Source organism: Amycolatopsis sp. NPDC004747, from assembly GCF_053601335.1.
This window is the reverse complement of the sequence record NZ_JBSGBQ010000005.1, coordinates 56,234-280,078: the sequence shown is the minus strand read 5'-3', so window position 1 is coordinate 280,078 and position 223,845 is coordinate 56,234. Positions and strand designations below refer to the sequence as shown.

Annotated in this window: 217 protein-coding genes and 1 pseudogene (2 of these 218 only partly in view); 104 read left to right on the top strand and 114 right to left on the bottom strand. The window is 70.4% G+C overall.

The window, feature by feature from the left end; genetic code table 11:
* The 5 genes from ACWEGE_RS10210 to ACWEGE_RS10190 form a co-directional block, all read right to left on the bottom strand.
* Positions 1-1,889, bottom strand: the 5' portion of a protein-coding gene (locus ACWEGE_RS10210; protein ID WP_449660117.1) for a recombinase family protein. The gene continues 187 nt to the left of window position 1, outside the view; the window shows 1,889 of its 2,076 coding nt (coding positions 1-1,889); the start codon lies at positions 1,887-1,889; its stop codon lies off the left edge, out of view.
* 139 nt (positions 1,890-2,028) lie between these two features.
* Positions 2,029-2,544, bottom strand: coding sequence for an XF1762 family protein (locus tag ACWEGE_RS10205; protein ID WP_449660272.1), 516 nt, complete (start codon positions 2,542-2,544; stop codon positions 2,029-2,031).
* Positions 2,544-3,125 (bottom strand): recombinase family protein, encoded by a 582-nt coding sequence (locus ACWEGE_RS10200; RefSeq protein ID WP_449660116.1) that lies wholly within the window; start codon positions 3,123-3,125, stop codon positions 2,544-2,546. The genes ACWEGE_RS10205 and ACWEGE_RS10200 overlap by 1 nt, the downstream gene beginning before the upstream one ends.
* A 38-nt stretch (positions 3,126-3,163) precedes the next feature.
* Positions 3,164-4,069, bottom strand: coding sequence for a DNA methyltransferase (locus ACWEGE_RS10195; RefSeq protein WP_449660115.1), 906 nt, complete (start codon positions 4,067-4,069; stop codon positions 3,164-3,166).
* Complete coding sequence (locus tag ACWEGE_RS10190; RefSeq protein ID WP_449660114.1) at positions 4,062-5,018, bottom strand: hypothetical protein; 957 nt, start codon at positions 5,016-5,018, stop codon at positions 4,062-4,064. Before ACWEGE_RS10190 ends, ACWEGE_RS10195 begins: the two co-directional genes overlap by 8 nt.
* A gap of 336 nt (positions 5,019-5,354) precedes the next feature.
* Between ACWEGE_RS10190 and ACWEGE_RS10185 the strand changes: the two genes are divergently transcribed.
* From ACWEGE_RS10185 to ACWEGE_RS10140, 10 genes are all read left to right on the top strand, one after another.
* Positions 5,355-6,332 carry a hypothetical protein gene (locus ACWEGE_RS10185; RefSeq protein ID WP_449660113.1) on the top strand — a complete coding sequence of 326 codons (978 nt, stop codon included), beginning with the start codon at positions 5,355-5,357 and terminating at the stop codon, positions 6,330-6,332.
* Positions 6,323-6,799 carry a pilin gene (locus tag ACWEGE_RS10180; RefSeq protein ID WP_449660112.1) on the top strand — a complete coding sequence of 159 codons (477 nt, stop codon included), beginning with the start codon at positions 6,323-6,325 and terminating at the stop codon, positions 6,797-6,799. Before ACWEGE_RS10185 ends, ACWEGE_RS10180 begins: the two co-directional genes overlap by 10 nt.
* A gap of 3 nt (positions 6,800-6,802) precedes the next feature.
* On the top strand, positions 6,803-8,737 hold the full coding sequence (locus tag ACWEGE_RS10175; RefSeq protein ID WP_449660111.1) for a hypothetical protein: 1,935 nt from the start codon (positions 6,803-6,805) through the stop codon (positions 8,735-8,737).
* Positions 8,734-9,909 (top strand): PrgI family protein, encoded by a 1,176-nt coding sequence (locus ACWEGE_RS10170; RefSeq protein WP_449660110.1) that lies wholly within the window; start codon positions 8,734-8,736, stop codon positions 9,907-9,909. The genes ACWEGE_RS10175 and ACWEGE_RS10170 overlap by 4 nt, the downstream gene beginning before the upstream one ends.
* The gene (locus ACWEGE_RS10165) at positions 9,906-11,732 is read left to right on the top strand and encodes a VirB4 family type IV secretion system protein (protein ID WP_449660109.1); all 1,827 of its coding nucleotides are present in this window, start codon (positions 9,906-9,908) and stop codon (positions 11,730-11,732) included. The genes ACWEGE_RS10170 and ACWEGE_RS10165 overlap by 4 nt, the downstream gene beginning before the upstream one ends.
* Before the next feature lie 34 nt (positions 11,733-11,766).
* Positions 11,767-12,570 (top strand): GP88 family protein, encoded by an 804-nt coding sequence (locus ACWEGE_RS10160; protein WP_449660108.1) that lies wholly within the window; start codon positions 11,767-11,769, stop codon positions 12,568-12,570.
* 32 nt (positions 12,571-12,602) lie between these two features.
* The gene (locus tag ACWEGE_RS10155) at positions 12,603-15,104 is read left to right on the top strand and encodes a type IV secretory system conjugative DNA transfer family protein (RefSeq protein ID WP_449660107.1); all 2,502 of its coding nucleotides are present in this window, start codon (positions 12,603-12,605) and stop codon (positions 15,102-15,104) included.
* A gap of 16 nt (positions 15,105-15,120) precedes the next feature.
* On the top strand, positions 15,121-16,155 hold the full coding sequence (locus ACWEGE_RS10150; RefSeq protein WP_449660106.1) for a replication-relaxation family protein: 1,035 nt from the start codon (positions 15,121-15,123) through the stop codon (positions 16,153-16,155).
* A complete protein-coding gene (locus tag ACWEGE_RS10145) occupies positions 16,152-17,090 on the top strand; it encodes a C40 family peptidase (protein ID WP_449660105.1) in 939 nt (312 codons plus the stop codon). The genes ACWEGE_RS10150 and ACWEGE_RS10145 overlap by 4 nt, the downstream gene beginning before the upstream one ends.
* Before the next feature lie 145 nt (positions 17,091-17,235).
* Complete coding sequence (locus tag ACWEGE_RS10140) at positions 17,236-17,745, top strand: hypothetical protein (RefSeq protein WP_449660104.1); 510 nt, start codon at positions 17,236-17,238, stop codon at positions 17,743-17,745.
* A 49-nt stretch (positions 17,746-17,794) separates the two neighbouring features.
* Here the strand turns inward: ACWEGE_RS10140 and ACWEGE_RS10135 are convergent, their stop codons facing one another.
* From ACWEGE_RS10135 to ACWEGE_RS10045, 19 genes are all read right to left on the bottom strand, one after another.
* The gene (locus ACWEGE_RS10135; protein ID WP_449660103.1) at positions 17,795-18,640 is read right to left on the bottom strand and encodes an N-6 DNA methylase; all 846 of its coding nucleotides are present in this window, start codon (positions 18,638-18,640) and stop codon (positions 17,795-17,797) included.
* A gap of 181 nt (positions 18,641-18,821) precedes the next feature.
* Positions 18,822-19,550, bottom strand: a complete 729-nt coding sequence (locus ACWEGE_RS10130; RefSeq protein ID WP_449660102.1) for a hypothetical protein — start codon at positions 19,548-19,550, stop codon at positions 18,822-18,824.
* A 17-nt stretch (positions 19,551-19,567) separates the two neighbouring features.
* A complete protein-coding gene (locus ACWEGE_RS10125; protein ID WP_449660101.1) occupies positions 19,568-20,536 on the bottom strand; it encodes a hypothetical protein in 969 nt (322 codons plus the stop codon).
* 108 nt (positions 20,537-20,644) lie between these two features.
* Positions 20,645-21,343, bottom strand: a complete 699-nt coding sequence (locus tag ACWEGE_RS10120; RefSeq protein ID WP_449660100.1) for a hypothetical protein — start codon at positions 21,341-21,343, stop codon at positions 20,645-20,647.
* Positions 21,344-21,362: 19 nt separating this feature from the next.
* Positions 21,363-21,890, bottom strand: coding sequence for a hypothetical protein (locus tag ACWEGE_RS10115; RefSeq protein WP_449660099.1), 528 nt, complete (start codon positions 21,888-21,890; stop codon positions 21,363-21,365).
* A gap of 74 nt (positions 21,891-21,964) precedes the next feature.
* Positions 21,965-22,756, bottom strand: coding sequence for a hypothetical protein (locus tag ACWEGE_RS10110; protein WP_449660098.1), 792 nt, complete (start codon positions 22,754-22,756; stop codon positions 21,965-21,967).
* Positions 22,757-23,273: 517 nt separating this feature from the next.
* A complete protein-coding gene (locus ACWEGE_RS10105; protein WP_449660097.1) occupies positions 23,274-25,925 on the bottom strand; it encodes a hypothetical protein in 2,652 nt (883 codons plus the stop codon).
* On the bottom strand, positions 25,922-26,314 hold the full coding sequence (locus tag ACWEGE_RS10100) for a hypothetical protein (protein WP_449660096.1): 393 nt from the start codon (positions 26,312-26,314) through the stop codon (positions 25,922-25,924). Before ACWEGE_RS10100 ends, ACWEGE_RS10105 begins: the two co-directional genes overlap by 4 nt.
* A gap of 12 nt (positions 26,315-26,326) precedes the next feature.
* Positions 26,327-26,767: a pilus assembly protein TadG-related protein gene (locus ACWEGE_RS10095; RefSeq protein ID WP_449660095.1), complete on the bottom strand. Its 441-nt coding sequence runs from the start codon at positions 26,765-26,767 to the stop codon at positions 26,327-26,329.
* Positions 26,764-27,213, bottom strand: a complete 450-nt coding sequence (locus ACWEGE_RS10090; protein WP_449660094.1) for a TadE/TadG family type IV pilus assembly protein — start codon at positions 27,211-27,213, stop codon at positions 26,764-26,766. The genes ACWEGE_RS10095 and ACWEGE_RS10090 overlap by 4 nt, the downstream gene beginning before the upstream one ends.
* Complete coding sequence (locus ACWEGE_RS10085) at positions 27,210-27,632, bottom strand: TadE/TadG family type IV pilus assembly protein (RefSeq protein ID WP_449660093.1); 423 nt, start codon at positions 27,630-27,632, stop codon at positions 27,210-27,212. The genes ACWEGE_RS10090 and ACWEGE_RS10085 overlap by 4 nt, the downstream gene beginning before the upstream one ends.
* Positions 27,633-27,646: 14 nt before the next feature.
* A complete protein-coding gene (locus ACWEGE_RS10080) occupies positions 27,647-27,832 on the bottom strand; it encodes a hypothetical protein (RefSeq protein WP_103355629.1) in 186 nt (61 codons plus the stop codon).
* Positions 27,833-27,870: 38 nt separating this feature from the next.
* A complete protein-coding gene (locus ACWEGE_RS10075; RefSeq protein WP_449660092.1) occupies positions 27,871-28,764 on the bottom strand; it encodes a type II secretion system F family protein in 894 nt (297 codons plus the stop codon).
* Positions 28,761-29,669 carry a type II secretion system F family protein gene (locus ACWEGE_RS10070; RefSeq protein WP_449660091.1) on the bottom strand — a complete coding sequence of 303 codons (909 nt, stop codon included), beginning with the start codon at positions 29,667-29,669 and terminating at the stop codon, positions 28,761-28,763. The genes ACWEGE_RS10075 and ACWEGE_RS10070 overlap by 4 nt, the downstream gene beginning before the upstream one ends.
* Positions 29,666-31,081, bottom strand: a complete 1,416-nt coding sequence (locus tag ACWEGE_RS10065; RefSeq protein ID WP_449660090.1) for a CpaF family protein — start codon at positions 31,079-31,081, stop codon at positions 29,666-29,668. Before ACWEGE_RS10065 ends, ACWEGE_RS10070 begins: the two co-directional genes overlap by 4 nt.
* The gene (locus ACWEGE_RS10060; RefSeq protein WP_449660089.1) at positions 31,078-31,920 is read right to left on the bottom strand and encodes a chromosome partitioning protein; all 843 of its coding nucleotides are present in this window, start codon (positions 31,918-31,920) and stop codon (positions 31,078-31,080) included. The genes ACWEGE_RS10065 and ACWEGE_RS10060 overlap by 4 nt, the downstream gene beginning before the upstream one ends.
* A complete protein-coding gene (locus ACWEGE_RS10055) occupies positions 31,920-32,618 on the bottom strand; it encodes an SAF domain-containing protein (RefSeq protein WP_449660088.1) in 699 nt (232 codons plus the stop codon). The genes ACWEGE_RS10060 and ACWEGE_RS10055 overlap by 1 nt, the downstream gene beginning before the upstream one ends.
* A gap of 97 nt (positions 32,619-32,715) precedes the next feature.
* On the bottom strand, positions 32,716-33,705 hold the full coding sequence (locus tag ACWEGE_RS10050) for a hypothetical protein (RefSeq protein ID WP_449660087.1): 990 nt from the start codon (positions 33,703-33,705) through the stop codon (positions 32,716-32,718).
* A complete protein-coding gene (locus tag ACWEGE_RS10045; RefSeq protein ID WP_449660086.1) occupies positions 33,699-34,058 on the bottom strand; it encodes a hypothetical protein in 360 nt (119 codons plus the stop codon). Before ACWEGE_RS10045 ends, ACWEGE_RS10050 begins: the two co-directional genes overlap by 7 nt.
* 295 nt (positions 34,059-34,353) lie before the next feature.
* On the opposite strand from ACWEGE_RS10045, the gene ACWEGE_RS10040 reads away from it, so the two are divergent.
* Both ACWEGE_RS10040 and ACWEGE_RS10035 read left to right on the top strand, forming a co-directional pair.
* Entirely contained in the window at positions 34,354-34,893 is a 540-nt protein-coding gene (locus ACWEGE_RS10040) for a prepilin peptidase (protein WP_449660085.1), read from the top strand.
* A 312-nt stretch (positions 34,894-35,205) separates the two neighbouring features.
* Entirely contained in the window at positions 35,206-35,592 is a 387-nt protein-coding gene (locus ACWEGE_RS10035) for a winged helix-turn-helix transcriptional regulator (RefSeq protein WP_158641374.1), read from the top strand.
* On the opposite strand, the gene ACWEGE_RS10030 is transcribed toward ACWEGE_RS10035, so the two are convergent.
* From ACWEGE_RS10030 to ACWEGE_RS10020, 3 genes are all read right to left on the bottom strand, one after another.
* Positions 35,589-38,210: an MFS transporter gene (locus ACWEGE_RS10030; protein ID WP_449660084.1), complete on the bottom strand. Its 2,622-nt coding sequence runs from the start codon at positions 38,208-38,210 to the stop codon at positions 35,589-35,591. The genes ACWEGE_RS10035 and ACWEGE_RS10030 overlap by 4 nt on opposite strands.
* 160 nt (positions 38,211-38,370) lie before the next feature.
* Positions 38,371-39,024, bottom strand: a complete 654-nt coding sequence (locus ACWEGE_RS10025; RefSeq protein WP_449660083.1) for a YdcF family protein — start codon at positions 39,022-39,024, stop codon at positions 38,371-38,373.
* Positions 39,025-39,060: 36 nt separating this feature from the next.
* Positions 39,061-40,083, bottom strand: coding sequence for a helix-turn-helix transcriptional regulator (locus ACWEGE_RS10020; RefSeq protein WP_449660082.1), 1,023 nt, complete (start codon positions 40,081-40,083; stop codon positions 39,061-39,063).
* A 229-nt stretch (positions 40,084-40,312) separates the two neighbouring features.
* On the opposite strand from ACWEGE_RS10020, the gene ACWEGE_RS10015 reads away from it, so the two are divergent.
* Positions 40,313-41,290 (top strand): Scr1 family TA system antitoxin-like transcriptional regulator, encoded by a 978-nt coding sequence (locus tag ACWEGE_RS10015; protein WP_449660081.1) that lies wholly within the window; start codon positions 40,313-40,315, stop codon positions 41,288-41,290.
* Positions 41,290-41,550 (top strand): hypothetical protein, encoded by a 261-nt coding sequence (locus ACWEGE_RS10010; RefSeq protein WP_449660271.1) that lies wholly within the window; start codon positions 41,290-41,292, stop codon positions 41,548-41,550. The genes ACWEGE_RS10015 and ACWEGE_RS10010 overlap by 1 nt, the downstream gene beginning before the upstream one ends.
* Before the next feature lie 7 nt (positions 41,551-41,557).
* Here ACWEGE_RS10010 and ACWEGE_RS10005 read toward each other — a convergent pair whose 3' ends face one another.
* Entirely contained in the window at positions 41,558-42,553 is a 996-nt protein-coding gene (locus ACWEGE_RS10005) for a cysteine desulfurase family protein (protein WP_449660080.1), read from the bottom strand.
* The gene (locus ACWEGE_RS10000; RefSeq protein WP_449660079.1) at positions 42,550-43,221 is read right to left on the bottom strand and encodes an ArsR/SmtB family transcription factor; all 672 of its coding nucleotides are present in this window, start codon (positions 43,219-43,221) and stop codon (positions 42,550-42,552) included. The genes ACWEGE_RS10005 and ACWEGE_RS10000 overlap by 4 nt, the downstream gene beginning before the upstream one ends.
* A 77-nt stretch (positions 43,222-43,298) precedes the next feature.
* Between ACWEGE_RS10000 and ACWEGE_RS09995 the strand changes: the two genes are divergently transcribed.
* Both ACWEGE_RS09995 and ACWEGE_RS09990 read left to right on the top strand, forming a co-directional pair.
* A complete protein-coding gene (locus tag ACWEGE_RS09995) occupies positions 43,299-44,669 on the top strand; it encodes an MBL fold metallo-hydrolase (RefSeq protein ID WP_449660078.1) in 1,371 nt (456 codons plus the stop codon).
* Entirely contained in the window at positions 44,666-45,925 is a 1,260-nt protein-coding gene (locus tag ACWEGE_RS09990) for an MFS transporter (RefSeq protein ID WP_449660077.1), read from the top strand. Before ACWEGE_RS09995 ends, ACWEGE_RS09990 begins: the two co-directional genes overlap by 4 nt.
* On the opposite strand, the gene ACWEGE_RS09985 is transcribed toward ACWEGE_RS09990, so the two are convergent.
* The gene (locus ACWEGE_RS09985) at positions 45,903-46,535 is read right to left on the bottom strand and encodes a class I SAM-dependent methyltransferase (RefSeq protein ID WP_449660076.1); all 633 of its coding nucleotides are present in this window, start codon (positions 46,533-46,535) and stop codon (positions 45,903-45,905) included. The genes ACWEGE_RS09990 and ACWEGE_RS09985 overlap by 23 nt on opposite strands.
* A 67-nt stretch (positions 46,536-46,602) precedes the next feature.
* Between ACWEGE_RS09985 and ACWEGE_RS09980 the strand changes: the two genes are divergently transcribed.
* The 8 genes from ACWEGE_RS09980 to ACWEGE_RS09945 all read left to right on the top strand — a co-directional run bounded on the left by ACWEGE_RS09980 (position 46,603) and on the right by ACWEGE_RS09945 (position 53,018).
* Complete coding sequence (locus tag ACWEGE_RS09980; RefSeq protein WP_449660075.1) at positions 46,603-47,037, top strand: MarR family winged helix-turn-helix transcriptional regulator; 435 nt, start codon at positions 46,603-46,605, stop codon at positions 47,035-47,037.
* Complete coding sequence (locus tag ACWEGE_RS09975; protein ID WP_449660074.1) at positions 47,034-48,098, top strand: flavin-containing monooxygenase; 1,065 nt, start codon at positions 47,034-47,036, stop codon at positions 48,096-48,098. The genes ACWEGE_RS09980 and ACWEGE_RS09975 overlap by 4 nt, the downstream gene beginning before the upstream one ends.
* 362 nt (positions 48,099-48,460) lie before the next feature.
* On the top strand, positions 48,461-48,835 hold the full coding sequence (locus ACWEGE_RS09970; protein ID WP_449660073.1) for a YciI family protein: 375 nt from the start codon (positions 48,461-48,463) through the stop codon (positions 48,833-48,835).
* Entirely contained in the window at positions 48,832-50,139 is a 1,308-nt protein-coding gene (locus ACWEGE_RS09965; RefSeq protein WP_449660072.1) for an RNA polymerase sigma factor, read from the top strand. The genes ACWEGE_RS09970 and ACWEGE_RS09965 overlap by 4 nt, the downstream gene beginning before the upstream one ends.
* Entirely contained in the window at positions 50,136-50,630 is a 495-nt protein-coding gene (locus tag ACWEGE_RS09960; protein ID WP_449660071.1) for an SRPBCC family protein, read from the top strand. Before ACWEGE_RS09965 ends, ACWEGE_RS09960 begins: the two co-directional genes overlap by 4 nt.
* A 40-nt stretch (positions 50,631-50,670) precedes the next feature.
* Positions 50,671-51,003 carry a hypothetical protein gene (locus ACWEGE_RS09955; RefSeq protein WP_449660070.1) on the top strand — a complete coding sequence of 111 codons (333 nt, stop codon included), beginning with the start codon at positions 50,671-50,673 and terminating at the stop codon, positions 51,001-51,003.
* Positions 50,990-51,571 (top strand): carboxymuconolactone decarboxylase family protein, encoded by a 582-nt coding sequence (locus ACWEGE_RS09950; protein ID WP_449660069.1) that lies wholly within the window; start codon positions 50,990-50,992, stop codon positions 51,569-51,571. The genes ACWEGE_RS09955 and ACWEGE_RS09950 overlap by 14 nt, the downstream gene beginning before the upstream one ends.
* Before the next feature lie 505 nt (positions 51,572-52,076).
* Positions 52,077-53,018 carry a bile acid:sodium symporter gene (locus ACWEGE_RS09945; RefSeq protein ID WP_449660068.1) on the top strand — a complete coding sequence of 314 codons (942 nt, stop codon included), beginning with the start codon at positions 52,077-52,079 and terminating at the stop codon, positions 53,016-53,018.
* A 17-nt stretch (positions 53,019-53,035) separates the two neighbouring features.
* Here ACWEGE_RS09945 and ACWEGE_RS09940 read toward each other — a convergent pair whose 3' ends face one another.
* The 5 genes from ACWEGE_RS09940 to ACWEGE_RS09920 all read right to left on the bottom strand — a co-directional run bounded on the left by ACWEGE_RS09940 (position 53,036) and on the right by ACWEGE_RS09920 (position 58,758).
* Entirely contained in the window at positions 53,036-54,049 is a 1,014-nt protein-coding gene (locus tag ACWEGE_RS09940) for an ABC transporter substrate-binding protein (RefSeq protein WP_449660067.1), read from the bottom strand.
* A complete protein-coding gene (locus ACWEGE_RS09935; RefSeq protein WP_449660066.1) occupies positions 54,049-54,975 on the bottom strand; it encodes a cytochrome c biogenesis CcdA family protein in 927 nt (308 codons plus the stop codon). Before ACWEGE_RS09935 ends, ACWEGE_RS09940 begins: the two co-directional genes overlap by 1 nt.
* On the bottom strand, positions 54,975-55,589 hold the full coding sequence (locus ACWEGE_RS09930; RefSeq protein WP_449660065.1) for a redoxin domain-containing protein: 615 nt from the start codon (positions 55,587-55,589) through the stop codon (positions 54,975-54,977). The genes ACWEGE_RS09935 and ACWEGE_RS09930 overlap by 1 nt, the downstream gene beginning before the upstream one ends.
* Positions 55,590-55,785: 196 nt before the next feature.
* Positions 55,786-58,230, bottom strand: coding sequence for a heavy metal translocating P-type ATPase (locus ACWEGE_RS09925; protein WP_449660064.1), 2,445 nt, complete (start codon positions 58,228-58,230; stop codon positions 55,786-55,788).
* 96 nt (positions 58,231-58,326) lie between these two features.
* Positions 58,327-58,758: a heavy metal-responsive transcriptional regulator gene (locus ACWEGE_RS09920; protein WP_449660063.1), complete on the bottom strand. Its 432-nt coding sequence runs from the start codon at positions 58,756-58,758 to the stop codon at positions 58,327-58,329.
* An 86-nt stretch (positions 58,759-58,844) separates the two neighbouring features.
* Between ACWEGE_RS09920 and ACWEGE_RS09915 the strand changes: the two genes are divergently transcribed.
* Together ACWEGE_RS09915 and ACWEGE_RS09910 are read left to right on the top strand one after the other, a co-directional pair.
* Positions 58,845-59,213, top strand: coding sequence for a BlaI/MecI/CopY family transcriptional regulator (locus ACWEGE_RS09915; RefSeq protein ID WP_449660062.1), 369 nt, complete (start codon positions 58,845-58,847; stop codon positions 59,211-59,213).
* Positions 59,210-60,118 (top strand): M56 family metallopeptidase, encoded by a 909-nt coding sequence (locus tag ACWEGE_RS09910; RefSeq protein WP_449660061.1) that lies wholly within the window; start codon positions 59,210-59,212, stop codon positions 60,116-60,118. The genes ACWEGE_RS09915 and ACWEGE_RS09910 overlap by 4 nt, the downstream gene beginning before the upstream one ends.
* Here the strand turns inward: ACWEGE_RS09910 and ahcY are convergent.
* From ahcY to ACWEGE_RS09880, 6 genes are all read right to left on the bottom strand, one after another.
* Positions 60,115-61,590 (bottom strand): adenosylhomocysteinase, encoded by a 1,476-nt coding sequence (gene ahcY, locus ACWEGE_RS09905; protein ID WP_449660060.1) that lies wholly within the window; start codon positions 61,588-61,590, stop codon positions 60,115-60,117. The genes ACWEGE_RS09910 and ahcY overlap by 4 nt on opposite strands.
* Entirely contained in the window at positions 61,587-62,579 is a 993-nt protein-coding gene (locus ACWEGE_RS09900; protein WP_449660059.1) for a carbohydrate kinase family protein, read from the bottom strand. The genes ahcY and ACWEGE_RS09900 overlap by 4 nt, the downstream gene beginning before the upstream one ends.
* On the bottom strand, positions 62,537-63,775 hold the full coding sequence (gene metK, locus ACWEGE_RS09895; protein ID WP_449660058.1) for a methionine adenosyltransferase: 1,239 nt from the start codon (positions 63,773-63,775) through the stop codon (positions 62,537-62,539). The genes ACWEGE_RS09900 and metK overlap by 43 nt, the downstream gene beginning before the upstream one ends.
* A 17-nt stretch (positions 63,776-63,792) precedes the next feature.
* On the bottom strand, positions 63,793-64,491 hold the full coding sequence (merB, locus tag ACWEGE_RS09890; protein ID WP_449660057.1) for an organomercurial lyase: 699 nt from the start codon (positions 64,489-64,491) through the stop codon (positions 63,793-63,795).
* The gene (locus ACWEGE_RS09885) at positions 64,488-65,915 is read right to left on the bottom strand and encodes an APC family permease (RefSeq protein ID WP_449660056.1); all 1,428 of its coding nucleotides are present in this window, start codon (positions 65,913-65,915) and stop codon (positions 64,488-64,490) included. The genes merB and ACWEGE_RS09885 overlap by 4 nt, the downstream gene beginning before the upstream one ends.
* Positions 65,916-66,292: 377 nt before the next feature.
* On the bottom strand, positions 66,293-66,823 hold the full coding sequence (locus tag ACWEGE_RS09880) for a MerR family DNA-binding protein (protein WP_449660055.1): 531 nt from the start codon (positions 66,821-66,823) through the stop codon (positions 66,293-66,295).
* A gap of 319 nt (positions 66,824-67,142) precedes the next feature.
* Here ACWEGE_RS09880 and ACWEGE_RS09875 point away from each other — a divergent pair, with 319 nt between their 5' ends.
* From ACWEGE_RS09875 to ACWEGE_RS09865, 3 genes and pseudogenes are all read left to right on the top strand, one after another.
* Positions 67,143-67,883, top strand: coding sequence for a class I SAM-dependent methyltransferase (locus ACWEGE_RS09875; protein WP_449660054.1), 741 nt, complete (start codon positions 67,143-67,145; stop codon positions 67,881-67,883).
* A 29-nt stretch (positions 67,884-67,912) separates the two neighbouring features.
* Complete coding sequence (gene fdxA / locus ACWEGE_RS09870; protein WP_449660053.1) at positions 67,913-68,239, top strand: ferredoxin; 327 nt, start codon at positions 67,913-67,915, stop codon at positions 68,237-68,239.
* A gap of 89 nt (positions 68,240-68,328) precedes the next feature.
* Positions 68,329-68,649, top strand: a pseudogene (locus ACWEGE_RS09865) (YnfA family protein); the annotation flags it as partial.
* 91 nt (positions 68,650-68,740) lie between these two features.
* Here ACWEGE_RS09865 and ACWEGE_RS09860 read toward each other — a convergent pair.
* Complete coding sequence (locus tag ACWEGE_RS09860; RefSeq protein ID WP_449660052.1) at positions 68,741-69,451, bottom strand: MerR family transcriptional regulator; 711 nt, start codon at positions 69,449-69,451, stop codon at positions 68,741-68,743.
* Positions 69,452-69,539: 88 nt separating this feature from the next.
* Positions 69,540-69,938 carry a MerR family transcriptional regulator gene (locus tag ACWEGE_RS09855; RefSeq protein ID WP_449660051.1) on the bottom strand — a complete coding sequence of 133 codons (399 nt, stop codon included), beginning with the start codon at positions 69,936-69,938 and terminating at the stop codon, positions 69,540-69,542.
* A 109-nt stretch (positions 69,939-70,047) separates the two neighbouring features.
* On the opposite strand from ACWEGE_RS09855, the gene ACWEGE_RS09850 reads away from it, so the two are divergent.
* The 3 genes from ACWEGE_RS09850 to ACWEGE_RS09840 are packed head-to-tail and all read left to right on the top strand — an operon-like array spanning position 70,048 to position 71,355.
* Positions 70,048-70,512, top strand: a complete 465-nt coding sequence (locus tag ACWEGE_RS09850) for a hypothetical protein (protein ID WP_449660050.1) — start codon at positions 70,048-70,050, stop codon at positions 70,510-70,512.
* 58 nt (positions 70,513-70,570) lie between these two features.
* Positions 70,571-71,050, top strand: a complete 480-nt coding sequence (locus ACWEGE_RS09845) for a MerR family transcriptional regulator (protein WP_449660049.1) — start codon at positions 70,571-70,573, stop codon at positions 71,048-71,050.
* Positions 71,047-71,355 carry a hypothetical protein gene (locus ACWEGE_RS09840; protein WP_449660048.1) on the top strand — a complete coding sequence of 103 codons (309 nt, stop codon included), beginning with the start codon at positions 71,047-71,049 and terminating at the stop codon, positions 71,353-71,355. The genes ACWEGE_RS09845 and ACWEGE_RS09840 overlap by 4 nt, the downstream gene beginning before the upstream one ends.
* A 108-nt stretch (positions 71,356-71,463) precedes the next feature.
* On the opposite strand, the gene ACWEGE_RS09835 is transcribed toward ACWEGE_RS09840, so the two are convergent.
* Positions 71,464-72,147 (bottom strand): cation transporter, encoded by a 684-nt coding sequence (locus ACWEGE_RS09835; RefSeq protein WP_449660047.1) that lies wholly within the window; start codon positions 72,145-72,147, stop codon positions 71,464-71,466.
* A complete protein-coding gene (gene cmtR / locus ACWEGE_RS09830; protein ID WP_449660046.1) occupies positions 72,144-72,488 on the bottom strand; it encodes a Cd(II)/Pb(II)-sensing metalloregulatory transcriptional regulator CmtR in 345 nt (114 codons plus the stop codon). Before cmtR ends, ACWEGE_RS09835 begins: the two co-directional genes overlap by 4 nt.
* Before the next feature lie 221 nt (positions 72,489-72,709).
* On the opposite strand from cmtR, the gene ACWEGE_RS09825 reads away from it, so the two are divergent.
* A complete protein-coding gene (locus ACWEGE_RS09825; protein ID WP_449660045.1) occupies positions 72,710-73,711 on the top strand; it encodes a three-Cys-motif partner protein TcmP in 1,002 nt (333 codons plus the stop codon).
* A gap of 3 nt (positions 73,712-73,714) precedes the next feature.
* On the opposite strand, the gene ACWEGE_RS09820 is transcribed toward ACWEGE_RS09825, so the two are convergent.
* The 4 genes from ACWEGE_RS09820 to ACWEGE_RS09805 all read right to left on the bottom strand — a co-directional run bounded on the left by ACWEGE_RS09820 (position 73,715) and on the right by ACWEGE_RS09805 (position 77,334).
* On the bottom strand, positions 73,715-74,461 hold the full coding sequence (locus tag ACWEGE_RS09820; RefSeq protein WP_449660044.1) for a DUF5131 family protein: 747 nt from the start codon (positions 74,459-74,461) through the stop codon (positions 73,715-73,717).
* A 153-nt stretch (positions 74,462-74,614) separates the two neighbouring features.
* Positions 74,615-75,325 (bottom strand): hypothetical protein, encoded by a 711-nt coding sequence (locus ACWEGE_RS09815; RefSeq protein ID WP_449660043.1) that lies wholly within the window; start codon positions 75,323-75,325, stop codon positions 74,615-74,617.
* A 243-nt stretch (positions 75,326-75,568) separates the two neighbouring features.
* Positions 75,569-75,841, bottom strand: coding sequence for a GlsB/YeaQ/YmgE family stress response membrane protein (locus tag ACWEGE_RS09810; RefSeq protein ID WP_449660042.1), 273 nt, complete (start codon positions 75,839-75,841; stop codon positions 75,569-75,571).
* Positions 75,842-75,990: 149 nt separating this feature from the next.
* A complete protein-coding gene (locus ACWEGE_RS09805; protein WP_449660041.1) occupies positions 75,991-77,334 on the bottom strand; it encodes an MFS transporter in 1,344 nt (447 codons plus the stop codon).
* Between the two features lie 48 nt (positions 77,335-77,382).
* On the opposite strand from ACWEGE_RS09805, the gene ACWEGE_RS09800 reads away from it, so the two are divergent.
* The gene (locus ACWEGE_RS09800; RefSeq protein ID WP_449660040.1) at positions 77,383-77,733 is read left to right on the top strand and encodes an ArsR/SmtB family transcription factor; all 351 of its coding nucleotides are present in this window, start codon (positions 77,383-77,385) and stop codon (positions 77,731-77,733) included.
* A gap of 118 nt (positions 77,734-77,851) precedes the next feature.
* Here the strand turns inward: ACWEGE_RS09800 and ACWEGE_RS09795 are convergent, their stop codons facing one another.
* Positions 77,852-78,466, bottom strand: a complete 615-nt coding sequence (locus ACWEGE_RS09795) for a class I SAM-dependent methyltransferase (protein ID WP_449660039.1) — start codon at positions 78,464-78,466, stop codon at positions 77,852-77,854.
* Between the two features lie 103 nt (positions 78,467-78,569).
* Between ACWEGE_RS09795 and ACWEGE_RS09790 the strand changes: the two genes are divergently transcribed.
* From ACWEGE_RS09790 to ACWEGE_RS09780, 3 genes are all read left to right on the top strand, one after another.
* The gene (locus ACWEGE_RS09790) at positions 78,570-79,151 is read left to right on the top strand and encodes a TetR/AcrR family transcriptional regulator (protein ID WP_449660038.1); all 582 of its coding nucleotides are present in this window, start codon (positions 78,570-78,572) and stop codon (positions 79,149-79,151) included.
* 161 nt (positions 79,152-79,312) lie between these two features.
* On the top strand, positions 79,313-80,473 hold the full coding sequence (locus tag ACWEGE_RS09785; protein WP_449660037.1) for a right-handed parallel beta-helix repeat-containing protein: 1,161 nt from the start codon (positions 79,313-79,315) through the stop codon (positions 80,471-80,473).
* 110 nt (positions 80,474-80,583) lie between these two features.
* Positions 80,584-80,859: a YggT family protein gene (locus ACWEGE_RS09780; protein WP_449660036.1), complete on the top strand. Its 276-nt coding sequence runs from the start codon at positions 80,584-80,586 to the stop codon at positions 80,857-80,859.
* Here the strand turns inward: ACWEGE_RS09780 and ACWEGE_RS09775 are convergent.
* Positions 80,856-81,515 (bottom strand): TetR/AcrR family transcriptional regulator, encoded by a 660-nt coding sequence (locus tag ACWEGE_RS09775; protein WP_449660035.1) that lies wholly within the window; start codon positions 81,513-81,515, stop codon positions 80,856-80,858. The genes ACWEGE_RS09780 and ACWEGE_RS09775 overlap by 4 nt on opposite strands.
* A gap of 115 nt (positions 81,516-81,630) precedes the next feature.
* Between ACWEGE_RS09775 and ACWEGE_RS09770 the strand changes: the two genes are divergently transcribed.
* Together ACWEGE_RS09770 and ACWEGE_RS09765 are read left to right on the top strand one after the other, a co-directional pair.
* The gene (locus tag ACWEGE_RS09770; RefSeq protein WP_449660034.1) at positions 81,631-82,860 is read left to right on the top strand and encodes an FAD-dependent monooxygenase; all 1,230 of its coding nucleotides are present in this window, start codon (positions 81,631-81,633) and stop codon (positions 82,858-82,860) included.
* A gap of 4 nt (positions 82,861-82,864) precedes the next feature.
* Positions 82,865-83,836: an MCE family protein gene (locus ACWEGE_RS09765; RefSeq protein WP_449660033.1), complete on the top strand. Its 972-nt coding sequence runs from the start codon at positions 82,865-82,867 to the stop codon at positions 83,834-83,836.
* Here ACWEGE_RS09765 and ACWEGE_RS09760 read toward each other — a convergent pair.
* Positions 83,833-84,240 (bottom strand): PaaI family thioesterase, encoded by a 408-nt coding sequence (locus ACWEGE_RS09760; RefSeq protein ID WP_449660032.1) that lies wholly within the window; start codon positions 84,238-84,240, stop codon positions 83,833-83,835. The genes ACWEGE_RS09765 and ACWEGE_RS09760 overlap by 4 nt on opposite strands.
* A 64-nt stretch (positions 84,241-84,304) precedes the next feature.
* Here ACWEGE_RS09760 and ACWEGE_RS09755 point away from each other — a divergent pair, with 64 nt between their 5' ends.
* Entirely contained in the window at positions 84,305-84,727 is a 423-nt protein-coding gene (locus ACWEGE_RS09755) for a MarR family winged helix-turn-helix transcriptional regulator (RefSeq protein ID WP_449660031.1), read from the top strand.
* 3 nt (positions 84,728-84,730) lie between these two features.
* Here ACWEGE_RS09755 and ACWEGE_RS09750 read toward each other — a convergent pair whose 3' ends face one another.
* Positions 84,731-85,462 (bottom strand): class I SAM-dependent methyltransferase, encoded by a 732-nt coding sequence (locus ACWEGE_RS09750; RefSeq protein ID WP_449660030.1) that lies wholly within the window; start codon positions 85,460-85,462, stop codon positions 84,731-84,733.
* Complete coding sequence (locus ACWEGE_RS09745) at positions 85,459-86,379, bottom strand: proteasome assembly chaperone family protein (RefSeq protein WP_449660029.1); 921 nt, start codon at positions 86,377-86,379, stop codon at positions 85,459-85,461. Before ACWEGE_RS09745 ends, ACWEGE_RS09750 begins: the two co-directional genes overlap by 4 nt.
* A 172-nt stretch (positions 86,380-86,551) precedes the next feature.
* Between ACWEGE_RS09745 and ACWEGE_RS09740 the strand changes: the two genes are divergently transcribed.
* The 7 genes from ACWEGE_RS09740 to ACWEGE_RS09710 all read left to right on the top strand — a co-directional run bounded on the left by ACWEGE_RS09740 (position 86,552) and on the right by ACWEGE_RS09710 (position 91,613).
* Complete coding sequence (locus ACWEGE_RS09740) at positions 86,552-87,061, top strand: PH domain-containing protein (RefSeq protein ID WP_449660028.1); 510 nt, start codon at positions 86,552-86,554, stop codon at positions 87,059-87,061.
* 113 nt (positions 87,062-87,174) lie between these two features.
* Positions 87,175-88,653 (top strand): PH domain-containing protein, encoded by a 1,479-nt coding sequence (locus tag ACWEGE_RS09735; protein WP_449660270.1) that lies wholly within the window; start codon positions 87,175-87,177, stop codon positions 88,651-88,653.
* Positions 88,654-88,728: 75 nt separating this feature from the next.
* Entirely contained in the window at positions 88,729-89,424 is a 696-nt protein-coding gene (locus ACWEGE_RS09730) for a family 16 glycoside hydrolase (protein ID WP_449660027.1), read from the top strand.
* Between the two features lie 121 nt (positions 89,425-89,545).
* Complete coding sequence (locus ACWEGE_RS09725) at positions 89,546-90,331, top strand: IclR family transcriptional regulator (protein WP_449660026.1); 786 nt, start codon at positions 89,546-89,548, stop codon at positions 90,329-90,331.
* The gene (locus ACWEGE_RS09720) at positions 90,321-90,866 is read left to right on the top strand and encodes a GNAT family N-acetyltransferase (RefSeq protein ID WP_449660269.1); all 546 of its coding nucleotides are present in this window, start codon (positions 90,321-90,323) and stop codon (positions 90,864-90,866) included. The genes ACWEGE_RS09725 and ACWEGE_RS09720 overlap by 11 nt, the downstream gene beginning before the upstream one ends.
* A gap of 133 nt (positions 90,867-90,999) precedes the next feature.
* A complete protein-coding gene (locus ACWEGE_RS09715; protein ID WP_004561810.1) occupies positions 91,000-91,197 on the top strand; it encodes a hypothetical protein in 198 nt (65 codons plus the stop codon).
* Positions 91,197-91,613: a VOC family protein gene (locus ACWEGE_RS09710; RefSeq protein ID WP_449660268.1), complete on the top strand. Its 417-nt coding sequence runs from the start codon at positions 91,197-91,199 to the stop codon at positions 91,611-91,613. Before ACWEGE_RS09715 ends, ACWEGE_RS09710 begins: the two co-directional genes overlap by 1 nt.
* Positions 91,614-91,839: 226 nt before the next feature.
* Here ACWEGE_RS09710 and ACWEGE_RS09705 read toward each other — a convergent pair whose 3' ends face one another.
* Positions 91,840-93,108: an aminotransferase family protein gene (locus ACWEGE_RS09705; protein ID WP_449660025.1), complete on the bottom strand. Its 1,269-nt coding sequence runs from the start codon at positions 93,106-93,108 to the stop codon at positions 91,840-91,842.
* 33 nt (positions 93,109-93,141) lie between these two features.
* Positions 93,142-94,323 carry a CaiB/BaiF CoA transferase family protein gene (locus tag ACWEGE_RS09700; RefSeq protein WP_449660024.1) on the bottom strand — a complete coding sequence of 394 codons (1,182 nt, stop codon included), beginning with the start codon at positions 94,321-94,323 and terminating at the stop codon, positions 93,142-93,144.
* A gap of 161 nt (positions 94,324-94,484) precedes the next feature.
* Here ACWEGE_RS09700 and ACWEGE_RS09695 point away from each other — a divergent pair, with 161 nt between their 5' ends.
* Positions 94,485-96,404 (top strand): NPCBM/NEW2 domain-containing protein, encoded by a 1,920-nt coding sequence (locus tag ACWEGE_RS09695; protein ID WP_449660023.1) that lies wholly within the window; start codon positions 94,485-94,487, stop codon positions 96,402-96,404.
* Here the strand turns inward: ACWEGE_RS09695 and ACWEGE_RS09690 are convergent.
* The gene (locus tag ACWEGE_RS09690; protein WP_449660022.1) at positions 96,394-97,380 is read right to left on the bottom strand and encodes a DUF5937 family protein; all 987 of its coding nucleotides are present in this window, start codon (positions 97,378-97,380) and stop codon (positions 96,394-96,396) included. The genes ACWEGE_RS09695 and ACWEGE_RS09690 overlap by 11 nt on opposite strands.
* 85 nt (positions 97,381-97,465) lie before the next feature.
* Here ACWEGE_RS09690 and ACWEGE_RS09685 point away from each other — a divergent pair, with 85 nt between their 5' ends.
* Positions 97,466-97,696: a hypothetical protein gene (locus tag ACWEGE_RS09685; RefSeq protein WP_449660021.1), complete on the top strand. Its 231-nt coding sequence runs from the start codon at positions 97,466-97,468 to the stop codon at positions 97,694-97,696.
* On the opposite strand, the gene ACWEGE_RS09680 is transcribed toward ACWEGE_RS09685, so the two are convergent.
* The 6 genes from ACWEGE_RS09680 to ACWEGE_RS09655 form a co-directional block, all read right to left on the bottom strand.
* Entirely contained in the window at positions 97,641-98,363 is a 723-nt protein-coding gene (locus ACWEGE_RS09680; RefSeq protein WP_449660020.1) for a GntR family transcriptional regulator, read from the bottom strand. The genes ACWEGE_RS09685 and ACWEGE_RS09680 overlap by 56 nt on opposite strands.
* A 4-nt stretch (positions 98,364-98,367) precedes the next feature.
* Positions 98,368-99,153: an SDR family NAD(P)-dependent oxidoreductase gene (locus tag ACWEGE_RS09675; RefSeq protein ID WP_449660019.1), complete on the bottom strand. Its 786-nt coding sequence runs from the start codon at positions 99,151-99,153 to the stop codon at positions 98,368-98,370.
* A gap of 2 nt (positions 99,154-99,155) precedes the next feature.
* On the bottom strand, positions 99,156-100,856 hold the full coding sequence (locus ACWEGE_RS09670) for a hydantoinase B/oxoprolinase family protein (protein ID WP_449660018.1): 1,701 nt from the start codon (positions 100,854-100,856) through the stop codon (positions 99,156-99,158).
* Positions 100,853-102,871 carry a hydantoinase/oxoprolinase family protein gene (locus ACWEGE_RS09665; protein WP_449660017.1) on the bottom strand — a complete coding sequence of 673 codons (2,019 nt, stop codon included), beginning with the start codon at positions 102,869-102,871 and terminating at the stop codon, positions 100,853-100,855. The genes ACWEGE_RS09670 and ACWEGE_RS09665 overlap by 4 nt, the downstream gene beginning before the upstream one ends.
* Positions 102,868-104,463 (bottom strand): thiamine pyrophosphate-binding protein, encoded by a 1,596-nt coding sequence (locus ACWEGE_RS09660; protein WP_449660267.1) that lies wholly within the window; start codon positions 104,461-104,463, stop codon positions 102,868-102,870. Before ACWEGE_RS09660 ends, ACWEGE_RS09665 begins: the two co-directional genes overlap by 4 nt.
* A gap of 71 nt (positions 104,464-104,534) precedes the next feature.
* The gene (locus ACWEGE_RS09655; RefSeq protein WP_449660016.1) at positions 104,535-105,710 is read right to left on the bottom strand and encodes an NAD(P)/FAD-dependent oxidoreductase; all 1,176 of its coding nucleotides are present in this window, start codon (positions 105,708-105,710) and stop codon (positions 104,535-104,537) included.
* Between the two features lie 80 nt (positions 105,711-105,790).
* Here ACWEGE_RS09655 and ACWEGE_RS09650 point away from each other — a divergent pair, with 80 nt between their 5' ends.
* From ACWEGE_RS09650 to ACWEGE_RS09620, 7 genes are all read left to right on the top strand, one after another.
* The gene (locus ACWEGE_RS09650; protein ID WP_449660015.1) at positions 105,791-107,155 is read left to right on the top strand and encodes a WS/DGAT/MGAT family O-acyltransferase; all 1,365 of its coding nucleotides are present in this window, start codon (positions 105,791-105,793) and stop codon (positions 107,153-107,155) included.
* Positions 107,156-107,285: 130 nt separating this feature from the next.
* Positions 107,286-107,372 (top strand): pyrroloquinoline quinone precursor peptide PqqA, encoded by an 87-nt coding sequence (gene pqqA, locus ACWEGE_RS09645; protein ID WP_043776987.1) that lies wholly within the window; start codon positions 107,286-107,288, stop codon positions 107,370-107,372.
* A gap of 3 nt (positions 107,373-107,375) precedes the next feature.
* Positions 107,376-108,065 carry a pyrroloquinoline-quinone synthase PqqC gene (pqqC, locus tag ACWEGE_RS09640; RefSeq protein ID WP_449660014.1) on the top strand — a complete coding sequence of 230 codons (690 nt, stop codon included), beginning with the start codon at positions 107,376-107,378 and terminating at the stop codon, positions 108,063-108,065.
* A complete protein-coding gene (gene pqqD / locus ACWEGE_RS09635; protein ID WP_449660013.1) occupies positions 108,062-108,328 on the top strand; it encodes a pyrroloquinoline quinone biosynthesis peptide chaperone PqqD in 267 nt (88 codons plus the stop codon). Before pqqC ends, pqqD begins: the two co-directional genes overlap by 4 nt.
* Entirely contained in the window at positions 108,319-109,383 is a 1,065-nt protein-coding gene (gene pqqE, locus ACWEGE_RS09630; RefSeq protein ID WP_449660012.1) for a pyrroloquinoline quinone biosynthesis protein PqqE, read from the top strand. Before pqqD ends, pqqE begins: the two co-directional genes overlap by 10 nt.
* Entirely contained in the window at positions 109,380-110,204 is an 825-nt protein-coding gene (gene pqqB / locus ACWEGE_RS09625; RefSeq protein ID WP_449660011.1) for a pyrroloquinoline quinone biosynthesis protein PqqB, read from the top strand. Before pqqE ends, pqqB begins: the two co-directional genes overlap by 4 nt.
* Positions 110,205-110,399: 195 nt before the next feature.
* A complete protein-coding gene (locus ACWEGE_RS09620; RefSeq protein ID WP_449660010.1) occupies positions 110,400-111,620 on the top strand; it encodes an MFS transporter in 1,221 nt (406 codons plus the stop codon).
* Here ACWEGE_RS09620 and ACWEGE_RS09615 read toward each other — a convergent pair.
* Positions 111,574-112,047 carry a MaoC family dehydratase gene (locus ACWEGE_RS09615; RefSeq protein WP_449660009.1) on the bottom strand — a complete coding sequence of 158 codons (474 nt, stop codon included), beginning with the start codon at positions 112,045-112,047 and terminating at the stop codon, positions 111,574-111,576. The genes ACWEGE_RS09620 and ACWEGE_RS09615 overlap by 47 nt on opposite strands.
* Before the next feature lie 64 nt (positions 112,048-112,111).
* Between ACWEGE_RS09615 and ACWEGE_RS09610 the strand changes: the two genes are divergently transcribed.
* Positions 112,112-112,789: an ArsR/SmtB family transcription factor gene (locus ACWEGE_RS09610; protein WP_449660008.1), complete on the top strand. Its 678-nt coding sequence runs from the start codon at positions 112,112-112,114 to the stop codon at positions 112,787-112,789.
* A 5-nt stretch (positions 112,790-112,794) separates the two neighbouring features.
* Here the strand turns inward: ACWEGE_RS09610 and ACWEGE_RS09605 are convergent, their stop codons facing one another.
* The 3 genes from ACWEGE_RS09605 to ACWEGE_RS09595 are packed head-to-tail and all read right to left on the bottom strand — an operon-like array spanning position 112,795 to position 115,489.
* The gene (locus ACWEGE_RS09605) at positions 112,795-113,052 is read right to left on the bottom strand and encodes a hypothetical protein (protein ID WP_449660007.1); all 258 of its coding nucleotides are present in this window, start codon (positions 113,050-113,052) and stop codon (positions 112,795-112,797) included.
* Between the two features lie 59 nt (positions 113,053-113,111).
* On the bottom strand, positions 113,112-114,494 hold the full coding sequence (locus ACWEGE_RS09600) for an amidase (RefSeq protein ID WP_449660006.1): 1,383 nt from the start codon (positions 114,492-114,494) through the stop codon (positions 113,112-113,114).
* A complete protein-coding gene (locus ACWEGE_RS09595; protein WP_449660005.1) occupies positions 114,491-115,489 on the bottom strand; it encodes a D-2-hydroxyacid dehydrogenase in 999 nt (332 codons plus the stop codon). Before ACWEGE_RS09595 ends, ACWEGE_RS09600 begins: the two co-directional genes overlap by 4 nt.
* A 100-nt stretch (positions 115,490-115,589) precedes the next feature.
* Between ACWEGE_RS09595 and ACWEGE_RS09590 the strand changes: the two genes are divergently transcribed.
* From ACWEGE_RS09590 to ACWEGE_RS09580, 3 genes are all read left to right on the top strand, one after another.
* A complete protein-coding gene (locus tag ACWEGE_RS09590) occupies positions 115,590-116,330 on the top strand; it encodes a maleate cis-trans isomerase family protein (protein WP_449660004.1) in 741 nt (246 codons plus the stop codon).
* A 61-nt stretch (positions 116,331-116,391) separates the two neighbouring features.
* Entirely contained in the window at positions 116,392-117,138 is a 747-nt protein-coding gene (locus ACWEGE_RS09585; protein WP_449660003.1) for a maleate cis-trans isomerase family protein, read from the top strand.
* 1 nt (position 117,139) lies between these two features.
* A complete protein-coding gene (locus ACWEGE_RS09580) occupies positions 117,140-117,859 on the top strand; it encodes a GntR family transcriptional regulator (protein WP_449660002.1) in 720 nt (239 codons plus the stop codon).
* A 189-nt stretch (positions 117,860-118,048) separates the two neighbouring features.
* On the opposite strand, the gene ACWEGE_RS09575 is transcribed toward ACWEGE_RS09580, so the two are convergent.
* Entirely contained in the window at positions 118,049-118,708 is a 660-nt protein-coding gene (locus tag ACWEGE_RS09575) for a response regulator transcription factor (protein ID WP_449660001.1), read from the bottom strand.
* Positions 118,709-118,907: 199 nt separating this feature from the next.
* Between ACWEGE_RS09575 and ACWEGE_RS09570 the strand changes: the two genes are divergently transcribed.
* Entirely contained in the window at positions 118,908-119,258 is a 351-nt protein-coding gene (locus ACWEGE_RS09570) for a hypothetical protein (RefSeq protein ID WP_449660000.1), read from the top strand.
* Between the two features lie 70 nt (positions 119,259-119,328).
* A complete protein-coding gene (locus tag ACWEGE_RS09565; protein WP_449659999.1) occupies positions 119,329-119,457 on the top strand; it encodes a hypothetical protein in 129 nt (42 codons plus the stop codon).
* A gap of 237 nt (positions 119,458-119,694) precedes the next feature.
* On the opposite strand, the gene ACWEGE_RS09560 is transcribed toward ACWEGE_RS09565, so the two are convergent.
* The 4 genes from ACWEGE_RS09560 to ACWEGE_RS09545 form a co-directional block, all read right to left on the bottom strand.
* Entirely contained in the window at positions 119,695-120,888 is a 1,194-nt protein-coding gene (locus ACWEGE_RS09560) for an ABC transporter permease (RefSeq protein WP_449659998.1), read from the bottom strand.
* Positions 120,881-121,564 carry an ABC transporter ATP-binding protein gene (locus tag ACWEGE_RS09555; RefSeq protein WP_449659997.1) on the bottom strand — a complete coding sequence of 228 codons (684 nt, stop codon included), beginning with the start codon at positions 121,562-121,564 and terminating at the stop codon, positions 120,881-120,883. Before ACWEGE_RS09555 ends, ACWEGE_RS09560 begins: the two co-directional genes overlap by 8 nt.
* The gene (locus ACWEGE_RS09550) at positions 121,561-122,544 is read right to left on the bottom strand and encodes a peptidoglycan-binding protein (protein WP_449659996.1); all 984 of its coding nucleotides are present in this window, start codon (positions 122,542-122,544) and stop codon (positions 121,561-121,563) included. The genes ACWEGE_RS09555 and ACWEGE_RS09550 overlap by 4 nt, the downstream gene beginning before the upstream one ends.
* A gap of 86 nt (positions 122,545-122,630) precedes the next feature.
* Positions 122,631-123,185, bottom strand: a complete 555-nt coding sequence (locus tag ACWEGE_RS09545; protein ID WP_449659995.1) for a hypothetical protein — start codon at positions 123,183-123,185, stop codon at positions 122,631-122,633.
* A gap of 134 nt (positions 123,186-123,319) precedes the next feature.
* Between ACWEGE_RS09545 and ACWEGE_RS09540 the strand changes: the two genes are divergently transcribed.
* Entirely contained in the window at positions 123,320-124,447 is a 1,128-nt protein-coding gene (locus tag ACWEGE_RS09540) for a sensor histidine kinase (RefSeq protein ID WP_449659994.1), read from the top strand.
* A gap of 472 nt (positions 124,448-124,919) precedes the next feature.
* Positions 124,920-125,582, top strand: coding sequence for a MerR family transcriptional regulator (locus ACWEGE_RS09535; protein WP_449659993.1), 663 nt, complete (start codon positions 124,920-124,922; stop codon positions 125,580-125,582).
* 61 nt (positions 125,583-125,643) lie between these two features.
* Here ACWEGE_RS09535 and ACWEGE_RS09530 read toward each other — a convergent pair whose 3' ends face one another.
* The 3 genes from ACWEGE_RS09530 to ACWEGE_RS09520 all read right to left on the bottom strand — a co-directional run bounded on the left by ACWEGE_RS09530 (position 125,644) and on the right by ACWEGE_RS09520 (position 128,688).
* Positions 125,644-126,108, bottom strand: coding sequence for a DUF4262 domain-containing protein (locus ACWEGE_RS09530; protein WP_449659992.1), 465 nt, complete (start codon positions 126,106-126,108; stop codon positions 125,644-125,646).
* Positions 126,109-126,169: 61 nt separating this feature from the next.
* Positions 126,170-127,228: a tartrate dehydrogenase gene (locus ACWEGE_RS09525; protein WP_449659991.1), complete on the bottom strand. Its 1,059-nt coding sequence runs from the start codon at positions 127,226-127,228 to the stop codon at positions 126,170-126,172.
* On the bottom strand, positions 127,225-128,688 hold the full coding sequence (locus tag ACWEGE_RS09520) for an NAD-dependent succinate-semialdehyde dehydrogenase (RefSeq protein ID WP_449659990.1): 1,464 nt from the start codon (positions 128,686-128,688) through the stop codon (positions 127,225-127,227). The genes ACWEGE_RS09525 and ACWEGE_RS09520 overlap by 4 nt, the downstream gene beginning before the upstream one ends.
* 91 nt (positions 128,689-128,779) lie before the next feature.
* On the opposite strand from ACWEGE_RS09520, the gene ACWEGE_RS09515 reads away from it, so the two are divergent.
* Together ACWEGE_RS09515 and ACWEGE_RS09510 are read left to right on the top strand one after the other, a co-directional pair.
* The gene (locus ACWEGE_RS09515) at positions 128,780-130,036 is read left to right on the top strand and encodes an aspartate aminotransferase family protein (RefSeq protein ID WP_449659989.1); all 1,257 of its coding nucleotides are present in this window, start codon (positions 128,780-128,782) and stop codon (positions 130,034-130,036) included.
* A gap of 2 nt (positions 130,037-130,038) precedes the next feature.
* A complete protein-coding gene (locus ACWEGE_RS09510; RefSeq protein WP_003079597.1) occupies positions 130,039-130,536 on the top strand; it encodes a DUF3830 family protein in 498 nt (165 codons plus the stop codon).
* Between the two features lie 39 nt (positions 130,537-130,575).
* Here the strand turns inward: ACWEGE_RS09510 and ACWEGE_RS09505 are convergent, their stop codons facing one another.
* The gene (locus ACWEGE_RS09505; RefSeq protein ID WP_449659988.1) at positions 130,576-131,397 is read right to left on the bottom strand and encodes an aldo/keto reductase; all 822 of its coding nucleotides are present in this window, start codon (positions 131,395-131,397) and stop codon (positions 130,576-130,578) included.
* A 211-nt stretch (positions 131,398-131,608) separates the two neighbouring features.
* On the opposite strand from ACWEGE_RS09505, the gene ACWEGE_RS09500 reads away from it, so the two are divergent.
* From ACWEGE_RS09500 to ACWEGE_RS09470, 7 genes are all read left to right on the top strand, one after another.
* Positions 131,609-131,980: a hypothetical protein gene (locus ACWEGE_RS09500; protein ID WP_449659987.1), complete on the top strand. Its 372-nt coding sequence runs from the start codon at positions 131,609-131,611 to the stop codon at positions 131,978-131,980.
* A gap of 5 nt (positions 131,981-131,985) precedes the next feature.
* Entirely contained in the window at positions 131,986-132,462 is a 477-nt protein-coding gene (locus tag ACWEGE_RS09495; RefSeq protein WP_449659986.1) for a roadblock/LC7 domain-containing protein, read from the top strand.
* A gap of 107 nt (positions 132,463-132,569) precedes the next feature.
* Positions 132,570-133,955 carry an FAD-binding oxidoreductase gene (locus tag ACWEGE_RS09490; RefSeq protein ID WP_449659985.1) on the top strand — a complete coding sequence of 462 codons (1,386 nt, stop codon included), beginning with the start codon at positions 132,570-132,572 and terminating at the stop codon, positions 133,953-133,955.
* The gene (locus tag ACWEGE_RS09485; RefSeq protein WP_449659984.1) at positions 133,952-135,514 is read left to right on the top strand and encodes an acetolactate synthase large subunit; all 1,563 of its coding nucleotides are present in this window, start codon (positions 133,952-133,954) and stop codon (positions 135,512-135,514) included. The genes ACWEGE_RS09490 and ACWEGE_RS09485 overlap by 4 nt, the downstream gene beginning before the upstream one ends.
* 32 nt (positions 135,515-135,546) lie before the next feature.
* The gene (locus tag ACWEGE_RS09480) at positions 135,547-136,350 is read left to right on the top strand and encodes an SAM-dependent methyltransferase (RefSeq protein ID WP_449659983.1); all 804 of its coding nucleotides are present in this window, start codon (positions 135,547-135,549) and stop codon (positions 136,348-136,350) included.
* Entirely contained in the window at positions 136,350-137,153 is an 804-nt protein-coding gene (locus ACWEGE_RS09475; RefSeq protein ID WP_449659982.1) for an SAM-dependent methyltransferase, read from the top strand. Before ACWEGE_RS09480 ends, ACWEGE_RS09475 begins: the two co-directional genes overlap by 1 nt.
* Before the next feature lie 40 nt (positions 137,154-137,193).
* Positions 137,194-138,000, top strand: a complete 807-nt coding sequence (locus ACWEGE_RS09470; RefSeq protein ID WP_449659981.1) for an SAM-dependent methyltransferase — start codon at positions 137,194-137,196, stop codon at positions 137,998-138,000.
* On the opposite strand, the gene ACWEGE_RS09465 is transcribed toward ACWEGE_RS09470, so the two are convergent.
* The gene (locus ACWEGE_RS09465; protein WP_449659980.1) at positions 137,997-139,409 is read right to left on the bottom strand and encodes an MFS transporter; all 1,413 of its coding nucleotides are present in this window, start codon (positions 139,407-139,409) and stop codon (positions 137,997-137,999) included. The two genes, ACWEGE_RS09470 and ACWEGE_RS09465, sit on opposite strands and share 4 nt — an antisense overlap.
* Positions 139,410-139,495: 86 nt before the next feature.
* A complete protein-coding gene (locus ACWEGE_RS09460; protein WP_449659979.1) occupies positions 139,496-139,948 on the bottom strand; it encodes a DUF3761 domain-containing protein in 453 nt (150 codons plus the stop codon).
* A gap of 86 nt (positions 139,949-140,034) precedes the next feature.
* Between ACWEGE_RS09460 and ACWEGE_RS09455 the strand changes: the two genes are divergently transcribed.
* From ACWEGE_RS09455 to ACWEGE_RS09445, 3 genes are all read left to right on the top strand, one after another.
* Entirely contained in the window at positions 140,035-141,102 is a 1,068-nt protein-coding gene (locus ACWEGE_RS09455) for a sensor histidine kinase (RefSeq protein ID WP_449659978.1), read from the top strand.
* A gap of 7 nt (positions 141,103-141,109) precedes the next feature.
* Positions 141,110-141,775 carry a response regulator gene (locus tag ACWEGE_RS09450; protein ID WP_449659977.1) on the top strand — a complete coding sequence of 222 codons (666 nt, stop codon included), beginning with the start codon at positions 141,110-141,112 and terminating at the stop codon, positions 141,773-141,775.
* A gap of 114 nt (positions 141,776-141,889) precedes the next feature.
* Entirely contained in the window at positions 141,890-143,935 is a 2,046-nt protein-coding gene (locus tag ACWEGE_RS09445) for an MMPL family transporter (RefSeq protein WP_449659976.1), read from the top strand.
* Positions 143,936-143,986: 51 nt separating this feature from the next.
* Here ACWEGE_RS09445 and ACWEGE_RS09440 read toward each other — a convergent pair whose 3' ends face one another.
* Both ACWEGE_RS09440 and ACWEGE_RS09435 read right to left on the bottom strand, forming a co-directional pair.
* Entirely contained in the window at positions 143,987-146,158 is a 2,172-nt protein-coding gene (locus ACWEGE_RS09440; protein ID WP_449659975.1) for a 3-hydroxyacyl-CoA dehydrogenase NAD-binding domain-containing protein, read from the bottom strand.
* 8 nt (positions 146,159-146,166) lie between these two features.
* Positions 146,167-147,378: an acetyl-CoA C-acetyltransferase gene (locus ACWEGE_RS09435; protein ID WP_449659974.1), complete on the bottom strand. Its 1,212-nt coding sequence runs from the start codon at positions 147,376-147,378 to the stop codon at positions 146,167-146,169.
* 149 nt (positions 147,379-147,527) lie between these two features.
* On the opposite strand from ACWEGE_RS09435, the gene ACWEGE_RS09430 reads away from it, so the two are divergent.
* Positions 147,528-148,706, top strand: a complete 1,179-nt coding sequence (locus ACWEGE_RS09430; protein ID WP_449659973.1) for a TetR/AcrR family transcriptional regulator — start codon at positions 147,528-147,530, stop codon at positions 148,704-148,706.
* Between the two features lie 385 nt (positions 148,707-149,091).
* Positions 149,092-150,888: an aKG-HExxH-type peptide beta-hydroxylase gene (locus ACWEGE_RS09425; RefSeq protein ID WP_449659972.1), complete on the top strand. Its 1,797-nt coding sequence runs from the start codon at positions 149,092-149,094 to the stop codon at positions 150,886-150,888.
* A 6-nt stretch (positions 150,889-150,894) separates the two neighbouring features.
* On the opposite strand, the gene fxsT (ACWEGE_RS09420) is transcribed toward ACWEGE_RS09425, so the two are convergent.
* From fxsT (ACWEGE_RS09420) to ACWEGE_RS09410, 3 genes are read right to left on the bottom strand one after another with little or no spacing between them, the layout of a single operon-like run.
* Positions 150,895-155,163, bottom strand: coding sequence for an FxSxx-COOH system tetratricopeptide repeat protein (fxsT, locus tag ACWEGE_RS09420; protein ID WP_449659971.1), 4,269 nt, complete (start codon positions 155,161-155,163; stop codon positions 150,895-150,897).
* 1 nt (position 155,164) lies between these two features.
* Positions 155,165-156,223, bottom strand: coding sequence for an AAA family ATPase (locus ACWEGE_RS09415; RefSeq protein ID WP_449659970.1), 1,059 nt, complete (start codon positions 156,221-156,223; stop codon positions 155,165-155,167).
* Positions 156,201-157,745 (bottom strand): VMAP-C domain-containing protein, encoded by a 1,545-nt coding sequence (locus ACWEGE_RS09410; protein ID WP_449659969.1) that lies wholly within the window; start codon positions 157,743-157,745, stop codon positions 156,201-156,203. The genes ACWEGE_RS09415 and ACWEGE_RS09410 overlap by 23 nt, the downstream gene beginning before the upstream one ends.
* 766 nt (positions 157,746-158,511) lie before the next feature.
* Between ACWEGE_RS09410 and ACWEGE_RS09405 the strand changes: the two genes are divergently transcribed.
* A complete protein-coding gene (locus ACWEGE_RS09405) occupies positions 158,512-160,320 on the top strand; it encodes an aKG-HExxH-type peptide beta-hydroxylase (RefSeq protein WP_449659968.1) in 1,809 nt (602 codons plus the stop codon).
* A gap of 65 nt (positions 160,321-160,385) precedes the next feature.
* Here the strand turns inward: ACWEGE_RS09405 and ACWEGE_RS09400 are convergent, their stop codons facing one another.
* The 5 genes from ACWEGE_RS09400 to ACWEGE_RS09380 form a co-directional block, all read right to left on the bottom strand.
* On the bottom strand, positions 160,386-160,934 hold the full coding sequence (locus ACWEGE_RS09400) for a hypothetical protein (RefSeq protein ID WP_449659967.1): 549 nt from the start codon (positions 160,932-160,934) through the stop codon (positions 160,386-160,388).
* Positions 160,935-161,199: 265 nt separating this feature from the next.
* Positions 161,200-165,645: an FxSxx-COOH system tetratricopeptide repeat protein gene (gene fxsT / locus ACWEGE_RS09395; protein ID WP_449659966.1), complete on the bottom strand. Its 4,446-nt coding sequence runs from the start codon at positions 165,643-165,645 to the stop codon at positions 161,200-161,202.
* A gap of 1 nt (position 165,646) precedes the next feature.
* Positions 165,647-166,690, bottom strand: coding sequence for an AAA family ATPase (locus ACWEGE_RS09390; RefSeq protein ID WP_449659965.1), 1,044 nt, complete (start codon positions 166,688-166,690; stop codon positions 165,647-165,649).
* Positions 166,668-168,155 carry a VMAP-C domain-containing protein gene (locus ACWEGE_RS09385; RefSeq protein ID WP_449659964.1) on the bottom strand — a complete coding sequence of 496 codons (1,488 nt, stop codon included), beginning with the start codon at positions 168,153-168,155 and terminating at the stop codon, positions 166,668-166,670. The genes ACWEGE_RS09390 and ACWEGE_RS09385 overlap by 23 nt, the downstream gene beginning before the upstream one ends.
* Positions 168,156-168,248: 93 nt before the next feature.
* Positions 168,249-169,178: an effector-associated domain 2-containing protein gene (locus ACWEGE_RS09380; protein WP_449659963.1), complete on the bottom strand. Its 930-nt coding sequence runs from the start codon at positions 169,176-169,178 to the stop codon at positions 168,249-168,251.
* 102 nt (positions 169,179-169,280) lie between these two features.
* Between ACWEGE_RS09380 and ACWEGE_RS09375 the strand changes: the two genes are divergently transcribed.
* Entirely contained in the window at positions 169,281-170,486 is a 1,206-nt protein-coding gene (locus ACWEGE_RS09375; RefSeq protein ID WP_449659962.1) for a low temperature requirement protein A, read from the top strand.
* On the opposite strand, the gene ACWEGE_RS09370 is transcribed toward ACWEGE_RS09375, so the two are convergent.
* On the bottom strand, positions 170,481-171,305 hold the full coding sequence (locus tag ACWEGE_RS09370; RefSeq protein WP_449659961.1) for a helix-turn-helix transcriptional regulator: 825 nt from the start codon (positions 171,303-171,305) through the stop codon (positions 170,481-170,483). The genes ACWEGE_RS09375 and ACWEGE_RS09370 overlap by 6 nt on opposite strands.
* Before the next feature lie 100 nt (positions 171,306-171,405).
* Here ACWEGE_RS09370 and ACWEGE_RS09365 point away from each other — a divergent pair, with 100 nt between their 5' ends.
* From ACWEGE_RS09365 to ACWEGE_RS09355, 3 genes are all read left to right on the top strand, one after another.
* Entirely contained in the window at positions 171,406-172,209 is an 804-nt protein-coding gene (locus ACWEGE_RS09365; RefSeq protein ID WP_449659960.1) for an SDR family NAD(P)-dependent oxidoreductase, read from the top strand.
* 97 nt (positions 172,210-172,306) lie between these two features.
* Positions 172,307-173,602 (top strand): acyl-CoA dehydrogenase family protein, encoded by a 1,296-nt coding sequence (locus tag ACWEGE_RS09360; RefSeq protein WP_449660266.1) that lies wholly within the window; start codon positions 172,307-172,309, stop codon positions 173,600-173,602.
* A 19-nt stretch (positions 173,603-173,621) separates the two neighbouring features.
* Positions 173,622-174,827, top strand: a complete 1,206-nt coding sequence (locus tag ACWEGE_RS09355) for an acyl-CoA dehydrogenase family protein (protein WP_449659959.1) — start codon at positions 173,622-173,624, stop codon at positions 174,825-174,827.
* A gap of 42 nt (positions 174,828-174,869) precedes the next feature.
* Here ACWEGE_RS09355 and ACWEGE_RS09350 read toward each other — a convergent pair whose 3' ends face one another.
* The 4 genes from ACWEGE_RS09350 to map form a co-directional block, all read right to left on the bottom strand.
* Positions 174,870-175,925 carry an alpha/beta fold hydrolase gene (locus tag ACWEGE_RS09350; protein ID WP_449659958.1) on the bottom strand — a complete coding sequence of 352 codons (1,056 nt, stop codon included), beginning with the start codon at positions 175,923-175,925 and terminating at the stop codon, positions 174,870-174,872.
* Positions 175,926-176,013: 88 nt separating this feature from the next.
* Positions 176,014-176,859 carry an SDR family oxidoreductase gene (locus ACWEGE_RS09345; protein WP_449659957.1) on the bottom strand — a complete coding sequence of 282 codons (846 nt, stop codon included), beginning with the start codon at positions 176,857-176,859 and terminating at the stop codon, positions 176,014-176,016.
* 59 nt (positions 176,860-176,918) lie between these two features.
* Positions 176,919-177,431: a GNAT family N-acetyltransferase gene (locus tag ACWEGE_RS09340; RefSeq protein ID WP_449659956.1), complete on the bottom strand. Its 513-nt coding sequence runs from the start codon at positions 177,429-177,431 to the stop codon at positions 176,919-176,921.
* A gap of 9 nt (positions 177,432-177,440) precedes the next feature.
* Entirely contained in the window at positions 177,441-178,205 is a 765-nt protein-coding gene (gene map, locus ACWEGE_RS09335) for a type I methionyl aminopeptidase (RefSeq protein ID WP_449659955.1), read from the bottom strand.
* A 146-nt stretch (positions 178,206-178,351) separates the two neighbouring features.
* Between map and ACWEGE_RS09330 the strand changes: the two genes are divergently transcribed.
* From ACWEGE_RS09330 to ACWEGE_RS09320, 3 genes are read left to right on the top strand one after another with little or no spacing between them, the layout of a single operon-like run.
* Positions 178,352-178,867 (top strand): YbaB/EbfC family nucleoid-associated protein, encoded by a 516-nt coding sequence (locus ACWEGE_RS09330; RefSeq protein ID WP_449659954.1) that lies wholly within the window; start codon positions 178,352-178,354, stop codon positions 178,865-178,867.
* A 15-nt stretch (positions 178,868-178,882) separates the two neighbouring features.
* Positions 178,883-179,218 (top strand): hypothetical protein, encoded by a 336-nt coding sequence (locus ACWEGE_RS09325; RefSeq protein WP_449659953.1) that lies wholly within the window; start codon positions 178,883-178,885, stop codon positions 179,216-179,218.
* On the top strand, positions 179,215-180,507 hold the full coding sequence (locus ACWEGE_RS09320) for a hypothetical protein (protein ID WP_449659952.1): 1,293 nt from the start codon (positions 179,215-179,217) through the stop codon (positions 180,505-180,507). The genes ACWEGE_RS09325 and ACWEGE_RS09320 overlap by 4 nt, the downstream gene beginning before the upstream one ends.
* A gap of 41 nt (positions 180,508-180,548) precedes the next feature.
* Here the strand turns inward: ACWEGE_RS09320 and ACWEGE_RS09315 are convergent, their stop codons facing one another.
* The 4 genes from ACWEGE_RS09315 to ACWEGE_RS09300 all read right to left on the bottom strand — a co-directional run bounded on the left by ACWEGE_RS09315 (position 180,549) and on the right by ACWEGE_RS09300 (position 186,202).
* Entirely contained in the window at positions 180,549-181,703 is a 1,155-nt protein-coding gene (locus tag ACWEGE_RS09315; RefSeq protein WP_449659951.1) for an acyl-CoA dehydrogenase family protein, read from the bottom strand.
* Positions 181,700-183,685 (bottom strand): acetyl/propionyl/methylcrotonyl-CoA carboxylase subunit alpha, encoded by a 1,986-nt coding sequence (locus tag ACWEGE_RS09310; RefSeq protein ID WP_449659950.1) that lies wholly within the window; start codon positions 183,683-183,685, stop codon positions 181,700-181,702. Before ACWEGE_RS09310 ends, ACWEGE_RS09315 begins: the two co-directional genes overlap by 4 nt.
* A gap of 5 nt (positions 183,686-183,690) precedes the next feature.
* Positions 183,691-185,304 carry a carboxyl transferase domain-containing protein gene (locus ACWEGE_RS09305; RefSeq protein WP_449659949.1) on the bottom strand — a complete coding sequence of 538 codons (1,614 nt, stop codon included), beginning with the start codon at positions 185,302-185,304 and terminating at the stop codon, positions 183,691-183,693.
* A gap of 127 nt (positions 185,305-185,431) precedes the next feature.
* Entirely contained in the window at positions 185,432-186,202 is a 771-nt protein-coding gene (locus ACWEGE_RS09300; RefSeq protein ID WP_449659948.1) for an SGNH/GDSL hydrolase family protein, read from the bottom strand.
* A 281-nt stretch (positions 186,203-186,483) separates the two neighbouring features.
* Here ACWEGE_RS09300 and ACWEGE_RS09295 point away from each other — a divergent pair, with 281 nt between their 5' ends.
* The 3 genes from ACWEGE_RS09295 (at position 186,484) to ACWEGE_RS09285 (ending at position 189,399) form a co-directional block, all read left to right on the top strand.
* Positions 186,484-188,082, top strand: a complete 1,599-nt coding sequence (locus ACWEGE_RS09295) for a cellulase family glycosylhydrolase (RefSeq protein ID WP_449659947.1) — start codon at positions 186,484-186,486, stop codon at positions 188,080-188,082.
* A gap of 173 nt (positions 188,083-188,255) precedes the next feature.
* Positions 188,256-188,843 carry an SACE_7040 family transcriptional regulator gene (locus tag ACWEGE_RS09290; protein WP_449659946.1) on the top strand — a complete coding sequence of 196 codons (588 nt, stop codon included), beginning with the start codon at positions 188,256-188,258 and terminating at the stop codon, positions 188,841-188,843.
* A gap of 49 nt (positions 188,844-188,892) precedes the next feature.
* Positions 188,893-189,399 (top strand): hypothetical protein, encoded by a 507-nt coding sequence (locus tag ACWEGE_RS09285; RefSeq protein WP_449659945.1) that lies wholly within the window; start codon positions 188,893-188,895, stop codon positions 189,397-189,399.
* A 19-nt stretch (positions 189,400-189,418) separates the two neighbouring features.
* Here the strand turns inward: ACWEGE_RS09285 and metX are convergent, their stop codons facing one another.
* Both metX and ACWEGE_RS09275 read right to left on the bottom strand, forming a co-directional pair.
* The gene (metX, locus tag ACWEGE_RS09280; protein WP_449659944.1) at positions 189,419-190,528 is read right to left on the bottom strand and encodes a homoserine O-acetyltransferase MetX; all 1,110 of its coding nucleotides are present in this window, start codon (positions 190,526-190,528) and stop codon (positions 189,419-189,421) included.
* Entirely contained in the window at positions 190,525-191,829 is a 1,305-nt protein-coding gene (locus ACWEGE_RS09275) for a bifunctional o-acetylhomoserine/o-acetylserine sulfhydrylase (protein ID WP_449659943.1), read from the bottom strand. The genes metX and ACWEGE_RS09275 overlap by 4 nt, the downstream gene beginning before the upstream one ends.
* Positions 191,830-192,002: 173 nt before the next feature.
* On the opposite strand from ACWEGE_RS09275, the gene rdmE reads away from it, so the two are divergent.
* Positions 192,003-193,553, top strand: coding sequence for an aklavinone 12-hydroxylase RdmE (gene rdmE / locus ACWEGE_RS09270; protein ID WP_449659942.1), 1,551 nt, complete (start codon positions 192,003-192,005; stop codon positions 193,551-193,553).
* A gap of 15 nt (positions 193,554-193,568) precedes the next feature.
* On the opposite strand, the gene ACWEGE_RS09265 is transcribed toward rdmE, so the two are convergent.
* Positions 193,569-193,970 carry a hypothetical protein gene (locus ACWEGE_RS09265; RefSeq protein ID WP_449659941.1) on the bottom strand — a complete coding sequence of 134 codons (402 nt, stop codon included), beginning with the start codon at positions 193,968-193,970 and terminating at the stop codon, positions 193,569-193,571.
* Between the two features lie 302 nt (positions 193,971-194,272).
* Here ACWEGE_RS09265 and ACWEGE_RS09260 point away from each other — a divergent pair, with 302 nt between their 5' ends.
* Both ACWEGE_RS09260 and ACWEGE_RS09255 read left to right on the top strand, forming a co-directional pair.
* Positions 194,273-195,157, top strand: a complete 885-nt coding sequence (locus ACWEGE_RS09260) for a hypothetical protein (protein WP_449659940.1) — start codon at positions 194,273-194,275, stop codon at positions 195,155-195,157.
* A gap of 46 nt (positions 195,158-195,203) precedes the next feature.
* A complete protein-coding gene (locus ACWEGE_RS09255) occupies positions 195,204-195,626 on the top strand; it encodes a hypothetical protein (protein WP_449659939.1) in 423 nt (140 codons plus the stop codon).
* Between the two features lie 59 nt (positions 195,627-195,685).
* Here the strand turns inward: ACWEGE_RS09255 and ACWEGE_RS09250 are convergent, their stop codons facing one another.
* Positions 195,686-196,306 carry a class I SAM-dependent methyltransferase gene (locus ACWEGE_RS09250; RefSeq protein WP_449659938.1) on the bottom strand — a complete coding sequence of 207 codons (621 nt, stop codon included), beginning with the start codon at positions 196,304-196,306 and terminating at the stop codon, positions 195,686-195,688.
* Between the two features lie 50 nt (positions 196,307-196,356).
* On the opposite strand from ACWEGE_RS09250, the gene ACWEGE_RS09245 reads away from it, so the two are divergent.
* Positions 196,357-197,913, top strand: a complete 1,557-nt coding sequence (locus ACWEGE_RS09245; RefSeq protein ID WP_449659937.1) for a PucR family transcriptional regulator — start codon at positions 196,357-196,359, stop codon at positions 197,911-197,913.
* 164 nt (positions 197,914-198,077) lie between these two features.
* Positions 198,078-199,004, top strand: coding sequence for a zinc metalloprotease (locus ACWEGE_RS09240; RefSeq protein WP_449659936.1), 927 nt, complete (start codon positions 198,078-198,080; stop codon positions 199,002-199,004).
* 60 nt (positions 199,005-199,064) lie between these two features.
* Here ACWEGE_RS09240 and ACWEGE_RS09235 read toward each other — a convergent pair whose 3' ends face one another.
* Both ACWEGE_RS09235 and ACWEGE_RS09230 read right to left on the bottom strand, forming a co-directional pair.
* Positions 199,065-199,472, bottom strand: coding sequence for a pyridoxamine 5'-phosphate oxidase family protein (locus tag ACWEGE_RS09235; RefSeq protein ID WP_449659935.1), 408 nt, complete (start codon positions 199,470-199,472; stop codon positions 199,065-199,067).
* Positions 199,469-200,404, bottom strand: a complete 936-nt coding sequence (locus ACWEGE_RS09230; RefSeq protein ID WP_449659934.1) for a zinc-binding dehydrogenase — start codon at positions 200,402-200,404, stop codon at positions 199,469-199,471. Before ACWEGE_RS09230 ends, ACWEGE_RS09235 begins: the two co-directional genes overlap by 4 nt.
* Before the next feature lie 174 nt (positions 200,405-200,578).
* On the opposite strand from ACWEGE_RS09230, the gene ald reads away from it, so the two are divergent.
* Positions 200,579-201,694: an alanine dehydrogenase gene (gene ald, locus ACWEGE_RS09225; protein WP_449659933.1), complete on the top strand. Its 1,116-nt coding sequence runs from the start codon at positions 200,579-200,581 to the stop codon at positions 201,692-201,694.
* 388 nt (positions 201,695-202,082) lie between these two features.
* Here the strand turns inward: ald and ACWEGE_RS09220 are convergent, their stop codons facing one another.
* Positions 202,083-202,760: a response regulator transcription factor gene (locus tag ACWEGE_RS09220; RefSeq protein WP_449659932.1), complete on the bottom strand. Its 678-nt coding sequence runs from the start codon at positions 202,758-202,760 to the stop codon at positions 202,083-202,085.
* Positions 202,761-203,362: 602 nt separating this feature from the next.
* Here ACWEGE_RS09220 and ACWEGE_RS09215 point away from each other — a divergent pair.
* The 4 genes from ACWEGE_RS09215 to ACWEGE_RS09200 all read left to right on the top strand — a co-directional run bounded on the left by ACWEGE_RS09215 (position 203,363) and on the right by ACWEGE_RS09200 (position 209,759).
* On the top strand, positions 203,363-204,424 hold the full coding sequence (locus ACWEGE_RS09215; RefSeq protein WP_449659931.1) for an ABC transporter ATP-binding protein: 1,062 nt from the start codon (positions 203,363-203,365) through the stop codon (positions 204,422-204,424).
* Positions 204,424-205,305 (top strand): ABC transporter permease, encoded by an 882-nt coding sequence (locus ACWEGE_RS09210; RefSeq protein ID WP_449659930.1) that lies wholly within the window; start codon positions 204,424-204,426, stop codon positions 205,303-205,305. Before ACWEGE_RS09215 ends, ACWEGE_RS09210 begins: the two co-directional genes overlap by 1 nt.
* Before the next feature lie 96 nt (positions 205,306-205,401).
* Positions 205,402-209,148, top strand: a complete 3,747-nt coding sequence (locus ACWEGE_RS09205) for an ABC transporter ATP-binding protein (RefSeq protein ID WP_449659929.1) — start codon at positions 205,402-205,404, stop codon at positions 209,146-209,148.
* Between the two features lie 140 nt (positions 209,149-209,288).
* On the top strand, positions 209,289-209,759 hold the full coding sequence (locus tag ACWEGE_RS09200) for a DUF4291 family protein (protein WP_449659928.1): 471 nt from the start codon (positions 209,289-209,291) through the stop codon (positions 209,757-209,759).
* Here the strand turns inward: ACWEGE_RS09200 and ACWEGE_RS09195 are convergent.
* Positions 209,756-210,028, bottom strand: a complete 273-nt coding sequence (locus tag ACWEGE_RS09195) for a hypothetical protein (RefSeq protein ID WP_449659927.1) — start codon at positions 210,026-210,028, stop codon at positions 209,756-209,758. The two genes, ACWEGE_RS09200 and ACWEGE_RS09195, sit on opposite strands and share 4 nt — an antisense overlap.
* 258 nt (positions 210,029-210,286) lie before the next feature.
* Between ACWEGE_RS09195 and ACWEGE_RS09190 the strand changes: the two genes are divergently transcribed.
* Entirely contained in the window at positions 210,287-213,982 is a 3,696-nt protein-coding gene (locus ACWEGE_RS09190; protein ID WP_449659926.1) for a multifunctional oxoglutarate decarboxylase/oxoglutarate dehydrogenase thiamine pyrophosphate-binding subunit/dihydrolipoyllysine-residue succinyltransferase subunit, read from the top strand.
* A gap of 53 nt (positions 213,983-214,035) precedes the next feature.
* Here the strand turns inward: ACWEGE_RS09190 and ACWEGE_RS09185 are convergent, their stop codons facing one another.
* The 4 genes from ACWEGE_RS09185 to ACWEGE_RS09170 form a co-directional block, all read right to left on the bottom strand.
* Positions 214,036-214,737, bottom strand: a complete 702-nt coding sequence (locus ACWEGE_RS09185; RefSeq protein WP_449659925.1) for a hypothetical protein — start codon at positions 214,735-214,737, stop codon at positions 214,036-214,038.
* Positions 214,738-214,900: 163 nt separating this feature from the next.
* Positions 214,901-215,881: an LLM class flavin-dependent oxidoreductase gene (locus tag ACWEGE_RS09180; protein ID WP_449659924.1), complete on the bottom strand. Its 981-nt coding sequence runs from the start codon at positions 215,879-215,881 to the stop codon at positions 214,901-214,903.
* A 13-nt stretch (positions 215,882-215,894) separates the two neighbouring features.
* Positions 215,895-216,413 carry a GNAT family N-acetyltransferase gene (locus ACWEGE_RS09175; protein ID WP_449659923.1) on the bottom strand — a complete coding sequence of 173 codons (519 nt, stop codon included), beginning with the start codon at positions 216,411-216,413 and terminating at the stop codon, positions 215,895-215,897.
* Between the two features lie 56 nt (positions 216,414-216,469).
* Positions 216,470-217,015 carry a TetR/AcrR family transcriptional regulator gene (locus ACWEGE_RS09170; RefSeq protein WP_449659922.1) on the bottom strand — a complete coding sequence of 182 codons (546 nt, stop codon included), beginning with the start codon at positions 217,013-217,015 and terminating at the stop codon, positions 216,470-216,472.
* Between the two features lie 74 nt (positions 217,016-217,089).
* On the opposite strand from ACWEGE_RS09170, the gene ACWEGE_RS09165 reads away from it, so the two are divergent.
* Both ACWEGE_RS09165 and ACWEGE_RS09160 read left to right on the top strand, forming a co-directional pair.
* Positions 217,090-217,830: an SDR family oxidoreductase gene (locus ACWEGE_RS09165; RefSeq protein WP_449659921.1), complete on the top strand. Its 741-nt coding sequence runs from the start codon at positions 217,090-217,092 to the stop codon at positions 217,828-217,830.
* A 30-nt stretch (positions 217,831-217,860) separates the two neighbouring features.
* On the top strand, positions 217,861-218,487 hold the full coding sequence (locus ACWEGE_RS09160) for a hypothetical protein (protein WP_449659920.1): 627 nt from the start codon (positions 217,861-217,863) through the stop codon (positions 218,485-218,487).
* A gap of 34 nt (positions 218,488-218,521) precedes the next feature.
* Here the strand turns inward: ACWEGE_RS09160 and ACWEGE_RS09155 are convergent, their stop codons facing one another.
* On the bottom strand, positions 218,522-219,091 hold the full coding sequence (locus tag ACWEGE_RS09155; RefSeq protein ID WP_449659919.1) for an N-acetyltransferase family protein: 570 nt from the start codon (positions 219,089-219,091) through the stop codon (positions 218,522-218,524).
* Positions 219,092-219,147: 56 nt separating this feature from the next.
* On the opposite strand from ACWEGE_RS09155, the gene ACWEGE_RS09150 reads away from it, so the two are divergent.
* Positions 219,148-219,558, top strand: coding sequence for a helix-turn-helix transcriptional regulator (locus tag ACWEGE_RS09150; protein ID WP_176175046.1), 411 nt, complete (start codon positions 219,148-219,150; stop codon positions 219,556-219,558).
* On the opposite strand, the gene ACWEGE_RS09145 is transcribed toward ACWEGE_RS09150, so the two are convergent.
* From ACWEGE_RS09145 to ACWEGE_RS09130, 4 genes are read right to left on the bottom strand one after another with little or no spacing between them, the layout of a single operon-like run.
* Positions 219,555-220,427 (bottom strand): ABC transporter substrate-binding protein, encoded by an 873-nt coding sequence (locus ACWEGE_RS09145; RefSeq protein WP_449659918.1) that lies wholly within the window; start codon positions 220,425-220,427, stop codon positions 219,555-219,557. The genes ACWEGE_RS09150 and ACWEGE_RS09145 overlap by 4 nt on opposite strands.
* A complete protein-coding gene (locus tag ACWEGE_RS09140) occupies positions 220,424-221,107 on the bottom strand; it encodes an ABC transporter permease (protein ID WP_449659917.1) in 684 nt (227 codons plus the stop codon). Before ACWEGE_RS09140 ends, ACWEGE_RS09145 begins: the two co-directional genes overlap by 4 nt.
* Positions 221,104-221,772, bottom strand: a complete 669-nt coding sequence (locus tag ACWEGE_RS09135) for an ABC transporter permease (protein ID WP_449659916.1) — start codon at positions 221,770-221,772, stop codon at positions 221,104-221,106. Before ACWEGE_RS09135 ends, ACWEGE_RS09140 begins: the two co-directional genes overlap by 4 nt.
* Complete coding sequence (locus ACWEGE_RS09130; protein ID WP_449659915.1) at positions 221,769-222,854, bottom strand: ABC transporter ATP-binding protein; 1,086 nt, start codon at positions 222,852-222,854, stop codon at positions 221,769-221,771. The genes ACWEGE_RS09135 and ACWEGE_RS09130 overlap by 4 nt, the downstream gene beginning before the upstream one ends.
* Positions 222,855-222,945: 91 nt before the next feature.
* On the opposite strand from ACWEGE_RS09130, the gene ACWEGE_RS09125 reads away from it, so the two are divergent.
* Positions 222,946-223,845, top strand: partial view of a bis-aminopropyl spermidine synthase family protein gene (locus tag ACWEGE_RS09125; protein WP_449659914.1) — the 5' portion only. Its footprint extends 507 nt past the window's final position; 900 of the gene's 1,407 nt are visible here — the first part of the coding sequence; it begins with the start codon at positions 222,946-222,948; the stop codon falls past the right edge of the window.

The following is a 223,845-nucleotide window of genomic DNA, read 5'->3' as shown; positions in this document are numbered from 1 at the left end:
ATGACATCCTCCCCTTTCTTGTTTTCACGGCTGCGTCGTTCGAGCCGCCTGTCCCGGTTGAACGGCAAGATGGCGGCTTCGTGAGCAGCCTGGCGCGCTGCCGGGACGGTCGGCCCGAGCAGGGTGACCGTGCACTTGATCTGGTTGGTGCTCTTGTTGTAGCGGAGTTCAAGCCGGAGGGCTTCGAACAGCCGCCGGGCGACATCCTCCGGTAGCTCCTCCACTCGGACCTCTCCCACCGGCAGGGCGTCAAGCAGGTCGGGGTTGGCCGTCTGCTGATTCTCCTCTTCGACTTCGGCGAGCTGGGCTTCGAGCTGGACTTTGCGTTTGTGAAGACCGCCTCGTTCCTCGTTGACTTCGTCGACGAGGTCCTTGGTCGGCCTGTCGAACAGTGCCAAGCTGCGGACGAGGTTCTTGATCATGCGCGTGGTGTCGTCGATCTCGCGGTGCAAGGCGTCGATGCGCTGTTGCCGTTCCTGCTTCGCGGCGGCACCGAGTTCTCGGGCGGTGTCGCCCATCAGACTGCGACGGTAGCTCCCGAAGATGTGAGCCGACAGGAACTCGTTGAGCTTGGCGACGATCGCGTCTTCGCGGATCCAGAAGCTGCCGGCGGCGGGATGCCCCTCCGGGACGTAGCCCTTCTTCGGCGCGCACACGTAGTAGGCGTGCCCCCGACGAGTCTTGCCGTTCATCCGTCGGCCGCAGCCGCCGCAGAACAGGTAGGTGCGCAACAGGTAGCTGCGTTTAGTCTGGGGGTGCTTGACGTTGGTATTGCTGGTGCTGCGCGACCCGAAGCGGTGTCGGCTGATTTCCTGGGCCTGCAGCCAATCCTCCAACGTGACGAGAGGTTCGTGAACCGGCTGCGCGGACCAGATCCACTCCTCGACGGGATTGAACTGATTGCCGCGGGACTTGCGGCCGCGCACGTTCCACACCATGTGCCCGGTGTACTTCGGATTGGTGAGGACGTCGCGCACGTTCGAGGAAGTCCAGTGGCCGACGGCGCGCTTCGGGTCGACCGGGACCGGCGGAGGGTAGGTGGCGAGGTCGCGGTTGAGCCGGTCGGCGATCGCCTGGTAGCCGAGGCGTTCGGTGATCCGCCAGTGGTATGCCTTCCGCACCGCAGGCGCCTGCGCGGAGTTGACTTCTAGAAACGTCTTCTTAGCGCCCTTGGCCCGCTTGGCAGGGACCGGGTGCGGGACGTGCCTGGCGCGGTAGCCGTAGCACGGCTTGCCGATGTTGTAGCCGGCCTCAGTATGGACGGCGTAGCCGTCCCACGACTTCTCCAGCATGTCGACGACGTAGAACTCGGACAGAGTCTGCTTCACGCGCCGCGTGAGCAGTTGGGTGGCCCGCTTGGGTTTACGTCCGTCCACCAACCCGAGCTGGAACGGTTCGTCCGAGGCAAGCAGGCGCACGCCGGCTTGTTCCAGGCGGTGCTCGATGGTGGTGCCGTAGTACATGTGCCGGGCGGTGCGCTCGATCGACTCGCAGATGACGTAGTCGAACCGCCGATCCGGCCGCTGAGCCTCGGCGAGCAGGTCCTGGATGCCACCGTCACGCGGGACCGGGATGTCGAACTGCTCATGTGCGCGTCCGCTCCCGCGGGCGTCGAGGTCCATACGACCGGACTCGACGTCGTAAAAGTGCGCGACGATCAAGCCGTCCTCGGGCAAGGCGCGCTGCGAGTTCCCCAGCTGACGCGGCAAGGACAGGGTCGGGTCCTGCATGTCCTTCGTGGACACGCGCCCGAGCCATGCGAAGCGAAGGAACGACGGCCGCGCCGCGACACCGACCGATGCGCCGCCCGCCGCTTCGCTGTAGGCGCTTCGCGCGCGTCCTACGCTGCGCTGTCCGGCCCACGCACGGACTTGGTCCGGGCCTGCCACTGCGTCACCTCCCAGAGCGCCCGTGCTTGCTCGGCAGCCAGCCGCTGAGCCGCGTTTCCTTCTACGGTCTTGATTTCAACAACCAGTTCCGGTGGCTCGTCAGCAGCCAGCCGTCCAGTGACGTCGTCCCGGCGGCCGCTCACTGCCGACTTCGACGATCTTGGCCAGCTGTACCAGCTGAAGCAGCTGCGCGACAAGGTGAACCTTCAGGCGCGCGCGAGCTGATCTCCCAGCGGGTCCGGCGAACGCCGTCGACCCCGTGCGCCTGGCGCGGGCGGGACGTCGTCGTCCATCCCGACCGTGGCCGAAGGTCCGCCACGGGAATCAATCCCGCGGCGCGCAGGCTCGCACCGCTTTCGCCCGCCTGCGTGTAGGTGACGAGACGCAAGTAGCCCATGGCTCGCGCCGCGCGCCAGACCGCGCCATAGAGCTTCGAGTTCGCGTTGGGTTCGCCGGTAGTGCAGCTGCGGGTGACCTCGAGCGTGACGCCATCGTCGAGACACCTGGCGACCGGACGACCGGCTGTCGCCACGCCGACCAGTTCCTCCCCGCGCGCGACGCCGATCGCAAACTTCATGCCGCGGGGCGGACGGTGGTGCCGGTGGTGCGCGTCGATGAACTCGCAGGCCTGCCGGAAGGTCAGGGGAACGATCATCAAGCGCACCGCGGCTCCTCACCCGTCCAGGGCTGAGCGCGCCGGAACACGCGCTCGTCGACCAGCGGCTCGTGGACCATCGGCGCCGAGGTCACCCACTGCTCGGCAGGAGCAGGACGGCCGGCCGCCGTGCGAGCCCAGATCTGGCGCCCCGTGTACTTGACGTTGGTGACGATCCGCTGGACAGCTTTCGCCGTCCACCGCTCGCTCGGCGCGGGGTACTGGCGAAGGTCGGCGTCCAGACGTGCCGCAATGGCGGCGAACGTCAAGCCGTCGTCGGCTCGCCACAGGAAGATCTGCTTCACGACCGCGGCGGTCTGCCAGTCAGGGACCAGAACCGCCCGCAGCTTGCTGCGTCCGCTGGGATCGGTGACGCGGATGCGCAGCGCGCGGTAGCCGTAGGGCGGAGGCCCGATCTGGTAACCGGCGCGGACGATTTCGATCATCGCCTCGCGGGCGCGGCGGGTTGCTTCGGCATGGTGCCGAACGAGCACGTTCCGGCCCTCTTCGGCGATGCCAGATCGTTTTTTCCACAGGCTTGTCCACAGCCGAGACCAGCGCTGTGGACGGGTCTCGGTCACCGATGTGCCAGTGCGTTCACCGACGGAACGGCGAGTCGTCATGCGGCTCGCCCCCATCCAGCGCGGACGGCGCCAGCAGTGTCCAGCCGAGGCGACCGCGGAACGCCGCTTGCCGCCGCGGCGGCAAGCTCGACGTCGTGGGCAAGTCCGAAGACGAGTACCTCGTGGTGCGCCGGGAGTGCGGTCGGCGCGCCGGCGGCGCGGGCTCGGGCAGCAGCCCGGCGGGTAGGGAGCGAGGCGCGGGTGACCAGCCGGCTGCCGCGCAGTCCGGCGGTCAGGGCCACGCACCGCTCGACCGGCGCCAGCCCGGCCGTGGTCGCGGCGGCGATGAGCGGTGTGGCCAGGTCGGCCAACGTGCTGTCCTGGCGCCGGCGCGGTCTTGCGACGATGACGAAGTGGCCGCCGGAGCGCAGCAGCGATTCGCCGTAGAACATCGTCGCGGCGACGTCAGCGAGCATGGACTCGACCGGGTCGCAGTCTGGACTGTTCGCTGACCCCGGCTCCATTCGCAGGGCGGTCAGCACGAGTCCGACTCGCCCGATCAAGCCGGCGGCTCGGGCAGTCGCGAGGACCTTCGGACGGGCATCGAGGACCGAGCCGTCGCGCCACGCGCCCGCGGTCTTGGCGGCGGTGACGTTGGCGCGGGCAACGGACCACCACCGGGTGCGACCGGTCAAGCCGAACGCGTCCCGGCCGGCGCCCAGCGCCGCGGTCAGTACGGTCCCCGCACCGCAATCAGGATCGAGAACGAGGTCGCCGGGCCGGCTGTAGACGGCGATCGCGTGCGCGGCGACGGCAGGAGGAACCCGCTCGTCGTCGATCTCGGTGCCGGGCACACACCCGGCGTCGCGCAGCTGCTCAAGCGGGCTCCGCTGCCCGGTTGACCAGACCGAAAGAGGCAGCCCGTCGACCGACGACCCAAGTGATTTCAGCCGGTCATTCATCGGAGGTCTTCTCCCCTGCAACGGCGGCCTTGGAGACCGGCTTGCGGGCGAATACCAAGAGGTCGTCGTGCACGCGGGCGTGCCGCGCCGGCGGCACAGCGGGCTGCGCGGGCGGTGCCACAGTAGCGAGCACCCCGTTGCGAACCGGCGCGCGCAGCAGGGCGATGCGATCGAGATAACGCAGGCCGGCGTCCTGCGCGGCGCGCACGAGCGAGCCTGCGGGGTCGATGAGCCGACCCTCCACTCGATCACCATGCGTGATCACGGCAAGCATGCCGGTCGGGTTGAGCACATCGGCCCAATCGGCCGGTCGGAACCAGTCGCCGGGCCGCGGTCCGGACGCGGTGATGATGAGGTCGTAGCAGTCTGGACCGACCACGGTCGCGGTCGTGTCCGGCCCGGACCGATCGCGCGCAGGCGGCACGCCGACCCCGACGTCGGTCGGACCGCCCGAGCCGGGTTGGGGTCCGGACCCGGACTTTGCCAACGCCTCGCCGTGGTGTTCGCCGATCGGGTCCTGGGGCGCGACGGCGGTCTGGGTTTGGACGCGACGGCCGAGTCGGACCACTGTCCAGCTGGCTTCGCGCAGCCCGTCGTACGGACCGGGCCGCGACCGGTGTCGATCGCCGATTGGCGACGACGAACTGGAGGGCCCGAGGTAGGGCGCAGGCGCGAGCAGGAGCACCCGCTGGCCCGGCTGCGTGTAGGCGGTGACGATCTTCACGACCGCAGCCAGCAGCCAGCTCTCGAGCAGCCCGGTGCCTCCGAGGAGCTCGTCTTGCGCGCACGGCCAGACGGTGCTTGGCCGGACCGTTCGCGAACGACGCACGGTGCGCGGACGCCGCGCTCGCCGACGCTGCGGAAGCAGGATCGGGACGGTCGGCGGGTCGGCGGGAGCGTGCCGCGGCGAGCCATCCTCTGGACGTTCGTTGTCGTATGCCGGGGTCATCGTGGATCTCCTCCGACGGAAGGGTGCTGCGTGTTCTGACACCCCTTAACTCCGACTGGAGGTCCGATTTTGGACACACTCTCGAGAAAACGCCGGACACCTCAATGAGGACACCGCGCCGTCTACTAGTGGACTACTACGAACACAGCTCGGGCATGATTTTCAACCTCACCTAGTCGATCTTCAGTTCGAGCGATCGCTTGGCCAAATAGTAGGCCTCTAGCAGCGCAAAGGCAGCTACTAGTCGACCCCAAGCAATAGCACGGTATTTCCGTGGTACCGGTCGTTGATTCATGGCGTCGTTGTTGTTCACATCGACGCTGTGGGAGTCACGACATGGCAACTCAATCCGCTTTTCGTCGCCGTCACGACGAGGCCACTCCGAACTCTCTGGACATCGCCCGGAACACGTTCACCTGGCTGGTGACGGGACCGCATCCGGTGTCGCTGAACGGCCGGCTCTTCGCCGGTCTCCCGGACCGGCACGTCCCGCTCGACGAGGTTCGCGATCGCCTGCTGGCACGCAGGTGCCCGCAGGCGACGCGCGACGCGGTGTGGGCGCATCTGGTGTTGCGCTCGCGAACTGAAGGAGCGACCTGGACGGTCGCCGCCGTGGGTGTGGCGCTGCCCGCGCTGACGTCGGCGGCAGCCACCTTGTCTCATCGGTTCGCCGGCGATCCGGCTGACGTTCACGCCGAGGTGCTGCGCGGCTTCCTGACCGCGTTGTCGACGATCGACCTCCGGCCGCCGCGGATCATGCTGCGGCTGCGGTGGGCCGCCTACCGGGCCGGCTATGACGCACTGACCGAGGCGTTGGCCGGTCCGACTCCGGTCGCACCGGGCTTCCGATCCACCCCGCCGCACGCGCCGTGGGGACACCCGGATCTCGTCCTCGCGCGCGCCGTCGCGGACGGAGTCGTGACCCGGACCGAGGCCGCGCTCATCGGCGCGACCCGGCTGGAAGACATGCCGGTGACGGACTGGGCCGCGCAGCACCAGACCGGTGAGTGGGCCGCCTACAAGACGCGCAAGCGCGCCGAACGCCGGCTTGCCGAATACCTGCGCGAGGGCGCTGCCACGGCCGATCCAGCCGACCCGCTGATCGACCAGGTGGCCGCCGCGGTGGCCCTGGCACGCCCCGTCACACCCGCTCGCGAGACGCCACGGTCGTCACCTTCCGTGTCCGACACCAACGGCGACGCGAAGCGGAAAGTTCGGCGCCGCGTGTCCAAAACGGACGCGGATTCCGGAGTTCAGGGCTGCGGGACGGACCCGCGCTCAGCCCGAACTTCGGAGGTGACCCAATGCGCGTGATCGATGCCGAGAGCGGGCCGCGTAGTGATCGTCTCGACGGCGACCCGCAGCCGCCGGACCAGAGCGCCGATGCGAGTTCGACGCCGTCCAATGCTCCGATCATTAAGTCAGGCGACACGATTCCGGCTCGCCGCCGCCAGTGGTCGCACGTGGTGCTGGTGGTCGAGCTGTCGGCCATCGCGTTGCTGGCCTCGGCGTCGGCGGGACACGCCGACACGATGGTCGTCGCCCTCGCCGGCTCGGTCACCGACGTCCTGAACAACGTCCGCAACTGGATCATGGGCATCCTGGCCGGCCTCGCCACGGTGTTCCTGTCCATCGGTGGCGTCCGCTACGTGATGGGCGGCGGCGACCCCGGCGAGGTCGAGAAGGCCAAGACGGCTTTCAAGTCCGCGGGGTGGGGCTACGGCTTGGCGGCGCTCGCGCCCCTGGTCGTGGAGATCCTCAAAGGGATCGTGGGGGCCTGACCGATGGCCGTCAGCACCCCGCCCACGGTTCGCTCGTACCGCCGGTCCGGCAGCCAGCCCGAGACCGCTGCCGCGGCGGATCGACCGATGATCGCCCCCGTCCGGCAGGTCTCCATCCGACGGCGGCGCCGGCGAGCGGGCTGGCTACTGGTGCTGACCGTCGTGCTGCTGGCCGGCATCCTCGCCGTCAACGCGTGGGCCTCGTCGGCCGCGCCTCGACAGCCGCCGGCGGACCCGCCGCTGCCTCCTCCGACCGCGCTGCCGACGCCCACGACGTGCAGCTTCCCCGGCCAGCTCGGCTGCACCTCCTCCACGCCAACCACGACTCCGAGCAAGCCGTGCACGGGCGAGGACTGCATTCCGCAGCCGACTCCGCCGGCGCCGAGCACGAACCCGCAGCAGCCGGGTACCGGCAGCGGCGACAGCGACTCGGACTGCGGCATCACCGACGTCGGGGCGTGCATCACCGACGCCATCAACTCGGCGTTCCGCAGTGTCGTCGACGACGCGCTGGATCCGATCCTCGAGCTGATCGGCCACACCGCGCTGTCCACGCCGACGATCAGCGACCTGCCCGGCATCGGCGAGTTGTGGAACAGCTCCTGGGAGATTGTGGTCGCCGCCTACGGATTGCTCATCCTGCTCGGCGGCATCCTGCTGATGGGCCACGAGACCGTCCAGACCCGGTACTCGATCAAGGAGATCGGGCCGCGCATCCCGATCGCGTTCATCGCGTCGGCGCTCTCGCTCTTCTTCGCCGACAAGCTCATCCGGCTGGCCAACGGCCTGACCCTGGGTGTCCTCGGAGACGGAGTCAACGCGCCTTCGCTGGGCAACACCTTGCAGGAGGCCGTCCAAGGCATCCAGACCGGCGGGCTCTTCATCATCTTGGTCGCGCTCGTGCTGGTGGTGCTCGGCCTCGGTCTCTTGGTCGTCTACGTCGTCCGGATCGTCATCACCCTCGTTCTGATCATCAGCGCGCCGTTCTTCCTGATGTGCCACGGGCTGCCCCACACCGAGCCGCTGGCGCACTGGTGGTGGAAGGCGATCACCGTGACGACAGGGGTTCAATTCGCCCAGGCGCTGGTGCTGATCACCGCGGTACGCACGTTCCTGTCCGGCGGCGTGCACCTGTTCGGCTCGACGCTGTCCGCACTCGGCACGCTGATCGCCGCGATCGCTCTGTTCTTCGTCCTGTTCAAGATCCCGTTCTGGATGCTGAAGGCCGTCAAGGTCGGCTCCGGCCGCTCCTTCCTCGGCGGGTTGGCTCGCGCGTACATCGCGGCGAAAACCTTCGGCATGGTCGCCGGCAAGACCGGTGCGTTCGGCAAGGCCGGCGCCGTCGGCGCAACGAAGAACGCCGGTCGCGGCGGCGTCGCGGCGGCCGATCCGCCGTGGCCAGCACAGCCGCGTTCTGCGCCCAACCCCGAAGCGGTCAACCGGCGGCTCAAGGCGGCCCACGACGCCGAGCGTGCCTGCGCAGCTCAGCGGCCGTCGCTGCCCTCGCAAGCGCCGCAGTTCCTGCAGCCCTCGCCCCAAGACAGCACCCACGACCCCGCCGTGATCCCGGCGAACCAGGGACCGACCATGCCCGAATTCAGTTCCGCGCCGACGCCTGTCTCGCCCACGCCACAACGAAGGCCACGGTTGGCAACTCCGCATTTTCAGGCCGCCGGCGGCCCACGTCGACGTGGCGCCACATCGCCATCGGCTCGCCCGATCCGCACGGCATCGGTGCCGCCGCAGTTGCAGTTCCGTCCGGCGACGCCGCCCGCACCACAACCGCTCCCAGCCAAACCGACCTCCGCACCTGCCGCGCCGGCGTTCCGCCAGGCGGCGCCGGACCTCCGCATCGGTGATGCCCATCGCCGTACCCAGTCTGTTCCGCCGCCGATGTTCCGCGCACCGAAGCCAGCTCCCGGAGGTGAAGCGAAATGAGCCAGCCCGTCCGGATTCCCGCCGACGTCGACCGCGAAGACCGGGTCATCGGTCCGCTCACCGCGCGACAGCTGCTCATCCTGACCGTTACGGGGATTGTGCTGTACGGGACGTACACGATCACCCGCGCATTCGTCCCGCTGGCGGTGTTCCTGGTCATCGCCATCCCGATCGGCGTGACCGCCGCGTTCCTCGCGCTGGGTCAGCGCGACGGCATCTCCCTCGACCGGCTCGTGCTGGCGGCGCTGCGCCAGCGGATGAGCCCGCAGCACCGGGTTGCCGCGCCGGAAGGCGTCCGGCCCGCACCCGAGTGGATCGGGCAGACCGCGAGCACAACCAGTTTTTCGGCGTCGACGGTCTCACCGGCCGCGCTGCGACTGCCCGCCGAAGGGATCACCGACACCGGCGTTATCGATCTCGGCAAGGACGGCGCCGCCGTGGTCGCGGTCTGCTCCACGATCAACTTCGGGCTACGCACGCCTGCCGAGCAGGAGGCGCTCGTCACCTCCTTCGGCCGATACCTGCACTCGCTGACCGCGCCGGTCCAAGTGCTCGTCCGGGCGGAACGGCTGGACCTGTCGGGCCAGATCGCGGAACTTCGCGAACAGGCCGGTGGACTGCCGCACCCCGCGCTGGAACGGGCGGCACGCGAGCACGCCGAGTACCTCGACCAGCTCGGCCGCGCGACCGACCTGCTGAGGCGCCAGGTCCTGCTGATCCTGCGAGAGCCGCTGCGAACCAGCGGCCCGACCGACGGACTGGGTGGTGCCTCGCCGCTGGCCGCGTTGTCGGCGCGACGCAGGGCTGCGAGGCAGGCCGCGTCGATCGACGACGCCGCCCGACGCGCCGCCGAAGCACGTTTGGTGCGCCGGCTGGGCGAGGCAGTGGAACTGCTCTCGCCGTCCGGGATCGTGGTCACCCCGCTGGATGCCGGCCAAGCCACCGCCGTCCTCGCCGCGGCGTGCAACCCCGACAGCTTGATCCCACCGAACTCCGATCTCGCCGGCGCTGACGAGGTCATCACCACCGCCCCGGACGAGAGCTGGAACGACGCCGCGTTCGGCCGCACCGCGTTCGCCACCGAAGACGCGTTCGGCGCTGCCGAGCCCGGGTGGGAGGACGAGGAAGACCCCGACGACTACGACGACGTCGCAAGGAGGGACCGCCGATGAAGAGGACCAGGCACCGCGACGCCGCAAGCAGGCCGGCGCCCGTCGGGCAGGCCGGCGCGTTCACCCCGGACGCCATCTCTGTGCGTCCCCGAGCGCTCGAAGTCGGAGGCGAATGGGTCGCGTCATTCGCCATCACCGGCTACCCGCGCGAAGTTCATCCCGGCTGGCTGCAACCTCTGCTCACCTATCCCGGACGAGTCGACGTCTCGCTGCACATCGAGCCGATCGACCCTGTCACCGCAGCCAACCGGCTGAAGAGGCAGCTGTCCAAACTGGAGTCCGGCCGCCGCCACACCAGCGACAAGGGACGGCTGATCGACCCCCAGGTCGAGGCAGCCACCGAGGACGCCTACGACCTGTCCGCGCGAGTCGCCCGCGGCGAGGGCAAGCTCTACCGGCTCGGGCTCTACCTCACCGTGCACGCCGCGACCGAGGAGGCGCTCGGCGACGAGGTAGCCGCGATCCGGTCGCTGGCGGCATCGCTCCTGCTGGACTGCAAGCCCACCACCTACCGGAGCCTGCAGGGGTGGATCACCAGCCTCCCGATGGGCCTCGACCTGGTCGGGATGCGCCGCACCTTCGACACCAGCGCGCTGTCGGCGGCGTTCCCATTCACGTCACCGGACCTGCCGCCGCCGGACCCGACCTCGGTCGGTGCCCCGAGCGGCGTGCTCTACGGCTTCAACGTCGGCAGCCAAGGTCTCGTCCACCACGACCGATTCGCCCTCGACAACCACAACAGCGTGATCCTCGGCCGGTCCGGCGCCGGCAAGTCGTACCTGGTGAAGCTGGAGCTCCTGCGCAGCCTGTACCGCGGGGTCGAGATCCACGTCATCGACCCGGAGGACGAATACGCCCGGCTGGCCGCCGCGGTCGGCGGCACCTACGTCCACCTCGGCGCCGAGCAAGTCCGGCTGAACCCGATGGACTTGCCGATCCACACCCGGCCGGACGGACGCCGGACAGCTCCCCGCGACGCGCTCATCCGGCGCAGCCTGTTCCTGCACACCGTCATCTCGGTGCTGCTGGGCAACGAGCTCGCCGCGGCCGAGCGGGCCGCACTGGACCGGGCGATCACCACGACCTACCAGCGCGCCGGCATCACGTCAGATCCGCGAACCTGGACCCGGCCCGCGCCGCTGCTGGGCGACCTCGCGGCGGTCTTGGCTGAGGAAGAGGGAGCGGACCTCGCGGCGCGGCTACAGCCGTTCACCACGGGCGCGTTCTCCGGGCTGTTCTCGGGTCCGACCACGACACGGCCCGAGGGCCACCTCGTCGTGTTCTCGCTGCGCGACCTCCCCGGCGAGCTGAAGGCAATCGGCACGCTTCTGGCGCTCGATGCGGTGTGGCGCCAAGTGTCCAATCCCGCCATCCGCAAACCCCGGCAGGTCGTCGTCGACGAAGCCTGGTTGCTGATGAAGGATCCGGCCGGCGGCGAGTTCCTCCTCCGGATGTCCAAGGGCTCCCGCAAGTGGTGGGGCGGCGTCACGGTGGCGACCCAGGACGCCCCCGACGTGACGAGCACCGACCTGGGCAAGGCGATCATCGCGAACGCGGCAACGCAGATCCTGCTGCGCCAGGCACCGCAGGCGATCGACGAGATCTGCCGGATCTTCGACCTTTCGCAGGGCGAACGGCAGTTCCTCCTCACCGCCGACCGCGGCCAAGGACTGCTCAGCACCGGCACGCAACGAGTGGCGTTCCAGTCCATCGCGTCGCCGGTCGAGCACCAGCTCGTCACGTCGAACCCCGCCGAGCTGGCCGAGTACTCCGACGCCTCCCCGGAGACCGAGACCTCCTTTGTCGACCTCGACGCTGCCTGATCTTCCGTACCTTCAAACACACCAGGGGATAACCATGTCTTCGTCGCCCGCTGTTGGTCGGCCCGCTCGATTACTGACGCAGAACAGGGAAATGCGCCAGATCGGCGTCTGGAACTGGTCACTGCCGGCCTGGGCCGGGCGGCTGGCTGACGGCCGCACCTACAACACGTGCCCGAGCGCCGGGATCTGTGCGCAAGCGTGCTACGCCCGGCACGGCACGTACACCTGGCCCGTCGTCCGTGCCAAGCACCAGGCAAACCTTATGTACGTCCTCGACGACCTGGCCGGCTGGCGAACCGCGATGGCCGACGAACTCGGCGCAGCCAGGTTCCGTGGTAGCTGGATCAGGATCCACGACAGCGGCGACTTCTTCTCCGACGACTACCTGCTGGCCTGGCTCGACATCTGCAGCACTCACCCGGACACGAACTTCTACGCGTACACAAAAGAGGTCTCCCGGTTCCGGTCCCTCGTCGAGCCTGATCCGCCGCCGAACTTCCTGTGGGTCTACTCGTACGGCGGCAAGCAGGACGCCGCGCTGAACCCGGCCGTGGACCGCGTCGCCGACGTGTTCCCGGACGAAGCGGCGATCGTCGAGGCGGGGTGGGCGTCGCAGGAAGCCAGTGACCTCCTCGCGGTCCTCGGCCCGCAGCTGGTCGGTGTGCCGGCAAACCGGATTCCGAGCTACCTCAAGCGCCTGGCTGGCCGCCGGTTCTCCGAATGGCAGGCGGAAGTCGACGCCGCACGTTCCGCTCGCCGCACGCGCCTGCGGCTGGTCGTCGACAACACCCGTTCCGAGGCGCGGCCTGAGCGAGGCGGCGAGCCGCGAGCTGCGTGATCCAGCGCTCCAACTCACGTTCGGAGGTCTTGATGTCCTGGCCGTTCGCCCTGTCCGCCTCTCTCGCCTCACCTGCCGGCGACTACCTGCGCGACCCGCTCGGTGCGTTCCAGACCGTGCTGGCGCACCTTCGCGATCTCGTCTTCACCTGGGGTCCGATCGCCGGGCCGGTGCTGGTGGTCGCGACGACCGCCGCGGTGATCGCTCGACGCCGCTGGCGCCGCCGCTACCACGCGAGCCTGATCACCGACGCCCGGTTGGTCACCGTGCTGGCGCCGCCGACCGTCGACCCATCCGGCGCGATCACCGTGTGGTCCAACCTGGTCGGCCTGCTGCGACCAGGCTGGCGGCGGCGCTTCGGCGGACAACCTCACCTGGCTTTCGAGTTGACGTTCACCGACGACGGCGTGCAGATCCGCTTGTGGGTGCCCGGCGTGGTGCCGCCGGGGATGGTCGAGCGCGCCATCGAGGCAGCTTGGCCCGGCGCGCACACCCGCACGACGCCGGCCAAGCCCCCGATCCCCACCGCCTCCGCAGCGGGCCGGCGAATCGAAGCGGTCGGCGGCGAGCTGCGGCTGGCTCGCTCGGAAGCACTCCCGATCCGAACCGAGCACCCCGCCGACCCGATGCGGGCCCTGCTCGGCGCCCCGGTCGGGCTCGGCCCCCACGAGCGGGCCTGCGTGCAGATCCTCGCCCGCCCCGTCGCCGGGCACCGCGTGACCAAGGCACGGCGCGCGGCGAAGCGGGTGCACGCGGGCAGCTCGGTCAGCCTGATCGGCCGGCTGCTGGACATCGTCACGCCAGGCAAGACTGCGAAGCCGTCGTCCAGTGCGCGAACGCCGGGGCTGGATCGGCAGACCAGCCTGGAGTTTGCCGCGCAGGACCGTGCTGTCGTGGAAAAGCTGCGGCAGAACCAGTTCGAGACCCGCATCCGATACGCGGTCGCCACCACGGTCCCCGAGCACGCGACGACCGCCGAGGTCCAAGCGGTCCGGGAGGTGCTGCGGGGACGCGGCCACGCGATCGCCTCGGCGTTCGCCGCCTTCTCCGAGCACAACTACTTCCGCCGGATCCGGCTTCGCCGGTCTCCAGTCCAGGTGCTGGCCGAACGCCGTTTCGGCAAGGGCGATCTGTTCTCGATCCCGGAGCTGGCCGCGCTCGCGCACCTGCCGATCGACGAAGCCACGCCCGGCCTCCAACGCGCCGGCGCGAAAGCCGTACCGCCGCCGCCTGGCATTCCCACGACCGGCGACTTGATCAAGCCGCTCGGCTTGTCGGACTCGGGGCACTCCCGGCCCGTCGGCCTGCACGTCGCCGACGCGCGTCACCACCTGCACATCCTCGGCGCGACCGGCTCCGGCAAGTCGGAGCTGATGGCCCGCCTGATCCTGAACGACGCCGAGGCCGGCCGCGGAGTAGTGGTCGTCGACCCGAAGGGCGACCTCGTGTCGGACCTGCTGATGCGCATCCCCGAGGAGCTCGGCGAGAAGGTCGTGCTCTTCGACGCCGACTCCCGCAGCCGGCCACCAGTGCTCAACCCGCTGGAGGGCGTGGACAAGGCCCGCGCGGTCGACAACCTCGTCAGCATCTTCTCCCGGATCTACGCCTCCTCATGGGGTCCGCGCACCGACGACATCCTGCGCGCCGGCCTGCTCACCCTGACCGCGATGCCCGGCACGCCGACGCTAGTCGACCTGCCGAAGCTCCTCACGGTCCCGGCGTTCCGGCAACGGGCCTGCGACCAGATCGACGATGACGTGCTGCGCGGGTTCTGGTCCTGGTACGACGCCCTATCCGAAGCGAGCCGGGCGCAGGTCATCGCGCCGTTGATGAACAAGGTCCGCGGCTTCCTGCTGCGCCCGTTCGTCCGCGCCGCGATCGCCGGCGGGAAGTCCACGGTGGACATGGACGAGGTGCTCAACACCGGCGGTATCTGCCTGGTTCGCATCGCCCGCGACGCGCTGGGGATGGAGACGGCGCGGCTGGTCGGCTCGATCGTCGTCGCCCGCACCTGGCAAGCCGCGACACGTCGTGCCCGCGTTCCCCAGCGTCAGCGGCGGGATTGCGGACTGTACGTCGACGAGTGCCACAACTTCTTGAACCTGGCGTACCCGCTGGAAGACATGCTCGCCGAGGCTCGTGGATATCGCCTGTCGATGACCTTGGCCCACCAGTACCTCGGCCAGCTCCCGAAGGAACTCGAAGAGGGCATCAGCACGAACGCCCGGTCGAAGATCTTCTTCAACGCCTCCCCGGAGGACGCGAAGCGGCTGGCACGCCACACCATGCCGCGGCTGAGTGAGCACGACCTGTCCAACCTGGGCGCCTTCCACGTCGCCGCCCGCCTGGTCCTCGGCGGCGAGGAAGCACCGCCGTTCACCGCGGTGACCGAAAAGCTTCCGCCCGCGGTCCCCGGCCGTGCCAAAGCGATCCGTAAAGCAGCCCGCATCAACACCCGGCCACCAGCCGCCGAGGTCGAGCCCATCACGCGCGGAGCCGCAGCGCCCACCGCCGATCCCCGCCGCGCCGCCTGAAACCGGAGGTACTCCGATGATTTCGAACCCCACTCCTCAGCGGGCGTTGCGCGGGCACATGCCCCAGCGCCCCACGCCGCGAGCGGCCACCAGCGGTGAGCACCACGCCCAGCTCGCCGGACGACTGACCCACCGCGACCGGTGGCTCGCCCGAATGCTCTACGAGCACAAGGTCTTCACAACCCAGCAGATCGTCGAGCTCTGCTACCCGAGCATGCGCGCGGCCAACCACCGGCTGCTCGACCTGTTCAAGTGGCGGGTCGTCGACCGGTTCCAGCCGTTCGTCACGACCGGCACCGCCCCAATGCACTACGTGCTCGACATCGCCGGCGCGGTCGCCCTCGCCTACGAAGACGGGCTCGATCCGAAGTCGATCGGCTACCGGCACGAAGACGCGATCGGGATCGCGCACTCCCTGCGCCTGGCCCATACCGTCGGCGTCAACGGCTTCTTCACCGCCCTGGTCGCGCTGGGCCGAGGTCCCGGTGCTCGAAGGTCGCTGACCGCGTGGTGGTCCGAGCTGCGGTGCGGACGCCTGTTCGGCGACATGGTGCGTCCCGACGCCTACGGCCGGTGGCGCGAAGACGACCATCAGCTCGAGTTCTTCCTCGAGTTCGACTTCGGCACCGAGGACCTCGGCAAGCTCAGCCGCAAGCTCTACGGCTACGAGAAGCTCGCCGCTGCGACCGGCATCACCACCCCGGTCCTCATCTGGTTGCCCACCCATCGGCGCGAGACGTCCGCGCGCCGAGCGCTCGCCGACTGCCTGTCCCAGCTCGACCGGCCCAAGCTCGTGCCGCTAGCCACCACCGCCGCGGACGCAGCCGGCGACCCCGCCGCCGCCCGATGGCTGCCGATCGCCGGGTCGGCAACGCGTCACCCCGGCCGGTTGCGGCTCGTCGAGCTCGCTCAGCTCTGGCCGCAACCGGATCTGCCCGGCGACGTACCGGCGTCAGGCTCGGTCCCGGCTCAGCAGGGCCCAGCAGCTCTGACCGCTCCGGATCCGTTCCCACCCGCCTCGCCCGCCAGCCGCTTCCGGAGGCGCCCATGAAGGTCGCCTACACCGCGGTCGTGGTCGTCATCATCCTCATCGGCGGCATCGGGCAAGGCGTCGTGAAGGCCGTGTTCGGCAGCAGCGGCACCGAGCCGAGCCAGGAGGCCATCGCCGACATCCCCGGCGACTACCTCGCCCTCTACCAAGCGGCAGCTGCCGCATGTCCCGGGCTGGACTGGTCGATCCTCGCGGCGATCGGCAAGGTCGAGAGCGACCACGGCCGCAGCAGACTGGTCGGCGTAGCCGAGGGGACGGAGAATCCGTTCGGCGCCCGCGGGCCGATGCAGTTCCTCCAGTCCACGTTCGACGGAGTCGTCGCCCGCCATCCGCTACCGCCGGGCGGCAAGACCCCGCCGTCACCGTGGGACAAGCACGACGCGATCTACGCGGCGGGGTACTACCTGTGCGAGTCCGGCGCGCCCAGCGACATCCGCAAGGCGCTGTTCGCCTACAACCACGCGGATTGGTACGTCAACGAAGTCCTCGACCAAGCCGAGAGGTACAGCCAGGCTGCAGTCGGCACCGGCCGATGCGACAACATCCAGGCACCGAACCCTGCCACCGCAACGGCGATCAACTTCGCCTGCGGCCAGCTCGGGCTGCCGTATCTGTGGGGCGGCAACGGACCGTTGAACGGCGACAGCGGCTTCGACTGCTCGGGCCTCACCAAGGCGGCATACGCGGCGGCCGGCGTCGCCCTGCCGCGGACGGCCCGGACCCAGTACGCCGCTGGCCCGCTGGTGCCGGACGACCAGCCACTGCTCCCCGGCGACCTGGTCTTCTACGGCACGCGCGGCAACGTCCACCACGTCGGCCTGTACATCGGGGCGGGGAAGATGGTGCACGCCCCGACCTTCGGCGAGCCGGTCCAGGTCAGCTCGTACCGCTGGAAGGGCGACGACTACCTGACGGCTTCGCGGCCAGCCAACTAGCGCTTACCGCATCCGACACCGTCTTCGCACCGGTTAGGGGACGTTCCTTTCACCTCAGCGCCGACTGAGGTATTTCGCTAATCTGTACCGCGACGTGCCGAGGTTTACGAGGCGCCGACGGTGCTCAAGCAGTGAACCAGGAGACATGATGCAGGACCCGAGAAGTGCCGGTGCGATGGGGACGGAGTTTCCCTACACCCTCAAGACGATGTGCTACATCGAAGTGGCTGCAGACGGCAGCGTCCACTGGGGCAGCGACGCCGGAACCTTGGAACGCGCGAAAACCGGCAAATCTAAGTTGTACGCCGTTTGGCCCGGGCAGTGGTCGAGTCACCTTTTCGTCATCGACGACCTCGACCAATACGCTCGCGCTTTCGGAATCATCCATGACGAGACGCGGACCGGACTGGCCGATCACGACCACGAAGCCCGCTGGTCAATCAGTAAATACGAGGAAAAGCCTAACGGCTCGTACATCAGTATCAATGTCTGGCTAGACTGTGGCTGCAAGATCCACGACCTCAAGTCTTTCGCCTCACAGATGCGAAAGCAAAAAGGCTGGGACATCTCCACGAGCGGCGGCTGGGGACACAGTACAAGCGGCAACGAGACCATCTACTCCATGCGAGCACGCCGCAAAAGCCTCACGACATAGGCCTAACATCCAAAGCGCCTTGCCGGGCCAGGCGCCCAAAGGTTCGTGATCACAGCCAGCCTAGCAAGGCGAGCATCGCCCGATCGCGCTTCAGGTCACCGGCAAGTCGGCGGAGTTCCTCCCGTTGAGCTAGCGCGAGCGTCTCCCACCCCGGCTCCAGCGAGTCGCCCGCGTGGAAGACGATGTCGGTTCCGAGGTTCCAGATCATGCTGTTCACGGTGGCGCAGGCCACGGCGAGCGAGTCGACGTCGCACCCGATCCAGCGGATGGTGCGCGGGTCTCGACCCCGCTCGCGCATGACTTCCGCGGCCGCGCGGAACATGCCGGCGGTCCCCATCATCGGGTCGGTGACGTTGCTGTGCTCCTGGATGTCGGACATGCCGGCGAGCAGCTTCGCGACAGAGCCGGGCGTGTAGAACTGACCACGAGCCTTGAGTGCCGACTTCGGCCGGAGAACGGTCAGCACGGTGCCGAGCAGGTCGACGTCGAACCGCCATTCCGTGCCAGTGAGGTGCGGCTGCCCCGCTCGCAGCGCGGCCTGCGCGACGGCCAGTGCGTGGCCACGCACGTCGCGGTCAGGATCATCGAAAATCCACGCGATCATCGGATGAAGGAGGTGCGTGATTTCGGTGCGGTGCCGGATGACCGATGACCACGTGTGCCGCGCGAAGTCGTGGAAGGTGTCGGCGTCCCAGCTGAGCACCGATTTGCTGACGTTGTGTCCGCACGAATCTTTCTCCGACAAGGCGGCGAGCGTGGCAACGACTGAAACCGGAATATCAAGCCGCCCGGTTCCATAGGTTCGGTGCCAAGCGGACTCGACCGCCGTGGCGATCTTATGTGCAAATTGCCCAGCATCGACAGAAGTGGAAATTACACGACGGGATGAAGACACGGGAGTTCCTCCAGCTATCAGAGGCACGGCACGGCGCCACACCGCAGGTACGAGCCGTGCGCTAGACTGCTGGCTCGCGCACCCTTCTGGGGTGTGCGGTGTTGGAGCCCGGCGGGTGGTTGCCGCGCCTCTCCGGAGGTGTTCACCCGCCGGGCGCTACTAACAAATTTGGAATCGGATTTCAGCGGTCCCAGCTGCGCCGCTCAAGATGCGTCACATCTGTCTTTGCCGCTGCGGCAATAGCGTCGGGCCAGCGAAGCCCGTTTGCTTCGTGATGCTGCACCGCGTCGGCCAAGGCTTCGGCCCGCGGAGTGAGTCGCCAGCCGAGCGACCGGAACAGCGTGACCGCCCGGGTTTCCCGCGTGCAGGTCGCGGTGACGGCGTCCACCCGCAGATCTGCGGCGACGTGACCGAACAGCGTCGCCGGGTATCCGTCGAGGAACAGCGGTGTGTCGGGCGGCGACCACCCGGGCAACGGCGTCATCTCGGGTGGGTGCTGACGCCCGACGTGGCGGGCCACGGCTAGCAAGGCCACGTCGCCGAGCGCCTGGTCGTCCCCGGCGTTGTCGATCTGGTGCGCCAGTCTGGCCGCGGCTCGGATGGCGTCACCCCACGTCCAGGACGCTTCGAACTCCTCCGAGAGCCGCGCCAGGCGAGCTGCCTTCTCGGTGAGCCGGAATCCAAACGCCGGGTAGCCGGTCGAGGCTCCGGTGAAGCCGTCGAGGTATTCGGGGGTAGCCCCAAGGCCCTGCAGGACGTGGCCGTGCAAGCCGAGCGGGTCGTGGTCGTCGAAGGCGGATGCGGTTGACGTGCCGGCGGGCGGATGGGTTCGCCGTTGCGCCCCGGCGTGGTTGGTGACGTAGCGAAGGCGGCCGTAGAGCTCGGCGCAGCCCAGGATTGAAGGAGTCATCGCGCGCCCCGGCCGATTCACGCGACCGCGGGAACGCCGTGCGAAGCGGCCAGATCCTCGAGAGTCGCCCCGGGTGAAGCTGCCGCGTGGCCAAGCCGGTCCAGGATCCGATCTGCAACGCGGAGCACGCACTCCGCCGAAGTGCGTGCCGTCTCGCGATCGGCCGCCCAACCGGCGACGTAGGGCACGGAGTACGCAAGCGTGTCCATGCCGCAGACCGCGGCGACGATGCACGCCACCGACTCGGCCTCGACCTCCAGCACATGCCGTGGCGTGGTGGCCAGACGGGTTTCGTGGTCGCACAGGATGTGCGCCAGCTCGTGCGTCAGCGTCTTCGCGGCCTGTGCGGGTTCGACGTCGTCGCGCACGGTCACGCGTCGCTCGGAGAAGACGGTTCGGCCGAAGGCGCCGCCGCAGTCTCCACGCTCGACCGTGAAGCCGCATGCGCCGATCTGGGCGGCGACCCCGTCCCACAGGCCGCGTGGCGCGTCACCGCACAGCGCAATCGGTTCCGGCGGGGACGGCTGCGCCGCAAGCGGATCGCCCTGCAGCTGGGAGACGTCGACGACGGGTACGAGCATGAATCCCGACAGCGCGGGCGCCTTGTCCGGGTCCGGCTCGGCACCTTCGCTCGGTTTGGTGTTCTCGTCGTCGGTCGTCCTGCGGAAGCACGGCTTCCAGATCTTGATCTTGTGCGTGCCCTTGCGCATGAAGCCGTAGCCTTCGCGCTTCCACTCCGAGAGCGGCCGAACGTCGGTGGCTTCCGGGCACTGCTGCAGGATCATGATCAAGTTGTTGAGGCTGTAGCGGCGCAGCCACGCCCGGGAGGTGATCAGTTGCTGCCAGCCGTCGGCGGTCATCAGCTTGTCCACGCCCTCCAGCAGCTGCTCGCGGGCAGCTTCGAGGCGCTCGGCGCGTTCTTCGGGCGTAACCGTGCGCCGGGCCTTCGTTGCGGCCGTGGACGGTCGACGGGGTGTGCGTGTCATGACGGATCCCTTCGGATGGGTGTGGTGCGGTGTTGGTGGTTCGGTGGTGCGCCGGGGTTGCCGTCCCGGAACACCACGGCTATGGGTGTTCTCGCTGTCCGCGAGCTGTCAGCATTCGGCGTGCTCCCACTCGAAATTGGCGCCGATCGCGTACCGGCCGTCCGCCTCCCGGACGACTTGCGTCGACACGTATCCGTCCTGGGTCGCGGCGAGCGAGTCAAGGAGCATGATCGTGTTGTCCTCCCAGTACGCCACCGTGGCGCCCGGGTACTGCCGCCCACAGGCGTTGAGCCAGGCGACTACGACGACCGCGACGTCGGGGCGGAAGCGCGGGGTCCCGGACCGGCTCCAGCCGGACACGGGGTCCACCTGGGCCGGGAAGCCGGGATCGCTGCCGGTGGCATTGATCTTGACCAGGACTTCGCCCGCCTCGGGTTCGAGCCGGTGAGCACCGGCGAGCAATGCTTGCTCGGCGGCGACGTCGGCGGCTGGTGTGGTCAGTTCCCATTCCCACGTACCGGCGCCGATCGGGTAGCGGCCATCCGCGCCCGGTTCGATGCGTTCCGCGCGACCGGCCGCGGTTTCGGTGATGGCGACTGCCTCGCCGTCGAATGTGGCGGCGCTGGCACCGTGGCAGTCGGTTAGCCAGGCCACCACGGCTTCAGCCGCCGCGCGGCTGAAGCGCGGCCGAGCGAACCCGTTCCAACGCTTGTCCTCGATCACGGCCGGGAAGGCGGCGCCGGAGTCGGCCACGGTCACGTAGACCTCGCCCGGCTGGGCGCGGTCGCCTGCTGGTGCGGTGTTCATCGGGAACCTCCGTAGGCGTTCAGGCGGCGGGAGGAACTGAGCGCAGACGTCGAGTCGGCGCGTAGGTGCCGACGATGTGGGTTCCTTCGTGCAGCACTGTCAAGGCGGCGTGCGGCATCGGTTCTCCGGCGTACGGGGTGTGCATGATCAGCCGTCCGGCGAGGTCGCCTTCGGCGTCGTCGGGCACGCGCCGGATGGTGAAGGTGAAGGCGCCGCGCGGGTCACCGACCGAAATGGACACCGTGACCGAGTCTTCGGATTCGTCGGTGTGGACGGCCGCGCTGTTGCACCAGGACAGCGGGATCCGTTCGGGATCGTGCGGTCCCTCGCCGTAGTCCGGGTCGGTGTCGGCCGCCGGCTCGAAGTCGGCACACGCGGTGTCGCCGGACGTCGATTCGTAGCCGTCCGGAGTCTCGGCCAGTTCCTCCCCGCACGCTCGGCACCGATAGGTGGGAGCCGAGTCCGTGTCGAACTGCAGGGTGATCGATTCGGCGACGTCGTCGGACGGCCCGATCGGGGTTCCGTCCACGGAGAGCACAGCGAACATTGCAGCCTCACAGGGAAGTAGAGGTGAGCGCACGGCTCACGAAGACGCGGGATCGCCCGCGCAACGGCGAAAGATCAGAAGATGGAGAAGCCGACGCGACCGGTAGCGCATGCCGGGCACGCGACGGTGCCGGATTCGTCGTCGACGTCGGCGGCGTCGTCGAAGTCCCAGGCGTCGGCGTCGCAGTCGTCGGGCCGGAAGTGCCACGATCCCGACTCCGCCGACCAGCGCATCCCGCACGATCCGCACCTGGCAAGACAGGTTGACGCGCCGAACCCTTCGATTTCGAACAGGGAGCACAGCAAGTCGTCGCTGTCCCCTGAGATGCCGGCGACGCCGACCAGGGTCGCCGTGAAGTCGCCCGTCTCGCCGACCAGGTACCACCCGGCCGGGACGGTGTAGGCGCGTTCGGTGATCTCCCACCGGTCGGCGTACGCGTGCCCGTACCGGATCGCTCGGCTGTTGGCTTCCCGGGAAAAGTGGTAGTCGACGCCGACCAGCGCGAAGGGCCGGACGACGTGCACGGCCGTCACTGTGCGTCCCTCGGATAGGTAGGTCTGGCCCGCGTCTTCCTGCAGCACGTCGCGCGTGTCGACGTACCCGGCCGCCTGCAGCTCACTCAACACGCCGGACACGGACCGGTCGGCGACGTCGGGATACTTGGGCGCGTCCGGCCGGAAGTCCGCAACTTCGACACGCGCGTACGGCTCAACGGCGTAGACGCACTCCGCGTACGTGGCGAACTTCAGCGCATCGTGGAGCCGTCGCCCCCAAGGGTGGTCGGAGCTGCCCACCAGGGCTTGAATGGTGTCCGCCGCGTCGACGGTAAGAGAAAATTGGGATACGCACGCCTCAAGCATGGTCATCACTGAGCCTTCATCCAGGTGAGCGGTGTTGGTTGGCGAACCGGAGAGTTTGGGGTTGCCGTCCCGTTCTCTCCTACAATCCATTCTAGGTCCGAGTCGGAGAAAATCAAGACCCCCAACGGGTTATTTCCCGACAATTATGCGCTCGCCACCGACTCGTGGGGTCAGGCCAAGAGGTCAATAGATGGAGGCAAACACGCAGGTCAGCGCCGCCGAAACATAGACGAGCGAATACACGAATAACAAAGAGCAAGACAAATAGAGTACGAGAGGCGAAGACGAGAAGATGAGCGAAAAGGAGATTGTTTGAATGAATTCGGTTACACGTCAACGAAGCTGTCGGCAGCGCGCCCTACCGACTGTTCACATGCCTGCCGGCATCCGAGTCGGGCGTCACATCGGTAGGCACCATAAGCGTGTCGACCTGGCGATTCATATGCTGGCGGGGGCTACCGCTCTAACAGGAATCGCGAGAAGACCGTCGCAAGGACCTTGCGGAGGTAGCTCCCTCCGCCGGTCAACTGGCTGCCGCACTGCCCGCGGCATCGTTCCACCGCGCGCCGCCTCGACGCTGGAGGAAATCCGCGAGATTGAGGGTCTCGGTGCTCACCTGCTGGTCGATCTCGGCGAGCGTCGTGGTCAGGAGCGCGACGGTCCGCGGAATGGCCGCGTACTGGCCCAACCGTGCCTGCATACGGATGATATCGCGGTAGACGCCTTCGTTGTACTGGTCGAACTTGCGAGCTCGTTCGAGCAGAACCAGCGCGGTCTCCGGGGAAATGTCGCCGTCGGCGCGGATCAGCGCGCCGAGCGCGTCCAAGACGTCTCGGCGGACGGATTCCCGGAAGGGTTCGATCCATTGGGCGAGCAGATCCTCGGCGAGGTCGCCGCGGTACAGCTCGACCGCGTCGCGTAGGCCGGCATTGCCGTGCTCGTCCGGTGGGCGCTGCGCCTGCAGAACGCGCTCCAGCTGCCAGAAGTCGACGTCGAGAAGGTCGTCGCTGAGCCGGTAGCGGCCGTCCTCGTTGAGGATGAGGTTGCCCGTCTGGCCCCCGGTGGCGTCGGCAAGCGCGCGGCGCAACGTCGAGAGGGTGTTGTGGAACGAGTTGTACGGCCTCGGTGGACGGCTGTCGGGCCAGACGGCCTCGTTGAGTACCTCGCGCCGGACTCCCTGGGGATGCAGCGCGAGGAAGACGAGGACTTCGCGCTGCCTGGGCGTGAATGCACCGCTCAGCTCGCGATCACCCGCTTCATCCCTTACGACGAGTTGGACTCGGCCCAGCGCGTGTAGGAACAGCCGGGGTAGCTTGGCATTGACCGGTGGTTCCTCGCGGCCGGTCGGCTGGTTGTCGTCGGCATGCTGCTCCTCCTGCTCGAGCGAGCTGCTCGCCTCGACCTCCGTCGATCGCCGATCGGGAACCGGTTCCCGAGTCTGTTCAGCGGCGCTCTCTGCAGCTCGGAGCACTTCGAGGAGAGAGGTGGCGTCGGCGGCCGGAACGTTGAACAGGCGCGTACCGGTGAGGAGGTCGTCGATCCCAGGACTGGTCGCGCTGACGGTGCCGTCCTGGCGGACGAGCAGAGTCGCCCCGGGACGCCACTGGCCGAGGAGCACGCCGGCCAGGCCGAGCGCCGAGCCGTTGTCGAGGACGGCTTGCAGGCGACGATTAGCGTGGGATGCCGGCCTGGCGAGCAGTACGAGCGAAGGTACAGCGGGCCGAACTCCGGTCTCCTCGATCGCGTGGCGAGTACGAGTCAACAGGGCCGCCTCCATCTCGTCGAGCGCGGCATCGAGCGTCGCGACGACCTGAACGCTCCTCGGCAGGTCCTCAACGGCGATGCCGTCGAAAACCAGACGCAAGTCGTCAACGGGCACGATCACGCCGACACCGTGGCCAGACTGCTGCTCGGCGAGCAGGTGCAGGAGCAGCCCGCGAGCGGCCGCGGTTGCTCCGGCGCCGGCGAGGCCAAGCCCGCGGGTGCTGGCGAGGTTCAGGGCCAGTTCGCGACGTTCTCGAACGCCGATCTTCGCGGGTACCTGGGCCAGCTCGCCGCTAGGTTCCGGCTCCCCCGGTGATGCCAGGTCGACGAGCTCGGCAACTTCAGCACGACGCAGGTCGCCGTCGTCGTGCGCGGCGCAGAGGGCACGGACCACGGGGGCGATCGGGCGCTGGAGGTCAGCACGGTCGCCGCTTCCGATCCGATAGCGCCGCCGGCGCCACATCCTGGTCGACACCACGGCCGCGGCGATCGCTCCGGCGAGGCCGAGGCTGACGAACACGCCCCTCACCAGGTCCACGGCAGATTCGGGACGGTCTTCGCGGTGCTCCCCGGCCGCGGTTGGTTCCGGAACGGGCTGGGTAGGCGCCGTGGTCGTGGGAGGTGGTGGTTGTCGGGGCGGCACTGGCGGGTGCTCCTGGTTGGGCGCCGGGATGTACGCGGTGATCTTCCAGCCGGGCCGCACTAGGTTGGGGTTCGTCAGCGCGCGTCCGTCGGGCTGCTCCACGCCGCGGTTGAGCTGGAAGAGCTCGGGCCAGCGGCTGCCGCCGCCAGGACCGTAGAGGCGCTCGGCGACGCGCCACAGGCTGTCGTAGACCCCGTCGCGTGGGAGCCGGACTTCCTCGGTTACCTGGACTATGCCGGCCGGAGCCGGCGCGGTGGGATCGATCACCGCGCTGGTCGCCTGTGGTGCCGGACCTAGAGGTAGCGATGCGACAGCGGCGACCGGCCGGAGGCCGACGCTGGGCGACGCGGTGCCCGCAGGCGGCGCCGAGTACGAGCTTCGGCTGCCGAGCAGGGTCAGCACGATGGTCCCGACGAGGACCGCGGCGACCCCGCGCAGTGGGCCGGGACGGCGACTCGGCCACGTCATTCCGCGCACCGCGTCGACGGAGCAGCGAAGGACATCCAGAACGAAGAAGAACCAGACGATCCAGCAGACCACCGCCAAGGTGTTCAGCAGGAAGCGGACGCTCATCGGGTTGAGCAGGGTCGCCTGGATCTCGTCCCAGGTCGGCAGCTGGTCCGGCAGCGGCCAGCCCACGAAGTGCACCAGAGCCCAGGGCAGGCCCGCCACGAGGCCAAGCAGGGCGCCGGACGCGAGCAGTCCACGGGCGCACCGGAGTGCTGCGACGAACACCCGCGTCCGGCGAAAGAGGGCCGGCACGGTCACGGCACTGGTACGGGAGCCCGGGTGGACACATCAGCAGCCGACGTCCGCGGTCCGACGAGCGTCGGCGGCACGCTCGAACTGATCTTCGGAGCAGGCGTGCTCGCGGTCTGCCGCTTGCGCCTGGCCCGGGTCATCTTGCGGCCGTCGCGCCACTGGGCGAGGTCAGCGGCCGGGACATCGGTGAACTTGGCCAGCTCGTCGACGCCGATGACGTCGCTCGCTCCGACGAGGACGTCCCCGAGCTTCCGGTCGATCTCGCCGAGCTTCTCGGCCACTTCAGTCCGCTGCTGCACGAGCTCGCCGACGCGCCGCGCGGCCTCGGTCCTCTTCGCGCTGCGAGCCGCGTCCGCTTCCTCGACGCGGCGTTCGATCTCCTCTGTAGTCGCCATTCTCTTGTCCTCTCATGGAAGTACGCCGGAGACTCCGCGCTGTGGTTCAGCTTGTCCGTCTCCGGTTACGGTGATCGAGGCGATGCTGACGAGCCCGAGCAACTGGGTGGGCTGGTCGATGGTGACGGTTACGGCGACCTTGTTTCCGGTGACCGACACGCTGCCGGTGTGCCCCGCGGCGGCGAGGTGACTCCGGGCCGCGGCGCCCGCCCGCTGCGGGACCAGGCGCAGCGAGCCGTCGGCGCGGTATGCAGCCAGGTCGATCTCCTGGGCGCCGGCCCGCGCGGCTTCCTGCGCCTCGCCGATCGCGCGGACCTTCGCGGCCAGTGCAAGTCCGCCATCGAGCACGAGGCCGGCAAAGAGGAGGGCCGCGAGCGCGATGGTGACGACGAAGGCGGTTACCCGTCCTTCTTCATCGTCGCGCAGCCGACGTAGCACTCCGATCGAGTTCATGCTGTACCTCCAGAGGTGCCGCGCCAGACGTCGACCGGTGAGGAGAAGGTGGACTCGAACGTCCGGCTGCCGGGCACGCCGAGCGCGGTCAGGTCTCCGAGTCCGACGCTGCACGACACGGTCACGGTCACCGTCGACCCAGGCTTGAGCCCCTGAGTGTCGGCGGAAACCGACAGCGACTGGCAGGCGATCCCGGCCGAGCGCAGGGCCGCACTGGCGGTGGCCTGGGCGTTGGCGGTGGCTTGCGATGGACTGCGGGCCAGAGTGGCGGCGCGGGCGGCCTGGTGGGCGACGTCGTTGACCCGCAACTTGGTGTCGGCCAGCCGACCGCAGAAGACGACGAACAGCAAGAGCAGGATCAACACCGGGGTCAGGAGAGTGAGCTCGGCCGCGGCGGATCCCCGGTCATCTCGCCGTAGCGCAAGGAGGCTGCGGGCCGCAGTCATGGTGTCACCGCCCTGACTCCGCCCGGCGGGGTGAATTTCTCCACTGGCCCAACGGCTTCTGCGTGGACCGCGAGGGTTGCGAACGGGATCAGGCTGGTTACGTTTCCGGTGACCGTCACGGATACCTGGGCAGCTCCACGCTGGACGTTCACCGAGGTCTCCCGCAACGGTCCGTTGCCCAGTTGCGTAAGGACTCGTTGTCCCTCGGTGTCACCCGTGGCTGAGCTACCGCCGGAGATTCGTGCCACGGACAGCGCCTGGGACGCAGCGGCTTGAGCAATGTGGACGGCGTGCATGTACAGCGCGAATTGAGCGATGAGCAGAACCAGCAGCAACAGCAGCGGGGTCGCGATGACGAGCTCGGCCGTGCCGGCGCCGCGCTCATCCGTGCCAAGTCGGCGCAGTACGTTTCGAGGCATAGCGGTCACCCGACCTAGAGGGTGATGCCGTTGGCCTTCTCGGTCACCTTGGCGACGATGATTGCGACCACGGCAATCGCCAGGAGGACCAAGGCAGCGGTCACCACGACGGCTTCGGTTGAGTAGCCGCCTTCGTCATGACGGAGCTGTTCCAGCTCGGCACGGACGCGGGCGATCAGAATCTGGACTTCGTTCAACATCAGCTTCTCCTTCAAAGGTACGACGGTCTGAAGTGGACTCATAAGCCAGCCAGCACGCTGGCAAGGGCGGGATATCCGATGAAGACGAGGAAGCCGATGAACAGCATCACCACGGGCAGGCTCATCCGTTCGGTCGCTGCCTGGGCATCGCCTTCGGCATCGGTGAGTTCGCGAGTACGTAGTGCTGCGGCCTTGGCCGCGAGGCTCGCGCGGACGCGGGCGCCTTCGGTACCCGCGAGGCTGACCGACGCTGCGAGCTCGGAGAGCTGATGCACGTCGAGTTCGCCACCAAGTTGACCGAGGGTGGCCCATGGCGTGGTGCGGGTCAACTTGGCGGTGACCAACGCGCGACGAAGCTGCTGGAACGCCCAGCCCTTGCCGATCCCGACCGCATCCGACAACGCGCCGTCGACACCGGCGCCGCCCGCCAGCAGAACCCGGATAAGATTCAGGTAGGCCGACAACGCGTGCCGGAAGGTGGAACGGCGCCGCTCGGCTTCCTTTCGAACCCGGATGTCCGGGAGCAGGAATCCGCCGAGCCCGACGAGGAGACCGGCGACCGCGGGAACTTCCCAGGCGAGGCCGACGTCGGCCACGACGAGCAGCACCTGCATCACGGCCGGCAGCAGCAACCCGGCCAACGCCAGCGCCGCCTTCTCGGCCAGGTGGTGCTCGATGCCCTTACCGGTGACCGCGAGGTCGTTGCGTAGCTTGCTGTTGGGCAACCCGAGGGCAGCCAATGGCTTGACGAACGGGCGACCCACCTGCAGCGCCCAACCGTCGGATTCCGCGGTGAGGATCGGCGGCGGCACGGGCGTTGCGTGCAGCCGGTCGACCAGGGCCCGCAGCGGCGGCCGCGGCGGGAACACGTAAACCACGAGCGCCCACAAGCCGACGCCGAGCCCGGCTCCCCACAGCAACGCCTCGATCATGATGACGCTCCCTTCCCGGTAAGCAGGTCATCGACGTCGGCGTCGTGCTGGCGGATCGCGCTCAGCTCAATCAGGAACCTCTCGGGGTCACGCTGGCGCACGATCCGCCCGAGCCAGGTGAAGGCGACCGTGAACAGCAGGCCGACGAGCAGCAACATGACCTGCCCAAACGCGGAGTCGTAGGGAGCGAGGTAGCCGCGGTTGAGCAGTACCAGCCCGAACGCGAAGACCAACGTGGTGATCACGACGACCCGCACGCTCGTCCGGGTGCGGGCACGGCCGGCCTCAACCCGCATGCGCATGGACGCCTGCTCGCGTGCCTCGCCGGCCAGTTCGCCGAGCAGGTCGGCCAGCTGCCGGGCCTGGTGCTCGGCGGCCAGTACGAGTGCGGAGATCACCAGATCGGCGGTCGGGTCGCGGAGCTGGTCGGCGAGGTGGCGTAAGGAGGGTGCGAGGCGTTCGCCTCGTTTCAGCCGGACGGCCAGCTCGGTGATCTCCTCGCGGATCGCCGCTGGGCAGGCCGGGGCGGTGGCAAGGATGGCCTGCTCCAGTCCGGCCGCCGCCACAAGGGTGTCGCGCAGCATCTCCGTCCACCCGGCGATCGCCTCGATGCGTTGGAGCTGGCGCTGGTGGTCGACGTTTGAGCCGAGAATCCGCGGCAGGCCGGCCACCGCGACCACGGCTAGGATGCCGCCGACCACCCAGCCGGTGACCACACCGACCGCCAGGCCGACAAGCGCGGCCACGACGAGCAGACCGACCTGCTTGCGGTCGTGCCGTGCGGCCAGCCAGGTGCTCAGCCGCGACGACGTCACCGCACGCGCAGGCCGACCGCGCAGACCGGCGACGACGAGCAGGGCCCCGACGGCGACACCACCGCCGAGCACGCCCAGCAAGACGGTCATGGCGTCCACCAGCCTTCGCGCCGCTCGAACAGGTCCGGGTCGTAGCCCGCTTCGACGAGCAGGTCGACGGTGTCGGTGCGCAGCGGCGCGCCGGGCACCGCGCGCAGATCCGGGCCGGGCCGCCAAACCTCGTTGCTGATGATCTGGGCGCCGTCGGCGCCGACGACTTCGCGGATCGAGGAGACAACACGCTTGCTGGGGTCGTCTCGGGGCTTCTCCAGGTGCACCACGAAGTGCAGCGCGGCGGCGACCAGGAGGTTGGTCGCCTCCATCGGCAACCGCTCCGGGCCCTGCACCGCGTAGGCGGCGAGCTTAGTGAACGCGCCCTGGCTGGAGCTGCTGTGCAAGGTGCCCATGCTGCCGTCGTTGCCCATGGACATCGCATTGGTTAGCGGGACGACTTCGGGCCCGCGGACTTCGCCGACGATGACCCGGTCCGGGCTCATCCGCAGGGACTGCCACACCAGGTCCGACAGCGAGATCTCCCCTTGACCCTCGATATTGGCCTCGCGGGCCTGCAGGGCCACCACATCCGGGTGGACCTCGGCGTCCTCGCCGAGGCCGAGCTCGAAGACGTCCTCGATCGTCACCAGGCGCTCCCACGGCGGGATCGCCGAGGCCAGGCCGCGCAGCATGGTCGTCTTGCCGATCGCCGTGCCGCCGGTGACGAGAATGTTGCGCTTCGCCTTCACGAGGGCTTTCAGGAAGCTCTCCAGGGCGAGGTCGATCGTCCCGTTCTTACGCAGGTCGGCGAGGGTGACCTTGGTGAACCGGTGCCGGCGGATCGACACCGACGGCCGCGCAGTCACCGCCATGACCGCCGAGACCCGCTCGCCGCCGGGCAGCTGGAAGTTCACGATCGGGCTGCCGCGGTCGAACCTTCGCTCCTCCACACCGGAACGGGTCGCCAGGTCCCGGATGAGCTCGATCAGCTCGGTGTCGGAACCGACCACCGGAGGCAAACGCTTGCGACCGCCGTCAGCGCGCTTGACGAAGACACGGTCGCCGTTGATGTTGATGTTCTCGATGTCGGTGTCGGCGAGCAGCGGTTCCAGGCCGGCCAGGCCGAAGACCTCGTCAAGGACCTGACGGATCACGCGCTGCTCGACCTCGGGCGCCACGAGCATCCCGCCGGCCGCGGAGTTGCGCAGCTCGGCCTGCGCGTGCGCCTCGGCCGCGTCGGTCAGAATGGCCTCGGCCAGGCGACGGCGTGCCGGTGCGTCCATCGGCGGCCGGCCGGCGGACTCGTCGGCCCGGACGCGGTGGCTGAGCTGGCTGGACAGCTCGTCGCGCAGGTGCTGCCGCAGCCGTTCCACCGCCGCGGTCTCACCGGCAGGCCGGTGCGGAAGATCTGTCGGTCCAGGCACGTGCGGGCGGCCGTTGACCGGCACGGCCAGGTCGGAGCGCGTCATGGCGTCGCCCCGTTCCGGATGTGCGGGCCGACCCGCTGCGGGGGTACGCCTGGGACCGACTCGCCGACAACCGCCAGCCGCAGGTGCGGTGGCCGGCTTCCGTCGGTGGTGGTCGGCTGGTGCCCGTGCGCGTGGAGGTTGAGCGCGATCATTGCCGCGGCCCGACCAAGCGCGGACTTGTCCGCCCCGCGCCGGCTCGTGCCCTGGCCGCTGAACATCGCCGCGCCCTTGGTGTCGGCAGGCACCCGGCCCATCACCGGGATCTGCAGCGTCTGCGAGACTTCCGCAGTCGGGTAGCCGTCGCCCACCAGGACGAGGCACGGTCGGCGTGACCACTGCTGGGCGGCCTGCAGCTTGAGCGCGACGTGCGCGAGCTCGTCGTCGTGTGGGCGGGAGAGCAGCAGCATCGCGTCCGCACCCCGGACGATCGGCAGCGCAGGAGAACCGGGATCGACCCGGCCGCAGTCAGCGATGACCACGGTGTCCGGCTGGTCGGCCGCTCGACGCAGCGCCGAGGAGAGTCCGGAGGCCAGCACCGCGAGCGCTGCACGAGCTTGTTCAGCGCCGACCGGGCCAGGCACGACCCGCAAGCCGCCCGGCAGAGGCTGGGAGTGCTGGACGAGCAGGTTCGGGTCGGCACCTCCACGGCCTCGGGCCGCTGCGGCCAAGCTGACCAGGCCCGGAGTGTCGGGCAGCCGGAAGCGGGCCATCAGGTCGCCGCCGGCCGGGTCGGCTTCGACGACGATCGGACTCCGCTGGGCCGGCCAGCAGGCCCCGAGCGCGGTCGCCAGGGTGGTCGCACCGGGCGAGCCTTTGAGGGAGCAGACGGCGATCAGCATCAGCGTCCTCCCCCGGCAATCGCCACGAGGCTGAGCTGGCCCGCCGGGGCCGAAGCCAACGCGCGAGCGTCCGATTCGGCCAGCTGCAAGGAGACCACGGTGACCTGCTCGGTCTCCCGGGCAGCGACGGCGGACACCACCGCGGTCCATGACGACGTCTGGCCGACCGGCGTTCCGACAGCTGGGCTTTGCCCCGGCGTCGCGAGGACCGCCACCGTAGTTCCGGGCGCCAGGTCGGGCGGAAACTGTCCCGGCTTCAGCCCCACCGCCGCGACACCCCTGCCGGGCGCAGGAATCTGCGGAACGCCGAGGACCGAGCGCGTCACCAACGAACCGACGGGCAGGCTGAATGCCACCGGCCGGCCGACCACAGTGGACGCTGCCGACGCGGGCAGAACGTCCATTCCGGAGTCCACCGCCATGCTGACCTGCTTGAGATCCTGAACCTCGAGAAGCTGGCCCACGGCAACGGCACGGGCCAGCGCGACGACGCTTTCGCGGTCGCCGAGCTGCATCCCGGCGACCACGCCTCCGGCAGAGCAAATGGCGACCAGCAGGACGCCGAGCAGCAGGTGAGGCACGCTGCGGCGGCGACCACCGCCGCTCAGGCGTGCGGGCGTCTTGCCATCACGGCTCGCCCACGATTTCGGCGACGCGGGTTTCGCGTCCGGGCTGGTTGAACTTGCGGTAGTTGTCACCACCGACCTCCTCAAGGCATGACGCCATCGCGACGCGTCGACTCGGGTGTTCGACGCGCCTTTTCTCAAACGAGGGTTGTGTTGTGCGTGCCGGACCTCAGCCGGTCGCGATTCCCTGGCTCTCCGCCACACGGAACGCCGCCGAGGCCGAGGTCGTCATATTCGGGAACGTGCCGCCCGTGCCTGCGCCCGACCACGTCACGGTCCAGTTCACCGTGGCCGTCACCGGGAACGCATCCGCGCGCTGACCGGCCGAGGACGTCTTGTACGTGTAGCCGCAGTCCGGCGACGCGCTCTTCGGGTCACCGCCTCCGGGAAACGGCGAGCCGGGGCCGGTGCAGGTCACCGAGCCACCTTCGCCCATCGACCAGGTCACCGAGGTCGGCTTGGCGACCGCGGTCACCGAGACACCCGGCACCGACGCGGTGGCCGAGACGTCGCCCCAGCTGCTCCGGTCCAGCCACAACCAGGTCGGCAAGGTGACCAGCTGGTCGCCGGCCGGACTCGCCTTGATCTTCGGCGCGGGTAGACGCAGCTGGTTCCGCGCCTGGGCGGCGAGCTCAGCGGGCGACGGCAGCGGTGCCGGACCTGGTTCGCCGTCGGCGATCCAAACGGGCGGCCGGTACAGGGTGTCCCGGATGCCGGGCCCCGTGCACCTGTAGACGTACCAGGCGCCGGACGGCGGCTGCGCGCCTGCCAGTCGCCGATAGGCAGCGGGCACCGCCGTGGCCGGTCCAGTCCTCGGCGGGACATGGAACGCTGCCGGCTGAGCGCTTCCAGGTGGCGGACCCTGGTATCCGCTGCGCTCGTAGCCGCACTGGGCCAGGTTGCCGCCGCCGATGATCGTGTCGCCGCCGGGATCCGAAGGTCCGCCGCCGGAGTTGTGGTGCCCTGGGCCTCCGGGCTTGTTCGGCTGGTTGCCGTGGTCGCCGCCCTGCTGTCCGCCCTTGCCCGCGCCGAGTTCGCAGCCGGGGTTCGGGTACTGGCTGCAGTCGGTGTAGCCGTAGCCGTCGGCGAGCGCGGGCGCGGCGCCGATCACGACGATGGCCGCCGCCAGCACGGCCGCGGGCGCCGCACGGTTCAGCATGTCCCCACCCCCTCGACCGCGAACCTGGTGACCTTCCACGAGCCGTCCGCCTGCTTCTTGACCTCCGCGGTGATCGCGCGGTGCCCGCCCGGCGAGTCGGTGAAAGGTGAACCGTCCTTCTTGTACTTCACCCAGTTCGTGCTGTCCCCGCAGTCGGAGATCATGATCGTCGTGGGCTTGCTCGGCGGCTTCTCCTCGGTGACCTTCGGGCTGGTCGCCGGCGCTCCCTTGGACACCACGCCGTTGAGGTGGTCGGTGTAGAGGCTGCGGTTGATCACGCCGAGCGCGTCACCGGTCGCGTACTTCGCCACTTCGGGTGATTGCCAGTCCGCCGTCTCACCGGCCTTTGCCATCGCTCGCCACATGCCGACGTAGGCATCGGTCGCCAGCTGGGGCGCACGAGTCGGCTGAGGAACCGAGGTCGAGCTGGTCGTCGGCGGGTTCGACGCAGAGGCTGACGGTGCGGAAGAACCGCCGCCGGAGCACGCGCTGAGCGTTAGCGCGGCGAAGCTCAGCAAGATCGCGTGGGTTGACACCTTCGTCCATGATGGACGAACCGCACCTGACGGAGTCGACATCATTCCGCTACCCCTGTTCATCCTGACCGGCATCACGGCCGCCGTCGCGGTCGTGATGGGTGGTGCGGTCGTGGTCCGTTCTCCCCGCCGGCAGGTAGCGGCGCAGCTGGTGATCGCGGCCGCACTCGTCGGCGCGCTCGCCTGGCGCGTTCACGACGTGACGCCGTTCGCGATTTCCGCGAGCGTGGCGGCGTTCGGCGTACCATTCGCCTTCGCCGACGCGCGACACCGTCGCCTGCCAAACCTGCTTGTGCTCGGACTCGCCGGTTCGGTCGGCGCCGCGGTCGTCACGACCGCCGTCTTTAACCGCGAGGCCGGTTCGCTGGCTCGCGCCGTCGCCGGCGCGGCCGTGACCGCCGCGTTTTTCCTCGCCGTGTACTTCATGGCGCCCGGCCAGCTCGGTGGCGGGGACGTGAAGCTGGCCGTTCCACTTGGGGCGGCGCTTGCGTGGTTCGGCTGGCAAACGTTCGTTCTCGGCAGTCTGCTGCCCTGGCTGGCCGCTGTGATCGCGGTGGCGATCATGCGTCTCGGTCGGCGTCGGACCGCGATCCCGATGGGGCCGTTCCTGATCGCCGGCACGCTGGCCGCCATGCTCCTCGCGAACGGGTAGCCGACTGATCGGCTCAAGCGAGCAAGTCTTCATCGCAGCTTCCCTCCCCTGTAGGTGTCGGTGACCGGCCGGCCTTCTCGCCAGACACGGCCGGCCACCGTCCCCTTCGATTCCTCTTCCGTTCCCAGGCGCCGGAGCCCGGGTGACTTCCGGTTTAGCGGCCTGACCTCGGCTGAGTGCAAGGTAAGTCGACGGGTGAGTCTGGACTCAGTCGACGGATCTTCACTCGTTCGGACGAAGGTGTCCTGCCGACGGGACGTCAAGGGCTCGACTGGGGCCAGCCGGGCGGCACTTCGTGATAGGTCTGCAGGTGTGGACGACTGGGACGTGCCGTACCGGCAGAGCGTGTACGAGGTACTTGCCCTGCTGCGAGGTGACTGGACCGTCGCCGTCCTCGCGACCCTCGCACTCGGCGAGCTGGAGTTCACCAAGCTGCGGAACGAGGTGAACGAAGCCGAGGAGCGCTCCGGCTGGACGGCGCACTCGAAGCCGCTGACGGCTCGCACGCTGACCGACACGCTCCGGCGGCTGGAGCAGGACGGGCTCGTCGAACGACGCGCGGAAGGCAGCGCCTTCTCCAATGTCTGGTACAAGCTGTCACCCGACGGCCGTGCGCTTCTGCGCGCGCTGCGTCCGTTGGCCACGTGGTCGCAGCAGCGTCGCGACCAGACACGAGCCGACAGCCGCGGTCATCGCTAGGCGGTCGACTTCACGACTCGGACCTGATTGCGCCCGGCGTCCTTGGCCGCGAACAGCGCGTTGTCAGCGGAGATCAGGACCTCTTCCAGCGAACTGCCCGCCGCGGGGAACGCAGCTGCGCCGATCGACACGCTGACGTGGAAGCCTGGTCCGGCATCCGGCTCGATGACGGTGCGTTCGACGTGCTCCCGGATGCGGTCCGCGATGGCGTGAATCGCGTCCGGCGAGCTGCCCGGCAGCAGGACGACGAACTCCTCGCCACCGAACCGCCCGCAGAGGTCATCGCTCCGGACTTCGCTCCGGATGGCGTTGCCGACGAGGACGAGCGCCCTGTCGCCGGTCAGGTGTCCGTGAACGTTGTTCACATCACGGAAGTGGTCGATGTCGATCATCAGGACACCGACGCTGAAGCCGTGCTGGCGAGCGCGGTCGATCTCCTTCGCCGCGATGGCGTGCCAGCTCGCCGCGTTGAGCAGTCCGGTCTTCGAATCGGTGGTCGAGGCGTGCTCGAACTGGCGGATCAGGACGCTCCGGTGCAACGCGTAGAGCGGCAGGAACAACACGATCACGAGCCACGGGCGCAGAGTCAGGAGGACCGCGGTCAGCGCGCCCATGCACAATGTCGCCAGCTCGAGGATGTTCTCGTTGAGTGCACCAAGCATCCGCTTGAACGAAAGGCTCCGCCTGGCAAGGGCGATCGCCACGCCGACGATCGTCGAGTTCGCGGTGAAGTAGATCGCGATCACCGATGCCAAGCCCACCGCGGTCCAGATTCCGGCTTCCTGGCCGGGCGGCACGACGTGCAGCTGCTTGGCAGCCCACCCGGCGATCTGGCAGGACAGGATGACGTTCGCCGTGCTGAAGATGACGCGGTGCGCGTGGATCCCGGCGACGCCTCGCCAGCTGCGCAGCCACAGGTGCAGGTACAGCAGCACGGCGACAAGGGCCGCCAAGGCGGTCGGGAGGGTCAGCGCGGCGGCCAGGGTCCACACGGATGAGAAGTTGACGTGCGGAGTGTCCGAAAACCGCCGTCGCCGCCGCTCGACTCGTCGGGTCATCTCCGCGGCCAGGATGCCGAGCCCGACGATCAACCCGCAGGACACGACATCTCGCCAGGCCATCGGGGCCCTCGCGTCGAAGACGATGGCCGCTACCGCGATGGCGTCGATGACCAGCAGAAACACCGCCGCGGGCCGCGGTAGCAACCAGATAGCCCATCGTGACCAACCAGAGCGCTCAGCCACCCCCTCGTTCGGCATACTGATCTCGCTTCCGTTCCCAGGGGAGGACCCGAGGTCCTCGAGCTCCGGCCGCCGCACCTCGGCACCTCCCGCCGCCGGACGCTCCGGGAGGGGGTCACTATGCGTAACAAGGACTTCTGAGCGCGCTGAATCCACGGGTGCGGGCTCGTCCTCGACAGTTCTCGCCTGCCGAGGTCGAGCCGCCCACCAGACGAACCCGGCCGCGACCGCGGAGAGTGACGCCACCGCGCCCGACCCGGCAACGACGAAGACGGGATCGAGCCGCTCGGCGACAACGCCGGCGCCGAGGATCGCGATGCCCTGCGAGCTGTAGAGGCAGGTGCTCAGCCGTCCCATCGTGGTGCCGCGACGCGCGTCCGGCACCAGCTCGACGACGACCGCCTGCAGCCGGATCAAGTAGATGGTGGACAGCACACCCGAGACCGCCCAGAGGCCTGCGGCCCACCAAGCGCCGGGTAGCGCGAGGCAAGCGATCAGGGGCAGGCCGGACGCCGCTGCCGGCACGACGACCAGCTTCGCCGTGAGCGCGGTATCGGGCCGGAGCCGGCTGGCCAGCCAGCCGCCGAGCACGCTGCCGACGGGATCGGCCGCCATCAGGACGCCGACCCCGATCGACGTCAGGCCCACCGCGTTCGCGTACGGCGCCGCCAAGCCTTCAGGTACGACAAGAAATCCGATCATCGCGGCCAGCATGTAGATAGCGACCATGCGCGGGTCGGTGGCCACCGAAGCTGACCGCGGCGTCGTCTTGGTCTCGGCCCGGCTGACGGGACGAGTTCGGACCACCGCGGCGACCACAACGGCGCTGACCAGGAACGTCGCGGCGTTCACCAGCAGCGCGCCGCTGGTGCTCAAGCTCGTCACGAGCAGGCCGCCGAGCCCGAAGCCGGCCACCTGGGCCGTTTGTGTGCTGATCTGCCGGAGGCCGAGACCGGCCTGGTACAGCCCGTTCGGAAGCACGTCCGGCAGGAGCGCGAGCTGAGCGGCCTTGAACGGCGCCGCAGCCATCGTCAGGCATCCGATCAACGCCCAAAGGATCCAGAGCGGCATCCCCGGCACGGCCATCGCCGCCGCCAGCACGGCACGCACGACGTCGGTCACGACGATCACCGTCCGGCGCGGATAGCGGTCCGCCAGGCCGGAGAGCAGGAAGCCGCCCAGGATCGCCGGCACGAAGGTCAGGGCGTAGGTGAGCGCCGTCAGCGCCGCGGAGTCCGTGCGGGCATAGACCAGCAGCGCGAGCGCCACCCGCGCGACCTGATCGCCGAAGACCGACAAGGCTTCGGCGAGCCACAGCGCGCGGAACTCACGACCTCGCAGCGCCGCCGCAAAACCGCGGGACCCGGTTTCGGTCATCGGCCCTCCCCACCGCCGTCGAAACTCGCCCGGCAGGCCCCCCTACCTGGAAGAACCACGGTATGCCCGCTCCGTGTCCATGTGGACACAAGTAGCGACAGATCACCCAATCGCAGCACGGCCGTGACGGTCCGCTACTGACTTGATCGACTTCTGCCGATCAGAGCAGGCGGCTGTTGAACCCCGCCGCGACCAGGCGATCGAACGCGGCGGCCACAGCGGGCGGCACCGGCTGCTCGATGGCGAAGCCGCGTTCGGGGTAGATCATCACCCGCTGCAGATCGCCGATCATCATGTCGACGACCTCGGCGGCGTCGCCGATCGTCTTGACGTACTCCTCCAGCGTCAGCGGCGCCGACGTGCACGTCACCGCGACTTCAGGCCACAGGCGCCGGCAGGTCGCGAACGCCCGCCGCTCCATGTACGGCATCGAGATGAGGAGCACGGAGTCCGGTGACAGCCCGGCCCCGACGAGCAGGTCGCGGGAGAGCGTGATGTTGGCGCCGGTGTTCGCGGCCTCAGGCTCGACCAGGATGGCGGCGTCCGGCACGCCCAGCTCCAGGGCGCGCTCGCAGAAGTGGACGGCTTCGCCGCGCGGGAAGATGGCGGCGGTGTCCCGGCTGGTCGCACCGGTGAAGACGACGGTCTGGAACATGCCGCGGTGGTACAGCTCGGCCGCGTACTCGGCGACGCCGATGTCGTTGCATCCCAGTGCGATGGCGACGTCGCACGCAGAAATCTCGTGGTGGACCTGGTGGAAGTCCCACACGAGCTCGGCGTCGTGCCACTCCACATCGGTAAGTTGCCGCGTCACGGCGCGTTCGTACTCCCTCGGGTCGCGTGCGCGGGCTTACGCCTGGCGTTCGTACGCGCGGCGAATGCCCGAGATGGCCTGTAGCTGATGCATCATCCCGTACTGCGTCGAGGTTGCGGCGGCGCCCTCCAGCAGCTTGAGCCCGCTGTCGGCCGTGGCGGGGTCGGACAGCAGGAGGTGGCCGTGCGCGGTGTCGAGGCGAACGCGCTGCATGGGTGCGTCGCCGGGCCGGTGGTCGAGCGCCACCTGGAAGGCGACGCCGGCTTGGCTTAGGTCGCCATCACCGCGGTGCGCCAGGGCCAGCTTCTGGAACGCCACCGACCAGTCCTGCGGCTCTTCGAGAGCCTCGAACTGCCGGATGGCGGGCTTGATGAAGGTGATGGCGTCCGCGTTCCGGCCCGCCTTGCTGAGCGCGGTCCCGACCCAGAGCTGGGCGCGGGTGCGGTCGCGGGCATCGAGGCGGGTGTCCGCAGCCAGCTGCCGGTACTGCTCGGCGGCAGGCTCGTGGTTGCCGCCCATCTCGTCGAGGACAGCCAGCTGGAGTTCGAGCTGTGCGACCCGCCGGTCGGCACCGAGCTCGCGGAAGACCGCCATGGCGCGTCCGTAGCTCTGCCGGGCGGACATCGGTCCGGTGAGGACGCCTTGGTCCTGACGCAGATCACCGAGAAGTCGTAGCGACCGGCCGTAGAGGTAGAGCCCGCGGCCATCGCCGCTGGGGACCAGCCGGCCGGTCCAGCGATCCAGCAGGAGCTTCGCCAGGTCGAACTCCTGGCGGCCGAGGCAGACGGCGACTCGATCCAGGTCGTCGGCCCAGGTTTCGTAGTCAGCGCTCGGAGGCGATACCACGGCGGCGCCTTCGGCCAGCAGCTCTTCGAGGCCGCGCGACGTGACGCCGAGCGCCTTTGCGAGTTTCGGCCGCTTGTACGGCAGCGGCTCCGATTTGCCGCGTTCCCACTGCCCGACGGTAGTCGTGTCGAGGCCCAGTTCGATGGCCAGCGTCTCCTGGGTGTAGCCAGCTGCCTTACGAGCCCGGATGAGCCCGTGGCGCCGCGTTCCCATGATTCACTCCCTAGATCACCGCCTGAGGTCATCAGATTACCGCAGGTCAGATGGCTGTACACAAGATCTCCTACAGATTCGCCCCGGATGTACGCCCTGGTGATTCAGCTGGACGACCCGCGAAGGTCGATTTCGGCACCCCGGTGGCTGGTCGACCACCTCGCTTCCCCCTCCGATGTGAGCCCCGGTCACCAGGGGTGCCACCCAAGACCGGCGGCAACTGAAAACCATGACCTCGAAACAGAAATCAGACGACGAGCCAACGTCCGGTCCCGAATGGCCGAACGAGGAAGACCTGGCTCTGTACGTGTTGCTCAGCCGCCTGCTTCACGGGCTTCGTCACCTTCCTGAATCTTCTTCAGCTGACCAACGTAAAAGCAAGGACCGAACGATGCACGCAACCCGCAAACCTGCCGTACTCGCCGTAAGCGTCGGACTGCGCGATGCGCGTGAGCGCCGGAAGATGGGGCTCCGCGAGTTAGCTCGCCTACTGGGAATCAGCGCGCAGAAGCTGTCGAACGTGGAACTGGGGACAAACGTCCCCGAGCCCACGCTGGTCGCCCAGATTCTCGGGTGCCTCCGAGTCAGCCGTGCCGAATTCGAGCAGGTCATGAAGATCGCCAAGCAGCTCGACGTCCCGAACTTCGTCGACCAGTCCGCGGCACCGCTGATCGATCTGTTGTGGACATACGAGCAACTTTCAAGCCGAATCGTGGAGTGGGCGCCATTCCGCATCCCGGACCTCCTGCTGCCATCACCGCCGCCCGTCGCGGCTCAAGATGAGGCCGCGGAGCAGTCCGAACGCTATGACCAGGAGCTGTTTCACCGCCAGTGCCGCCGGCAGACGATGGAGCAAGGCGGACGCCGATACGTCTTCTTGATCGGCGACGAGGCCCTGCGCATGGCCCACGACAAACCCGACGGCGCTGAGCAGATCAGGCAGCTCCGCGAAGCAGGACGCCGCCCCGACGTCACAATTCATATCGTCCAGTCCGGGCCCGATTCCGCGGCAGCCTTCACGCTCTTCGAGGACGGCCCCAGGCCGATCGCCGTCGCGCTCAAGCACAGCCACTGCACGACGTACGGCACGGACAAGGACGTGCTGAACAGGTACCACGACACCGCGCGGGCACTGCTGGGACGCGCCTTCGCCCAGCCGGTCACGATCGAAGGCTGGCTCGATTCTCTCCAAGCTCGGGCGTCGTGATGGTCGCCGCCGTCATCTACGTCGACCCGCAGACGATCCAGCCGGTCCTCAACGGCAAGTGGCATCGAATGGACCTCACCGCGGTGCCGCAGCCGGGAGAAGCTGTCACCATGCTCTGCGGCGAATCCGGCGAGGCGGAGTTCAAGCTCTCCGGTGAGGGTCGAAACAACCGCGTCCACCAGCAATGCGAGCCCTGTGACGATGTCCTCCGGCAACGGAAGGGAATCCCGTCACGGCGCGATCGGATCGGCCGCCGCTGAAAGACTTTCAGGCTCGGGCAGCGTGCTCCGGCCAGACGACCGTGACGGCCAGCCCTCGATTCCGCGCCGCATCGACGACATCCGCGGTGCCGCCATGGCCGCCGGACGGTCCGCCGTCCCAGACCGCGACCATTTTGTCCACGATGGACAGGGCGTGCTCGCTGGCGGCCATGTAGGCGTCACGGTTCGACTCGGCGAACGACATCGTGTGGACGCTCGCTTCGGCGATCAGGGTGTCGAACTCGGCCACGTCGTCCGGCTTAACCTTGCGCTCGCGGTAGTCCGCCGCCGGCAGCACGACTTCGAGCGTCCCACCCAACTCCAGAACGACTCGGGCGAAAACCTGGTCCGCGCCGCGGGCCAAGCAGGTGACACCCACGAGATCGTCACGCTGTTCCCTCAGGATCTCGCGCAGCTCGCCGGCCACGAGCGCGACCATGGCCTCGGTCAGTGCCCCACGCTCGTGCGCCACGGCGGCGATCTCCGGGATTGGTTGCAGGGCGCCGGTTTCGTTATTCGCGGTCATGATCGACACCAGTGCGGTGTCCTCGTCGAGCGCGGCGGCGACGTCGGCCGGGTCGACGAGTCCGTCTCGGTCGACCGGGAGGAGCGTGACCCGGGCGCCGTGCAGGCGCTGCAGCGCGCGGGCCCCTCCGAGGATGGCGGGGTGCTCGGTGGCCTGGGTGATGATGTGCCGGCGTCCGGTGGTCGCGAGGGCGGCGCCGCGCAGGGCGAGCAGGTCGGCTTCGGATCCGGAGCCGGTGAACACGATCTCGCCGGAGCGGGCGCCGATCAGCGCGGCGATCTGAGCGCAGGCCTCGGCCAGGGCAGCTCGCGGGATGTCCGGGATGTCGGCGTAGTGGTGGGCGCTGGAGGGGTTGCCGAAGTGGTGGGTCAGGTGCGGCACCATCGCCTCAGCGACGCGCGGGTCGACCGGGGTGGTGGCGTTGTAGTCGGCGTGGACGGGGCCACCCACGAGGCCGAGATGCGGGGGCGCGCTCACGCGGCGGCCGCCACATCGACGGGCAGCTCGGCGACGCGCCATTCGAGCATGCCGTCGTGCAGCCGGATCGCCCGGCGGCCGTGCCCGGTCAGGGTGCGCACCGCGTCGTAGGCGAACACGCAGTACTCGCCGCGGCAGTACACGACGATCTCGAGGTCCTCAGGCAGCTCGCTGATGCGCTCGGCCAACTCGTCGACGGGAATGCCGATCGCGCCGGGGATATGACCGGCCGCGTATTCCTCGGCCGGTCGCACGTCCAGGATGACGATGTCGCCCGCGGCGGCACGCGCCTGGAGCTCGGCCCGGTCGATTTCCGTGGCGCCGTCGGTGCCGAGGTAGTCCCGCAGCGCCGGGGACACGGTGGCCTGGTGGGTTTCGGCGACCTTCAGCAGCAGCGACAGCAGCTGGGCGACGTCGTCTCCGGCCAGGCGGTAGTGAATGCGCGTGCCGTCCCGGCGGGCGATGACGAAACCCGCCTGCTTGAGCGTCTGCAGGTGCGCCGAGGCGGTCGTCAGGTTCAACCCGGCCGCACGGGCGAGCGCATCGACCGATCGCTCGCCCTGGGCGAGCAGGTCAAGCAGTTCCAGGCGCTTGCCGCTGGCCAGCGCCTTACCGCTGAGCGCGAACGCGCCGTAGAGCGCCGCCTTGCGATCGGCGCGGGTGTCCATCATGTACTCCTCCATAAATCCATGGAATATTGTAGCTTAGGATCGAACAGCACCGCACCCGAGCACGAGGAGGAGCCGTGGGCTTCGCCGAGGACCACCTGCTCCCGCTGGTCGACGACGGGCTCGGCAACAGCGCCTACCTCGTCGACCTGGGCGACGGCCGCGCGCTGGCCATGGACGTCAGCCGCGACCTGCGCGCCGTGCGCCGCGCGGCCGGGCGCCGCGGGCTGAGCGTCGCCTTCGCCGCCGACACCCACCTGCACGCCGACTTCCTCTCCGGCGCCGTCCAGCTCGGCCACGACGACGGCGCCACGGTGCTGGCCTCCGCCGCCGGCCACCGGGCATTCCCGCACACACCGCTGGCCGACGACGACGAGATCGACCTCGGCGGGCTGACGCTGCGGGCGCTGGCCACGCCCGGGCACACCGACGAGCACCTGTCCTACCTGCTGCTCGACGGCAAACGCGAACTCGGCGTGTTCACCGGCGGCTCGCTGATCGTCGGCTCGGCGGCCCGCACCGACCTGCTCGGCCCGGACCGCACCGACGAACTCGCCCGCGCCCAATACCGGTCACTGCGCCGGCTCACCACGCTGCCCGATGCCACGCCGGTGTGGCCGACGCACGGCGCGGGCTCATTCTGCTCCGCGCCCAGCGGCACCGAGCGGACCACCACCATCGGCGCGGAGAAAGCCGCGAACCCATTGCTGGCCGCGCCGGACGAAGACACCTTCGCCCGACGGCTGATCGCCCAGCTCGGCTCCTACCCCGCCTACTTCGACCGGCTCGGGGAAATCAACCGCCGCGGCCCGCGAGTGCTGACCGGCGAGCCCGCTGTCCCGCCGCTGACCGCCGCCGAGGTCCGGCAGCTGATCGGCTCCGGCGCACAGGTCGTCGACACCCGGCCCGCCGCCGCGTTCGCCGCCGGGCACGTCCCCGCCAGCGTGTCGATCCCGCTGCGGGATCAGTTCGCCAGCTGGCTGGGCTGGCTGCTGCCCGAGGATCAGCCCCTGATCTTCCTCACCACCGGCGACCACGACCTCGCCGAAATCGCCTGGCAGGCCTGCAAAATCGGCTACGAACGCATCGCCGGTCACCTTTCCGGCGGCATCGACGCCTGGCTCGCCGACGGCGGCGGTCAGGCCACGACCGAATTCGTCCGTCCCGCCGGCGCCCACGGACGCCGCTACCTCGACGTGCGCCAGAGCGCCGAATACGCCGCCGGTCACGTTCCCGGCTCCGTCCACATCGAACTCGGCGCCCTCGCCGCGCACGCCGCCGAGACCCCCGCGGGTGCGGTTGTCGCCTGCGGCCACGGTGAACGCGCGATGACCGCCGCCAGCCTGCTGGAACGCGCGGGCCGCACCGACGTCGCCGTCCTCGACGGCGGGCCGGGCGACTACGCCGCCGCGCACGGACAGCACCTCATCGAGGGCACGGCGTCGTGACCGGTACTCCGGCGCCCGCGGGCGAGCGTCCGGTCCAGCTCGGCCTTCGGGAGAACTGGCTGCAGTTCACCCTGCTGGTCGTCGTCAACACCTGTGTCGGCGGGCTGGTCGGGCTGGAGCGCACCACGGTGCCGCTGATCGGGTCGGAAACCTTTGGCCTGGCCAGCGATCTGGCGGTGTTTTCGTTCATCATCGCCTTCGGCCTGACGAAAGCGTGCACCAACCTCGCCGCGGGCGCGTTGACCGCTCGCTTCCACCGGCGGCAGCTGCTGATCGCCGGCTGGCTGATCGGTGTGCCGGTGCCCTTCGCGCTGGCGTGGGCGCCGTCGTGGGGCTGGATCGTGGCCGCCAACGTGCTGCTGGGCCTCAACCAGGGCCTGACCTGGTCGATGACGGTCAACATGAAGATCGACCTGGTCGGCCCGGCCCGGCGTGGCCTGGCCACCGGCCTCAACGAGGCCGCCGGCTACTGCGCGGTCGGCGGGGTCGCCCTGCTCACCGGCTACCTGGCCACCTCCTACGGCCTGCGGCCGGTGCCCGAGCTGATCGGCGTCGTCTTCGTCGCCGCCGGCCTGGGCTTGTCCCTGATCGTGCGGGATACCGCCAGGCACGTCGCGCTGGAACTGTCCCGCCACCCCAGCCCGGCCCCCGGAGAGGTCACCGGGCTGGCCGCCACCTTCGCGCGGACCAGCTGGCGCGACCGGTCGCTGCGCGGGGCCAGCCAGGCCGGGCTGGTCAACAACCTCAACGACGGCCTCACCTGGGGCGTGTTCCCGCTGCTGTTCACCCAGCACGGCCTCGGCCTCGCCGCCGTCGGCCTGATCAAAGGCCTGTACCCACTGCTGTGGGGCCTGGGGCAGATCCCGACCGGACACCTCGCCGACCGAATCGGCCGCAAACCGCTGATCGTCACCGGCATGCTGGTCCAAGCCGCCGCGTTCGTCCTCGCCCTGGTCCTGCTGGACAACCCGCTGCTGGCCGGGGTCGTGTCCGCGGTCGTGCTCGGCCTGGGCACGGCCATGGTCTACCCCGCGCTCATCGCGTCCATTTCCGACCACGCGCACCCGAGCTGGCGCGCCAATGCGCTGGGCACGTACCGGTTCTGGCGCGACGCAGGCTACGCCGCCGGGGCCCTGCTGGCCGGCATCCTCGCCGACACCCTCGGCCTCACCACGACCGTGGTCGCGGCCTCGATCCTCACCGCCGCGTCCGGGCTGCTGGCCGCACGCTGGATCACCCCGCGGCGGGACGCTTGACCGCGGCGACGCGTTCGACGGTGCCAAGCTTGAGCCGCTCGGCCCTGCTCACCTCGAACCCGGCCTCCTCCAGCAGCGGCAGCGGCCGACGGGTCTGGTAGTCACCGAGCATCCGGACCGTGACCTTCTCCAGCAGCCGCTGCCCGAACCGCAGCACCGCGTGGTCGCTGCCGATGTGGTCCAGCAGCAACAGCCGCCCGCCCGGGCGCAGGACCCGGTGCATCTCGGCGATCGCGGCCCGCTCGTCCGGGACGCCGCACAGGCCAAGCGTGCACACCGCCGTGTCGAACGACGCGCCCGGAAACGGCAACGCCTGCGCGTCACCCTCCCGCAGCTCGACCTCGCGACCGAGCTCGGCAGCGCGGGCACGGGCCAGCTCCAGCATGGCCGGGCTCAGATCGATCCCGGTCAGCCGGATCCCGGCCGGGTAGTGCGCGAAGTTGCGGCCGGAGCCGACCGCGACCTCCAGGACCTCTCCGGCGGCCTGCGCGCACACCCATTCACGGCCACCGGCGAACTGCAGCCGTTCCACCACCCCGATGTCACGGTCATACCGCGGCGCGTACCGGTCCCAGCGCCGGCGCAGCTCGGCGCCGTCAAGATCAGCCATCGCCTCTCCCCATATGATGAAGTTACTTCACTATGTACTATCTACACGAAATGCGGAAGGAGGTGGCATGGGATCGGATCCGGTCCAGGCGTTCGACAAGGCCTTCGAGCTGGCGGCACGGCTGGCCGAGGCGATGCGCGTCGCACTGGCCGACCGCGGCCTCACCGCCAGCCGCGCCGAGGTCATCTACGTCCTCGCCCGCGACGGCGAACTGATGCAGCGTGCCCTGGCCGACGCCCTGAACTGCACGCCCCGGCATGTCACCGGCCTCGTCGACCAGCTCGAAGACGCCGGCCTCGTGCAGCGGCGCCCCCATCCCCGGGACCGGCGAGCGATCTCGGTGGCGCTGACCGACGAGGGCGCCGCCACCGCGCGATGGATGACCGAAAGCCGGCACGACGCCGCGCGCGCCATCCTCGGCAACGTCCCCGACGCGGACCTCGCCGCGTTCGTCCGCGTCGCCGACCTCATCCTCACCACCGTCACCCCCGCCGCACCGTGAACGGCTACGACGTCGCGATCGTCGGCGGCGGGCAAGCCGGGCTCGCCCTCGGGCACGAACTGGCCGCGACCGGGCTCGACTTCGTCATCCTCGACGCCGGTGACGCCGTCGGGCACGTGTGGCGGGGCCGCTGGACGTCGTTGCAGCTGTTCACCCCCGCCCGCTACGCCGCCCTGCCCGGCCTGCCGTTCCCCGCGGACCCCGACAGCTACCCGGGCAAGGACCAGGTCGCGGACTACCTCGCCACCTACGCGGCGACCTTCGATCTTCCCGTCCGTACCGGGGTCGCCGTCACGACGCTGGCCCGACGCGGTGACGGCTTCGCCCTCGCCACCACCGGCGGCTTGCTCCGGGCACGCCACGTCGTGGTGGCCACCGGGCCGTTCCAGCAGCCGGCGATTCCCGCCTGCTCGACCGGTTTCGCCCCGGAGGTGCTCCAGCAGCACAGCAGCGACTACCGCGATCCAGCCCCGTTCGCCGGCAGGCGGGTCCTGGTCGTCGGCGGCGGGAACTCCGGCTTCCAGATCGCCGCCGAACTGGCCGCCCACCCCGCGACCGGACCGGTCGAGTTGGCGATCGGGACCCGCAACGTCTGTGTCCCGCAGCGGATCTTGGGCCGCGACCTGTTCTGGTGGCAGACCCGCACCGGCTTGATCACCGCGCCCGCCTCCTCGCGCCGCGGCCGGTGGATGCGCCGCGGCGACGGGACCGTCATCGGCCACACCCGCCGCTCGTTGCGCCGGCAGGGCATCAGCTTCCGGGCGCGGCTGCTGCACGCGGACGGCCGTACGGCCGTCTTCGCCGACGGGATGTCGGCCGAGGTCGACGCGGTGGTGTGGGCGACCGGATTCCGCCAGGACCACTCCTGGGTCGACGTCCCGGACGCACTCGCCGGTGGCCGGCTGCGCCACCACTACGGCCTCACCCCGGTGGAGGGTCTTTCCGTGCTCGGCTTGCCCTGGCAGCGCACCGCCGGCTCAGCGTTGCTCGGCTTCGTCGGCCGAGACGCCACCCATCTCGCCCGGCGCCTCACCGCAGTACATGCCCGCGCCGGCCGTTGAAGGTAGGACGTCGGCCTGCTCATCGGGGCACAGCGCCGCCGGATCCGTCAGCTCGTCATCTGCCGACACCTGACCGGGCGGCATCGGAGTCGGCGACGGCACGGCCCGCCGGATGTCCTCCGCCGTCCATCGGCGCGCCACCACCGCTGCTGATGGAGAACCCGCCGTTCCCCTTGTCGCCAGCGGTGGTCATGAGTTCAGTGAACCACGCCACCACCGGCACAGCACGTGAGCAGGACATGTCGACTTCCGCAGCGCCACGAGCGCCGATGTGGCCGAGAATCTCCGGAGGTGTTGTCGAGTTCCGGGCGTTCCGTTCGTCATCCTCTTCACCACACCCGATGCACCGACCTGGAGGACACGTGCAGTACATGCTGCTGATCTACAACTGCGACCGTCCCGAACCCGGCGACCCGGCCTTCCCCGATGCGCTGGCCCGGGTCAACGCCTTCGCCGAGGAATGCCGCCGGCGCGGCGCGTTCGTCTCCGGCCACCCCCTCCAGGGCGAGCACACCGCCACCACCGTCAGCGTCCGCGACGGCAAGACACTGATCACCGACGGCCCGTTCCCCGAGACCCACGAGCACCTCGGCGGCACCTACGTCCTGGACTGCCGCGACCTCGACGAAGCCCTCGAGCTGGCCGCGCTCTGCCCGATGGCCACCGACGGCACCATCGAGGTCCGGCCGATCGCCGGGGTCCCGGACCTCGACCACCGCCCGTCGACGGGCACATGACGGCCGCGCCCGTCCTGTCGGAGACCTACCGCGAGCACCGCACGAAGATGCTCGCCGCCCTGGTCCGCGTGCTGCGCGACTTCGAACTCGCCGAAGACGCGCTGCAGGACGCGTGCGCGCTCGCCCTGCGCAAATGGGACGACCGGCCACCCGACGACCCGGTCGCCTGGCTGCTGACCGCGGCCCGCAACAGCGCGATCGACCGGCTCCGGCGGGCCCGCACCGGCCGGGACAAGCTCGCCCAGCTCCCACCACAGCCGGAGGCGGCGACCATGAACTTCAACGAACAGCGCCTGCTCAGCCTCGGCGACGAGCGGCTCAGCCTCATCTTCACCTGCTGCCACCCCGCCTTGGCCGAGGAAGCGCGGGTCGCCCTCACACTGCAGGCCGTGGCCGGGATGACCGCGGGGCAGATCGCCCGGACCTTCCTGATCGCCGAGCCGGCACTGGCCCAGCGGCTCGTGCGCGCCAAGCGCAAGATCCGCGACGCGGGCATCAGCCTCGACGTCCCCGCCGACCACCTGCTGCCCGAGCGACTCTCCGGCGTCCTCGCGGTGATCTACCTGATCTTCACCCGCGGCTACACCACCGGCGGCGACCAGCCCGACTACCGCGAGCTGCAGCAGGAGGCGATCCGTCTCGCCACGCTCGTGGCCACCCTGATGCCCGACGAACCGGAAGCCCTCGCCCTGGTCGCGCTGCTGCTGGTCCACCGCTCCCGCTCGGCCGCCCGCTACACCCCGGCCGGGGACCTGGTCCTGCTCGAAGACCAGGACCGCTCCCGCTGGGACCGCGCCGAAGTCGCCGAAGCCGTCCGGCTCCTGGACCGGGCCCTGCGCTTCGGGACGCCCGGGCCGTATCAACTCCAGGCGACCATCGCGATCCTGCACGCCCAGGCACCCACCGCCGCGGACACGAACTGGCCCGCGATCGCCGCGGTGTATGAGCAGCTGCTCGCGGCGACCCCGTCCCCGGTGGTCGCGCTCAACCACGCCGTCGCGGTCGCCATGGCCACCACCCCGGCCGAGGGGCTGACCCTGATCGACCGGATCGAGGGCCTCGACGGCTACCACCTGCTGCACGCCGCCCGCGCCGACCTCCTGCGCCGCCTCGGCCACACCGACGACGCGGCCGAGGCGTACCGGCGCGCTCACGAACTCGCCACCAACCCCGCCGACCAGCGCTACCTCGCCGGCCGCATCCACGAACTCGAAACTTCACGAGACGAGCTGTCGAGAAGCCGGGCGGCCGATCGTCCTCCGGTGCGTCAACCGACGATTCACCGAAAGGACCCACACCGATGAGCAGCACCTCACAAGCCGCGACCTCGGTTCAGGCCGACATCGTCGTCGATGTCCCCCAAGAGCACGCCTTCCGCCTGTTCACCGAGCGGTTCGACGAGATCAAGCCCCGCGAGCACAACCTCCTCGCCGTCCCGATCGAGCGAACCGTGCTGGAACCCCGGACCGGCGGCACCGTGTACGACCTCGGCTCCGACGGCAGCCGGTGCACCTGGGCGCGGGTCCTCGCCTACGAGCCGTCGCAGCGGCTGGTCCTCAGCTGGGACATCAGCCCGCGCTGGCAGATCGAGTCCGACCCCGGCCACACCAGCGAAGTGGAAATCCGGTTCACCGCCGAAGGTGCCGACCGCACCCGGGTCGCGCTCGAACACCGGCACCTCGACCGGCACGGCGAGGGCTGGGAGAGCTTCACCAGCCTCGGCGCCGGCTCGGGCTGGCCGCTCTACCTCGACCGGTTCCGCGCCGCGACGCACCAGGATGCCGCAGAGGACTGAACCGGATACCGTCCACACCGGACCCGATCCCGGAGGCCACATGAGCACCGACGACTCGCACCGCCACCGCGCGGAAACGTTGCGCACGGCGATGGCCGGCGACACCGCAATCACCGAGGCGGCGCTCCGGACCGCGGTCGCGGCCCGCGCGGCGGGCGGGCCACCGGTCGCCGAACCGTACGACGCCCTGGCCCAGCGAATCGGTGCCACCTCCCACCGGGTCACCGACGCCGAGGTCGACGCCGTCCGCCAGGCGGCAGGCAGTGACAAGGCCGCGTTCGAGATCGTCATGTCCGCCTGCATCGGGGCGGGCCTGGCCCGGTGGGACGCCGCAGCCCGTGTGATCGCGGAGGCAACCGATGCGCCTGCCTGAAGTCGAACGCGGCGACGGCATCCGCACCAGGATGCTCATCCGGGTCATCTCCCTGGCGATGGGCGCGCGCCTCCCGGACGCGGCCCGGGTTGCCTTCTACCACAAGGGTTTCGTCGGGACAGCGCTCGGCGCATGGACCCAAGCGGCAATGCGCGGACCGAGCGAATGGTCCGTCGCCGAGCGGGAACTGATGGCCGCGATGGTCGCGAAGTGGAACTCGTGCCCCTTCTGCATCGGAGCGCACCGGGCCATCGCCGTGCACGGGATGGACAGAGCGGTGGCCGACGCGACACTCGCCGACTACCACACCGCACCCATCCCGGAGCCCCTGCGCGCCACCCTCGCCGTCCTGGAAACAATCACCCTGCGCCCTGACGAACTGAAGGGCGAGCAAGTCCGAGCAGCGCTGGCCGCAGGGGCCACCCAGCGACAGCTCGACGACGCAGCCGCGGTCGCGGCCGTGTTCAACATCGTCACCCGCTACGCCAACGCGCTGGACTTCACCGTCCCAACCGACGCCGAGTTCGACAAAGCCGCGGGCATGCTGCTCAAACGCGGCTACGCCTGACCCGCAGGCCCGATCGTGCACATCCCGTTCGTCTGCGACCGATAGGCGTTCGCGGGTCCTGAAGGGACCGGGTCAGCACTGCGTTCCGCCGGGCGGCCTGCGGCCTAAAGCCCGGCCCGAGGCGATGCGGAACTGCAGACTTGGGAGGGCCGGCGTCGGGAATAGCGCACCTACGAATACGTGCACTACCCCGGTAGCTGGTGAAGTGGGACTACAGGCGCTGGTTGGCACCGGCAGCAGATAGTGGACACGGGCTGAATCTGCGACGAGTGTTGCAGGTCACTCGATCCCCTGGTCCACCTCGGACGCTGTCAGCGGGGTTGGCAGTATCGGAGTGGTCACGAGTTGCGCTCTTCGCCATGGTGGTCGGATACATCGCGCAGTCGCGCGCTGCACTACTCTGCGCCCGATCGCGGCGTGATCGTCGCGCTCGAGGCATCGCGGATCTCGCCTCATGTCCAGGGAGGATCGCTCGTTGTCGTCAACACCGGGCTTCGTTGCGAACATGGAGCGTCACCAGGTCTCCGTCTACATCGGAGCGCTCGTCTGCGGCGCCCTGGTGGGCTGGGCCGCACCGGCTGCCGGGCCGGGGTTGGCGCACGCCATCAACCCGGCGCTGGCTCTCGTGCTGTACGTAACCTTCCTGCAGGTTCCGGTAGCCGAGTTGGGCCGCTCGCTCCGGGCCGGGCGTTTCCTGGTGGCGGCACTCGTCGTGAACTTCGTCGTCGTGCCGCTGGTGGTCGGCGCGATGTTCACGTTCCTGCCCGACGACCGGGCCGTGCAACTGGGTGTGCTGCTGGTCCTGCTGGCGCCGTGCGTGGACTACGTGATCGTCTTCAGTGGGCTGGCCGGCGGAAACAGCCGGCAGTTGCTCGCGGCTACCCCGCTGCTGCTGATCGCTCAGATGCTGTTGCTGCCGGTCTTTCTGTTCCTTTTCCTGGGTTCGGGCCTGTCCGATGCGATCGAGGCCGGTCCGTTCGTCGAGGCGTTCGTCGTGCTCATCGCCGTTCCTCTGGCTCTGGCGTGGATGACGCAGGCGTGGGCCGCCCGGAGGGAGACGGGACGGCGAGTGGCCGAGGCGGCGGGAAGCACCATGGTTCCGCTGATGGCGCTGACGCTGTTCACCGTGGTGGCGTCGCAGGTGCCCAAGCTCGATGATGGGTTCGCCTACGTCGTTCAGGTGGTGCCGTTCTTCGTCGTGTTCCTGGTGGTGATGGCGTTCGCCGGGCTGGCGGTCGCCCGGGTGTTCCGGCTCGACGTCCCCGCGGGCCGGGCGATCGTGTTCACCGGCGCGACCCGGAACTCGCTGGTGGTTCTGCCGCTGGCGCTCGCACTGCCGGACGTGCTCTCGGCCGCCGCCGTAGTTGTGGTGACCCAGACGCTGGTCGAGGTCGTCGGGATGGTGCTCTACGGGCGGGCGGTGCCGCGGCTGCTGCCAGCCCGCTGACGCGAGTCCGACGTGGCTCAGCAGGCGCCGGGATGCAGCAGGCGAGCGAGGCGGTCGACGGCGATCGCGTTGTCCGGGCCGAGGTCGTAGGAGTCGGCGAGTCCGAGGTAGCGCTCGTCCACGGCCGCCTTCCACTGCGGGTAGCGCGCGAACAGTGCTTCGGCCTGATCACGCGCGGCTGCTTGGGTGGTCCCGGTGATGATCACGGCGTCGACCTTGACCGCAGTGAGGTCGCGCGGGCCGACGGTCGTGACGGGTCCGGGTGTGGCGTCAGCGAGGACATTCGCGCCGCCGGCGCGGGCGAGCACGTCGTTCCAGACGCCAGTCGCGGCCGCGGTGACCCGGCCGCCGGGTTCGACGGAGCGGACGAGCAGGACGTTCGCCGGTGGCAGGCCGGCCACGAGATTGGACATGTCGCCGACGAGCTTCTCGGAGTCGGCGATGAGGCGTTCAGCGCGGTCGCTGACGCCGAAGATCTTGCCGAGGTCGCGCAGCAGCGTGTAGCTGTCCTCGATCGTCGGGTTGGCTCCGGGTTCTGGTGCCGCGCAAGCGGAGTCGGGGAGGTAGGTGGGCACGCCTGCGGCGGCGAGCTGGTCGAGGTCGTGGCTGCCGGCCGCGAGTACGAGGTCCGGTTTCAGGCGCATCAGGGTGTCGCGGGGAATCGGCTGTCCAGGGGACGCTGCGAGGCCGGCGGTGGGCAGCGCCGCGATGGCGGCAGCACGCTCGGGCTGGTCGGTTGAGGCCCGTTTCTGGGTGTTGGCCACGATCCGGTCACCGAGGCCGAGCGCGAGCAGTGACGACACTTCGGCGGTGGAGTCGCCGGTCACGACCACTCGCTTCGGTGGCTGGTCGAAGCGGTTGTCCCGGCCGCAGTTGGTGATCGTCACCGGGTATCCGGGTGCGGCGTGCGGGGCGGGCTGCGGGGCGGGGCTGGCGGTTCCCGGCAGCGGCGGGCACAGCGCGTCGCACGAGCTCAGGGTCAGCGCGCTGATCAGCGTGAGGGTGGCCGCGATCGATCGCTTGACGGGCATCAGCGTGCCCGCGGAGCCCGGGTCGGGGTCGTGGCTGCTGGAGCAGGGTCCTCGCAGTCGCACGTCGGCGAAGCTTCGGGCTGGTCGGGTTTGAGGACCCAGCGCCAGAGCGCGATGAGTCCGGCCGAGCAGACGACGGCGCAGGCGCCGAGCACGAGGTACAGGCCGGTGCTGGAGTTGGACCAGCCTTCGGCGAGGCTGGTGAAGCCCTGGATGAATCCGACGACCGGGTCGTCGGCACGCGCCTCGGCGGGGACGAACAGCGCCGACCCCCAGTAGTAGACGAGGTAGGCGCTCACGAGCAGCAGCAGGCTGCCGTTGATCCAGCGCAGGTGCGGCAGGGCGCGACCGAGGGTGCGGGCGAGGCCGTTGCGCAGCAGTCCGGCGCAGACGGACAGGGCCATGAGCACGATCGCCATTCCGATCGCGTAGGCGGCGAAGACGAGCAGGCTGGCGCCGATGCCGCCGCTGGTCAGCGAGGCGCCGATGACGACGAGGAAGATCGGCAGGGTGCAGCTCAGCGAGGCCAGCCCGTAGCCGAGGCCGAAGTACAGCATGGCGGCCGGGTTCCGGCGCTCGGAGCGCAGGCGGCCGGTGCGGATCGGCAGCTCCAGCCGCTTGCCGGCCAGGGTGGCCACGGCAACGGCGGCCATGACGATGCCGAGCGCGAACCCGATCCAGGGGATCGCGGTGGCGATCTGCCCGACGCCGAGGGTGATCGGGATGCCGATGACGGCGAAGACGGCGAGGAAGCCCGCGGTGACCAGCAGTCCGACGAGGATGCCTTGCACCGCGCGGCTGCCCGCCCGGGGCAGTTTCTCCTCCTGCGCCCCGACGTAGAGGGACAGGAACGCCGGGAGCATGGCGAAGCCGCAGGGGTTGAGGATCGCCAGCCCACCGGCCAGGAACGCGACGATGAGCGACATCAGGCGGTCACCTTTTCCCGCAGCAAGTTCAGATAGCCGCTGGTGACGGGGTTCGGGTCGGCGTCGAGGACGGTGCCACGTTCGTCGACGATGACCCGGGTGTCCAGGCACTGCAGATGGATCTGCTGGGCGAGCTTGCTGCCTGGGTCCAGCGCGACCGTCCAGTCCGGGCGGCCGTAGGTGGTGCGCCATTCGGTCAGCGCTGACTCGGACTCGGCGGGGTTGACGAAAACTGCCAGGACCCGCGGGGCACCGGAACCGAGGCCGTCGAGGACCTTCCCCATCTGCGCCGCTGCGGACGGGCAGGTGGCGCAGGTTGCCGCGTCGACGAACCAGATCAGCGTCTTCTTGCCCGCGATCGTCGCTTTGGTGACGGCGGTGCCGCCGGGAGCGGTCAGGGCGAAGTCGGGGAACTGCTTGCCCACCGACGCTTTGGTCGCGGTGGTCGCGATGCCGTCCGCGGCCGCTGGGCCGGCTCCGTCGGTGCCGCCGCGGGTGACCATGATCGTGACCACGACGACGATGACCGCGACGATCGCGGTGATGGTGACCGCGATCTGGGTTCGCCTCTTCCGCTGGAGTGCGGCTTGCCTGGCGCGCGCTTCGCGGCCCATCGATCACTCCTCGTCCGTGGAACCGGGACCTGGGATACGGGCCGGGTGCCGGCCGCGCCACCACTGTACTACTGACTTACTCAGTACTGCCAAATCCAGTACACCCGCGCGGTGACACGCAGGCTCGGCGCGACCAGCGGTGCAAGGACACAGGAGGTGTGACCTTGCACTGCCGGCCGTGCCATCACAACGACGGTCAGGAACGCCGTTCCGGCGATGCCCCGGGCGCAGCGGAGGTACCCGCCTCGTCGGTGCCGCAGGAGCTGCACCCGCAATCGGAGGTGGTCGCCACGACCGGAGCCACCGGTTCGCTCGCGGCGGGCCCACAGCCGCAGTCGGACGAGGCCTCGGCTGCAGCAGCCGCCGTCTCGGTGCCGCAGGCCGAGCCCTCGGCGCAGCCGCACGAGCTCGACACCGTCGCCAGCTCGATCCGGGACGGCTGCGTCGCCGGAGTCGATGCCGGTGCCGGTGCCGCCACGAGGCCGCGGCGGCGCAGGAGCCGCAGGCCGTTGGCGATGACCACCAGCGCGTAGCCCTCGTTGATCAGCACGCCTTCGGTCAGGGTGAACGCGCCGGTCAGCGCCGCGGTGACCAGGACGACGACCATCGCCAGCGACAGCACGATGTTCTGGTTGATGTTGCGCCGGGCGCGCCTGGCCAGCGCCACCGCATACGGCAGCTTGGTCAGGTCGTCGGCCATCAGCGCGACGTCCGCGGTCTCCAGGGCGACGTCGGTTCCGGCCGCTCCCATGACGACGGCGACGTCGGCGGTGGCCAGGGCGGGTGCGTCGTTGACGCCGTCGCCGACCATCGCGACACTGCCCTTGCTGTTGTCCTTCCGGAGCGCCTCGATGGCGGCGCTCTTGTCCTCGGGCATCAGCTGGGCGCGGACCTCGTCGATGCCGAGCCGGTCGGCGATCGAGCGGGCGACCGTGGTGCGGTCGCCGGTGAGCATGACGGTGTGCGTGACCCCCAGCTCCCGCAACCCGTCCACTGCGGCGTGGGCGTCGGGACGCAGCTCGTCCGCCACGCCGAGCAGGCCGATCGTGTGCCCGTCGTCGATCACCTCGACCGGCGTCGCGCCGAGCTTTTCGATGGCCGCGAGCGCGTCGGTGGTCGCGCTGTCGGCGCCGTGTTCGCGCACCCGGCCCACGGTGACCAGCCGGCCGTCGAGCACCGCTTCGGCGCCGATACCGGCGACGGTGCGGGCGTCGGGCAGTGGCCGAACGGTGAGGCCCTGTTCGCGGGCGGCGCGCACGATCGCCTCGGCGATCGGGTGGGTCGCACCGGCCTCCACGTTGGCCGCGATGCTCAGCAGTTCCTCCGGCGAGTGCCCGTTGAGGGCATGGGTGGCCACCAGTGTCGGCCGGCCGAGGGTCAGGGTGCCGGTCTTGTCGAAGGCGACGGCGTTGACAGTGGCCAGCCGCTCCAGGTAGGCACCACCCTTGATCAGGACGCCGTCGCGGGCCGCTCGGGCGACCGCGGAGACGACGCTGACCGGCACGGACAGCACCAGCGCACACGAGCAGGACACGATCAGCACCACGAGGCTGCGGTAGAGGGCGTCGGTGAAGGTCAGTCCGGCCACGAGCGGCCCGAAGGCGGTGACCAGCACGGCCAGCACGATCATCGCCGGGGTGTAGATGTTGGCGAACTTGTCGGCGAAGCGCTGCGCGCGGCCGCGGTTGGCCTGGGCTTCCTCGACTTCCTTGATCACCCTCGCCAGGACGGTGTCGACGTAGGGCTTCGTGACTTCGACCCGTAGCGCGGAGCTGCCATTGAGGGTGCCGCCGAACACCGTGCCCTCGACGCCGACCTCGACCGGCATGGACTCGCCGGTGATGGCCGAGGCGTCGATCCAGGATGTCCCCTCGATGACCACGCCGTCGGTGGGCAGCCGCGATCCGGGCCGCACCAGCACGATGTCGCCGACCTTGAGGTCCTCGACCGGGACGGATTCGGTGATGCCGTCGCCCGTGAAGCGTTCGGCCATCGGCGGGCTGAGTTCCATCAGCGCCCGGATCGAGCCACGGGCGCGGTCGGCGACGTAGCTTTCCAGGACGGCGCCGAGGGAGAAGATGACGACCAGGTCCGCCGCTTCGCCGGCGCGGTCGAGGTAGAGGGCGCCGATGACGGTGACGACCAGCAGGACGTTGAAGGAGAACTTCCTCGACCGCAGCATCGACCACGCGTTGCGGGCGGGGTAGATGATGCCGATCGCGATCGAGCACAGCGCCAGCACCTTAGCGGTCGTCTCGGCTTCGAAGACGTACTCGGCGACCTCGGTGGCGGCCAGCAGCACGGCGGCGATGGCCAGGAATACCAGCTCGCGGCGCAGCCACCAACGCGACTTGCGTTTCTTGGGCCCGGCGTTGGCGCTGCCGATGCGTTCCGGTTCCAGCGTCAGCCCGGAGGACGCCGCGGTACGCAGCAGGACCGCGTCGTCCACGGTGGTCGCGGCCTCGACGGCCACCACACCGGTGGCGGCCAGCAGCCGGACATCACGGACGCCGACGACTCGCCGCAGCGAGTTCAGATCGCTGGCGCAGTCCGTGCAGCCTGCCACGACGCGATACCGGCGAACCTCGACATCGTTTTCCGGTGGTGCGTCGATGGCGCTCGATGTCGGTGGTGTGCCCATCAGAGCCTCCCGCCTGTTCTGTCAAGAGCACGACATTCCAGACCGACGGTAAAGCTTGGACCGCACACCAAAGTCAAGGTCAGAAGCGGGCTTTTCTCAGGAGTTCGACGCCAGCGTCACCGTGTTCGGCGGCTTCCACACACCCGGAGCGGGATCGGGGCAGTTCGGGCTGGGAATCTGCTCGACCATGTCCTCGAGCGTGGCCCGCAGGGTCGCCAGCCGCTGCATCTCGGTGTCGATCTCGCTGATCCGGTCCCGCAGCAGCACCGCGGCGTCCCCGCAGGGGCAGGTGCCGGTGTCGCGGACGCCGAGCAGCTCGCGGATCTCCCGCAGCCGCAGCCCGAGGCGCTGGGCACCCTGGATGAAGTGCAGGCGGTCGACGGCGTCCTGGCCGTACCGGCGGTAGCCGCCGGCGCTGCGCGGCGGTTCCGGCAGCAGTCCGATCCGCTCGTAATGGCGGACCGTGTCGGGGCTCGAGCCCGCGGCCTTCGCCAACGCCGCCACGGTCATGGCCGACTGGGTTTCCATATCCTCTCCAAGGAAGGCAATATACGGAATATTCCAGTACGTATGATTCTAGTAGTCTGGCCCGGACAGACACTACGGGAGGCGCGGTGCGGCAGTGGGGCAAGCTGGAGTCCGCGATCATGGACCGCTTGTGGGCCCGCGGCGCTCCCAGCTCCGTGCGCGAGGTCTATGAGGACCTGCTGCGTGAGCGGTCGATCGCCTACACGACCGTGATGTCGACCATGGACACCTTGTTCAAGAAGGACGTCCTGCGACGGGAGCCCGACGGGCGCGCCTACCGCTACACCCCGGTCCTCTCCCGCGAGGAGAACAGCGCCCAGCAGATGAGAGAAGCCCTCTCCAGCAGCGACGACCGCGTCGCCACCCTGCTGCACTTCACCCGCCAGATCAGCCCCGAGGAGGCAGCCGAGCTGCGCAACGCCCTCGATGCCGCCGTCGCGGAGAACCCGCGGTGATCGTCGCCGCCGTCCTGGCCGGCTACGCCCTTCTGCTAGGGGCGGGGCTGCCGAGGCTGGCGACGCGAGGCCGGTCCCGGGCCCCGCGGCTGGAGATCGGAATGTGGCTCTCGGCGTGCGCGTCAGTCGTGGTGTCGGTGGTCTGGGCCGGCGTCGCGCTGGCCCAGCTAGGCCCGGCAGCGCCTCTCGTCCTCGCCGGTCCGCCGGTATCCTCGAGCTGGGCCGTCTCGGCGCTGGGCGCCGTGCTGGTCTGGGGCGCATTGGCCCGCCTGGCCGGCGTGAGCGCCGTCCAGACGTGGTCCACTCATCGATGCCGCCGCCGGCACCGGGCTGCGCTGCGGCTGGCCGGCCGGTCATCGCCCGACCTCGGTGCGATCGTGGTTCCCGGCGCGGTACCCGCCGCCTACTGCGTGCCGGGGCGCCGTTCGGAGGTCGTGGTGACCACCGCTGCCCTGCGGGTGCTCGACCTGCGGCAGACGCGTGCGGTGCTCGCCCACGAACGGGCGCACCTGGCCGGCCGTCATCACCAGCTGCTCCTCGCACTCGATGTCCTGCACCGCGCGTTTCCGGGCGTGCCGGTGTTCCTGCGCGCGCTGGCCGAGGTCGGGACGCTGGTCGAGATGCTCGCCGACGACCGGGCAGCCCGCGAGCACGGGCGGCTGCCGCTGGCCCAGGCGCTCGCCGCCGTCGCCGGCGGTGCCGCGCCGGCGAGTACGCTGGGTGCCGGCGGCGAGGCGGTGCGCCGGGTCCGGCGCTTGCTCGCCCCGCCACCGGCGCTGGCGAAACCGGCGCAGGCGGCCGGGGCGCTGGCCAGCGCCGCCGGTATCGCCTTCCCGTTCGTCATCGCCTGCGCCCAGGTCGCCACCGTGTTGTGCCTGCCTCCCGCGCTTGCGGCGCTGATCTAGTACCGGTAGTGCTCGGCCTTGAACGGGCCCTCGACGTCGACGTCGATGTACTCGGCCTGCTCCTTGGTCAGCTTGGTCAGCTCACCGCCGAGCGCTTCCAGGTGAATGCGAGCCACCTTCTCGTCGAGCTTCTTCGGGAGGCGGAAGACCTCTTTGTCGTACTCCTCGTGCTTGGTGAACAGCTCGATCTGCGCGATCACCTGGTTCGAGAAGCTGTTCGACATCACGAACGACGGGTGCCCGGTCGCGTTGCCCAGGTTCAGCAGCCTGCCCTCCGACAGCACGATGATCGTGTTGCCGTTGGGGAAGACCCACTCGTCGACCTGCGGTTTGATGTTGACCTTGCGGATGCCCGGGTAGCGCGCCAGGCCCGCCATGTCGAGTTCGTTGTCGAAGTGGCCGATGTTGCCCAGGATCGCCTGGTGCTTCATCTTCGCCATGTGCTCGGCCAGCACGACGTCCTTGTTGCCGGTGGTGGTGATCACGATGTCGGCCTCGGGCAGCGCGTTCTCCAGCGTGCGGACCTGGTAGCCGTCCATCGCCGCCTGCAGCGCGCAGATCGGGTCGATCTCGGTGACGACCACCCGCGCGCCCTGGCCGCGCAGCGACTCCGCCGCGCCCTTGCCGACGTCGCCGTAACCACACACCACCGCGACCTTGCCGCCGATCAGGACGTCGGTGCCGCGGTTGATGCCGTCGATCAGGGAGTGGCGGATGCCGTAGCGGTTGTCGAACTTCGACTTCGTCACCGCGTCGTTGACGTTGATCGCCGGGAACAGCAGCTCGCCCGCCGCCGCCAGCTGGTACAGCCGCAGGACACCGGTCGTGGTCTCCTCCGTCACGCCACGGACACCTTGCCCGATGGTGGTCCACTTCGAGCTGTCCGCAGCGATCGACATGCGCAGCAGCTCGAGGAATACCTTCCACTCGTCGGAGTCGCTTTCCCCGGCCGAGGGCACGGTTCCGGCCTTCTCGAATTCCGTTCCTTTGTGGACGAGCATCGTGGCGTCACCGCCGTCGTCGAGGATCATGTTCGGACCCTCACCGTCCCAGGTGAGCATCTTTTCCGTGCACCACCAGTACTCCTCCAGAGATTCGCCTTTCCAGGCGAACACCGGGACGCCCTGCGGTTCGTCGATGGTGCCGCGTGGGCCGACGACCACAGCTGCGGCCGCGTGGTCCTGGGTGGAGAAGATGTTGCAGGACGCCCACCGAACTTCGGCACCGAGCTCCACCAGGGTCTCGATCAGGACGGCGGTCTGCACCGTCATGTGCAGCGAGCCGGAGACCCGCGCCCCGCGCAGCGGGTAGACCTCCGCGTATTCGCGCCGCAGCGCCATCAGTCCCGGCATCTCGTGCTCGGCGAGGCGGATCTCCTTGCGGCCGAACTCGGCGGCCTCGAGGTCGGCGACAGCGAACTCCAGGCCGCCCCGGGTCTGGTGGCGGTCGCGGGTCGGCAGGGTCGTGGTCATGGGCTCACCTTTCCGGCGAGGAGTCGGGTGGAGATGTCGGTGGCCGCGGCGGTGCCGTAGGTGGCATGCAGCCGTGTGAGGAACCCGTCGGGGTCGAGCTCGTACTCCTGCGGGCCGGGAGATTCCAGCACGAGGGTGGCGAGGGTCGCGCCGATGCGGGCGGCGTGCTCGATGCCGATGTCCCAGCTCAGGCCGGCGAGGAATCCGGCGCGGAAGGCGTCACCGATCCCGGTCGGCTCAAGAGCGGTGGTGGTCGGAACGGCCGGCACGGTGAAGGTGGGTGCGACCCGCGACTCGATCCGGACGCCGTGTTCGCCGAGGGTGGTGATCCAGCGCCCGACCCGGGTGAGCACGTCCTCTTGTTTCCAGCCGGTGACCGCGAGTAGCAGGTCGTGCTCGTAGTCGTTGGTGAACAGCATGTCGGCGCCCTCGACGAGGGCTCGGACTTGAGCGCCGGTCAAGCGGGCCAGTTGCTGGGAGGGGTCGGCGGCGAAGCGGTAGCCGTGTTCGCGGCAGTCGCGGGTGTGCCGAAGCATGGCGTCGGGATCGTTCGGTGCGATGACGACCAGGTCGAGTCCGCCGTGGTCGGCGGCGATCCGGGCGAGGTCGATGTCGCGGGCTTCGCTCATCGCGCCGGCGTAGAACGAGGCGATCTGGTTCTGGGCCTCGTCGGTGGTGCACAGGAACCGGGCGGTGTGCTGGGTCGCCGACATGTGCACCGAGGTGGTGTCGACGCCGTGCTCGACGAGCCAGGCCCGGTAGTCGGCGAAGTCGGTGCCGACCGCGCCCACCAGCACCGGGCGGAGCCCGAGCTGGGCGAGGCCGAAGGCGATGTTCGCCGCGACGCCGCCGCGGTGGACGTGCAGCGTGTCGACCAGAAACGACAGCGACACCGAGTCGAGGCGGTCGGCGATGAGCTGGTCGGTGAACCGGCCGGGGAACATCATCAGGTGATCGGTGGCGATGGATCCGGTGACGGCGATCCGCATGTTCGGGCTCCCGTCGCTTGGCGCAGGTCGTCGACCCGGTCGGTGCGTTCCCACGGCAGGTCGAGGTCCGGACGCCCGAAGTGGCCGTACGCGGCGGTCTGGGCGTACAGCGGCCGCAGCAGGTCCAGCTCGCGGATGATCGCCGCCGGGCGCAGGTCGAACACGTCGGTGATGGCGTGCTGGATCTTCACCGGGTCGACGATCTCGGTGCCGAACGTCTCCACGAACAGCCCGACCGGCGCGGCTTTGCCGATGGCGTAGGCGACCTGCACCTCCAGCCTCGTTGCCAAGCCGGCCGCGACGACGTTCTTCGCCACCCACCGCATCGCGTACGCCGCGGATCGGTCGACCTTGGACGGGTCCTTGCCGGAGAACGCGCCGCCGCCGTGCCGGGCGAAGCCGCCGTAGGTGTCGACGATGATCTTGCGGCCGGTCAGGCCGGCGTCCCCCATCGGACCGCCCACGACGAAGCGTCCGGTGGGGTTGACCAGCACCCGCAGCTCGGCGAGGTCCAGGTCCAGGCCGCTGATCACCGGCGCCATGACGTGCTCACGGACGTCGGGAGCCAGCAGGTGCTCCAGGTCGATGCCCTCGGCGTGCTGGGCGGAGACGACGATGGTGTCCAGCGTGACCGGGCGGTCACCGTCGTAGCCGATCGTCACCTGGGTCTTGCCGTCCGGGCGCAGGTACGGCATGAGCCCGGACTTGCGGACCTCGGTGAGCCGGAGGGCCAGCCGGTGCGCCAGAGCGATCGGCAGCGGCATCAGCTCGGCGGTGTCGGTGCAGGCGTAGCCGAACATCAGCCCCTGGTCGCCGGCGCCTTGGCGCGCGATCTCGTCGTCAACGTCGTGGACGCGGGCTTCGTAAGCGGCGTCGACGCCTTGGGCGATGTCGGGCGACTGCGCGCCGAGGGCGACGTTGACCCCGCAGGAGTTGCCGTCGAACCCCTTCGCCGAGGAGTCGTAGCCGATCTGCAGGATCACCTCCCGCACGATCGTCGGGATGTCGGCGTAGGCGTCGGTCGTGACCTCTCCGGCCACGTGCACCTGTCCCGTGGTCACCAGCGTCTCCACGGCCACGCGTGAGCGAGGGTCCTTGCGTAGCAGGCTGTCGAGGACAGCGTCGCTGATCGCATCGCACATCTTGTCCGGGTGGCCTTCGGTGACCGACTCGGAGGTGAACAGCCGAAGTGGCATAACGGGTCTCCGCATGATCAGGTGGTCGTGCTGTCGTAAAGCAGGGAATCGAACTCGCTGCCGGCGATCTCGGTCGCCTCGATCTTGTTCAGGACCTGCCCGAGAAGGTGCGGGTGTGCCTGCCGGTAGGCCTGCGCGTTCGGCGCGGTCGCGTGGAATTGGGTGTGCACGCAAGCGTTCGCGATCGAGCCGGTGCAGGCATCGGCGGCGAGCAGCACGACGGTGCCGGGCGGTTGCCAGTGCCAGCGTTCACCGTCGAAGCGGACGGTGATGTGCCGCTCGTCGACGGAATCCTGGGAGGTGATCGTGGCGGGTTGCCGGGCCATGAGCGGGATTCCGAGCGCGTCGACCGCGCACATCGCGTGCAGGACGATTCCGCTGTCGAGCTCGACCCGGTGCGGGGACGCCCGCCCGGACAGCGGATAGGCCACCGCCACCCCGCCGTCCGTACCCAGGTGGACGAGATCCGCCTCGGCCAGCGCCCGCAACGCGTCGTCTTCCTCCAGTTCCAGCTCGCCGGTGAAGTGGCCGATGTCGGCGGCGCATGGTGGTTGGCCGCTGGCGAGCGTGTGCTGCAGGATCTGCCGGTGCAGGCGCCGCAGTGGTGCGGGCAGCCGCGCCTGGCTTTCGGCGATGCCGCCGCGGGCGACGGCATCGATGCCGTCGGGGAGCACGTCGGCGAAACGGCGGCGCCGGTGCCCGGTCCACGTGGTCACGACACCGACGCCGGCTCGGGTGCCGCCACGGTCTCCGCTGCCCGGGCGCGGCGGCGTCGCGTGATGACGGAGATCGGCAAGATCAGCAGCGTCACGCCGAGCCCGACGAGCACCACCGACGGCCCCCACTGGGCGCCTCCGAAGATCAGCAGGGCCAGGTTGAACAGCGCCAGTGCCACGGCCACGGCGATGAACGGCTTGCCGAGCCGGAAGCTGCCTTCCCGCCCGCCTGGGTGCCGCCGGAGCACGAGGTAGGCGATGGGCATCAGCACGAACACCATCAGGTAGCCGAAGTTGGCGGCGGCGACCACGTTGACGACCTGGGTGCCGAAGACGGCGAGCATGATGCCGATGACCAGCGCGTCCCAGGCGATCGACCCGACCGGGGCGCCGCGCTTGTTGATCCGGCCGAACACCGCGGGCAGGTGTCCGTCCTGGGCCATCTGGTAGATGGTGCGGGACGAGCCGATGATGAAGGTCAGGGCGCCGAGGATGAGGACTGCGGCCAGCCCGAGGCCGACCACGAGCTTGCCGGTGCCGCCCAGCACGATGCCGCCGGCCCGGGCGAACACCTCGAAGGGGTCGGCCTGGACACCGTCGATGCCCACGAGACCGAATAGGGCGATCGGGACGGCGGCGAAGGCGACGAAGCAGATGATCGCCGAGATCGACATGACCCGCTTCATGTAGCGCTCGGGGCGGCGGATCTCGGCGCAGACCGTGGAGGCCATCTCCGCGGCGTAGGAGGACCAGGTGGCGACGAAGCCCCACTTGAGGATCAGGCCGGCGATGCCCCAGCCGTCGTGCGGCGCGCTCGCCGGCAGCGCGGTCGGCAGCACCTGGGCGGTGTCGAACGACTGCGGGCGCAACGCCGGTCCGAGCACGATGATGGCGATCACGCCGACGGCCAGCACCGCGAGGCCGGCGTTGATCACGGTGGACAGCTTCAGGCCCATCGCGGTGATCGTGTACAGCGCGGCGCCGATGAGGCAGGCCAGCAGCACCGGATGGATACCGGGCCAGAACAGCTCGCGCAGGTAGGTGGCGGCGAGGATGAGGTTGACCGCGATCCCCGGTGTCCAGGCGAACCAGTAACACCACGAGGAGAGCGCGCCTATCGTGGGCGAGCCCTTGGGCAGGGCTCGGTAGGCGAACTGCGGGGTCCCGCCGGCCCGCCCGGGGAAGCGCCCCGCGAGCTCGGCCACGAGCAGGCATTGCACCCCGCCGATCGCGGCGGTCGCGATCCATACCCAGATCGAGAGGTTGCCGATCTCGGCGGCCATCGCTCCCAGGGACACCGCGACCATCAGTGACCCGCCGGTCGCGACCAGCACCGACGTCCACCACGACGACGTCACGGGCAGGTTGCTCTGCCCGGGGAACACGGCGTCGCCGTGGTGCGCTGACGCTCCTGACGGCAGCATCGAAACTTTCGGCCCGACTCTTGTCGGGGAGTCCTTGCCCAGCATGCTGTTCCCCTCCCGCGATTGACGACCATCACGAAGCCCGCCCGGGCACACGGCCGGACGAGTACACAATGGACACACACAGGAGGCCCGACGAGGGCGCGGAAAACGATCACCGAGTTTGCTGATTGATCCCCAGAACACGAACGCGACAGACGGCACACGTTAAGGGTGCGACGACCGGAGGTCAATCACAGCCGCGCCAACCCCACCGGTTTGGCGGCACCGGCGCCTGCCTCGACGACGAACACACGACCATCAGTGCCGCTTCATTACTCCACTTGAATGACCAATACGGCAATGAATTCTAATGATCACCACCATCAAGCGCTGCTTTACGGACGAGAATCCCGTTGACGCTGGGATCGAGGTGGCCAGTTGGGCGAATGCCGCACCCCTCGATCCGCTGGCCCGGTCGCCAGGTGTCCCTTTGGTCCCAAATGCGGACAATCACCCAATTTCGGGCAAGCGCAGTCGAGGGCGGAATCGATCAGCCCGAGCAAGTTCTGCAGGTCGCCGATCTGACGCTGCACCTCCGCTCGCCGGGCGAGCGCGATCTCCCGCCATGCCCCATCGTGCCCGCGGGTCCCGTCGAGCAGTTCGGCGATCTCGGCGAGGCTGAATCCGATCTTCTGGCACACCTTGATCACCGACAACCGCTGCACCACCGACAGGGGGTAATGACGCCGGCCACCGATCCGCGCACCGGCACCGATGAGACCGCAGCGTTCGTAGTAGCGCAGCGCCGAGGAGGCCAGCCCGGACTCTTTTGCGATCTTGTCGATCGCAACAAGCTGATCGTTCATTTCCCCCCCAAGGGTTGACTTGAAGCCGAGTTCAACTACAAGACTACTGATCGTGGACACGAAGTCCAGGTTCCGAACCTGGCAGAAGGCACGACGAGGTGCCCGCAGGAAGGCTGCGCTAAAAAAGACCAGCCGCACCGAGAAAGCGACGTGGAGGAATCGCTGACCATCCGGTGCGCCGCCGCCAACGGCTGGTCCCACTTTGCACGCAGGCCCTGAAAACGTTACCGCTTCAGTCCTTCAGCGCTCACGATCGCTCGACAGAACCGAATATCCGACAGAACAGAGCCACCTGCACTGGGGGCAGGCGTCCAGCTCCGGACCGTAGGGTCCGGCCGCGCGGACGGCCGTCGCCACCATGACACTCTTGGAGCGACCCATGACGAATGTTCTCAAGAAGGCCTACGACGCGACGTGGGGCAAGTACGTCTTCGCCGGCCTCTACGACAAGTTCCTGGCCAAGGTGGAACAGAGCGGGCTCTCCGAGAAGCGCGCCGAGATGCTCGCTCCCGCCTACGGCTACACCATCGAACTGGGCACCGGCACCGGCCTGAACCTCGCCCACTACCCGGACGCAGTGACCAGCCTCGTGCTCACCGAGCCCTACCCGCCGATGGTGTCCAAGCTGGAAGAGAAGGTCCGCAACTACCCCAAGCGGGTCCAGCTGACCGTCGCGCCGGCGGAGAAGCTGCCCTTCGAGGACGGCACGTTCGACACCGTCGCCGCGGCGATGATCCTCTGCACCGTGCGCGACCCGGACGTCGCCTTGGCCGAGATCGAGCGCGTGCTCAAGCCCGGCGGCCAGTACCTGTTCCTCGAGCACGTGCGCAACCCCGACCCGAAGGTCGCGCGCAAGCAGGACATCATCCAGAAGGGCTGGTACTGGTTCGGCAACGAGTGCCACTGCAACCGGCCCACCGTCGACACCCTCAACGCCTCGTCGCTGGAGATCGTCGAGCTCAAGGAAACCAAGATGCCCGGGGCGTGGGAGTTCATCGAGGCGATGGCGATCGGCCGCGCCATCCGCCGCGACAAGCCCGCCAACGGCAAGACGAGCGCGAAGCCGGCTGCTACCGTCAAAGCCGCCGCCGGCGGCGGCGACCCGGCTTGCAACTGCTGACCACTCATCTTGGCGAACTTGGCGGTCTCGTGACGTACGTGATCACCCAGCCCTGCGTCGACGTGCTCGACAAGGCGTGCATCGACGAGTGCCCGGTCGACTGCATCTACGAAGGCGACCGGATGCTCTACATCCACCCCGACGAGTGCGTCGACTGCGGCGCCTGCGAACCGGTCTGCCCGGTCGAGGCCATCTACTACGAAGACGATGTCCCTGATCAATGGCAGGCCTACACCAAAGCCAACGCCGACTTCTTCGCCGAACTCGGATCCCCGGGCGGCGCCAGCAAGATCGGCAAGGTCAGCGCAGACCCGCAATGGATCAAGGACCTGCCTCCGCAAGCGGAAACGGGGTAGCCCACACGACCGGCAGACAGAAGGACGCTGACGGAGCGGACCGACCAGGTGAACGAGCACCGGCCGAACGGCAGGCATACGCTCGGGTCATGGTCGTCCGCTCCGTCGTGCTGTTCGCCCTCGCCGCACTCACCGAAATCGGCGGCTGCTGGCTGATCTGGCAAGGCATCCGCGAACACCGCGGCTGGCTCTGGGCGATCGGCGGCATCATCACTCTCGCCGTCTACGGCTTCGTCGCCACGCTCCAGCCCGACGCCCACTTCGGCCGCGTCCTGGCCGCCTACGGCGGCGTGTTCGTCGCCGCGTCCCTCGCCTGGGGAATGATCTTCGACGGCTTCCGGCCCGACCGCTGGGACATCATCGGAGCGCTCATCTGCCTGGCCGGTGTCACCGTCATCATCTTCGCGCCCAGCCGAACGAACGCAGCACAAAGCCCGCCTTCCGACGCCGGAAACGTCCAGCAGCACCCGTCCTCCGAGCCACGGCCCGACGGCGACTCCGCTACGGGCTGACGAGACGACCGCTGCGGAAACCGAAGATGTCGGCAAGCATCGGCTCGGCTTCCCGGGGAGCACGAACCTCCAATCGCACCTCATCACCGCGGAGCTGCAGGCCGAACCCGAAGAACGGGCAGCACCGCTGCTCGGCGACCACTAATTCGGCCAACCGGCCGGCCAGCTCGATCGAGAACAGCGCGATCACCCCGCACTCCACGTCGCAGCGCTCACGCGCGCGGGCCAGCACGCCGTGCCAGTCGGCCACCCTCGCAGCCGCGTCCCCGGCCGGCAGCGAGCACGCGACCGGGAGGTGCGTGCAGGGCGACGGCGCCTCCGTCGACACCGCGGCCGCCCCGGACAAGCCCACGGACTCGCCAGCGGCGTCCTGCTGGGCATCGTCCAACCCCGCGACCGCATCGGCCAGGCACGGCGTCACGGTCGCCAGCGCCGCCAGCGGCGGCCGCAACCGATCGCGAACCTCCGCGCACAGCCCGCCGTCCAGCGCGGTCAGCAGATCGCAGATCTCCTGCAGGGGCAGGCCCAGGTACTTGCCCGCCGAGATCACCTGCACCCGACCGATCGCGCCGTCGTCATACAGCCGGAATCCGCCCGGCGACCGCCGCGCCGGCAGCAACCCGAGCCGGTCGTAGAAACGCAACGTCGTCGGCGGAAGTCCCACCATCGCAGCCAGCTCCGAGATGCGGTAGTCGGTCATGCACCGAAGGTAAACTTCGGACCACGCTCCAGGGTCAACCACACGTTAGGCGAACCGCAGCTGAGCGGCCGCAATGCCGAATAAGCCACTAAGGCTCAGCGCGTCCGGATGGTGCCTCTTCTGCCCGAGTGAGGCGACATCGACCGGCGCGACAGTCTTCAAGTATGTCCAGGGCGTTGTGCCGGGCACGTTCCAGTTCGGCGATCTTGGCGGCCAGCCGGTCGACCACCGCCTCCAGACGCCATCGTTCACTCTCGCAGGTCGCGCCACCCGTGTCATGGGCACGCAGGGCGTCGATGACCTCGTCCAAGGTCAAACCCATGTCCTGCAAAGCTTTGGCCGTCCGGATCCGTTCCACGGTGGACTCGCTGAACACCCGGTATCCAGACGGCCTGCGCTGCGCGGCGGGCAGCACGCCGCGCCGCTCGTAGAAGCGCACCGTGTCGACGCTGACGCCAGCCTGTTTCGCGACTTGGCCGATCTTCACGGAGTTCTCCTCTTGACTCTGGACTCAGGTCCAGACTCTAGAGTTGGTCCGTAAGCATAGCAAGACCAGCAAGGACACCGCGAAACCCACAACCGCAAGGAGTTGGATCATGACCCCGGCAGCGTCCACACCGATCGTCTGCGACATGACCACCGCGCCGGACACCGACGAGCAGCGGCTCGCCGAATACCGCCGGCTGTTTGCCCAGGCTCTGGCGGGCCGGGAGCGGACCGCGGAGGGGATCCGGTTCCGGTTCCGCGCCGCGCCCGGCGTCGAGTCGTGGGTGCGGGACCTGGCCGCGCGGGAGAAGGCATGCTGCGCGTTCTACGCCTACACCGTGACCGTCGAAGGCGACCAGGTGCTCTGGGACTGCGCTGTCCCCGACAACGACATCGCCCGCGCCGTCCTCGACCAGTTCTACGCCCTTCCCGACACGCTGGACGAGAACATCGACGGCATCCGCGAGCGGCTGGGCCGGCAGGGGCTGGTCGTCGTCTCCGACGCCACCGGCACCGTGCGCACCGTCCAGCCCGCCGCTCGGCCCGATCAGGCGCCCACCTCGCCGACGGAGTGACGGGGTTGCGCTGCTGGGGTTGACCTTCGAGTCATGTTGAAGGTTTAGCGTCGGAGCCGTGAGCACTTATCAGATTTCGGAGTTGGCCCGACGCAGCGGCGTGCCGGCCTCGACGTTGCGGTTCTACGAGCAGGTGGGCCTGCTAACGGCCGCGCGGACCGGATCCGGGTATCGGGTGTACGGCGAGGAGGCGGTGGCCCGGCTGGAGTTCATCAGCGCGGCCAAGCACCTGGGGTTGCCACTGGAGGAGATCCGGGAATTGCTCGGCGCGTGGGAAGGGGGAATGTGCGCCGATGTGCGCGAACGATTGCGGCCGTTGGTGGCGGCGCGGATCGCCGAGTCGGAGCGACGCATTGCCGAGCTGACTGCATTCGCCGCGCACCTCACGACCGTGCACGAGGAACTGGTCGGCCCGGCACCGGCGACAGCATGCGGGCCCGGCTGCGGATGCGTTCCCGCCGAGCCGTCCGGCCCGGTGCTGCTGGAATTGACCCGCCTTGGATCCGCGAGTGACACCGTGCCGGGAGCAGCGCGATGACCCCACCCGCCAAGCCATACCGGCGCTGGGTCCGGCTCGGTGTCGCGGCGGCGGTCGCGTGCGGGGCGTGTTGTGCGCTGCCACTGATCACGTTGCTCGGCGGGATCGGCGTGGCGTCCTCGCTGGGCGCGGTCTTCGAGGTGTTCGAGCGGGCCTCGTTCGTGCTGGCTGTGCTCGCGTTCACCGGTGCCGCGGTGCTGTGGGTGCGGCGGCGGCGCCGCAGGGCCTGCCGCATTCCCGACCGCGTGGCCGACCGGGCGGTGGATCTTGGCATGCCCGGTCCATCCCAGCGAGAACATCGATGACCTGACGCCTCAGGTTCGAGGTGCGCGGCCTCCAAAGCCACTCCGGCGCGCGGTGACCAGGTCCCGCACCCGACGGTCACTGCGCACCAACCGCACGAACGGCGGCGCTCAGCAGCAGTGCTCGCCACGCCAGGCTTCGCGGCCCTCCTTGACTGCCACGCCGGCGATCAGCAGCGCGACGAGCGGATCTGCCCACGACCAGCCAAACCAGGCGTTGAGCAGCAGCCCGACCAGCAGCACCCCAGAGAGGTAGGTGCACAGCAGCGTCTGCTTCGAGTCCGCGACAGCACTGGCAGAACCGAGTTCACGCCCCGCGCGCCGCTGGAGGTAAGACAGCAGCGGCATCACCAGTAAGGACACGGCGGCCAGCACGATGCCGACCGTGGACTCCTCGGCCGCCGCACCGCCGAACAGCGCGCGGACCGACTCGACCGTCACATAGGCAGCCAACGCGAAGAAGGACACGGCGATGACTCTCAGCGCGGTTCGCTCCCGCGCCTCGGGGTCCTTCCCGGAGAACTGCCACGCTACCGCGGCCGCCGACGCGACTTCGATCACCGAGTCGAGGCCGAAGCCGATCAGCGCGGTGGAGTCCGCGAGCGTGCCCGCGGAGATGGCGATGACGGCTTCGATGACGTTGTAAGTGATCGTGGCGGCGACCAGCCACCGCACCCGGCGCGTCAAGACCTGGCGACGTCCAAGCTCGATGCTGTTGGGCGCAGCAGCGCAGCAGCCGTCGGAGCAGGTGTCGCCGAGCAAGTTCCCCCCACGCAGTTCCGGCGATCGGCTCATCGCGCCACCGCCTTCGTCACCGCAGGCTCGTCGACGCATTCTTCGCGGGGCTCGACCGCCAGGACGACCTGCAGCAGCTCGCCGAGCGCACGGGCGAGGTGCTCGTCAGCCAGCGCGTACCGCACCTGGCGACCTTCGTAGGTCGCAACCACCAGACCACAACCACGCAGGCAGGACAGGTGATTCGACACGTTGGACCGAGTCAGGCCCAGCTGTTCGGCGAGCCGGCCGGGGTACTGGACGCCGTCGAGCAGCGCCACCAGGATCCGGCACCGCGTCGGATCCGCCAGGGCACGCCCCAGCCGCGCCAGAGCCGATTCCCTAGTCTCACAGGTCAGCATGCAGAGAACAGTACAGTCCTGACTGAAGTGCAGCAACCACCCAGCGGCGGACCACGAGCACTCGACGACGACCTCAACGCGGTCCACCCAATGGAACCGACCGGGCGTACTGCATGCGGGTGATTTGACCAGACACGTTCAGCCTAATCGTCACAGACTAGCTACTTAATCTTGCGTCGGCGCTCCTAATGTCGGAAGCACGTACAGGTGAGGGAGGCATCGTGGCGCCGAAACCGTGGGGCTGGTGGACGCAGCACAAGCTGCAGATCCTGGGCGACTACCTGCAGGCCTTCGCCACAGCGTCGAAGAAAGCGAACGAGCGAGTTTACCTAGACCTGTTTGCAGGCTGGCCCGAGAACTCGAGCCGAGACACCAACGAGGAGATCCTTGGCTCGGTACACCGAGCCCTGGCGGCAGATCCGCCGTTCACGCGGGTTTGCCTCTTCGAACTTCCCAGCAAGGCGGAACGCCTCGAGGCTGCAGTACGACAAAAGTATCCTCACCACAGGGGCTTGTGTGTTTACCCGGGAGACTGCAACGACACCATAGCTTTGGCGCTCGCCAAGCTGTGGCCAGTTCGCTGGGCTCCGACGTTCGCCTTCGTGGACCAGTTCGCCGCCGAGGTGCACTGGTCGACACTCAGGCAGATCGCGCAGTTCAAGCGCGGGCGCACAAAGGCGGAGATGTGGATCCTGTTCGGAACCAGCTTCCTCCCCCGCGGCTTGCAAGTCAGCCAAGACCACATGGACGCCAAGTTCGGTGACCGCCTTACGGCCATGTTCGGATCCGAGGAGTGGATTCCGATCATCAAGGCCCGGCGAGACGGCGCCCTCGATGCGACCGGTATGCGCTGGGAACTGGTGAACCTGATGCGGTGGCGCCTGGAAACCGTACTGGGTTATCGGTCCACGCATCCGTTCACCATGAAGAACACCGGCGGCCAGGAGCTCTACCACATGATCTTCGTGTCCGACCACGAAGTCGGAGACAAGATCATGAAGCATCTCTACGGTAAGGCACTGGACCAGCACGAATCCATGCGTCAAGACGCTCTGGCGCGGCGGCGACTGGCGAAACAGAACCAAAAGGACGAAGCCCAAGGCGTCGCTAGCTTGTTCGACATCCCGATGGCAGAGGTCAAAGCAGCACGTGCGGTCAACGTCAAGCAGGTCTACACACCAGAACCGCCACGTCCACCCTTCGGCTCCCAGCGTTCCGCCTGAAGCCTACGCAGCGACCCGGGCCGGCATCTCATCCCATGTCCGTCCGCCCAGAAGCCGTCCACCGGCCTTCGGGGTGCGTCCGCCCCACTGCTTGAAAAAGAACGGCACCGCGGCTTGCACGCATTGGTCGCGTATGTCGACGACCCACTCTTCGGCGACGGGCCGGGCGCGAGGACCCGACTCGCCACCCACGATGACCCAGTCGATGTCGTCGAGCTGCAAGCCAGGCAGAGCCCCGATCAGCGGTTCACAGGAGAGAAACCGGACCTTCGCGGGGACCTGCGCAAGGTCGGCGACCCGGCCTCGCGCGTCCCCATTCTCGACCGATGCTCCGATCCAGACGTTGTCCGGCCAATGCAGGCTTCCCGCCAGCCGCTTGAGCCGCACCGTCCGCTTGGTCAGGATCTGGTAAGTGTGCTGCGGCGTGGCGGCCATCACGTCGAAGACCTGCCTGATGAAGCTCACCGGCACCTTGGCGTGGAACAAATCGCTCATCGAGTTGACGAACACCACACGCGGATCTCGCCACCGGAACGGCTCCGCAAGCGTCGGCAGATGCACCGCCACGCCGAAGCCAGGCCCGCTGGTCCGAGGATCACCATCACGTTGGTACTTGGCTGATCCCATCGCCTTCAGCCGCTTCGCCAACGTGAGCGCGTAGCAGTTGTCACAACCTGCAGAAACTCTGTCGCATCCCGTAGTCGGGTTCCACGTCGTCTCAGTCCACTCGATACTCGATCGGGCGCTCATCGCTCTCCTCCTGGCAGCCAATCAGCTTATGACAGAGCCATCAGACACCGATGGGGCACTACCACCCCTCTTGCTACATCGAACTTGCGTTCGATGCAATGCTCCACGCCAGTCCCATTGCGATCGTTTCAACATCTATAGCCAGCGGGCACGTCAGACGGCTTCGGACTCGGTGCCCGCCCCGTCGTACGGAGCTCTTTCTGCCCGAACCTCCGCAACTAAAGCCCGCGACGTCGCCGCGCCGACCCGAAGCTGCTTCCTGAGCGTCTCCGCGGAGATGGGCCGCCGATGCCGACGCCAGTGGTCGGCGTCGGCGAGGCGAGCCCGCTCGACAAGTTCCTCGTCAGGGTCGGTGCCCTGACACGACGTCGTGATCACCTGCTGGCTCTGCCGCACGTTCGGAGGTTCACGAGTCTCAGCATCGCCGCCGACGCACTGCTGCCCAGCGCCATGATCAGCGCCAGCGGCGCTCAGCGCGCGGAGAAGGGCAGGCCCCGCCTCTGCCCACCCAATCAGTAGGAGCGGGCCGACCGAATCGAACGCTGCCTTACCCCACTCACCAGCGAACACCGGCTCGGCGACATTCATCAGAAGCGTCACCACGCTGGCCGCCATCAGCAGCCGGCGTGCTGGCCGCAGCACCTCATCAGGTGCCCCGGAGAGCGCCAGATGCCGCGTTCCAACGAGCAGACCCAGCACCGTCAGGTCGACAGCAGGCGCCACAAGCGGCGCCACGAACACCGGCACCTGCAGCTTCAACGCCAGGTTCAACACGTTCCCGAACCCGAACAGGAAGGTGAGCCCGATGACCAGGCCCATCGTGACCGTGACGAACCGGGCAACCGCCTGCGAGTTGGCGCTCATAACGTGCGCCCGCTGAGGTCGGGCAGCTCGAACCTCGCCTCAACCGACAACTTGCCGACGTAAAGCCCCTGGTCAGACCCGTTCCCATCCTTCGGCAATCCTGCCGAGGGCACCCTGTTTGTACACGCAAAACCGGCCCCTACCAGCGAGAACGCGGTAGGGGCCGATTCACGTCTTACCCGGCTGACTTCGTTGCCCACCAGCTGATCAAATCCGGGTGGTGCGGTCAGCGAACCACGAAAGTCAGGCGCGCGGGCGGGTTTTGCGCCCGGTCACCTTGTTGTAGATGACCAGGACGATCACCGCACCGATGACCGAGCCGATCCAGCCGGCCGGTTGGAAGCCGCGGATGCCGACGGTCAGCAGGCCGAACAGGAAACCGCCCACGACCGAGCCGACGATGCCCAGCACGATTGTGCGCAGCAGGCCGATGTCGTCCTTGCCCGGCACCAGGGCTCGCGCGATGAAACCGGCGATCAGGCCGAACAGGATCCAGCCCAGGATGGTCCAGAACATCGCTTCCCCTTGTGGTCGGTCGGGCGAACAGCCTCACGATACGAAGAACCGTCCACCGGCGCCAAACGACCGAACCCTCGGGTGCGGGGTGGTGCAGTGGTCGTTCGATTCGCCCGGTCGGTTCCCGGTGTCCACCGGATGCCGGGTGATCACCGGGGCGCGGGCCAGCGCCGGTGGTGGCGGTCGATGACGAACTCGTGGCTGTGGCGGTATACGCCGTCCCCGATCGCTGTCGCGTCTTCGAGGTGGGCGTGCTCGGCGAAGCCGTCGTGGGTGTGCTCGATCCGCGCCGGATCGTGCCGCGGCCAGGCCAGCGCGGCCGCGGCGAACCCGAGGACCGCCAGACCGGCCAGCACCAGCCAGGCCGCGGTGAACCCGGCCGCGGTGGCGACCCAGCCGGCGATCGGGTACGCCAGCAGCCAGCACGCGTGCGACAGCGAGAACTGCGCGGCGAACACCGCGGGCCGGTCGCTCGCGGTGCTCGAGCGGCGCAGCACCCGCCCGACCGGGGTGAGCACCAGCCCGGTTCCGGCGCCGATGCTCGCCCACACCACCAGCACAGCCGCCCAGCGCCCGGCACCCGACGACGCCGTGGACAGCCCGATCGCGCCCGCGATCCCGGCGAGCAGCACCCCGGCGCCCGTCAGCAGCACCCGGCGTTCGGGGGCGCGGTCGAGCACCGGCGGCAGCAGCAGGGCGACCAGCATGGTGCCGACGCCGTTGCCCGCCAGCAGCAGCGCGACGTCGGCCTGGGACCGGCCCAGCTCGGCCTGCACGTAGTTGACGGTGTTGACCATGACGACGGATCCCACCGCCGCGACGACCAGGTTCACCCCGAGCACGCCGCGCAGCCGCGGCGTCGCGGCGTAGATCCGGATCCCGGCCAGCGTGCGGTCCCGGACCCCGCCGCGGCGGCAGCGCACGGCGTCGGGGATGCGCGTGGTCACCACCAGGACCGCGGACACGACGAAGCCGATCGACGTGCCGGTGAACAGCCAGTGGAAGCTCACGGCACTGAGCACGGCCGCGGCGAGCATCGGGCTCAGCAGGGTTTCCATCGTCGAGGCCAGCTGGGACGCCGACAGCGCCCGCGTGTAGTCGCGCTCGTCGGGCAGGATGTCCGGCAGCACCGCCTGGAACGTCGGGGTGAACGCCGCCGACGCCGACTGCAGCACCACGATCAGCAGGTAGATCTGCCACACCTGCGTGACGAACGGCAGCGCCAGCACCACCAGCGCGCGGACGACGTCGAGGCAGACGAGGAACACCCGCCGCGGCACGCGGCCGGCGTAGGCGGCCGCGATCGGCGCGACCGTGACGTAGGTGACCATCTTGATCGCCAGCGCCGTCCCCAGCACCGCGCCCGCTTCGGCACCGGCCAGCTCGTAGGCCAGCAGCCCCAGCGCGACCGTCGTCAGCCCGGTCCCGAACAGCGCCACCAGCTGGGCGGTGAACAGGTGCCGGTAGTCCCGGTGTGCGAACAGCGAGGGCATGACGGAAGACTCCTGGGCGAAGACGGTTCGCCTCCATGATAGGTGCACATGTACGCACACGACGAGTCTGGTGACCAGTGGTCCCAGCTTCCGCCCGCGGCGCAGGTCGAGGTGGCCACGAACTCGCTGCGCATGCTGGCCGACCCCGGCCGGATGCGGATGCTCTGGTTGCTCAGCGGCGAGGAGTACGACGTCGCGTCACTGGCCGCGGCGATCGGCATCGCACGACCGGCGGTCTCGCAGCACCTGGCGAAGCTGCGCCTGGCCGGCCTGGTCAGCCAGCGCCGGGACGGACGACGGGTGCTCTACCGGGCCCGCGGCGGGCACGTCCGGCGGCTGCTGGTCGAGGCCATGAACGCCGCCGACCACCACCTGCACGACCTCCCCGAACACGACTAGCCTGCAGCCACTTGCCGTAACCGCCGGACGGCCACCCAGATTGCGCCAGTTCCGGCAGCTCGGCCGGCGGCGCGGGTTCGTCCCGAAGGCCGTTCGCCCGCCGCGCCGCCGGAATGTGTCAGTTCGCGGCGGACACGTAGGCCAGGAAGCCCAGCTGTCCCTGACCGGTCACGGTGCACCCGGCGCCCTCGGCCAGCCGGGCGAGCCGCGCGTGCGGGTCGTCGAGCATCCGCGGCCCGCTGACCGCTCCGACGAGGTGGCGCGCGAGGCGGGACCGCGGTGGCCGGAAGTCCGCGATCAGCAGCCGGCCGCCGGGCCGCAGCGCGCGTCGCATCTCGGCCAGCGCGGCCGGCTGCCCGTCGTCCGGCAGGTGGTGCAGCACCAGGCTGCTCAGGACGACGTCGAAATCGCCGTCGCCGACGGGCAGCGCCTGCGCCGTCCCGACCTCGAACCGGCACTCCGTCGAGCCGAAGGTCCGGTGGGCGTACTCGATCATCGGCTCGGAAGCGTCGACGCCGAGTGCGGAAGCTCCGGCCTCGGCCGCCAGCCCGGCGAGGTAACCGCTGCCGCAGCCGACGTCCAGCACGCGCTCGCCCGGCCGCACCCCGGCCAGCCGGATCAGCTCCCGGTACCGGCGCTCGCGCCTGATGAACGCCAGCCGGCTCACCCCCTCGTAGAGCCGCGGCCGGGTGATCAGCGCGCCGTCGGCCCGCCGGCCGCCGTGCATCAACATGCGTCCCAGGTTCATCTCGCACCTCGTTACTTAGTGATGACTAAGTTATGCCGACAACTTAGCTGCGACTAAGTACGGCTGGCAAGGCCGTTACGATGAGCGGGTGACCAGCCGGACCCGCCTGACCGCCGAGCAGCGCCGCGAGACGATCTTGACGGCCGCGACCGCCGTCTTCGCCGAGTGCGGCTACCAGCGCGCGAAAGCCGCCGAGATCGCCGCCCGGGTCGGCGTCAGCGAGCCGGTCGTGTTCCAGAACTTCGGCTCGAAGGCAGGCTTGTTCGCCGCCGTGATCGAGCGTGCGTCCGACACCGCCGAGGAGCTGCTGGCTTCGTTCGCCGGCCGGCCGGTCGCGGACGTCCTGCGGGCGCTGCTGTCCCCGGAGCACCTCGACGCGCTGCACGCGCCCGGCTCGCTCGGCGTGCTCTTCTCCGAGGGCACGGCTTCCGACGCCGATCCCCGCGTCCGGGAAGCGGCCGCGGCCGCCGTCCGGCGCCTGGCCCGCGGCTTCACCGGCCTGCTGCACCGCGCGCAGGAGGCGGGTGAGCTGGCCGCGGACCTGGACGCGGAAGCCTTCGCGTGGTCGCTGATGTCGTTCGTGGCCTCCCGCTCGTTCCGCCGCGCGGTCGCCGCCGATCCGGCACTCGAACGCCGGCTGGTCGAGCAGCTCCTGCAGACCCTCGGCTGAGCGGAAACCCCGCCACTGAAAGCGTTTTCAGTGCAGACGACCCGCTTGGCCCACTCGGGCACCCGCTACGCGGTGCTACCGTCGGCTCACCGGAGACCCGCTCTACGGGAGCGCTCTCGGATCCGGCTGTCCGACACGTTCTTGCCCGCAAGGAGGCGCGCATGAGTTCGTCCGGAAGCGTCAAGAAAGCGCTTACAGCAACGGCCGCCCTGGTCACGGTGGCCGCACTGGCACCACCGGCCGCCGCCGCGGCCGACACCCTGTACGTTGCGCCCAACGGGAAGGATTCCGCCGCCGGTACGCAAGCCGACCCGACCACCCTGACCGCCGCGCTCACGCGGATCGGGTCCGGTGGCACCATTTCGCTGCGCGGCGGCACCTACTCCTACGCCCAGACCGTCACCATCGCGCCCGGCAACAGCGGTACCTCCAGCGCGCGCAAGACGCTCGCCGCCTACCCCGGCGAGACGCCCGTGCTCAACTTCTCCGCCATGAAAGAAGACCCGGCCAACCGTGGTCTCGCCGTCAACGGCTCCTACTGGCGCGTGGCCGGCCTCGTCGTCGAACGGGCCGGGGACAACGGGATCTTCGTCGGCGGGAGCAACAACGTCATCGAACGGGTTGTCACGCGGTTCAACCGGGATTCCGGGCTGCAGATCTCGCGGATCGCTTCCGGCACGCCGAAGGACCAGTGGCCGTCGAACAACCTCGTCGTCAGCTCGGAATCGCACGACAACGCCGACTCCGACGGCGAGGATGCCGACGGGTTCGCCGCGAAACTCACCGCCGGCCCCGGGAACGTCTTCCGGTACGACGTCTCCCACCACAACATCGACGACGGCTGGGACCTCTACACCAAGACCGACACCGGCCCGATCGGCCCGGTCACCATCGAGGACTCCCTCGCCTACGCCAACGGCACCCTCAGCGACGGCACCGTCAACGAGAACGGCGACCGCAACGGCTACAAGCTCGGCGGTGACAAGATCGCCGTCAACCACGTCGTCCGGCGGAACGTCGCCTACCGCAACGGGCACCACGGGTTCACCTACAACAGCAACCCCGGGTCGATGTCCGTCGCGGACAACGTCGGCATCGACAACGCCGAACGCAACTTCTCCTTCGACACCGGGACTTCGGTGTTCCGCAACGACACCTCGTGCCGGTTCGCCGGTGGCGGCTCCAACGACAAGACCGCCGGCAGCGTCGACAGCTCGGACCAGTTCTGGACCGGCAGGAACGGGTCGCGCTGCTCGTCGTACGCCGGCCCGGTGAAGTGGTCGTTCGCCTCCGACGGCCGGCTGGTGCTCACCTTCGGCTGATCGGAGGCGGAAAGAGCCGCGCTCGATCCTGTTGAAATGCTGTGAACCGGACAGATCTGGCACTCTCCGCGCCGCCCGTGCGTTCACCGGGTAGCGGAAACGGAGGGACCATGGGTGCACTAGGGACGCTGCTCGGCTTCCTGCTGAGCCTCTACCTGCTCGTGCTGATCGCGCGGATGGTGCTGGACTGGGTCGCGGTTGTGGCGAACACCCCACCGTGGGCGCGGCGCGCCCGCGGGCTGGCCTACGCCGCGACCGAGCCGGTGATCGGGCCCGTCCGGCGGGTCGTGCGGCCAGTGCGGATCGGCGGGCTGTCGCTCGATCTGGCCTTCACGCTGGTCTTCATCGGCGTGATCGTGCTGCGGAGCATCGTGTACGCCCTTTAGAGCGTGCCGCGGAAGCTCGAAGACAGCCGGTCGACACCGCGCTCGAGCTCGGCGCGAAGCCCGCGAAGGTCGACGCCGTCGGGGTCGATCAGGGCCTGCATCGAGATCCCGCGCAGCTGCGCCAGCAGCGCCGAAGCGTAGGAATCGGGGTCGCGGACACCGGTGATGGACCCGTCCGCGACCCCGCTGGCCACGGTTTGCGCGATGGCGAACCGGAACCGGCGGTCGGCCTCCGTCAGCGCGCCGCGCAGCGCCGAGTACTCCGCCGCCGCGTCGCCCCACAGGGCCAGAAAAGCCTGGTTGAGCGTCGGCATCGTGCGGATCAGCTCGAAGATGATGTCCAGCAGCGCGCGCAGCATGTCCATCGGCGTCGCGTTCGCCGACCCGGTGCGGGCCGCGACGGCCTCGCTGTAGGCGTCGGTGAACGCCTCGACGGCGTGCTCGACGAGCCGCCGCCCGAGCCCGTCCTTGTCGCCGAAGTGCTGGAAGACGACCGACCGCGCGTAGCCCGAACGGGCGCAGACGCCGCCGATCTTCAACCTGCCGAAGCCCTCTTCGGCGATCAGGTGTGCAGCGGCATCCAGGATGCGTGCCTCGACGACGCCCTCGCCGTCCTCCTGGATCCGGCCTCCGGCGGCGCGGTCCACCCGGGCCATGTTAGCGACTGCAACTGCGCCGCACCGGCCGAGCCGTCAGCGAACCGTGCGGAAACGGTAAGCGGTCGCCCGCAGTCTCGGCGTCGGCATCCACCGACCCGAGAGGAACCCTCCGATGACCGACAGGACCGTGCTCGTTTCCGGGGCGGGCATCGCCGGCCCGTCCGCGGCCCACTGGCTGCACCGCGCCGGCTACCGCGTGACCGTCGTCGAGTCCGCACCCGGCGTGCGGCCCGGCGGCCAGGCCGTCGACTTCCGCGGTGAGCAGGTGAAACTGCTGGCCGCGATGGGCGTGCTCGACGAAATCCGCCGGTACGAGACGGCGATGGGCGACCAGACCGTGCTCGGCCTCGACGGCCGTCCCGCGCTGACCGTGCCCGGTGCCGCGTGGAGCGGCGAGGTCGAGATCCTGCGCGGCGACCTCGCGCGGATCCTGTACGAGCACACCGCGGACCACACCGAATACGTCTTCGGCGACCGCGTCACCAGCCTCACCGAGACCGCGGACAGCGTCGAGGTGACCTTCCGCCACGGCGCTCCGCGCCGGTTCGACCTGGTCGTCGGGGCCGACGGCGTGCACTCCGGGGTGCGGGCCGCCGCCTTCGGGCCGGAGCGGGACTTCCGGCGCGACCTCGGCTTCGGCATCGCCGGCTACACCGCGCCCAACCACCTCGGGCTCGACCACACCAGCATCATGTACAACGAGCCCGGGCGCGGCCTGATGGTCGGCAGCCACCGGCTGCCGGACCGGCTGCACGTCGGGCTGGTGTTCGCCGCCGACGGCGTCGAATTCCACCGCCGCACTCCCGGCGAACAGCGGGCCCTGGTCGCGCAGCTGTTCGCCGGCACCGGCTGGGAGACGCCGAAGCTGCTCGAAGCGCTGCCCGCGGCCGACGACCTCTACGTCGATTCGATCAGCCAGATCCACCTCGACCGCTGGTCGAAGGGCCGGGTCGTGCTGCTGGGCGACGCCGCCTGGTGCGCCGGGCCGGGCGGGTCCGGCACCGGGCTCGCGATGATGGGCGCCCAGGTGCTGGCCGGTGAGCTCGCGGCGGCCGGCGGCGACCACGTGACGGCGTTCGCGAAGTACGAGCAGCGGCTGCGCAAACCGGCCGCGGTCGGGCAGAAGAACGGCAAGGGCTCCGGCAGCTTCCTCGCGCCGCGCACGGCCGCGAAGATCCGCAGCCGCAACCGCGCGTACAAGATGATCAGCACCCGGCTGTTCGGCGGCATCTTCGTCTGGATGACCGACCGGGCGGCGAACGCGCTCGAATACCGTGAATATCCCGATTCCTCTCATCGGGGGACTCGGCTGGCAACCCGGCGTGAGGTGGGTCACTCTTGACGCCATGTCAACGCCTCGGGCTCCGGTCAGGACCGCCCTCGCCGGCCTGACCGTGCTGGCCCTGGGCGTGGTGACGGCGCTGAACGTGCGTTCGCTGCCGGTGATCGGCGACGGGACGACGTACGCGGCCGAGTTCAGCGAAGCGGCCGGGCTGGGCGCCGGCAACGACGTCCGCGTCGCCGGCGTCGAGGTCGGCCGCGTGTCGGAGGTGCGGCTGCGCGGCGACCACGTGCTGGTTTCGTTCCAGGTCAAGGGAGCCTGGCTGGGCGACGCGACGGGCGCGGCGATCCGGCTGAAGACGGTGCTGGGCCAGAAGTACCTCGCCCTCGACCCGCAGGGCGAGGGCACGCTCGACCCGGGGCGGCCCATCCCGCGGTCCCGCACGACGGTGCCGTACGACATCCTCACGGCGTTCGGCGACCTGTCGTCCACAGTGGACCGAATCGACACCGCGCGGCTGGCTCGAAGCTTCGACACCCTCTCGGCGACGCTGGCGAACACGCCGCAGAGCGTCCGGGCCGCGCTCACCGGGCTGTCGCGGCTGTCGGACTCGCTCGCCTCACGCGACAGCCGGCTCGCGGCACTGCTGGGCAACACGCGGGTGGTTTCGCAGACGCTGGCCGACCGCGACGCGCAGGTGCGGCGGCTCCTCGACGACGGCAACGAGCTGCTGGCCGAGGTGACGAACCGCGAGACGGCGATCACCACGCTCCTCGACGGCTCCCGGCGGTTGTCTTCGGAGCTGTCCGGGCTGATCGGCGAGTCCCGGATCGGGCCGCTGCTTTCCCAGCTGGACCAGCTGACGTCGATGCTGCAGCGCAACCAGGACGCACTGGCGGCGGGGATCCGGGGGTTCGCCCCGTTCGTGCGGCTGGGGACGAACCTCGCCGGGACGGGCCGGTGGATCGACGGCTACCTGTGCGGGCTGGTGCTGCCTTCGTTCGGACCGCTGAACGAAGAAGGTTGCCACGGCTAGGGTTTCACGCGCGCACTCCCCTGCGCGGCCGCGCACAGCACCGGCTCCCGCCCTCCGTCCACTGTGTACACCTCACACCGGCAGGTGGCCCGCGACCGCCCGGCCTGCACGACGACGGCCCGGGCGCGCAGGACCGCGCCGACCGCCGGCCGGAGGTAGTCGATCGTGAAACCGGCCGTGAGGAGGTGCGGCCCGAGGACCGTGCCCGCGGCGAACGTCAGCGCGTTGTCGGCGGCGTAGGCGAGGACACCGCCGTGGAGGTAGCCGTTCTGTTGCTGGAGTTCTTCGCGGATGTCCAGCTCGAGCGTGGCCGCGCCGTCGCCGAACTCGGTCAGCCGGGCGCCGAGGAGCCGGCTGAACGGCTGGCTCGCCAGACCTGCCCGCGCTGTTGCGAAATCGAGCATGACCCCTCACTTCACTAGTGAAGTCAGGATGGCGCGGTCTCGCCGCGGCTGTCAAGATCGGGGCGTGCCCGAACCCGATCAGCGGCTGTTCTTCCTCCTCCAGCAGGCCGCCCACCGGTTGCGCGTGGCAGCCGACCGCCGCTGCCTCGCCGCGGCCGGCATCACCACGGCCCAGCTCGGCGTGCTCTTCGCCGTCCGCGAAGGGGGCTTGACGCAGCGGGAGCTGGCCGAGCAGCTCGGCCAGCGCGAATCGGCGGTGACCGCCATGGTGGCCCGGCTCGTCGAGGCGGCCCTGGTCGCCAAGGATCCGCACCCCAATGAACACCGGGCCGTGGTCTTGCACCTGACAGCGGCCGGCGAGCAAGCGCTGGCTCGCGTCGGCCCGGTGATCGAAGAGTTCAACGCCCGGCTGCGCGCGGTACTGGGCGCCGACGGGTTCCGGGAGACCGCCGAAGCCGTCGGGAAGCTCGCGCGCGGCGAGTGGTGAAACCTAGGCCACGATGAGCCGGAACCCCGCATCCCACTCCGGCAGATCCAGCAGCTCCGCGTGCGCCTCCCGCCACCGCCCCGAAGCCAGATCCGCACGCAGCCGCGCGATCCCCCGCGAAACCGCCGCCGGGGACGTCTGGGCCAGCGCCGAACACGACCGCCGGACCGCCGGGTCGAGGTAGGCCTCCGGGCGGCGCCAGTACGCCGGGAACACCCCGTCCGTGAAATCCCACGGCACCGGCAGCGGCAGCACCGAAGAAGCGCCGAGATACTCCGCGATCTCCGGCGCCGAAGGGCGTGACCGCTCCAGCTCGGCCACTTCCGGCACGTACTCCCGCACGAACCAGAAGTCGTTGTGCAGGGCCGTGTCGTACGCCAGGACGACCTGGCGGGACGCCACCCGGCGCAGCTCGGCGAGGCCGGCGCGCCAGCCGGGCCAGTGGTGCACCGTCAGCACCGCCAGTGCGGCGTCGAACGTGCCCGAGGCGAACGGCAGGGCCTCCGCGACCGCCCGCACGACCGGCGCGGCCCCGGGTGCCCGCTGCCGGATCATCTCCGCCGACGGCTCGACCGCGACGACCTGCCGCCCCGGCGGCTCGTAGGAGCCCGTCCCGGAGCCGACGTCCAGCACCGAAGCCGCGGAACCCAGTGCGGACAGCACCGGCGCGAGCCAGCGCGGGTCGGTCCGCCTGCCCAGCGCGTAGCCGACGCCGATCTCGTCGTAGCGCGTCACCCGCGCTCGGGTCCGTCGCCGCCGTTCTGCTCCGCCAGGAACCGCTCGAACTGGTTGCCGAGCTCCTCCGCCGTCGGCATGTGCTCGACCGACTCCGCCAGGAGGCTGCCGCGGTCGGACGCCTCGACGAACGTGTCGTACTGCCGCTCCAGGGCGCGGACGACGTCGGCGATCTCGTCGGACTCCGCGACCTGGCGGTTGATCTCGGCGTCGGCCAGGTCGGCGGCCGCGCGCAGTTCGCCCTCGGGCAGGCTCAGCCCGCTCGCCCGGCTCAGCGCGTCGAGCACGATCAGCGAGGCCGCCGGGTACGTCGACTGGGCGAGGTAGTGCGGCACGTGCGCCGCGAAGCCCATGGCGTCGTGGCCCCACTCGCCGAGCCGGTACTCCAGCAGCGCGGCGAGGCTGCCCGGCACCTGCAGCCGGTTCGGCAGCGGCTGGTTGTCGCCGACCAGGTCCTTGCGGGTGGCGTGCGCGGTGACGCCGAGCGGGCGGGTGTGCGGTGCCCCCATCGGGATGCCGTGGAAGCCGGCCGTCAGCCGGACGCCCCACCGCTCGACCAGGTTCCGGACCGCCGCGCAGAACCGCTCCCAGTCGTGGTCCGGCTCCGGGCCGGACAGCATCAGGAACGGCGTGCCGTCGGTGTCGTGCAGCAGGTGCACCACCAGCTCGGGCGCGTCGTAGTCCTCCCAGTGGTCGACCGCGTAGGTCATCGTCGGCCGCCGCGAGCGGTAGTCGATGAGCCGGTCGACGTCGAAGCGGGCGACCACGCGGTGCTCGCCGCCGAGCAGGTGCTCGGCCAGCAGGCGACCCGCCGAGCCGGCGTCCATGAACCCTTCGAAGTGGTGCAGCAGCACCGCACCGGTCAGGTCGGGGACGTCCGAGTCCACCTCGTACAGGTCGTCGGGATCGAGTCCCACCGGATCCTCCTGCTCTCCATACAGCTATCCGTCAAGCACAACACACCCCGAGTGGGATTCCATTCCGCCGACGGTGTCGCCGATCGTAACGCCCCGCGTTCGAGGCCGGTTCGGATCACCATCGTGACAAGTGTCGTGGGCACGCAAGGCCCTGATCGGGCACGCTTGAGCCGTGAGCGAACACACCACGAACACGGCGCTGCAGCTGCGGCCCCCGGCGCACCGGGTCAGCCGCCGGGCCATCGGCTACTGGGCGGTGACCGCCTCGTTCCTGTGGATCATCCTGATCGGCGTGCAAACGGTCATCGTGGTGACCAGCGACGACGCGCCGTCGTTCCTGACCGTGACGCTGGTGCTCTCCTGCGTGCTCGGCCCGCTGCACCTGATCGTGATGCCCCAGTGGCGCTACCGGGTGCACCGCTGGGAGGTCACCGACGAGGCCGTCTACACGCAGTCCGGCTGGCTGAAGCAGGAGTGGCGGATCGCCCCGGTCTCGCGGATCCAGACCGTCGACATCGAGCGCGACCCGTTCGAGCAGCTGTTCAAGCTGGCGAAGATCACCGTGACGACGGCGTCCGCGGCCGGTCCGCTGCGGATCTCGGGCCTGGCGCACGATCGCGCGCTCGCGCTGGCCGACGAGCTCACGAAGACGACCCAAGCCGTGCGCGGGGACGCGACGTGAGCCCCGCCGACGCACTCTTTCCCGCGGAGGCGGCCGAAAGCACAGCCGAGACGGTCGTGACCGCGCCCGCCGAGGGCACGCAGGACGCGCCGTGGCACCACCTCGACCGGCGCATGCTGCTCATCCGGCCGGTGCTGGACCTGGTGAAGTCGCTGCCGGTGCTGGCGGGCGCGCTGCTGTTCGGCCACGGCGAACCGTGGCAGTGGATCGGCCTGGTGTTCACCGCGATCGCCGTGTTCACCGGCGTCTCGCACGTGCTGACCTCGCGCTACCGGATCACCGAGTCGCAGGTCGAGTGGCGCACCGGGCTGCTGCAGCGCAAGCACCGGGCCGTCCCGCGCGACCGGATCCGCACGGTCGACGTCACCTCCGAGCCGAAGCACCGGCTGTTCTCGCTGGCCGCGGCGCGGATCGGCACCGGACGGCACTCGCACGGGAAGGGGCCGGGCAAGGACGAGCTCGTCCTCGACGCCGTCACCATCGCCGAGGCCCAGCGGCTGCGGACGCTCCTGTTGCACCGCAAGGCCGAAGCCGTCTCCGACATCGACGCTGCCGGCGCTGCCGCCGCCGCGCCGCCGGAGCAGCTGATCGCCGCGGTCGACAAGCGGTGGCTGCGGTACGCGCCCTTCACGCTGTCGGGGCTGGCCGTGGTCGGCGCGGCGATCGGTACCGTCTACCACTTCGCGCACGAACTGCACTTCGACCCGATCCAGTTTTCGCTGGTCCAGGCGGTCGTCGGGCACTTCGCCGACACCCCGGTGTGGCTGAGCCTGGTGCTCGCCGCCGCCGGGCTGCTGGTGCTCGTCTCGCTGCTGTCGGTCGGCGGGTACGTGCTGTCGTTCTGGAACTTCCGGCTCACCCGCGAGCCCGCCGGCACGCTGCACGTCCGGCGCGGGCTGATCACCACGCGGTCGGTGTCGATCGAGGAGGATCGCCTGCGGGGCGCCGAAATCCGCGAGCCGCTGCCGCTGCGGCTGGCCGGCGGCGCCCGCTGCGTCGCGATCGCCGCCGGCCTGCGGGAGGGCAAGAGCGCGGACAAGGGCGGCGGCCTGCTGCTGCCGCCGGCGCCGCTGGCTCGCGCCCACGAAGTCGTCGCCGAAGTGCTGGGCGAGGACCCGGTCGCGACGCCGCTGGTGCGCCACCCCCGCCGGGCGCTGTACCGGCGGCTCTCCCGGGCCGTCCTCGGCGTGCTGCTGCTCGCCGCGGCGCTCTACGGCCTGGCGTGGCTCGGCGCGCTGCCGGACTGGCCGTGGCAGGTCGCGCTCGTGCTGGTGCCGTTCGCCGCGCTGGTCGGCTGGGACCGCTACCGCGGCCTCGGCCACGCGCTCACCGGCCGGTACCTGGTGACGCGGTCGGGCTCGCTGGACCGCGGCACGGCGGCGGTCCGCTGCGACGGGATGACCGGGATCGTCCTGGAGCGTTCGTTCTTCCAGCGCCGGGCCGGGCTGGTCACGCTGATCGCGCCGGTCGCCGCGGGCAAGGGCAAGTACCACGTGCTCGACGTCGGCGAGGCCGACGGGCTGACCCTCGCCGACCGCGCCCTGCCGGGTCTGCTGACGCCGTTCCTCACCGGTGACCGGGACCGCGGTTGACGCCCCACCCGCGCCGCTCCTAACGTGAAATCCGCCGTCCGAACCCTCGATTCGCACTCACGAGAGGACGGCAGGATGTTCCGGAAGCTCTTCGGTGTGCTGGCCACGGCGATCTTCGTGGCCTCGGCGGCGGCGCCGGTCGCGGCCGCCGCGGAAAACCCTTACGGCGACCCGAATCTGGTCTCGATGTTCGACGGCACGGACCTCGGCACGTGGACGTCGTCGAAAGCGGGTCTCTGGTCGGCGAAAAACGGCGTCATCCACGGCAATGGCACCGCGCGCGGCTGGTTGTACTACAACAAACAGCAGGTCGGCACGTTTCGGTGGATATTCAATGTCCGGCAGGTCAAGGGCAACCACAAACCGACCGTGCTGATCTGGGGCACCACCGACCCGATCCGCGACGCGCTGAGCGCCATCCAGTTCCAGCCGCCGAACGGCGGGCACTGGGACTACCGGCCGGGCCACAACGACGGCGGCGGGAAACTGTTCAAGCAGCTGCCGCACACCACGATCGACATCAAGAAGTGGGCCCAGTGCGAGCTGATCGGCGACGCCGCCACCGGCGTCGCGCGGATGGCCTGCTGCCCGCTCACCGGCTCGGCGATCACCTGCAAGGGCGTCGAAGTGCTGCAGTTCACCGACAAGACCGCCGGGCGCGTCGGGCCGCTGGCGCTGCAGGTGCACAACTCCGGGATCCAGGACGAGTACCGCGGGCTCTACGTCGAGTCACCCGTGGTGACGAAACCGGGCGAGTTCCTCACGATGTGAGCCGATTCCGACGGCGGTGCTCCTTTTCCGGGACTTTGCTGGCCTTCCTTTCACACTACGTGCTAATTTATTCACCCCGTGTGATAGCGAAGGTAGTTTTTGTCTCACCGAGAGGGTCACGATGACGCCTGCCGTCAGCACCGCCGACGGTTCCGCCACCACTTCGCCGCGACGCACCCCGGGTGCCAGCAGTTCCCGCAAGGTCCTCCAGCTGCTGCTGGCCTTTTCGGAGCGCCGGTGGGAGGCGAGCGTCGCCGAGCTGGCCGCGACGATCGGCACCCCGGTGGCGACGACCTACCGGTACGTGGCCCTCCTCAAGGAGCTGCAGCTACTCGAGGAGGGCCGGGCCGGGCACTACCACCTGACCAGCCAGGTGATGCCGCTGGCGCGGGCCGCGCAGCTGGCCAACGACATGGTCCGGCTGGCGCGGCCGTCGATGGAGGAAGCCGCGCGGGAGCTCGGCGAGACGGTGATGCTGTTCCAGCGGTTCGGCGACTCCGCGGTGTGCGCGGACCGCGTCGAGTGCGACCGCGCCATGCGGTTCACGTTCGAGCCGGGGCATTCGCTGCCGCTCGGCGTCGGCGCTTCCGGCAAGATGCTGCTCGCGCTGCTGCCGGAGATCGAACGCGACCGGCGCTGGGCGTCGATCGTCGAACGCCGCGGCCCCGCGGTGCGCGACGAGCTGAAGTGGGCGCTGGAGAACCGGTACGCGGTCAGCTCCGGCGAGCTCGACGAAGGCGTCTGGGCGTGTTCGGTGCCGGTGCAGACGATCGGCAGGCGGCCCACGGTGCTGAGCCTGGCCGGCCCGGCCGCCCGGATCACCGAAGAGGCCCGGCAGAGGGCGATCAGCTCGCTGCAGGAGTACGCGATCCGCATCCAGCGGGCGATCTCGTCTTATTCGCTGTGAGTTTCCCGCCCGGGCGCGTAGAACCGGCCGGGTGATCCGGCTCGCGCGCCCCGAGGACCTGCCCGCGCTCATCGACGTCGAAGTCGAGGCCGGCGCCCTGTTCCGCGAGGTCGGCATGGCCGCGATCGCCGACGACGACCCGGGATCGGTGGCAAAGCTGGCGGAGTACCAGTCGGCAGGCCGCGCGTGGGTGGGCGTCGACGACGGCGACCGGCCGGTGGCCTACCTGGTCGCGGACGTCGTCGACGGGCACGCGCACATCGAGCAGGTGTCGGTCCGGCCGTCGCACGCGCGGCGGGGAATCGGGCGCGCGCTGATCGAGACGCTCGCCGAGTGGGCCCGGTCCCGGGGGATGACGGCGCTGACGTTGACGACGTTCGAAAACGTGCCGTGGAACGCGCCGTACTACGAACGGCTGCGGTTCCGCGTCATCCCGGACGCGGAAATCGGCGACGGCCTGCGCTCGATCCGCCGTTCGGAGATCGCCCGCGGCCTGGATGCCTGGCCGCGGGTCGCCCTGATCCGACCACTCTGACCTGCGGTTTCTTTCTTCGCTCCCCTAGTTGGGGGAGAGACTGGCGCGGTCGGTCGAACATGTGTTCTACTGTGCCCTGCCGGTCCCGGAGGGGGAAGCTCCGCGGGCCGGCCCACATACTCGGGAGGTAGTCGTGGCGGTCAAGATCACCCACCTGACGAACGGGCAGCAGGTCCGGTTCGCCAACGCCGACGGAGCCCGCCGGTACGCCGAAATCATGGGCGGCGGCGTGGACAAGTGGCGCTTCACCGTGGTCCCCGAGGACCCGATGCTCCGGAAAATGTCGGACTCGGTCGTTAATGTGCCGGTATGGCGCATGACTTCCAGGTAGTGGTGGATTCGGCCGACCCGCACGTGCTCGCCGACTGGTGGGCCGAGACGCTCGGCTGGTCCGTGGAGCCGACGGACGAGGACTTCGTCCGCGAGATGATCGCGAAGGGGTACGCGACGGAGTCGGAAACCCGGACCTACCGAGGATCGCTGGTGTGGAAGGCGGGAGCGGGGATCCGGCATCCGGACTCGCCACCGGAGGGCCCGCCGCGGCGGATTCTTTTCCAGGAGGTTCCGGAGGCCAAGACGGTGAAGAACCGGGTCCACCTGGATGTGTGGGTGGGCGCGGACAACGTCGAGGCGACGCTGGAGAAGCTGAAGGCGCGGGGTGCGGAGTTCCTGTGGCGGGGACGGCAGGGGCCGCACAGCTGGGTGACGATGGCTGATCCGGAGGGGAACGAGTTTTGTATTTCGTGAGGTGAGGGGGGCCGGGGGCCGGGGGCCGGGGGCCGGGGGCCGGGGGCCGGGGGCCGGGATGAGGTTAGGTCGGTTGGCGGGGCCGGGGGCTTGGCCGGCGGCCGGACCGGGGCTCAGACCAGTGGGCCGAAGCCGAAATCAGGCTGGGGCGGCGGCGGACTGGGGGTGCCGTCGGCTTGGCGGGGGCTCTTTCCTGCCGTCGGAGGGCAGGAAAGAGCCCCCTCTCTCACACCTGCGCCGCCAAGCGGTCCAAGGCCTTCGGCAGGGCCGCCGCCAGCAAGTCGAACTCCGGCTCCGCCGCCACCAGTGGTGGCGATACCGCCACTCCCCTGCCCAGGTTGCGCACGATCACGCCCTCGTCGCGGCATGCCTTCTGCAGCTTCACCGGGGCTCCCGGGTCGGCGTCGAGGACCTCCGCGCTCAGCTCCACCGCCGCCAGGAAACCCAGGCCGGCCCGGACCTCGGCGACCAGGGCGTGTCCCGCTGCCCCCGATACCGCCTCCGCCAGGGGCTTCTCCAGCTCGCGTCCTCGGGGGATCAAGCCCTCGCGCTCGTAGATGTCCAGCGTCGCCAAGCCCGCCGCGCACGCCACCGGGTGGCCCGCGTACGTCGGGCCGTGGCGGAAGATCGGGGCCCCCGGCTTGCCCGTGAAGAACGGTGCAGCCACCTCCGGCGCCACCACCAGCGCTCCCAGCGGGATCGTCCCGCCCGTGATGCCCTTCGCCGTCGTGATCATGTCCGGGCGCACCGGCCAGCGGTCTACCCCGAACCACGTGCCCAGCCTGCCCCAGGCCGCGATCACGCAGTCCGCCACGAACAGCACCTCGTGCCGGCGGCAGATCGCCGCCACCTCCTCGACGTACCCCTCCGGCGGCAGCAGGACGCCGCCCGCGCCGATCACCGGCTCGCAGAAGAACGCCGCCACCCGTGACGCACCCACGCGCGCGATCTCCGCCTCCAGCGCCGACGCGTCGTCGTACGCGACGTGGGAAAACGAAGGTGGCTGCGGGCCCACTCCCGCCGCGTTCGCCGGGATGCCGCCCACCGCCGTGCCGAAACCGTGGGTTCCGTGGTAGCCCTGCGCCCGGCCGATCACGTGGACCTTCTCCGGCCGTCCGGTCTGCGCGAAGTACGCCCGGGCCAGCTTCACCGCCGTGTCGACGACGTCGCCGCCGCCCGAGCCGAAGAACACCTTCGACCCCGGCTCCGGCGCCAAGGCCGCGACCCGGTCCGCCAGCTCGATCGCCGGGCGGTTCGCGTTGTAGCCGAACAGGTTCCACGAGTCGAGCGCCCCCAGCTGGCGGGAGACCGCTTCGGTGATCTCGGGACGGCCGTGGCCGAAGTTCGCGTACCAGAGCGACGCCGTCGCGTCGAAGTACCGGCGGCCCGCCTCGTCCCAGACGTACGAGCCCTCGCCTCGGGTGATGACCATCCGGTCGCCGTCGACCGCGCCCATGTCGGCGAACGGGTGCCACAGGGCGTGCTGTGCTGCCATCGGTCCTCCTCAGTCCTGCCCCCATCCCTACCATCAGTCCAGGAACTCCGCGATCTCCTCGGCCGAGTACCCCAGCTCGGCCAGCACCTCCGCGGTGTGCTGCCCCAGGGTCGGCGGAGCGGACGTCGGCCGGGTCGGGGTGTCCGACGCCTTCACCGGGAAGCCCGTGCCCACGTACGTCCCCACCGTCGGGTGCGGCAGCCGCACCACCTGCTCGCGCGCCTCGGCCCACGGGTCCGCGTAGACGTCGTCGATCTCGTTGATCGGGGCCGCCGGGATGCCCGCCGCGTCGAACGCCTTCATCCACTCCGCCGCCGTACGCGTCAGGAGCACCGGCTCCAAGAGCTCGTTCAACGACGAGCGGTGGGCCGAGCGAAGAGCGTTCGACGAGAACCGCGGGTCGGCGGCGATGTCGAGCCCGAGCACCCCGCAGAAGGCGTGCCACAGCTTCTCGCTCCCGACCGCGATGATCAGCCAGCCGTCGGCGACGTGGTAGCCCTGGTACGGGACGATGCTGGGGTGCGCCGAGCCCATCCGGCGCGGGCGTGGCGCGTCGTAGAACACCGCTCCCGCCGCGTACACGTGCCAGGCCAGCTGACTGTCCAAAAGCGACACGTCGAGGTACTGGCCGCGGCCGGTCGTGTGCCGGGCCTGCAGCGCCATCAGCACGCCGATGATCGCCCACGTCCCCGCGTTCAGGTCGGCCACCGGCAGCCCGACCTTCGCCGGCGCGCCGTCCGGCTCGCCGGTCAGCGACATCACGCCGCCCAGGGCCTGCGCCACCAGGTCGTAGCCCGCGCGGTCGCGGTACGGGCCGGTCTGCCCGAACCCGGTGATCGACACGTGGATCAGCCGCGGGTTCAGCGAAGACAGCGCGTCGTACCCGACGCCCCACTTCTCGAGCGTGCCCGGCCGGAAGTTCTCGACCAGCACGTCGGCGTCCGCGACCAGCCGCCGCAAGGCCTCCCGGCCGCGGTCGCTCTTGAGGTCGAGCACGATCCCGCGCTTGTTCCGGTTCGCCGCCAGGTAGTAGACGGCCTCGTCGCCGACGAACGGCGGCCCCCAGCCGCGGGTGTCGTCGCCGTGGCCCGGCGGCTCGACCTTCACCACCTCCGCGCCCATCTCGCCGAGGTACTGCGTGCAGTACGGCCCGGCGAGGATGCGGGAGAGGTCGACGACCTTGATCCCGTCCAGCGGGCGCACATCAGGGGGCATCGACGGCTCCTCGGGTGGCTCGGCGTCTGGTCCCCCTTTCTACCCCGGGCCTCCGGCGGGCCCGGGTAGCCGCCATCCGGAGGCGGGCATTTCTCCCCTCATGCCCGGTTCGTTCCCCGCGCCACCCTGGAGATCTTGTCCGCAGTCCCGGGGAGGGAACCATGCGACGGTTCGGGGTCCTGCTGCTCACGCTCCTCACCTCCGGCACGGCGATCGCCGCACCGGCGGCCGCCGACGAGCCGGTCGTCGCCGCGAAGCCGCCGATGGGCATCTCCTGGTCCCGCGGCTGGAACCAGTGCCCGCGGATCGACGACGCCAAGGTCCGCGCGGCGGTCGACACGCTGGTCACCAGCGGGCTGAAGGACGCGGGCTACACCTACGTCAACATCGCGGGGTGCTGGGCGGCCAAGACCCGCGCGGCGGACGGGAGGCTGCAGCCGGACCCGGCCAAGTACCCGGACCTGCCGGGGCTCATCGCCTACGTGCACGCCAACGGCCTGAAGTTCGGGCTGCACAGCGGCACCGGCGCGCTCGTCTGCGGCAGCGCGATGCCCGGCTCGCGCGACCACGAAGAACTGGACGCGCAAACGTTCGCGGACTGGGGTGTCGACTACCTCGAGTACGACACGTGCGGCGGCGAGAACGGCGTCGCGGCGGCCACCAAGAAGATGAGCGACGCGCTCAAGCGCACCGGGCGGCCGATCCTGCTCGCCATGATCGACACCTTCTCGGCGAACTACCGCCAGTGGGAGTGGGCGCCCGGTGCGGGGGCGCACACGTGGCAGCTCGCCGGCGACCTCCCGGACAACTTCGCGGCCGCGATGCCCGAGGTGGACAAGCAGCCCGCCCTCGCGGGGCTCACCGGCCCCGGCGGCTGGAGCGACCCCGGGTACCTCAACTTCAGCTTCCTCGACCTGCCCGTGCGGCGGGCCCAGTTCTCGCTGTGGGCGCTGCTGAACGCGCCGCTGATGCCGAACGAGTCGTTCCCGCTGGACACGATCGCCAACCGGGACGTGATCGCGGTCGACCAGGACTGGTCCGGCACCCCGGGCCGCAAGGTCCGCGACCTGAGCGACGGCGAGATCTGGGCGAAGCCGATGTCCGACGGCTCGGTCGCCGTGCTCCTGCTCAACCGCGGCTCGGTCGCCCGGACGATCCCGTTCGACCTCGCGGAATCCGGTGTCGCGGCGGCGGCCGCCTACCGGGTGCGCAACCTGTGGACCGGCGCCGAGCTGACCAGCACCGGCACGCTGCGCGCGTCCGTGCCCGCGCTGTCCGGGGTCTTCCTGCGCGCGTGGCCGGGGCAGCCCTCCCCCGCCGAGCCGCTGGTGACGCTGGGGGTGGAGCTGCCCGAAGGCTTCCTGGCCGGCCAGGCGGTCTCCGGCACCGTGACGCTGACCAACGACGGCGACACCCCGATCACCGACGCGCGGTACACGATCACCGTGCCGTCCGGGTGGGCGCTGGACGGGCCCGCGCAGGTCGACGTCCCGCGGGTCTCGCCGGGCAGCACGGTCACGCAGGAGGTCACGCTGCGGCCGACGGCGGCACCGGCCGCGAAGGTCCTGGTCGGGGCGAGCGGCGGCTACACGAGCGAGTTCGGCCCGCGCACCGCGGCGGGCTCGGCCGAGGCCCCGCTGGTGACCGCGCCCGGCCGCGGGACGACGTACCTGCACACGCGGCCGTGGCCGTATTCGGAGAACGGGCTCGGCCCGGTGGAGCGCGGCAGCGTGGCCAACGGGCGCGCGATGGCGGTCGGCGGCGTCGGTTACCAGCCGAACAGCGGGATCGGCGTGCACGCGCCTTCGGTGATCCGGCTGTACCTCGGCGGGGCGTGCAAGTCGTTCACGACCCAGTACGGCGTCGACGACGTGTCGGGCCCGGAGGCGACGGTGTCGTTCCGGGTGCTGGGCGACGGCCGGGAGCTGTTCGCGACCGGGATCGTCGAACGCGGGTGGCAGCCGCAGAAGCTGACGGTCCCGGTCACGGGCGTGCAGCAGCTGGCCATCGCGGTCGACGACGGCGGCGACGGTTCGGCGGACGAGTACGCGGACTGGATCGCGCCGAACGTCAGCTGCTGAGGGCTCCTTCGAGGAGGGCGACGGCCTGGGCGGTCCGCCGGTAGAGCACGTACCGGCCGTCCCGGACCTTGCTGACCAGGCCCGCCCGGTGCAGCGCGCTCAGGTGGTAGGAGACGGTGCCCGGGCTGTACCCGGTCCGGGCGGCGAGCTCCGCGGTCGACCGCGGCGGTTCGAGGTCGGCCAGCAGCGCCGCCCGGGCCGCGCCGACCACCGGCGCGATCCGGCCCGGCCGCCGGTCGGCGCCGGTGCCGACCCCGTGCGCCGGGTAGCTGAGGACGACCTGGCCGGGGACGTCGATCTGGATGCTGATGACGGGCCAGCTGAGCACGCCCGGGGCGAGGACCAGCTCCCGGCCGGAGACGTCGGCCTCGCCGTCGAACGGCTTCACGACGGTGATCGCGTCGCCGGCCCAGCCGATGGTGGGGTGCAGGCTGTCGAGCACCCCGCCGACGCCGTGGCGGGCGATGGCCTGCGCGCGGTGGGTGATGTCGCGGTCGAGCACCGCCTGCAGGCCCGCCCAGTCCTCGGCCAGCGCGTCCCGCCAGAACCGGGCGAGGCCGTTGGCCAGCCGCCGGGGCATCGACCCCGCCTCGACGCTGCGCCGGGCCGTCACCGGCACCGGTCTGGTCCAGTGGACCTGCGTGTGGGAGAGCACCTGGGTCTCGATCTCGTCCTGGGTGGTCGCCTCGATCCGGGCGATCTGCTCGTCGAGCAGGTCACGCGGCCGGGTGGCCGTGCCCGGCTGCGGGGTGAGCAGGTCCGGCGTGTAGACCTCGCCGGGGCGCGGCAGCAGGTCCAGGAGCAGGGCGACGTCCGGGTGGGCGAGCGCCCCGCGGGCGAGCGGGCCGGGATCGCCGAACACCGGGTGCCGTCCCGCGTCGGCGGCGAGCTTCAGCCAGGCGAGGGACTCCGCCGCCAGCGACGGGGAAAACCGTGTCCTGGCCACTGTCTCGGCGTCGACCCGCAGCTTGAACACCCACCGAAGGTAGCAGCGGAGACGCCGGATTTGAACCGGCTCGAATCCTTTCCGGTCGGCGGTTCCCGCGGGGTTGAGTGGGGTGGTGAGCTTCCGACGTGCGTCGACCACCGCCGCCGTGGCCGCCGTGCTGCTCGCCTCGGCACCGGCCGTCCCGGCGCGCGCCGACGGTCCGGCCGCCGGCTACCGCACGTGTTCCCTGGTCCGGACCATCGCCTGGACCAGCTGGGTCGCCGAGGCCGACGGGCGGTACCACCTCGTCACGATCCGCCGGCCGTACGGCTTCCGCGTGGCGCTCCCGGTGGCCGCGCACTGAGCTCGAGCAGCCGGGCTTCGGCGTCGCGCAGGTAGCGGTCCAGCGCGGACTCCGCGGCCTCGAACCGGCCGCGGCGCAGGTCGCGCAGGATCTGCTCGTGGCAGTCCAGGAACGGCTCGTAGAACTCCCGCGTGTTCTCGTTGAGCACGAAGAACAGCCGCGTCTCGGCGAGCACCTGCCGCATCGTCGCGGACAGGCGTTCGCTGCCGGCCAGGTCGGCGAGGGCCTGGTGGAAGTGGATGCTGGCGGTGCCGACCGACGGCCAGTCCTCGGCCCCGGCCGCTTCCCGGCCGTCCGCCAGCGCCTGCTCCACCGGCGAGAGATCCACAGTGGACAGTTCGGCCGCGCGGCGCAGGGCACCGCACTCGGTGGCGCGGCGGACGACGTAGAGGTCCTCGATGTCCTCCGTGGTCAGCTCGCGCACGAACACGCCGCGGTTCAGCTCGTGCACGGCCAGCCGTTCGTGGGCGAGCAGCTGGAACGATTCGCGCAGCGTGTTGCGCGAGACGCCGAGCGCCGAGCTGATCACCGGCTCGGACAGCCGTTCACCGGGGGCGAAGACGCCGTCGGTGATGTACTGGCGCAGGATCGCGGCGACCCGCTCGGCCGTGCCGCTGCGCTCGAGCAGGTGCCGCGCGCGCTCCAGCCCCGAGGCATCGACGGTCACGGCACTACCTGACGCCGAGGTCGAAATCGAGGCTGTACCGGTTGCCCGGCATCGCCCCCGCGGCCTTCGCGCCGTCGATCGGCAGCACGACGCCGTTGACGAACCGGGACTCGTCGCTCGCCAGGAACACCACGGCCTTCGCCACCTCCCAGGCCTCGCCGACGCGCGCCGCGGGCGTGCTCGCGACCAGCTGGTGCTGCTTGGTTTCGAACTCCTCCGGCGAGTTCAGGGTGCTGCGCAGCATGTCGGTGTCGATCGCGCCCGGGTTCACCGTGTTGGCCCGGATGCCCTGGTGCGCGTGCGCGACGGCGAGCGACTTCGTCAGCCCGACCAGCGCGTGCTTGGTGGCGTTGTACACCGGGTCGCCGGGGCGGCCCATCACGCCGCCGTTCGACGACGTCGTGATGATGCTGCCCGCCTTCTGCGCGATCATGTGCGGCAGCACGGCGCGGGTGCCCAGGAACGCAGCCCGCACGTTGAGCGCGAAGATGTGGTCGAACTCCGCCAGCGTGGTGTCCACGAGGGACTTCCCGAGGTGGATGCCGACGTTGTTGAACAGCACGTCGATGCGACCGGCGTCGGCGACGACGCCGTCGACGAACGCGGCCACGGCGGCCTCGTCGGTGGCGTCCACTATGGAGTGGCGGTAGCCGTCGAGCGCCTCCGCGGGCTCACGGATGTCGGCGGCGAAGACCGTCGCGCCTTCGGCGATGAACTCCTTGACCGTGGCGAGGCCGATGCCCCGCGCACCGCCGAAGACCACCGCAACCTTGCCGGCCAACCGACCCATGTTCACTGCCCTGCTCTCAGTCGTGCTGTCTGTTCTTCGTCCACCGCGTAGTCCCCGGGCAGCCGGACGAGCGCGTCCGGCTCCCCGAGGTACCGCACTTCGACGCCGTACACCTCGCGGGCCGCCGCCACCGAGACGTACCCCTCGACGACGTCGGCGAGCACCGCCGCCGCCGGCCGCTCGTGCGGCGGCCCGTACCCGCCGCCGCCCGGCAGCGTGACGTCCACAACGGACTCCGGCGTCAGCGCCACCCGGCTCTTCGCGGGCAGCTCCACCCCGCCGGACAGGCCGAAGCGACCGGGCGCGCCCGGCTTCCCGCCGTCCACCCCGGACGCCGCGGCCCGCACCCGGTCGACGTTCCCGTTGACGCTCCAGGAAGTCACGCCGAGTGCACCCATCGTGGTCACCTGTCCGAGTCCGCCGCGGAACCGGCCGGCGCCGCCGGAGTCCACGCGCAGTTCCCGCGCGTGCTGGACCAGCGGCGCCATCGTTTCGACGACCTCGGTCGGCGTCGAGCGCAGGCCGCTCGGGAAGCCGGTGGTGGACAGGCCGTCCTTGTCCGGTCGGGCGCCCATCCCGCCGGTCTGGAAGACGTTCAGCATGAACCCGGGCCCGCGCCAGATGGTCATCCACAGCGCGTCCGCGCTCGGCGCGATCGCGGTGGCGGGCAGCGCGCCGATCAGCAGCGACGGCAGGAAGTGCCCGATCAGGTGCCGGGAGGCGACCGGGGCGGGCGGCAGGCAGTTGAGCACCGAGCCCTCCGGCGCGGTGACGTGCACCGGCCGGAACGACCCGGCGTTGTGCGGCACCTCCGGCGAGATCGCCGCCTTGACCGCGAACGACGCGTACGCCCGCGTGTAGTTCAGGACGACGTTGATCCCACGGCGGCTCTGCGGCGAGGAACCCGCGAAGTCGAGGTGGATCTCGTCGCCGTCCACAGTGGCCGTGACGCGCAGGACGATCTCTTCGTCCTCGAAGCCGTCGGTGGCGATCTCGTTGGTGTAGGTGCCGTCGGGCAGCTCCCGCAGCGCGTCGCGCAACGCCCGTTCCGAGCGGTCCATGATCTCGGCGGCGACTTCGTCGAGGCTGTCCAGGCCCAGCTCGTCCAGCAGCCGCAGGAGGCTCGCCGCGCCGACTTCGTTGCCGGTGACCTGCGCGTACAGGTCGCCGATGGTCTCTTCCGGCGTCCGGACGTTCGCCCGGATCAGCCGCTCCAGGTCGGTGTTGACCTCGCCCGCGCGGAGGAACTTCAGGATCGGCAGGCGCACGCCCTCTTCGAAGACCTCGTGGGCCTCGGCGGACACCAGCCGCCCGCCGATGTCCGGCGCGTGGCAGCACGACGCGAACCACGCCACCAGCCGGCCGGCCCGGAACACCGGGGTCGCCACCGTGATGTCGTTGATCTGGCCCGCGGTCTGCCAGGGGTCGTTGGTGAGCAGGACGTCACCGGGTTCGAGGGTCTCCGGCGGGTAGGCCGCGACGAAGTGGTGCATGCCGGTCGCCATCGCGTTGATGTGCCCCGGCGTGCCACCGACGGACTGGCCGATCATCTCGCCGCGCGAGTCGAACACCGCGCAGGCCAGGTCGAGCGACTCGCGCACGACGGCGGAAAAGGCCGTGTTGACCAGCGCGTTCTGCTGCTCGGCGAGGATCGAGTGCAGGCGGTTGCCGAACAATCCGGCGACGATGGGGTCGACACTCACACCGTCACCTCCACGGCGCCGTCGGACCGGACGACGCAGTGCGCGCCGGGCGGGACGACCACAGTGGACTCGCGTTCTTCCACGATGGCCGGTCCGTCGACACGGTCGCCCGGTGTCAGCCGGTACCGATCGAACACGGCCGTGTCGACAAATCCATCAGTCGACGGAAACCAGGCCTGCCGGGTGCCTTTCCGCGCGTTACCCGTGGGCTGTGCGGGAAGCCGCAGCGCAACCTCGGGTTTCGGTCCGCTGGAGACGACCCGCCAGTTCAGCACCTCGACGCCGACCTCGGGCCCGGTGCGCCGGTAGAGGGTGCGGTAGGTACTGGTGAACTCGTCGACCAGGGTTTCCGGCCACGGCCCGTCGTGGACCGGGACGCGAATCTCGTAGCCCTGCCCCTGGTAGCGCATCTCGGCGACGCGGTGGTGCGTCACATCGTCCACTCCGGACTTGGCGAGCAGCGCCGTGCCCTCGGCTTCCATCTCGGCGAAGAGCGCGTCGACCTGCTCCCACGCCAGGTCGTGCACGGCCGCGCGCGCCGAGCGCACGAAGTCGAACGCCAGCGGCGCGGTGAGGAAACCGGCCGCGCTGAGCACCCCGGCGGCAGGCGGCGCGACGACCGACGGCGCTCCGAGCGCCCGCGCGACGCCGACGCCGTGCACCGGGCCCGCGCCCCCGAAGGTGTACATCGGGAGTTTCGCCGGGTCGTGCCCGCGCTCGACGGCGTGCACCCGGGCGGCGTTGGCCATGTCCTCGTTGACGCTCGTGTGGATGCCCCACGCGGCCTCTTCGACGCTCACCCCGAGCGGATCGGCGATCTTTTCGCGGAGCACCGCTCTCGCGGCCTCGGCGTCCAGGCGCAGGCCGCCACCGAGGAAGTAGCCCGGGTCGAGGTAGCCCAGCACGAGGTCGGCGTCGGTCACCGTCGGCTCGGTGCCGCCGCGGCCGTAGCAGACCGGGCCGGGCTCGGAGCCCGCCGAATCGGGACCGACGGTGAGCAGGCCCAGCGCGTCGATCCGGGCGATCGAGCCGCCGCCGACGCCGATCTCGATCATGTCGGTGACCGCCACCCGCACCGGCAGCCCGGAGCCGGGCAGCAGCCGGTACTTGCGGTCCACTTCGAACTCGTGCGTCACCAGCGGCGTGCCACCGGCGATCAGGCACAGTTTCGCCGTGGTGCCGCCCATGTCGAAGGCCAGCAGGCCGGGCGGCCCGATCGCCGCGGCCGCGAGCGCCCCGCCCGCCGGGCCGGACTCGAGGATCCGGATCGGGTGCCGCGCCGCTGTGTCCACTGTGGCCAGTCCGCCGTTGGACAGCATGATGTGCGGCGCGTGGGTGATGCCCAGCCGGCGCAGCCGGTGTTCGAGGTCGCGCAGGTACCGCTCGGTGAGGTCCTGGACGTAGACGTTGGCGACCGTGGTCGACGCCCGCTCGAACTCGCGGATCTCGGGGACGACCTCGGAAGACAGCGCGACCCGCAGACCGGGCGCGACTTCGGCGAGGATCCCGCCCGCACGCCGTTCGTGCGCGGGGTTGGTGAAGGAGTGCAGGAAGCAGACCGCGACGGCCTCGATCCCGCGGGCGGCCAGCTCCCGGCCGAGCCGCGCGACGTACGCCTCGTCGAGTCCGGTGTGGACGGACCCGTCGGCGAGGATCCGCTCCGGGACGTCGAACCGCAGGTGCCGGGGCACGAGCGGCGCGGGCAGCTCCAGGTGCAGGTCGTAGAGCTCGTACCGGTGCTCCCGGCGCATCTCCAGGACGTCCCGGAAGCCCGCGGTGGCCAGCAGCGCGGTCCGCGAGCCCTTGCGTTCGATCAGCGCGTTCGTGACCAGCGTCGTCCCGTGCACCACCTGCTCGACGACCGAGAGGTCCGGCAGCAGCGCGGCGAGGCCCTCCTCGACCGCACGAGCCGGCTCGTCGTGGGTGGTCAGGACCTTGCCGACGGCGACGATCCCGGTCGCGTCCACCGCGCAGAGGTCGGTGAACGTGCCGCCGATGTCGACGCCGATCCTCATGTCCGGTACCACCGCGGCGAGGTGTTCAGCGGCGGCTTGAGCTTCGCCTTCACGACCAGCACGTTCGGCTCGTCCGACTCGACGAACTCGCCGAGCAGCCGCCGGAACGCCCGCCCGAAGCCGGAGACGCGGTCGGCGTGCACCCCGAACGACCGGGCCAGGCCGACGAAGTCCGGGCTGTCCCAGTCGACGCCGCGGTGCGGCAGCCCTTCGCGGTCCTGGTCGTAGCGGAGCATGCCGTAGCCGCCGTCGTCGACCAGGACGACCGTGACCGGCAGTTGCTCCTGGGCGAGCGTGGCCAGGTCGCCGCAGCCGTAGAGGAAACCGCCGTCGCCGGTGATGCAGATGGCGCGCCCGGTGCCGGCCGCGGCCGCGCCGAGCGACGCCGGGAAGCCGTAGCCGAGGGTGCCCCAGCCCATCGGGTAGGCGAGCTTGCGCGGCGCCCGCACCCGGTGGAAGCCGCCGACCCAGTAGCCGGCCACGCACATGTCCGAGACCAGCACCGCGTCCGTCGGCAGCACCTCGTCCAAAGTGGACAGGAAGTCGTAGGCCTGCGGTTCCTCGTCGCGGATCCGCTGGCGCACGCGGCGGCCGATGCCGGCCAGCCGCAGCGTGATGTCGTCGAGCCCGTCCCGCTGCTTCGGCAGCAGCCGCTCGACGATCGAACGCGCGTCCCCGACCAGCGTCAGGTCCGGCTGGTAGTTCTTCGCGGCGTCGTCGGCGTCGACGTTGACCGCGATCAGCTTCGGCGGCTTCGGCATCCGCCAGTTCTGCGTCATCAGGCCGTCGAAGTCGGTGCCGATGGCCAGCACGACGTCGGCCTCGTCCCACAGCTCCCCGACCTCCGGCGTGTGCACCGGGTTCGGCGCCAGGCACGGGTGGTCGAGCGGCAGCAGCCCGCGGGCGGCGAACGTGGTGATCACCGGCGCGGCGAGCTTTTCGGCGAGCGCACCGATCGCGTCACCGGCGCCCGAGCGCAGCGCGCCGCCGCCGGCCCAGATCAGCGGGTGCCGCGCGTCGGACAGCATCGCCTCGGCGCGCGCGAGGTCGGGGACGTCGACGTCGGGCTTGCGGTGCGGCGCGGGCGGACGGCGGTGCGGCACCTGTTCGCGCAGGTAGTCGGTGGGCACGCCGAGGTAGACCGGGCCGCTCTGCGGCAGCTGCGCGAGCCGGGCGGCGCGGTGCACGGTGGTGCCGATCTGGTCGGGCGCCCGCACGGTGAAGCCGCCCTTGGTCACCGGCGCGAACATCGCCTGCTGGTCGGACGTCTCGTGCAGCACGCCGCGAACGACGCCGGGCCGCCGCAGCGTCGAGGGGATGTCGGTGGCGATCACCAGCACCGGGGCCGCGGACGCCATGGCCTCGCCGACCGCGCCGAGCGTGTTCGCCGCGCCCGGGCCGGTGGTGACCAGCGCGACGCCGAGCTTGCCGGTGGCGCGGGCGTAGCCGTCGGCGGCGTACCCGGCGGTCTGTTCGTGGCGGACGCCGACGAGCTTGATGCGGGTTTCACCGAGTGCCTCCCACAGTGGCAGGTTGTGCACCCCCGGAAGGCCGAAGACGATCTCCGTTCCCAGCGCTTCCAGCGCGTCCACCAGCTCCCGCGCACCACTCACAGCCACGGCTCGGATACTGCCAGATCGTTCAACGATCTGGCAATCGGCCCCTAGACGATGTTGTGCTCGGCACTCGTGGTGCCACTGGCGAATCGGCGGACGTCGAGCTCGGCGATGTCCACCGACGGCCGTCGGCCCAGGTAGAGGTCCCGGACCAGCTCTCCGGTGGCCGGGCCCATCTGGAAGCCGTGGCCCGAAAAGCCGGTCGCGTAGAAGAACCGCGACAGCAGGACGCTTTCCCCGATGATCTGGTTGCGGTCCGGCGTCGTTTCGTACAGCCCGGCCCAGGCCGTCCGTACGCCGGCGTCGAGCACGGCGGGGATCCGGCGGCCGGCCAGCCCGGCCAGCCGCGGCAGCCACTCGCCCGGCTCGTACCGGGTGTCGAAGCCCGGGACGCCGTCGCCGTCGGAAAAGGACATCGCCAGCCCCGGGCCCTCGCGGTGGAAGTAGAACGCCGACGGCATCTCGATGGTGAGCGGAACCGCTTCCGGGAGCCCGGGCACCGGCCCGGTGCACACGACCTGCCGCCGGTACGGGCGCACCGGCAGGTCCAGCCCGGCCAGCGCGCCGATCCGGCCCGACCACGCGCCGGCCGCGCACACGACCGCGCCGGTCCGGACGAACCCCGCCGTCGTGACGACGCCGGTCAGCGTGTCGCCGTCGCGCTCGATCCCGGTGCCCTCGACACCGGTGCGCAACTTCGCGCCGAGCGTGCGGGCCGCTTTCGCGTAGCCCTGGACGACCGCGTCCGGTGTCGCCTTGGCGTCGTCCGGCGACCACAGCGCGGCCACGACGCCGTCGGTCTCCACCAGCGGGAGCACCTTCTTCGCTTCGGACGGCTCGAGCAGGTGGCTGCGGACGCCGTGCTCGCGCTGGAGCTCGGCGCAGCGTTCGAAGGCGGGGACGTCGGCGGGGTCGGTGACGAGGTAGAGGTAGCCGTCGCGGCGGAAGTCGATCTCGGTGCCGAAGTCGCGGGAGAAAGCGCTGTACCCGGCCAGCCCGCGCAGGCCGAGCTCGACGTTGACGCGGCTGGTGAACGACGAGCGGATGCCGCCCGCGGCCTTCGCCGTCGAGCCTTCGCCGAGGCCGCCGCGCTCGAGCAGCAGGACGTCGACCCCGGCTTCGGCCAGCCGGAACGCGCAGCTCACGCCGATGACGCCACCGCCGATCACCACGCACTCGGCCATCGGTGGCAATGACGTTTCCCCTGCACCCCGGCCGGTCATACTCGCCAATGTAGAACGTGATCCACCGGCGGCCGCCGAGCGCGTAGAGTCGGCGTGCCGAGCTCGAGAGGTGATGTCCCATGGCGATGATGCCCGTGACCGATTCGATGTTCCTCCTCGTCGAAACGCGCGAGCATCCGATGCACGTGGGCGGTCTGCAGCTGTTCAAGAAACCCGAGGGCGCGGGCGACGAGTACCTCCGGGACGTCCGGCAGAGCCTGCTCGAATCGGACAACATCCGCTCGGTGTTCCGGCGCCGGCCGGCCAGGCCGGTCAACACGATGGGCCACGTGGCCTGGGCGAACGACACCGAGCTCGAACTCGACTACCACTTCCGGCACTCGGCGCTGCCGCGGCCCGGCCGCGTCCGCGAGCTGCTGGAGCTGACCTCGCGCTGGCACAGCACCCTGCTCGACCGGCACCGACCGCTGTGGGAGACCCACCTCATCGAGGGGCTCGACGACGGCCGGTTCGCCGTCTACACGAAGGTCCACCACGCACTGATGGACGGCGTCTCGGCGTTGCGCCAGCTGCAGGGCACGCTGTCGGACGACCCCGCGGACCTGGACTGCCCGCCGTGGTGGGGCTCCCGGCGCAAGCCGGGCGGCGAGCGCGAGAAGCGCCCGCGGTCGCTCCTGCAGACCGCGAGCAAGACGGCCAACCAGCTCGCGAGCCTGGCGCCCGCCGCGATGAAGGTGGCGCGCGAGGCGTTCGGCGAACACACCCTGACGCTGCCGGGACAGGCGCCGAAGACGATGTTCAACGTGCCGATCGGCGGCGCGCGGCGGTTCGCGGCGCAGAAGTGGTCGCTGGACCGCGTCCGGCAGGTGGCGACCGCGGCCGGCGTGTCGCGCAACGACGTCGTGCTCGCGATGTGCTCGGGTGCGCTGCGGGACTACCTCATCGAACAGCGGGCGCTGCCGGACGCGCCGCTGATCGCGATGGTGCCGGTGTCGCTGCGCCGCCAGAACGACCCCGGCGAAGCGGCGGGCAACAACATCGGCGCGCTGCTGTGCAACCTGGCCACCGACCTGCCGGACGCGGGCAAGCGGCTCGTCACCATCCACCAGTCGATGCGCAACGGCAAGCGGCTGTTCTCGGAACTGACCCCGTTGCAGACGCTGCTGCTGTCGGCGGTGAACGTCGCCCAGCTCGGGGTCTCGCCGATCCCGGGGGTCGTCAAGAACACGCGGCCGCCGTTCAACCTGGTGATCTCGAACGTGCCCGGCCCGCGCAAGCAGATGTACTGGAACGGCGCCCAGCTCGACGGCGTCTACCCGGCGTCGGTGCTGCTCGACGGCCAGGCCGTGAACATCACCCTGACCAGCAACGGCGACCACCTCGACTTCGGCATCACCGGCTGCCGCCGCAGCGTCCCGCACCTGCAGCGGATCCTGACACACCTCGACACGGCCTTGGTGGAACTCGAAGCCGCGGTAAGGTAGCCCGCTCACCGAAACGCCGGCTCCCCCATCGGAAGGAATCTTTCCGAAAGCGGGGCGAAAATGCTGGTCAGTTGGTTCGGCACGCTCCTAGGGTGGCGACGATCAGCCCCAGCGAGAAGAGGAGCAGGCCATGACCGAGGAGTGGACGACCCCGGACTTCGTCGAGTACGAAACCCCGATGGAGGTCACCGCCTACGCGGCTCGCATGGCGGACTGACGGGTGCCGGTCGAGCCACTCCCGGAAAGCGCATTCATCGACGCGCTGCGCGGTCTTTCCGGCCGGTACTGGGGAACGCACCCGTTCCACCGCCGGCTGCACGCGGGCGAGCTCGACGAGCGCGCGTTGCGGATCTGGGCGGCGAACCGCTGGTACTACCAATGCGTGCTGCCGCAGAAGGACGCGGCGATCATCAGCAACTGCCCGGTGCCGGAGATCCGCCGCCAGTGGCTCGACCGGATCGTCTACCACGACGGCGTGAGCGCCGGCACCGGCGGGATCGAACGCTGGCTGCGCCTCTGCACGGCGGTCGGCTTGACCCGGGACGAGGTTCTCGACGAGCGCCACGTCGCTCCCGGCGTCCGCTTCGCGGTGGACGCCTACGTGAACTTCGCCCGGACGAAGCCGTGGTGGGAGGCGGCCGCGTCGGGACTGACCGAGATGTTCGCCGGGCACCTGATGCAACAGCGGGTCGCGGACATGCTCGCCAACTACGCGTGGATCGCGCGCGACGACCTGGCCTACTTCACCAACCGGATCGACAAGGTGGCCGGTGAAGGCAAGGACACCCTCGACATCGTGGTCCGCCACTGCGTCACCCGCGAACAGCAGGACCGCGCGATCGCCGCGCTTTCGTTCAAGTGCGACGTGCTGTGGTCGATGCTCGACGCGATCGAGCGAGCGGCCGCGTGATCACCGCCGAGTCGGTCCCGCAGCTGCGGCGCGGCGTCCGCCTGTCCTTCGACCACGTCCGGGAGACGCACGTGCTGCTCTTCCCCGAAGGCGTCCTGGTGCCGAACGCCACCGCCGCCGCGGTCCTCGAACTCTGCGACGGCACCCGGTCCGTTTCGGACATCACGACCGCGCTTTCCGAGCGCTATTCCGGCGTGGTCGCGCAGGACGTCGTCTCCGTGCTGTCCCGGCTGGGTGAACGGCGGGTGGTCGCGTGGACGTGAGCCCGCCGCTGGGCCTGCTGGCCGAGCTGACCCACCGCTGCCCGCTGCACTGTCCTTATTGCTCGAACCCGCTCGAGCTCACCGCCCGGGCCGACGAGCTGTCCACCGAGGGCTGGCTGTCGGTGCTGTCGCAGGCGCGCGAACTGGGTGTCCTGCAGGTGCACCTGTCCGGCGGCGAGCCGTTGCTGCGGCCGGACCTGCCTTCGCTGGTCTCGCACGCGCACGAGCTCGGCTGCTACGTCAACCTGGTCACTTCGGGGCTCGGCCTGACGGCTTCGCGGCTCGACGACCTCGTCGAGCGCGGGCTGGCGCACGTCCAGCTGTCGGCACAGGGCGCGACCCGGGAGCGGGCCGACCTGCTGGCCGGGGCGAAGGCGCACGACCGGAAGCTCGCCGCGGCCTCCCTGGTGAAGGCGTCCGGGCTGCCGCTGTCGCTCAACGTCGTGTTGCACCGGCAGAACCACGACCAGCTGGCCGGGATCATCGAGCTGGCCGAGCGGATGGGCGCGGACCGGCTGGAGCTGGCGAACACGCAGTACTACGGCTGGGCGCTGCGCAACCGGGACGCGCTGATGCCGACCGCCGAACAGCTCGCCGCGGCGGAACCGGTGGTGCGCGCGGCGACGGCCCGGTTGCGCGGAACAATGGAGATCGTCTACGTCGTCGCCGACTACCACGAGCCGTACCCGAAGCCGTGCATGTACGGCTGGGGCGCGCGGCAGCTGACGGTGGCGCCGGACGGGACGGTGCTGCCGTGCCCGGCGGCGTCGGCGATCTCGACCCTCTCGCTGTCTTCCGTGCGGGACACGCCGTTGTCGGAGATCTGGTACGAGTCTTCGTCGTTCAACGCCTACCGCGGCGAGGAGTGGATGACCGAGCCGTGCCGCACGTGCGACCGCCGGGGGCTCGACTTCGGCGGCTGCCGCTGCCAGGCGTTCCTGCTCACCGGCGACGCGGCGGCGACGGACCCGGTGTGCTCGCGGTCGCCGGAGCGCGGCGCGGTCGACCTGGTCCTTTCGCGCCCGCCGGTGGCCGACCTGGTCATGCGCCGGTGAAGGTCCTCCTGCTGGGCACCGCGGCGGGCGGTGGCTGTCCACAGTGGAACTGCGCGTGCCGCCTCTGCACGGCCGGGCTTCCGCCGCGCTCGCAGGACTGCGTCGCGATCAGCGCGGACGGCGACGGCTGGTACCTGCTGAACTGTTCGCCGGACATCCGGGCGCAGGTCCTCGGGACGCCGGAGCTGCGGGCCGGGCCGGGGCCGCGCGAGATCCCGCTGCGCGGGGTGCTGCTGACGGACGCCGAGCTGGACCACGCGCTGGGCCTGCTGGTGCTGCGCGAGTCGGGCGGCCTCCCGGTGTGGGCACCACCGGCGGCACTGTCGGCGCTTTCGCCGTTCCTTTCCGTTCTGGACGGTTACGGCGGCTGGACGTATCAGTCTGATGTGGACATTCCGGGGCTGCGGGTCGAGGCGCTGCCGGTGAGCGACAAGCGGCCGAAGTACGCCGCCCCCGCCGACGGCCCCTGGGTGGTCGCCTACCGCGTCTCGGACCCGGCGACGGGCGGGGTGCTGGTGTACGCGCCCTGCCTGCGGAGCTGGCCGCCCGGGTTCGACGAGTTCGTGGCGGACGCTTCGCTCGTGCTGCTGGACGGCACGTTCTACGCACCGGACGAGATGGCCGGCGTCGGCGGGCCGGACCAGCTCGCGATGGGGCACCTGCCGATCACGGCGAGCCTGCCCCGGCTGGCGGGGCGGCGGTGGGCATACACGCACCTGAACAACACGAACCCGGTCCTTGACCCGGATTCGGCCGAGCACGCCACCGTACTGGCCGCGGGTGCGCTGCTGCCCCCGGACGGCACGCGGTACCTACTTTAGGCCGTTGACAGCGGTGGTTGGCTGAAGCCATGCGCCCCCGGGCCCCGCGCATCACCCATCGGCGGCTGACCCGCGCCACCACGACACGCCTGTTTCCGCAGGCCCGCGCAACCGGAGCATGACAAGCGTCCCCACTGCCCGCCGCGGCCGGTGCCCGTGGCGGACCCGGTTCTCCGCCCGGCCGGAGCCGCTCCCATGACCACGTCACTCGCCGCGCCACTGCGGGAAACCCGGTTCCGCGCCCTCGTCACCGGCCGGACCTTGGCCGACTTCGGCAACGCCGTCGCGCCCTTCGCGCTCGCCTTCGCCGTCGTCGACCTGACCGGGTCGGCCGTCGACCTCGGGCTCGTCGTCGGGGCCCGGTCGCTCGCCAACGTGCTGCTCGTGCTGTTCGGCGGGATGCTGGCCGACCGGCTGCCGCGGTCGGTCATCCTGCAGGGCACCGAAACCGCCGCCGCCCTCACGCAGGCCGCCATCGCCGCGAGCGTCCTCGGGGGGTTCGCGTCCGTTCCGCTGCTGGCCGGGCTCAGCCTGGTCAACGGCGCCGTCTCGGCCATCTCCCTGCCCGCGGCCGCCTCGCTCACGCCGTTGACCGTGCCCGCCGCGCTGCTCGCGCCGGCGAACGCGCTGGTCCGGCTGCTGTCGAACGTCGGCCGCATCGCCGGGGCCGCACTCGCCGGCGTGCTCGTCGCCTTCGCCGGCTCCGGCTGGGCGCTCGGCGGGAACGCCCTGCTGTTCCTCGCCGCCGCGCTGGCCTACCGCCGGATCCGGCTGCCGCAGGGCGAACGGCCGCCGGGCCGGCGCCGTCCGTTCAGCGAGCTCGCCGAAGGCTGGCGGGAGTTCCGCGCCCGGTCCTGGGTCTGGCTCGTGGTGCTGCAGTTCATGGTGGTCAACGCCGTGAACGCGGGCGCGCTGCTGGTGGTCGGCCCGCTGGTCGCCGACGACACGTTCGGCCGCACCGGCTGGGGCCTCGCGCTGGCCGTGCAGACCGCCGGCGCGCTGCTCGGCGGCATCATCGCCGCCCGCCGGCAGCCGCGGCGGATGCTCGCGATCGGCGTCGCCTTCATCCTGGTCGACGCCCTGCCGATGCTGGCGCTCGGCGAGACGCCGTACCTGCTGCCGCTGCTGGTCGCCATGTTCCTCTCCGGGATCGCCATCGAGCAGTTCGCCGTCGCCTGGGACGTGTCGCTGCAGGAGAACATCCCGCCGGACAAGCTCGCCCGCGTCTACTCCTACGACATGCTCGGCTCGTTCGTCGCGATGCCGCTCGGCCAGATCGCGGCGGGCCCGCTCGCGGAGCACGCCGGCCGGTCGGCGACGCTGCTCGGCGGCGCGGCCCTGATCGTCGGCGCGACCGCGGTCGTGCTGGTCAACCCGCAGGTGCGGGGCCTGGTCCGGCAGAGCGCACCCGGATGAGGTTCAGGATGCTCGCGCTGAACACGACGTCCTCGTCGCCGTCGAGGAACTCGACCCGCGTCCGCACCACTCCGCGATCGAGCTTCGTGCGGGAGCGACGGGCCTCGGTCACGGTGGCCCGCAGCCGCAGCACGGCGCCCGGCCGCACCGGACGCGGCCAGCGCAGCTCGTCGACGCCCGGGCTGCCCAGGCTGGACGCCGCGGACAGGTAGTGCTCCGCGTAGAGCCGCATCATCAGGCTCGCGGTGTGCCAGCCGCTGGCGATCAGTCCGCCGAACGGGCCGTCCGCCGCCGCGGCCGCGTCGACGTGGAACTCCTGCGGGTCGTAGCGCCGGGCGAAGTCCAGGATCTCGGCGCCGGTCACCTCGACGCTCCCGCATTCGTGGGTGACGCCCGGGACGTAGTCTTCGAAGTAGCGATCGGTCACGGCCGCAGGGTGGCACAGGAACAGTTCGATCCGGAGCGAACGGTTCCCCGGCTACGCTCGCACCATGCCCGGCGAGCCCGACATCGCGGCGGTCGCCCAGGCCATCGGCGAGCCGGCGCGGGCCGCGATGCTGCTGCAGCTGATGGACGGCGGCGCGCACACCGCCCGGGCGCTGGCGACGGTCGCCGGGATCGCGCCCTCCACCGCGAGTTCCCACCTGCGCCGCCTGGGCGAAGCGGGCCTCATCCAGGTGACCGACGCGGGACGGCAGCGGCTGCACCGGCTCGCCGGCCCGGCGGTGGCCCAGCTCGTGGAGGCACTCGCGGCGCTCGCACCACCACGCCTGCCGGAACGGCTCCAGCCCGACCCACCCGCGGGGCCGCTCCTGCGCGCCCGCGTGTGCTACGGCCACCTGGCCGGGCAGCTGGGCATCGACCTGGCCGTGGCGTTGCGCGAGGACGGCGTCGTCGACGACCTGGCCCCGGGCGAGACGAGCGTGGTGCGCACCTTCGACCACCGGCTGCTCGCGGCACTGGGCATCGGCGAGCTGCCGGGCCCGGGACCGGCGGTTCGCGCGTGCCAGGACTGGTCGCACGGCACCGTCCACCTCGCAGGGGCGCTGGGAAACGCGCTCCTGACGGCGCTCCTCGACGCCGGTTGGGTACGTCGGCGGCCACGCGGCCGCGCCCTGCGGATCACCGAACCGGGGCAGCGCCGCCTGCGCGAGCTCGGCGTCGGCTGACCGCGTCACCGCCGGGCCTGAGGCTCCGGCGTCAGGTCGCGGTGGCCGTCGAGACGCCACCAGCTCTCGAGCGTCTCGCGCAGCGCCTTCAGCAGCTCGCCGCCGGTTTCCAGCGGGACGAGCGCCGCCCCGCCGCCGTCCACCCGCAGCGCGGCGGCCAGCCGGTCGCCCTGTTCGACCAGGCCGACGACCACCCGCGCCGGCTCCCCGGTGACGTCGACGGTCGGGATGGCTCGTTCGTACCGCCAGCCTTGAGCGTTCACCCGGCCGACAGTGGCACAGCTTCGCCCGCCCCGGTCCGGGTTTCACCCTCACGTGTGCTTCAGGCGGGCGCCCAGGGCCGGACTTCCTCCAGCAGCTTCGCCACGGCCAGCACCAGGTCGTCCGAGTGCCGCGGCCCGACGATCTGCAGGCCGACCGGCAGCCCGGCCGACGTGCGCCCGGCCGGCACGCTGATCGCCGGCTGCTGCGTCATGTTGAACGGGTACGTGAACGGCGTCCACTCCGGCCATTCGCTCAGCCCGCTGCCCGGCGGCACGTCGTGCCCGGCTTCGAACGCGGCGATCGGGAGGGTCGGCGTGATCAGCACGTCGTAGCGCGTGTGGAACCCGCCCATCCGGATGCCCAGCGCGGCGCGCTCGGCGGTCGCGTCGAGGTAGTCGCTCGCCGTCCACTTCCCGCCGAGCTCCCAGACCCGGCGCAGGCCGGGGTCGGTCCGGTCCGCCGACCCGGGCGGGAACGAGTCCAGCAGCTTCGCCGCCCCCGAGGACCACAGGACGTCGAACGCCGGCTTCGGGTCGGTGAACCCGGGATCGGCCTCCTCGACGTGCAGGCCGGCGTCCCCGAGCGCGCGCACCGCCTCCGCGACGATCGCGGCCACCTCCGGGTCCACGTCGACGTAGCCGAGCGTCGGCGAGAACGCGGCGATCAGCCCGCGCACGTCCCGCCGGACGGCCTCGCGGAACGACCCCGCCGGCGGCGCCAGCGCGGCCGGGTCGCGGTGGTCGGGCAGGGACAGGACGTCCAGCAGCAGCGCGGTGTCGTCCACCGACCGCGCCATCGGGCCGGCGTGCGAGAGCGGGCCGAACGGGCTGGCCGGGTAGAGCGGGATCCGGCCGTGGGTGGGCTTCAGCCCGACGATGCCGCAGAACGACGCCGGGATCCGCACCGAGCCACCGCCGTCGGTGCCGACCGACAGCTCGCCCATTCCGGCCGCGACCGCCGCGGCGCTGCCGCCGCTCGACCCGCCCGCCGTCTTCGACGGGTCCGCCGGGTTGCGCGTGATGCCGCACAGCGGGCTGTCGGTGACGCCCTTCCAGCCGATCTCGGGCGTGGTCGTCTTGCCCAGCAGCACCAGGCCCGCCTCGCGCATCCGCGCGGCGACCGGGCTGTCGACGTCCCACGGCTGGTCCGGGTCGATGCTCTTCGAGCCCCGGACGGTCGGCCAGCCCTGGGTGAGGAACATGTCCTTGATCGAGGACGGCACGCCGTCGAGCCACCCGATCGGGTTACCGTCGCGCCAGCGGACCTCGGACGCCTTGGCCTGTTCCAGCGCGCGGTCGGCGTCGACGAGGCAGTAGGCGTTGCACTCGCCGTCCCGGGCTTCGATGGCCTGCAACGCGTTCTGCGTCGCCTCGACCGGCGAAAGCTCGCCGGTCGCGTAGGCGGCGACGAGCTCGCTGGCGGTCAGCATCCTGTCGTTCATCCGGCTCCCTGGTTCCCCGACGGCACGTAGCCGAGCGTCTTGTCGACGACATTGCGCAGCGGCTCCCCAGCGCGCCAGCGGCGGAAGTTTTCGGTGAACACCTCGACCAGCGTGTTCCGCCAGCCGATGAAGTCACCGGACATGTGGGGCGAGACCAGCACGTCCGGCAGTGTCCACAGCGGGCTTTCGGCGGGCAGCGGCTCGGTGTCGAAGACGTCGAGCGCGGCACCGGCGATGGCGTTGCTTTCCAGCGCTTTTATCAGGTCCGAGGTCACCACGAGCTCGCCCCGGCCGACGTTGACGAACCGCGCCGACGGCTTCATCGCGGCGAACGCCCGCGCGTCGAACATGCCCTTCGTGTGCTCGGTCAGCGGCGCGACGGCAACGACGTAGTCCGCGTGCGGCAGGACCTCGGTGAGCCGTGCGGACTCGTGCACGACGCCGAAGTCCGGGTCCCCGATGCGCTCCCGGCGGCCGGCCCCGCTGACCCGCATCCCGGCCGCGCGCAGCAGCCGCGCGATGGCCCGGCCGATCGGCCCGGTGCCGACGACCAGCACCTCGCGCCCGGCGATCCGCTCGGTCTCGCGGTGCTGCCAGCGGCCTTCGCGCTGCAGGTCGTACGAGCGCGCGAAGTCCTTCGCGAAGGCGAGGACCACGCCCAGCACGTACTCCGCGATGGCGTCGTCGAAGACGCCCCGCGAGTTCGTCAGGACCACGTCGCTCTCGCGCAGCCCGGGGAACAGCACGGGGTCGACGCCCGCGCTGGCGATGTGCAGCCAACGCAGCCGGTCGGCCGCGTGCCACGCTTGTGGCACGGCCGTCGACAGGAAGTCGTAGACGAAGAGGGCATCCGCTCCGGACAGCGCTTCGGCGAGGCCCGCCGCGTCCGTGTAACGCACGACCGCCCCGGATTCGACAGCACGCATGTCCGGTGGGCGGGACTCGCCGCAGAGCACTGCCAGGACGGGGCGTTCCCGGTGTTCCGAGGCGATCACGTTGACACGGTAAAAGTCACTCGTATGATTGTCAACAATCCGAGGAACGACCCCCGGAGCACCGGACTGTCAAGCACAGACGTATTCCGGAGGCTGAGCCTTGGATTTCGACTTCCTGGCGTTCGACGGCCCGCTGGCCCAGCGGGGCATCGGTGTCATCGCCCCCTTCGACCTCGCGCTGGAGCGCGAGCTCTGGCGCTGGGTGCCGATGGAGGTGTCCCTCCACCTCGCCCGCACGCCGTACGAGCCCGTGCCGGTCAGCATGGAGATGGCCCGCCTGGTCAGCGACAGCCACCACCTGGCCAGCGCCACCCGGGACGTGCTGCACGTCGAGCCCGAGGTCGTCGCCTACCTCTGCACGTCGGGCAGCTTCGTCAACGGCGTCGACTACGAGCGCTCGCTGACCAAGGCGATCTGCGACGCCGGCGCCCCGGACGCCGTCACCACCTCGGGCGCGCTGGCCGAGGTGCTGCACCAGCTCGACCTCCACCGCGTCTCCGTGCTCACGCCGTACGACGCCGACCTGACCCACGCCCTGCACGGCTTCCTCGCCGAGCTCGACGTCGTGACCGTCGCCAGCGACCACCTCGGCCTGGGCGGCGGCATCTGGAAGGTCGGCTACCGGACCATCGCCGAGCGCATCCTCGCCGCCGACCACGGCGACGCCGAAGCGATCTTCGTCAGCTGCACCAACCTCCCCACCTACGACCTGATCGAGCCACTGGAGGCCGCGCTCGGCAAACCGGTGCTCACCGCGAACCAGCTGACCATGTGGGCGTGCCTGCGCCGGATGAACCTTCCCATCGTCGGACCCGGGAGGTGGCTTCGTGACGTGTCGTGAAGGGTTTTCCTTGACCACCCCTCTAGGATTGTCGACAATTTGCGTCCCCTCCGGAGGTTCCGTGACCACCATCGGTTTCATCTACCCCGACCACGCGGCCGAAGACGACTACCCGCTGGCCGAGCAGCTGCTCGGCGGCATGGCCGTCGACGAAGGCGACATCCGGCTGGCGGTCGAGCACATCTACGGCACCGACAAGCACGCGGTGGCCGAACTGCTGGACCTCGGCAGCGAAGCCCGCCTCGCCGACGGTGCCGCCCTCCTCGCCAAGCACGAGCCCGCGGCGGTCATCTGGGCCTGCACGAGCGGCAGCTTCGTCTACGGCTGGGAAGGCGCCCGCGAGCAGACCGACCGCCTCGCCGCCGTCGCCGGCGTCCCGGCCTCCAGCACCTCCTTCGCGTTCGTGCACGCCGCGCGGGCGCTGGACGTCAAGCGGGTCGCCGTCGCCGCCAGCTACCCGGACGACATCGCCCGGCTGTTCGTGGACTTCCTCAGGGCCGGCGGCATCGAGGTGGTCTCGATGGCCAGCGCCGACATCGTCACGGCGGCCGAGGTCGGCGCGATGACCCCGGAGGCCGTCGTCGAGCTCGCCGTGAGCCACGACCACCCGGACGCCCAGGCGGTGCTCGTGCCGGACACCGCCATGCGCACCCTCGGCGAGATCAACGCCGTGGAGGCCGCGCTCCGCAAGCCCGTGCTGACCGCCAACCAGGTCACGGTCTGGGAGGGCCTGCGCCTGACCGGGCAGCACCGGCTCGTCCGCTCGCTCGGCGCGCTCTTCCGGCACCTGCCGCACGGGGGCGCCTGAGATGGCCCTGCCTCCGGGTATGCTGCCCGAGATCGAACCGGTGAGCCGCGAGTCGACGGCCGCCGTCATCGCGCGCCAGCTGCGCGACGCGATCATGACGGGCGCCCTCCCGCCCGGGACCCAGCTCGGCGAAACCGAGCTGGCCGCGCGGTTCCAGGTGTCACGGGGGCCGCTCCGGGAAGCCATGCAGCACCTGGTGTCCGAAGGACTGCTGCGGAGCGAAAGACACCGCGGGCTGTTCGTGATCGACCTCGAGCCGGGCGACGTCTACGACATCTACGCGGCCAGATCCGCGATCGAGCGGGCGGCCATGCAGCGCGCGTTGCGCGGCGGCGACCGAGACCGGATCGCGGACCTGCTCGAGCAGACCGTCGCCGAGATGGCGACCGCGGCGAGCGAGGACGACCCGACCGCGCTCTCCACCGCGGACCTGAAGTTCCACGAGGCGCTGATCAACGCCTCCGGCAGCAAGCGGCTCGTGCGGATGGCCCGGACGCTGCTGATCGAGACGCGGATGTGCCTGACGGCGTTGCAGAGCACGTACCAGCGGGTCGAGGAGCGCGTGGAGGAGCACACGAGGCTCATCCAGGCCCTGCGCGCCGGCGACGAGGAGACGGCGCTGGCGTTGCTCGAGGCCCACATGGAGGACGCGGTGCAACGGCTCGCGCCGGGCACGAGCTTGAAGGACGGGCAAGTGCCGCCGGTGCCGGGAAGCGCGTGATCAGGCAGTCGACTCGCGTGATTGGGCGGTCGACACGCGTGATCAGGCGGTCGGCTCGCGTGATTGAACGATCGACACGCGTGATCAGGCGGTCGGCTCGCGTGATTGGGCGGTCGACACGCGTGATCAGGTAGTCGACTCGCGTGATTGGGCGGTCGGCTCGCGTGGTCCGGGCGTCCGGGGCCGGTCTCAGGCTCGCAGCCGGTACCCGATCCCGGGGATCGTCCGCACCACCGGCGGGTCGCCGAGCTTGCGGCGCAGGGTCATGATCGTCACCCGGACCGCGTTGGTGAACGGGTCGATGTTCTCGTCCCAGGCCTGTTCCAGCAGGCTCTCCGCGCTGACCACGCCGCCTTCCGCGCGCATCAGCACTTCGAGCACGGCGAACTCCTTGCGGGACAACGAGATGTGCCGGTCGCCGCGGGTCACCTGGTGCAGCGGGATGTTCAGCTCGATGCCCGCCACCCGCATCACCGGCGGCACCGCCGCACGGGCCCGCCGCCCGAGCGCCTGGACCCGCGCCAGGAGCTCGTCCCAGGCGAACGGTTTCGTCAGGTAGTCGTCCGCGCCGAGGGCGAGGCCGTGCACCCGTTCGGGTACCTCGCGGGCCGCGGTCAGCATGATCACCCGCGTCTCACCGCCGTCGGCCACGACCGCGCGGCACACGTCGTCGCCGTGCACGCCGGGCAGGTCGCGGTCGAGGACCACGACGTCGTAGCGGTTCACCGCCAGGCGTTCCAGGGCGTCCGCGCCGTCGAAGCACAGGTCCACGGCCATCGACGCCTCGCGGAGGCCCTCTGCGACGGCCTCCGCGAGCATCACTTCGTCCTCGATCACGAGTACGCGCACCGGATCATTGTGCCAGCGCGCGGATAAGGCCGCCATAAGCGCCGACCGTGGAAGCGATTTCTTCCATTTCTTCCCGCGTCGCAGCAGTACTGCTAAGAGGCCTCAACCTGGAAGTTCTCCCTTCCATTTCTTAGTGGCGCGGGAATTCCGGGACATTCTTTCCGGTGTTCGGCAAAATCCGACACCTGGAGGGACACAAATGACCTTGAAAGAGCGGGTTTCCTCGATCGGCAAGACGGCGAAGATCTCCTTCGCCGCGCTCGTGCTGGCGGGTGGTTTCGCCACCGTGGCACCGGCAGCCGCCACCGCGGCGCCCGCCGCCGTCCAGTCGGCGGACGGTGTCCAGGCTTCCTGGAGTTGCACCTACACGCTGGGCTACTACCGCGCCGACGCGTACTGCAACATCTACTCCGGCGCCATCCGCCTGCGGTCGTACTGCTCGGGCTACGGCTACATCGCCACCGGCTACTTCCAGAACGGCTACGTGCACCTTTCGACCGACTGCTACCCGTACCAGCGCACCGGTTCCTGGATCGACTCGATCGGCTGACCGCGATCGGACGCCGGGCCCGTGACTTCGCCCCTTGGTCACGGGCCCTTTCCGACGACGAGGACGAGAAATGCCCTTGACGCAACGGATCGGCGGGCCGGCGAAGATTCCGCTCGCCGCCCTCACGCTCGCGGGCGGCCTCGCGACGGTGGCACCAGCGATCGTGGTGGCGGGACCGATCGCGAGCAGTCCGTGGTGATCGACCGCCACCCCGTTCGACGGTGGCACCGGCGACCGTGGCGGCGGCACCGATCGCGAGCAGTCCCTGATGATCGACCACCACCCCCGTCGACGGTGGCACCGGCGACCGTGGCGGCAGCACCGATCGCGAGCAGTCCCTGGTGATCGACCACCACCCTGCTTCGACCTCGGTCGAGACCCGTCGGCTGAACTCCGGGCCCGTGGCCGCCCCTCGGCCACGGGCCCGGTCCCGTTCTCACGTGCTGGCCAATGCCTCCGTCGGCGTCAGCCGGGTGGCCCGCACCGCGGGATAGACCCCGGCCAGCACGCCCACCGCGGCCGCCGCCCCGGCACCACCGGCGAGCACGGCGGGCGGCAGGACGGCAGGCCAGCCCTGCGCCGCCGAGTACCCGGCGGTCACCGCGACGCCGACGAGCAGGCCGAGCGCGCCGCCGAGCCCGGCGAGCAGCACCGACTCCGCGAGGAACTGGCCGCCGATGTGGCCGCGGGTCGCACCGAGCGCCCGCCGCAGGCCGATCTCGCGCCGCCGCTCCAGCACCGAGATGACCATCGTGTTGGCCACGCCGATACCGCCGACCAGCAACGCGATCGCCCCCAGCCCGAGGAACAGCGCCGAGTACGCGCGCTCCACGAACCGCTGCGCGGTCAGCACCTCCGACGGCCTGCTCACCAGGACCTGGTTGGGGTGCAACGGGTTCACGGTCCGGCCGAGCACCGACTTCACCGTGTCCACGGCCGGCGAGTCCGCCCGCAGGTAGATGAACCCCGGGCTGCCGTCGAAGCCGAGCAGCCGCTCGGCGGCGGGCCAGCCGACCAGCACCGAGTTGTCGATCTCCGGCGCGAGCGGCAGCGCGTCCAGCACGCCGGCGACGGAGAACCAGCGATCCTTGATCCACACCAGCCGGCCCGGCTCGGCGGCCAGCAGTTCCGCGGCGCGGGCGCCGAGCACGGTCACCGGCAGCTCCGCGGTCGAGGGGGTGAGGAACGTCCCGGTCCGCACCGTGCCGTGCAGCACCGGCAGCAGGTCGAGGTTCGCCGCGCACACCCGGATCCCGCCGGTCTCCCCGGCCGGAACGCGGTCGGTCCGGCGCACCGTCGCCGACGTCGTCCCGGTCGCGCTGACCGACTGCACGGGCGGGATCCGCCGGATCATGGCCGGCGCTGTCGCGGGGAGCTTCGCGTCGCTTCCCGCCGCCACATCGCGGCCCGGCGCCACGGTGAGCAGGTTCGGGCCCAGCGCTTCGAGCTCGGTTTGCAGTGCCGCCTGGTTGGACGCCGGGATCCCCACGACGGCGATCAGCGCGGCGATGCCGATCGCGATGCCCAGCGCCGCGAGCGCCGTTCGCATCGGACGGGTGCGCAGGCCGACCGTGCCGAGGCTCAGCAGTTCGCGCGGGCCCAGGCGAACCGGTTCGGGTGGTTCAGGCATCCCGCACCCCCGAGTCGTACCGCAGCTCGCCGTCGAGCATTTCGACCCGCCGCGGCAGCGCAGCGGCGATCGCCAGGTCGTGCGTGATCAGCGCGATCGTCGTCCCCGACGCGTTGAGCTCGCGCAGCAGCGCGAGCACGTCCGCGCCGACCGCCGAGTCGAGGTTCCCGGTCGGCTCGTCGGCGAGCACGAGCATCGGCCGGTTGACCATCGCGCGCGCGATCGCCACCCGCTGCTGCTCGCCACCGGACAGCTCGGCCGGCAGGTGGTCCGCCCGCCGGGAGAGACCGACACCGGCGAGCGCGCGGTCGGCCGCGGCCCGGCGGCGCCGGGGCGGGACAGCGCGGTACACCTGGGCGGCCATGACGTTCTCCCGCGCGGTCATCCCCGGCATCAGGTGGAACTGCTGGAAGACGAACCCGATCCAGCCCGCGCGCAGCGCGGCGAGCCGCCGGTCGGCCAGCTTCGCGGTGTCCTGGCCGCCGATGAGCACCCGGCCGGCGCTCGGCCGGTCGAGCGTGCCCATCAGGTGCAGCATGGTCGACTTGCCGGAGCCGGACGGCCCGACGATGGCGACCAGCTCCCCTTCCCCGACCCGCAGGGAGACGTCCCGCAGCGCCGCGACCCCGCCGCCGTAGACCTTCGTGACGCTTTCGAGTTCCAGTACGGCGCTCACGACGCGGTCACCACCCGCATGCCCGCGGCCAAGCCGCGACCGGACACCTCGACCTTGCCTTCGGCGAACAGGCCCAGCTCGACCGGGATCAACCGTCGCGAAGCGCCTTCGACCACCTCGAGCGCGTAGCCCCCTTCGCGCGGCGCCAGCAATGCCTCGACCGGCACCACCAGCACGCCGGTGTGCTTCTCGCCGTCGAACCCGACGTCGACCGAGCCGCCTTCGGCCAGGTTCGCCCCGGGGTCGTCCGGCGCTACGGTGACGTCGTACTTCGTGGTCTTGCCGCCGGACTTGTCGTCGGCCGACTTCGCCGTGATCGCGCGGATCGTGCCGGGCGTGTCGTGGCTGTCGGCGGTCTCGATCCGGACCTTGGCGCCCACGGCCGCGTGGCCGCGCTGCGCCTCCTCGAGCTCGACGGTCACCAGCCGCTCGGTACCGCCGACGGTCAGCACCTCGCCGGTGGCGGGCGCGCCCAGCTGCGCGGACACCGTGGCGACGCGCACCGCCGCGGGCATGACGACGACCTCGCCCAGCGCGATCCGGCCGGTCTGCTCGACCCGCAGCGCCTTCTGCCAGCGCTTCAGCGCGGCTGTCGTCGACGCGCCGAACGTGCCGGGCTTGTCGGCCGTGCGATAGCCCAGTGCGACGAGGTTCTCCTGCAGGATCCGCACATCCGGCCCCTCCGCGCCTTCCGCGACGTCGCGGTACGCCGGCGTCCGTCCGAAGAGGACGATCACCGGCTTGGCGTCCACGGCGTAGAGAGGGCGGCCGCGGTCGATCACGGCGCCCGGGTCGGGCAGCCAGGTCAGCGTGCCCGGTCTCGCCGAGGTGACCGGACGGCCGGGGCCGTAGCCGACTTTGCCGGTCACCGTGATCCGGTCGACCAGGTCGGTCTTGGCCACCTCGGCCGTCGCCGGGGCGGACGGCGTCTTCGGCACTTCCGTGCGCCCCTTCGCCGACCACCGGGTGAAACCGACCACGCCCGTCGTGGCTAGTACCGCGACAGCGACCGCGACGAGACCGGCCCTTCTCCGGCGCCGCCGCCGGGCGACGCCGGGACCCGCCGTCATTTCGTCGGCCGGACGGCCGACGCGCCGCCCGCGACCTGCGCGCACTTGTCGTACTTGGCGCGCACGGCAGGGTCGTTGATGTTCACGCCCTGCGGGATCGGCTCGACGACGGCACCGGGCTGCGCCTGGTACCCGCCGGTGTTCGGATCCGGGTCGGGGAACGCGATTCCCTGCTCCCGCATGCACTTCGCGAACTTGCGGCCCTGCTCCAGCGCCTCCGGGCTCAACGGCTGAGGCTTCCCCCCGTCGGGTAGGTACTTACCGCATTTCGCCATCGCCTCCTGCTGTTTGCGCTGCTGCTCCGGTGACTGCGTTCCCTGCGTCACCGTGCCGCTTCCGATTTCGCCGAGCGAGGTCCCCGGTTCGGCCCCGTTCTCCTTCATGCATTTCGTGAACGGGTCTTCGGCACCGTTCCGGTCCGCACCGGACGTTCCTGTCGCCGACGTCGTGGGCACCGACGCGACGTCCCGGCTGGCGTCGGCCGGGCCGCACGCGGTCACGGTCAGCGCGGTGGCCAGCACCGCGAAGATCATTCGGCTTTTCGCCCTCATGGTCTGTACCTCCCGGGTTTCCGTGTCCAGGAAAGGTGTACCCGCAGGGTGATCTCCCGGTCGTAAGCATCGGTCCTTATGCCCGGCTTACGGCCGATTTCGTCAGACTGGGAGCCATGGTCCGCCGATTCTCCGTGAAAACCAGGTTCGCGATCGTTTTCGCCGGGCTGCTGCTGGTCAGCGGCACGGTTCTGCTCGGGCTCAATTTCCTGCTCGTGCGCGGCGCGCTGCCCGGGTACGCGAGGCAGGACTCCGCCGACCAGACGACGGCACCGGCCGAGAGCGTCAACCTCGGCGGACCCCGGCCGAGCGGCGGGACGAGCTCCGAAGTCGTGCAGCGCAACATCGAGCAGTACCGGGCCGACATGCTGAACACGCTCGTGGTGCAGTCCGGGATCGCCCTCGCCGCCACCGCGGTGCTCGCACTCGGGCTCGGCTGGGTGGCCGCGCACCGGCTGCTGCGCCCGGTCCACCGCGTGACGGCCACCGCGCGGCAACTCGGCGCGGACAGCCTCGACGAGCGCATCCGGATGCCCGGCCCACGCGACGAGCTGACCGAGCTCGCCGACACCTTCGACGAGATGCTCGACCGGCTGGCCGGATCGTTCGACAGCCAGCGCCGGTTCGTCGCCAACGCGTCGCACGAGCTGCGCACCCCGCTGGCCACGCAGCGGACGATGGTCGAGGTCGCGATGGCCAAGATGCCCGCCGACGCGCCCGCCCGGCGGCTGTGCGAGCGGCTGCTGACGGTGAACGCGCGCAGCGAGGAACTCATCGACGGACTGCTGGTGCTCGCGAGCAGCGACCGCGGCCTCCGGGACCGCACCGACGTCCGGCTCGACGAGGTCGTCGCCCAGGCCGTGCTGCAGCACCGGGTTTCGGCCGGGGAACAGGGCATCGCGCTCGACACCGAGCTCGTGCCGCGGACCGTGCGCGGCGACCGGCTGCTCCTCGACCGGCTGGTGACCAACCTGATCGACAACGCGATCAAGTACAACCACCCGGGCGGTTCGGTCCGGATCCGCGTGGCCGCCGAACCCGCGCTGACGGTGACCAACACCGGCCGGGTGGTGCCCGCCGACGCGATTCCCGCGCTGTTCGAGCCGTTCCGCCAGCTGCGCGAGGACCGGACGGGCCGCGGCCGCGGCGTCGGGCTCGGCCTTTCGATCGTCGCCTCGATCGTGCGCGCGCACAGTGGCACGATCCACGCCGTGCCGGGCGAGGACGGCGGCCTGTCGGTGACGATCGGATTGCGGTCGTGACCGGCAATCCCGGCTCGGCGAGCCGGCAGGCGGACGCCCGCCGGCCGGCGCCCCGCCGGCCTCCCGATCAGCCGGCCCGGATGTGCACGCGACACGGTGGCACCGCCGACGTTTCTTGACGGCGCGTTAGCACGCTGTTCCGCAAATTCGAAGAAGAGGAAGCGATTCCTTCCGGAAGAACGCCACATGGCTGGTTGCTGCTCCTTTCGCGCGCACCGGATGCCGCCCTTCGACGCAGCATGTGCCGCATTGATAGGCCATCGGGGCAATACTTATGTCCTACTTATGGCGCCGCTGGCACAATTCGAACGGGGAGTGATCCCGGTTCTTGGATGATCATCGGGACGAGGGGAAACTGTGCATCCTTATTCTTTTCCGAGCAGCGCTTTCTTTTCCGCACCGCAGACGGGCGGGCGGTGTCATGCGCGGTGACGAGGGCGGCCCGAGAAATCGCCTGGACACCCATGCGCTGATGACCGCCGACCTGTTCGCGGCGACGATCGGGCTGTCCTCCCGGACCATCCGCTCCTACCACGCCCGCGGCCTGCTCCCGCCGCCGGCGCGCGTCGGCCGCACGCCCTGCTACACCGAGCAGCACCTGGCCCGGATGCGGCAGGTGCTCGAGTTCCAGAGCCGCGGCCTGCCGCTGGACGCGGTCCGCGCGCTGCTGGAACCCGACCTGGTGCTCGGCGAGTTGACCGACCTCGGCCCCGCGATCCGGGAGGCCGTGCGGCGGCAGCCGGGGCTGCTGGCCGACCTGGTCGAGGCCGGGGTGCTGGTCCGGCACACCGACGGGACCCTCGAACTCAACGGCGCCCGCGCGGTGCTCGCGGCGCGGACGCTGTCCGGGCAGGGCGCCTCGATCCAGCAGATCCTGGCCTTCCTGCCCGAGGCCGTACGCGAGGTGACACCGCACGCCGAGGTCGCCCTCGCCGAGGTCCTCAACGCCGTCGAAGACCGGCTGGCGCAGGCGGACTCGGGCTGGGGCGCGATCCCGGAGCTCGCGGTCGAGATCGTCCGCGTGTGCATCATGCGGCTCGCCCGGGCCCAGCCGATTGCGCACGCGCGACCGGAATTCCGGCGAAGCGGCGGGCGGTCCCACCACCACACACCGCTCAGCGGCACGTCCCGGTGAGTGAAGCTTCCTGGATCCCGCGGCCATCCCGCGTGGGCGGGAGGGCTTTCCGGGCACGGCGTCAGCGGGCACGGCGCACCCCCAGCACCGGCTGGCCCGCCTGGCCGTCCCGGTAGTCCGGGGACCAGGGGAAGCGGCCCCGGGTGTCGGCGTGGACCAGTTGCAGCGCCCGGATTTCCGGTCCGTACAGCGCCGCCGCGAAGACCAGGTGGACCGACGGCTCGGCGAGCTCGACGACCTCCACCAGCGGGCCGTCGCGCAGCGGGATGCGTTCGCCCGCCGCCGGTGGTGAGCCGCGCAGGACCTCGGCGGCCTGGGAGTTCAGCAGGTTTCCGGCCGCGAGCATCGGCAAGCCGGTCACGACCAGCTCCGGCAGGCCGTACCCGCTCAGGCCGATCGTGTAGGCCCACGGCGGGTACGGCCCGGCCCCCTCCACGCCCTGCACCAGCCAGCCCCGGGCGGCCACGCCGCCGCGAAGCCGGTCCAGGTACCCGGGTCTGTCCCGGTTCTCGCACTCGAAGCACATCGGTGACTCCTCCCCCTCGGTGGGCTCGTGGTCCACCGTGCCGGAGGGCACCGACAAAAACTCAGCCCAGCGCTTCGGCCACCGCCGTGCCGAGCCGTTCTGTGGTATCCGTGCCGCCGAGGTCGGGCGTGCGCACGCGGCCCTCGTCGAGCACCCGGTCCACCGCGGCGCGGATCGCTTGCGCCGCAACGGTTTCGCCCAGGTGTTCGACCAGCATCGCGGCCGCCAGGACCTGCGCCACCGGGTTGGCGATCCCCTGCCCCGCGATGTCCGGAGCGCTCCCGTGGACCGCCTCGAACATCGACGGATGTTCACCCGATGGGTTGATGTTTCCGGACGGTGCCATGCCGAGCCCGCCGGTGATCGCGGCCGCGAGGTCGCTGAGGATGTCGCCGAAGAGGTTCGACGCCACCACGACGTCGAGCCGGTCCGGCGCCTGCACCATCCGCGCGGCCAGCGCGTCCACGTGCATCTGTTCACTGTGGACGTCCGGGAACTCCGCGGCGACCTCGGCGAAGATCTCGTCCCAGAACGGCATCGAGTGGATCAGCCCGTTCGACTTCGTCGCCGAGCAGACGCGCGAAGACCGCGTCCGCGCCAGTTCGAACGCGTACCGGATGATCCGCGTGACACCGACGCGCGTGAACACCGACTCCTGCAGCACGAACTCGTCCGGACGGCCGGCGTTGTGCCGCCCGCCGATCGCCGAGTACTCCCCTTCGGAGTTCTCCCGGACGATGACCAGCTCCAGCTCGTCGGCCTTCCGCCCGGCCAGCACGGACGTCGTGCCCGGCAGCAGCCGCACCGGGCGCAGGTTGACGTACTGCTGGAACGCCCGCCGCAGCGGGATCAACAGGCCCCACAGCGAAACGTGGTCCGGGACGCCGGGGAAGCCGACCGCGCCGAGCAGGATCCCGTCGAACGCCGACAGCTGCGCGACGCCGTCCTCCGGCATCATCGCGCCGGCCCGGGCGTACCGCTCGCAGCTCCAGTCGAACTCGGTCCACTCCAACGAGAAACCGAAGAGCGCGGACGCCCGGTCGAGGACCTTCCGGGCCTCGACCGTGACGTCCACGCCGATCCCGTCGCCGGGGATGCTCGCCAAGCGGTAGGCCGTCACAGGGCCACCGCGATGTACTTGGTCTCCAGGAACTCGTCGATGCCGACCGAGCCGCCTTCGCGGCCGAGCCCGGACTGCTTGATCCCGCCGAACGGCGCCGCCGGGTTCGACACGATGCCCTGGTTGAGCCCGATCATCCCGGCCTCCAACGCTTCCGAGACCCGCAGCGCGCGCTTGAGGTCGCTGGTGAAGACGTAGGAGACGAGCCCGAACTCGGTGTCGTTCGCCTTCGCCACCGCCTCTTCTTCGGTGTCGAACGGCGTGATCGGGGCGACCGGCCCGAAGATCTCCTCGTGCGTCAGCCGCGCCTCCTGCGGGACGTCGGTGAGCACGGTGGCCTGGTAGAAGTGGCCCGGCCCGTCGACCCCCGAGCCACCCGTGAGGACCCGGGCGCCGCGGTCGGTGGCGTCCTTGACCAGCTCGGTCACCTTGTCCACGGCCTTGTCGTCGATCAGCGGGCCGACCACGACGTCCTTCTCGGTGCCACGCCCCATCGGCAGCGCCTGCATGCGCTCGGTCAGCCGCCGCGCGAACTCGTCGACGACGCCGCGCTGCACGTAGAACCGGTTCGCCGCGGTGCACGCCTCCCCGATGTTGCGCATCTTCGCCTGCATCGCGCCGTCGACGGCCGCGTCCATGTCCGCGTCGTCGAAGACCAGGAACGGCGCGTTGCCGCCCAGCTCCATCGACGTCCGCAGGATCTTGTCGGCGCACTGCTCCAGCAGCTTGCGGCCGACGCCGGTCGAGCCGGTGAAGGACAGCTTGCGGGCGCGGCCGTCGCGGATCAGCGGCTCCATCACGCCGCCGGAGTCGCTGGTCGTGACGACGTTGAGCACGCCTTCGGGCAGGCCGGCCTCGGCGAGGATGCCGGCCAGCGCGAGCATCGACAGCGGCGTCTGGGCGGCGGGCTTGATCACCGACGTGCAGCCCGCGGCGATCGCCGGGCCGATCTTGCGGGTGCCCATCGCCATCGGGAAGTTCCACGGCGTGATCAGCAGGGTCGGCCCGACCGGCTGCTTGGTGATCAGGAACCGGCCGACGCCGTTCGGGGCGGTCGCGTAGCCGCCGTCGATGCGGACGGCCTCCTCGGCGAACCAGCGGAAGAACTCCGCGGCGTAGGCGATCTCGCCCTTCGACTCGGCGAGCGGCTTGCCCATTTCCAGGGTCATCAGCAGCGCCAGGTCCTCCTGGCGCTGCATCAGCAGTTCGTAGGCGCGGCGCAGGATCTCGCCGCGCTCGCGGGGCGCCATCTTCGCGAAGCCGGCCTGGGCCGCGACCGCGGCGTCCAGTGCCGCGACGCCGTCCGACGGAGAGGCGTCGGCGACGTGGCACAGCTGTTTGCCGGTGGCGGGGTCGACCACCGGGAACGTCTTCCCGTCCTGCGCGGCGACCCACTTGCCGCCGATGAACAGTTCCTTGCCGACCGCCTCGACGACGCCGGCCTCGGTGCTCGCGCTCATCCCGACCTGCTCCTCACGTGTTGTCCCGAGGGCCATGCTATGGATATTGTCAACAATCGACAACCCGATCGGACCGACCGAGGAGCACGCTGTGGCCCAGCTCTCTCCGCTGCTCAAGCAGGCAACGCCCGTCGTGGTCGACCACGGTGAAGGGGTTTACCTCTACGACGTCGACGGCAAACGCCACCTGGACTTCACCGCCGGCATCGGCGTCACGAGCACCGGGCACTGCCACCCCCACGTCGTGCGGGCCGCGCAGGAGCAGATCGGCAAGCTCGTCCACGGCCAGTACACGACGGTCATGCACAAGCCGCTCCTCGAGCTGACCGAACGCCTCGGCGAGGTCCTGCCCAGCGGGCTCGACTCGCTCTTCTACGCGAACTCGGGCAGCGAAGCGGTCGAAGCGGCGTTGCGGCTCTCGCGCCAGGCGACGAAGCGCCCGAACGTCATCGTCATGCAGGGCGGCTTCCACGGCCGGACCGTCGCGGCCGCGACCATGACGACGTCCGGGACGCGGTTCAGCGCCGGCATCGGCCCGCTGATGGCCGGCGTGCACGTCGCGCCGTTCCCGTACGCCTACCACTACGGCTGGGACGAGCAGACCGCGACGAAGTTCGCCCTGCGCGAGCTCGACTACCTCTTCCAGACGGTCAGCGCCCCGAGCGAGACCGCGGCGATCTTCGTCGAGCCGGTGCTCGGCGAGGGCGGGTACGTCCCCGCGAACCCGGAATTCATGGCGGGCCTGCGCGAACGCGCCGACCGGCACGGCATCCTGCTCGTCCTCGACGAGATCCAGACCGGTTTCGGCCGCACCGGGAAGTTCTGGGGCCACGACCACTTCGGCGTCTCCCCCGACATCGTCCTCATCGCGAAGGGCCTGGCGAGCGGTTTCCCGCTGTCCGGCATCGCCGCTTCGCAGGAGCTGATGGCGAAGGCGCTTCCGGGATCGCAGGGCGGGACGTACGGCGGCAACGCCGTTTCATGCGCCGCGGCGATCGCGACGCTCGAAGTCATCCAGCGGGAGAACCTCGTGGAGAACGCGGCCGAGCGCGGCCGCCAGCTCCTCGAAGGCGCGCGGGTGATCGCGGACAAGACGCCGTCGATCGGCGAGGTGCGCGGGCTCGGGCTGCTGGTCGGCTCGGAGTTCACCACCGACGGCGGGGAACCGGACGCCGCGACCGCGGCCGCCGCCCAGCAGGCGGCGTCCAAGAACGGCCTGCTGCTGCTCACCTGCGGGCCGTACATGAACGTCGTCCGCATGGTGCCGCCGCTGGTCGTCACCGCCGAGCAGGTCGACGATGCGCTGCGGATCTGGGGAGACGTCGTCGCATCGGTCACGGGGAGCTGAGCATGGCCCGGTACATCACGATCACCCTCGACAAGCGCGGTGTCTCCTGCCGCGCCCGGCTGCTGGACGACGAGGCCCCGCGGACCTGCAAGGCGGTCTGGGACGCGTTGCCGCAGAGCGGCTCCGCCTACCACGCCAAGTACGCGCGCAACGAGGTCTACACGCTCGTGCCGCCGTTCGCGGAACCCAAGCCGGGGCGGGAAAACCCGACGATCACGCCGATTCCCGGCGACGTCGTGTACTTCGGCTTCGAGGCCTGGGAAATCGGCAACCCGGCGTACGGCTACGACGAAGGCAGCGAGGCGCACAGCGACCAGGGCGCGACCGACCTGGCGATCTTCTACGGCCGCAACAACCTGCTGATCAACGGCGACGCGGGCTGGGTGCCCGGCAACGTGTTCGCCACGATCGAGGAGGGCCTGGCCGAGATGGCCGCGGCCGCGCAGGACCTGTGGCTGCGGGGTGTCGAAGGCGAGACGCTCTCGTTCGCGCGCGCCTGACCGGACCCGGCCGCGGGGACCCCGCGGCCGGGCCGGGGTTCAGCCCAGCGCGTTCAGCTGCTCGAAAGCCTCGTCCGACAGCGTCAGTTCGGCAGCGGCGCAGTTCTCCTCCAGGTGCGCGGCCGACGACGTCCCCGGGATCGGGATCACCACCGGCGAACGACGCAGCAGCCAGGCGAGGGACACCTGGGCCGGTGTCGCGCCGGCGTCGGCCGCGACCTTCGCGAGCACGCCGCCCGCCGTGGCGTGGTCGCCGCGGGCGATCGGGAGCCACGGCACGAACGCGATCCCTTCGCGCTCGCAGTACTCGAGGACGTCGTCGGACGCGCGGTCGGTGAGGTGGTAGCGGTTCTGGACGCTCGCGATCGGCGCGATGGCGCGCGCTTCGGCCAGCTGCGCGACGGTCACTTCGGACAGTCCGATCCGGGCGACCTTGCCTTCGTCCCGCAGCCGGGCGAGCGCGCCGATCTGGTCGGCGAGCGGCACCTGCGGGTCGAGCCGGTGCAGCTGCAGCAGGTCGAGACGGTCGACGCGCAGGCGCCGCAGGGAAAGTTCCGCCTGCTGCCGGAGGTATTCGGGCCGGCCGAGCGGCACCCACTCGCCGCGGCTCGGGCGCGCGTGCCCGCACTTCGTCGCGATGAGCAGCCCCGGGTACGGGTGGAGCGCGTCGGCGAGCAGTTCCTCGTTCAGGCCAAGGTCGTAGGCGTCGGCGGTGTCGAAGAAAGTGACACCGAGCTCGGCCGCGCGGCGCGCGACCGCGGCGGCGCCGGGCTTCACGTGGTCCCACTCCGTCAGCCGCATGGCGCCGAAACCCAGGCGGTGCACGGAAAAGCCGTCTTCGAAGGTGTACGTCGAGGTCATGCCGGAAGCTTCGCCGTCACGACCGTCCCCGACCAGAGATTTAGCCTGAGCTAAAACGTGCAACTTGCACTCTGCGTGATGTGTTATCGCGAACAGAGTAACCGGATTGGTCCATCCGGGGATATGCTGACGCGTCAGGCAACTTTAGGGTGATCGGACCTGACCACCGGGTCGGCACGTCGAGGCGTCGGGACAAGGAGAAACGAGCCCCATGAACATCGAAACGGCCTTGAAGGAAGCCCTTTCCATCACCGGCGCGGTGGGGGCCGCGCTGGTCGACTACGAGAGCGGGATGGCGCTCGGGACGCTGGGCGGGGGCGACTGGCTGGACCTGGACACCGCGGCCGCGGGCAACACCGAAGTCGTCCGCTCCAAGCTGCGGGTGATCTCCGCGCTGCGGCTCAACGACGACATCGAGGACATCCTCATCACCCTGGGCCGCCAGTACCACCTGATCCGCCTGCTGAAGCCGGCCAAGCACGACTCGGCCCTGTTCCTGTACCTCGTCCTGGACCGCGAGCGAGCCAACCTCGCACTGGCCCGGCATTACCTCAAGAACATCGAAACCGAGCTGGTCGTGTGATCGGGATGCCGGCCGAAGTACCCGGCGCCCCGCTGCCGCTGCCGACGCGCACGCAAGGTGCGGCCCACGCTTTCCCCGTCCGGCAAGGCCTCCGGCAGGAGCACCCCGAAGCGAAGGCCACGGCCAAGGCCCTCGACTCGATCCAGGACAAGGTCGACCGGGCCAACATCACCGGGCTCCTGGTGGCCAGCCGGGACGGCCTGCTGCTGGCCAGTGCCACCCAGGAGATCGAAGACGACAGCGTGGCGGCCATGTCCGCGGCCGCGGTCGGGCTGGCCACGAGGTTCATCGGGCAGGCAGGTCTCGGCGAGGCCAAGGGCGCGATGTTCCAGGGCTCGCTCGGCCACGTCTGCGTCTTCCCCGTGCAGGGTTCCGCCCTGCTGGTCGTGTTCGCGCGGCCGGACACGACCATGGGCCTGTTCAACGTGGTCGCGAGGCAGGCGCTGACCCTGCTCCAGGACGCCCTGAACGCGTCGAACTGACCATCGGAACTCCTCCGCGCAAGAACGTGAAAATCCTTCATGGCGGCGTACCACCGGTACGTACTACGCTGCGGTAACCACAGCGACGGCGCGGAGGAGAACTGCCGATGGGCGACGTGGCGGCACGCCTGGCCGAGATCGTCGGAGAGCGGAACCTGCTCACCGGCGAGGCCATCTCGGAGGACTACGCGCATGACGAAGCACTGACGGCGGAGCCGCAGAAGCCCGCGTACGTCGCGAAGCCGGCAACGGCAGAAGAAGTCGCGGAGCTGCTGAAAGCCGCTTCGGAGCACAACGTCCCCGTGACCGCCCGCGGCTCCGGCAGCGGGCTGTCCGGGGCGGCCCGGCCGCAGGCCGACGGGCTGCTGATCTCGTTCGAGCGGATGAACGCCGTCCTCGAGGTCGACACCGGGAACCACGTCGCCGTCGTCCAGCCCGGCGTCACCCTCGCCGAGCTCGACGCCAGGACCGCCGAAGCCGGGCTCGGCTACACCGTCTACCCCGGCGAGCTCAGCGCGAGCGTCGGCGGGAACGTCGGGACCAACGCCGGCGGGATGCGCGCGGTCAAGTACGGCGTCACCCGCAACAACGTGCTCGGCCTGCAGGCCGTGCTGCCGACCGGCGAGATCATCCGGACCGGCGGCAAGACGTCGAAGATCTCCACCGGCTACGACCTCACGCAGCTGATCATCGGCTCCGAGGGCACCCTCGCGCTGGCCACCGAGATCACCGTCAAGCTGCACCCGCGGCTGGCCCACGGCGCCACCGTGCTCGCCCCCTTCGGCGACTTCGGCCAGGTGATGGCCGCCGTGCCGGAGCTCCTCTCCAGCGGGCTCGCGCCGCACATCCTCGAGTACATCGACAACCTGACGATGGCGGCCATCGTCTACAACGAAAAGCTCGAACTCGGTGTCCCGGACAAGATCCGCGAGACGAGCGAGGCCTACCTCGTGGTGGCGCTGGAAAACCGCGAGCCCGGACGCCTCGAGGAAGACGTCGAGACCGTCGGCGAGCTGCTCGGCGAGCTGGGTGCCACCGACGTCTACGTCCTCGAAGGGAACGCTGCCCGCAAGCTGATCGAAGCCCGCGAAAAGGCTTTCTGGACGGCGAAAGCGGCCGGCGCCGACGACGTGATCGACGTCGTCGTGCCGCGCACCGCGATGCCGCGGTTCATCTCGAAAGCGCGTGAGCTCGCGATGGCCGCCGGCGGCGGCGCGCTGGGCTGCGGGCACGCCGGGGACGGCAACGTCCACCTCGGCATCTTCTGCAAGGACGACGCCAAGCGGAAGCAGCTGCTCACCGACATCTTCGCCTACGCCATGGAACTCGGCGGCGCGATCTCCGGCGAGCACGGCCTCGGCCGCACCAAGGCGCACTACCACTCCGAACTCGAAGACCCGGCGAAGATCGAGCTGATGCGCCGGATCAAGCAGAGCTTCGACCCCGCCGGGATCCTCAACCCCGGCGTTCTCTTCCCCGAAGGAAAAGCATGAGCGAGCTGAACGGCGCCCAGTCCCTGATCCGCACGCTGGTCGACGCCGGTGTCGAGGTGTGCTTCGCCAACCCCGGCACGTCGGAGATGCACTTCGTCGCCGCGCTCGACACCGTCCCCGAGATGCGGGGCGTGCTGGCGCTCTTCGAAGGCGTCGTCACCGGTGCGGCCGACGGGTACGCGCGGATCGCGGACAAGCCCGCCGCGACCCTGCTGCACCTGGGCCCCGGCCTGGGCAACGGCCTGGCGAACCTGCACAACGCGCGGCGCGCGCACACGCCGATCGTCAACGTCGTCGGCGACCACGCGACCTACCACAAGCAGTACGACGCGCCGCTGGAGTCGGACATCGAGGCCGTCGCCGGCTCGCTGGAAGGCTGGGTGCGCCGCTCGGAGCACACCAAGGACGTCGGGGCGGACGCCGCCGCCGCGGTCGCCGCCGCCCAGGACGCGCCCGGCCGCGTCGCCACGCTGATCCTGCCCGCCGACGCTTCGTGGGGCGAGGGCGGCGAAACCTGCGCGCCGGTGCCGCCGCGCGTGCCGCAGGCCGTGGACGCCACGACCGTCAAGGACATCGCCGCGGTGTTCGGCACCGGGGAGCCGGTCGCGCTGCTCATCGGCGGCAAGGCGTGCCGTGAAGAAGGCCTGCGTGCGGCGAGCCGGATCGCGGCCGCGACCGGCGCGAAGGCGTTCGTCGAGACGTTCCCGGCGCGCCTGGAGCGCGGCGCCGGCCTGCCGTCGATCGAGCGGCTCGGCTACCTCGCCGAGCAGGTCGCCTACCAGCTCGACGGGATCAAGCACGTCGTCGTCGCGGGGACGAAGGCGCCGGTTTCGTTCTTCGCCTACCCCGGCAAGGCGAGCGATCTGGTGCCCGAAGGCGCCCAGGTGCACACGCTCGCGTCGGTCGGTCAGGACGTCACCCGCGCGCTGGCCGAGGTCGCCGACCTGGTCGCCGCGGACACCGAACCGGTGCTCGCGCCGGAGTCGCGGCCGTCGCTGCCGAGCGGGCCGCTGACCCCGCAGAACTGGGTCGACGTCATCGGGGCGCTGCTGCCGGAGAACGCGATCATCGCCGACGAGGCCAACACCTCCGGTCTGATGCTGCCGATGGCGACGGCCGGCGCGCCGCGGCACGACGTCCTGACGCTGACCGGCGGCGCGATCGGCTACGGCATGCCGGTGGCGACCGGGGCGGCCGTCGCGGCGCCGGACCGGCCGGTGCTGAACCTGCAGTCCGACGGCAGCGCGCTGTACACGATTTCGGCGCTGTGGACGCAGGCGCGGGAAAACCTGAACGTCACGACGGTGCTGCTCAACAACCGCGCGTACGCGATCCTGCGGCTGGAGCTGCAGCGCGTCGGGGCGGCCTCGGGCGGCCCCAAGGCGAACGACCTGCTCGACCTGTCCCGGCCGGACATGGACTTCGTGAAGATCGCGGAGGGCATGGGCGTGCCCGCGACGCGGGCGACCACCGCCGAAGAGCTCGCCGAACAGCTCCAGCGCGCCTTCGCCGAGCCCGGCCCGCACCTCATCGACGCCGTCGTGCCGCCGCTGCTGTAGAAACGGACCACACCTCGACCCGGGAGCGGCGGATGAGCGAAGACGAACACGCGAAGCGGGGCATCGACCTCGAGAGACCGAACGCCGCGCGCGTGTACGACTACATGATCGGCGGGCAGCTCAACTACGCCGTCGACCGGATGTTCGCCGAGCAGATCCTGGGTGTGCTGCCGAACGCGCAGCACATGGCGCTGGTCAACCGGGCGTGGCTGCGCCGCGCCGCGCGGTTCGCCGCGGAGCAGGGGATCCGCCAGTTCCTCGACATCGGCTCCGGCATGCCGACGGTGGGGCACGTGCACGAGGTCGTCCAGGCGATCGACCCGGCATCCCGGGTGGTCTACGTCGACAACGAGCCGATCGCGGTCGCGCACAGCGAGATCGTGCTGGAGGGCAACGACAACGCCGCCATGGTCCAGGCCGACGCCGAGCGCCCGGACGAGGTCCTGGAGCACCCGGCCACCGAGGCGCTGCTGGACTTCAGCGAGCCGGTGATGGTGATCATGGCGGCGTTCGTGCACTTCATCCCGGACTCGCGCGACCCGGCCGGGCTGATCGCCACCTACCGCGACGTCCTCGCCCCGGGCAGCTACCTCGCGCTGTCGTCGGGCACCTGGGAAGGCCAGGGCGAGGAGTCCCAGCGCTCGGTCGCGCTGTACGAGAAGAGCGGCACGCCGCTGACGCTGCGTTCGCCCGACGAACTGCGGGCGCTGGTGAAGGGCTTCGAAATCCTGCCGCCGGGGATCGTGTTCACGCCCGAATGGCGGCCGGACGGACCGCTCGAAGACCCGCCGGAGCAGTCGGGCGGCCTCGCGCTGGTGGCCCGCAAGGAGCGCTGATGACCGACGAGCACGCGACCATCGGGGTCGACTTCGACAAGCCGAACGCGGCTCGCGTGTACGACTTCCTGATCGGTGGCAAGCTCAACTACGCGATCGACCGGGACTTCGCCGAGCGGATCCTCCAGGTGCGCCCGGAGGCCCGGGAACTGGCCCTGCTCAACCGGCGGTGGCTGCGCCGCGCCGTGCGGTTCGGCGCTTCGCAGGGGATCCGGCAGTTCCTCGACATCGGTTCGGGGATGCCGACGGTCGGGCACGTGCACGAGGTCGCCCAGTCGATCGACCCCGACGCGCGGGTGGTCTACGTCGACAACGAGCCGATCGCGGTGGCGCACAGCGAGATCGTCCTGAAGGACAACGCCAACGCGGAGATGGTGCAGGCGGACGCGGAGGTCCCGGCCGGCGTCCTCGAGCACCCGACGACCGAGCGGCTGCTCGACTTCACCGAGCCGGTGATGCTGATCATGGCGGCGTTCATCCACTTCGTCCCGGACTCGCGCGACCCGGCCGGGCTGATCGCGGCCTACCGGGACGCGCTCGTGCCGGGGAGTCACCTGGCGTTGTCGTCGGGCACGTTCGAAGGACAGGGCGAGGAGGTCCGCCGCGCGGCCGAGCTCTACCAGCAGAGCGTCACGGACGTCGTCGCGCGCTCGAAGGAGGAGCTGCGCGCCCTGGTGGACGGCTTCGAGATCCTGCCGCCGGGGGTCGTGTTCACGCCGGAGTGGCGGCCGGACGACCCCGCCGACGCCGGCGAACACCCGGAGCGGGCCAGCCAGCTGGCCCTGGTGGCCCGCAAGAACTGAGCGGCTATCCTCGCGTCAGACCTGACTCCGGGAGCGGCGGATGAGCGAAGACGAGTACGCGCGGCGGGGCATCGACCTCGACAAGCCCAACGCCGCGCGCGTGTACGACTACATCCTCGGCGGGCAGCTCAACTACGCCGTCGACCGGATGTTCGCCGAGCAGGTGCTGGCCGCGCAGCCGAACGCGCGCGAGCGGGCGCGGCTCAACCGGCAGTGGCTGCGCCGGGCCATCCGGTTCGGGATGGACCAGGGCATCCGGCAGTTCCTCGACATCGGCTCCGGGATGCCGACCGTCGGGCACGTGCACGAGGTCGCCCAGGCCGTCGACCCCAGCGCGCGGGTGGTCTACGTCGACAACGAGCCGGTCGCCGTGGCGCACAGCGAGATCGTCCTGGAGGACAACGAGAACGCGGCCATGGTGCACGCCGACGCCGAGTTCCCCGACGACGTCCTCGAGCACGACATCACCGAGATGATGCTGGACCTCGACCAGCCGGTGATGGTGGTGATGGCGCTGTTCGTGCACTTCATCCCGGACGAGCGCGACCCGGCCCGGCTGATCGCCGCCTACCGCGACGCGCTCGCGCCGGGCAGCTACCTCGCCCTGTCCTCGGCCACCTACGAGCAGCAGAGCGCCGACACCGCGCGCGCCGTCGCGATGTACCAGAAGAGTGCGAACCCGGTGACGCCACGCTCGGCCGACGAGCTCCAGGCCTTGGTGGACGGCTTCGAGATCGTCGACCCGGGCATCGTGTTCATTCCCGAATGGCGGCCGGACGACCCCGCGGAGATGCCACCGAACCCCGCCGAGTGCGGCGGCCTCGCACTGGTGGCACGCAAGAACTAGACGGCGACCAGCTCCGGCGCGGTCCGCTTCCGCGGGACCAGCGCCGCGAGCACCGCGCCCGCCAGCGCGGCGAACGCGGCCACCGCGAACGTCGCGCGGAAGCCGGACAGCGACGGCACCGGCAGCCCGCCGACGGTGATCGTCAGCTGGGCCAGCATCGCCGCCATCACCGCGCTGGAGACGGCCGTGCCGACCGAGCGCATCAGGGAGTTCAGGCCATTCGCCGACGCCGTTTCGGTGACCGGTACCGAACCCATGATCAGCGCGGGCATCGCCGCGTACGCGATGCCGACGCCGGCCCCGATGATCACCGACGCCGTGATCAGCTCGAACGCGTTGTCCATCAGCACGATCGCGAACGCGTACCCGGCGGCGATCACCAGCGAACCGCTCATCAGCGTCGGGCGCGGCCCGAACCGGGCGATGAGCCGCGCCGAAACCGGCGAGAGCAGCATCATCACCAGGCCGTTCGGGGCCAGCGTGAGGCCCGACTCGACCATCGTCTGGCCCAGCCCGTAGCCGGTCGACGCCGGTGCCTGCAGCAGCTGCGGGAACGACAACGCCATCGCGTACAACGCGAAGCCGACCATGATCGACGCGAGGTTCGTGAACAGCACCGGCCGGCGCGCGGACACCCGCAGGTCGACCAGCGGGTCACGGCGGCGCAGCTGGTAGGTGCCCCAGGCGAGCAGGACGACGACGGCGGCCGCGGCCAGCCCGAGCGTCGGCGCGCTGGTCCAGCCCCAGGTGCCGCCCTTGACCACCGGCAGCAGCAGGCAGAGCAGCCCGGCGGCCAGGCCCAACGCGCCGAAGTAGTCGAACGGCGCGGGCGTCCGCAGCGACGACTCGGGCACCACCGTGACGATGAGCAGCGCGCAGGCCAGCCCGAGCCCGGCGGCGGTCCAGAAGAGCACGTGCCAGTCGGCGTTCTCGGCCACCAGGGCCGCGACCGGCAGCCCGATGGCCCCGCCGACCCCGAGCGTCGCGCTCATCAGCGAGATCGCGCCGCCGACGCGTTCGGGCGGCAGTTCGTCGCGCATGATGCTGATGCCGAGCGGGATGACGCCCATCGCGCAGCCCTGCAGCCCGCGGCCGAGGATCTGGAACGCGAGCGCGCTGGTCGTCGCGGAGACGACCGAGCCGGCGATGAGCAGCCCGAGGCTGACCAGGATCATCCGCCGTTTGCCGTAGAGGTCGCCGAGCCGCCCGCTGACCGGCGTGATGACGGACGCGGCCAGCAGCGTCACGGTGACCACCCAGGAGGCGTCGGCCGCCGGGACGTGCAGCAGCCGCGGGAAGACCGGGATCAGCGGCACGACCAGCGTCTGCATGAACGACGCGACGAGCCCGCACGAGGCGAGCACCACGACGATCGCGCGAGGAGACGACGCCGAACGGGACACCACCACACCCCCAGTGTGTACTTAGTACGCATCATGCAACTTCATGCACTGTACCCACGGGGTGACGGATTTCCGTCCGAGTGGCGGTTTCGTCACAGCCAGGTGCGGACGCCTCCGTGGCCGGAACACGTGCCCGAGCGGTGCTGGCTGTAGCTGTAGGTGCCGTCCTTGCAGAGGGCCGTCGCGCCGTCCGGGTTGTCGCTGGGCCGGTGGACGCAGTTGCCGTCGGAGTTCCGGTAGTAGTCGGCGCCGCACTCGGCCGGCTTCGGCGCGGCCTGCGCGGTGGTCCGCGGCGTGGTCGCCTTCGGAGCGGTCGTCTTCGGAGCCGCCGCGGTCGTGGTGACCGCCGGGGCCTCGGACGTCGTCGGGACCGGAACCGGCGTCTCGGTCGGCGCCGAGTACGTCGGGGTCGAATACGCCGAAGTGGTCGGGGCGACGACCCCGAGGTTCCCGGCGTCCTTGGGCGGCGTGGGCGGCACGGAACCGACCCCGCACCCCGCGACCAGCACACCCGCGACCAGCACTGCACCGAGCTTCATCCGCATGCCGACTCCCTTAGCCGCACGAAGCAATGCCGCAGGAGTCGACCGAACGCGCCCGGTTGTTACGCCGGTTCTCCTAAACTCTCCATATGTCCTGGTTACGGCGGTACGCGGCCGAACTGGCGGTCGTCGTCACGGTCGTCGTCGGCTCGCTCTTCGCCGTCCTCAACGACGGTGCCAAGCCCGCGCACCACGCCGCGATCGGCTGGGCGCTCACCGGCCTCGCCTGTGCCGCCCTCTTCTTCCGGCGCCGGTACCCGCTGGGCGTCGCCGCGCTCACGCTCGTCTGCTGCGCGCTCTACTACCCCCTGACCGACCCCGACGGCCTCGTCCTCCTGGCCTTCGCCTACGCCCTCTACAACGCCGCCGCGGCCGGGCGGATCCGCGGGGCCGCGCTGCTCGTCGTCGCCGCGATGGCCGGGGTCACGGCAGGCGAGATCGGCTCGCGGACCGGGCGGCACGTCGACAACTTCGCGTTCTTCCTGATGACCGGCTGGTTCGTCGCCCTGGTCGCCGGCGGGGCCGTCGCGCACTACCGCGCCGAGGCCGAGCGCACGAAGGAGGCCGAGGCCCGGGCGCGCGCGACCGACGAACGCCTGCGCATCGCCCGCGAGCTGCACGACGTCCTCGGCCACCACCTCGCGCTGATCAACGTCCAGGCCGGCGCCGCCCTGCACCGGCGTGACCCCGGCCAGGCCGAGGAAGCGCTCGGGGCGATCAAGGAGGCCAGCAAGACCGCACTCCAGGAGTTGCGCGCGACGCTCGGCATGCTCCGCCAGGCCGGCACACCGAGTCTCCAGCGGGTCGCCGAGCTGGCCGAGTCCGTCGGCGCCTCCGGGCTGACCGTGCGCACCGAGATCGACGGCGTCGCCCGCGACCTGCCGCCGGACGTCGAGCTCGCGGCGTTCCGGGTGGTCCAGGAGGCGCTGACGAACGTCGCCAAGCACGCCGGGGCGAAGACCGTCGTCGTCCGGCTCGGCTACGGCGCCGACGAGCTGACCGTGGCCGTCGACGACGACGGCCGCGGTGGCGCGGCGCCCGCGGGCAACGGCATCCGCGGGATGGCCGAGCGCGCGCGGGCGCTCGGCGGCGAGCTGACCGCGGCGCCGCGCGAAGGCGGCGGTTACCGGGTGCGAGCCCGGCTGCCGGTGCGATGATGGGCCGATGATCCGGGTCCTGCTCGTCGACGACCAGCGGCTCGTCCGCGCCGGCTTTCGGTCCATTTTGGACGGCGAGGACGACATCACCGTCGTGGCCGAGGCCGCCGACGGGCGCGAGGCGCTGCAGGCCGCGCACGACCACCACCCCGACGTCGTGCTGATGGACATCCGGATGCCGGTGCTCGACGGCCTCGCCGCCACCCGGCACCTCCTCGAAGACCCGGGGGTGCGGACGAAGGTCGTCATCCTCACGACGTTCGACCTCGACGAGGACGTCTACGGCGCGCTGCGGGCGGGCGCGAGCGGGTTCCTGGTCAAGGACACCGAACCCGAGGAGCTGATCCACGCCGTGCGCGTGGCCGCCCGCGGCGACGCGCTGCTGGCGCCGTCGATCACCCGGCGGCTGATCGCGGAGTTCGCCGCGCGCGGCACCCGCCCGGCGCCGTCGCCGGCCCTGGAGCGGCTCACCGAGCGCGAACGCGAGGTGCTGACCCTGGTCGCGGCCGGGCTGTCGAACGACGAGATCGCGCGCGAGCTCACGCTCAGCCCGGCGACGGCGAAGACGCACGTCAGCCGCATCATGACCAAGACCGGCACGCACGACCGGGCGCAGCTGGTCGTCCTCGCCTACGAGTCCGGCGCGGTGACGCCGAGGTGGCTGGCGCCCTGACCCGTACTCCCCCGGGTGTACGGGACGAGCCTTAAGGGACACCGCTGGGAGCACACGAAGTGTCCTCCGCGGCGCGACGCGGGGTAGGGCCCTTCTCGCGAATCCTTGTCCACCATGGACACCATCACCCGTACCGCCGGCGGCGGCCTGGCCCGGCTGGCCGGCTGGGCGCAGCGCCACCGGTGGCTCGCCGTCGCGCTCTGGACGCTGGTCCTCGTCGGCGTCACGTTCACCTCGCAGCTGGCCGGCAGCGCGTTCCACGACGACAACTCGTTGCCCGGCACCGAATCCCAGCAGGTCGTGGACCTGCTCGAGTCGTCCGCGCAGTCCGGCGCGAGCGCGCAGATCGTGCTGAAGGCCGACGGCGGGCTCGCCGCGAACCGCGCGCCGGTCGACACCATGCTGGGCGAAGTCCGGTCCCTGCCGCACGTGCGGTCGGTGACCGAGCCGACGCTCTCGCCCGACGGGCGGATCGGCTACGCCACCGTGACCTTCGACGCGGCGTCGACCGACCTCCCCTACGACGACATCGTGAAGTTCGCCGACACCGCGAAGCGGACCGGCCCAGTGGAAGTCGCGCTCGCCGGGGACCCGATCGAGCGGATCTCCGGAGGCGGTGGTCCCGCGGAAGGCGTCGGGCTGCTCGCCGCGCTGGTCATCCTCGTCTTCCTGTTCCGTTCGCTGCTCGCCGCCGGGTTGCCGGTGCTCACCGCGGTGTTCGCGGTCGGCAGCACACTGGGCGTGATCACGGTCGTCTCGCACTTCGTCGACATCGCGAGCTACACCTCGCCGCTGATGATGCTGGTCGGGTTCGGCGTCGGCGTCGACTACGCACTGCTGATCTTCTCCCGCTACCGCACGGAAATCCTGGCCGGCCACGACCGCGACGCGGCCGCCCGGCGGGCCCTGGACACGGCGGGCCGTTCGGTGCTGTTCGCCGGGACGACCGTGATCATCGCGCTGCTCGGCCTGCTCGCGCTCGGCCTCGGCGGGCTGCGCGGGGTCGCGCTGTCCGTCGCGCTCACCGTCCTGATGACGATGCTGGCGTCCGTCACGCTGCTGCCCGCGTTGCTGTCGCTGTTCGGCAGGCGGCTTGAACGCGGCATCCGCCGTCAGGCTCTCCGCCGGGAACCCGGCAAGGCGTGGCGACGGCTCGCCGACGGCGTCCAACGTCGTCCCCTGGCCCCGCTGGCGATCGGCCTGATCGTCCTCATCGGACTGTCCATTCCGGCCGCCGGAATGCGGCTCGGGTTCGCCGACGCGAGCACCGACCCAGCCGGTTCGACCACGCGGAAGGCCTACGACCTGCTGGCCGAGGGCTTCGGCCCGGGCTTCACCGGCCCGCTCGCGATCGTCACCGAAGACGGCGACACCGTTGCGCTGCAGCGGAAATTGGCGACCACTCCCGGCATCGCCCAGGTCCTGCCGCCGATGGGCCGGACGGTTCTGGCCTTCCCGACGACGTCACCCCAGGACGAGGCGACCGCCGAGCTGGTGACGCGGCTGCGCACCGACGTCCTCCCGACCCTGCCGGGCCACTACCTGGTCGGCGGCTCGGTGGCGGCCGCAACGGACTTCGCGGCCGCCGTCGCGGACCGGCTGCCGCTGTTCGTGCTGGTCGTGGTCGGGTTGTCGGCGTTGCTGCTGATGGTGGTGTTCCGCTCGGTGCTGATCCCGCTCAAGGCGGCACTGCTGAACCTGCTGAGCATCGGAGCAGCTCTGGGCGCGATGACCCTGGTGTTCGGCGACGGCTGGTTCGGCGCCCAGCCGGGCCCGATCGAGGCGTTCGTCCCGGTGATGATCTTCGCGATCGTCTTCGGGCTGTCGATGGACTATGAGGTCTTCCTGGTGTCCCGCATGCACGAGGAGTGGCGCCGGACGGGCAACGCCCGCTTGGCGGTGCGCGAAGGCCTGGCCTCGACGGGCGCGGTGATCACCGCGGCGGGCGCGATCATGGTGCTGGTGTTCGGAGCATTCCTGCTGGACCCGTCGCGGATGCTGGCCCAGTTCGGGCTGGGCCTGGCGGTCGCGGTGCTGCTGGACGCACTGGTGATCCGCTGCCTGCTGGTTCCGGCGATCATGCGGCTGCTCGGGGCCCGCGCTTGGTGGCTGCCGCGGTGGCTGGACCGGCGGTTGCCGCACTTCGCGCTGGAGCCGTGAAACGCCGAAGGCCGCCACCGGAATCCGGTGGCGGCCTTCGAACGTCAGCCGTTATTCGTAGATCTCGCCCTTCGCGGCCTTCTCGACCAGCGAAGCCGGCGGCTCGAAGTGGTCGCCGTACCGGGCGGCCAGCTCGCGAGCCCGGTCGACGAAGCCCTGCAGGCCACCCTCGTACTGGTTGATGTACTGGATGACACCGCCGGTCCACGCCGGGAAGCCGATGCCGAAGATCGAGCCGATGTTGGCGTCGGCCACCGACGTCAGCACGCCCTCGTCGAAGCACTTCACCGTCTCGAGCGCCTCGGCGAAGAGCATCCGCTCCTTGAGGTCCTCGAACGGCACCTCCGCCGAGCCGGACTTGAACGCGTCACGCAGGCCCGGCCACAACCCGACGCGCTTGCCCTCCGCGTCGTACTCGTAGAAGCCCGCACCCGTCGAACGGCCCTTGCGGTCGAACTCCTCGACCATCCGGTCGATCACGGCCTCCGACGCGTGTGCCTTCCACGTCCCGCCCGCGGCCTCGACCGCTTCGCGCGTCTCCTTGCGGATCTTGCGCGGCAGGGTCAGCGTCAGCTCGTCCATCAGCTGCAGCGGCGGCGCCGGGTAGCCCGCCTGCGAACCGGCCTGCTCGATCGACGCCGGCTCGACGCCCTCGCCCAGCGCGGCGACGGCCTCGTTGATGAACGTGCCGATCACGCGCGAGGTGAAGAAGCCGCGGCTGTCGTTGACGACGATCGGGGTCTTCTTGATCTGCAGCGTGTAGTCAAAGACCTTCGCCAGCGTCGCCGGCGACGTCTTCTCGCCGCAGATGATCTCGACCAGCGGCATCTTGTCCACCGGCGAGAAGAAGTGGATCCCGATGAAGTCCTCGGTCCGCTGCACGCCCTCGGCGAGGGTGGTGATCGGCAGCGTCGAGGTGTTGGAGCCCAGCACCGCGTCGGCGTTGACGACGCTCTCGATCTCGCCGAACACCTTGTGCTTCAGCTCGACGCTCTCGAACACGGCCTCGATGACGAAGTCGACGCCCGCGAAGTCGGCCGGGTCGGCGGTCGGCTTGATCTTCGCCAGCAGCGCGTCCGACTTCTCCTGCGTGGTCTTGCCGCGCGAGAGGGCCTTCTGCTCGAGCTTCTCCGCGTAGCCCTTGCCCTTCTCGGCCGCCTCCAGCGAGACGTCCTTCAGGACGACGTCGATGCCGGCCTTCGCCGACACGTACGCGATCGCGGCGCCCATCATGCCCGCGCCGATGACACCGACCTTCTTGGCGGTGTACTTCTCGAAGCCGTCCGGCCGCGAGCCGCCCGAGTTGATCGTCTGCAGGTCGAAGAAGAACGCCTTCGTCATGTTCTTCGAGACCTGGCCGGTGGCGAGGTGGATGAAGTAGCGCGTCTCGATCTGGATCGCGGTGTCGAAGTCGACCTGCGCGCCCTCGATCGCGGCGGCCAGGATCGCCCGCGGCGCCGGCATGTTCGCGCCCTTGATCTGCTTGCGCAGGTTCGCCGGGAACGCCGGCAGGTTGGCCGCGAAGCTCGGGTTCGACGGGGTGCCGCCGGGGATCTTGTAGCCCTTGACGTCCCACGGCTGGACGCCGCCCTCGGGGTTCGCCTTGATCCACGCCTTCGCGGCGGGGACGAGCTCCTCGACCGTGCCGACGAGCTCGTGCACCAGCCCGAGCTCGAGCGCCTTGGCGGGACGGTGCCGCTGGCCCTGGAGCAGGACGTTCAGCAGCGCGCTCTGGATGCCGAGCAGGCGGACGGTGCGGACGACGCCACCGCCGCCGGGCAGCAGGCCCAGCGTCACCTCGGGCAGGCCGATCTGGCTGCCCTTGACGTCGGCGGCGATGCGGTGGTGCGTCGCCAGCGCGATCTCCAGGCCACCGCCGAGCGCGGCGCCGTTGATCGCCGCGACGACCGGCTTGCCGAGCTGCTCGATGCGGCGCATCTGCCCCTTCATCAGGCTGCTGCCCTCGGTCAGCTCGACCGCGTGCTCGGGCTTGGCCTGGATGAGGTCGTTCAGGTCGCCGCCGGCGAAGAACGTCTTCTTCGCGGACGTGATGACGACGCCGGTGATGGAGTCCTTCTCGGCCTCCAGGCGGTCGACCGTGACGCCGAGCGACTCGCGGAAGTCGGCGTTCATCGTGTTCGCCGACTGGTTGGGGTCGTCCAGGGTCAGGGTGACGATGCCGTCGGAGTCCTGCTCCCAGCGGATGGTCTTGCTCTCGGCCATTAGTGTCCTCACACCCGCTCGATGATGGTCGCGACGCCCATGCCGCCGCCGATGCACAGGGTCACCAGGGCGCGGCGCGCCTGGCGGCGTTCCAGCTCGTCGACCACGGTGCCGACCAACATCGCGCCGGTGGCGCCGAGCGGGTGGCCCATGGCGATCGCGCCGCCGTTGACGTTGACCTTGTCCTCGTCGAGGTGCAGGTCCTTGATCCACTTGAGCACGACGGAGGCGAAGGCCTCGTTGAGCTCCCACAGGTCGATGTCCTCGGGCTTGAGGCCCGCGGCCTTCAGCACCTTCTGGGTGGCCGGCGTGGGGCCGGTGAGCATGATCGTCGGCTCGGAGCCGATCGACGCGGTGGCCACGATCCGGGCGCGCGGGGTCAGCCCGAAGGTCTTGCCGACCTGCTCGGAGCCGACGAGCACCAGCGCGGCGCCGTCGACGATGCCGGAGGAGTTGCCGCCGGTGTGGACGTGGTTGATCTTCTCGACCGAGTGGTACTTCTGCAGCGCGACGGCGTCGAAGCCGCCCAGCTCGCCGATGCCGGCGAAGGCGGGCTTGAGCTTGCCGAGGCCCTCGACGGTGGAGCCGGGACGGCGGTGCTCGTCGTGGTCGAGGACCGTGACGCCGTTGATGTCCTTGACCGGCACGACGGACTTGGCGAAGTAGCCGCCGGACCAGGCGGCCTCGGCGCGGTCCTGCGAGCGGACGGCCCAGCGGTCGACGTCCTCGCGGGAGAAGCCCTCGATCGTGGCGATCAGGTCGGCGCCGGTGCCCTGCGGGACGATGTAGTTGTCGTAGGCGGTGGCGGGGTCCATGAACAGCGCGCCGCCGTCGGAGCCCATCGGCACGCGCGACATCGACTCGACACCACCGGCGATGATCAGGTTGTCCCAGCCGGAGCGCACCTTCTGCGCGGCGGTGTTGGTGGCCTCGAGGCCGGAGGCGCAGAAGCGGTTGAGCTGCACACCGGCAACGGTCTCGGGCAGGCCGGCGTTCAGCGCGGCGGTGCGCGCGATGACGGCGCCCTGCTCCCCGACGGGCGAGACGACGCCGAGGACGATGTCGTCGATCGCCTGCGGGTCGAGGTTCGGATGGCGGACCTTCAGTTCGTTGATCAGGCCGACCACCAGGTCGACCGGCTTGGTGCCGTGCAGGGCACCGCCCTTGTTCTTGCCGCGAGGCGTGCGGATCGCCTCGTAGATGTAGGCCTCGCTACTCACTGAACAACTCCTCGCGAGCGTTTCGGACGTCGTCGTACCGTGACCGAGTGTACCGGCCAGTAGGGCTAATGCCCATTAACATATCGCCGGATAACCCCATGGTGTCAATGGGTTGCAGGTGTGCCTTCAGCCGCTATCGTTCACTCACCATGACCGACTCTCTGCGTAGGGCGCGCCCCCGCGACCGCAAGGCCCAGCTGGCCGCGGTGGCGGCGGAGCTGTTCCGCGCCCGCGGCTTCCCCGGAGTCGGCATCAAGGACATAGCGGACGCGGCGGGCGTCACGGGCCCGGCGTTGTACCGGCACTTCGCAGACAAGCAGGCGATCCTGGCGTACGTGGTCCTGAGCGGCTTCGAGGACATGGAGGCGGCGACAGCGGAGGCCCTGTCGGACTCGGTTCCCCCGGCTGACCAGCTGGAATCGTTGTTGAGCCGCCTCGCGACCCAGGCGGTCGAGCGACGCGAGATCGCGGCGTTGTGGCGCTGGGAGGGGCGGCATCTGCCGAAGGAGGACCAGCGCGAGATCGCCCGCCGCTCGGCACTGGCCCTGGCGACGTGGGCGAAGGCGCTGCAGACCCGCCGCCCGGAACTGCCGGCCGAGGACGCCGAGCTCCTCTGCTGGGCGGCGCTGTCGGTGTTCGGCAGTGTTTCGGTCCACCACACGTCGGTGGCGCGCCGCCGCTTCGCTCAGTTACTGGTCGAACTGGCACTCGGTGTGCTGAACGCCACACTGCCTTCACCTTCGCCGACCCCCGAAGCCCCCGCATTACGGCTCGGCACCCCATCCCGCCGAGAGCAGGTCCTGGCGGAGGCGACGGCGTTGTTCGCCCAGCGAGGCTTCCACGACGTGAGCATGGAGGACATCGGAGCGGCGGCGGGCATAGCCGGCCCCAGCGTCTACCGGCACTTCCCCAGCAAGGCAGCGCTGATGGTGGCAATCGGCCACCGGGCGGCGGACAGGCTGGCGTTGGCAGCCGAGCAGGCCCTCCAGGCACCGGACGAGCGTTCAGCCCTACGCCGCCTGGCGGCGTCGTATGTGCACACGATCTTGCACACGCCGGAGCTGCTGGTGTCGTTCTCGGCGGACCGGGTGACGATGCCGGATCGGGACAAAGTGGACCTGCTCCGGGTCCAGCGGGACTACGTGGCCCAGTGGGTGACGCTGCTGTCAGCGACGCGGCCTTCACTGCCTCCGCGCGAAGCAAAGATCACGGTCCACGCGGCGTTGACCATCGCCAACGACCTGGCGAGAACCCGCCGAGTGGCGTCGAGACCCCAGTTCGGGGCCGAGCTGACAACGTTGCTGCACACAGTCCTCGGCATTGCCTGATCGGCGCTTCAGCCCAGTACAGATGACGACGATCGTGGCGATAAGTCGATAACTCTTTCTCGTAATTCCGACATAGCGCTCAGTAACACTGGGGGCACCCGAATGGGGCTACACAGGCCTGCTAAATTGTGGTCGACTTACCAGTCGTTTCTATGTTGCGGAAGAGGCATATCGGTATGCGGTCGCCGGATATTAACGGACAACCGGGGATCCAATCCAATATCCCCGATCTGAGTGCGTACTCACTGTCCCAACTGCCAAAACTCGACTCCGTGGCGTTTCGCCGTTCGATTCGTCACGCTGCGGACCGGACCGCTTACATACCGGTGACCGCGAGCGGCAGCCAAGGCGCCAAGCGCGTCGACTGAAACGCTCCGGAGAGTTCATGGTGCACGCGAAAAATCAGGTGACGTCCACTCCGGACCCACACTCGGTTTCCTGGGATGCCTTCGACAAACTGGCCGTTGGTGCCGGTGGGATGAGCGCCGGGAGCGTGCTACGCAGCGCTGATCGCAGTCGCCGGTTGCTTCTGCTCTCCGGTCTCGTCAACCTCGCAGCCTCGGACGAAAGTGTGACAGGACCGCTCGCCCCCGTCGAAACAGTCTGGAATCTGCTGGTCCAAGCCGAAGAGGCTCAGCCAGACGCGCTGGAGCGGGTGATCGCCCACCCGTACATGGGAAGCTGGGCGGGGTACACCACCCGCTTGATCGAACAGGGGCTGACCGGTGAATGCCCGCTCTGGGTCCACTACGGCTACCTCCACACCCTGGCCGCGGCTGCGGCGATCCACGCGGGTCTGACTTTCACCATCCTGGTGCCGGTCTGGGACGACGTCGTCGTGCTGCCGACGCTGGGTGCCGCCCGGTTGGCCGAAGGTGGCGGGTTCACGACCGCCGAAGTGCGCGGGGCAGCCGGGGACTTCACGATCCACGGCGAACGCTCGCAGGCCACGCCGGGAACGGCAGCCTGGAGTCCTCTCCGGGACTTCCGCTTCGAGGCCGGCGGCCGGGTTCTGGCGCTGCGGCTCGACGACCTGGACCCGCACCGCGGTCTCTACCACCCGATTCCGCCGGACCGGCTGACAGATGCCGAAGCGTCGACCTGGCGAGATCTGCTCGACGAGGCATGGCGGCTGATCGTCGAGCACCTGCCCGAGTACGCGGAGATCCTGCCCGCGGGCCTGACGTCGATCGTGCCGAACCCGGCCGTTCCGTTCCGGCTCCCCAGCGCGTCGACCGGCGAAGCCTTCGGAAGCGCGGTCATCGCCGGGCCCGAGGCAGAAGAACCCGCCACTCTCGCCGCGGCTCTGGTGCACGAATTCCAGCACATCCGGCTGGGCGGCCTGCTGCAGCTCGCCCGCCTGCACGACGACGACCGCACCGAACGGCTCTACGCCCCCTGGCGGGAAGACCCGCGGCCGTTCGGCGGTCTGGTGCACGGGATCTACGCGTTCTTCGGCGTTTCGGCCTTCTGGCGGGCCTTGGCACGAGCACATCCGGAAGATCGGTTGGCCGCCTTCGAGTTCGCCCACTGGCGCGCCCAGACGTGGCAAACTCTCGAATCCATCCGGGACGACGCTGCGCTGACCGACTCAGGACGGCGGTTCCTCAACGAACTCGCCACCGTCTTCGGGCCTTGGCAAACCGAACCGTGCGCTTCCGAAGCAGTGCATTGGGCGGAGAGGCTGGCCGCGGACCACTACGCCGGTTGGCGGCTCCGTCACATCCGCCCCGAGCCTGAAGTAATCGCGGACCTCGCTCGGGCCTGGCTGCACGGCGAGCCCTGCCCCCAGGCGGCGCCAAGTGGCCGTCTCGACACCCTTTCGGACGGAGAATGGGCGAACGCCCGTCCCGATCTGATCCGGGTCCGGCTTCGCCCGGACGGCGAACGCAAGTTGTCGCAGGTGTGGTCCCAGGTGCCGGGCGCGATCGAGGGCGACCACTGGCTGATCGCCGGCTTGGACGACGAGGCGCGCAAGGCCTACCAGTCTGTGCTCGACCGAGATCCCGAGCATGCCGAGGCACTGATCGGCCTCGGCCTCTCGTTGCCGGACGGGCCGGCCACGCGCGCCCTGCTCGGCGTACCGGAACTGGTCCGCGCGGTCCACCGGGCGCTGCGCGACGCGGGGAAAGCGCCGGCGGTCGGCGAATTGGCCGCTTGGATTGGCGAAGCGCGGCACTGACCCGGGCTACAACGGCATCGGGTCGATGTCGCACTCGGCGCGAACCGCGTTCTCCGCCGCCGTGATCGCGGGGTGACCGGGGCGAAGCACCCGATCAGCCACGACAAGGACGTCCCGGTGCTGGCTCAACGCTTCACGGACACGACCGAGCCGCTCGAGGTCCAGGGCTCGGTTGAGCCGCGCCGCGAGTGTGGTGGGGTGGTTCTCCGGCAGGGCTCGGCGCAACCGCGCCAGCGTGTCGGTGTTCATCCGCAGAGATCGCTGTACGTCGCCGAGCGCGAACCAATCGTTCGCGGTGTTGATCGAACACGCCAGGACGTGCGGGTGGACCGGGCCGAGCCGATCACGGAGGCCGGAGAGCGCGCGCTCGTCTCGGGCCAGCGCGTTCGCCGGATCACCGAGCAGCCGCATGGTGACGCCGATGTCGGCTTCGGCAGCCAGCGTGTGCGGGTGCCGGTCGCCCAGGCTACCCCGGTACAGCGCCAGTGCCTGTTCGCCCAGCTCCAACGACGGTGTCAGTTCACCGGCGTTGCGCAAGTCGATCGAATGGGCGAGCGCGCAGGCCATTGCGTTGGGGTGGTTCGACCTGTACTTGAGCTGGAAGCGCTCAAGAGCGCTGCCGGACAGAGTCAGCGCTGCCTCGTGGTAGCCATCTTTGCGTTGGGCCACCGAGAGATGGTAGTCGCGGCGGATGACGCCGTCGGTGCCCGAGCCGAACAGGCCGCGCACCCGCTCCACGGCCTTTTTCTGTTCTATGTGCGCCCATGAGTAATCGCCGAGCTCCCGTCGGCAGATGATCATGATGTTCAGCGTTCCGATGGTCTTCCAGTTGTCGTACCCGAAGATCTCAGACCGGCGCTCATAGGTGTCCTCGCTGAGCCAACGAGCCTGCTCGTAGTCGCCGGCCAGCAGAAGTGAGACGACGAGGTCGTGGGCCGCCTCGAGCGCGGTTGGATCGTCGTCACCGAAGAGCGAACGGACTTTCTCGTAGGTCTGCCGGTTGAGGTCGCGCGCGGCGAAGAAGTCGCCGTTGGCCTTCAGCCCGGTCGCTACCAGGACTTCGGCGCCGAGCGCCTGTTCCGATTCCGGGCCGAAAGTCCGCCGGTAGAGCCGTAACGTCCGGCTGCTGACCTCGGATGACTCCTCATATCGGCCGAGCACCCACAACACGAAACCGAGCTGCTCCGAGGTCGCAAGCGTTTGCGGGTCTTCCGCGCCATATCGCGCTGTCCACGTGGCCACGATTTCCTCGGCCAGCGCGACCGAGCCCAGGTGATCACCGGAGAAGTACAGGAACTTGACCAAGTTGAGCAGCAACTGACGGACCCACGGATCGTCGCAGTCGATCAGCCGGGCGTGCCGGAGGTGGGGCAGCACCATCTGGTACTGCGGCCAGTGCCGAGCAGCCTCCGGATCCTTCGGATCGACGTTGCCGAGCAACAGGTGGGCGCCGTGCCGCATCCGGGTGCGGGTCTCATCCGCCATCGTGGCCCGCAACGCCTGCTGCGCCAGCCGGTGCAGGAGCAAGGTGCCGCTGCGGTGATCCAGTTTGGCCAGGCGGCACCGGTTGATCTCCCGGAGTGCCCGGTCCAACAGGACGGGATCGCGCATCGCGGTGTCCAGTTCCGGCGCGATCGACACTCCGCGTACCCCGGCGAACAGGCTACGGGAGATCGGTTCGGCGGCGAAGAACGCGCACACTTGGAGCAGCTGGTGTGCGGCCGGACTTCGGGTCGAAAGCCCGTCGAAGGAGACGTTCCAGGCTGCCGTCACGGAAATCTCGTGGGCTGTCGGATGCGGAGACATGGCAGCGAGCTCGGCCATCTTCTCGTCCAGCAGCCGGGTGTACTCGGCGACCGGCATCCCGGTCTCGACTCGCCAAGCCGCGGCCTGGGCCAACGCGATCGGCAGGTCACCGAGCTTCTCCGCCAGTGCCTCGGCGTCAGCGGTCGTGACGGTGCCATCCCGGCGCCGCAGGAGGTCGATGCTCTCGGCGCGGGAGAACCGGTCGACCTCGATCGGCTCCGCCGGGAAGGAGCCGGAGGCCGGGTCGCGTGCGGTGACCAGGATCCGCCCCGGCCCGTCGACCGGGAGGAACGGCAGGAGGAACTCGGGTTCGTCCGCCGCGTCGAAGACGATCAGCCAGCGACGGAACGGCTTGCCGGCGCGGAGCGCGGCGAGGACGGCCGGTACCGCGGCGACCGTCTCGTCCGCGCCCGGCAGCCGCAGCTGCCGGGCGAGCTCCATCAAGGACGCCCGGATCTGGCTCTCCTGGGTCGCGCTGACCCACCACACGAGATCGTGGTCGCGGAGCCGCCGGTAGATGTACTCGACCGCCAGCTGGGTCTTGCCGAGGCCGCCGGGCCCGTGCAAGATCACGCTGCCGGCCGAATCCAGGCTCGCCCCCAGCCGGTCGAGCAGGTCCTGGCGGCCGACGAACTCCGGGTTGCGCGCGGGGACCGCGCCCCAGATCGCCGGTGCGTCGGTGGTGATCCGCCGGACGCGGCGCAGGGACGTGGCCGCTTCTTCCCGGACGTCCTCGACCAGCCGCTCGTCCGCGACCTCCGGTTCGGCTGTCGCCGGCGGCCCCACGCCGTCGTCGGCCTCGCCTGCGGTGTCGCTCTCCGCCGCCGCGAGCGCGAGTTCACGCTCCCACTCGTGCAGCCGTTCCGCGCGCCAGGCGTACGGCCCGGAGAGGGCGCGCATCACCACTCGCTCGAGAGCGACGTCCGCGCCCTCTTCGGGCAGGGCCGCCCGTTCGGGGTCGGCCAGCGCGTCCGCGATCCGCAGCAGAACGGGGTACTGCTCGCCGAACCGTTCTCCGGTCGCGAGGACGACCTGCACGGTTTCCGAGCGCCGTCCGGCCGTGAGCAGGACCTCGCGGATCGAGGCCGGGAATTCGAAGACGGCGTCGTCGCCGGCGAGGTTCGGCCGCGGACCGAGGAGCCCGCTGACGAACACTTCGGCGAGGTGGGACGAATCGGCTTCGGGCACGAGTTCGGCCCGGACGAACCGGGCGATCGGCAGGCTGACCGGAACCGCGGCCAGCAGGGTCGCGAGCCGGAACGCCGGCGGCGTCGCGGCGCCGAGGAACCGCCGGACCCGCTCCTGGGCCGTCGGCGGCCTGGCCGGCTCCTCGTCGTCCGCAGTCTCGGGCATCGGCTGGTCACGCGCGAGCAGCACCGTGCCCGGCACCGGCTCGGTGACCGACTGCGAAATGAGCCGCACCCACCAGCTGAACCACCGTCCGCCCAGCTCGAGGACCGGAACCGGAACCGCGCCGCTGACGGCCTTGTCGGGATCCGCCATGGTCATCCAGGCGTCCGGCAGGTCGAACCCGTAGCTGCCGTTCGGCCGGAACGGACCGGGTGACGTCAGCAACGCCCGGTGCAGCGGGATACCGGCCTTCTTCCACATGTGCTGGGGCAGCAGCTGCACCAGCGCGACCGGCATGCGTCCGCTCCACTGCGCGAGCAGCGGCGAAACCAGGTCGCGCCGCCACACTTCGCCGACCCCGTCGGTCAGGACGAGCATGAGCCGGTCGCCGTACCAGTCCAGGAGCTCGGCCACGCTGTGCTGCGGTGCGTCCGGGGTGCCGCCCCGCAGCACCGGAGCCAGTGAGCCGTCGGTTGCCCGGGACTCCGTTTCCAGGTACCGGATCCGGACCGTCCGGAACGCTCCCAGCTGCTGCACCAGCTTGAGGAACGACCGGACTTCCGGCTGCCACAGGCCCATCGACGCACCGGCGTCGATCACCACCGTCAGGTCCAGGACGCGGGTCGTCCTGGCGGGTTTGAGCATCGGAAGCCAGAGACCGTCCTGGACGGCACGTTCGGCGGTCCGTTCCTCGTCCAGCTGGACGTCGTCTTCCTGCGGTGAGGGGCGCAGCTGCTTCAACGGCCGGAGGGCTCGCAAGATGTCCTGACCACCAGGCATCGCCGACGATCCCGGGGGCCGCCCGTTCCCGGCCGACCGCTCGCCGCGGCCGAGGACGTCCCGCGCAAACCCTCCGACGAGCGGGCGGCGCCGACGCCCGATGGCCGGCTCCGCCTCCCCGGTCGAAGGAGCCGGCGGATCCGCGACCGGAGCCGGCTCGGGCTCCGGTCGCGGCTCCGGTAGCTGTGCCTGCTCGGACGGGCCGGGCTCCGGGATCGGCTCGTCGGCCGGCCGCGCCGCGGGCTCGCCGAGCACCGCCGCGAGCCAGACCGCATCCGCGACTTCACTCCACGACAGGGGCCCGGCGTCGGGGCGGCGCTCGGACGGCTCCCCGGCCATCTCACGGCACCACGGAGTTCAACTGCCGCCAGATGGCGTCGATCAACCGGGGCCAGGACTCACCTTCGTCGCGGTAGGCCCCCGAGGTCGCGAGGTAAACGGCTTCGAGGAGCTTGTCCACCGGCAGCCCGCCGAAGGCCTCGCTGCGGCTGACGAACTCTTCGATGATGCGGGACCGGTGGGTGTCGTTCGGGTCGAGCGCGTGCGCCGCCACCATCTCGGCCAGCTGTTCGATGTCCGGGTCCTGGATTTCGAGCCGGAGGCACCGGCGGAGGAAGGCAGGCGGGAAGTCGCGGTCACCGTTGCTGGTGATCACGACGAAGGGGAAGGCGGCGCACCTGACCCGGCCGTCCGGGATCGTGGCCGTCAGGTCCGGATCCGCCGTGAAGACCTCGACCTCGCGGCTGCGGCTGCGCATCCGCACCAGCTCGGGAATCAGGAACTCGCCGTCCTCGAACAGGCTGAGCAGGTCGTTGGGCAGGTCCGCTTCGCTCTTGTCCAGCTCGTCGATCAGCAGCACGCGCGGCTGCCGGCGCGGCAAGAAGACCGTGCCGAGTTCGCCGAGCCGCAGGTATTCGCCGATCGGCGGTTCCCGGTCGCCGTCCCGCCGGTCGGCCGCGCGGCCGGCGGCCGCCTGGGCCCGGCCGATCGCGTCGTAGGTGTAGAGACCGCCCTTGAGAGTGGTGTGGGAGGTGATCGGCCACCGCAGCACGCGGCCCAAGCGCAGCTCCCGGGCGACGCGGTACGCGAGACTCGACTTCCCGCTTCCCGGACGGCCGGTGACCAGCAATGGGCGACGCAGGTAAAGCGCCGCGTTGACCATGTCGATCTCGTGCGGGTCGACGTGCCGGGCGGGCAGCCGATGCTCGGAACCCAGTCTCCGGTCCGCCTCGCCTTCGTCCTGCGGGACGACGTCCTCGACCGGCAACGGGCCGCCGTTGAACGCCCGCCACGGTGGTGCCGGTGGCAGCAGGTCGGCCAACGACGCTTCGGAAAGGGGACGGCCGGTGCCGCGGTAGATCCACCACTCCGGTCGCTCAAGATGCTCTGCCGCGTTCATCTGAATCCTCCCGTATCGCGTCCGGCAGGTACGGACCGTCGTCCAGAAAGAGCAATCTGTTCGGGTCGTCCCACAGGATGACCAGATCGCGGGCGATCCGGAGGTCGACGGGGATGGTCACCTCGCGGAACGCCGCCCGCCGGGAATCCCGGGTCCGTGCGGGCAGGTCGCCGAGGCCGCCGCTGTCGAGGAGCCATGCGACGACTTCGTGCAGCACATCGGCGGTGGCGTCGGGGTGCCAGAGCAGCACCGGGATCCCGGAACGCAACCCGGTCGCCATTTCGTCCCCGCCGGAGCACGGCCGCGTCGGCGGCGGACCGGCGAGGACCATCATCAACCACTTCCCGTCGCTGAGAATCGCGTCGAGCCGGTGACGCCCGGCGGTGTCCTGCGGCGAGCAGTAGTACACCCGCTCGGCGGACGGATCATCGCTCATCGCCTCCCAGCGGATTCGCCACGCCCGGTGCCATTGCCGGGAGAACATCCTTTCCAGCGACCGGATGACGATCGGATAATCGAGGAACAGCGGCCGGGGATCGCCGGTTTCGTGCTCCTTGCACCACCGGTGCACCGGAAGGTTCACGAGCGCGCGTGGCAGCACGAACTCGAGTGCGACTTCTTCGCGGTATTCCGACCAGGCGCGTTCCGCGTCGACGATCAGCCGGTCGACGTGGTATTCGAGGTCCGCGCCGCGAACGGTGGCGATGCCGCCCCTGGCCGGCGGCCATTCTTGCGGGTCCTCCTGGCGCCAATGGGAAACCACGTGCCGATCGGGGTCGATCCCGTCCAGCTCCACCATGATCACCAGGTGCAGCCGGAGTTCGCCGCCGCCGCCGTTGTGTTCGCGTTCGGCGCGAAGCTCGCGCAACCGCTCTTCGCCCTGCACCCGCCGGGCCTGCCAGGTGTTCCATTCCCGCAGTTCGTCACCGAGCGGACGAGCGCACTTGGCGGCGACGAGTTCGACGAAAGCGAGCGCCGGTGGCAGGCCGTGCGCGGGCGTGTTGAGCTCGGTCAGCAGGCAGAACGCCTCCCAGGCGTCACCCGGCTCGGAGGCCGGGCACGTGGCCGGGCTGGCGGCGCGCCTGACCAGGATGCCGAGCAGGGGCGGGGTGAATCCGACCAGCACGGAACGCAGCCACGACAATTCCGAATCCGGCAGGAGGTCGTGCATCCGCGGTTCGTGCACGAGCCGGTGCAAGAGCTCGAATTCCGGGGAACCCGGACGCAACATGCGTACGGCGTGATCGAGGGCGTGCATCCCGCCATCGGCACGGGCGCAGGCGTTGACGATATCGATCAGCTGGTCACGTCCGGTCGCGTGGTCCGAAAGCGTCAACTGGAACCCGAGGTTGTCGTGAATCAAATCCAGCATCAGCGACCGGCTCGGCCGGTCGGTGGCGAGTCCGGCGTTGGCGAGGAGATTGACGATCGCCTCCCGGACCGCTACCCGGACCGTGGACGGGAGGTGGAGCTCCCAACCCGGTCCACGAGTTTGCTCACCGGCCGACACCTGACGAACCACCTCCCCGCCCGGGTGCCCGGGACCCGTGATTTTACCCATCGATCCGGGGCGGAATAGGGGCAAAAGATGGACATGAAGTGGTGCGTCGCAGACAACCGGCCGAATACCGTTGCGTCACCGCTCTCGGATGATCACGGCTAGAGCGTCGACCTGCGGGGACGACGGAGGTCCGGCTTTGCGCATTGCGAACGCGCGGGACCGCCCGGCACCGCAGCCAAGCTTCCGCCTTCGGCTCCACACGATCAGTGCCAGTGCCGTGCCGGACGTTTTCAAGGCAGTCTTCGCCTCCCGTGCCTCCATCAAGCGGAAGGGTGGCTGGTCGCGTTGCAGCCGGCGATATCCAGCGCCATGATCGTCTTGCGGTAGGCCGCCGAGCCCATGACCACCAGAGATCCCGAGTTCACGGGAACCCTCCTCGCCACAGGTCACACCGGCCACGCTCGACGCGACCGGGCTCGCCCCGTCGTCGTCCGAACGGCGCACGGCCTCCGTCCCTATCGCAATCGCCGGGAATGGGGGACAATACCCAGCGGGCCGACGGGGTCCGTTCTCCCTGCGAGAGGGGAATCGCGATGCAGGACGCACGATCCGGCAGGGAAGCGGGAATCGACTCCGCAGTCCTCGATCTCGGCGCGATACCACTGTCGGAGCTGCGCACCTTGGACGGCGGCGAATTGCGCAAAGCTTTGCGACACGCGGCGGAGCGGGTTTCTTATATCCCAGTGACGGCGAGCGGCAGTGAAGGTGCCCGGCGAATCGACTGACCATGGCCACCGACGCACTGATCCCCCACCACCTGTCGTGGAGCGATTTCGACGCATTCGCCCGGGGCGACGGCGGCCCCGCCCTGGTCCGGAACCTGCGTGCGGCCGAGCGGAGCAGAAGGCTGCTCCTGCTGCGGGGGATCATCGATCAGGCGGCCAAATCCCCCGACGTTTCCGCCCCGCTCCCGTCGCTCGAGTGGGCGTGGGAGCTGCTGGCCAGGATTCAGCAACAGGATCCCGCCGCGGTCGAAACGATTCTCGCCCATCCCTACACGGGGACGTGGGCCGGCTACACTACCCGGTTGTGCCGCCAGGACATGACCGGTGTCTGCCCGTTCTGGGTCCACCTCGGCCACGTGCACTGCCTGGCCGCCGCAGCGGCCGTCCGTGCCGGAGCCGCTTTCGAGGCGGAACTCCCGATCTGGCAGGGCACCGTGTCCCTGCCGACGCTCGGCATGGTCCGGCTGCGCACCGGCGAACCGTTCGGTGTGGCGCGGGTGTCCGCCGGGGACGACGGAATCGTCGTCCGGAACCGCCACATCGAAGTCCGGCTACCGGACGACCTGGGTGTCGAAACCGCGGGTTGGCACCCCCTCCGCCGGATCACGAGCTGGCACGGCGACCTGCGGCTTTCGCTCAGGCTGGACGACCTCGATCCCTACCGCGGCCTCTACGAACCGATTCCGCCGAAGCGGCTCACCGCCCTGGAAGTCGAATCTTGGCGCACCGTCGTCGACAACGCGTGGCACCTTGTCGCCACGCACCTGCCCCAGATGGCTGAGGCGCTCCGCGCTGGGCTCGAATCGCTGGTGCCGGCCCCGGCTGTCGCCTTTCGGCTGCCCAGCGCGTCCACTGGCGAGGCGTTCGGCAGTGCGATCGTGGCCTACAGCAGCGATTCCGAGCAGCTCGCCGCCGCGCTCGTCCACGAGTTCCAGCACATCAAGCTCGGCGGTGTCCAGCACCTGGCCACCCTGCACACCGACGATCCCCGCGAGCGGCTGTACGCACCTTGGCGAGACGATCCGCGGCCGATCGGCGGTGTGCTGCACGGCATCTACGCGTTCTTCGGTGTGACAGGCTTCTGGCGGGCGCTGGCCGCGGCCGAACCGGACAACGCGCTTGCGTCGTTCGAGTTCGCGCTCTGGCGAAGCGCCACTTGGCGCACTCTGCAGGACGTCCGTGGCGACGCCGTCCTGACCCCGACCGGGCAACGCTTCCTCGACAACATCGCGGTCGAAATGACCCCGTGGCAGGAGGAACCACTCGCCGCCGGCCCCGGAGCTTGGGCGATGTCGGCGGCCGCCGACCACTACGCCACTTGGCGCCTCCGGCATCTGCGCCCGGACGCCGAGACAGTAGCGGCGCTCGCCGCCGCGTGGCGTTGTGGGGATTCCTGGCCCAAACTCGGCAAACCGGCCGAGCCACGGACCCCGACGCCGGTCCCCGACGGCCGCTGGACCAATGCCCGGGCGGACCTGATCCGGCTCCGGCTCGGCCGCGGTGTGGCCGCGCTCGCCGAACACGGCCACACCGTCCCCGCTGTCACCGACGCGGACCTGGAACTGGTCGCCGGTCGACCCGAGCCCGCGATTGCCGGGTATCGGCGTCTGCTGGCGGACGACCCCGACGACCCGGCCGCACTCGTCGGGCTGGGACTGGCCCTGACGGCCTGCGGAACGGGGCCGGCAGCTCGAGCATTGCTGCACAGCCCAGAGCTGGTACGGGCGGTGCACCGAGCCCTCCGCGCGATCACCGGCACGCCCCCGCCTGTCGAAACCATCGCCGGATGGCTCGGCCGGTTCACTCACTGACCGAGCCGAGGCATCCGGCGCACTCCGCATCGGTTCGAATCAGGAGATCCGTTGCCGACCCGGCGTCACGGCTGCGACCGGAGGATTTGCCGCGCCTTCTCGATTTCCTCTATCAATTTCTCAGCAATCCGATCTTGCCGCGAAATACTCCTCATTCGCCAGTCCTCAGCGGACGAATCTCCGGCGGAAGCTGCAACAATCACGTCTTGTTCAGGGCCAGCCGCATCAGCGAGACGTCGCGCAAGGTCGGCAATCTCGCGAAGATGAACGCCGGTTCCCTCGATATTCTGCTCAGCGAGATTGCTCGCCACGATTCGAAACTCGGCGATGTTGAGCTTCTCGAACCCAGCGCGAGTGATCGGAACAAATGCCAGCACATGGCGTCCGATCTCTTCCCCGCGATTCAACACCTGAACGACCTCACTGCGAGCCATCCGGGCTCGTTGGGCTCGACGCTCGAGGTGACCCGTCCACGCGCTGACAGCAGCCACCACCGCAGTAAGAATGCCCGCACCTGCAGCGATCACGCTAGCATCAAGGCCGACACCATCGGTCAGAGCAGACGCAATTTCAATTGAGGTCCGTACCAGTACCGGCCCCTCCGAATTTCCCATTGTCGAACCCTTTCAGCATGTTCAGCCGGGGCCGCGGTAGCAGCCCATCGCCCCACCCCGCGGACGAGGTAATTTTTCGCAATAGCGGCACCGGCCTGGAAACTCTATTCCCACTCTTCGGCAGCAAGGTATCCGTTACGGAAACTTGAGGGCTGCACCTGAGCGTCGCTTGCGCCGGGCGTGGCCGGGAACGTGCGTCCCGGCCGTGCCCGGCGAACCCGTCGTCCGCCGCAACGCACGTGGACGAAGGTGTGAACAGAATGCCTTAGAGGGGCATCGGGTCGATGTCACAGTCTGCGCGAATGTTGTTCGCCGCAGCGATCGTGCCCGGGTGGGTCTCACCCAGGACCTGGCGATAGCGATTCATGACGTCGATGTAGAGCTGCTCTGCTTCTTCTGTCCGGCCCAGCGCCCTGAGGTCGAGCGAACGGTTGAGCTGAACCGCCAGTGTCGTTGGGTGGTTCTCACCGAGAACCCGACGGGAACGCACCAGCAGTTCCGCGTCACGCTCGGCGGCTTCTTCGAGGCGGTCCAGTGCGGCGAGATCACTCGCGACGTCGATCGCGCACACGATGCTGTGCGGGTGATCCTCGCCCAGCTGTGCCCGGAACCCCTCCAGGGAACGTTCGTCAAGGGCTCGCGCGCTTGACGGGTCGCCGGACAGCCGCATCGTCACGCCGAGATCGAGCGCCGCGGAGAGCGTGTGCGGGTGCTTTTCTCCCAGGCTCTCGCGGTAGAGGTCGAAGACCTCCTCGCCCAGTTCGCGAGCCCGCGCGAACTCGTGCGCGTGCCGCAGGTCGATCGAGTACCCGAGCGCACAAGCCAGCGCGTTCGGGTGCTTGTCGCCGTACCGGACCCGGAACCGGCGGAGCGCGTCCTCGGAAATCGCGCGAGCCACGTCGTGGTCGCCGTCCTTCCTGCAGGCAACTGCCAGGTGGTACTTGCGGCGCAGGGTGCTGATGCTGTCCGTACCGTAGAGCTGCTCGACCCGGTCGGTGATCTGCTGCTGCTCGATCCGCGCCCACGGGTAATCGCCCAGCTCACGCCGGGCGACCACCATCAAGACCTGGGTCGTGACGGTCGACGCGTTGTCGTAACCGAGAACCTCGACGCGTTGGCGATAGGTGTCCTGGGCCAGTTCATACGCCCGCCGGTACTCCCCCGTCAGGAGCAGTGCCGCGATATAGTCATTGGCGGCGACCAGTGTGCTCGGGTCGTCGTTTCCGAACAAGCCACGTGCCTTGACGTAGATCTCTTCGTTGCGCTGGGCGGCTTCCGCGAATTCACCCCTCGCCTTCAGGATGACGGCGTAGGTCAGTGCGGCAACGAGCGTCTCTTCGCGATCGGGACCGATCGCGTCCCGGTAGCGGTCATAGGTGTCGTGGCTGGTCCTCGCGGCGTCTGCATAGCGCCCGACAGTCCATTGGAAGAATGCCAGCCGCTCGGAAGCTTCCAGCTCCTGCAACGGCGGGTCCTCGATGGACGCCTCGCCCCTGCGCTGTCGTTCGAGCCGGTCCCGCTCCCACCCCTCCACCGCGCGTTCGGCAAGGGTGACTGCGCCTTTGTGGTCACCCCAGTAGTAGAGGAACTTCATCAGGTTGAGCACGAGCTGCCGCACCCACTGGTCCGTGCACTCGATCAGCTCGGCGTCGTAGATGTGCGGCAGCACCTCCTGATAGCGCTGCCACTGCCGCGGCGACCTCGGGTCGTTCGGGTCGAGGTTGGCCAGCAGCTGGTGCGCGCCGTGCCGCATTTCGTTCCGGTGCTGATCCGACATGCGGTTGCGCAGGACCAGCTGGACCAGCCGGTGCAGAAGGATCGTGTCGGTGCGGTGGTCGATCTTCGCGAGGCCGAACCGGTTGATGTCGCGAACAGCCCGGCTCAGCTTGATCGGATCACGCAACGCCGTGTCGAGTTCGGGTGACACCGTGAGCCCGCGAACGCCGGCGAACAAATTGCGCGACACCGGTTCGGGGGCGAAGAAAGCACACACCTGCAACAGCTGGTGGGCCGCCGGGTTGCTGACGCTCAGCTGGTCGAACGACACGTTCCACGCCGCGGCGACCGAGGTCTCGTAGTCCTGCGGGCTGGAGGTCTCGAGGATTTCCGCGACCTTCTCGTCGAACAGCTGCAAGTACTCCCCGGCCCTCATGCCGGTCTCAGCCAGCCAGGCCGCGGCCTGCTCGATCGCCAGCGGGAGGTCGCCCAGTTTTTCGGCGATGCGATCAGCGTCCGCGTCGTCGAGTTGCGGCCCACGCCTGCTCAGCAGCATCTTGCTTTCGCTGCGTTCGAAGATGGCTATCTCCAGCGGACGTGCCACTCCCGCCCAGTTCGGGTTGCGTGAGGTCACGAGGATGTCGCCGGGACCGCCGACCGGGAAGAACGGGCGGACCATTTCCGGGTCTTCGGCCGAGTCGAAGACGAGCAGCCACCGCCGGTACGGCCGGCCGAGGCGGAGTGCCTCCTTGACCGCGGGCACGGCGGTGATGGCCTCCCCGGCGCCAGGCAGGCGGAGGTGCTGGGCGAGTTCGGTGAGCGACGCGTTGATCTGGGTCGGCTGGGTGGCCTGGATCCACCAGACGATGTCGTAGTCCTGCAGGTGCCGGTAGATGTATTCGGTGGCCATCTGGGTCTTGCCGATGCCACCCATTCCGTGCAGGGTGGCGGGCAGCACCGCTGTGGTGCCGGCGCCCAGTAGTTCGCTCAGCTGGCTGAGCAACTCGCCGCGGCCGGTGAAGTTCGGGTTGGGCGGGGGAATCGCACCCCAGACCGGGGGAACCTCCTCACCCGAACGCCGTACCTGGCGCGAAGTCGACGCCCCTACGCTGGCCACGACGCTTGCCTTGTCGGCAAGTATTGCTTGGGTCTCGGCAGAGCGTTCCGTCGACTCCGGGTCCACCACATCCGTAGCGGCGGCCTCGCCGGGGATACCCGATTGCTTGAGTTCCTGCGACATCGTCACCGCCGGGATGCTAGCAGCGCTAACATCGTTGTCCATAGTAGGGGAACCGCGCATACCGGGTGAACTCGAAGGCTCGGTGTCCAGTCTAGCCAGCCGATCGGCTCGCGATAAGTATGGACCCGACAACGCACTCATCACATCTCGTTCGAGTGCTATTTCGGCAGGTGACGCCGTTTCGGGTTCCGGGTCCGGGGTCGAGTCCGGCTCGGCCAATGCCGCCTGCAGCCGCGCCAATGTCGGGTTCTGCTCGCCGTACTGCCGCGACGCCGCCCGGACCGCGTGCGCGGTGTCCGACCTTCGCGCCCCGCTGAGCAGCACTCTTCTGGTCTGGCCGGAGAACTCCCACGGCGTGTTCCGGTCCCAGGGCTGCCGATCACGCTCGTGTCGCAGCAGGCCGCTCGTGAACACCTCCACGAGGTGATCGGGACCGGACCCCGGCAACATCTCCGCCTGCACCGCCGACGCGACGTCGAGATCCACCGGGACCGCAGCCAGTAGCGTGGCCAGCCGAAATGCCGACGGCGACGCCTGACTGTGAAAATCCCTCACCCGATCACTCGAGTCGGCCTCATTCTCACGTGAAGCCGGAATTTCACTCGATTCGGTTATCGCCCTCACCGGCTGGTCGCGAATGATCATGACAGAACACTTCCGCGGGACACCCGCCCGGCCGGTGACGACCTCCGCCCACCTGCGAAACCACCGTTCCTCCAGTTCCAGCACCGGTACTGCGACCGAGTTCGCGGTCAGTTCCGCTTGCTCGAGTTCGTCGAGCAGGAAGTCGGTCAACCGGACGAGGTAGGACGCGTTGGGCCGCACCGGACCCTTGGTCGTGATCTCGGCGTCCTGTGCGTCGACTCCGCCTCGGGCCCAGAGCCGCCGGGGCAGCAGGTGCACCACCGCGACCGGCACCTTCCGCCCCCAGCGCGCCAGCAGCGGCTGCACGAGGTCCCGGCGCCAGGCGTCACTGATGCCGTCGGTCAGCACGAGCATCAACCGGCGGCCGGAGGAGTCGACCGGCTCACCCGCACCTCGCGCCGGGCTGTCCGGTGTGCCGCCGCGCAGCACCGGCCCCAGGACCAGGCCGCCCTCGGCACGTCCGGTCTTCCCCGTCTCCAGAAGCCGCACCTGGACCGAACGGAAGATCCCGAGCCGCCGCTGGCACAGCGTGACGAACGCCGCGATGGTCGGGTTCCACAGCGCCATCGACGGCGCCTGCTCGACCACCAGGGTCAGGTGCAACCACGGCCGGCGCGTCCGTTTCATGACGGGGAACAACATCCCCGCTTCCGCGCTGAGGTCGACCGTCCGCTCCTCGTCGAGTTCGACGTCTTCCGGCTGCTCCGAGGCGACCTTCCGCTTGAACGCCCGGAAGGAGCGAACGAGTTTCCCGATGTCGGGCAACGGCGAGGTCGCACCGGCCGACGGTGATTCCGCTTCGGCATCGAGCAGGCCGCCCGCGCCAACGGTCACCCGAGGGGTCCCCAGCTCGGTCAGGACGACCGGTGGCAGGTCAGGCGGCGGCAGCCGATCTCCGTCGCGCCCGGGCTCTTCCCCCCGGTTCACCGGTGGCGGATGCACCGCGGCTGTCTCCGGCAGCTCGTCCCGGTTCGGCGGCTCCTCAGGGGCCGGCAGCGGCTCCGGGGCGTCCACCGAGCCGGCCGCGATGGCGGCCATCAACCACAGCCCGTCGGCGACCTCGTCCGCCGTCAGGTCGTGGTCGTCGGGATTGCCCGGGTTTTCCGGCATTTCAGTGCCCCTGCTGGTTCAGGTGCTGCCAGAGCGCCTCGACCAGCTCCGGCCAGCCCGGGTCATCCGGCCGGTAGGCCCCCGAAGTCGCCAGGAAGATCGCGTCGAGCAGTTTGTCCGCGGGCAGTCCCCCGAGTGCCGTCCGCCGGGCGACGAAGTCCTCGATCAGCACCGCGCGGTGGTTCGGGTCGAGGGCGTGCGCGGCGACGATGGCGGCCAGCTTCGCCGGCCCGGGGTCCTTCATCTCCAGGCGCAGGCACCGGCGCAGGAACGCCGGCGGGAAGTCCCGTTCCCCGTTGCTGGTGATGATGACGACGGGGAACGCCGAACACCGGACGACCCCGTTCTCGATCTCCGCCGTGTGGCCGGGATCCGCCGTGAACACCTCGGTGACGGGCGAATGACGGGCGTCTCGCGCGAGCTCCGGGATGAGGTACTCGCCGTCCTCGAAGACCGACAGCAGGTCGTGGGGGAGGTCGGACTCCGCCTTGTCCAGCTCGTCGACGAGCAGGACCCGAGGCAGCCGGCGCGGCAGGAACGCCGTCCCGAGTTCCCGCAGCCGGAAGAAATCGCCGACGGGCCGATCCTCCCCGGCGGAGCCGCGTGCCTGCGACGCCTGCAGACGGCCGATGGCGTCGTAGTCGTAGAGCCCGGATCTCAGCGTGGTCTGCGAAGTGACCGACCAGCGGAGCACTCGCCCCAACCGCAGCTCGCGGGCGATCCGGTAGGCCAAGGTCGATTTCCCGCTTCCGGGTTTCCCGGTCACCAGGAGCGGACGGCGCAGGTACAGCGCGGCGTTGACCATGTCGACTTCGGCGCGGTCGACGTGCCCGGCGGAAAAGCTCAGCTCCACGCCCAGGCGCCGGTTCGTCTCGGCGTCGTCCTGCGGCAGGTCACCGGCCGGCGGTACCTCGTCCCGGCGGAAGTCACGCCACGGCGGCGGGGGCGGCAACCGGTCGGCCAGGTGCGTGTCCTGCAGCGGATGACCTGTGCCGCGGTAGATCCACCAGTCGTGCGTGCCGTCATGACGCTCGGTGGTGCTCATCGGCACCCCCTCCCGGAGCCGGTCCGGGTCCGCCGTCGGCGAGAGGGAGCATCCGGTTCGGATCGTCCCATAGCACCACCAGATCCCCTAAGATGCCGCCATCCGGGGACGACGACCGATTCCTGAGCGCGTCGAGCCGATGTTTCCTGGTCAGAGTCGGCAGATTCCCCAAATCGTGACGCCCGGCCAACCAGGTTACCACCTCGCGCACGCCTTCCGAAGAAACCGTAGGATGCCATACGACGACCGGCAAGCCCGCGCGCAAGGCGGCGAAGAGTTCGTCCCGGCCGGGAATCGGGTTCGACGGCGGAGCGGTGGTCAACACCGTCATGAGCCAGCGCTCGTCACTGAAAACCGCGTCGATCTGCTGCTGGTCTTCAGTGTCCGCCGGATCGCAGAAATACACCCGCTCGACGGATGGTTCCGCCGTCCAGGAGGCCCAACGCCGCCGCCAGACCCGGTGCGAACGTCGGGAGCTCATCCGTTCCAGTGAACGAATGACCGTCGGATAGCTCATGTACAACGGTTGCGGCCCACCGAACTCACGCTCCGTGCGCCAGGTGTGCACCGGAAGATCCAGTAAACCACGCGGCAGCACGAACTCGATGACGGCTTCCGCGTCACTTTCCGACCACGATTCTTCCGCCGCGGAGATCACTTTCGCCACTTCGGTTTCGAGCTCCGCCGACCTCGCCACGACGGTTTCCCCACGAGGGGGCGGCCACTCGTCCGGATCGTCCTGCCGCCAGTGCGAGATCTCGTGCCGATCCGCGTCGACCGGATCCGTGCTGATCATGATCGCCAGGTGCAACCGGCCCGACCGAGAGGGCACAGCCTGCGCACGAAGCTCACGAAGTGCCTCTTCGAGCCGGAGCCGATGAGCCTGTCCGTCCGCCCACTTGCGCAGGCTCACGGCCAGTTGTTCGTCGCATTCGGCCGAGATCAACTCGGCGAAGGCCACGACCGGTGGCAGCTCTCCGGGCGCGGCGTTGAAGTCGGCAAGGCCGGAGAAGGCCTCCGCCGCGTCCGGGAAGACCGGCGCCGGGAAGACGTGGGGGGCGGCACGGCGAACGGCCACCCGGAGCCCGGGTGGCGCGAACCCCTCGAGCCGCTGGCGAAACTGCTCCTGCTCCGATTCCGCTACCACATCCCGCAACGGCAGGGAATCCACCAGATCGCGGAACTCGGTGCACTCCTTCGTTCCCGGCCGCAGGAATTCGAGCACGTCGGCCAGCGCCGGCAGCCCGTTGTCGAGCACGCTGCAACCGTTGACGATCTCGATCAGCTGCGCCCGCGGGGCGAGCTGATCCGGCACGGTGAAAGGATTGTCAAGCGCTCGCCGCAACTCCGCGACCATCAAAGTCCTGATCGACTTGTCGTCGGCGAAACCGGCGACCACCAGTACGTCGACGAGAGCCCGGCGGATCGTGAGGCCGATTTGGGGGCGCCCTTGCCTGATCGACACCGGCGTACCACCTCCCGCCCCCGCGAAGTGCCCCGAAGATCGCGAGTCTACCTATCCGGCGCTTCGCGAAAAGGGGCAAAAGGCGGACAACTGTCAACGCACCTCGAGCGTCGAACGACCGGCGATCACGGCTCCCAGGTGATCGACCTGAGGCGACCCCGGGTCGAGCAGGCGCACGGTGGCGAGCAATTCCTCGAGACCGCCGTCGTACCGTTCGCAAGTTCGCGCCAGCGCGATCACGTGCAGGCGGTCTTCCGCTTGGTGCGGCACGGCGTCGGCGATCTCGCGCCGGGCGAACGACTGCAGGAGGAGCCGCCGGCTTTCCGCGTTGCGCACGCACGCGACCGCCAGCAGTGCCTCGACGAGCTCCGCGAACCCGAACGGACTGGCGGCCGACCGCGATGCCGACACCGCGACCCGGGCGGCCGGGGCACCCAGAAGGCGCAACCACGCCTCGGTCTTCGTTTCCTTGTTCTCAATGGGGATCCGCCGGTACGAGGGCGCGTCCGCGGCCGGGTCCGCGCGGACCACGTCCTGGTAGAACGTGTTCGACACGACCAGTGCCAGCACGGCTTTCGACTGCTTCAACGCCTCCTTGACCTCGGCCGCGTCCAGCAGGCGGAACGCGAAGCTGTTCGCGTCGCTGATCGTTCCGTGGCTGCCCTGGTAGACCTCGCCCGCGTGGAGGGCCACCCGCAGGCGCACGTTCGCCTCGGCGGCGTGCACCTCGTTGTACCGGCGCAGCTCCGCCAGCATGCGGTCCGGCAGCTCGGCCACCAGATCCGCCTTCGTCACCTCGGTGGGCAGGTGGATCATCACGCCGTCGCCGGTGTTCTCCATGAAGAGGGCGTCCCATGGGATGCCCGCGTCCGCGAAAGCGGTGCGCATGAGTTTCCAGAACCCCTCGTGGACGACCAGCCGGTGCGCGGTCGTCCTCTTGGGGTCGTTGTAGCCGGCGATGTCGACGGCCATGATCGTCTTGTGGTGCGCGGCCGCATAGGAATGCACGACCCACCTCCCCACGTCCGGGCTCATTGTCCCAGACACATGCACGCTGGGCCACGTTCGCGCAGGGCGTTACGACAAAACCGGAACCACTTGACATGTTTTCGTCCATAATTCGGCGTGCCCACGACACGCCTGCACCTGGTGAGCGCGGATGAGGACCACCGCGTCTCCACCATCGAGCTGTTCTTCGACCTGGTCTTCGTCTACGCCATCACCCAGACCACGCAGCTGATGGCCGACCACCTGAGCCCCATCGGTGTCGGGCAGGGGGTGGCCATGCTCGCCGTCCTGTGGTGGTGCTGGTGCTCCTATGCCTGGCTCGGGAACACCATCCACGTCGACCACGGGATCGCGCGGCTGGCCATGTTCGGCGCCATGGCCGTGATGTTCCTGGTGTCGCTGACCATCCCGGAAGCCTTCGTCGACCACCCCGGCGGCCTGTATGCGCCCGCGCTGTTCGTCGTCTGCTACGCGCTCGTCCGGCTTCTTCACCTCGTTGCCTATCTGGGCGCGGCGAAGGACGACCCGGGGCTGCGGCGGGTGCTGCTCAAGATGTTCGTGGGCCTGCTGCCGAGCGTCGTGCTGCTCGGGGTGGCCGCCTTCCTGAGCGGGCCGTGGCAGCTGGGGCTGTGGGTCGTCGCGCTGCTGGCCGACTACCTCAACGTCTACCTCACCGGGCCGGACGGGTGGCGGCTCAACTCGCCTGCGCACTTCGCCGAGCGGTTCGGGCTCATCGTGATCATCGCGCTCGGCGAGTCGATCGTCGCCATCGGGATCGGGATCGGGGCGCTGCCGATGTCGTGGCTGGTCGCCGGGGCCGCCGTGTGCGGGCTCGCGCTGGCCGCCGGGATGTGGTGGACCTACTTCGACGTCGTCGCGCGCGTGTCCGAACACCGGCTCACCCAGGCCACCGGGACCGAACGCACCAAGCTCGCCACCGACTCCTACACCTTCCTGCACCTGCCGCTGATCGCCGGGATCGTGCTGGTCGCCCTCGGCCTGAAGAAGGCCTTCCTTTACCTCGCCGACACCGAGCACCACACCCCCGGCGAAGCACTGCACGGCGTGCCGATCTGGACGTTGACCGGCGGCCTCGCGCTCTACCTGATCGCGCTGAGCGCGCTGCGCAAGCGCAACCTCGGCAGCTGGAACGTCCAGCGGCTGGTCCTCGGCGTGCTGCTGGTCGCGTCGACGCCGCTGCTGGAGCACGTGCCCGCCGCCGCGCTGCTGCTGATCGCCGCCGCGCTGGTGCTCGGGCTCATCACGTTCGAACGGCTCCGGTTCGGTGAGTGGCGGCGGAACGTGCACGCCCAGCACTCATAGCAGCCCGGGGCCGACGACCGACAGCAGCCGCAGCTTCTCCGCGTCCTCGGTACCGGGCGTGGCCGTGTACACCAGCAGCACCTGCGCGAGGTCGTCGGTGAAGAGCAGCTGGCAGTCGAGCGCGATTTCGCCGACGCCGGGGTGCACGATCGTCTTGCGCCGCTCGAACGGCACCGCGACCTCGTGCGCCTCCCACAGCGTCGCGAACTCCGCGCTCTTCGCGGTCAGCAGCCGCGCCAGTTCGGTGGCCCTGGTTTCGGTCGCGCTGGCCGCCCGCAGCTTCGCCACCAGGAAACGGGCGTGACGCGCGCGCTCGGCCATGGGATGGATCCGCTGCTCCGCCGGGTCGGTGAACCACCGGTAGACGGCGCTGCGGGCGGCCCCGCGATAGCCGGTTTCGGTGCCGAGCAGGGCTTCGGCCAGCCGGTTCTGTGCGAGCGTCTCGCCGAGGTTCGACATCACCTGCGCGGGTGTGTCGTGCAGCCGGTCCAGCACGCGCATCAGCGGCGGGCTGACGTGGTCCGCGCGCGACACGCGGCTCGGCGCGGTGTGCCCGGCCAGCCGGAACAGGTGGTCGCGCTCGTCCAAGGTGAGCCGCAGCCCGCGCGCGATCGCGGCGAGCAGCTGCTCCGACGGACGCGGCCCGCGCTGCTGCTCGAGCCGCGTGTAGTAGTCCGTCGACATCCCCGACAGCGCCGCAACCTCCTCCCGCCGCAGCCCGGAGGTGCGGCGGCGCTGCCCCGGCGGCAGCCCGACGTCGTCCGGGCGCAGCGCCTGCCGGCGGCGGCGCAGGAAGTCGGCGAGTGCGGCGCGGTCCACGTCGTCGATTATCGGCGCCCCCGCGGCCGGTGCCAGGGATCGCCGATCCCCCGATCGGCGCGCTCTGCCGCGGCCTTCCCGCCGCCGCGACGCTGAGCGCATGACCACTTACCTCGTCACCGGCGCCGGCGGTGGGCTCGGCGCCGTCACCGCCCGCGAACTCGCCGCCACCGGCGCCCGCGTCGTGCTCGCCGTCCGCGACCCCGCCCGCGTCACGCCCCCGCCGGGTGACACCGAAGTCCGGCGGCTCGACCTCGCCGACCTCGCTTCGGTGCGCGCGTTCGCGGCCGGCTGGGCGGGCGAGCTCGACGTCCTGATCAACAACGCCGGCGTGATGGCCGTGCCGTACGCGAAGACCGCCGACGGCTTCGAGACGCACCTGGCCGTCAACCACTTCGGGCCGTTCCTGCTGACGAACCTGCTGCTGCCGCACGTCACCGGCCGGGTGGTGACGGTCTCGTCAGGCCTGGCGCGGCGGGGCCGGATCCGCCTCGACGACCTGAACTGGGAGCGCCGCCGCTACTCCGCGCTGGGGGCGTACAACCAGTCGAAGCTGGCGAACCTGCTGTTCACGCACGAACTGCAGCGGCGCCTCACCGAGGCCGGGCGGGCCACGCTCGCCGTCGCGGCCCACCCCGGCGTCGCGCGGACCGGGCTCGACCGGCACTACCGCGGGGTGTCCGCCGCCGTCTTGAAAGCGCTTTACCCGGTGATCGCCCAGAAGAAGCCCGAGTACGGCGCCCTGCCGATCCTGTTCGCCGCGACCGGAGACGTCCCCGGCGGCGCCTACGTCGGCCCCGGCGACCGGTCGGGTGGCCGGCCGAAGCTCGAACGGCAGCGCGGCGTGGACGCCGACCTGGCCCGCCGGCTGTGGGAGATTTCGGCCCGGCTCACTCGGCGATGAACCCCACACTGGCGCTATCCCCGCTCCCGGGTTAACCTACTGGCGAGTAGGTAACGGGATGGAGGGCCACATGGCTGCGCCAAGGAAACGGGACGCGATGGGCTGGGGCCTGTCCGCGCTGACCCGGCTCGCCGGGAGCAAGGTCGTCGATCGGGCCGGGTTGCGGAAGCCGCTCGAGGGCCTGGTCACCGCGGGGACGCGCAACGGTTTCCGCGTCGCCGGCGCGGCCACCCGGTCGTTCAAGTCGGTGCAGAAGCTGGGCAAGCCCGCCCGGCTCACGCCGGCCGCCGACACCGGGCTGTTCGACCTCACCCCGAGCGAGGACCAGCAGCTCATCGTCGAAACGGTGACCGAGTTCGCCGCCGAGCAGCTGCGGCCGGCCGCCGCGGACGCCGACGCCAAGCTCGAGGCGCCCGAAGGGCTGCTGAGCCGGGCCGCCGAGCTGGGCATCAGCCTGGTCGGCATCCCGGAGGAGCTCGGCGGCGTCGGCACGGAACGCTCGGTCGTGACCAACGCGCTGGTGGCGGAAGCGCTTGCGCACGGCGACCTCGGCCTGGCCGTCGCCGTGCTCGCGCCGTCCGCGGTCAGCACCGCGCTGGTCAGCTGGGGCGACGAGCAGCAGCAGGCCGACTACCTGCCCGCCTTCACCGGTGAGCACGTCCCGGCCGCCGCACTGGCCCTGCAGGAGCAGAAAGCGCTCTACGACCCCTTCAAGCCGGCCACGAAGGCGCGCCGCACCCCGAAGGGCTACCAGCTCGACGGCGTGAAGTCGCTGGTCCCGCGGGCGACGCAGGCGGAGCTGTTCGTCGTGTCGGCCGACCTCGAAGGCCGCGGCCCGGCGCTGTTCCTCGTCGAGTCGTCGAGCGCCGGGGTGAGCATCGAGGCCGAGCCGGCGATGGGCCTGCGCGGCGCCGCGACCGGCAAGCTGCACCTGGAGCACGTCAACCTGCCCGCGGGTGCGCTGCTCGGCGGCGGCAAGGCGGACGTCTTCGCCGAGGTCGTCCGGCTGTCGCGGCTGGGCTGGGCGGCGCTGGCCGCCGGCACCTCGAAGGCCGTTCTCGACTACGTCGTCCCGTACGTCAACGAGCGGGTGGCGTTCGGCGAGCCGATCAGCCACCGGCAGGCGGTGGCGTTCTCCGTCGCCGACATCGCGATCGAGCTGGAGGGCCTGCGGCTGGTCACGCTGCGCGCCGCGGCGCGGGCCGAGCAGGGCAAGCCCTACGCCCGCGAGGTGGCGCTGGCGCGGAAGCTGGCCGTGGACAAGGGCATGCAGATCGGCAACGCGGGCGTGCAGCTGCTCGGCGGGCACGGCTTCGTCAAGGAGCACCCGGTCGAGCGCTGGTACCGGGACCTGCGGGCCATCGGCGTCATGGAAGGCGCCGTCCTTCTCTAGGCTTTGGGAAAGGCAAGTCATGATCAACCTGGAAGTCCCCAAGAAGGCCGGCGCCCTGATCAACCAGGCGTACCAGGCCGCGGCCGAGGTGTTCCGCCCGATCTCGCGCAAGTACGACCGCGCGGAGCACACCTACCCGGCCGAGCTGGACATGTTCGCGGCGCTGCTCGACGGCTTGAATTCGTCCGGCGAGGGCGGCGCGGGCGCGGCGGGCGTCCGCCGCTCCGGCTCCGACGATTCGGCCAAGGGAAACCGCAACGGAGCCAACCTGAACGTCGTCCTCGGCACGATCGAGATGTGCTGGGGCGACGTCGGCCTGCTGCTGTCGATGCCGCGCCAAGGCCTCGGCAACGCGGCGATCGGCTCGGTGGCGACGGACGAGCAGCTCGAGCGGTTCAAGGGCATGTGGGCGGCGATGGCGATCACCGAGCCGGCGTTCGGCTCGGACTCGGCGGCGGTCAGCACCACGGCTCGCCTCGACGGCGACGAGTACGTCCTCAACGGCGAGAAGATCTTCGTGACGTCGGGCGAGCGCGCGGACGCGGTGGTCGTCTGGGCGACGCTGGACAAGTCCAAGGGCCGCGCGGCGATCAAGTCGTTCGTGGTGGAGAAGGGCACGCCGGGCTTCGAGGTGGTGCGCACCGAGCACAAACTCGGCATCCGCGCTTCGGACACGGCGGTGCTGCGCTTCGAGAACTGCCGCGTCCCGCGCGAGAATCTGCTGGGTTCGCCCGAGATCGACACCAAAAAGGGTTTCGCGGGCGTCATGCAGACGTTCGACAACACCCGCCCCCTGGTGGCGGCCATGGCGATCGGCGTCGCCCGCGCGGCACTGGAGGAGACTCGCCGGATCCTCACGGAGGCGGGCGTCGAGATCGACTACGACCGCCCAGCCAACTCCCAGCACGCGGCGGCGGCGGAGTTCCTGCGGCTGGAGGCGGACTACGAGTCGGCGTACCTGCTGACGCTGGAATCGGCCTGGATGGCGGACAACCGCAAGCCGAACTCGCTGCAGGCGTCCATGGCGAAGGCCAAGGCGGGGCGTTCGGTGGTGGAGATCGCGCTGAAGTGCGTCGAGCTGACCGGGGCTTACGGTGAGGAGTCGCTGCTCGAGAAGTGGGCCCGGGACGCGAAGATTCTGGACATCTTCGAGGGGACGCAGCAGATTCAGCAGCTGATCGTCGCGAGGCGGATCCTCGGGAAGACGTCCGCCGAGCTCAAGTGAGACCGCTGGAGGCCGCCCCGGCCCGGGTGGCCTCCAGCTCCTTCACGAGATCTGGTCGTCCAGGAACTCGTCCAGGTAGCGCCACGTCGTTCCCCGCGCCTTTCGGCCCGTCAGCACGCCCAGGTGTCCTCCCGGCGCCGTCTTGAAGCGGACCTCCGGGGCCTTGTCCAGCAGCTCCACCACGCGCTCCACCGACGGCCGGGGTGCGATCGTGTCGTTTTCGCCTGCCACCACCAATGTCGGCACGCGGACCGATGACAGCGAGATGATCCGGCCGTTCAGGTCGACCTTGCCCTCCGCCAGGTCGTTCGTGCGGAACAGGCGGTGGTACAGCTGGCCGAACGTCCTCCCCGGGTACGCGTACATGTTGCTCATGAAGTGGTCGACCGCCTCGATCTGGGCCAGGTAGTCGCGGTCGTCGAGATGGGACAAGATGGCCAGGGGCTTCGTGATTTCCTTGCTGATGCCCGTTGCGCGGAACACTCGGCTGACCAAATAGGACGGTGCGCCGCCGAACGCCCGGTAGATCGGGGTCAGCAGGTGGCCGTTCGTGAGGTCCACCAGGGGGCGGAACGGCGCCACGATCGGGATGGCCGTGAAGTCCACCGGCGAGCCGATCGCGGTGATCGACGCGATCGGGAGGTCCGGCTGGTCGGCGTTCGCCAGCAGCGAGAAGATCCCGCCCAGCGACCACGACACCAGGTGCACCGGCTGTCCGCCCGCATCAAGACTCACGCGGCGGATCGCGCGTGGGAGGACCTCGTCGATCCAGTGCTCGATGCCCAGCCTGCGGTCGGAGAACGCCACCATGCCGTAGTCGACGAGGTAGGTGTTGCGGCCGCCCTGGATCAGGTGCTCGATGAGGCTGCAGCCTCGGCGCAGGTCGAAGCAGATCGCCGGGGCCGCCAGCGGGGGCACCAGCAGGATCGGCGGCCCGGACACCGTCCCGCCGCTGTGCGTCATCCGGTACAGCGAACGGTTCGGCCCCTGGTCGATCAGTACCCGCGGCATCGGGCGCAGGTCGGCGACGCCGCCGTGCAGCACCTTGCCGACCACGTTCGACGCCGCGGCGGCCAGCCGTGCGGGTGGTGAAACCATTGTTCTCGCGCCTCCCAAAACCGGTCCGGAGGCAATCTTGCCGGGCCGGGCGGGCGGACTCAACACCCGGCACGTCCAAATCGGACAGTCACTGGTCCGTTCGAGTTACCCCGGGACCGCTCTCCGCGGCCCGTGCCTCGTAGGCCGCGCGGGCCGGGGAATGGGCCGCTGAAGCCAAAAGCCGGTCCGCTTTCAGCGCACGGGCGAACGCCTCGCCCGCCCGCCGCGGCAGCAGCCGCGTGAGCTTGCCCATAGTGCCCAGCGAGCGGGGCACGAAGACGTCGAAACGAGGCTTGCGCAGCGCGGATACGATGGCGTCGGCCACATCTTCCGGCCGCACGGACTTGACCATCTTCGCCTCGGCGAGGCCGCTCGCCAGCTCGGTCCGCACGATGCCCGGCATCACGCACGAAACGTGGACGCCGCTGCCGTGCAGTTCCAGGTGCACCGCCTCGGACAGCCCGACGACGGCGTGCTTGGTGGCGCAGTAGGTCGCCGCGCCGGGGAAGCCGGCCTTGCCCGCGAACGACGCGACGTTGACGATGTGCCCGCTGCGCCGCGGCCGCATCCGCTGCACCGCCTCGCGCGTGCCGTGGATGACGGCGTGCAGGTTGATCTCCAGCTGACGCCGGGTCGTCGCGTCGGTCTCCGTCTCGAGGTCGCCGAGCGGCATGATGCCGGCGTTGTTGATCAGCACGTCGATCCGGCCGTGCCGGCGCTCGACCTCGTCGAGGAATGCGGTGAACCCGCGGATGTCGGTGACGTCCAGCGGCAGCGCGTCGGCGTCCAGCTCGCCGGCGGTCTTCTCGGCCCGGACCTGGTCGAGGTCGCCGATCACCACCTTCGCGCCCAGCCTGGCCAGCGCCGACGCGGTCGCCGCGCCGATCCCCTGCCCGCCGCCGGTGATGACGACGACCTTGCCCGCGAGTTCCATGGCGACTCCTTCGTCTGTTGGCACCGCGTCAACAGTGTCGCCTGCGGGCCGCGAGAGCGCTACCCCACGCGCTGTTCCAGCACCTGCCCGACCCAGTCCTCGACGGTGAACCGGACCGTCGGCGTGAACCCCTGGCTCTCGTAGTACCGCTGCAGCTCACCGTCGCCGCCGGCCCAGCAGTCGACGCGCACGAGGTCGATGCCGCGCCGCCGGGCCTCGTCGAGCGCGTACTCGACAAGGCGACCGCCGACGCGCCGCCCGGTGAACCGCCGTGACGTGATGAGCAGCCGGATGTACAGCTCGCGCTCGTCCACCGCGGGTACGTGCGGGTCGTGTTCCTCCGAGACGATCAGCGCGCCGGCGGCCTCGCCGTCGACCACCGCGATGCGCAGGCCCGGGTCCGCGGCCATGCCCTTGACCCGCTCGACGCGCTTCGGGACGCGGCTCCACGGCTCGGTCCCCCACTGCTTCGCGCTGCCGCGCGCGACCAGCCATTCGACGGCTTCGTCGAAGAAGCGCAGCAGCGTGTCAGCGTCCCCAGAATCACCCGACCGGATGACGGTGTTGTCCATCCCCTCTGTTTACCGCACGGTGAGCACGCGCGGGCCGTCTTCGGTGATCGCGATGGTGTGCTCGACGTGCGCGGCCCGGCTGCCGTCGGCGGTGAGGATCGACCAGCCGTCCTCGGCGTACCGGTAGGCGTCGCCACCCCGGGTGAGCATCGGCTCGATCGCCAGCGCGAGGCCCGGCTTGAGCCGCATCCCGCGCCCCGCGCGGCCTTCGTTCGGCAGGTGCGGGTCCTCGTGCATCGCCCGGCCGATGCCGTGCCCGCCGTGGTCGTCGAGCATGCCGTGCCCCTCGGCGCGCCCGGCGACGCCGATCGCGTACGAGATGTCGCCGAGCTTCGCGCCCGGCTGCGCGGCGGCGATCCCCGCGGCCAGCGCCCGCTCGGTGGCCGCGATGAGCGCCAGGTCCGCGGGGTCGGCCTGGCCGACGACGAAGCTGATCGCCGCGTCGCCGTTCCAGCCGTCGAGGATCGCGCCGCAGTCGATGCTGACCAGGTCGCCGTCCTGGATGCGGTACGCGGTCGGGATCCCGTGCACGACGACGTCGTTGACGCTGGCGCAGAGGACGTTCGGGTAGGGCGTCGGCGCGGACCGCGGCTGGTAGTGCAGGAACGACGGCTTCGCGCCGGCCTCGCTGATGACGTGGGCGGCGACTTCGTCCAGCTCGCGCAGGGAGACGCCGATCGCGGCCGCTTCCTTGACCGCGTGCAGGGTGTTCGCCACCACCCGGCCTGCTTCGCGCATCATCGCCAGCTCGGACTCCGTTTTGATCTCAACCATGGCGATAACTATACCGGTATAGTTATCGCTGTCCAGCGCGAGCCGACCTGGTGGCGTTCAGCCCGTGGCTCCGTCCGTGTCATCCGCAGTTCAACGGGCGCTGATTGACTTCTCCTGTTCACGACCTCCTTTGCGAGAAGGACAAATTGACACAGTCAGTGCCCGACGGCGACGCCTTGGCCGCGTTCGGCGCGGAGCTCGCGGAGATCCAGGCAAAAGCCGCGGCAGCCCAGGAAAAGCTCCAAGCCGCCACGGCCGGCGCGCAGTCGCCGGACGGAGCGGTCTCGGTGACGGTCGGCCCCAGCGGCGTCCTCCAGGACCTCCGGTTCGGCCCCCGCGCGTACGAGCGACCACCGCAAGCCCTTTCCGGCTTGGTGATGCAGCTCATCGGCCGCGCGCAGCAGAAGGTCTCGGCCCAGGTCGCCGAGGCGTTCAGCGGCATGGTGGGCGAAAACTCGGCCGCCCGCGGATTGCTGGACGAGTTCCTGCCGTCGCCCGAACCGGACGAAGGACCACAACCCGGCAAGAGCGAGGCGTTCAGGCCCGAGCAGGAGGCCCCGGACCGGCCACCGCACCGCCCGCCACAGCCACCCCAGCACGGTCAGCCGCGTCGTCGTCCCCGGCCCGAGCCGGACGAGGACGACGAGAGCAACCCCTGGTAGGACGGAGGAAGACCGGTGGTTTCCGGAGCAGGTTTCTCGGTCGACCCGGCCGAGCTGCAGAAGTTCAGCCAGTTCCTGTCGGGCACCACGCAACCGGCGGTGCAGGACGCCGCGAACCGGATGCAGGCCGCCAACGGGTTCGACAACGCCGCGTTCGGCATCCTGCTCGCGCAGGTGCTCGCCGTGCCTTCGCGGATCACGATGGCGGTGATCGCCGGTGAGATCGGCAAGCTCGCCGGGGACATCGCCAAGTCCGCCGCCGATGTGACGAAGGCGGCCGAAACGTACGCGACCCACGACTCGAACACGGCACAGGGTTTGAGCACCTTCGAGACGGAGCTGGGCAAGTGACCGTTCCCATCACAGCGTCGAACTCCACGACCGGCGCCGGCGTCTTCGACAGCTGGAAGCAGGTGGGCGACTCGATCGGCAAGGTCCAGACCGAGCACGGCGGCGACCTCGCGGCCGTCAGCGTGGAGCTGGGCATCAACCTCGTCAGCGCCGCGCTCGACACCGTCGCGTTCGTCATGGACCCGCTTTCGAAGCTGATCGCCGCCGGCCTGGGCTGGCTGATCGAGCACGTCTCGTTCCTGAAGTGGCCGCTGGACCAGGTCGCGGGCAACCCGTCCGAGGTCACGAAGGTCGCCAACGAGCTGCACAAGATCGGCGAAAGCCTGCGCAACACCGGCGAAGACCTCGACAAGACGCTCAAGTCGACGATCACCCAGTGGCAGGGCAAGGGCTACGACAGCTTCAAGAAGTCGATCGACGACCGGAAGGGCTGGATCGACGCCAACGCCAAGGCGTCCGACGTCGCCGGCTACATGGTCGAGACCACCGGGGCGCTGATCGCCGCGGTCCGCGCGCTGCTGCGCGACATCATCACGACGATCCTCGGCGACATCATCTCGACGATGCTGATCGCCCTCGCGATGGCCGCGTTCACCTTCGGCGCGTCGATCGCGGTCGGGGTGAGCAAGATCGTCGTGCAGGTCTCGGTGCAGGTGGCGGCGATGGCGGCCAAGCTCGCCAAGGTCGTCGCCTACGCCGGTCGCACGCTGGCGCGGCTCACCGGGCTGTCGAAGCTGGTCAAGGGGAAGCCCGGCTCCTCCTCGAGCGCGGGCCACGAAATGACGCCGGTGCCGCGCCCGGGCGGCGGGAGCACCGTGCCCAACTTCTCGCGGCCGCTGCCGCCACCGCCGGGCACCGCGGTCACCCACAACACGCCGGGGACCGGCGGCGCCACGCCGAGCACCCGGCCGCCGGGTGACGGCACCGTCCCGAACTTCTCCCGGCCGCTCCCGAAGCCGGCGGACCCGCCGCCCGCGCCCAAGCCGGCACCGCCGAAGTCGCACCTGAGCGAGCACGACTTCCCGATGATCAAGAAGCACGAGGACTGGCTGAAGACCAAGTTCGGCGACAGCTACAAGAAGACGAAGTTCGTCGAGGACTGGCTGAAGGCCAAGCACCCGGACTACTTCCCGATGCTGAAGGCCCTCTCCGACGCCAAGAGCTCCAAGAACTTCGCCGGCTGGGCCGGCAAGGACATCGTGCAGGTCGACCGCGGCCTCACCGACATCCAGATGCAGGCGGAAGCCGCCTGGGCCGAAGAAGACAAGAAGCAGCAGCAGCCGCAGTAGCCCTCGTGAGTGGTAAGGCGGGTTCTAACCCGCCTTACCACTCACGAGACGCCGAGGTGGCGCGAGATCAGCATCTTCTGGACCTCGCTCGTCCCCTCGCCGATCTCCAGGATCTTCGCGTCGCGGTAGAAGCGGCTCACCGGGAACTCGTTCATGAACCCGTAGCCGCCGAAGATCTGCGTGGCGTCCCGCGCGTTGTCCATCGCCGCGTTGGAGGCCACCAGCTTCGCGATCGACGCCTCCTTTTTGAACGGCTCGCCGCGCAGCATCTTCGACGCCGCCTGGTAATACGCCAGGCGCGCGGTGTGCGTGCGGACCTCCATGTCCGCGATCTTGAACTGGATCGCCTGGTACTCGCCGATCCGCTTGCCGAACGCCACCCGGTCCTTGACGTACTTGAGGCACTCGTCGACGCAGCCCTGCGCCAACCCCACCGACAGCGCGGCGATCGCCACCCGGCCCTCGTCCAGAATGGACAGGAACTGTGCGTACCCGCGGCCACGGCTGCCGATCAGGTTCTCCGCCGGCACCCGGACGTCCGAAAAGGACAGCTCGTGGGTGTCGGAGCAGTTCCAGCCGACCTTGGAGTACTTGGGCGCCACCGCGAAGCCCGGCGTGCCGGACGGGATGAGGATCGCCGAGATCTCCTTGCGGCCGTTCTCCATCACGTCGGTGACCGCGGTGGCGGTGACGAACCGGGTGATGTCCGTGCCCGAGTTGGTGATGAACGCCTTGCTGCCGTTGACGACCCACTCGTCGCCGTCCTGGCGGGCGCGGGTGCGCGTCGCGCCCGCGTCCGAGCCGCCGCCCGGTTCGGTCAGGCCGAAGCCGCCCAGCGCCGTCCCCGCGCACAGGTCGGGGAGCCACTTTTCCTTCTGCTCCTGCGTCCCGAAGCGGTAGATCGGCATCGCGCCGAGGGAAACGCCGGCTTCCAGCGTGATCGCGACCGACGAGTCGACGCGGGCCAGCTCTTCCAGGGCCAGGCACAGCGCGAAGTAGTCGCCGCCCATGCCGCCGAACTCCTCGGGGAACGGCAGGCCGAACAGGCCCATCTCGCCCATCTTCGCGACGATCGCGTACGGGAATTCTTCCTTCTCGTACAGGTCGCCGATCACCGGCGCGACTTCGGCGTGCGCGAAGTCCTCGACGGTCTTGCGGAGGGACTCGTACTCCTCGTCCAGGCGGAAGTCGATCACGGCTGCTCCTCTTGGGGGCTTACGACGGCTAGGGTTTCGTCCAGCGCGACCTGTTGGCCGGCCCGGACGGGGAGTTCGCTGACCACGCCGTCGATCGGCGCGGTGACCGTGTGCTCCATCTTCATCGCTTCGACGACCAGCAACGGCGTTCCGGCCTTCACGACGTCACCGGCCGCGACCTTGACCACGAGCACCGTGCCCGGCATCGGGCTGGTGACCGGCCCGGCCCCGGCGGCCTCGCCGCGGGACGAGAGCACGAACTCCTGGTCCCCGAAGGGAAAGCTCAGGCCGTCACGGGCCAGCCAGACCGTCCGGTCCGGAGCGCACGCCTGGCGGTAGCGGTGGAACCCGCCGGCGTGGCGGATCTCCAGGACGTCGCCGTCACGCCGGGCCGACACGTGCACCGGCGGAGCGTCGTCGACGAACACCGTCGCCGACGACGGCGTCCCCTGCACCCGGACCACGGCGCGGGCCGCGCCGGACTTCAGCCGGAAGGTCACCCCGCCGGAGCCGCCCATCCGCCAGCCGTCCGGCACGTCCCACGGGTCCACCACGGGCCCGGACGGCTGCAGCTCCAGGAACCGGTCCAGGGCGGCCGCGACGAAGAACTCCGCGGGCACGTCCGAAGAGACCAAAGTGGACAGCCGCCGGTCGACCAGCTCGGTGTCGAGCTTGCCCGCGCGGACGTCGGGGTCGGCCAGCAGCCCGCGCAGGAACGCCGTGTTCGTGCCGATGCCCAGCAACGCCGTGTCGGCCAGGGCCAGGTCGAGCCGGTGCAGCGCAGCCGCGCGGTCCGGGCCCCAGGCGATCACCTTGGCCAGCATCGGGTCGTAGTTCGAACCGACCACCGCGCCCGGCGTCATCCACGAATCGACGCGGATGCCGTCGCCGGCCGGCTCGTGCACCGCCAGCACCGTGCCGCCGGTCGGGATGAACCCGCGCGCCGGGTCCTCGGCGTAAACGCGCGCCTCGACGGCGTGGCCGTTCAACATCACGTCGTCCTGCGCCACGGTGAGGTGTTCCCCGGCCGCGACCCGGACCTGCCACTCGACAAGGTCCAGGCCGGTGACCAGCTCGGTGACCGGGTGCTCGACCTGCAGCCGGGTGTTCATCTCCATGAAGAAGAACTCGTCCGGGTCGTGCGCCGACATGATGAACTCGACGGTCCCGGCGCCGACGTACCCGACCGAGCGCGCGGCCTCGGCCGCCGCCGAGCCCATCTTCTCGCGCGTCGCGGGGTCGAGCAGCACCGACGGCGCTTCCTCGATGATCTTCTGGTGCCGCCGCTGCAGGCTGCACTCGCGCTCGCCGAGGTGGATGACGTTGCCGTGCGTGTCGGCCAGCACCTGGATCTCGATGTGCCGCGGGGTCGTCACGAACCGTTCCATCAGCAACGTGTCGTCGCCGAAGGACCCCTTGGCCTCCCGCCGCGCGGACTCGATCGCCGCGTCCAGCTCCTCGGGGGCGTGCACCAGCCGCATGCCCTTGCCGCCACCACCGGCGGACGGCTTGAGCAGCAGCGGGTAGCCGACCTTCGCGGCCGCGTCGGCGAACCCGCCGGACGGGATGTCCACATCGGACGCGCCAGGCACGACCGGAACCCCGGCCTTCGACACCGTCGCCTTGGCGCGGATCTTGTCGCCCATGGCCTCGATCGCCGCGACCGGCGGGCCGATGAACACCAGCCCGGCGGCCTCGCAGGCGCGCGCGAACTCGGCGTTCTCGGCCAGGAAGCCGTAACCCGGGTGCACGGCCTGCGCACCGGAAGACACCGCGGCGTCCACGATGGCCGGAATGGAAAGGTAGCTGCGCGCGGCCTCGGCCGGGCCGATGCGCACCGCCGTGTGCGCCTCCCGGACGTGCCGCGCGTCGGCGTCCGCGTCGCTGTAGACGGCGACCGCGCGGATGCCGAGGGCCCGCAGCGTGCGGATGACCCGGACCGCGATCTCGCCCCGGTTCGCGACCAACACTGAGTCGAACATGCCCCTCACATCCGGAAGACGCCGTAGTTGACCTCGGCCAGCGGCGCGTTGGCCGCGGCCGAGAGGGCGAGGCCGAGCACCGTGCGGGTGTCCGCCGGGTCGATGACACCGTCGTCCCACAGCCGCGCGGTGGAGTAGTACGGGCTGCCCTGCGCCTCGTACTGCTGGCGGATCGGGTCCTTGAACGCCTCTTCGTCCTCTGTGGACCATTCGCCGCCACGGGCCTCGATCGAGTCGCGGCGGACCGTCGACAGCACCGACGCCGCCTGCTCGCCGCCCATCACCGAGATCCGCGCGTTCGGCCACATCCAGAGGAACCGCGGCGAGTACGCCCGGCCGCACATCGAATAGTTGCCCGCGCCGAACGAGCCGCCGATCACCACGGTCAGCTTCGGCACCCGCGCGCACGCCACCGCGGTGACCATCTTCGCGCCGTGCTTGGCGATGCCGCCGGCCTCGTACGCGCGCCCGACCATGAAGCCGGTGATGTTCTGCAGGAACAGCAGCGGGATCGAGCGCTTGTCGCACAGCTCGATGAAGTGCGCGCCCTTCATCGCCGACTCGGCGAACAGCACGCCGTTGTTCGCGATGATGCCGACCGGGTGGCCGTGGATCCGGGCGAACCCGGTGACCAGCGTGGCGCCGTACTCCTTCTTGAACTCGGCGAACCGGCTGCCGTCGACGATCCGGGCGATCACCTCGCGCACGTCGTAGGGCACGCGCGGGTCGGTCGGCACGACGCCGTACAGCTCGGCCGGGTCGACGGCGGGCGCTTCGGTCGGGAGGACGTCCCACGGGCGCGGGGTGCGCGGCCCGAGCGTGGAGACGATGGACCGGACGATCCGCAGCGCGTGCGCGTCGTCGTCGGCCAGGTGGTCGGTGACGCCGGACTGCCGCGCGTGGACGTCGCCCCCGCCGAGCTCCTCGGCCGTGACGACCTCGCCGGTCGCCGCCTTCACCAGCGGCGGGCCGCCGAGGAAGATCGTGCCCTGGTTCCGGACGATGACGGCTTCGTCGCTCATCGCTGGGACGTACGCGCCGCCGGCGGTGCAGGAGCCAAGCACCGCGGCGATCTGCGGGATGCCGCGCGCGGACATCGTCGCCTGGTTGTAGAAGATCCGGCCGAAGTGTTCACGATCCGGGAAGACCTCGTCCTGCCGGGGCAGGAACGCGCCGCCGGAGTCCACCAGGTAGACGCACGGCAGGTTGTTGTGGAGGGCGACCTCCTGGGCGCGCAGGTGCTTCTTCACCGTCATCGGGTAGTACGTGCCGCCCTTGACGGTGGCGTCGTTGGCGACGACCACGCACTCCCGGCCCGAGACCCGCCCGACGCCGGTGATGATGCCCGCCGACGGCGCTTCGTCGTCGTACAGGCCGTTCGCCGCCAGCGGGGACAGCTCGAGGAACGGCGAACCCGGGTCCAGCAGCGTGTCGACGCGGTCGCGCGGCAGCAGCTTGCCGCGCTCGACGTGCCGGGTGCGGGCCTTCTCCGGGCCGCCGAGCCGGGCGCTCGCCAAGCGTTTGCGGAGGTCTTCCACCAGCTCCGCGTGAGAGGTGGCGTTGCGGGCGTAGGCCTCGCTGTCCGGGGCAGCGGTGGTCCCCAGTGCCGGCGTGTCCATGGGCTCCCTCGAAGTTAGCGGGCGTTAACCTCCGCCTCGATGTTAGCGACCGCTAACGTGGGTGTCCAGTGGGCCGGAACGCGCGAACGGCCACCCCGGCGGACCGGGGTGGCCGTCACGGACCCGATCAGCCGATCGCCGCCTGCAGCGGGGCGTAGTAGCCGCCCGACTGCCCGGCCGCGGTCGGGTGGTAGGACTCGATCACCGGCCAGGTCAGGCTGTGCAGGTAATCATCCGCCGACGAGCAGATGTTGTGCCCGGCGAACGACGGCCGGACGTCGACGAAGGTCGCCCCCGCCGAGGCCGCCCGTGACTGGGTCACCGACGCGAGCGCGTCCGCGCCTGAGTTGATCGCGGACCGCTTGGTGTCGCTCAGCCCCACCCAGCAGGAACCGGGCACGGTGTAGAAGCGCGGGTAGGACAGGACGACGAGCCGGGCGGCCGGCGCCTTGGCCTTGATCGCGTTGTAGGTGTTGGTCAGCAGGGCCGGAAGGGTGTTGTTCACGTACGTCTTGGCCGTGTTGACCCGGTTCACGCAGTCGGAGTCACTGCCCAGGGTGCAGGTGGTGATCACGTCGGTGAACCCGGCGTCGTTCCCGCCGACGGTCACCGTGACGAGCGTGGCCGACGAGGGGATCGAGTTCGCCTGGTTGATCACGTCCCCGGTCTTCGCCCCGGAGCAGGCGAGGAACGTGAACGAGGTGCCGCTGTGGGCGTTCGCCCACAGCTGTGAGTAGGCCTTGGAGCTGCGGTAACAGCTCCCGGAACTGCCGTAGCTGCCGGCTCCGACCCCCGAGGAGTAGGAGTCGCCGAGCGCGGCGTAGACGGTCCCGGCGGCTTGGGCGAGGCCCGTGACGCCGAGAGAGGCTAGGACAACGGCCCCCAGGGCCGTGCTCAACCGTAGAAGGGATCGCCTGAAATTACGGGTGGGAACAGCCATGGGTCACTCCTTTGTGACAGGGCCGACCCAAATAGGACAGCAGGTGGAGGGCTGACAAGGAACCCCTAGTTACCGGTAGGTACCCACTCGGCCCACACCGGAAGTGTGAAACGTCAGCGATTGGTCAGCCGTCGTTCGCCGCGGCACCGGATTCGCCCGGCGCCCTTGACAGGGGGTCCGCGGTCGCTAACCTCGTCTGGGAGCGCTCCCAGGACGACGTTTCGCTCAAAGGAGAGCAGATGACGCAGTGGAGAAAGGCGTTCGGCCTGCTGGCCGCGGCCGTGGTGGCCGCGAGCGGGCTGGTCACCTTCGGCGCGACCGGCCAGGTCGCGGCGGCCGCCGGCGGTACGGGCACCGGGTACCTGCACACCAGCGGCAACAGGATCCTGGACAGCACGGGCGCGACCGTCCGGCTGACCGGCATCAACTGGTTCGGAATGGAGACCGACAACAAGACCTTCCACGGCCTGTGGTCCAGCCGCACCTGGCGCCAGCAGCTCGATCAGATGGCACAGCTGGGCTACAACACCCTGCGCGTGCCGTTCTCCGACGACGCGGTGAAGCCCGGCGCCACGGCCACCGGCATCAACGACTACACCAACCCCGACCTGATCGGGCTGTCGCCGCTGCAGATCCTCGACAAGGTGATCGGCTACGCGGGGACGAAGGGGATGCGCGTCATCCTCGACCGGCACCGGCCGACCAGCGCGGGCCAGACGCCGCTCTGGTACACCGCCGCCGTCCCGGAAAGCACCTGGATCAACGACTGGAAGACCCTGGCCCAGCGCTACGCGGGCAACACCACGGTCATCGGCGCGGACCTGCACAACGAGCCACACGCCGAGGGCACCAACCCGGCCGCGACCGGCGCGTGCTGGGGCTGCGGCGACACCGCCCGCGACTGGCGGCTGGCCGCCGAACGCGCCGGCAACGCGATCCTCGGCGTGCAGCCGAACTGGCTGATCTTCGTCGAGGGCGTGAGCTGCCCCAGCGGCGGGCTGTCGAACGTGTGGGACGGCGACCCGTCCAACGACGAGGACTGCGGCTGGTGGGGTGGGAACCTGTCGAAGGCGGGCGAGTTCCCGGTCCGGCTGTCCGTGCCCGGCCGGCTGGTGTACTCCCCGCACGAGTACGCCACCTCGGTCTACAACCAGCCGTGGTTCAGCGCCCCCGACTACCCGGCGAACCTGACCGCGATCTGGGACCACTACTGGGGTTACCTGTACAAGCAGAACATCGCGCCGCTGATGATGGGCGAGTTCGGCACCACGCTGGCGAACCCGGTCGACAAGGTGTGGCTGGAAAAGCTGATGGCCTACACCGGGACCGGCGTCGACGGCATCTCGTTCACCTACTGGTCGTGGAACCCCAACTCCGGGGACACCGGCGGCATCCTCAACGACGACTGGACCACGGTCAACCAGGCGAAGCAGAGCATCCTCCAGCCCTACCTCATCCCACCCGCCGGCGGCGGCCCCGACCCGACGACGACCACCCCGACGACCACCACGACCGGTGGCGGCACGGGTGGCTGCAAGACGGCGTGGAAACTGGACAATTCCTGGCAGGGCGGCTTCCAGGGCACGCTGACCGTCACCAACACCGCCACGACCGCCGCCAATCCGTGGACCGTCGTTTTCACCCTGCCCGCCGGAGCCACCGTCGCCAGCGGCTGGAACGGCACCTTCACCCAGTCCGGGACCACGGTGACCGTGAGCGCCCCGTCGTACAGCCCGTCCCTGGGCGCGGGCGCGGCGGTGTCGCTCGGATTCACCGCCAACGGCCCGTCGGGCACGCCTTCAGCCGTCAAGCTCGGCGCGGCGGCCTGCACCGCGTGACCGGCCCCTGGCTGCGGTGCCGGCCGCGCACCGCAGCCAGGGCCCGGTTCCGCTCGCACCCGAACGGAGTAAACGTGCACCCACTCGGGGACGCTGGTGAGCGGGCTCACAGCCGGAGCGCTGCAAATCGCCGGACGTTAGCGCTCGCTAACCTGCCGCTCTACTATGGCCTGATGCCGGCCAACCCCACCCCTCTCGTGAACGGCGAGAAGGCGAGCAGGCGCGAACAGATCCTGTCCGCGGCCGCCGAGCTGTTCGCCCACCACGGCTTCCACGGCGTCGGCATCGACGACATCGGCGCCGCGGTCGGCATCTCCGGCCCGGGGCTGTACCGGCACTTCCGCAGCAAGGACGCGATCCTCGGCGAGATGCTGAACTCGATCAGCCGCTACCTGCTCGACGGCGGCACCGCGCGAGCGGCCCGGCCGGGCGCGCCCGGCGACACGCTGACCGGCCTCGTGCGGTTCCACGTCGACTTCGCGCTCGCGCACCCGGCGTTGATCACCGTCCAGGAGCGCAACCTCGCCAACCTCACCGACGCCGACCGCAAACAGGTGCGCGCGCTCCAGCGCCAGTACGTCGAGGTGTGGGTGCGCGTGATCCGCGAGGCGGTCCCGGACCTGGGCGAACGACAGGCGCGGTCGGCGGCGCACGCCGTGTTCGGACTGATCAACTCGACGCCGTACAACCGCCATCTCGGTGACGACGAGCTCGCCGAACTGCTCTGCCGGCTCGCGCTGGGTGCCCTTCACGCGGCCTGACGGTCATCGGCGGATCAAGGTATCCCGCCGAGCGCCGTCGTGGTGTTTGATGGGGCACGTGGACCCGGATTGGAGCGAGCAGGAGCGCCGGCTCGTCGAGAAGGCTCAGCGCGCGTTGACGGCGCTGAGCCTCGGCGACGACGCCGAAGCACTGGGCGAGGTCGCCCCGACGGCGGCCGAGCCGCAGGCCCGCGCGGACGAGACGAAGGCCCTCATGCTGCTGCTCTTCGGCGAGTGCAGCGCGATGGTCTCCACCCTCGGCGACGGCGGCAGCGCCCCGGTGAAGGTCCAGGTGTTCGACGAGGACGGCGAAGAGGTCTCGATCGACCAGGCCGACCCGCCGGTGCGGACCGCGGTCCGGACGCTGCTCGCGGAGGTACACGGCAACACCGAGGCCGCGCAGGAGCAGGTCGAGATCGCCCTGGCCAACGCGGCCCCGGACGAGGTCGACAGCCTCGTCCTGCAGGCGCTGCGCTGGACCATCCGGCTGTCGGTGGAGTGCCTGGACCGCGACCTGCCGGTGGCTCCCTGGATCTCCGAGGCCGTCTCGGACTAGGGGCCCCTGAACCGGACATTCAGCCCAGCAGGTGCTTCACCAGTGACGCGATCTGACCGGTTTCGATGAGGAACGAATCGTGCCCGTACGGCGACGACACGACCGCGGGCTCCGCCGCACCGGCGATCCCGGCCGCGATCTCCGCCGACTGGTACAGCGGGTAGAGCCGGTCGCTGTCGACGCCGGCGACCACCGCCCGCGCCGTCACGCGGCCCAGTGCCGCCGCCACGCCGCCGCGGCCGCGGCCGACGTCGTGGGTGTTCATCGACTCCGTCAGCACCAGGTAGCTGTTCGCGTCGAAGCGGCGGGCCAGCTTGGCCGCGTGGTGGTCCAAATAGGACTCGACGGCGAACCGGCCGCCGCGCAGGGGGTCTTCGCCGTCCTGCGGGGCACGGCCGAACCGCCGGGCCAGCTCGGGTTCACTCCGGTAGGTGACGTGCGCGATCCGGCGGGCGATGCCGAGCCCGGCCTCGGGTCCGGCGGGCGCCGAGTAGTAGTCGCCGCCGTGGAACGCCGGGTCGCTGCGGATCGCGTGCAGCTGCGGGGCGGCCCAGGCGATCTGCTCGGCCGACGCCCGCGCGGTCGAGGCCAGCACCAGCACCGAGGCCACCCGCGAAGGCAGCGACACCGCCCACTCCAGCGCGCGCATCCCGCCCATCGACCCGCCGAGGACGGCCGCCCACCGGCCGACGCCCAGCGCGTCCGCCAGTGCCGCTTCGGCCGCGACCTGGTCCCGCACGGTCACCACCGGGAACCGGCTGCCCCACGGCGTCCCGTCCGGATCGGGTGACGACGGCCCGGTCGAGCCCTGGCAGCCGCCCAGCACGTTCGGGACCACGACGAAGAACTCGTTCGTGTCGACGGCCTTGCCCGGCCCGATCAGCGCGTCCCACCAGCCCGCGCCCGGGTGCCCCGGCCCGGCGGGCCCGGCCGCGTGGCTGTCCCCGGTCAGCGCGTGCTCGACGAGGAGCGCGTTGGACGCGTCGGAGTTCAGCGTCCCCCAGGTCTCGTACGCGAGCGTGAACGAAGGCAGCAAGCCACCGGCCTCCAGCGCGAGCGCGCCGGGGCCGGTGACGAACTTCCGGCGCCCCGGCGGGTCGCCGACCCGCCAGGCGCCGGTGACGGTCACAGTTCCGCCTTCGCCGCCCGGAATCCGGCCTCGAGGTCGGCCTTGAGGTCCTCGATGCCCTCCAGCCCGACGGCCAGGCGCACCAGCCCGGGCGTGACGCCGCTGGAGAGCTGCTCCTCCGGCGTCAGCTGGCTGTGCGTGGTCGACGCCGGGTGCACGATCAGGCTGCGGACGTCGCCGATGTTCACCAGCTGGCTGTGCAGCTCGGTGCCGTCGACGAACTTCCGGCCCGCCTCCACGCCGCCGCGCAGGTCGAACGACAGGACCGCGCCCGCGCCGCGCGGCAGGTACTTCTGCGCCGCGGCGTGGAACGGGCTCGACGGCAGACCGGCGTAGTAGACCTTCTCGACCTCGTCGCGCTGCTCCAGCCACTCGGCCAGCGCCTGCGCGTTCGAGACGTGCCGCTCGAGGCGCAGCGACAGCGTCTCGATGCCCTGCAGGATCAGGAAGCTGTTCAGCGGCGAGATCGCCGCGCCGGTGTCGCGCAGGATCTGGACGCGCGCCTTGGCCGCGTACGCGCCCGGGCCGAGCGCCTCCCAGTACTTGAGGCCGTGGTAGCTCGGGTCCGGCTCGTTGAAGCCAGGGAACTTCGCCGGGTCCTGGCCGAAGTCGAACGTGCCGCCGTCGACCAGCACGCCGGCCACCGTCGTCCCGTGGCCGCCGAGGTACTTCGTCGCGGAGTGCACGACGACGTCGGCGCCGTGCTCGATCGGGCGCAGCAGGTACGGCGTCGGCACGGTGTTGTCGACGACGAGCGGGACGCCGGCTTCGTGCGCGACGTCGGCGACGCCCCGGATGTCGAGGACGTTGCTGCCCGGGTTGGCCAGCGTCTCGCCGAAGAAGAGCTTCGTGTTCGGCCGGACGGCGGCACGCCACTGCTCCAGGTCGTCCTGGTCCTCGATGAAGGTGACCTCGACGCCGAGCTTCGGCAGCGTGTAGTGGAAGAGGTTGTAGGTGCCGCCGTAGAGCGACGGACTCGAGACGAAGTGGTCCCCCGCGCCGGCGAGGTTCAGGATCGCCGCCGTGGTCGCGGCCGAGCCGGAGGCGAACGCCAGCGCCGCGACGCCGCCTTCGAGCGCGGCGAGCCGCTGCTCCAGCACGTCCTGGGTCGGGTTCATGATCCGCGTGTAGATGTTGCCGGGCTCGGCGAGGCTGAACAGGTCGGCGCCGTGCTGGCTGTCGCGGAAGACGTACGACGTCGTCTGGTAGATCGGCGTCGCCCGCGCCCCGGTGGCCGGGTCCGGCGCGGCGCCCGCGTGGATCTGCTTGGTCTCGAAGGACCACGCCGAAGTCTCGGTCATCGGTTTTCTCCTTGCGGCTCAAGGGTTCGCGGACGCGCTGCCGGGATGAAGCTACTTGCGCCGAACGGCCTACCCAACCCGTCCCACGTCCTGGGAGCCGAGTTGTCTTGCTGAGTGAATATCTCTGTGGCTAAGATGTCGACACAGGGAGATTCACGGGCAAGGAGGAAGTCATGACCGAGCAGGTTCAGGTGCTGGTCGTCGGGGCGGGACTGGGCGGGCTGTCGGCGTCGCTGTTCCTGGCGCAGGCCGGAGTGGACGTGCTGACCGTCGAGCGGCACGCGGGTACGTCGGTCCACTCGCGCGCCGCCGGCCAGAGCTGGCGCACGATGGAGCTGTTCCACTGGGCGGGAATCGACCGCGAAGTGCTGGCGGCGAGCCCGCGGGCGTCGCAGGGGCTGCGGATCACCGTCGCGACCAGCCTGGCCGGCCGGGTGCTGCACCGGCTGGTCCAGGACGGCAGCGAGTTCGACGTCTCGGCGTCGACGACGCTGCCCGCCGGCATGGCCGGCCAGGACGTCGTGGAGCCGATCCTGCTGGCGCACGCGGAAAAGGCGGGCGCGCGGGTGCGGTTCCGGACCGAGCTGACGGACTTGGCGCCGGACGACGACGGCGTCACCGCGACGCTGCGCGACCGCGAGTCCGGCGAGGAAACCGTGGTGCGCGCGGACTACGTCGTCGCCGCGGACGGCGGGCGCAGCGGGATCCGGCAGCGGCTCGGCATCGGGACCACCGGGCCGGACGCGCTGAGCCACTGCCTCGGCGTGGTGTTCGACGCCGACCTCGGCGACCGCGTCCACCCCGGCGTGTCCGACCTGTTCTACCTGCAGCACCCGGACTTCACCGCCGGGTTCGTCACCACGGACGTGCCGAACCGGTACGTCTTCGCGCCGGACTACTTCCCGGACCGCGGCGAAAGCCCGGCCGACTTCACCCACGACCGGCTCGTCGGGATGATCCGCGCGGCCACCGACCTGCCGGAGCTGGACCCGGAGATCGTCTGGACGGGCTCGTGGGAGATCGCGGCGCGGCTCGCCGACCGGTTCCGCGCCGGGCGCGTCTTCCTGATCGGGGACGCGGCGAAGGTGACGCCGCCGACCGGCGGGATGGGCGGCAACACGGCGGTCGGCGACGCCGCGGACATCGCGTGGAAGCTCGCCGCGGTGCTGCGCGGCGAAGCGGGCCCGGCGCTGCTCGACACCTACGAAGCCGAGCGGAAGCCGATCGCGCGGATGGTGATCGACACGTCGCTGCACAACATGAAGCAGCGCATGCACCCCGGCCTCGACGTTTCCGGGCTGACGAAGGCCGAGGACCAGCTCTCGATCCTCCTCGGGTTCCGCTACCGCTCGACGGCGGTGCTCCCGGAGGAGCCGGACGACGGCGAGCGCGTCGAGGACGTGCACGCGCCGACCGGGCGGCCCGGCTTCCGGGCACCCGGCCTGGCGTCCACTGTGGACCTGCTGGGCCACTCGTGGGTGCTGCTGTGCGCCGGCGACGCCACCCGGTGGCAGCCCGCCGCGGCGGACATCGCGGCGGAGCTGGACGTCCGGCTCGCCTGCCACGCGATCGACGAAGACTTCTTCGCGGCCCGGTACGGGCTTTCCGCGGGCGGCGCGTCGCTGGTGCGGCCCGACGGCATCGTCGCGTGGCGGTCCCCGGCACCGGCCGAGGACCCGGCCGGCGAGCTGTGGCGGGTCCTGACCGCGGTCTTGTCGCGTTAGCCGCGCGGCTCCCGCTCACCCGGCCGCCGGGCGCCTGCCGATCCCGGCGAAGTGTTCGTGCAGCTCACGCACGTGCTGCGCCCAGAACAGCTGCCGACCCCCGCGGGTGCGCGGCACCGCGAAGCCCTTGCCGCTCGCCATCCGGTAGAAGCCGGGGCCGGCGTCGTCGGCACCGAGGTTCCGGACGAGCGCGCCGAGCAGCCGCCCGCCCGCCTCGTCGAACCCGGCCTCGGAAATGCGGTCGAGCAGGTAGGCCATGCTCGCCCGGCCGGCACTGGTGGTGAAGTCGAACCCGGCCACCCCGGTGCGCCGGGTGAGCGCGGCGGCGAATTCGCCGAAGGAAGTCGTCCTGTCCACGACCGCGCGGGCGATCAAAATCGCCTTGCCCTCGTCGATCATCTTTTGCCATTCCGCCACGTCACGTCCGTACAAGCTGACCACCTCTCGCACTTTCCGGCGAAACCGTCCGGTCGATCGCGAGAGGATGCCACACGCCCGATCCACCGGTGCACCGGGGCCGGTTTCCCTTGGCACGAAGAAAACTTCGGCGATCCTGACGGTTTCTTTCGCTCTCCGGGCCGCTCCGGCAGGAGTTTTCCACCATTGCGATGAATGGGGGAACAGGCTGGGAACCGGCGCCGGGATGAAATAAAGTCGGCGCCTTCCCGGCCCCGGGATCGATCGCCGGGTCCGATATTCGGAGAAATCACAGGAGCGCAGTGAGCGATACCCGAGCACGGTCTTCGTTCGGCTTCCTCGCCCGCGCGCTGGGCGCGTGCCGGGCCGACCGGACCACCGGTTCGCTGTACCTCGCCGGCCACCCCGGCGGCGTGGTCCACCTGCGCGAAGGTGCGGTGGCGGCGGTCGACAGCCCGGGCGCGCCCGGGACGGACGCGCTGCTGCTGCGGTCCGGCCGGATCAGCGAGCCGGACTGGTCGGCGGTCCTGCGCGCCGGCAACGCCCCGCACGGGATCGGCGGCACCGAGCTGCGGCTGGTCGCGACGATGGCCGCGCAGGACGGCGCCTTCGTCATCGTCGCGGGGACCATCGACGAGTACGCCGTCGACCCCGATCCCCTGGAGGTGCCGCTGCCGATCAGCCCGGGCATCGAACCCGACCGGCTGCTGACCGAAACCGCGCGACGGCTCCACGCGCTCGCTTCGCTGCCCACGCCGGTGTCCCCGCACCGGGAGCGCCTGGCCGCCGCCTCCGGCGCGGACCCGGCCGCGCTGAACACCACGCGCCGCGCCATCATCACCAGCGCCGACGGCAGGCGCTGCGCCCGGGACATCGCGTTCCTGCTGGGCCGCAACGTCTTCCCGGTGACGGTCGAGGTGTCCAGGATGGTCGGCGACGGGCTGCTCACCATCGCCGACGGCGTACCGGGAGGCACCACGGGTTCCCTCACTCCCCTGCGGCCGCGCACCCCGGGGGCCGGCACGGCGACCATCGTCACGGACTCGAGACCGCCGCTGCCGCGGCGCAATCCCGGCGCGAGCGGTGCCGGGGACAACCCGCCGCGGCCGTCCGGCTGGCAGGTGCTGCCCCGGTTGCTCAACCGCATCCGGGCCGGGCCGCGCGACGACGTCCCCAGTGGTCCGTGACGCACCCGCCCGCCGAACCCCCACCCCCGGAAGAAGGAGAACCGCCGTGCTGGGCAAAGGCCAGACCCTGTCCGACCAGATGGACCTGATGGTGAAGCGGATGCGGCAGGAGGTGCCCGACTGCCTGGCCTCCGGCGTCGTCGACCTGGCGACCGGCATGCTGCTGGCCGTCGAGACCACCGACGCCCACCCGCCCGAAGTGCTGGACCTGCTGGCCGGGGCGACGCTCGACCTGTTCCAGGGCCGCACGGTGGTGATGATCGAGGACATCTTCAAGGAGCGCCGCGGGATCGCCAGCGGCGAACACTACTTCCAGGAAATCCTGGTCAACAGCGCCAACCTGACCCACCTGTTCATCCGCAACAACCAGAACGCCGACGTCGTCGCGGTCGTGGTCTGCCCGAAGTCGGTGAACATCGGCATGCTCCTCGCCGGTGCGCGCCGCGTGGTCAAGAGCCTGGAGCTCTGACCCCCTGAACGCCTGCCGGGGTGGTGCGTCCGCCCGCCGCCGCCCCGGCAGGCCCCGGCTCAGCGCCGTCCGAGCACCCAGTGGAAGGTCGCCGGCCCCTCCGGCTCCTGCATCGTCACGGTCTCGTCCACCTCGAGGGTGAACCCCGCCGCGGCGAGCAGCCGCCGGTTCTCCGCCGGGGCGTGGCTGCTGAAGAACATCGGCGTGCCAAGCCAGCTTTCCTCGACGCCGTTCGCCTCGCTGCACCCGAGCGCGGCGAGGAACCAGCCGCCGGGCCGCAGCCAGGCGGCGATCCGCGCGAAGAGCGCGCCCTGGGCCTCCCGGGGCACGTGCAGCACCGAGTAGAACGCCGTCACGGCGGCGAAACTGCCGTCCGGAAAGGACAGTCCGGTCATGTCCCCCTGCGCGAACCGCGCGCGGGGAACGTTCCGCCGCGCCAGTTCCAGCTGCGCCGCCGAAAGGTCGACGCCGAGGACGTCGTGGCGCTCGGCGAGCGCCGCGGTGCTCGGCACCCCGGCTCCGCAGCCGAGGTCGAGGACGCGGGCACGAGCGTCGAGCCGGCCGGTCAGCTCCGCCACGAACCGCTGCCGCGGGTCGTCCGCGATGCGCGCGCTCCACTCGAGGTACCGCTGCGCCACGCTGTCGTAACCGCTTTCCACGATCTGCCGGGCATCGCTCACCCGATCGACCCTACCGAGCCGTCCACGGGTTTCTCGGTGAGAATGTTCCAGTGGTTTCGGTGCGGAGCGTGGTCGACCGGGTGGGTCCGACGCTGCTCCACGCGCTCCAAGTGCCCGAAGACTCGCCCGCGGTCGCCGACGTCGTGATCGCCGAGCCCGGCGGAGCCCTCACGCCGGCCGCCGGCGACCTCGTGCTCGGCGTCGCCACGACCGGTCCCGAAGACGCCGCCGAACTGGTCAAGCAGAGCGCCGGGCAGGGTGCCGCCGCCGTGCTGCTGAAGCCGCCGCTGGCCGCGAAACCGGCGGTGAAGCGGGCCGCGAAGGCCAGCGGGATCGCGCTGATCCAGGTGCACGCGGCGACGTCGTGGGCCCAGCTCGTCTGGCTGCTGAGGACCGTCCTGGACGCGCTCGCCGACGAGTCCGAGGACCTCGACCCGGGGTCCGGTGATCTGTTCCGGCTGGCCGACGCCGTCGCGAGCGTCGTCGACGCGCCGGTGACCATCGAGGACACCAACTCGCGGGTGCTCGCCTACTCCGCGCGCCAGGACCTGACCGACCCCGCGCGCGTCGCCACGATCATGGGCAGGCGCATCCCCGACGACGTCCTCGCGCGGTTCCGGTCGCGCGGGGTGTTCCGCGAGCTGTCGCGCGGGCGGCAGACGATCTTCGTCCCGGCCCAGCGCGACGGCACGCTGCCGCGGCTGATCGTGCCCATCCGGATGGGCGGCGAGCTGCTCGGCTCGATGTGGGCGGTGGTCGCCGGCCCGGTGTCCGACGAGCGCGCGGCCGCCTTCGCCGACGCGGCCCCGGTCGTCGCGCTGCACCTGCTGCGGCGCCGCGCGCACACCGACGCGCAGCGCCGCGCGTCGGCCGAGCTGCTGCGCGCGGTGCTCGAAGGCAGCGCGAACCCGCGCAAGGCGATGGCGGAGCTGGACCTGTCCGACGAGCCGCACCGCGTGGTCGTCATCGAGGTCACCGGGGGCGACGGCCGCGACGCGGAGGGCCTGCGGCTCGCCCTGCTCGAACGGATCTCCCAGGGCATCGGCAGCCGCCCGGTGGCGACCGAGCTCGGCGGGCTGCTCTACGCCGTGGTGCCGGACCGGCCGGGGCCGGGCGGCTGGTCCGAGCTGCGGCAGGCGCTGGCCCTGCAACCGGCGTCCCGGCGCGGCGGTGCCCCGCGGGCGGCGGCGGGTTCACCGGGCGGGATCGGCGACCTCTCGGCGTCACGCGCCCAGGCCGAGGAAGCCCTCGGCCTGCTGCGCGCCGAGATCCTCGCCGAGCGCGTGATCGCCTTCGACGAGGCCTGGACGGCGTTGACGCTGCACCGCGGCGCGACGGCGGCGGCCGCGGCGCGGGTCGCCGACCTCGGCCCGCTGCGCACCCTGCGCGCGCACGACGAATCGGGCAAGGCCGGCTACGTCGAGACGCTCTACGAGTGGCTGCGGCACCCCGGCGACCCGCGGGCGGCGGCGCGGGAGCTGCGGATCCACCCGAACACCCTGCGGTACCGGATGCGGAAGCTCCTCGAGCTGGTGCCGCTGGACCTCGACGACCCCGACGTCCGGCTGGCGCTGCTGACCCAGCTCGTGGCCGTGCGCTGGAGCTGATGGGCCGTTCGGAGCAACGCCCGACCTTATGCGTTACTCCGCATGGATCGCGCCGATCGTTCCGATTGTCTTTTCCCGCCGAAAGATGGTGGATTTCGAAGATTGCGTGCCGCATTTTCTCCTGACCACCCGGGGTAGCCGGGTCGTGGCAGAGGAGTTCGTCCATGAGCAGTTCGGAGCGGTTCGGTCGGGCCGTCAAGCTGGGTGCGGTGTCCGCGCTCTCCCTGGTCGCCCTGGTCGTCCCGGCCGCAGGAGCCGGAAGCGCCGTCGCGGCGCCGAGCGGCGACTGCTTCACCCCCACCCACGCCGCGGACCGCAGCAAGGACGGCCACGCCGACACGGTGTCCCCGGCCGAGGCGGCCCGCATGGAAGCGGACCTGCAGAGCAAGCTGGCCGGCAAGCGCACGGCGTTCTCCGCGTCGGCGGCCCAGGCGGCCGCGGTCTCGATCCCGGTGTACTTCCACGTGATCACCAGCGGTTCGACCGGCAACCTGCCGTCGGCGACGATCAGCAAGCAGATCTCGGTCCTGAACAGCGCGTACGCGTCGAGCGGCTTCAGCTTCTCGCTCGCCGGCACCGACTACACGAACAACTCGACCTGGTACAACGGCATCACCGACGGCACCTCGGCCGAGCGCAACATGAAGAACGCGCTGCGCAAGGGCGGCAAGAACGCGCTGAACATCTACACCGCCAGCCTCGGCGGCGGCCTGCTCGGCTGGGCGACGTTCCCGTCGAACTACAGCTCGCAGCCGAAGATGGACGGCGTGGTCATCCTCGACGAGTCCCTCCCGGGCCGCTCGGCGACGAACTACAACGAGGGCGACACGGCAACCCACGAGGTCGGCCACTGGATGGGCCTGTACCACACGTTCCAGGGCGGCTGCTCGGGTTCGGGCGACTACGTGTCGGACACCCCCGCCGAAGCGACAGCCACATCCGGTTGCCCGACGAACAAGGACACCTGCTCGTCGACGGGCAAGGACCCGGTGCACAACTTCATGGACTACAGCTACGACAGCTGCATGTACGAGTTCACCGCGGGCCAGGCCACGCGGATGAACAGCGCGTGGTCGGCTTACCGCGCCTGAGTTTTCCGTCTTCCCGCGGCGGAACCCGTGAAGGCCTTCTCGAGCTCCTCGAGGAGGCCTTCACGGCACTCGGAAGCTGAGGTCCTTCACCACCAGCCGCGAAGGCCGCAGGTGAACCCACACCGCGCCGACGTCCCCGTGCAGGTACTCGCGGAACCGCGGATCCCACCGTTCCTCGTCCGCCCCCAGGTACCGCACCAGCTTCCGCCGGCCACGCGCCACGTCGAACGGCCGCACTTCCGCATCGCCGCCCGCCAGCACCTGCACGACCACGCCGGTGTCGAGCTCGCAGACGTCCACCGTCAGCGCGATCCGCGGCCGCTCGCGAAGGAGCGCCGGCAGGCGGGACCACGGCCCGCTGAGGATCCAGAACGCGCCGTCCTCCCAGAGGTACCAGACCGGCCGGACCGTCGGGCCGTCCGTGGCCACCCGCGCCGTCAGCGGCCGGGCCAGGAAGTCGTCGATCACGGCACCAGCAACGTCTTCCCCACCGTCGTGCGCGACTCGATCGCCGCGTGGGCGTCCGCCGCCTTCTCCAGGGGGAAGCGCTGGCCGATCACCGGGACCAGCCGGCCGGCGGCCCCCGCCGCCAGCGCCGACTCCGTGAACCCCCGCAGCTCCGACGGCGACCCGATCGAGCGCACCAGGGAAACCCCTCGCGCCGCAGCGTCCTCCGAGGACACTTCGGCCCACGAACCGCCCGCCAGGCCGTAGGCCGCCATCCGGCCACTCGGGCGCACCAGCCCGAACGCCGCCGTGCCGATCGCGCCGCCCACGCCGTCGAACACCACGTCCACCGGGCCCACCGAGGACGTCCAGTCCGGCCGCAGGTAGTCGACCACCGCATCGGCCCCGCGCACGTGGGCCACCTTCGCCGGCCCGCCCGCCGCGCCGATCACCGTGGCCCTCGCTTCCTTCGCCAGCTGGACCAGCAGGCCGCCGACGCCGCCCGCCGCCGCCTCCACCAGGACCCGGTCGCCCGGGCGCACACTGGTCGCGTGCACCAAGCCGGTCGCCGTCCGGCCGTCCGCGAGGAGCGCCACCGCCGCGTCGAGCGACAGCGCGGGCGGCACCTCGAACACCGCGGCCGCGTCCACCGCGACGCGCTCGGCGTACCCGCCGGACCCGCCCGTCGCCGTGACCACCCGCCGTCCCGCCAGCCCGGGGTCCGCTCCCGCGCCGACCGCGCTGATCACGCCGCCGACGCCGTTGCCCGGGATCACCGGTAGCGAAGCCCGGAACGGCCCCGGCGCACCCGACCGGAACTGCGTCTCGACGAACGTGGTGTTCGCGAACGCCACCTCCACCAGCACCTGCCCCGGCCCGGGCACCGGGTCCGGCGCCTCCCCCGGGACCAGGACCTCCGGACCGCCGAACTCTCTCAACCACACCGCGCGCATACCGCCAACGCTGCAACTTCAAGTGAAGTCGAGGTCAAGCGGCTTGTGCGAACAGCACCACGAATACCGTCCAGAACTGTCCTGTCAGCACGATGACACCGCCGTCCGGGTGGTTCACCGTGAGTGCCAGCACCGCACTGATTCCGGACGCAAGACCGACCCAGGAGGCCGACCATGCGTATCGCCGTTCCCCGTGAGATCAAGAAGCACGAATACCGGGTCGCACTGACCCCGGCCGGGGTGCACGAGCTGGTCGGCCGCGGGCACGACGTCTTCGTCGAGACCGGCGCCGGCGTCGGCTCGTCCATCACCGACGAGGAGTACGTCGCCGCCGGCGCGAAGATCCTCACCACCGCCGACGAAACCTGGGCCGAGGGCGAGCTCGTCCTCAAGGTCAAGGAGCCCATCGCCGAGGAGTACGGCCGCCTCCGGCGCGACCAGGTCCTCTTCACCTACCTGCACATCGCCGCCGACCGGCCGCTGACCGACGCGCTGCTGGCCGCCGGCACCACCGCGATCGCCTACGAGACGGTGCAGACCGCGGGCGGCGCGCTCCCGCTGCTCGCCCCGATGTCCGAGGTCGCGGGCCGGCTGGCCCCGCAGGTCGGCGCGTTCTCCCTGATGAAGCCGAGCGGCGGGCGCGGTGTCCTGCCCGGCGGCATCCCCGGCGTGCACCCGGCGCGCGTCGTCGTCATCGGCGGCGGTGTCGCGGGCCTGAACGCCGCCCGCGTCGCGCTCGGCCTGGGCTCGGACGTCGAGATCCTGGACACCAACGTCGACCGCCTCCGTCAGATCGACAACGACTTCGGCGGCCGCATCCGCACGGTGACGTCGAACCGGCTGTCGGTCGAGGAGTCCGTCCTGCAGGCGGACATGGTCATCGGCGCGGTGCTCGTCCCCGGCGCGAAGGCGCCGAAGCTGGTCTCGAACGACCTCGTGGCCCGCATGAAGCCGGGCAGCGTGCTCGTCGACATCGCGATCGACCAGGGCGGCTGCTTCGCCGACTCGCGCCCGACCACGCACGACGAGCCGACCTACACCGTGCACGAGTCCGTCTTCTACTGCGTGGCGAACATGCCGGGCGCGGTGCCCCGGACGTCGACCTACGGCCTCACGAACGTCACGCTGCCGTACGCGGTCCAGCTGGCCGAGCACGGCTGGAAGGCCGCACTGCAGGCCGACGCGGCGCTGGCCAAGGGCCTCAACACGCACGACGGCGCCCTGACGAACGGCCCGGTCGCGGTGGCCCACGACCTGCCGCACACGCCGCTGGACACCGTCCTCGCCTGAGCTGTTCCGCCCGAGCGGGCCCCTGCCGCACCGCGGCAGGGGCCCGCTCCCCTTTTGCCGGCAGCCGCCGCCCGAAGGCGATCGAAGGCAGCTCGGCCCACCTCCGCAACCCGCACGCGAAGAGCAGCGCCACGGCGGAGGTCGCGACGGCCTTGCCCAGCCCGGCCACGAGCAGCAGCGCCGAACGTGGAAGCCGCGCAGCGAAACCCGGCCGGTGCGGTCCTCTTCGCGCAGCGCCGGCGTGCTGATCAGGAAGCCGGACAGCACGACGGCGTTCTCGAGGCGGCTCTCGGCTTGGAGGACGAACCACGCCGAAACCGCGCCGAGCGCCACGCCGGAGGCGGCGAAGGCCGTGGCGGCGACGCGGAACCGGGTCGAGCGTCAGAAGTCAGGCACCGGTGGTCACCACGTGGTAGCCGGCACCGCGGACCGTCCGGATGGTCTCGGCCCCGAACGGGACGTCGATCTTCCGCCGCAGCGCACTGACGTGCACCTCCACCAGGTTGGTGGTGGCGGAGGCGGCGAAGTCCCAGAGGTTGTCGAGCAGCTCGGCCTTGGTGACGACTTGGCCGGGCCGCTGCATGAGGTAGGCGAGGAGGGCGAACTCCTTGCCGGTGAGGGTGATGTCGGCCGTGCCGCGCCGGCAGGTCCGGTCGGCCTGGTCGAGTTCGAGGTCGCCCAGCCTGAGGACACCCGGCCGGGTGGCGCCCCCGCGCCGGATCAGCGCGCGCAGCCGGGAGAGCAGGACGCCGTAGGAGAAGGGCTTGGGGAGGAAGTCGTCGGCCCCGGTGTCGAGGGCCTCGATCTCGTCGTCTTCCCCGTCCTTGGCGGTGAGCATCAGGATGGGAGTGCTGTTCCCTTGCTCCCGCAGCCGGCGGCAGACGCGATAGCCGTTCAGCCCGGGCAGCATGATGTCCAGCACGATGGCGGCATAGGAACGTTCCCCGGCGTGCCAGACGGCATCCCGCCCGTTGTGGGCGACATCGACGGCGTACCCCTCGGCGGTCAGCCCGGCCCGCAGCGCCTCAGCCAGCCGCCGTTCATCCTCGACGAGCAAGATCCGCATCGAGCAAAGATGCCACAGCCCAGCCCCCACCCAACAACCCAGCACGCCCGCCCCCACCAGCCACCACGCAGGGCCGCGGCAGAGTCACAGGCCAGCACAAGGCCACAGCAGGCCCGGAAGCCAGACAAGCCGCGGTAGGGCTGGAAGCCAGCCAGGCAACAGCAGGCCTGGAAGCCAGACGGGCCACAGCAGGCCCGGAAGCCAGAGGGACCGCGGCAGGGCTGGAAGCCGAGCACAAGGCACCGTGGGGGTCCGGGGGGCTCGGCCCCCCGGGAGAAACGACAAAGTCGACATGAGCGGCGAAGCCGCGATGCAGAGACGAAGGGGCGACCCGCTCAACCAGCCTGGGGGTCACTGGGAGCGGGCCGCCGATACCTAGCTTAGAGGGCTTCGGCGGACTTGGCTGCACCGGGTCGGCAAGTCGCACGAATTCTTTACCAAGTTGATCTGCCGGAGATCGAAAACCCTCTGGTCAGAGCCGCCCGGAGCCGTACTGGCCAGTAGCGGAAAGTGACGAAGGTCGCTCTCGCGCGTTCCGTGCGCGCGAGCGGCGCCGGTAGGGCAGGATGACGCCGCATCAGCGGGGAACGTTAGGGGACGGTATGCACGACGGCAGTGGCCGGATTGTGGTGCAGAACCTGAGCAAGCAGTTCGGCGCCGTGAACGCCGTGCAGAACCTGAGCTTCACGGTGGAACCGGGTTCGGTGACGGGCTTCCTGGGCCCGAACGGCGCCGGCAAGACGACGACGTTGCGCATGTTGCTCGGGTTGGTGACACCCACATCGGGGACGGCGACGATCAACGGACGGCCGCACGCGCAGCTGGGGAACCCGGCGCGGGTGGTGGGCTCGGTCCTGGAGAACGAGGGTTTCCACCCGGGCCGGACGGCGCGCAACCACCTCCGGGTGTACGCCGCGGCCATCGGCGTGCCGGACAGGCGCGCCGACGAGGTGCTCGGCCTGGTGGGGCTGGGCAGCGCCGCGGACCGGAAGGCGGGCGGGTTCTCGCTCGGCATGCGGCAGCGGCTGGCGCTGGCGACGGCGCTGCTGGGCGACCCGCAGGTGCTGGTGCTCGACGAGCCGACGAACGGCCTCGACCCCGAAGGCATCCTGTGGCTGCGCAACTTCCTGCGGTCCTACGCGCGGGAGCAGCGGCGGACGGTGCTGGTGTCGAGCCACCTGCTCAACGAGGTCGAGCAGCTGATCGACCAGGTCGTCATCATCAGCCAGGGCGTCACGCGCTACTACGGCCCGCTGGAGCAGCTGCGCAAGAGCCAGCAGTCGCGGGTGCTGGTGCAGCCTGCCGACCCGTCGGCGCTGGTGAAGGCGTTGCAGGACAACGGCATCACCGGGGTTTCGCCGACGCCGGACGGCCGGGTCGCGGTCGCCGGGTCGAGCGTGCAGCAGATCGGTGACATCGCCGCCAAGGCCGGGATCGCGGTCTACGGGATGCAGGAGGAGCACGTCGACCTGGAGCGGATGTTCTTCCAGCTGACGCAGGGCCAGTACACCGGCGCGCCGGGGTACCCGCCGCCCGGCTACCCGCCGCAGCCGCAGTACCAGGGCCCGCCGCAACAGCAGTACCCGCCGCAGCAGCACTACCAGCAGGGCCCGCCGTCGGGCCCGCAGCAGCAACAGCAGTACTGGGGAGGACCGCAGCAGTGATGGGCAACCTGATCAAGGCGGAGTTCCGCAAGACGCTGTCGCTGAACACGTGGTGGGTGCTGCTGATCCCGCTGGCGCTGGTGGCGTTCTGGCTGACCTTCTTCTGGGGCAAGCTCACGAACAACTTCGTGGACTACATCGGCGGCTCCGACGCCCGCGAGATCGCGGCCGCGGTCGGCCTGGACGCGAGCAAGCTGCCGGTCGGGCTGCTGGCGTTCGCGCACGGCGTGAACATCGCGCAGCTGATCCCCGGCCTGTTCGGCGTGTTCGCGCTGGCCGGCGAGTACCGCAGCAAGACGATCACGACGACGTTCCTGACCGCCCCGAACCGGGTCACGGCGTTGACCGCGAAGATGCTCACGTACGTGGGCTGGGGCGCGATCTACGGCGTGGTGAGCGCCGGCGTCTCGGCGATCGCGGTGATGGCCTCGGTCGACTCCAGCCGGTGGCCCAGCGCGGGCCAGTGGCTGGCCGCGCTCGGCGGGACGGTCCTCGCGTCGGTGCTGGTGACGCTGTTCGGCATCGGGTTCGGCGCGGTGCTGCGCAGCGTGCCGCTGGCCGTGGTGCTGTTCCTGGTGTGGTTCCTGATCGTGGAGAACGTGCTGGTCGTGGCGCTCTGGGGACCGGCCGACATCCTGGGCGGGATCCTGCCGAACGGCACCGCCAACGGGATCGTGGGCGGGATCGCGGCGGACGCCTTCGGGATCAACTCGCTGAACCTGCCGGGCGGGGTCGACCACTGGTCGGCGCTCGGCCTGCAGCTGGCCGCGGGCTCGCCGGGCGTGATCTCGTGGTGGGCGTCGGCGCTGATCTTCTTCGCCTGGACGATGGTGTTCTTCGGCCTCGGCTGGGCGGGCAACCAGAGGCGCGACATCACGTAGTCCCCGCCGTCCCGGAAGGCCACCTCGAGCAGCTCGAGGTGGCCTTCTCCGCGTTCGGGGAAATATTTTGTCGGTGGTGGCGCTTACTGTCACAACGTGACCGTCGCTCCGCCTCGCTCCCGTCAAGAGCTCCCACCCACCGAGACAGCCGGCTGGATCCGCCGGCTGTCCGCGGCGGCGTGGGAGCACCGCGTCCTCGTCGTGCTGTCGCTGCTCGCCGCCGCGGTCGGCGTCGGTGTGCAGGCCGCGAGCCCGCTGCTGGTGCGCACGGCGGTGGACGACGCGGTCGCCGGGCAGACCGGCGGCCTGCCCGGGATCGCCGTCTTCCTGGTCGCGCTGCAGCTGGTCGCCTTCGGCACCGCGTTCGCGCGCCGCTACCTCGGCGGGAAGCTCGCGCTCGACGTGCAGCACGATCTGCGCCAGCGGGTCTTCAACGCCGTTTCGCGGCTGGACGGCGGAAAGCAGGACGCGCTGCGCACCGGCCAGGTGGCCTCGCGCGCGATCTCCGACCTGCAGCTGGTCACCGGCATCCTGATGCAGGTCCCGCTCTCGTTCGGCTCGGTGGTCTTCGCGCTGCTGTCGTTCGTCGCGATGCTGTGGCTGTCCCCGGTGCTGACGCTGATCGCGCTGGTCGTCACGCCGGCGGTCGGCATCATCGTGACGCGCAGCCGCAAGCGCCTCTTCCCGGCCACGTGGTCGGCGCAGCAGCGCGCGGCGGACGTTGCGCAGCAGGTCGAAGAGACCGTCACCGGGGTCCGGGTGGTCAAGGGCTTCGGCCAGGAATCGCGGGAAGTCTCGAAGCTGGAGGCGACCGCGCGCAAGCTGTTCGGCGAGCGGCTTCGCGCGGCGAAGCTGTCCGCGGTCCCGACGGCGACCACCGCCGCCCTGCCGGCCGCGGGCCAGGTCGCCGTGCTCGGCATCGGCGGCGTCCTGGCGCTGAACGGGTCGATCACGCTCGGCACCTTCCTCGCCTTCGCCACCTACCTCGCGACGCTGATCGGCCCGGCCCGGATGCTGTCCGGCCTGGTCGTGCAGGCGCAGCTGACCCGCGCCGGCGCCGAGCGGGTGTACGAGCTGATCGATGCGCAGCCCGAAGTCGTCGACGCGCCGGACGCGCGGCCGCTGCCGGAGGGGCCGCTGGGCGTGGAGCTCGACGCCGTCCGGTTCGGCTACACCCGCAGCGAGCCGGTGCTCGACGGGCTTTCGGTCACCGCGCACCCGGGCGAAACCCTCGCACTGGTCGGCACCGCGGGCTCGGGGAAGTCGACGATTTCCCTGCTGCTGCCGCGGTTCTACGACGTGCACGAGGGCGCGGTCCGGGTCGGCGGTCTCGACGTCCGTGACGTCCCGCTGCGGCAGCTGCGGCAGGCGATCGGCGTGGTGTTCGAGGAGGCGTTCCTGTTCTCCTCGTCGATCCGCGACAACATCGCCTACGGCCGGCCGGACGCCACCGAGGAGGAGGTCGTCGCGGCCGCGCGGGCCGCGGAGGCGGACGGCTTCATCCGCGCGCTGCCGGAGGGGTACGACACGCTGGTCGGCGAGCGCGGGCTCACGCTTTCGGGCGGGCAGCGGCAGCGGCTCGGGCTGGCCAGGGCACTGATCACCGACCCGCGGATCCTCGTCCTCGACGACGCGACCTCGGCCATCGACACCGTCACCGAGGCGGCGATCCACGACACCCTGCGTTCGGTCACCGCGACCCGGACCACCCTGCTGATCGCGCACCGGCGCTCCACGCTGGCCCTGGCCGACCGGATCGCGGTGCTGGACGAGGGCCGCGTCGTCGACGTCGGCACCGAGGCCGAGCTGATGGCACGCTGCCCGCTGTTCCGCGAGCTGGTCGCGGGCCCGGGCGACGACGTCGAGGAGAAGCACCGCTGCGAAGGCCTGGACTGCGGCCAGGACGGGGTCACGCCTTCGCTGTGGCCGCGCGACGAGAGCCAGGACGAGGTCGACGCGCTGGCCGAAGCCGCGCGGATGCGCAGCGGCGACCCGAACAGCAGCGGGTTCGTCGGCGGGGGCGGCGGCCTGGACGTGCCGCCGACGCCGGAACTGATCGAGGGCGTGCGCAGGCTCCCGGCGGCGGTCGACCAGCCGCGGCTGCCCGGCGTGGACGTCACCGCGCCCGACCCGAAGTTCCGGCTGGCCGGGCTGCTGCGGCCGGTCCGCTGGCCCCTGGCCGTGGTGATCGCGCTGGTGGCGGCGGACGCGCTGGCGTCGATCGCGCTCCCCGGGCTGTACCAGTTCGGCGTCGACCACGGCGTCCGCGCGGGCGTCGAGTGGATGATCTGGCTGGCCGCCGGCATCGGCGCCGCGGTGATCGCGGCCGACTGGCTGGTGGTCTTCGCGCAGACGCGGCTGACCTCACGAGTGGGCGAGACGGTCCTGTACGCACTGCGCGTCCGCAGTTACGCGCACCTGCAGCGGCTCGGGCTCGACTACTACGAGCGGGAGCTGTCCGGGAAGATCATGACCCGGATGACGACGGACGTCGACGCGCTCTCGACGTTCCTGCAGACCGGCCTGGCCACCGCGGTGGTCAGCGCGCTGACGCTGGCCGGGATCACGGCCGCGCTGCTGGTCACCGACGCCGGGCTGGCGCTGTACGCGCTGGCGATGGTGCCGGTGCTGGCGGTGGCCACGGTGATCTTCCGGCGGTCGGCGTCGAAGGCGTACAACGAGGCCCGCGAGCGGGTCAGCGTCGTGAACGCGGACATGCAGGAGAACGTCAGCGGGCTGCGGGTCGCGCAGGCGTACACGCGTGAAGACCGCTCCGCGGAGGCGTTCGCTTCGCGCAGTGACGAGTACCGGCGCTCGCGGCTGCGGGCCCAGCGGTACGTGGCGACGTACTTCCCGCTGGTGGCGCTGATGTCGGACCTGGCGACGACGACGGTGCTGGTGGCGGGCGCGAACCGGGTGTCGGCGGGCACGCTGTCGGCCGGTGTGCTGCTGGCGTTCCTGCTGTACCTGCAGCAGTTCTTCTCGCCGATCCAGCAGCTGTCGGCGGTGTTCGACAGCTACCAGCAGGCGAGCGTCGGCCTGAACCGGATCGGCGACCTGCTGCGGACGCCGACGTCGGTCCCGGCGGCCGAGAAGCCGGTCGCGGTGCCGTCCCGGCTGCGCGGCGAAGTGTCGTTCAAGGAGGTCGACTTCTCGTACGCCGGCGCGGAGACCCCGGCGCTGGCGGAGTTCTCACTGGACGTCTCGGCCGGCGAGACGATCGCGCTGGTCGGCGCGACCGGCGCCGGGAAGTCGACGGCGGTGAAGCTGGTGGCCCGCTACTACGACGTCACCGGCGGCGAGGTCCGGATCGACGGCACGGACGTCCGCGAGTTCGAGCTGGCCGGCCTGCGGCGCCGGATGGGCGTGGTGCCGCAGGAGGCCCACCTGTTCTCGGGCACGGTGGCCGACAACGTCCGCTACGGCCGCCCGTCGGCGACGGACGCGGAGGTCGAGGCGGCGGTCCGCGCGGTGGGCGCGCTCGACGGCGTCGCGGCCCTGCCCTCGGGCTTCCTGCAGCCGGTGGGCGAGCGCGGCCGCTCGCTGTCGGCGGGCCAGCGCCAGCTGGTGGCCCTGGCCCGGGCGGAGCTGGTGGACCCGGACGTGTTGCTGCTGGACGAGGCCACCGCGGCCCTGGACCCCTCGACGGAAGCGGCGGTCCTGCGCGCAACGGAGACGGTCGCCCGCCGCCGGACGACATTCGTGGTCGCCCACCGCCTGGCGACGGCGGCCCGCGCCGACCGCATCGTGGTCCTGGACCACGGCCGCATCGTCGAAACCGGAACCCACGCCGAGCTCCTGGCCGCCAACGGCCACTACGCCCGCCTCTGGTCCCTCGGCTGAACCCGTAACTCGCGTGATTCCGGCCGGAACTCGCGTGATTGGGGACGTAACTCGCGAGTTCCGGCCCCAATCACGCGAGTTCCGCCTCCAATCACGCGGGATACGGGTTCGTGTCGCCGAAACCTGGGAGCATGGCGGGCATGTTCGAAGAGAAGCGGGTGCCCGACCGGCAGGTCCGGGCCGCGCAGACCGACGGGACCGTGCGGGTCTACCTGGCCTGCTCGCCCGCCGTCGCCGATGCCGCGCTCGAGAAGCAGGCCTTCGAGCCGAGGGGCTCGGTGCTGGTCACGCCGTCGTTCCGGCTCGCGGCCCACGACAGCGACAACGGGCGCAAGCCCGGCCACGAGCGCGTCCTGGCCGCCGACCTCACCCGCGAGGGCTTTGAGCAGGCTCTCGCCGGGCACGTCGAGTGGGTGCCGGAGCGAGATCTCGACCACACACCGCTGAACTTCCAGGCCATCCGGATCCGCAGTGAGCTCCCGGACGAGTGGATCACCGCCGTCAGCGACGTCACACCGGTGATCCGCGACATCGCCGGGCTGCTGGCCACCGACCAGCTCCACCTGGCGGTCAAGCTCGTCCCCCACGAGCCGCCGTACGAGCTCGGCTAAGGCAGCGCCCGCCACTTCAGCGAGCCCAGCCCGGCCGCCTCGACGTCCGGCCGCGACGCCCACCGGACCGTCCCCGGCCGGACGTGGACCCCGGCCCCGACCAGCCAGTCCGGCTCATCGGGCTCGACCCACGCCATCTCCTCGACGTCGGACGGCGAGAGCCAGACCGCCGAGCACGAATCGCACCGGAGCACGACCGTGCCGGACTCCGTCACCAGCGGCCGCACCAGGCCCTGGTCCCAGAACGAAGGACATTCGACCAGCCACATGACCCCAGCAGAACCCACCGCGGTGAACGTCCGACGGCGGCCGGGGGAAGCCGGGCGGAAGAGCCCGGGAACCCTGTACCCGGTCCAGTGCTTAAGGTTCCCTTAGCACATCTTGATCGAGTCAGTGACCGATACCCTAGTGCGCCACGCCTCACACAGGCCGGTTCCATCACATCGCGGTCACCGAGGGGGTTAGCCTGGTAGGCGCATCAGCGGATTCAAGATCGAGATCGAGACGGATAGAGGCGAGCCCCAGCCGTGTCCAGCAGCAGCCCTGCGTCACAGTTCGGCCCCAACGAGTGGCTGGTCGAAGAGATGTACGACCAGTTCCTCGCCGACCCTTCCTCAGTCGATGCCGCATGGCACGACTTCTTCGCGGACTTCAAGCCGACGCAGAGCGCGCAGGCCAAGGCGGACACCGCCCGGCAGCAGGCCGACGCCAAGCCCGCCACCAACGGCCAGGCCACCCAGCCGTCGCCGAAGGCCGTGCAGAACGCGGAGTCGGCGGCCAAGCAGGCCGCGCCCACCAAGCCGGCCCCCAAGGCCGAGCCGAAGGCGGCCCCGAAGCCGGCGGCCGCGAAGGCCGAGCCCAAGGCCGAGGCGAAGAAGGAAGAGCCGGAGTCGAAGCAGCTGCGCGGCGCCGCGGCGGCCATCGCCAAGAACATGGACGCCTCGCTGAGCGTCCCCACCGCGACCAGCGTGCGCGCGGTCCCGGCGAAGCTGATGGCGGACAACCGCATCGTCATCAACAACCACCTCAAGCGCACCCGCGGCGGCAAGATCTCCTTCACGCACCTCATCGGCTACGCCATGGTGCGGGCGCTGAAGGACTTCCCGAACATGAACCGGCATTACCAGCAGATCGACGGCAAGCCGTTCGCGATCACGCCGGAACACGTCAACTTCGGGCTCGCGATCGACATGAAGGGCAAGGACGGGTCCCGCAACCTCGTCGTGGCCTCGGTCAAGTCCGTCGAGGACATGACGTTCCTGCAGTTCTGGCAGGCGTACGAGGAGATCGTCAAGAAGGCCCGCAACAACAAGCTGACCGCCGACGACTTCTCCGGCACCACGATCTCCCTGACCAACCCGGGCGGCATCGGCACCAACCACTCGGTGCCGCGCCTGCAGGCCGGCCAGGGCGCCATCATCGGCGTCGGCGCCATGCAGTACCCGGCCGCCTTCGAGGGCACCAGCGAGAAGACGCTGGTCGACCTCGGCATCAGCAAGATCATGACGCTGACCTCGACCTACGACCACCGCATCATCCAGGGCGCGGAGTCGGGCGAGTTCCTCAAGCGCATCCACCAGCTGCTGCTCGGTGAAGACGGCTTCTACGACGACGTCTTCACCAGCCTGCGCCTGCCGTACGAGCCGATCCGCTGGGTCGCCGACATCCCGGACGGCCCGGTCGACAAGACCGCCCGCGTGATCGAGCTGATCGACGCGTTCCGGATGCGCGGCCACCTGATGGCCGACACCGACCCGCTGAACTACCGCCAGCGCAGCCACGCCGACCTGGACGTCCTGTCCCACGGTCTCACCCTCTGGGACCTCGACCGCGAGTTCCCGGTCGGCGGCTTCGCCGGCCAGGAGCGGATGAAGCTGCGCGACATCCTGGGCGTGCTGCGCAACTCGTACTGCCGCACGGTCGGCATCGAGTACACCCACATCCTCGACCCCGAGGAGCGCCGCTGGATCCAGGAGCGCGTCGAGATCCCGCACGAGAAGCCGGACCCCGCGGTCCAGAAGTACGTGCTCTCGAAGCTGAACGCCGCCGAGGCGTTCGAGACGTTCCTGCAGACCAAGTACGTCGGCCAGAAGCGCTTCTCGCTGGAGGGCGGCGAGACGGCGATCCCGCTGCTCGACACGCTGCTGGACAAGGCCGCCGAGCACGAGCTCGACGAGGTCGTCATCGGCATGCCGCACCGCGGCCGGCTGAACGTGCTGGCCAACATCGTCGGCAAGCCGATCAGCCAGATCTTCCAGGAGTTCGAGGGCAACCTCGACCCGGGCCAGGCGCACGGTTCCGGTGACGTGAAGTACCACCTCGGCGCCGAGGGCAAGTACTTCCGCATGTTCGGCGACGGCGAGACAAAGGTGTCGCTGACGGCGAACCCGTCGCACCTGGAGACCGTGGACCCGGTGCTCGAGGGCATCGTCCGCGCGAAGCAGGACCTCTTGGACAAGGGCGGCGAGGGCTACACCGTGCTGCCGGTCCTGATGCACGGCGACGCGGCCTTCGCGGGCCAGGGCGTCGTCGCCGAGACCCTGAACCTGGCGCTGCTGCGCGGGTACCGCACCGGCGGCACCGTGCACGTCATCGTCAACAACCAGGTCGGCTTCACCACCGCGCCGGAGCACTCGCGCTCCTCGCAGTACGCCACCGACGTCGCGAAGATGATCGGCTCGCCGATCTTCCACGTGAACGGCGACGACCCGGAGGCCGCGCACTGGGTGGCCAAGCTGGCCGTCGAGTACCGGCAGGCGTTCCACAAGGACGTCGTCATCGACCTGATCTGCTACCGCCGCCGCGGGCACAACGAGGGCGACGACCCGTCGATGACGCAGCCGGCGATGTACGACATCATCGACACGAAGCGCTCGGTCCGGAAGACCTACACCGAGTCGCTGATCGGCCGCGGCGACATCTCCGTCGAGGAGGCCGAGGCCGCGCTGCGCGACTTCTCCAGCCAGCTGGAGCACGTCTTCAACGAGGTCCGCGAGCTGGAGAAGCACCCGGCGAAGGCCAGCCCCTCCGTCGAGGAGGAGCAGCAGGTGCCGGCCAAGGTCAAGACGGCGGTCACCGGCGAGGTCATCGAGCGCATCGGCGACGCGTTCGTCCAGGTCCCCGAGGGCTTCACGCCGCACCCGCGCGTCAAGCCGGTGATGGAGCGCCGCCACAAGATGTCCCGCGAGGGCGACATCGACTGGGCGTTCGGCGAGCTGCTGGCGTTCGGGTCGCTGGCGATGGAGGGCCGGCTGGTCCGGCTGTCCGGCCAGGACTCCCGCCGCGGCACGTTCACCCAGCGGCACTCGGTCTTCATCGACCGCAAGACCGGCCAGGAGTACGCGCCGCTGCAGAACCTGGCCGACGGCCAGGGCCGCGTGATGATCTACGACTCGGCGCTGTCGGAGTACGCGGCGGTCGGCTTCGAGTACGGCTACTCGGTGGCGAACTCCGAGGCGCTGGTGATGTGGGAGGCGCAGTTCGGCGACTTCGTCAACGGCGCCCAGACGGTCATCGACGAGTACATCTCCTCGGGCGAGGCCAAGTGGGGCCAGCGCTCGGACGTCGTGCTGCTGCTGCCGCACGGCCACGAGGGCCAGGGCCCGGACCACACGTCCGGCCGCATCGAGCGCTTCCTCTCGCTGTGCGCGGAGGGCTCGATGACGGTGGCGGTGCCGTCCACCCCGGCGAACTACTTCCACCTGCTGCGGCGCCACGCCCTCGACGGCATCCAGCGCCCGCTGGTCGTCTTCACGCCGAAGTCGATGCTGCGCAACAAGGCGGCGACCTCGGCGGTCGAGGACTTCACCGGCGAAAGCCGCTTCATGTCCGTCATCGACGACGTCACGCCGGACCCGTCGAAGATCCGCAAGGTGCTGCTGACCTCCGGGAAGCTGTACTGGGAGCTGGTGGCGGAGCGGGCGAAGCGCGAGGCGGACGACGTCGCGATCGTGCGGATCGAGCAGTACTACCCGCTGCCGAAGAAGAAGCTGCTGGCGGCGCTGGAGCGCTACACGAACGCGTCGCAGGTCGCGTGGGTCCAGGAGGAGCCGGAGAACCAGGGTGCGTGGCCGTTCTTCGGCCTGAACCTGCCCCGGAAGTTCCCGGAGGTGCTCTCGGGCCTGCAGGTCGTCTCCCGCCGCCCGATGGCGGCCCCGTCGGCGGGTTCGTCGAAGGTGCACGAGGTCGAGCAGAAGGCGCTGATCGCGAAGGCGTTCGACTGATCGCTTGACGAGAGAACGGCCTCCCCACGGTTCGCCGCGGGGAGGCCGTTCTTTTACTGCAGGGACTCGGAAGCGGCCTTGGCCAGGCTGTGCGCGTTCCGGCGGCAGCGTTCGATGTTGCGGTCGGACGGATCGGCGGCGGTGACGACCACGGTGGCGTCGACGTTGCCCTGGTAGAACCGCACGCCGCACTGCATGGTGCCGCTCTGGTCGTAGTCGACGTCGGCGGCCTTGGTGGCCTTGCCGATGGTCTCGGTGATCGGCTTGGCGCCCGCGTCGACCGCGTTCTCGAAGCCCGCCTTCGCGTAGCCGGGGCCGTCGCCCGAGCCGGGCTGGTTCGACTTCGCGAGGAACATCGACAGCGAGCCGGACGACGAGCCGGGCTTCATCCACGAGCAGCTCAGCTGGGAGAGCTGGATCTTGTCGTCCGAGGTGCTGGCCGGCTCGGCCGGGCCGTCCTTGTCCAACGGCGGCAGGTTGTTCATCCGGCTCCCGACCTCACTGCACCGCGGCAGCGAGGAGTACTTGTCGGCTTCACCGGCGGGAGCAGTCGAGGAAGGCGCGGCCGAGGAACGCTTGTCGTCGGAGGTCAGCAGGAAGAACGCCCCGACCCCGACCCCGGCGAGCAGGAGCACCCCGGCCACGACGAGAACGACGACGAGGGCGGTCTTCCCACCGGACTTCGGCGGCGGGTACCCGGGGTACTGCGGCGGCGGCTGGTACTGCGGATACGGGTATTGAGGTCCTTGCTGCACGAACCGGACACTAGGCCATTCGCGCGGGCCGAGCAGGCCGTTCACCCGAAATCGTCAGCCGTTCCGGTGGCCGGGGGGGTGCGGACCCGCCTCAGCGGCCGGCGGCCGGCTTGAGGCCGAGGAAGATCCCGCCGCCGTCCCGCACGAACTCATTTCCGGGACGTCAGCCGCGGACGGCCGCCGCCACGTGGGCGGCGTCCTCGATGGCCTTCTCCGGGGGCTCCCCCGGCAGCGGCAGCAGGACCACTGAGCCGCTGCCCGCCTCGTGCAGCGCCCGGACCGACGCCGCGCAGTCGTCGAGCTCGCCGCAGATCGCCAGGCGGTCGATCCACTCCGGACGCAGGCCGGCCGCCACCTCGTCCACTGTGGACGCCGAGTCCAGCAGCGCCAGCAGCTCGCCGGCGAACGGCAGGCCCTCCACCTGGACCCGCGAGCCGGGCGTCAAGGACTCCGCCACCGTCATCCGCGCCCGCTCGCGATCGCCGAGGGCCAGCCAGTTGTACGTCACCACGGCGTGGTGGGCCGGCGCACCGGCCGCCGCGCGGCCCGGAGCGATGCCCTCCAGCGCCGTCCGGACGTACTCCGGCGGGGCGGGCTCGGCCAGGATCGTGCCGTCCGCCGCCGCCCCCGCCACCGCCAGCGACTTCGGGCGGCGCACGCCCGCCACCAGCGGGGGCGGCGACGACGGCGGGAACACCAGCTCGACCTCGTCCAGGTGGACGTGCCGGCCGTCCATCGAGACGCGCTCGCCCGCCAGCAGCCGCCGGACCACCAGCAGCGTCTCCTCCAGCGCGGCCAGCGGGGACGCCGGATACGCGCCGATCTGCCGCATCCACGACGCGACGCCGTGGCCGAACCCGGCGATCAGCCGGGCCGGGTGCAGCTCGGCCAGCGCCGCGATCTCCATCGCCGCGATCGCCGGGTTGCGCGCCACGGCCGGCAGCACGCCGATACCCACCTTGATCGTCGACGTCACCGCGAGCGCCGTCGCGACCGTGGCGACGCCGGCCGCCCAGAAGCAGTCTTCGACCAGCCAGAGCTCCTCGAGACCGGCGTCCTCGGCCTGGCGCGCGAGGTCGCGCAGCTTAGCGGGCGGCTGCTCGCGGTTGATCCGGACGCCGACCGACCTGGTGGGTGCGTACATGCGCGGCTCCTGTTCAGATCCGGGAGAACGCGGGCGCGTACTCGAAGGCGCCCGCGTGGGTGGGTGCGTAGGCGGCCAGCGTCCGCGCCTGGAAGTGCCGGCCCCACCGCGGGTCCGGGGCGGTGATGGCCAGGTCCGACGCCGTGACGAACCCGAACCGCGAGTAGTAGTCCGGGTTCCCGAGCAGGACGACCAGGCTGTACCCGAGTGCGTCCGCCGCGCCGACGACGGCGTGCACCAGCGCGGAGCCGACGCCGCCGGCCTGGTGTTCCGGCAGCACGCCGAGGGGGCCGAGGCCGACGGCGGTTCCGGTGTTCTCGCCGAGGCTCGCTCGGCTGCAGCAGACGTGCCCGACGACGGTGTCACCGCGGACGGCCACGAGGGAGAGCGGGTTGAGGAGGTCGCCTTCGGCGCGGAGTTCGTCGACGAGGGGCGCTTCGATCGGGGTGACGCCTTCCTCGCGCCGGAACGCTTCGCGGTGGACGGCGTGGATGGCCGCCTGATCGGCAGGCGTTTCGCGGCGGATCAGCATGATCGCCACCTTGCCCGTGGCGGCGGCGGACGGCAATCGGGTTTCCGGGCCGGCCGCTATGCGCGCAGGCCGTCGACGATCACCGCGACGATCCGGGGCGCGCGTGCATCCCAGTCCGCTTCCGGAATCCGGGACAACGCCCCGAGCAGCAGGATGACGTCGGCGGCGTCGACGCCCGCGCGGATCTCCCCCGCGGCCTGCCCCCGGTTCAGCAGCGTTTCGAGCGCTTCGTCGAGCCGGTGGTGCTGGCCGGCGTAGAGGTCCTGCCACGCCGGCACCTCGATCGCCGCCATCACGCCGCGCTTGACGCGGGCGTACTCGACCAGCCTGTCCAGCCAGCGGGACAGCGCGGCCAGCGGGGAGTGCTCCGCCAGCAGCGGCGCCACCGTGTCGACGAGCTGGGTCAGCTCGGCCCGGTACACCTCCGCCAGCAGGTGCTCGCGCGTCGGGAAGTGCCGGTAGAGCGTGCCCTGCCCGACGCCCGCGGCCTTGGCCACCCGGTGCAGCTTCAGCTCGCCGGCCGCGCCGTTGGATTCGCTCAGCTCCGCCCGTGCGGCCTCGACGATCAGCTCTCGGTTGGCGACGGCGTCCGAACGCGGCACGACCAGCTCCTCGCATAAGTGGACAACTGTCCGGTAGGCTTAAGCGGACAGTTGTCAGTTTAGCGGGAGGTGTCATGTCGAACGGACTGGACAAGGTCGTCGCCATCACGGGCGCGAGCAGCGGGATCGGCGAGGCGACGGCTGTGGAGCTGGCGAGCCGCGGCGCGGCCGTCGTGCTGGGTGCCCGGCGCACCGACCGGCTCGAAGTGCTCGCGCGGAAGATCCGGGACGACGGCGGGCGCGCGGAGCTGCTGGACGTCGACGTGACCCGCCGGGCCGACCTCGAGCGGCTCGTCGCCCTCGCCGTCGAGCGCTTCGGCCGTCTCGACGTCCTGGTGGCCAACGCCGGCGTGGCCCGGATCGCGCCGGTGAGCGCCCTCGACGTCGACGACTGGGACGCGATGATCGACGTCAACCTCCGCGGCGTGCTGCACGGGATCGCCGCCGCGTTGCCGGTGTTCCGCACGCAGGGCCGCGGGCACTTCGTCACGACCGTCTCGACGTCCGGGCTGAAGATCGTCCCGGCCCAGGCCGTCTACGCCGGCACCAAGAACGCCGTGCGCACGCTGCTGGAGGCGCTGCGGCAGGAGTCGACCGACGGCGTCCTGCGCACGACGTCCATCTCGCCGGGGTACGTGCGCACCGAGCTGGTCGACTACGTCCAGGACCCCGCGCAGCGCGAGCAGGTCCAGCAGGCGATGGCCGCGCTCGGCATCAGCCCCGACGCGGTCGCGCGGGCGATCGCGTTCGCCATCGAGCAGCCGGACGACGTCGAGATCGGCGACCTCACCATCCGGCCCACCCGGCAGGGCTGAGCGCCGGAGACCCCTGGCAAGGTACGGGCGGTGAACGAGCGTGACTGGCGGGTGCTGCTGCTGGGCGGGGCGTCCGGCACCGGCAAGAGCCAGGTCAGCTACCCGCTGGCCCGGCGGTACGAGGTGCCGATCGTCGAGGTGGACGACCTCGTCCTCGCCGTGCAGCGGATGACCACCCCGGCCGGGCAACCGCTGTTGCACTACTGGGACACCCACCCGGACGCCGGCCGCCTGCCGGTATCGGAGGTGGTGGAGCTGCAGATAGCGGTGGCCGAGGCGCTGCAGCCGGCGCTGGAAGCGGTGATCGGCAACCACCTGGAGACCGACACCCCGGTCGTCATCGAGGGCGACTACCTGCTGCCCGCGCTCGCTGCGCAGGACTCGTTCGCCGGCCAGGCGGCAGGCGGCCGGGTCCGCGCGGTGTTCCTGCACGAGCCCGACCCCGGCCGGCTGGTGGCCAACTACCTGCAGCGGGAACCGGCCGAGGGCGAACAGCGCAGCCGGGCACAGGTCAGCGCCCGCTACGGCGACCGGCTGGCCGCGCGGGCCGCCGAACTCGGGATCCCGGTCGTCACCGCGCGGCCGTGGACCACCACGCTGCGCCGGGTGTGCGCCCTGCTGGACGCGCCCGACGGACGCACAGGCACCCAGGGCTAGCGCTCTCTGTCCATGAACCACGCCAATCCCCTGGTCAGCGGAGATCCAGCCGCATCAGCCAGCGGACCCGGCGATCGGCCCGCGCCCCGGTCGGCCGGATCCGTTCGAACCCCGCCGCCTCGAACAGGGACGTCGTACCGACGTGGGCCGCGCTCGAGCTGATGCGCGCGCCCTCCGGATCGACCGGGTAGCCCTCCACCGCCGGGGCGCCGCACGAACGCGCGTAGTCGACCGCCCCGGCCAGCAGCGCCGCCGACACCCCCTTGCCCCGGTGCGACGAGCGCACCACGAAACAGACCACGCTCCACACCGCCAGGTCGTCGAGCGGCGGAATCGTCCGGGAGCGCTTCAACCGCTCCATGCTCGACCGCGGCGACACCCCGCACCAGCCGACCGGCGTGGCCCCGTCGTAGGCGAGCACGCCCGGCGCGGACTGGCCCGTGCACAGACCGCGGAGCCGTTCGGCCCGCGCTTCACCGCGCAGCGCGCTGTACTCGGCCGACGTGACGCGGTAAGCGAGGCACCAGCAGGCACGCTCGTTCCCGCTCGGGTTGAGGATCGAGGCGACGTCTTCGAAGTGCGAAGCAGGACGAACGATGACCATGGGAGCACCGTAGGATCCGATTCCCGACAAGGCGATGTCGGTTGAGGAGACCACGGATGGATCGGCTCGTCGGCTCCGGCCGCTACCCGGGGATGACCCAGCTGCACCAAGCCGTGCCCCTGGTCGAACGGCAACACGCCCTGATCGAGGAGATGCGCGCGCGGACACCCCGGTTCGTCAGCGGCCGGGTGCTGGCCGAGCGCACCGGGACGACCGTGCGGACCGTCGAACGCGACATCACACGGCTGCGCACGGCCGGCGTCCCGGTCGAGGTCAAGCGCGGCGCGGGCGGCGGCTACCGGCTCACGATGCCGTCCGTCGTGCCACCGGTGAGCTTCAGCCCGGGCGAGGTCGCCGCCCTCGTTGCGTCCCTCGTGGCCCTTGGCCCCTACACCTCCGCCACGGCCGCCAGCGCGCTGGGCAAGCTCCTCACCGCCTTCCGCCAGCGCGGCGAGCACGTCCGCTAGGCCCGAGCGAGGAACTCCTCCGCGATGTCCAGCGGGTTCCGCTTCTCCTCGGTGAACTGGACGTTCAACCGCGTGAGCTCTTCGGTCGTCAGCGCCGCCGAAACCCGGTTCAGCGCCGCCACTTCCGCCGGCGAAAGCGTTCCCCGGGCCACCAAGGGCACGATGTTCTGCGCCGGGAACATGTTCTTGTCGTCGACCAGCGGCACGAACCCGTTCGCCGCGATCGTCGAGGACGTGCTGAACAGGTCGGCCACCTGGACGTCGCCGGACTTCAGCGCCGCCACCGTCACCGGGCCGCCGGTGTCGGTCGTGCGGATCTCCTTGAACTCGCAGCCGTACAACGACTTGATCTTGTCCTTCCAGCGGCTGCTCCACTGGCCCGGCCCGCCGAACACCAGCTCACCGCAGCGCTTTCCCAGGTCGGAGAACGTCTTGACACCCGAAGACGCCAGCTGCGGCCCGACCACGAGCAGGTCCTTGTCCTCGGCGGGCGCCTGGTCCAGTACCTCGAAGCCTGCCGGGAGCTTCTGCCGCAGCTGCGCGTAGACGTCCTGGGACGTCGTCGCGGTGGTGTCCTTGTCGAAGTAGCGCAACAGGTTCCCGCTGTAGTCCGGCACGACCGACAGCGACTTGTCCTGCAGGGCCTTGACGACGACCTCGCGGCTGCCCACCGGCGGCCGCACGGTCACGTTCGAAGCACCGGCCTGCCGCAGCGCACCGGCGTAGATCTGGGCCAGCAGCAGGCTTTCGCCGACGTCGGACGCCCCGATGATGATGTCCCCCGACGGGCCGCCCTCGCCGCCGCCCGCCAGCGGGTTGCCGCAACCGGCCGCCAGCACCAGAACCACCAGCAGCACCAGCCGCTTCACGCCGTCACCTTCTTCGCGGCCGCCGCGAGCCGGACGCCCCGGGGCACCAGAGCGCGGTTCAGCAGGGAAAAGAGCAGGTCCAGGACGATCGCCAGCACCGTCGTCAGCAACGCGCCCGCGATCACCTCGGAATAGTCCAAAATGGCCAGTCCGTCGAGCAGGAACCGGCCCAGGCCACCGAGTCCGACGTACGCGGCCACCGCGGCGGTCGCCACCAGCTGGAGCACGGCGTTGCGGATCCCGCCGAGCACGAGCGGCAGCGAGATCGGCACCTCGACCTGCCACAGCCGCTGCCAGCCGGTCATCCCGACGCCTTCGGCGGCGTCGACCACGCCGTGGTCGGTCGCCTGCAGCCCGGCGTACGTGCCGGCCAGGATCGGCGGCACGGCCAGCACGACGAGCCCGATGATCGTCGAGGTGACACTTTCGGTGAAGAGCAGGAACAGGAACGTCACGAGCCCCAGCGTCGGCAGTGCGCGGATGGCGTTGCCGGCGCTCACCAGCGCGACGCCGCCGCGGCCGGTGTGGCCGACGAACAACCCCAGCGGCACCGCGATGACCAGCGCGATCGCCAGCGACAACGCCGTGTAGCCGAGGTGCTCCAGCAGCCGCTGCGGGACGCCGTCCGGCCCGGACCAGTGCGCCGGGTCGCCGAACCAGTGGACGAGATCGGTGATCACGGCGCTCCCACCCGGGTCCACGGCGTCAGCAGGTTTCGCGCGCCCACCAGCACCAGGTCGACGACCAGGGCCAGCACCAGCGTCAATACGATGCCGACCACGATCGGCGAGAAGTACTCGCGCTGGAAGCCGTCGGTGAACAGCACGCCGAGGCCGCCGGTGCCGATCAGCGCGCCGACGCTGACCAGGCTGATGTTGCTGACCGACGCGACCCGCACGCCGGCCGCCAGCACCGGCACCGACAGCGGCAGTTCGACGGCGAAGAACCGCCGCACCGGCTTGTACCCGACGGCGGTGGCGGCCGCGATCACCGGCGGCGGCACCGCGTCGAGCGCGTCGAGCACCGGCCGGACCAGCAGCGCCGTGGTGTAGATCGTCAGCGCGACGACGACGTTGGCGCTGTCCAGGATCTTCGTCCCGATCAGGCCGGGGATGACGACGAACAGCGCGAGCGACGGGATCGTGTAGAGCAGGTTGGCCAGCACCATCAGCACCTGCCGGGCGGGTGCCCAGCGGTAGCCGAGCCAGCCCGCCGCGATCGCCAGCACGATGCCGAGCACCAGCGGGAGCAACGCGAGGTAGACGTGATCCCCCAGGTCACCGAGGATCTGCCCGCGGTTGTTCGCGCTGCCGAGGTACCGCCCGAGCTCGTCGAAGAAGCTCATGACGCCTGGGGCGTGCCCTCGATGACGTCCAGGACCTGCCGCGCGACCACGGCGCCGAGCACCCGGTGTTCTTCGTCGACGACCACGCCGAGGCTGGCGGGCGACGACAGCGCCGCGTCCAGCGCACCCCGGATCGGTGTCCCCCGCACCCAGAGCGAACCGCCGGCGACGAGGTCGTCCTCGCCGAGTGGTCCGTCCACAGTGGAGTTCGGGGGCAGCCAGCCGCGGGGCTGCTTCTCGGAGTTGACCGCCAGCCGCCAGCCGTCGCTCGCCGCGACACTGGCCCCGATCTCGACCAGCTCCAGCTCCTTGACCTCGACGCCTTCGGCGGAGAGGAACGACAGGCCGCGGTAGCCACGGTCCCGGCCGACGAACGACGCCACGAAGTCGTCCACCGGGTGCCGGAGCACGTCGGCGGGGGTGCCGTACTGGGCGAGCTTGCCGCCGACGCGCATCACGGCCACCTTGTCGCCGAGCCGGACGGCCTCGTCGATGTCGTGCGTAACGAACACGATCGTCTTGCCCAGCTGGGACTGCAGCCGCAGCAGCTCGTTCTGCAGGTCTTCGCGCACGATCGGGTCGACCGCCGAGAACGGCTCGTCCATCAGCAGCACCGGCGAGTCCGCGGCGAGCGCGCGGGCGACGCCGACGCGCTGCTGCTGGCCGCCCGAGAGCTGGGCCGGGTACCGCTTGCCGAGCTCGACCGGCAGGCCGATGATCTCGAGCAGCTCGGCGGCCCGCTTGCGCGCCTTCGCCTTGTCCCAGCCCGAAAGCAGCGGCACGGTCGCGATGTTGTCCAGCACCGTCCGATGTGGAAAGAGACCGGCGTGCTGGATGACGTAGCCGATGCCGCGGCGCAGCAGCGCCGGGTCGCCCTCGGCGACGTCCTTGCCGTCGAGCAGCACCTGCCCGCCGGTCGGCTCGACCATCCGGTTGATCATCCGCAGCGACGTCGTCTTGCCGCAGCCGGACGGGCCGACGAACACGGTGATCGTGCCGTCCTCGACCGTCAGGTTCAGCTTGTCGACGGCGACCGTCCCATCCGGATACTGCTTGGTCACGTCGCGGAATTCGATGGTCACTGCCACTCCCCATGTCCGGTGCAACCGACCGTAGCCGAGACGGCGGTGGTTGGCACGCTGTTCCGAGGGCTGGTGACTAGGGTTGAGGCCCGTGAAGGCCCTCGACGACATCCTCGCCGCGCACGGCGTCGGCGTCCGCCCGCTGTACCGCGTCCTCGACCTGCTGCGCACCGGCGACCACGACCTCGGCGAGCTGGTGCGGCTGAGCACGGCGCCCCGGCGCAGCGTGGAGGCCGTCCTCGCCGCCCTCGGCGACGACCTGGACCGCAGTGGCGACCGCCTGCGCATCGCCCCCGGCGTCGCGGCGTCGTACCTGCAGTACCGCGCGCCGCGCTTCGCCGACCCGCTCGACGAAGCCGTCGCGACGCACGAGCTGCTGCCGAAGGTCGCCGAGTGGGTGGCCGAGGTGCCCTCGCCGCTGGCCGCGCTCGACCACGTGCAGGCCACGCCCGAGACCGTGCTGCGCCGCGCGCTCTGGCTGGACGCCCAGTACGACCTCACCTCCGCGCGGCTGCTGTTCCTCGGCGACCACGACCTGACGTCCCTGGCGGTACGCGCGGTCTGCCCGTCGGCGGCGCTGACCGTCGTCGACCTGGACGAGCGCGTGCTCGCCTACCTGGACGACCGCGGCGAACGCGGGATCGCGACGGCCCACACGGACCTGCGCGTCGGCCTCCCGCCCGCCTTCGCGGGCCGGTTCGACCTCGTGTTCAGCGATCCGCCGTACACGCCCGAAGGCATGGGGCTGTTCGCGGCGCGCGGGGTGCAGGCGCTGCGGGAGCCGAGCGAGGGACGGCTGCTGCTGGCGTACGGCTACAGCCCGCGGCACCCGGCGCTGGGCGCGCAGGTGCAGCGGTCGCTGGCGACCCTCGGGCTGACGTTCGAGGCGATCCTGCCGGGCTTCAACCGCTACTTCGGCGCGCAGGCGATCGGCAGCGCGGCGGACCTGTACGTCTGCCAGCCGACGGCGAAAGCCAAGAAGATGCGCAGC

What these genes read in the sequence shown, in the direction of transcription:
- ACWEGE_RS10070 (WP_449660091.1), bottom strand. Translation starts at nt 29,669, where the DNA reads ATGACCGTCTTGCTGGGCGTGCTCGGCGGTGGTGTCGCCGTCGGGGCC.
- fxsT (WP_449659971.1), bottom strand. Translation starts at nt 155,163, where the DNA reads ATGGCCGGGGAGCCGTCCGAGCGCCGCCCCGACGCCGGGCCCCTGTCG.
- ACWEGE_RS09610 (WP_449660008.1), top strand. Translation starts at nt 112,112, where the DNA reads ATGCCCGGCGAGCCCGACATCGCGGCGGTCGCCCAGGCCATCGGCGAG.
- ACWEGE_RS09480 (WP_449659983.1), top strand. Translation starts at nt 135,547, where the DNA reads ATGAGCGAAGACGAACACGCGAAGCGGGGCATCGACCTCGAGAGACCG.
- ACWEGE_RS09840 (WP_449660048.1), top strand. Translation starts at nt 71,047, where the DNA reads ATGACCCCACCCGCCAAGCCATACCGGCGCTGGGTCCGGCTCGGTGTC.
- ACWEGE_RS10115 (WP_449660099.1), bottom strand. Translation starts at nt 21,890, where the DNA reads ATGTTCGCTGTGCTCTCCGTGGACGGAACCCCGATCGGGCCGTCCGAC.
- ACWEGE_RS09650 (WP_449660015.1), top strand. Translation starts at nt 105,791, where the DNA reads ATGGCGATGATGCCCGTGACCGATTCGATGTTCCTCCTCGTCGAAACG.
- ACWEGE_RS10165 (WP_449660109.1), top strand. Translation starts at nt 9,906, where the DNA reads ATGAAGAGGACCAGGCACCGCGACGCCGCAAGCAGGCCGGCGCCCGTC.
- ACWEGE_RS09545 (WP_449659995.1), bottom strand. Translation starts at nt 123,185, where the DNA reads ATGAGGGCGAAAAGCCGAATGATCTTCGCGGTGCTGGCCACCGCGCTG.
- ACWEGE_RS10075 (WP_449660092.1), bottom strand. Translation starts at nt 28,764, where the DNA reads ATGATCGAGGCGTTGCTGTGGGGAGCCGGGCTCGGCGTCGGCTTGTGG.
- ACWEGE_RS09725 (WP_449660026.1), top strand. Translation starts at nt 89,546, where the DNA reads ATGACGCCTGCCGTCAGCACCGCCGACGGTTCCGCCACCACTTCGCCG.
- ACWEGE_RS09365 (WP_449659960.1), top strand. Translation starts at nt 171,406, where the DNA reads ATGACCACTTACCTCGTCACCGGCGCCGGCGGTGGGCTCGGCGCCGTC.
- ACWEGE_RS10185 (WP_449660113.1), top strand. Translation starts at nt 5,355, where the DNA reads ATGGCAACTCAATCCGCTTTTCGTCGCCGTCACGACGAGGCCACTCCG.
- ACWEGE_RS09950 (WP_449660069.1), top strand. Translation starts at nt 50,990, where the DNA reads ATGCGCCTGCCTGAAGTCGAACGCGGCGACGGCATCCGCACCAGGATG.
- ACWEGE_RS10175 (WP_449660111.1), top strand. Translation starts at nt 6,803, where the DNA reads ATGGCCGTCAGCACCCCGCCCACGGTTCGCTCGTACCGCCGGTCCGGC.
- ACWEGE_RS09835 (WP_449660047.1), bottom strand. Translation starts at nt 72,147, where the DNA reads ATGAGCCGATCGCCGGAACTGCGTGGGGGGAACTTGCTCGGCGACACC.
- ACWEGE_RS10045 (WP_449660086.1), bottom strand. Translation starts at nt 34,058, where the DNA reads ATGGCAAAGGCCGGTGAGACGGCGGACTGGCAATCACCCGAAGTGGCG.
- ACWEGE_RS10180 (WP_449660112.1), top strand. Translation starts at nt 6,323, where the DNA reads ATGCGCGTGATCGATGCCGAGAGCGGGCCGCGTAGTGATCGTCTCGAC.
- ACWEGE_RS09675 (WP_449660019.1), bottom strand. Translation starts at nt 99,153, where the DNA reads ATGGGTCGGTTGGCCGGCAAGGTTGCGGTGGTCTTCGGCGGTGCGCGG.
- ACWEGE_RS09405 (WP_449659968.1), top strand. Translation starts at nt 158,512, where the DNA reads ATGGCCACCGACGCACTGATCCCCCACCACCTGTCGTGGAGCGATTTC.
- ACWEGE_RS09305 (WP_449659949.1), bottom strand. Translation starts at nt 185,304, where the DNA reads ATGGACACGCCGGCACTGGGGACCACCGCTGCCCCGGACAGCGAGGCC.
- ACWEGE_RS09390 (WP_449659965.1), bottom strand. Translation starts at nt 166,690, where the DNA reads ATGAGCACCACCGAGCGTCATGACGGCACGCACGACTGGTGGATCTAC.
- ACWEGE_RS09945 (WP_449660068.1), top strand. Translation starts at nt 52,077, where the DNA reads ATGGAGCGTCACCAGGTCTCCGTCTACATCGGAGCGCTCGTCTGCGGC.
- cmtR (WP_449660046.1), bottom strand. Translation starts at nt 72,488, where the DNA reads ATGCTGACCTGTGAGACTAGGGAATCGGCTCTGGCGCGGCTGGGGCGT.
- ACWEGE_RS09770 (WP_449660034.1), top strand. Translation starts at nt 81,631, where the DNA reads ATGACCGACAGGACCGTGCTCGTTTCCGGGGCGGGCATCGCCGGCCCG.
- ACWEGE_RS09765 (WP_449660033.1), top strand. Translation starts at nt 82,865, where the DNA reads ATGTCAACGCCTCGGGCTCCGGTCAGGACCGCCCTCGCCGGCCTGACC.
- ACWEGE_RS10170 (WP_449660110.1), top strand. Translation starts at nt 8,734, where the DNA reads ATGAGCCAGCCCGTCCGGATTCCCGCCGACGTCGACCGCGAAGACCGG.
- ACWEGE_RS10150 (WP_449660106.1), top strand. Translation starts at nt 15,121, where the DNA reads ATGATTTCGAACCCCACTCCTCAGCGGGCGTTGCGCGGGCACATGCCC.
- ACWEGE_RS10020 (WP_449660082.1), bottom strand. Translation starts at nt 40,083, where the DNA reads ATGGGAACGCGGCGCCACGGGCTCATCCGGGCTCGTAAGGCAGCTGGC.
- ACWEGE_RS09775 (WP_449660035.1), bottom strand. Translation starts at nt 81,515, where the DNA reads ATGGCCCGGGTGGACCGCGCCGCCGGAGGCCGGATCCAGGAGGACGGC.
- ACWEGE_RS09930 (WP_449660065.1), bottom strand. Translation starts at nt 55,589, where the DNA reads ATGGGCCGCGAAGCGCGCGCCAGGCAAGCCGCACTCCAGCGGAAGAGG.
- ACWEGE_RS09195 (WP_449659927.1), bottom strand. Translation starts at nt 210,028, where the DNA reads ATGTGGCTGGTCGAATGTCCTTCGTTCTGGGACCAGGGCCTGGTGCGG.
- ACWEGE_RS10050 (WP_449660087.1), bottom strand. Translation starts at nt 33,705, where the DNA reads ATGCTGAACCGTGCGGCGCCCGCGGCCGTGCTGGCGGCGGCCATCGTC.
- ACWEGE_RS09565 (WP_449659999.1), top strand. Translation starts at nt 119,329, where the DNA reads ATGCCCTTGACGCAACGGATCGGCGGGCCGGCGAAGATTCCGCTCGCC.
- ACWEGE_RS10195 (WP_449660115.1), bottom strand. Translation starts at nt 4,069, where the DNA reads ATGAATGACCGGCTGAAATCACTTGGGTCGTCGGTCGACGGGCTGCCT.
- ACWEGE_RS09285 (WP_449659945.1), top strand. Translation starts at nt 188,893, where the DNA reads ATGGGGCACGTGGACCCGGATTGGAGCGAGCAGGAGCGCCGGCTCGTC.
- ACWEGE_RS09175 (WP_449659923.1), bottom strand. Translation starts at nt 216,413, where the DNA reads ATGCTGATCCGCCGCGAAACGCCTGCCGATCAGGCGGCCATCCACGCC.
- ACWEGE_RS10190 (WP_449660114.1), bottom strand. Translation starts at nt 5,018, where the DNA reads ATGACCCCGGCATACGACAACGAACGTCCAGAGGATGGCTCGCCGCGG.
- ACWEGE_RS10110 (WP_449660098.1), bottom strand. Translation starts at nt 22,756, where the DNA reads ATGACCATGCTTGAGGCGTGCGTATCCCAATTTTCTCTTACCGTCGAC.
- ACWEGE_RS09780 (WP_449660036.1), top strand. Translation starts at nt 80,584, where the DNA reads ATGGGTGCACTAGGGACGCTGCTCGGCTTCCTGCTGAGCCTCTACCTG.
- ACWEGE_RS09820 (WP_449660044.1), bottom strand. Translation starts at nt 74,461, where the DNA reads ATGAGCGCCCGATCGAGTATCGAGTGGACTGAGACGACGTGGAACCCG.
- ACWEGE_RS09900 (WP_449660059.1), bottom strand. Translation starts at nt 62,579, where the DNA reads ATGCGGATCGCCGTCACCGGATCCATCGCCACCGATCACCTGATGATG.
- ACWEGE_RS09500 (WP_449659987.1), top strand. Translation starts at nt 131,609, where the DNA reads ATGAACATCGAAACGGCCTTGAAGGAAGCCCTTTCCATCACCGGCGCG.
- ACWEGE_RS10100 (WP_449660096.1), bottom strand. Translation starts at nt 26,314, where the DNA reads ATGGCGACTACAGAGGAGATCGAACGCCGCGTCGAGGAAGCGGACGCG.
- ACWEGE_RS09655 (WP_449660016.1), bottom strand. Translation starts at nt 105,710, where the DNA reads ATGACCGGCCGGGGTGCAGGGGAAACGTCATTGCCACCGATGGCCGAG.
- ACWEGE_RS09230 (WP_449659934.1), bottom strand. Translation starts at nt 200,404, where the DNA reads ATGCGCGCGGTGTGGTTGAGAGAGTTCGGCGGTCCGGAGGTCCTGGTC.
- ACWEGE_RS09400 (WP_449659967.1), bottom strand. Translation starts at nt 160,934, where the DNA reads ATGGGAAATTCGGAGGGGCCGGTACTGGTACGGACCTCAATTGAAATT.
- ACWEGE_RS09700 (WP_449660024.1), bottom strand. Translation starts at nt 94,323, where the DNA reads ATGCCCCCTGATGTGCGCCCGCTGGACGGGATCAAGGTCGTCGACCTC.
- ACWEGE_RS09580 (WP_449660002.1), top strand. Translation starts at nt 117,140, where the DNA reads ATGGCCCTGCCTCCGGGTATGCTGCCCGAGATCGAACCGGTGAGCCGC.
- ACWEGE_RS09475 (WP_449659982.1), top strand. Translation starts at nt 136,350, where the DNA reads ATGACCGACGAGCACGCGACCATCGGGGTCGACTTCGACAAGCCGAAC.
- ACWEGE_RS09980 (WP_449660075.1), top strand. Translation starts at nt 46,603, where the DNA reads ATGGGATCGGATCCGGTCCAGGCGTTCGACAAGGCCTTCGAGCTGGCG.
- fxsT (WP_449659966.1), bottom strand. Translation starts at nt 165,645, where the DNA reads ATGCCGGAAAACCCGGGCAATCCCGACGACCACGACCTGACGGCGGAC.
- ACWEGE_RS09455 (WP_449659978.1), top strand. Translation starts at nt 140,035, where the DNA reads ATGTCCTGGTTACGGCGGTACGCGGCCGAACTGGCGGTCGTCGTCACG.
- ACWEGE_RS09485 (WP_449659984.1), top strand. Translation starts at nt 133,952, where the DNA reads ATGAGCGAGCTGAACGGCGCCCAGTCCCTGATCCGCACGCTGGTCGAC.
- ACWEGE_RS09940 (WP_449660067.1), bottom strand. Translation starts at nt 54,049, where the DNA reads ATGCCCGTCAAGCGATCGATCGCGGCCACCCTCACGCTGATCAGCGCG.
- ACWEGE_RS09440 (WP_449659975.1), bottom strand. Translation starts at nt 146,158, where the DNA reads ATGGCCGAGAGCAAGACCATCCGCTGGGAGCAGGACTCCGACGGCATC.
- ACWEGE_RS09340 (WP_449659956.1), bottom strand. Translation starts at nt 177,431, where the DNA reads ATGGACAACACCGTCATCCGGTCGGGTGATTCTGGGGACGCTGACACG.
- ACWEGE_RS09155 (WP_449659919.1), bottom strand. Translation starts at nt 219,091, where the DNA reads ATGGTCATCGTTCGTCCTGCTTCGCACTTCGAAGACGTCGCCTCGATC.
- ACWEGE_RS09735 (WP_449660270.1), top strand. Translation starts at nt 87,175, where the DNA reads ATGCTGCTCATCCGGCCGGTGCTGGACCTGGTGAAGTCGCTGCCGGTG.
- ACWEGE_RS09965 (WP_449660072.1), top strand. Translation starts at nt 48,832, where the DNA reads ATGACGGCCGCGCCCGTCCTGTCGGAGACCTACCGCGAGCACCGCACG.
- ACWEGE_RS09425 (WP_449659972.1), top strand. Translation starts at nt 149,092, where the DNA reads ATGGTGCACGCGAAAAATCAGGTGACGTCCACTCCGGACCCACACTCG.
- ACWEGE_RS09705 (WP_449660025.1), bottom strand. Translation starts at nt 93,108, where the DNA reads ATGGCAGCACAGCACGCCCTGTGGCACCCGTTCGCCGACATGGGCGCG.
- ACWEGE_RS10125 (WP_449660101.1), bottom strand. Translation starts at nt 20,536, where the DNA reads ATGACACGCACACCCCGTCGACCGTCCACGGCCGCAACGAAGGCCCGG.
- ACWEGE_RS09935 (WP_449660066.1), bottom strand. Translation starts at nt 54,975, where the DNA reads ATGTCGCTCATCGTCGCGTTCCTGGCCGGTGGGCTGGCGATCCTCAAC.
- ACWEGE_RS10130 (WP_449660102.1), bottom strand. Translation starts at nt 19,550, where the DNA reads ATGACTCCTTCAATCCTGGGCTGCGCCGAGCTCTACGGCCGCCTTCGC.
- ACWEGE_RS09495 (WP_449659986.1), top strand. Translation starts at nt 131,986, where the DNA reads ATGCCGGCCGAAGTACCCGGCGCCCCGCTGCCGCTGCCGACGCGCACG.
- ACWEGE_RS09310 (WP_449659950.1), bottom strand. Translation starts at nt 183,685, where the DNA reads ATGTTCGACTCAGTGTTGGTCGCGAACCGGGGCGAGATCGCGGTCCGG.
- ACWEGE_RS09620 (WP_449660010.1), top strand. Translation starts at nt 110,400, where the DNA reads ATGACCACGTCACTCGCCGCGCCACTGCGGGAAACCCGGTTCCGCGCC.
- ACWEGE_RS09135 (WP_449659916.1), bottom strand. Translation starts at nt 221,772, where the DNA reads ATGAGCTTCTTCGACGAGCTCGGGCGGTACCTCGGCAGCGCGAACAAC.
- ACWEGE_RS09220 (WP_449659932.1), bottom strand. Translation starts at nt 202,760, where the DNA reads ATGCGGATCTTGCTCGTCGAGGATGAACGGCGGCTGGCTGAGGCGCTG.
- ACWEGE_RS09920 (WP_449660063.1), bottom strand. Translation starts at nt 58,758, where the DNA reads ATGGAAACCCAGTCGGCCATGACCGTGGCGGCGTTGGCGAAGGCCGCG.
- ACWEGE_RS09665 (WP_449660017.1), bottom strand. Translation starts at nt 102,871, where the DNA reads ATGAGGATCGGCGTCGACATCGGCGGCACGTTCACCGACCTCTGCGCG.
- ACWEGE_RS09985 (WP_449660076.1), bottom strand. Translation starts at nt 46,535, where the DNA reads ATGGCTGATCTTGACGGCGCCGAGCTGCGCCGGCGCTGGGACCGGTAC.
- ACWEGE_RS09570 (WP_449660000.1), top strand. Translation starts at nt 118,908, where the DNA reads ATGACCTTGAAAGAGCGGGTTTCCTCGATCGGCAAGACGGCGAAGATC.
- ACWEGE_RS09345 (WP_449659957.1), bottom strand. Translation starts at nt 176,859, where the DNA reads ATGGAACTCGCGGGCAAGGTCGTCGTCATCACCGGCGGCGGGCAGGGG.
- ACWEGE_RS09445 (WP_449659976.1), top strand. Translation starts at nt 141,890, where the DNA reads ATGGACACCATCACCCGTACCGCCGGCGGCGGCCTGGCCCGGCTGGCC.
- ACWEGE_RS09215 (WP_449659931.1), top strand. Translation starts at nt 203,363, where the DNA reads ATGCACGACGGCAGTGGCCGGATTGTGGTGCAGAACCTGAGCAAGCAG.
- ACWEGE_RS09560 (WP_449659998.1), bottom strand. Translation starts at nt 120,888, where the DNA reads ATGCCTGAACCACCCGAACCGGTTCGCCTGGGCCCGCGCGAACTGCTG.
- ACWEGE_RS09275 (WP_449659943.1), bottom strand. Translation starts at nt 191,829, where the DNA reads ATGACCGAGACTTCGGCGTGGTCCTTCGAGACCAAGCAGATCCACGCG.
- ACWEGE_RS09925 (WP_449660064.1), bottom strand. Translation starts at nt 58,230, where the DNA reads ATGGGCACACCACCGACATCGAGCGCCATCGACGCACCACCGGAAAAC.
- ACWEGE_RS09760 (WP_449660032.1), bottom strand. Translation starts at nt 84,240, where the DNA reads ATGCTCGATTTCGCAACAGCGCGGGCAGGTCTGGCGAGCCAGCCGTTC.
- ACWEGE_RS09350 (WP_449659958.1), bottom strand. Translation starts at nt 175,925, where the DNA reads ATGGTTTCACCACCCGCACGGCTGGCCGCCGCGGCGTCGAACGTGGTC.
- ACWEGE_RS09295 (WP_449659947.1), top strand. Translation starts at nt 186,484, where the DNA reads ATGACGCAGTGGAGAAAGGCGTTCGGCCTGCTGGCCGCGGCCGTGGTG.
- ACWEGE_RS09600 (WP_449660006.1), bottom strand. Translation starts at nt 114,494, where the DNA reads ATGAACGACAGGATGCTGACCGCCAGCGAGCTCGTCGCCGCCTACGCG.
- ACWEGE_RS10140 (WP_449660104.1), top strand. Translation starts at nt 17,236, where the DNA reads ATGATGCAGGACCCGAGAAGTGCCGGTGCGATGGGGACGGAGTTTCCC.
- ACWEGE_RS09960 (WP_449660071.1), top strand. Translation starts at nt 50,136, where the DNA reads ATGAGCAGCACCTCACAAGCCGCGACCTCGGTTCAGGCCGACATCGTC.
- ACWEGE_RS09805 (WP_449660041.1), bottom strand. Translation starts at nt 77,334, where the DNA reads ATGCCCTCGCTGTTCGCACACCGGGACTACCGGCACCTGTTCACCGCC.
- ACWEGE_RS09860 (WP_449660052.1), bottom strand. Translation starts at nt 69,451, where the DNA reads ATGACCGACTACCGCATCTCGGAGCTGGCTGCGATGGTGGGACTTCCG.
- map (WP_449659955.1), bottom strand. Translation starts at nt 178,205, where the DNA reads ATGGTTGAGATCAAAACGGAGTCCGAGCTGGCGATGATGCGCGAAGCA.
- ACWEGE_RS09800 (WP_449660040.1), top strand. Translation starts at nt 77,383, where the DNA reads ATGTACGCACACGACGAGTCTGGTGACCAGTGGTCCCAGCTTCCGCCC.
- pqqA (WP_043776987.1), top strand. Translation starts at nt 107,286, where the DNA reads ATGACCGAGGAGTGGACGACCCCGGACTTCGTCGAGTACGAAACCCCG.
- ACWEGE_RS10015 (WP_449660081.1), top strand. Translation starts at nt 40,313, where the DNA reads ATGACCTCGAAACAGAAATCAGACGACGAGCCAACGTCCGGTCCCGAA.
- ACWEGE_RS10120 (WP_449660100.1), bottom strand. Translation starts at nt 21,343, where the DNA reads ATGAACACCGCACCAGCAGGCGACCGCGCCCAGCCGGGCGAGGTCTAC.
- ACWEGE_RS09210 (WP_449659930.1), top strand. Translation starts at nt 204,424, where the DNA reads ATGGGCAACCTGATCAAGGCGGAGTTCCGCAAGACGCTGTCGCTGAAC.
- rdmE (WP_449659942.1), top strand. Translation starts at nt 192,003, where the DNA reads ATGACCGAGCAGGTTCAGGTGCTGGTCGTCGGGGCGGGACTGGGCGGG.
- ACWEGE_RS09290 (WP_449659946.1), top strand. Translation starts at nt 188,256, where the DNA reads ATGCCGGCCAACCCCACCCCTCTCGTGAACGGCGAGAAGGCGAGCAGG.
- ACWEGE_RS09165 (WP_449659921.1), top strand. Translation starts at nt 217,090, where the DNA reads ATGTCGAACGGACTGGACAAGGTCGTCGCCATCACGGGCGCGAGCAGC.
- ACWEGE_RS10145 (WP_449660105.1), top strand. Translation starts at nt 16,152, where the DNA reads ATGAAGGTCGCCTACACCGCGGTCGTGGTCGTCATCATCCTCATCGGC.
- ACWEGE_RS09355 (WP_449659959.1), top strand. Translation starts at nt 173,622, where the DNA reads ATGATCAACCTGGAAGTCCCCAAGAAGGCCGGCGCCCTGATCAACCAG.
- ACWEGE_RS09810 (WP_449660042.1), bottom strand. Translation starts at nt 75,841, where the DNA reads ATGTTCTGGACCATCCTGGGCTGGATCCTGTTCGGCCTGATCGCCGGT.
- ACWEGE_RS09415 (WP_449659970.1), bottom strand. Translation starts at nt 156,223, where the DNA reads ATGAACGCGGCAGAGCATCTTGAGCGACCGGAGTGGTGGATCTACCGC.
- ACWEGE_RS09795 (WP_449660039.1), bottom strand. Translation starts at nt 78,466, where the DNA reads ATGTTGATGCACGGCGGCCGGCGGGCCGACGGCGCGCTGATCACCCGG.
- ACWEGE_RS10205 (WP_449660272.1), bottom strand. Translation starts at nt 2,544, where the DNA reads ATGATCGTTCCCCTGACCTTCCGGCAGGCCTGCGAGTTCATCGACGCG.
- ACWEGE_RS09360 (WP_449660266.1), top strand. Translation starts at nt 172,307, where the DNA reads ATGGGCTGGGGCCTGTCCGCGCTGACCCGGCTCGCCGGGAGCAAGGTC.
- ACWEGE_RS09520 (WP_449659990.1), bottom strand. Translation starts at nt 128,688, where the DNA reads ATGAGCGCGAGCACCGAGGCCGGCGTCGTCGAGGCGGTCGGCAAGGAA.
- ahcY (WP_449660060.1), bottom strand. Translation starts at nt 61,590, where the DNA reads ATGACCACGACCCTGCCGACCCGCGACCGCCACCAGACCCGGGGCGGC.
- ACWEGE_RS09730 (WP_449660027.1), top strand. Translation starts at nt 88,729, where the DNA reads ATGTTCCGGAAGCTCTTCGGTGTGCTGGCCACGGCGATCTTCGTGGCC.
- ACWEGE_RS09535 (WP_449659993.1), top strand. Translation starts at nt 124,920, where the DNA reads ATGACCGCCGACCTGTTCGCGGCGACGATCGGGCTGTCCTCCCGGACC.
- ACWEGE_RS09505 (WP_449659988.1), bottom strand. Translation starts at nt 131,397, where the DNA reads ATGACCTCGACGTACACCTTCGAAGACGGCTTTTCCGTGCACCGCCTG.
- ACWEGE_RS09885 (WP_449660056.1), bottom strand. Translation starts at nt 65,915, where the DNA reads ATGCTGCCGTCAGGAGCGTCAGCGCACCACGGCGACGCCGTGTTCCCC.
- ACWEGE_RS10085 (WP_449660093.1), bottom strand. Translation starts at nt 27,632, where the DNA reads ATGCCTCGAAACGTACTGCGCCGACTTGGCACGGATGAGCGCGGCGCC.
- ACWEGE_RS09200 (WP_449659928.1), top strand. Translation starts at nt 209,289, where the DNA reads ATGTTCGAAGAGAAGCGGGTGCCCGACCGGCAGGTCCGGGCCGCGCAG.
- ACWEGE_RS09785 (WP_449660037.1), top strand. Translation starts at nt 79,313, where the DNA reads ATGAGTTCGTCCGGAAGCGTCAAGAAAGCGCTTACAGCAACGGCCGCC.
- ACWEGE_RS09850 (WP_449660050.1), top strand. Translation starts at nt 70,048, where the DNA reads ATGACCCCGGCAGCGTCCACACCGATCGTCTGCGACATGACCACCGCG.
- metK (WP_449660058.1), bottom strand. Translation starts at nt 63,775, where the DNA reads ATGCCACTTCGGCTGTTCACCTCCGAGTCGGTCACCGAAGGCCACCCG.
- ACWEGE_RS10080 (WP_103355629.1), bottom strand. Translation starts at nt 27,832, where the DNA reads ATGTTGAACGAAGTCCAGATTCTGATCGCCCGCGTCCGTGCCGAGCTG.
- ACWEGE_RS10095 (WP_449660095.1), bottom strand. Translation starts at nt 26,767, where the DNA reads ATGAACTCGATCGGAGTGCTACGTCGGCTGCGCGACGATGAAGAAGGA.
- ACWEGE_RS09470 (WP_449659981.1), top strand. Translation starts at nt 137,194, where the DNA reads ATGAGCGAAGACGAGTACGCGCGGCGGGGCATCGACCTCGACAAGCCC.
- ACWEGE_RS09695 (WP_449660023.1), top strand. Translation starts at nt 94,485, where the DNA reads ATGCGACGGTTCGGGGTCCTGCTGCTCACGCTCCTCACCTCCGGCACG.
- ACWEGE_RS09490 (WP_449659985.1), top strand. Translation starts at nt 132,570, where the DNA reads ATGGGCGACGTGGCGGCACGCCTGGCCGAGATCGTCGGAGAGCGGAAC.
- ACWEGE_RS10030 (WP_449660084.1), bottom strand. Translation starts at nt 38,210, where the DNA reads ATGACCGAAACCGGGTCCCGCGGTTTTGCGGCGGCGCTGCGAGGTCGT.
- ACWEGE_RS09460 (WP_449659979.1), bottom strand. Translation starts at nt 139,948, where the DNA reads ATGCGGATGAAGCTCGGTGCAGTGCTGGTCGCGGGTGTGCTGGTCGCG.
- ACWEGE_RS09430 (WP_449659973.1), top strand. Translation starts at nt 147,528, where the DNA reads ATGACCGACTCTCTGCGTAGGGCGCGCCCCCGCGACCGCAAGGCCCAG.
- ACWEGE_RS09955 (WP_449660070.1), top strand. Translation starts at nt 50,671, where the DNA reads ATGAGCACCGACGACTCGCACCGCCACCGCGCGGAAACGTTGCGCACG.
- ACWEGE_RS09510 (WP_003079597.1), top strand. Translation starts at nt 130,039, where the DNA reads ATGGCCCGGTACATCACGATCACCCTCGACAAGCGCGGTGTCTCCTGC.
- ACWEGE_RS10155 (WP_449660107.1), top strand. Translation starts at nt 12,603, where the DNA reads ATGTCCTGGCCGTTCGCCCTGTCCGCCTCTCTCGCCTCACCTGCCGGC.
- ACWEGE_RS09150 (WP_176175046.1), top strand. Translation starts at nt 219,148, where the DNA reads ATGGATCGGCTCGTCGGCTCCGGCCGCTACCCGGGGATGACCCAGCTG.
- ACWEGE_RS09240 (WP_449659936.1), top strand. Translation starts at nt 198,078, where the DNA reads ATGAGCAGTTCGGAGCGGTTCGGTCGGGCCGTCAAGCTGGGTGCGGTG.
- ACWEGE_RS09815 (WP_449660043.1), bottom strand. Translation starts at nt 75,325, where the DNA reads ATGAGCGCCAACTCGCAGGCGGTTGCCCGGTTCGTCACGGTCACGATG.
- ACWEGE_RS09875 (WP_449660054.1), top strand. Translation starts at nt 67,143, where the DNA reads ATGACGAATGTTCTCAAGAAGGCCTACGACGCGACGTGGGGCAAGTAC.
- ACWEGE_RS10000 (WP_449660079.1), bottom strand. Translation starts at nt 43,221, where the DNA reads ATGGACACCCGCGCCGATCGCAAGGCGGCGCTCTACGGCGCGTTCGCG.
- ACWEGE_RS09180 (WP_449659924.1), bottom strand. Translation starts at nt 215,881, where the DNA reads ATGTACGCACCCACCAGGTCGGTCGGCGTCCGGATCAACCGCGAGCAG.
- ald (WP_449659933.1), top strand. Translation starts at nt 200,579, where the DNA reads ATGCGTATCGCCGTTCCCCGTGAGATCAAGAAGCACGAATACCGGGTC.
- ACWEGE_RS10090 (WP_449660094.1), bottom strand. Translation starts at nt 27,213, where the DNA reads ATGACTGCGGCCCGCAGCCTCCTTGCGCTACGGCGAGATGACCGGGGA.
- ACWEGE_RS10010 (WP_449660271.1), top strand. Translation starts at nt 41,290, where the DNA reads ATGGTCGCCGCCGTCATCTACGTCGACCCGCAGACGATCCAGCCGGTC.
- ACWEGE_RS09530 (WP_449659992.1), bottom strand. Translation starts at nt 126,108, where the DNA reads ATGTGCTTCGAGTGCGAGAACCGGGACAGACCCGGGTACCTGGACCGG.
- ACWEGE_RS10060 (WP_449660089.1), bottom strand. Translation starts at nt 31,920, where the DNA reads ATGCTGATCGCCGTCTGCTCCCTCAAAGGCTCGCCCGGTGCGACCACC.
- ACWEGE_RS10065 (WP_449660090.1), bottom strand. Translation starts at nt 31,081, where the DNA reads ATGACGCGCTCCGACCTGGCCGTGCCGGTCAACGGCCGCCCGCACGTG.
- ACWEGE_RS10160 (WP_449660108.1), top strand. Translation starts at nt 11,767, where the DNA reads ATGTCTTCGTCGCCCGCTGTTGGTCGGCCCGCTCGATTACTGACGCAG.
- ACWEGE_RS09450 (WP_449659977.1), top strand. Translation starts at nt 141,110, where the DNA reads ATGATCCGGGTCCTGCTCGTCGACGACCAGCGGCTCGTCCGCGCCGGC.